The following is a 230,686-nucleotide window of genomic DNA, read 5'->3' on the forward strand; positions in this document are numbered from 1 at the left end:
AATGACGCGAGCTTTGCCAGCGTCGCGGCAACGCGCAATCAGCGCGCCGTGGCCGCCGCGGCCGAGCAACTGGGCGCCGGCAACCCGGTGTATGAAAGCGTGCTGGGTAGCGACTCTGCAGGGGTGGCCCGCCAGGCCTTCCAGCAGCTGTCTGGCGAGATCTACCCGGCGGTTGGTGCGCTGTTGATCAATGACAGCCGGCATGTGCGCGATGCCGTCGGTGAGCGCCTGCGCCATGTGCCCGCCACGGGCGAAAGCAACCTCTGGGTCAAGGCCCTCGGTGCCTGGGGCAAGGCCGACAGCCGCAGCGAATATGCCGGTTCCACCCGTTCCGTCGGCGGCATGCTGGCCGGTGTCGATGGCCAGTGGGACGACCAGACCCGCGTCGGCGTGCTGGCGGGCTACAGCAACAGCTCGCTGAACATGGGCGATGGCACGCACTCGTCGGCGGATGTCGACAGCTACCACCTGGGCACTTATGCCGGGCGTGAATTGGGCCACTGGCGCATCAGCGCGGGCGGCGCCTACAGCTGGCATCGCGGCGATGTGCAGCGCGACCTGCAATACGGCCAAGTCAGCGCCAAGCAAAAAGCCAAGCTGGATGCCCGCAGCGTGCAGGTGTTCACCGAGGCCGCCTACCGCCTGAACCTGCAAGCCGTGGCCCTGGAGCCTTTCGCCAACCTGGCCTATGTGCACCTGGACAGCGAACGCTTCCACGAAACAGGCGATGGCGCGGCGTTGCAGCGTGGCAGCGATCGCCGTGACGCCACCCTCGGCACCCTGGGCCTGCGCGCCCTGAAAAACCTGCCTCTCAATGAGCACCAGCAACTGGAGCTTTCCGGTTCCCTGGGCTGGCAGCACAGCCTGTCGCCAGTGGAGTCCGAGGAACACCTGGCCTTTGTCGCGGGCGGCCCGTCGTTTGCCGTGCGCAGCACCCCGTTGCAGCGCGATGCGGCGTTGCTGGGCTTGAAGGCCAGCCTGGCGCTGAGCCAGGCCACACGGGTCAACCTCGATTACAACGGGCAACTGGGTTCAAAGGAAAAGAACCAAGGCGTGGGCCTGAGCCTCGACTGGCAGTTCTGAGTCGGCGCCAACAAAAAGAACAACAAACGCAACAAAACTAAGGAAGGTCACCGTGAACGTAAAACAACGAGGGTTTCACTCCGCCATCCCAACAGGCCCGGGCTACCCGCTCAAGGCCCTGAGCCGCGTGCCATACGGCGCGTTGCTGTGTTGCCTGGCCAGCCTGGGAACCGCCCAGGCCGCACCCTACGTGGAAACCGGCAAGTTGGGGGATGTTGCCAGTTGGCGCAGCACTGAATTCAAGGCCGACTGGGGCCTGGGGGCGATCAACGCCGATGTGGCCTATGCCGCCGGCTACAGCGGCAAGGGGGTGAAGCTGGGGATCTTCGACCAGCCGGTGTACGCCCTGCACCCGGAGTTCTCCAGCCCCGGCAAGGTGCAGACCCTGGTCACCGAAGGGATCCGCCAATACACCGACCCGTATATCCCGGTGAAGGCCGGCGATGCGTTTCGCTATGACGGTACACCGTCCAAGGGCTCCAACGGCAAGATCGGCGATCACGGCACCCATGTCGGCGGCACTGCCGCAGGCGATCGCAACGGCGGGCCGATGCATGGCGTGGCCTATGACGCCCAGATCCTCAGCGCCGAGAACGGCGACCCGGGCCCGGAAGACGGGATCATCCTCGGCAACGACGGCGCGGTGTACCAGGCCGGCTGGGACAGCCTGGTAGCCAATGGTGCGCGCATCATCAACAACAGCTGGGGCATCGGCATTGGCGACCAGTATGCCAAGGGCGGCAAGGATCCGGCGTTCCCGCATTTTGGCCTCAGTCAAGCGCAAGCCCAGTTCGACCAGATCAAACCGTTGTTGGGCACGGCCGCAGGCGGTGCCTATTCGGGTGCGATCAATGCAGCGCGCAGCGGGGTGCTGACGATCTTTGCCGCTGGCAACGACTACAACCTGAACAACCCCGATGCGATTTCCGGCCTGGCGTACTTTGTGCCCGAGATCGCGCCCAATTGGCTGTCGGTGGCGGCGTTGCAGCGCAACCCGGACGCCAATAGCCCCAACCCCTATGTGATCAGTACCTTTTCCTCGCGCTGCGGTTATGCCGCGAGCCTCTGCGTGTCGGCACCGGGCACCGCGATTTACAGTGCGGTGATGGTCGGCACCACCGTCGAAGACATGACCCTGGGCTGGAACAACAAGAACGGCACGTCCATGGCCGCGCCCCATGTGGCAGGCGCCGCTGCTGTGTTGATGGAGCGTTTCGCGTATATGAACGGCGAGCAGATCTCCACACTGCTCAAGACCACCGCCACCGACCTGGGCGCTGCGGGTATCGACTCGCTGTACGGCTGGGGCATGATCAACCTGGGCAAGGCCGTCAACGGGCCTGGGATGTTTATCACCGCCGAGGATATCCCGGCCGAGTTTCGCATCGACGGTGGCTATGGCAGCGGCCAGTTTGTCGCGGACTTGCCGGGGGTTGGGGCGGTGGTCGACGCGGGCAAACCCACCCAGCGCCTGTGCACCGATGTGCACTGCGGGCGGGATGTGTGGAGCAACGATATCGCCGGTCACGGCGGCCTGACCAAGCAGGGCATCGGGACGCTGGTGCTCACCGGCAATAACACCTACAGCGGGCCAACCCTGGTCAATCAAGGCCTGTTGGCGGTCAATGGTTCATTGACCTCGGCGGTCACGGTAAGTAATCGCGGGGTATTGGGCGGTTCCGGCAGCATCGGTGCGCTGACCGCGCAAAGCGGCGGTACGGTGGCGCCAGGCAACTCCATCGGCACCTTGAATGTGGCCGGGGATGTCAACTTCGACGCCGGTTCCACCTATGCGGTAGAGCTGTCCAACACCAGCAGCGACCGCATCGTCGCCGGTGGCAAGGCGACCCTCAACGGCGGCACCGTGACCCTGGCCCTGGAAAACAGCCCGACCTTGCTCAGCCAGCCTGAAGCGCAAAGCCTGATCGGCCGCCAGTACAACATCCTGCAGGCGGCCGGGGGCATTACAGGCAGTTTCGCCTCGGTCCTGCCCAATTACCTGTTTGTCGGTGGCAACCTGAACTATGGCGCCAACGGCGTGCAGCTGGATGTGGCGCGCACGGCCAACAGCTTCGCCAGCGTCGCCGCGACCGATAACCAGCGCGCCGTGGCGGCCGCCGCCGAGCAATTGGGCGCGGGTAACGGGGTGTATGAGAGCCTGCTGCTGGCACCGAGTGCGGCCTCGGCGCAAGGGGCGTTCCAACAGTTGTCGGGGGAAATCTACCCGGCCCTGGAAACCGCGTTGGTCAATGACAACCGCTACCTGCGTGAAGCGGTGGGCGAGCGCCTGCAACAGGGTGAAATGGGCACCTCGCCACAAACCATCGACACGCGCGGCAACGTCTGGGTCAAGGCCCTTGGCGCCTGGGGTAAAACCGACAGCGCCAGCGATACGGCGGGCTACACCACCTCCATCGGCGGCCTGCTGGCGGGTGTGGACGGTGCACTGGACGAAGACACGCGCCTGGGCCTGGTCGCCGGCTACAGCGATACCTCGCTGAACATGGGCGATGGCACCCATTCGCGGGCCTCGGTGGACAGCTACCACTTTGGCGCCTATGCCGGCCACGAAATCGGCGCCTGGCGTTTGAGCGGCGGCGCGACCTACAGCTGGCATCGCGCCGATGTGAAGCGCGATCTGCAATACGGCGAAGTCGCCGGCAAGCAGAAAGCCAAGGTCGATGCCCGCAGCACCCAGCTCTTCAGCGAAGCGGCTTACCGCCTGAACCTGCAAGCGCTGGCGCTGGAGCCGTTCGCCAACCTGGCCTATGTGCACCTGGACAGCGATGGGTTCAGCGAGAAAGGCGACGCCGCAGCGCTCAAGGGCGGCGATGACACCCGCGACCTGGTGCTCAGCACCCTCGGCGTGCGCGCCTTGAAGACCTTCAACCTCACCGACCATCAAGCCCTGGACGTTTCCGGCACCCTGGGCTGGCAGCACAACCTCAGCGCCACCGATTCCGAGCGCCACCTGGCGTTTGCCTCGGGCGGCACCGCGTTTGCCGTGGAAAGCTCGCCGATGGTGCGCGATGCCGCCCTGGTGGGCGCACGGGCCAGCCTGGCGCTGACCAAGGACGCGCGGGTGAACTTTGACTACAACGGCCTGCTGGCCAGCAAGGAGAAAATCCACGGCGTGGGCTTGAACCTCGACTGGGCCTTTTAAACGCTGAAGCTCCAAATGTGTGGGAGCGGGCCTGTCGGGTCGCTCCCACAGCAACAGCATTCCAACTGTTTTGGCTTTCTCGACAATTCCAACAAAAGAGAGGCAATACCATGGGTGTCTATGACTACAAAAACCTCACCACCGAGGACTCCAAGGCACTGTTCGCCGATGCCATGGCGATCACGTTGTATTCCTACCACAACCTGGATAACGGCTTTGCCGTGGGTTATCAGCAAAACGGCTTCGGCCTGGGCTTGCCGGCCACCCTGGTACAGGCATTGATTGGCAGCACCGACGCCCAAGGCGTGATTCCCGGCATCCCGTGGAACCCCGACTCGGAAAAGGCCGCCCTCGACGCCGTGCAAAAGGCCGGCTGGACCCCCATCAGCGCCAGCACCCTCGACTACGGTGGCAAGGTCGATGCGCGGGGTACATTTTTTGGTGAGAAGGCTGGCTATACCAGTGCCCAGGTGGAAGTCCTGGGTAAATATGACGACGCCGGCAAACTGCAGGAAATCGGCATCGCCTTCCGTGGCACTTCAGGGCCCAGGGAGAACCTGATCCTCGACTCCATTGGCGATGTGGTCAACGACCTGCTGGCTGCTTTCGGCCCTGCGGACTATGCAAAAAACTACGCGGGCCAAGCGTTTGGCACCCTGCTGGGCAAAGTCGCCGCGTATGCCAGCGCACAGGGGCTGAGCGGCCAGGATGTGCTGGTCAGCGGCCATAGCCTCGGTGGCCTGGCAGTCAACAGCATGGCGGACTTGAGCAACACCACCTGGGCGGGCTTCTACCAGGACGCCAACTACGTGGCCTATGCCTCGCCGACCCAGAGCAGCGGCGACAAGGTGTTGAACATCGGCTATGAAAACGACCCGGTTTATCGAGCCCTCGATGGTTCCTCGTTCAACCTGTCGTCCCTTGGGGTACACGACCAACCCCATGCCTCCAGCGCCGATAATATCGTCAGCTTCAACGACCACTACGCCTCGACGCTGTGGAACATCCTGCCGTTTTCCATCCTCAACCTGCCGACGTGGATCTCCCATTTACCCACGGGCTATGGCGATGGCATGGGCCGCATCCTTGAATCGTCGTTCTATGACCTGACCAGCCGTGATTCGACGATCATCGTCGCCAACCTGTCCGACCCGGCTCGCGCCACTACCTGGGTCCAGGACCTCAACCGCAACGCCGAAGCCCACAAGGGCAGCACGTTTATTATCGGCAGCGACGGCAATGACCTGATCCAGGGCGGGCGGGGCAATGACTACCTGGAAGGCCGGGCCGGCAACGATACCTTCCGTGATGGCGGTGGCTACAACATCCTGCTGGGCGGCAAGGGGTTCAATACCCTGGACTTGCAGCAGTCGCTGAAAAACGTTGAGGTGGCCAACGATGGCGCAGGCACCCTGTACATCCGCGACGGCCAAGGCGGCATCAGCATGACCCGCGATATGGGCGCGATAGTGAGCAAGGAAAGCTATCTGTTGCTGTTTAGCAAGGACGTGACCCACAGCGTGACCGACCAGGGCCTGCTGGCGGGCCGCGACCTGACGGCCTACGCCGCGTCGCTCAAGGGCGATGCCGGCGCCAATGCGCTCAAGGCCGGCGATGGCGGGCAGTGGTTGTTTGGCCTGGACGGTAATGACCACCTGATCGGCGGCAAAGGCAACGATGTCCTGGTGGGCGGGGCCGGCAATGATCTGCTGGAAGCGGGCGGCGGGCGCAATACCTTCCTGTTCGACGGCGACTTTGGCCAGGACCGGATCCTGGGCTTCCAGTCGACGGACAAGCTGGTGTTCATGGGGGTAGCGGGGGTGAACGGGCAGTACAACTACCTCGACCATGCCAAGGCGGTGGGCAGCGATACGCTGCTGACGTTCGGCGATAATTCGGTGACGTTGGTGGGGGTAGGGCTTGGCAGCCTGTCGGCGGAGGCGCTGGTTATCGCCTGAAATAATCTGCAGGAGCCGCCAGGCCGGCTCCTGCAGGTCATCGGTCAATCTTCCTTGCGTACGGTCGCGACATCCGCCGCCTTGACCCGCACGCGCTTGCCGGCGATATCGGTGAATTCGTAGAAACCATCCGGCGTCTTGGCATTCGGCGTGTCAGTGGTCAGGTACTGAGTACCGTTCTGCAAGGTCACGACGGTCGGCGTCGAGCAGCCGGCCAATGCCAGAAACGTCAATACAGCCAGCGGCAGGCCCCAGTTCTTCATGTTCATAACCCTTACTCTCATTCTGCGAAAACCCCGTGCTCAACGGCTGGGGGCATCAAATGTTACGCGGATCCACCCCCATCTGATCATTTTTATGCAAAAAGTTGCGTGCGCCACTGATCTATTAGCGATTGCAACGTGGGCCTGGCAACGGCAATCTGTATGCATAACCAGTAGTTATCCAAGTGCCTGTCATGTCCAATCCCCTCGAAGACCCGTTTTACTACCTGCATAACTTCCAGCAAGTGCTCGACTGGCTGGGGCAGCGCTATGCCGATGTGCTCGATGCGCAAGAGCAGCGTTTTATGACGCAGTTCGCCCAGGTGCCGCAGCCGGCCCAGGCGCTGCTGGTGCGCATGGTCATGCGCAAGGGCGTACATTTTCGGGCCAGCAAGCTCAACTACGTCGAGATCGGCGCGGCCGAGGCTGCCGTGCGGCCACTGCTGGAACAGGGTTGGGTCAGCGAGCAGGGCCTGTTGTCGCTGGACGAGGTGTGGGGGCAGTTGCAAAAAGGCGAGGTGCTGCAGGCGTTCAAGCCCTGGATCGAGCAGCCCAGGGGCAAGAAATCCGATTGGCTGCCCGGTTTATCGAGCCAATTTACCGAGCCGCAGACATTTGCCCAGTGGTGCCCGCACCTGGAGGACCGGCTGTACAGCCTCACGGTAATGGACCTGTGTGATCGCCTGCGCCTGATGTTCTTCGGCAATCTGCACCAGGACTGGTCGGAGTTTGTGTTGGCGGACCTGGGGATCTACACCTACGAGAAGGTCGAGTTTTGCACCGAGTCCCGTGGCCTGCGCCATCGTGACGATGTGCATGGCCTGCTGTTCCTGCACCAATGCCAGCAGGCCTTCGAGGCCGGTGAACCGCTGGAGGAGGTGCTGGCGCAGATTGCCACGTTGAACACCGATAACCCCTGGCTGGAAAAGCGCCGGGCCAAGCTGCTGTTCCAGGTCGGCCTGCACTGTGAACGGCTTGCCGAACTGGACCTGGCCGAGGTGATCTACCGCGATTGCGCCTACCCCGGCGCTCGCGCACGGCTGATTCGGGTGCTGGAACGCCAGGAGGATTTCGCCCAGGCACTGGGCCTGGCCCTGGAGGCCCAGGCCGCCCCGCAAAGCGCGGCTGAGCAGCAGCACCTGTTACGGGTTTTGCCCCGGTTGCGGCGCAAGCTGGGCGAGCCGGTGCAGCCCAAGGCCAAGCCCCCGCTGATCCAGCGCCTGGACCTGGAGCTGCCATTCCCGCAGCCCGTGACCGCTGTGGAGCTGTGCGTGCAGGCGCACCTGGGGGATGACGATGGGCCGGTGCACTACGTCGAGAACACCCTGATCAACTCGCTGTTCGGGCTGTTGTGCTGGCCGGCGATCTTCGCGCCGTTGCCCGGTTCGTTCTTCCACCCGTTCCAGCGCGGGCCGGTGGATTTGCACAGCGAGGACTTCCCGCAGCGCCGTGCCGAGTTGTTTGCCGCCTGCCTGGAGCAATTGCACGACCAGCGCTACAAAACCACGATCCGCCAGCGCTACGCCGAAAAATGGGGGATCCAGTCGCCCTTTGTGTTCTGGAATGGGTTGAGCGAAGCACTGCTGGACCAGGCCCTCGATTGCCTGCCCGCCGCGCACCTGCGGCACTGGTTCGACCGGCTGTTGCTGGATATCCGCGCCAATCGTGCCGGGATGCCGGACCTGATCCAGTTCTGGCCGGCGCAAAAAACCTACCGCATGATCGAAGTCAAAGGCCCCGGTGATCGCCTGCAGGACAACCAACTGCGCTGGCTGGCGTTCTGTGCAGAGCACCAGATGCCGGTCACCGTCTGTTATGTGCGCTGGGCGGAGCAGGGCGCTTGAGCTACACCGTCGCCGTACGGGCCTTGTGCGAGTTCACGGCCAAGGTCGGTGATCTCGACCTGCGGTTTACGCCGTCGCCCAGTGCCCAGGAAGGCATGCTCGGCCATCGTACCGTGGTCTCCCGCCGCAGCACGAACTACCAGAGCGAAGTAGCCCTGGAAGGGCACTACCAACAACTGACCGTGCGCGGCCGTGCCGATGGTTATGACCCGGATCGCACGGTGCTGGAAGAGGTCAAGACCTACCGTGGCGACCTGGATGCCCAACCGGCCAACCACCGGCAACTGCACTGGGCCCAGGCCAAGGTCTACGGCTGGCTGATGTGCAGCCAGCTGGGCCTGTCGCAAATAGACCTGGCGCTGGTGTATTTCGATATTGTCAGCGAGCGCGAAACCGTGATCAGCCAGGTGTGCCCCGCAGATGAGCTGGAGCGGTTCTTCAAGCGGCAATGTGCGTTGTTTCTCGGCTGGGCCGAGCAGCAGGCGCAACAGCGCCAGGCCCGCGATGCCGCCGCCACGGCCCTGGCCTTTCCCCACGCGGGCTTTCGCCTGGGCCAGCGCAGCCTCGCCGAATCGGTGTACAAGGCCGTCAGTACCGGGCGCTGCCTGATGGCGCAGGCGCCCACGGGGATCGGTAAAACCATTGGCACGGTGTTCCCGATGCTCAAGGCCCTGGCGCCGCAGCAGTTGGACAAGCTGTACTTTCTGACGGCCAAGACCCCTGGCCGCCAACTGGCGCTGGATGCGGTGCAGGTGCTGCACGCCAGCGCCGACCTGCCATTGCGCGTGCTGGAGCTGGTGGCGCGGGACAAGGCCTGCGAGCACCTGGACAAAGCCTGTCACGGTGATTCGTGCCCATTGGCCAAAGGCTTTTATGATCGCCTGCCGGCTGCGCGCGAAGCGGCGGCCAAGGTCCGCCTGCTGGACCAGCGCAACTTGCGCGAAGTGGCGCTGGCCCATGGGGTGTGCCCCTATTACCTGAGCCAGGAAATGGCGCGCTGGTGCGACATGGTGGTCGCCGACTACAACTATTACTTCGACTTTGGCGCGCTGCTGTTTGGCCTGGCCCAACTCAACCAGTGGCGGGTCGCGGTGCTGGTGGACGAAGCCCATAACCTGGTGGAGCGGGGCCGGGCAATGTACAGCGCTGACCTTGATCAATTTGCCCTGAAGACCTTGCGCGACACCGCCCCCGAACCGTTGCAAAAACCGTTGCAGCGGCTCAACCGCGAGTGGAATGCGCTGCACAAGGAGCAGGTCACGGCATACCAGGCCTATGCCAGCAAACCGGACAAGCTGTTGCAGGCCCTGGCCCTGTGCACCCGCGCCATGGGCGAGTATTTCAACGACCACCCGCAGGCACTTACGGGCGAGCTGCAAGGCTTTTACTTCGAGGCCTTGCAGTTTGCCAAGGTGGCGGAGCTGTTCAACGAACAGTTTATTTTTGATATCAGCCAGCGCGACCCGCTGGCCAAGCGCCGCTTCTCCCGCTTGAGCCTGCGCAATGTGGTGCCGGCCGAATTTATCCGCCCCCGCTTGACGGCGGCCCGCAGCAGCGTGCTGTTTTCCGCGACCCTGAGCCCCCGGCATTACTATGCCGACCTGCTGGGCCTGCCGGCGGACACCGCGTGGGTCGACGTGGAATCGCCCTTTGCGGCCGCGCAGTTGCAGGTGCGCATCATCAACCGCATCTCCACGCGCTTTGTGCATCGCCAGGCGTCCCTGGCGCCTATCGTCGCGTTGATCGCCGAGCAGTTTGAGCGTGCGCCGGGCAACTACCTGGCGTTTTTCAGCAGCTTCGATTACCAGCAACAAGTGGCCCAACTGCTGGCCGAACGGCATCCGTCGATTGCCACCTGGCATCAATCACGGGGCATGACCGAGGCCGAGCGCCAGGCCTTCCTTGAGCAGTTCACCCAGCACAGCCAGGGCGTGGGGTTTGCGGTGCTGGGCGGGGCGTTCGGCGAGGGTATCGATTTGCCCGGCGCGCGCCTGATCGGGGCCTTTATCGCCACCCTGGGCCTGGCGCAGCTCAATCCGGTCAACGAGCAGATGAAGCTGCGCATGGGCGCGATCTTCGGTGCGGGGTATGACTACACCTACCTGTATCCCGGGATCCAGAAAGTGGTGCAGGCGGCCGGCCGGGTGATTCGCACCCAGCAGGACCAGGGGGTGGTGATGCTGATCGATGACCGCTTTGCCGAACCCAACGTGCGGCCGTTGCTGCCGCGCTGGTGGTCGGTGACCTGAGGTATTTGCCCCTTGCCCGGTTGTTGGCATTTCTGTGGGAGCGGGTTGCCCGCGATAGCCATAGGTATCTACACAACTATCTTCTCGGTCTGTGTACATATCCATTGCTGCAATGGCGGCCGGTCAGCCAACGTATTTATTGACTGATACACCGCCATCGCGGGCAAGCCCGCTCCCACAGGGGTACGCGCACGCTTCAAGGATCAGGTCGGCTGTTAGGCCGCCTCGCTTTGCTTGTGATTTTGATCTTAGGCGCCCCGTTAAACCACGCTGGCCGTCATCCGATATTGATTTGGGGGGTAAACCGGCAGGACGCCGGTTTAGCCGCGCTGGGCCATGGATGGCCCATCGCGGCGGCCCCCCAAATCAATGTCGGATGACGGGCACACCGAGCCTAGGCGAGGTGCCGAGTGGTGGGGCAAGAGCGTTTTGCTTACTTTTGCGCTTTTCAAAAGTGAGCCGCCGTCAGGGCGGAACCCTAAGTGGCCGTTACCGCAGCAATGGATATGTACTCATCCCCAAAAGAAAGTTGTGTAGATACCTATGCCCGCTCCCACAGAGGGGATGGGGGCTTACACCACCTCCAGGTACGAGCTGTGGATCGCCCGTGCCAGTTCGCGCACGGTGTCGATAAACTCGGTCAGCCGGCTGTGCAGGCCTTCTTCGAGGATCTCGTCGATACCGGTGTAGCGCAGCCGCGCTTCAAACTCCGCCGCCAGGCGCTGGGCCGTGCGGCCGTAGCTGCCCGGCAGGTCGGCGAGAATATGGCTCAACTCCTCGACACACGCATGCAACGAACGCGGCACATCGCTGCGCAACAGCAGCAGCTCCGACACCGAACGTGCATTCAGCGCATTGGGGTACAGCTCGGTGTAGGCCTCGAATGACGACAAGGCCCGCAGCAGGGCGCTCCACTGGTAGTAGCCACGGGCGGACAGGTCGCTGACTTCTTCGGACTCTTCACCAAACATTTCATAACGCGCATCCAGCAGGCGCAAGGTGTTGTCGGCACGCTCGACAAAGGTGCCCAGGCGGATAAAACGATAGGCATCGTTGCGCATGATGGTGCCGGACGTGGCGCCACGGAACAGGTGGGAGCGCTGCTTGACCCAGTCACAGAAGTGGCTGATGCCATGGCGCGCCAGGCCGCCGGCGGCGATGCTGCGCATTTCCAGCCAGGTGGCGTTGAGGTTTTCCCACATGTCGGCGGTGATCCGCCCACGCACGGCATGGGCATTGCCTCGGGCGGCGCGCAGGCAGTTGTAGATACTGGCGGGGTTTTCTTCGTCGAGGGCAAAAAAATGCAGCATGCGCTCGGCGTCCAGTTGTTGATGGCGCTCCAGATAGCTGTCCAGGGTGCCACTGCTGAGCAGCGACATCGCCAGTTCGTCCAGGCCATCGCTGCGCCCGGCGTGTGGCATCAGCGACAGCGAATAGCTGACCTCCAGCATGCGCGCCAGGTTTTCCGCGCGCTCCAGGTAGCGCGACATCCAATACAGATCTGCGGCGGTTCTACTCAGCATACTCAGCCCTCCACCACCCAGGTGTCCTTGGTTCCGCCGCCTTGCGACGAGTTGACGATCAATGAGCCTTCACGCAGCGCCACCCGGGTCAGGCCACCCGGCACCAGGCGCGTCTCCTTGCCCGACAGCACGAACGGGCGCAGGTCGATATGCCGTGGGGCAATGCCGTTTTCGACAAAGGTCGGGCAGGTGGACAGGCTCAGGGTCGGCTGGGCGATATAGGCATGGGGCCGGGCCTTGATGCGTTGGCGGAAGTCCTCGATCTGCGCCGCCGAAGCGGCCGGGCCCACCAGCATGCCGTAGCCGCCAGAGCCCTGGGTTTCCTTGACCACCAGATCGGGCAAGTGCGCCAGTACGTGGGACAGTTCGTCCGGCTTGCGGCACTGGAATGTCGGCACGTTTTGCAACACCGGTTCTTCATCCAGGTAGAAACGGATCATCTGCGGCACATAGGGGTAGATGGATTTGTCGTCGGCCACGCCGGTGCCGATGGCATTGGCCAGTACCACGTTGCCGGCGCAGTAGGCGGCCACCAGGCCCGGTACGCCGAGCATGGATTCGGGGTTGAAGGCCTGGGGGTCGAGAAAGGCGTCGTCGATGCGCCGGTAGATCACATCCACGGCTTTCGGGCCATCGGTGGTGCGCATGAACACCTTGAGGTCGTGCACGAACAGGTCGGCCCCTTCGACCAGTTCCACCCCCATTTCCCGGGCCAGGAACGCGTGCTCGAAAAACGCGCTGTTAAAACGCCCCGGGGTCAGCACCACCACATTGGGGTTGTCCAGGCGGCTGGCGCTTTTCAGGGTCTTGAGCAGCAGGTTGGGGTAGTGATCCACCGGCGCGATGCGCTGCTTGGCAAACACCTCCGGGAACAGGCGCATCATCATCTTGCGGTCTTCGAGCATGTAGCTCACGCCGCTGGGTGTGCGTAGGTTGTCTTCGAGGACGTAGTAGGTGCCATCGCCATCGCGCACCAGGTCGACGCCGGAAATGTGGGAGTAGATGTGGCGGTGCAGGTCCAGGCCGACCATGGCCTTCTGATAGCCTTCATTGCCGAGGACTTGATCGGCGGGAATGATCCCGGCCTTGATAATGCGCTGGTCGTGGTAGATATCGGCGAGGAACATGTTCAGCGCATTGACCCGCTGGATACAGCCGCGTTCGATCAGGCTCCACTCACTGGCGGGGATGCTGCGCGGGATGATATCGAAAGGGATCAGGCGCTCGGTGTCTTGCTCGTCACCGTACAGGGTGAAGGTGATCCCGGCGCGATGGAACAGCAGGTCGGCCTCACGGCGGCGCTGGGCCAGCAGCTCCGGCGGGGTGTTGGCCAGCCAGCGGGAAAATTCCTGGTAGTGCGCACGGCATACACCCTGTGCGTCATGCATTTCATCAAAGAAAGATCGAGCCATTCCAATTACCTTGTCAATGCCTGGGCAAACGCGACAGGCACTGCCGCTTTAGAAAACGCATTGTTATAAGCCCGTGGCTTTTGGCGCCAACGGACCGGGTCCTTACTTTCTTTTGGAGTCGGCTCTGAGTCGGGGGGTAACAGTTGCTCCTGTGTTCACCTGGGCAGGCAGGCGGTTACAGGAGTAAAGCAATGGCTGTGCCGGAACCGCGTTTATAGGGGTTACACGGTATGTCAGCCTGTTACTGGGCCGGCCTGCACAAGTGCGGTGCGCGAACGGTGCAGTATTGGCGCCATAACGGTGCGGGTGATTGGCCTGAACTTCGCGCACCACCGGCTCTTCTAACGGGATTACGCACCGTAAGGATCACCGATTGTGCCCAGGATCATCTCCCCGCAAAGCCCGGAGTCGGCGCTGACCGACCACAGCGAACACAATGCCAAGATCTTCGGCTCACCCAAGGACCGGCTGGATTTCTACCGCCGGGAAATCCAGTACGAAACCACCATCCTCGCCAACCGCACCGATGCCTACCTGACGGCGCAGTCGTTTTTGGTGATCGCCTTTGTGTCGTGTATGGGCAACCTCAACCCCGAGTGGGGCAAGCTGTTTACCCTGGTGGTGCCACTGCTGCTGGCGATGCTGGGCGTGTTCAGTTCGCTCAATGCCTGGCCGGGCATCCGGGCGGCCTACGACATCATTGATCACTGGCACTTCAAGCAGAGCGAATTGTTGCGCAGTGAGCCGGTGATGGGCCTGGCCTACGATGAATCGCCGCTGTTCTGCGAGACCGAGTCGTCGCACAAGGGCTATCGCAAGTCATTGCTGTTCTCGGTGCGCACACCGTGGTTGTTCACGGTGTTCTGGATGCTGCTGGCGGTGTTTGCATTTTATATCCAGGTGGACAACCCCGGGGCGTGAGCCTTGATCAGCAGAGACTTCGGGCAACGAAGCCCCCCGGATCTAAGCGCCATCCAATGGCGGTAACCGACGCTTGAGCGGGGTTTTCTTGACGATGGCGGTGTTGGTCTCGGCATAGGCGTTGAGACGGTCAAGCAAGGTGTCCAGCTGGTCCATGGTGCGTACGTGCAGCCGTGCGATAAAGCAGTCGTCGCCGGTGACCTTGTCGCACTCGGTAAACTCCGGGATCGCCTGGATCTGCCGCTCCACTTCCTGCAATTGGCCGGGCAGGGGGCGGATGCGCACGATGGCTTGCAGCAAATAGCCAAAGTGTTTCGGGTCGATGTCCACGGTATAGCCCTTGAGCACCCCGCGCTCCTCCAGGCGCCTCAAGCGTTCGCCAACGCTGGGCGAGGACAGACCAGTAATACCCGCCAGGGTCTTGAGCGAGCAGCGCGAGTCGTCCATCAGGGCGGCGATCAGTTGTTGGTCGATAATGTCAATCATCCTTGGCTCCTTAGGGAAACCTGCTGTTTTGCCTAAAAAGAATAGGCAGTAACCACCTTCGGCCTTTTTCAGGCGCTGGAGGCGGATTGATGCAGATTGCCATAATTTAGCCTCATTCGAGGAGCTTAATCATGGACACATCCATACGTCGCGGGTCGTGGGAAATGGTCGGCGCCATGCTGATCTCCGGCACCATTGGCTGGTTTGTACTGGTGTCTGGCGTGCCGGTCATCGAAGTGGTGTTCTGGCGTTGCGTCATCGGCGCCTTGACCCTGTTGCTAGTGTGCTGGTGGCTAGGGTATTTGCGTAGCACTTGGTTGAACGGCTCGACACTTGGCTGGGCCATGTTGAGTGGCGTGGCGATCGTCGGTAACTGGCTGTTGCTGTTTGCCTCCTATGCCAAGGCGTCGATTGCGATCAGCACCGCCGTCTATAACGTTCAACCCTTTATGCTGGTGCTGCTCGCGGCGCTGTTTCTGGGCGAGAAAATCACCGTGCAGAAGCTGGCCTGGTTGAGCGTGGCCTTCGTCGGCATGCTCGCGATTGTCACCGCCCATGGCGAGCAGCAGGCCGGCGGGGCTCAGTACCTATGGGGTGTGGCGCAGGCATCAGGCGCAGCCTTGTTGTATGCCGTCGCTGCGTTGATTATCAAGCGCCTGAAGGCCGTGCCGCCCCATCTGCTGGCGCTGATCCAAGTAAGTACCGGTGCGGTGCTGCTGGTGCCGTTGGTGTCATGGCACAGCCTGTCGGCGCCCGTCGATGCCTGGGCGGTGCTGTTGACACTGGGCGTGGTGCATACGGGATTGATGTATGTGCTGCTCTATGGCGCGATTCAAAAGCTGCCGACGGCCTTGACCGGGGCGCTGTCCTTTATCTACCCGATTGCGGCGATCCTGGTTGACTGGATGGCCTACGGGCATCGCTTGGGCTGGGTACAGTGGCTGGGGGTTGCGGCGATTCTGCTGGCCGCGGCGGGGTTGCAGCGGGGTTGGTGGTGGCGGTCTAATAGCATTTTGCCTTAATGATAGAGCAAGCTGTTCAACTGCACCTGCACCGGTGCGCTATGAGCACCTTTTTAAACTTGAAATATGGAGCGTTATTTTGAACGTTACAGGATGTTGAATTATGTATCATCTTTTTGATTCTGAAAGGGTTTTATCTGAGGTAAAAAATACCGAGTTCTCTCGGCATAATGATTTTGCCAAGCTGCTGCTTTTATATATTGAAGATTTTTTTAATCTGGAGCCTGACTCGCTCGCACTGGATGTACGAGGAAAAGTAAAAGCCAGTATTGAAGTGTTGCGTCTATTGAGCAAAAAAGAGCTTCATCTGTTTTACATTGTCTTTCCTCCGGGTGAGGAGGGCGAAAAAATATTCTCTATCCTTGAGTGTGTAGGGCGTTTACGCTTTACCCAATGCTCATTTCTGGTTGGGCGCATTGAGTTAAAAAAACCCAAGGTATCCTTTTTTGATTGCGAATTTATTAGCAATTATGATGTATTGGATATGAATTTGAGAAAGGATAAGGCCTATGACGATTGTCTTTATCAAAGATGTGTTTTTCGTGGGAATGTCAGCTGTGGTAGTGATGAAAGGAAGGAAAGGCTGATCATCCGGCATTCGCTTTTTTCAGATTGTAAGTTCTTCGGGAGGGTGAGGTTTGAGAACGCTGAGCTGCAAGGCTACTTTGTTGATGGTGACCCTAGATACCCATCAAGTCTTTCCAGGCTAAAGGTCGAAAACTGCATTTTTCAGAATGGTTTTTATATAAATAGTCAAAAAATGGCGTACGCGTACTTGACGTCATGTGTATTTCAAGGAAAGTTTGAATTTAAACAGAATTCTGTAGATCGACTAATATTTGATAACTGCAATTTTAAGAAAATCTCTGATTTTTATGCTTCGTCCATTCGTAGGTTTACATTAAGGAAAAGTATATTTGATACGTTTGTCGGTTTTGAAGAGTGTCATTTCGGTGTGTTGCCTGGTCCTCGGCGGCGCAGCATAACGCCTGAAATAGGCATTGGATTGGCGTGTTTCATTTATGTGACTTTTTTGGAGTTTGCGAGCTTTAGAGGTGCAAGGTTTAACGAAGGACTGGACCTTGAAAAAATAAATACAATTGAGCAGCCGAATTTTCATCGCGTTTTTGTTAGCTTTGCGGAGACTCCAAGAGAGACTTTCAGGATGATAAAACATGCCTTGGACAGTCATGGGGCACACATTGAAGCAAATAAATTCTTTGCATTGGAAATGAAGCGTCGTAAGCATGAATTTTTACGCAGTCGGTTTACGGCAGATAGATTGATTTATGCCATAAATCATCGGGCCTCCGATTTTGGGCAAAGCTATTTGTTGCCGGTAATGTGGATTTTTGTTTTTGCATTATCGTTCTATGCCCTGTGTAAAGGCCAGCAAAGCAATATGCTTTATAAGATATACCCGCCAGCTAACGAATTTATTGCTGCATTTACAGAGGTTTTGAATGAAATCGCTTCTAGCGTGATTCCGTTCAAACAGTTTTTGCGAACAGGAATGGAGTTTATTAGCCTGATATTTTATGTGGTTTTCGCGGTTTTGATTTGGCAGGTGATTGTTGCATTAAAACGCATGATCAGGCGTTGATATGGCTATAGCGATATTGATGATTACTCACCGAAGAGCGCGGCAAGTATCTCCGCGCTCTATCGTCAAGGCCTTAGTGCGGCGCGCGGGGAATGGTCTTGAGCAAGTCCGCCGGGCTGATATGCCCCACAACCTGCTGCTGCACACCGCTGCCCGGCAACGGCAGGTCGAGGATATGCCCCTTGATCTTGCCCACCACATGCATTTCGCACGGCTTGCAGTCGAATTTCAGGGTCAGTACTTCATCGCCGTGAATCAGTTGCATCGGCGCGACCTTGGTGCGCACGCCGGTCACGCCCTTGGCCTGCTTGGGGCACAGGTTGAAGGAGAAACGCAGGCAGTGCTTGGTGATCATCACCGGCACTTCACCGGTTTCTTCGTGGGCCTCGTAGGCCGCGTCGATCAACTTCACACCATGGCGATGGTAGAAGTCGCGGGCCTTCTGGTTGTAGACGTTGGCCAGGAACGACAGGTGCGATTCCGGGTACACCGGCGGCGGCGAAGTTTCGGCTTTGCGGCCACCCCGGGGGTGGGCCTCGACACGGGCCACCGTCAGCGCCTCGATCACATCACGGCGCAAGGCCTTGAGTTGCGAGTTGGGGATAAAGTACGCCTGCGGCGCATCCAGCTCGATCGCCGTGGCGTGATACTGGGTAGTGCCCAGTTGGCCAAGCAGGTCTCGCAGGGTGTCCAGTGCCTGTTCCGGCTTTTTGGCCACGCCGAACGGGCCGGGCAGGGTGGTGCTGGCGCTCACGCCTTCTTCACTGGTGGCGGTCAGTTGCAGCTGGTCTTCGCGCAGGCTGGCCTGCCAGGACACGCCAACCCGGCGCTCGGCCGAGGTCTTGAGCAATGCTTGCTGCCAGTTATGGTCCAGGTTGCGGTTGAGCGGGTGATTGGGCCGTAGCGGGTGCAGGCCCGCCGGCATTTCGTTGGGCTCGACCCGGTAGCGATAGCGCTTTTCGCCGTCCTCTTCAAACTCACCCTTGGGCTCGGCGATATTGGCGCGAAACCCCACGACTTCACGCTTGATCAGCACGTTGAGGCCGTCACCGTTGGACAGCGGCTCGTGGGTGATCACTTGCAAGTCGCGCTTGCCGGCTTTTTCCACCACGCCTACCGGCAGGCCGGTAAAGGTCGGGGTGTCGAAGGCGCCGATATCGATCTTGCGGTCACTGACGAAGTAGTCGGTGCTGCCGCGGTGGAAGGTCTTTTCTGGGTCCGGCAGGAAGAAATGCGCGGTACGCCCGCTGGAGGCGCGGGCCAGGTCCGGGCGGTCTTCGAGGATCTCGTCCAGGCGCTGGCGGTAATAGGCAGTGATGTTCTTCACATAGCCCATGTCCTTGTAGCGGCCCTCGATCTTGAACGAGCGCACGCCCGCGTCCACCAAGGCGCGCAGGTTGGCGCTCTGGTTGTTGTCTTTCATCGACAACAGGTGTTTTTCAAAGGCCACCACGCGGCCCTGGTCATCCTTGAGGGTGTAGGGCAGGCGGCAGGCCTGGGAGCAATCGCCACGGTTGGCACTGCGGCCATTTTGCGCGTGGGAAATATTGCACTGCCCGGAAAACGCCACGCACAACGCGCCGTGGATGAAGAACTCGATGGCGGCATCGGTCTCATCGGCAATCGCGCGGATTTCCTGAAGGTTCAGCTCGCGGGCCAGCACCAGTTGGGAGAAGCCGGCCTGGTCGAGGAACTTGGCCCGGTTCAGGGTGCGGATGTCGGTCTGGGTGCTGGCATGCAGCTCGATGGGCGGGATATCCAGCTCCATCACCCCCAGGTCCTGGACGATCAGCGCATCTACGCCGGCATCGTACAACTGGTGAATCAGCTTGCGCGCCGGTTCCAGTTCATCGTCATGCAGGATGGTGTTGAGGGTGGTGAACACGCGGGCGTGGTAACGACGGGCGAATTCCACCAGTTGGGCGATCTCGCTCACGTCGTTGCAGGCGTTGTGGCGCGCACCGAAGCTCGGGCCACCGATGTACACGGCGTCGGCGCCGTGCAGGATAGCCGCGCGTGCGATGGCGACATCGCGGGCAGGGCTGAGCAATTCCAGATGATGTTTGGGCAAGGACATAGTTTTTTTAGTCAGGCTTGTCACGGTTGAGGTGCGCATTGTAGCTGCGATTTGTCTGATAGTGCGCCGGACTTATCCCTGGGCCGCCATCGCCGTGACTTCAACCCGCATGCCTTCGACCGCCAGCGCCGCCACGCCAACCGCCGCGCGGACCGGCCAGGGTTTGGCGAAGAAACGCTTGTACACCTCGTTGAACGCGGCGCGGTCGGCCATGTCGGTGAGGTAGATCGTCAGGTGCATGACCCGGTCCATGGTGCTGCCGGCACGCTCAAGGGCCACCTTCAGGGCTTGCAGGGTGCATTCGCTTTGCGCGGTGATATCGCCCAGTTCCAGGCTGCCATCAGCGCGCACCGGGATCTGTGTGGAGACCAGGATGCCGTTGAAACCGATAACGTCAGAGGAGATGGAATCGGGGTCGAGGTCGGGGGTGTAGTCGAGGTGGGACATGGCGGTTCTCTTATGCAAAAAGTGGATCAGGCCGGCAGTTTAACCGGGCGTAACCTGTGTTGGAGCGTCAAAGAGGAATGTGGGTGGTCGACAAGACCTGGCGCAGCCCCATGAACGATCGGATCTGGCGCACCCCAGGCAGGTAAAGCAGTTGCTCCGCGTGGAGCCGGTTGAAACTGTTACTGTCCTTGGTGCGCAACAACATGAAGTAGTCGAACTCCCCGGTCACCACATGGCACTCCATGCAGCCGGACACTTTTTGTGCGGCCGCCTCGAATGCCGCGAAAGATTGCGGTGTAGAGCGATCCAGCACCACGCCGATCAAGACCACCATCCCCGCATCCAGCGCTACAGTGTCCAGCAGTGCGACGATGCCCTTGATCAGGCCGGCTTGCTTGAGCCGTTCGACGCGCCTGAGGCAAGCCGGCGCACTCAATTTCACCTTCTCTGCCAGCGCCACGTTGGAGATGGAGGCATCTCGCTGCAGAGCCTTGAGAATAGCGCGGTCGGTTCGATCCAGTGGCTGTGGCGTTGAAGCTTTTATTGCGTCCATGGTGATTAATTCGCAATTAAAGTAGGTTTGATTTTTATAATAAGAAATTATGTTTCTTTAAATAATAAAAGATTGCAACACATGTTTTTAGAAATCTTCTTACTATTGAACTCATCGAAGCCTGCCTGAAAGAACCTGGAATACAACCTTTGCCGTTCGGCCTGGCGCTTGGATATCCAATAATCAAGGAGCAGAGTCATGAACTTGAATCGTTTTGAACGTTATCCGTTGACCTTCGGTCCTTCGCCCATCACGCCTTTGAAGCGCCTCAGTCAACACCTGGGGGGCAAGGTCGAGCTGTATGCCAAGCGTGAAGACTGCAACAGTGGCCTGGCCTTCGGCGGAAACAAAACGCGCAAGCTCGAATATTTGATTCCCGAAGCGATCGAGCAGGGCTGCGATACCCTGGTTTCCATCGGCGGCATCCAGTCGAACCAGACCCGCCAAGTGGCCGCCGTTGCCGCTCACCTGGGCATGAAGTGTGTGTTGGTGCAGGAAAACTGGGTGAACTACAGCGATGCCGTGTATGACCGGGTCGGCAATATCGAGATGTCCCGCATCATGGGGGCGGACGTCCGACTGGACGCCGCCGGGTTCGACATCGGTATTCGGCCCAGTTGGGAGAAGGCCATGAACGATGTGCTGGAGCGGGGTGGCAAGCCATTCCCGATACCGGCGGGTTGTTCCGAACACCCCTACGGCGGCCTTGGGTTCGTCGGCTTTGCCGAGGAAGTGCGCGAGCAGGAAAAACAACTGGGGTTCACGTTCGACTACATCGTGGTCTGCTCCGTGACCGGCAGTACCCAGGCCGGCATGATCGTCGGTTTCGCCGCAGACGGCCGCTCGAAGAACGTTATCGGTATTGATGCCTCGGCCAAGCCAGAGAAAACCAAGGCACAGATCCTGCGTATCGCCCGGCACACCGCCGAGCTGGTGGAACTGGGGCGTGAGATCACCGAAGACGACGTCGTGCTCGATACACGCTTCGCCTACCCGGAGTACGGGTTGCCCAACGAAGGCACGCTGGAAGCCATTCGTCTGTGCGGGAGCCTGGAAGGCGTGCTGACTGATCCGGTGTACGAAGGGAAGTCTATGCACGGGATGATTGAAATGGTCCGCCAGGGTGAGTTCCCCGAAGGCTCGAAGGTGCTTTATGCGCACTTGGGCGGGGCGCCTGCGCTGAATGCCTACAGCTTCCTGTTTCGCAACGGCTGATGACCAAGCTGCTCCTACCAAACCGCCGGGAGTATCGCCATGCATGGGATCACGCAATTTGCAGTCTGGATCAAGGCGCCTTCGGCGGATGTCGCAGTGGTGATCGTGACCAGCGCCACATTGCCCCAATACATGATCGACAGGCTGCACGTGGCTATCGATGAGTGGGACCAGGTAGCTTATTTGGCCGTCAAGCAAGCCGCGGCGTTGAGGGCCGACTGGTTGCGGGACGGGTCCAGCCCGCAGCCCTCTGCTGGGGGCTACGTGTGCCATGCCAGCCAACTGTTGCGCTCGGTCTCCCACGGAAGCTTTTTACTGGATGTCGAAATGGGCACGGACCCCGGTATGACTTGGCTGGGATCCGTCTGCGGTCACCCGTTGCGCGTTGTCGAACTTGGAGCAATCGCTTCCTCAACTGTGCAGATGGATCGACAAGTGGAGGCGGTGTTATCGGCGACCCGGTGTCTGGCGAAAAGCGTGCTGCAGGCACGTGGGGTCATTTGACTGATGTCCTCGCAGCGGTAGTTTAACGGGGAAGGGGCGAAAGTTCGGGGGCTGACAAACCATCAGCCCTCGATAAAGACTTTCAACGGCGGTTCGTGCATCAGAAAGTTCTGGTGCGAGATGTTCCAGGCATAGGCTCCCGCGAGGGTGAACACCAACAAGTCGCCAATCGCCAGTTGTGCCACCGGCTGCTGCCTGGCAAGAACGTCTTTTGGCGTGCACAGTTGCCCCACCAGGGTGATGGTTTGATTGCTGATCTGGGCCGGCCGAGGCCCCCGCAGTACCGTGAATGGATGGTCATGGCCTTGAGCCGCAGGTGTGCGAAAGTGGTGAGTGCCGCCGCGGCCGATGGCAAAAAGTTCGCCGTGGCTGCTTTTGATGTCTAGCACCTGCATCACGTAGTAGCCACAGGCGGCGCTGACGAAGCGGCCAATCTCGAAACGTACGCGGGTCGCCCCCATGTCGTACTGATTGATCAGCGTCTGCAAGCCCTGACAGAAGCGTGGCCAGTCGAAGGACTGCGTTGCGTCCTGATAATTGATGCCCATTCCTCCGCCGACATTCAAGAGCGGCAGTTGCAGGTTGTGATCTGCGCACAGTTGGCGGAAGGTCAAGAAGTAGCTGCGGATCAATTCAAGATGGGCGTCGACATCCAACTGGTGCGACAGCAGATGAAAGTGCAGGCCCTTGAGTGCCAGAGACGGTTCTTCGCGCAACAACTGCAGGGCGCTTGCCAGACCGTCCTCATCCAGGCCGAACGGTGTGGGTTTGCCGCCCATGACCAAGCGGCTTTGCGGGGCCTGGGCCAGCTTCAGGTTCAGCCGCAGCATGACCGGAGCCTGCGTACCGCGTTCGCGGGCGATGCGTGCCAGGCTGCGCAGTTCGGTCACGCTCTCGACATGAAAGGCTGAGGTCCGGTATTGCAGGGCGATATCCAGTTCGTGATCGAGTTTGCCAGGGCCGCCAAAGATCAGCGGCTGGTCGGGGCACTGTTCATGCAGCCACGTCAGTTCGCCACCGGAGGCCGCCTCGAAGCCGTCCACCCACGGCGCGAGGGTTTTCAGCACCTGGGCTTCCGGGTTGGCCTTGGCTGCGTAGAACAATTCGCAGTTTTCCGGCAATACCTGGCGCATCGCCTTTATGTGACGTTCAAGGGCCGGCAGGTCGTAGACATAGGCGCATAAAGGCGCGTCGTGCTCAGCCCTGAGCTGCTGGATGCGTTGGGTAACGGCAACAGGAAGGCTCATGCGCGTTTCCTCTTTTCAAGCATCGCCAGCGGGCTGGGTAACCAGGTGTAACCCGCTTCGCGGTCGGCACGCATCATCAGGCGGGTCATGAAGTTTTCCTTGCTGGGGAAAGGTGCGCCGGCGCATAGCTCACGCAGTTCTGTCGGGTGGTCCAGGCGTGCGGATTGTACGTGCAGCAGGTCGCCGACCTGCGCCCACAGCTGCTGCTCCAGCGAGCCGCTGCCATTGGCCAGATGGAAGATCGCTTCGCCGAGATTGTTCACCAGTGCGCAGTAGCCCACTCGTTGCCAGGCCTTTTGCGCGCTGTAGTACACAGAACTGCGGGTACGCTCATCCAGTGCGCTCAGTCGTTCGGTGGGCCAGATTTCAGGCACCAGCTTGGTGCCTTCCAGATCGCGAATCCAGACCTGGCTGGGTAGCCCGTTTTCAGCGAAACCGATGACGGTGTTCTGCAAGTGCGGCTCCAGCGCCACGCCCTGACGGAACAGGCAATACAGCACGCCGCCGAGCATCAGGCCGGCATAGGCTTGCAGCCAGTCCAGCGTGGCTTGCTCAATGCTCAAGCCGGTGTTGTCGGCATAGCGCTGCAGCTGTGGGCGGCAAATACTGCGACCTTGCCGATCCCAGGTAAACAGCGCCATGGCCACTTGCGGTTGATATCGCTGGCGGTCAGCGTGGGGAAGGTTTTCCCGGTAAACGATACCGAAGCACTCGGTGACTTCTCGGGCCTGCTCCAGCGTACCCAGAGCACTGAGGTCCAGGCTGGTGGCGCTGGGCTCGGGCATCAGCCTGAAGCCGGGTTGTTGCGTCGCCAGCGCGTCCATGACCGGGCGGAGCAGGCGGGTGAGGGCGACGGCGCTGTCCAGTTCATACCAGGCGTTCTTGCGCACGCAGTTGGTCAGGCGCACGTGCATCGAGAACTTCATGAAATAGGCCATTTGCGGATGGTAGAGCGTGCGTACCGATGACGTCGGGTACATGGCCTGCCCCAGGGGGCCGAGGTATTCGATCAAACCCTGTTGTTGCGCACGCTGTACCAGCGGGTCGGCCAGCACGCGGGCGACTTCCCAGGGGTGGCACGGATAGGCATCGTCGCGCCCCGACAGTTGCTGCAGCGTGCTGCGCGGGTCCTCGCCCTGATGACGAATCAGCCTCGGGGCGACCTTGAACCAGTGCAATTGAAAGCGGGCTCCGACTTCCGGCGAGCAGGCCAGCAAATCATCATGGGAAATGCCCTCGCGACTTTTTGGCGTCGGATGCAGAGCGTGGCCCCACAGCTGGTGTTGTTCGGAGGCCAGCAGGCTGTCGGTGGCTTCGGTTGGGCGTGAGTGGCGCAAAAAGGTGCGGGTGATCTGCAAGCTGTTAGCGATCTGTTGCAGCAGCTCGCCAACGCGCTCGGCGCCACTCAGTGGGGTGCAGAGCAGGCGGGCCAGTTCGGCGGCACTCAGCGGTCGCCAGCTCTGGTGGTTGCCTTTGAAATAAGGGCCGCTGAGGTAATGGCAACGGCCCAGTAGGCTGCAGCGGTCGATGCGTACGATCAGCCGGCCGCTGGGCAGGCGAATACTGATGCAGCGAGCGTTGGCCTGGCGCAGGCTCATCGGCAGATCCTGTGCCTGATAGTTCAGGTTCGCTTCGTTGCGCGGCAAGGCGTATTCGCGCAAATAGCAATTGAGCAGGCATTCGATGGCATGTCGTTCGGCTTCACCATCGAGTACATGGTCATGCAGGGAGACAGTGTTCAGTGAGGTGGTATTCAGAGCAAGCGTCATGCTGGAATCTCCCGGGAGGCGATCAAGAGCGGACGGGCAAGTACCATGGCGGTTATGGCCGCCAGGCATGCAACGAGAAAGGGGGAGGCGATGCCGCAGGCCTGACTGACCAGCGCCGCAGTGATCCCGGCCGCGGTGCCGGCCCATTTGCCGCTGGAGTCGAACCAGCCAAACAGGCGACCGGCGCTGCCTTTTTGGCTGCGCTGGCTCAGGCAGCGGTGCAGCCCGACAAAACTGAGCAGCATGCCGGCGCCGTTGAGCAGACGCAGGGCGAACAACGGCTCTGCCTGCACGCTCCAGAATTGCAGGGCGTTACTGATGGCCAGCAACGCCAGCCCCGGCAACAGCAGGTTGCCCCGATGTTTCTGAACCCAGGGCAGGGCCAGCAGGTAAACCAGGTGCGGCAGGCTGTAGAGCATGCCGATCAAGGCATCGTTGCCAATGTTCAGTTGCTCGCCGAAGGGCACGAAGTAAGGGAAGGTAACGACCATCGCGAAACTGAACAGAAATTGCACGGCCAGTAATCGCGGCATGTCTTGCGGTAGCTCGCCCAAAGGGTCTGCTTTTTTGTTAGCCAAGGCGTGTCTGGGGGCGTCCTTGGGCAGCGGCAGGATGAGTACGAAAGCCAGCAGGGGTAACCAGGCCAGGTAGCGATACAGGCCTAATCCCAGACCCTGCGCGGTCAACAGCCCCAACAGGATCGGGCCACTGATCATCGCCAGGCGTGCTGAATACTGTGTCCAGTTCAGGGCGCGAGACAAATCGCCACCCTTGAACTGGGTCGACAGGTAGGCGTTGGACGCCGCCATTGCACCGCCAAAGGTGCCCTGGATGATCAACGCCAGGACAAATACCGTCAAATTAGGGCTGAAGCCGGCCAGCAGAAAACCCGCAAACAGTCCGGCATGCGCACGCAGCAACGACAGGCGACAACCGTTGCGATCGGCCCAGCGCCCCCACATCGGCGCCGCCAGCGCGGTGCAGAGGGTCGGCAGCACGAACAGCACACCGATGGCCCAGCCGGGTGTACCAGGTGCAAGGTCGGTGAGGATGCGCGGCAGGTACAACGGAATCCCCAGTGCCGTAAAGGCCGACAGGTAATGCCCCAGCAAGACGCTGGTGATCAGGCGCCGTTGCATGCCGGCCCCTCCAGCAGGAAGTTGGCTGCGCTGTAGCCATAGAACTTATTGATGTCGCTGGCCCCGGAATGCGCCTTGCTGAACAGGCTGCCGGCGCTGAGCAAGTATTTGACCGGCAATTTCGGGCGCTCGAGCAGCCAGAGGTGTGCATCGTGACAATCGATGCCTTGCGCTTGGAGTTGTTGCAGGCATCCCATGAGACGCTGACGCAGCGTGCCGTACAGGCTGGACCGGGAGGCCAGGCCCGCAGCGGCTATCGCTTCCAGGATCGCAATGATGTTCAACTGCAAGGTAATGGTGCAGAACATCTCGGCCAGGGGCTGGCTGCTGTCGACGCGAATACGCTCGTCCTGCAAGGCTGCCGGTAGGTCAGCAAGATCCGGGCACGCCGTCGAAAAACGCTGCGGCCACAGGCGAGCGGCGTCGTTGTCCTTCATCAGCAGGCGTAATGGCTGACCTTGCTCGAACATCAAGACGGCGTTCTGCTGGTTGGCTTCTAGTGCGATGCCGTACTGCAGCCACAGTCGCAAATGGACCTGTAGCAACAGATCGAGATATTCCTCCAGCCAGTGTTGCAGCGAACCGCCATGGAAGCGCTCGACCAGTTGTTCGAGAAACAGGCGCCCGTCGGCAAGCGGGCTGGCCAGTGCGGCGACAGGGACCAGGGTGGTGTTCTCCAGCCCCGTCGGGTAACGGCGCACGATATAGGCCAGATGGCGACTTTCGGCGGCATGGCCACCGTGTTTTTCATCGACATGCAGATAACGTGAGGCCAGGGCGGGATCGCGCTGGGCTAAGGTCATCAGGGTGGTCTGGAACCAGTGGCCGTCGTAGAGGGTGCTGGGTTTTATCAGGCGCAGATTACGCGCGCCGAGCGTGCTGACCAGCAACGGCAATTTGATGTGCCACTGAGGTTGATGGACGCAGACCACTGTGCGCACGGACAGCGTAGGCTCGACCTGCATGGCAGTACGTGGCGCCTTGAATGTGCCTTCAGGCAGGCCGAATTGCTCCAGTTCGCCCCAGGTCAACGGGTGTACTGGCAGTAATAAATGGCTGTTTTTCAAGCTCGATGGCAAGCCGACCGCCGCGAAATCCGGCCAGTGCGGCGGCTGTGAGCCGGTCAGGGTCAGCGCATGGCTGGGAATCGCCAGCCAGTTGAGTTCAAAGCGCGGCGCAAACTCTGGCGCGTAGCCTTTGAGTGCGGCGGCATCAAAGCCGCTTTTGGCCCGTGCCGTTGGATAAAACGGGTGATCCAGGTAACTGGCCAATTGATCGATCTTCAGCAGCCTCTGCGACCAGTCCTGCAAATCAATCGCGGCGCTCAGCATCGGCGCATGCTGGTGAAACGCCTGGTTGCACAGGGCTCGGTGTTCAGCCGCGCAATCGGCTTCTTGCCGATACGCCGCGAACAGGTTCAGGCTATCGTCATCCAGGCCGTGGCTCAGGTGGCCCAGCCAGAGCCGGTAGCCGTGTTGCACCTCGATGTGACGCTGCGGCGACACCTTGATCCAGGCCTCGCCCGTACCGATCCAGTCCTGTAGCGGATACGCCTTGGCCACCGGCAACCAGAGTTCGTCGCCGCCCAGATGGGCGATTCGCAACCAGTGGGTATCGGGTTGCTGCGGCACGTGTTGTCTCAGGTCTGGCGCAAGCGGACAAATCTGCCCTTGGCTGACAATCCCGCGGATATCTTCGCGCAGGCAGCAATCGATGATGCGTCGAGTCATGAACGCCTGGTCCTGCAGGCTCATACCACCACCCACTTCAGGTCGTGCAGGGTTGCATTCAACTGCGCTTCGAGACCCACGTCATTGGGTGCGATCAGTCTCAGTACGCCAATGTAGTCCTTGTTGGAGTGGCTGAGGGTGATGGTGTCGCCGGTAGTGTGCAGTGCACGATAATCGCACCAATGGCCCTCACCCTCGATGTTGAAGCTGGCGCTGGCCTGACCCAGGCGCCCCGAACGGTCGGCTACCAGGTAGTGAACGGTTGCTGCGGCCTGGGCCGGCTGTGGGTCGGCCAGCTCGCCTCCCAGGTGCAGCGCGACAATGCGCTCGAACCAGCCCTGTGGCAGCAGCCGATCCAGCAGGAACTCGCGACCATCGCCGATGCTGCGGTAGTTGATTTCAACCAGCACCGGGCCTTGGGCGGTCAGAATGAATTCGCTGTGGCACACACCAAAACCGACCCCGAACGCGGCGACCTGAGCCAGCGCGGCGGTACGTTGGGCGCGGCTCAGTGGCCCATCCCAACGAGCGGCAAGTTCTACGAAATGCGGCGGTGGCGAGAGGGTGACGTCAAAGCCGCCAATCACGTGCAGGCTGTGCCTGTCACCCAGGGTTTCGAGGGTGAACAGGGGGCCTTCCATGTACGCTTCCAGCAACAGTGCCCGGCCCGGTTGTTGTTGCCAGAACTGCTCGCAGTAAAGGCTCAGTTCGGCGGCGTTGTGACACAACCGGACATCCAGGCTGGCAACCCCTTCACGAGGCTTGGCAACTACTGGCCAAGGCGCATCGCTCGGCAGTTTGGCGTGCGGTGTGAGCACCTGAAACCAAGGGCCAGGCAAGCCCAGACGTTGCATGCGCTCGCGCATGACCGCTTTGTTCTTGGCCGCATAGCATAAGCGCCAGTCCTTGCCAGGGCACTCGAATGCCTCGGCCACTATCGCTGTGGCGGTCTGCAGGTGATCGCTGTTGGAAAACACGGCAACCGGTTGCAAGCCCTGACTGTTGAGCGTCTCGATGACCGCCAGCGGGTTGAACACATCACATTCGATAACGTGCACTTGTGCTGCGATCGGTGACGTGGCGAGCAGGCATCGGTGTTCCTGAGCATGGTCAGTAATGATCACGATCGGCAACCCGCGTTTGTGCGCGGCCGGCAGGAAACCCTCGAGAATGGCAGGGTGGGCGACATGGGCAAGAATGACAAATGGCCGTTGCATAACAGTTTTCCTGGGATCGACGTTTAGAAGCGATAGTTGACGCCTAAAGTAAGCGAGCGTTCTGGCGCGGGCTGACGCCCCCATGGACTGGTATCGATGCCGCGGAAATAGTATTCGCGGTTGAACAGGTTGCTGACGCCGGCAGACGCGGTCAGGACGCTCTTGTTGCCCAGTTTGAACTCACGGGCAATGGCGGTGTTCCAGACCCAGTAGGCTGGCAGTTTGCCTACACTGGCAGTGGCATCTTCATTGCGCGAGTTGGCTGCATCGGTGTAAGCGCTGCTGACGTACAGGCCGTCAAGGTTGTAAGTCCAGTGCTCGGCAAAACGGTAACGGCCGTCAACCGTGAACTGATTGCGCGAGGAGTACGGGACTTCGTTGTCACTGTAGGTGCCATTGCGTTGCTTGGCATCGAGGTAGGCATAGCTGGCATGCAGGTCCAGATCGGGCAGGGCTTCTGGCGTCCAGAAAATCTCGGTTTCAAATCCCTGGTGACGTGTACTTCCAAGGTTGTTGAAGCGGTCGGTCGTGGCGTTGTAGGCGATCTGGTCATCGAAATCGATGCGATACAGATTGAAGTCGACGCGCATGCCGTCCCACGGCGTATAGCGCACTCCGGTCTCGTAGTTCCACGCCAACTCGGCGGCGACATCGCCTTCCTTGACGATCTGTGTGACTTGCGGTGGGCGCAGGGACTTCTGGGCATTGGCATAGACGTACCAGGCGTCGGTCGCCTGATAACCGACCGTCAAGCCCGGCAGCCACTCTTCGGATTTGTTCTCGCGCGAGAACCCGGTGATGCCATCGCCGTAATCCATACGAGCATTTTCATAGCGCACACCGGGGGTGATGGTCAGACGACGATCGAGCAGGCTGATGGCGTTACTGAGGTAGAACGCACGGGCATCGTCATTGAACTTCCAGTCCCGGAACGGCGTCGTCACGCTGCTGGCAACGTTCTGGCGATTGACTTTGTAATCGATGTCTTCGCTGACATAACGGGCGCCCAGCAACCAGGTTTGGCCAACGGTGTCGCCATCGATGGTGGCACTGATGCGTGGCTCCGTGCCCCAGACCTTAAAGTTGCGGGGGCCGTCTTGTTTGGTAACCGCCGTACCGTTTGGGGTGAACGGCAGGCCGACCACGAAGTTGCGGTAGCTGTCGTGGGCGAAGTTGGTCCAGCTGAACTCTACCGTATCGAATGGCCCCATGGCGCCCAGACGCTGGGTGTAAGTACCCCAGACGCGATTGGTGTCGCCCTCGAAGCGGTCCAGCGGACGCGTCGATTGCCGGGGGTCATGCTTGTAATCCTTCACGCTGAGGGCGCCGGCCAGGTCCATATCGGCTTTGTAGCGCTGGATACCGAAGCTCAGGTCGCGATCGTCATCAATGTTCCATTGGCCGCGCAGACGGTAGTTCTGCACATCGGTGTCAGAGTGCTCGCGACCGTATTCGCCACTCAGGGTGTTGATGTCCAGTTGCAGGCCGAAGTTGTCGGTCAGGTAGCCGCCGGTGCCCATGTAGCTATCCCACAACTGGCGCCCGCCGGCGTTGAGGGTCAATTTCTCTTGCAACGTGGTTTCCCACTCGCGGGGAATCGGCTTACTGATGAAGTTGATCACACCGCCAACGTTGTTTGGACCATATTGCACGGCGGCGCCCCCGCGCACGATATCAATGCGGTCGACGGTGGCCATGGTCATTGGGAACAGTGACAAACCGGTCTGGCCGTAGGGTGCCAGTGCCAGTGGAATGCCATCCGACAAGGCTTGAATCCGGCCGCTACGGCTCTCGTACAGCCCGCGTACCGAGATCTGTGGCAAGGCGCCGGTGCCGGTTTCATCAAAGATCTTGACGCCCGGTACCCGTTGCAGCGCATCGTCCAGACCGCGGGCACTGGCCTTTTCCAGGGCGCTGGAGTCGATAACGCTACGGCTGCCGGCATAAGTGCGCACTTCCTGATCGCTGGCCGTGCCGAGAACGTCTCCCTGAATCGTCATCGGCGCCAGGATCACGCTGCCCGTGGGGGCGGCGGGCAAGTCGGCCGGTTGATCCGCAGCCATGGCGCTGTGACAAATGCCCAACGTGATAAGGCTGAGGGAAAAGTGCAGTGAGGTTGTTGTTTTCATTGGACTATTTTTCTCATTTTACTGCTGGAGAGAATGTAGGCGGGCTTTCAATGCGTTATGCAACAAGCCCCTGTCTTCACCGGCCAGAAAGCTGCGGACCCCACGAGCGCGCCACAGCGCGTTTTGTTCGGGGGTGCGGGGATTGGCGCAAAACGGTATTCCAGCGCCAAGACAGGCATCGGCCATGCCTTGCAGCGCTTGCCAGACTTGGGGGTGGAGCGGGGCGGGCCCTAGGTCGAGATCGAGCGACAGATCCAGTGCTCCTTCCATGATCATGCCGACCCCTGGCAGTTGCAGAATCTCGCTGAGCGCCTCGACCCCGGCGCGGCTTTCGATCATGGGAATAATTGGGGCCTGGCGATTAGCCAGATCAATGTATTCAGGTAAAGGCAGGCGGCCGAATCCGGTGATACGCCCACCGGTTATTCCGCGTTTTCCCAAGGGGGGGAAGAAGGCCGCTTCGATGGCGCGCTGAACTTGCGCAGCACTTTCGATACGTGAAAGAACAATGGCTTCAATGCCAGCATCCAGTGCCCGGCCAATCAGTTTTTCGTCCACTTGCGGCAGGCGCAACCAAGGCGAAATGCCAGCAGCCTCACATGCGCGGATGCAATGCATGATGTCTTCTTCGGAGCGCAGCAAGTGTTCAAGGTCGAGAATGACGAAGTCATAGCCCGCAAACGCGAGCATCTCGCAGAGCATGGGCGAGGGCAGAGAGTTGAGTACTCCGTAGACGCTTTTTCCTTCGTTTAATCGGGAAAATACCTGGGAGGTTCGTATCACTGGCACAGGTCCTGTCGGCTCGGATGAGGTTGCTAATAATAATTATTCCCAAACGTAAGTAAACAATTTTTATGTGACCGTTAGGTGATATTTATAACGAACCCTATAGAACCGCTCCTGCTGAATGGGGCTGGGTTGGCTGCACCCTATGCAATTTGGGGGTTGAAGGGCTAAAGCGAGACGGCCTTATAGGCAATCTGATCGTTGACGCGTACGCGTCACCGTCAGGGAGGAGGGAGCTAGAACAAGGAGGGCCCAGGCGAAACCTCAGTGTTGGTGATGTCGTGTGGGTTCCGACCAGTGTAGTGGTTGGAACCTGTCAGTGATCATGGCTAATATGCGTCGCTACGCGGATAAGGACATTAGAAGACATGTTTCATCAAACTCACCTGCAGCGTTACATGCCCGGAGAGCGAGCACTAAAAGTTCTAAGGGACGAGGGGTTGTATCTCCGGAGGACAGACGAATATCCCGACGACCCCACCGAAGGTGATCGTGAGCACTTTGGGCACAACGAAAAGCGTATTCTGGAAATTTTGAATATGAAGGTGCCTGAGGCGTTGCGGCTGTCTCAGCAAGAGGCTGCGAACCTCACTCACGGTCAGATGGTCAGTGAGAAAAAAGACCAGTTTATCCAGAGTTGGTATTGGGATAAGCATATGTCTCGATTCATGTGGGATAGTTATGGGGGCTACGCAAAATCAGCCGATTGCGTCCTGTTTGTGGCTGATAGACTCAAGCTTGGAGATTATTTGGATCACGTACTGCCCATCGGATATAGATTTGAACCCGTTAGGTATGTTGTGAATAAACAAGGTCAGAGAGAAGCCTTTTTTACAAAAGATCCTAAGTTCGGTGTTGAGAGAGAGTATCGCGTAGCTCTTGATGTCCGGCAGTTGATATTTTTTAATCAGAAAATTCTTCCAGACTTCAAGTGGATTAAACGGCATGAAGGGCTCGATGTTTCTAAGGATGGCAAAAACTATCGTAATGGTGGCGTGGCCTCCGAGAAGCTATTCCGATATGTCGACGAGTCTGGTTTTATTCTCAGCGCACCATTCACCCAATTGCTAGCAGCCGTTCTTATACCAGAAGATGCTAGCAGCGAATTCGTGACTCGACTCGATGAGCTACTTCTCCTTAAAGGGTGCCAACTCAAGGCTCAGCGAGTCAAGGTTCCCGAGTCGGAAGTGGCGTGTGACAGCTAATCGGATGCGTCTGCTGAGCCCGCAGTTGTGTTGCAGCTTCTGCGCTGGTGTCTCACGAGTTGAGTACGAATTGGCGGTGGGCGTCAGAGGCAGGTTTGTAGAATCAGTGGTTTAGGCGGCTCAGGAGCATCTCTGACATAATCCTTTATTTAACATAATATACATTATGCGAAGTATCATATACGGAGCTGGCGGGCTCTGGTGGTCAGATTTAAAGCCTGGCACTGACTGGTTGACGAGTCATTTCCTCCAGCACCTGATCCAAGTGCGGCGCGAGCTTCAACACATCCAGGTCAACGGCTTGAACCGAGTTGGCTTCATATGGATACCGGGTGCCAACGAAAAGCTTCGAGCTAGCCGTGATCCATTTTTCCAGTTGAAAGCCTGGAGCCAATCTCTCCGACGTTTCACGCAGTTGGTTAGCCAGCTCAATAGGAATAGCGTTGTACAGATCCATCAGGCCATGCCTGTTTCCTGGCAAGCCGGCGACCAAACGCAAATGTCCTTCAGGATCATATTCAGACCTTGGAAATCGAGGGTCAGCCTCAACAAGGAATGACTTTAGAAGCAGCTCAGACACGAGCGCCGAATTCATCACGGCTGGCCAGTAGAGATGGAAATCACCGTTTGAGGCACCTTGTTCGAGGATCTGTGCGGCCCTCAAAAAAGCACGCGCTTCCTCGATAACCCAGGTACTCGGCAAACGCTCATAATCCATAATTCATTGCCCTTTATAGTGAATATAAGGATGACCTACCCTCCTCCCTTAATAACTATTAAATATAACTAAACTAAATAGTCATTTAGATGAGTTAACTCTAAACCTTAAATACTTCCCACCCTGCTTTTAATTTCATCGATCATCCAGATGGCTATCAAAGCAGGCCGTTTCGTAACGCGTACTCGTATAACTCCTTGTCATTGGCAACCCCCAGCTTTTGCTGAGCTGATATTTTTTGATGGCTGATGGTTTTCACACTTCGATTGAGCATATTGGCGATTTCAGAAACCGTGTGCCCGTTCACGAATAGCCGCATGACCTCCGACTCTTTACTCGACAGTACCTTTTGCCCCCCGTCCCCACGCGAATTCAAGTTGTTGACCTTGACTTCATTTAGCAGGGCCTGGACCGCAGCACCTATGTACTTTCTGCCTTGGACAACAGCCCGAATCGCATCAACAAGGTTATCGTGTCCGCTACTCTTGAGCAGTACACCCTCTGCCCCGGCAGTAACGATATTGTCCAGTATTGATGGATTGGTCATCATGGTAAGAATGATCAACTTGACATCTGGATAGCGCCGCTTGACAAACGAAACTAACGTCAACCCGTCTCCATGTTTACCGCCAGGCATGTAAAAATCACTGATCAAAACATCGGGCTTTACTTTGTCCATCAACTCGACCAATGCAGTCGAGTCTTGCGCCTCCCCTGAGACTTCAATGCCGGGTTCATTTTCAAGGGCCATACGAACCCCGAACAAAACAATTGGATGATCGTCTGCCAGAACCACTTTAAGGGTCATGATGACGCCTCCAATATAGGATCCAAGTACTCCTTCAAACGACCCAGGCACGGGTCAACCCGGGACAGGTGACCAGAAGCGGCGATCTCTTCAAGGTGCGAACAAAACTCTGCCGCGTCCATAGCGCCGATCGTCACCAGGGCGCCCTTGATGCGATGGGCATACTGAGTGACTGCCGTGGCATTACCCTCTGACAGTGAGTTCATCATAGCCGCCCAATCGTGCCTGGTTGTTGAAACAAACAAATCGCGCATGGCCGGTTTGATCTCGTCCAGTTTTGCCATCACATTGGCCTTTGAGCCCCCTGCAATTGAAACGCCAACGGCTTGCAATGCCTCTCGTAGTGCCGCGAGTGAAACCGGTTTGACCAGATAATCATCCATGCCCGCCTGTAAGCAGCGCTCTCCTTCCTCGGTCTGGGCATTGGCGGTCACCCCGACAATAGGCACGTTGACCCCTTCTGCCCGTAGCCGCCGGGTCAACTGGTAGCCATCCAGTTCTGGCATGTTCACGTCAGTCACCACGATGTCGAAGTGCTCACCACGGTGCCAGCGTTGCAAGGCTTCACGACCATCCGAGACCATCGTGACCTGGTAGCCCAGTTGCTGCAGTTGTTCGGTCAGTACCAATTGGTTGATGGGATGATCTTCAACCGCCAACACGTGCAACGTCTTGAGCACCGCAGGCACTAAGACCGGTGATGCCCGGACCCCGCCGGGCTCCTTTCTGGCCGCCCGTTGCAAGGCTTGCAGAATTCCGTGCTGGCACATACTGCTCACATGCCAACCGTCTTCATGCCATTCCGGTGTTGGCGCACCTTGCGGTTCAAGCCAGACAATGCCTGCAAACCGGTTGTCCAAAGCTGTTTCTGGTCGGTGCGGCCAGGTCACCAACAACAGGTCGTGGTGTGCTGAGTCCGGTAGGGTTTCGGTAAGGAGCTGCGCCTGGCCGTCGGCATGCTTGACTAGCGCAAGCAATGTTTCAAGTTGCTCGTTGGCGCCCGCAGACACGTGGACGATAGGCAGCCCTGCCAGGCTGGTCGGTTGCAGCTTTTCGGCAATCGCAAGCTCAAGCAATAAGGTAAAGCTGCTGCCCAGGCCCAGCTCGCTGACCAGTTCTATTTTTCCGCCCATCAACTCCATCAGCTTGCGGCAAATCGACAACCCCAGCCCCGTCCCCCCAAAACGCCGGGCCGTGGAATTATCAGCCTGGATAAACGGTTCAAACAGCTTGGCCTGCAAGGTATTACGGATGCCAATACCCGAATCCGAGACCTGGATCCGCACATCGAGTTGGCCAGCCGTATTTTCAGTGCCTTCGATCCGTATGACGATCTTGCCGCTGTCAGTGAACTTCACCGCGTTACTCAACAGATTACTCAGCACTTGCTGCAGACGGTTACGATCCCCTGTGAGCAGCGGTAGATCCGGTTGTAGACAGCAATATAACGCCACCCCTTTTTTTTGCGCCAAAGAGACGAAGCTCCTCGCCACACCCTCAGCCAACTCAACAAGATTGAACGGTGCAAACTCCAGAGTCAGCTGATTCGCTTCAATCCTGGAGAAGTCCAGAATGTCATCGATGATATTCAGCAGGTTACTGGAGGAATGTTCAATGGTGCTGAGGTAGCCTCGCTGCTGTGGTAGCAGCGTAGTGTTTGCCAGTAGCTCCAGCGTGCCCAAGACGCCGTACAAAGGGGTGCGAATTTCATGACTCATCATCGCCAGGAAGGTTGATTTAGCCAAGCTTGCCTCATCGGCGGCGTCTTTGGCCGAGGCCAGCATCAACTCCGCATTCCTGCGCTTATTGTCATCGCCAAACGAACAAAACAGTGCCGGCTCGTGGTGATACTTAACCTCGACCAGGTGAGCCAGAATACGCACTGAGCACCCGGTGCCCGGCCTTTTGGCATCAATTTCAAGGAGATCGGTTGCAGTTACCTCCTTGTCAAACAGCATCAAAAAATAGTCGCGCAACCCCCAGCGCCGCCCTTCGTACTCGACATCAACGGTTATCAGCTCGCCAGACAGCTCGTTCTGAATCAGTACTTCACCATCGCTCTTGCGCAGCAGGCACAACCCCACCAGCGATCGATCCATCACTACCTGGACCAGGTCACGCACTTCAAGCATGTTCATTGAGTCTGGCTGTTCCAAAACAGGTATTCGACGCCGAGCTCTTCTTGCTGCCCACACGGCACTCGCCAGCCCCAACGCCAGCGCGCATGACGAGAAAATAATGGCTAGCCAATTCACTGCGCCCTCCTCAATGAGTGTGACCTGATCAAACATTGCTCAAACTCTTGGCGTAGACCACCTTTCTCTGGTGTCGTCGGTGAGTCACCTGCTAGCGCAACCCTCCAATTCGCAGGAGTTCCTGCTTGAGCCCCGCCAGGGAAACAGGCTTGGCCAGATAGCCGTCCATACCTGCCTGCAAGCAGCGTTCTGTTTCGTCGGTCTGGGCATTGGCCGTCACGCCGACGATCGGCACTTTTATTCCCTCTGCCCGTAATCGCCGGGTCAACTGGTAACCATCCAGTTCTGGCATGTTCACGTCAGTTAAGACCACATCGAAGGATTCACCACGTTGCCAGCGCTGCAAAGCTTCACGACCATCCGAGGTCATCGTTACCTGGCAGCCCAATTGCTGCAGTTGTTCGGTCAGAACCCGCTGGTTGATGGGGTGATCTTCAACCGCCAGCACGTGCAACGTCTTGGGCACCGCAGGCACTAAGACCGGTGATGCCCGGACCCCGCCGAGTTCATTTCCGCCCGCCCGTTGCAGGGCTTGCACAATTCCCTGCTGGCACAGACTGCTCACATGCCAACCGTCTTCACGCCATTCAGGTATCGACGCACCTTGCGGGTCAAGCCAGACGACACCTGCAAATCTGTTTGCGAAGGTCATTTCAGGCCGGTGCGGCCAGGTCACGAGCAACACGTCGTTGTGTGCTGACGCGGGCAAGACTCCCGTCAGGGGGTACGCCCGGCCGCCGGCATGCTCGATGAGCGCGAGCAATGTTTCACGTTGTTCGTTGGCACCCGCCAATACCTGGACGGTAGACAGTCCCGCCAGGCTGATCGGCTGCAGCGTCCCGGCAATCGGTAGATCAAGCAACAAGCTAAAGCTGCTCCCCAGGCCCAACTCGCTGACCAGATTGACTTCTCCCCCCATCAACTCCACGAGTTTTCGACAAATTGATAACCCCAGCCCCGTCCCCCCAAAACGCCGGGCCGTCGAATGGTCGGCCTGGATAAACGGTTCAAACAGCTTGGCCTGCGACGCTTTTGCGATGCCAATGCCCGAGTCCGAAACCTGTATCCGCACATCGAACCTGCCTGCCGCATTTTTAACGCCACCGATACGAATGACGATCTTGCCGCTGTCGGTGAACTTCACCGCGTTACTCAACAGATTACTCAGCACTTGCTGCAGACGGTTGCGGTCCCCAACAAGTAGCGGTAAATCCGGTTGCAAGCAGCAGTACAGTTCCACGCCTTTTTTTTGTGCCAGCGATACGAAACTTCTGGCCACATGCTGTGCAAGTTCAATCAGGTTGAATTGCCCCAACTCCAAGGCGAGCTGATTTGCCTCAATCTTGGAGAAGTCCAGAATGTCATCGATGATGTGCCGCAGGTTACTGGAGGAGTGTTCGATGGTGCCCAGATAACCCCGCTGCTGCGGTAGCAACGTCGTGTTTCCCAGCAACTCCAGTGTGCCCAACACGCCATACAACGGAGTACGAATTTCATGACTCATCATCGCCAGAAACGTAGATTTGGCCGCATTGGCCTCGTCGGCGGCTTCTTTGGCGGCAGCCATCATCAATTCCGCACGTCTGCGTTCGCTGTCATCGACAAATGAACAGAAAAGAACAGGCTGATCGTTGTATTGCAACTCTGCCAACGAAACATGAATGTAGCGTTGGGTACTTTCATGAGGGGTAAATGTTGTCACACCCGTGCGATAGGACGTTTCACCGCCTTTCAGCGGGACACTCATAAAGAACTCACGCAGGCTTGCACGGCACCCGCCCATTTCGACATACGATGCGAGCATTGCCTTGGCTTTTTCACTCTGAAGCAATAACTTTCCACTTTCCCGGCTGAATACGCAGATCCCGACGGGGGCCAGTTCCAACATCGTACGGTTGAACGCCTCTCGCTCCATAAGTTGCACAGCCTGCTCTTGTGCTGGAAGAAATACTGCGCGGCGCATGTAGCGCATGACAATATAAGCCGACCCCAGCGAAGCAATAAAAACCAAACAGCCGAAAACCACCGAATAACGCACCTGCCACAACACGTCACTATAACTTGCATAATAAACAACCCAGCGCCGCCCGCCGCCCAATTCTTTTTTCAATGATACGTTGAATACAGGGGCGCCATAGCTTTCAAAACCGTCCCCCTTATTGTTCATCGCATTCAAAAACTCAATAGTACGATGGTCGTTCAAGTCCAGCTCTGGAACGCTACTTATTATTCGCCCGTTCTTATCAAGAATCATGTACTTGATACCCAACTGCGGCGCCGCGTTCATTTCGCTCATTATTGATTTTTGAACGCGCGCATGAGGCACCTCTATTCCGAGCCAGGCATGCGGCATCAGTCGCGATGAAATCGGTTCAAAGATATATGACTTTTTCTCGTTGCCGGTCCCCAATTGAAATACGTGCAGCCCATTCTCCAATTGTTTGGATCCGTCAACATCCTGAAGTTGCTCAGAAATCTGTTTTAGCTTATTGCTGTTACTTGTATCAGATTTGAATACATAGCGTGCAACGCCCGCGGCCATGTCAACGCAAATGATATTGACATTCGACTCGCGAAGTTCCTTACGCATTTGCGCAGACAGATTTAATATTCCATTATGGCTATCTGGCGCCGGTATGGGCTGCAAATAAAAGCGCTCTTTTCCCTGGTTTGAAGAGGGAGCAGCCAAGCCGCTTACAAAGTTGACGCTTTTGATCATCCCAGCAAGCAGAAGCTCATTTTTTTCAAAGAAGTCTCGGCTTTGAGTGTAACCGTTATTAAAATTCTTACGGTACTCCGAGGCTTCGGATATCACCGAGACATAAAAATACATGACGACAGCGCCCAGTACCCCGAGTATAAATGCAATCGCCAGGCAACCAATCAGCTTATAAGCAAATTTCGGATGTAAAACCCAATTATCTGGAAGGCGTTCAGTATGCTTCATCATGACGAAATACTATTCGCCGAACCAAACCTCTAGAATGAGAGGATTCTTAAACTCAAGCAAAAAACAGGAGGCCGCAGGCTTCGCCCCTCCCCCATTCAACCAAGCAACCGCTGCTCCAGCGCCGACGCCGTCATGGGTTTGCTAAACAGATAACCTTGCACAGTACGGCAGCCCAGTTTTTTAAGCAGCGCCAAGTCCTGAGGGTCTTCAACGCCCTCTGCAACCACTTTTATATTTAACCGTTCAGCCAGGGAAAGGCTGCTTTCAAGGGCGGCCTGAGTGACAGGGTTCTTATGTGCACCGTGAACAAATACACGATCTATCTTGATTTCGTCGAAGGGTACCGACATCAAATTCAACAGCGACGAGTACCCTGTCCCATAATCATCAATGGACAACTTGAAGCCCTTTAATTTGAGGCGTGCCGCCCCTGCAAGGTAGTCACTGTAGTCGTCGGTCTCGGTCGTCTCGGTCAACTCCAGCATCAGTGTCGCCGGGTCGCCTCCACACTGTTCGACAATCGCCAGTAAACGCTCGGGAAGCGACTCCTCCGCGAGCAATGAAACAGGAATGTTAAACGACAAGGTGAGCGGCCAGCCCATCTTGCGCCAAGCACTCTGGGCCCTCAGGGCTTTTTCCAACAGCATCGAGTTAAGGTGGTTGATCCAGCCCGACGAGATGATGGTGTTCAAGAATACCGAGGGCAACAGAATGCCTCTTGAAGGATGATTCCAGCGCGCCAGCACCTCGACCCCAACGATCCTGGAGGTCTCAAGATCATGTTGCGGCTGATACCACGCGGTAAACTGTTTGCCGATCAACCCTTCCAGCACGTCCACAGAGTCAGTGGGCATCGGTGATGAGACTGCGCCGGGCGACGCCACGGCCAACAGGCTACGTGTGCTATCGAAACCACGCATGGCAGCGCTGAGCTCGCCCGTATCAAGCGGTTTGCTCAATGCACTCAACTGCCTGAAACCCAATGAGCTGGCCAGGCGCTCTACCAACTGAATAAGCGCGACGGGTTGTGACGAAAGCACGACAAGATCTGGCTTTTCGTTCAGCTCCGCCAGGCGCTTGATAAATACAATCCCGTCCATGTCGGGCATGGCCAGATCGCAGATAATCAAGTCGTAGCGCTTGACCCTCAGCATCTCCAGGGCCTGAATGCCATTTGAAGCACACTCCACCTCAACGCCGATGTCTGTACGCAATTGTTGCGCCACGTATTCGCGCTGAAAAACATGATCTTCGACCAAAAGTACAGAGGTTGACTCTGCTCTGTGTCTGTTCGATGCATCGTACTGACTCATACATTGCCCTCGGTGGGTTACCCGTTACAGGTTAAGTATTCCTGCATGCGCCCTGCTTGTGTCCTGCATGCACGATCGACATGCCCTTAGCCTAAGCGCTGGTCTGACGGGTAAAAATGAGACAGTTCGCAATATGCCTTTTACTGATAGTCAATGGTGAACTCGATCAGTGAGTTGGCCGTGCCCGCAGTGACATTGGCCTGTGTCTGGTAATAGGCCGCGTCCAGTCCGATCTGATAATTACCCGCCATCCCGGTGTAACCGGAAAAGCGATAGTTCATCTCAAACCCGACCACGGTCCCTGCTTGCGTCGTCGTGATTTGCAAGCCGATCCCACTGGCCGCCCCTGCCCCCGGTGTCAACTGTGCGACACCGTTTGCGATGTCCCCGACGCTGCCACTGACCGGGTGCAAAGTGAACCTGATCGTGCCAATACCCGCCGGGCAATCGTTCAATGGGAGAGTGAAGCTACGTTTTCCGACAGTCGTGCCGACGCCTTTAAACTCTGATGCCGAATGGACCCCCATATTCACGGATACGTTGGTCGTGGGTGTACAACCAAGAACTGGAAATGTGGATTTGAGCTGGGTCAAGGTGATGTTGTTCGTACCGAATACAGCCCCGTTGTATTGAATCGTAGTAGTACCAATGGTCACAGCACTTTGCGCAACGAGGGTGCTTCCTGCGGCAATGGGGCCGATCTTGACGTAGCGTGCACTGATTGCAATGCCGATATCCGTTTGTTGGTACGCCAGTGAGAAGTTCCAGGCCGGTGCTGAATTGTTATACGTGTTGGTCAACGGCACATCAGTGGCTGGCTCATAGACCGTACCGGTGTAATTTCCCGAGCTATCGGCAGTCCCGTAGATCGGATGCCATTGAAATACGATGCCAAGCCCGCTGACCCCGGTCTTGAACACGCTGTAAGTGACCCCGTCAAGGGTCAGCGAGGACGGTGAAGCCAGTTGCCCGGTGCCCCTGAGCTGTGGTCGTAACACATCGCCCGTAGAGGCATAGCACCACCAGTTTCGGAATGTTTTGTTGTACCCCGACCAGTCACCGATCCAGCCGTTGACTGGCGTATCCGCCGACGAGGTGATGGCATTGCCACCGATCGTGACGGGAACAGTCGGGTCCAGCGCATAGCCGCCTCCACACTGATAAGCCTGTGCGATACCGCAACAGAGGATCAACGACACCGCGAGGATCCAGCGTTGAAGATGGGCGCGAATAGCCAGTGCCGGGCTTGGCAAGCTGACAGCGGTCTGGTTCATATTGATGGTTTGCACAAGCATGACTCTCCCGTTACTCATTCGATTGGCTAGCCAGCGTCGCAGTGCCGCTGTCTGCGGCAATGGGTTGGCAAACCGCGCTGATGGCGACAGTGCTCGGCTCGTCGCCCTTGACCCGTGCTGGCAATTGGTAATCCACTCGACAGGCGTGCGGACTCGCGTCACTCCACTTGACGTTCAACACGCCGCTGTCGGTTTTCAGGCCTCGTGCAATGAGGCGGCCGCCTTGCGCAACCGTCCCGATAGTGCTGCCATCTGCCGCGAACACTTGCGCCCCGAACGGTAGCGACTGGCCTTGCGCGGTGGTCAAGCGCAGGAACACCGCACGACCGCTATTGACGGTTTCAAATTTCAGCTTGACCACCGCCCCTGCGGTCGGCGCCACTTGCTCCATGGTTGACTTCATCTCTACGTTAACGGGCAAGCCTTTCGGATCGATCTCCACCTGGTTTCGCGCATAAGGCGTCAGGCCCGATACCACCGCATGTCCCCATGGATCGACGCGTAAACCGCTGGCGTTGGTGATGCGCGCACCAACGGCATCATCGGCTTCCACGATGGCGCTGGTCTCACCCAGGCTTGGCGTAAACACCACTCCGCCGTCATAAGCCACCACACCTCCCGACAGGCTGGCCCCCATCTGGCTGTAGCCGCTGCTATGGCTGACACTGCCGCTGACACGAGCCATTGAAGAGATGTAGCTGGCATTGCCTCCCATATTGGTACTGCCGGAGGCGCCCTGGTTGTCGCTACGGCTGGCGTTCATCCCGTAACTGAAATTGTTGTCCTTGCCCAAGGTGCCACTGACCCCCTCCTGGAGGCTGCTATGACCGCTAGAGCTCTTCTGTACGGTCGTTGTCGAGTAGAGTGGGTGCCCACCGGAGCCAAGGGTAAAACCGATCGTCAACATCAGCGTGTTGTCCCATCGATCCTGGGTGATATCCAACTGCCGGGAGGCCGAAACGCTATAACTCACTTGTTTGTAGTTGTTGTTGTAGCCGAACTGATATTGCACATCGCGACCGCTACGATCCCAGTAGTCCTGGCTGGAACCCGAAGCATAAAAGTTGCCATAGCCCTCAGGCAGACTCTGGTTGACAGTGACTTGCATTTGGCCGCGACGGCGCATCAGCGAGTCCCAGGTCTGGGGCGTACCCTTGCGTTGCGCATCGTTGAGCATCACGGCGTCCTGAAAATCGAGGTAACCGCTGCTTGAATAGCGGTAGGCGGCGACAGCAATATTGGTATTGGTCGGTGCCAGGAGCTTGCTGTAGCTCAAACGCACGCTTTGGCCTGTCTGCCCAGGTTGGTTGTACAGTTGGGCAACGGCATGTGTGATGTCCACGCCGAACGCACCGAGACGGGTGTTGAGCGCCATGCCGCCCAGCGTCGCCGAATAGCCCTCTGCGGCCCTGACACCGCCATAGCCCGTGAGCATGTTGGTAAACCCGTGTTGAAGCGTGCCTTGCACCAGCCAAGGCGACTCGTCAACGCCCGGATTGTCATACTTGCCACTGCTCAAGCTGTAGCGTGTGACGCCCTCGCGAACCGAGTTTACCGGGGCGGCATACGGTACTTTGGATAGATGGACGCTACCGTCGGCTTCAGTCACCACGACCTCAAGATCCCCCCCGTAACCGGTGGGATATAGGTCGTTGATTTCAAAAGCGCCGGGGGCCACGTTGGTTTCGTAGATGAGATTGCCGTTCTGGCGGATCTGTACCACTGCGTTGCTGCGGGCAATACCGTGAATGATCGGTGCGTACCCACGCTGAGAGTCGGGACGCATACGATCATCGGTCGCCAGTTGCACCCCCCGCAATCCCACACTCTCGAACATGGACCCATCGGTATAGGCCTGACCGATCACCAACTGGCTGTCGAGCGGTGCCACCGAGCGCTGCAGATTGGTCTGGATACTTTGATACTTGCCCCCCAGATAAGGGCTCTGGCTATAGTTGCCATCATGACGAAGACGCCAGGCCCCCATGTTCACGCCGCTATTCAATCCCACATAGCTTTGTGTCGATGACGTGCCCGCCGAATCACTGCGATACAGGTTCGCGTTGTAACCAAGGCGCGCTGCCGTCACACCCTCATCCCAGAACTGCGGGTCGACATAACCGCGAGCACTGCGACTCATGGCGATCTGGGGCACGCTGATATCGAGCCTTTGCTCACCGAAGTCAAACACTGCCGTGGCATCTGGAATCAACATCGGTAACCAGGCGCATGTGCTCCCTTGGGCCAGAAGCGCGCTGGCTTGTGGGCTGAGCTTGCCAAGATCGACATGGATACGCTCAAGCAAATCACGGTCGAAGCACGGTTGTGCATCGCCCTTGTCCTCGCCCACTGCCCGCAGGGTAATGTCGGTCTTCGCCAGCCAACTCTTGTTGACGTACAAATCGACCCGATACTGTCCCGGCGGAGCCACATTGCCCTTGCTAAAACGGCGGGTATCGATCGCCTGTTTCCCGGCGCGCAGAAAGTCATTGCTGAACTGGACTTCTTTCGCTGTATTTGCCGGTTCGGCGGCCACCAGGACACTGACACAAAGCAGTATCAAAAGACTGATCGAGCCTTGGCGAAGGGACAAACGAGGACTCACGCGGATTTGCATCGCAGTACTACCGAAATGACAGGAACAGCAAAGCCGTCGCAGCGCTACACGCAGCTATCGTTCAGCAATTCCTGGAGTTCTTGGGAAGGGTCAGTCAGCAGTCAGTGACGGTAAGAGGCCCTTGTCACTTGGCCTGGCTGGGAGTACTGATCAAGCTGGCATCCCCCTCGGTGATACCGCCGTAATCATTGATCGCGCGGTAGTGGACCTTGGCGTCGATACCCGAGCTAACCTGCCCTTTCAACGGGAAGCTGCGCGTTTCGCCGGGGGCGAGCATGCCACCCTCCTCAAACGTGGCCGTCTTGCCTCCACTGCCGACCTCAAGACTGGCGAACGAGGCGTGAAATACGCTGGGGTTATGCGCTTCCAGGGCGCTGCCTCCGGCATCCCGAATCAAGCGCCAGGTGATGCTGCCCGGAGTGTGTGCGGCATCACCCTTGAGGTCGGCAGGCCGGAAAAACAGTTTGATCCGAGAACGGATAGCAAGCTGAAGGTGGTTTTTATCCTCTTTATCTGCAGCCGGCCTGGGTGGAACCTCCAGAACGTTAAGCCAGAAGACCGACTCTTTATTCTTGGGCAGTGCCTCACCGGTGTAGAAAATGCGTAACGTCTGGCTCTTTTGCGGATCAAGGCGTGCCAGTGGAGGCGTCACGGTAAAGGGAACATCGATTTCAGACGGTTCTGCATTCGCCTCGCCGTTGTCCACCCACGCCTGAATCAGTGCTGGCTCCTGGCCTTTGTTGCTGATTTTCAACGTGGTTTCGTGCTCTGGTGCGTTATAGATAACCCGGGTTCCAGCAATCACCACCGATGCATTCGCAGAAGAACCGGCCACCAGCCCCAGCGCTAGCAGGCTGGCACCCAGAACGACGTAAAATTTGCTTTTGATGTTCATGACCTGTCACTGATGTCGCCTGAGAAAGCTGGATGAGCGCGGCGACAACAATCGCGATCATCCGTGTCGATACAACGCGGTCTGGTTGGGGCCTTAGCCTTAGTTGTAGACAATCTCGTACATCACACTGGAGTTCACCGAGCCTGCACCTGTGGCATCGCTTGCGAAGTAACGAGCGGTGTAGGTCAGCGTGGCAGCACCCGTTGCATTGGTGGTTTTCAGCGTGTCGCCCTGGGCCGCGGCAGTTGCATTATTGAGTGCAATTGGCGCGCTCGCGCTGTTGAGCAATTGGACTTGTACGTTGGTAGCCAGGCCAGTATTTTTCAGGCGTCCGGTGGCACCATCAATGCCGCTGCTGGCAGAGCTGAAAAAAGCGCGCACGGGAACCGAAGGCGAGCAACCGCTCAGTACAATGCTGAAAGGCGTATCGCCGGCGGTCTGGCCCGCTGCGGCCAAACTGGTTGTCTGGACTGATGGCAGGGACACGCTGAGGTCATTGCTGCCACCGCCGATGAGGCAGGTATCCGCAACGAGTGCACCCGTGAAGGTAATGGTACCTGTGGTTGGCGTCGCCGATGCGAACTGGGAGGCCATGGCGCTGACGGCAAAAATCGACGCGATAAGGCTGTTTGAGGTGTTCATGATGTGCTCCGCTTGAAAGGAATCGTGTCCTCGTGGACAACGATGCCAATTTAGTCGGAGTAATCTGATGTAAGTATCAGAGGATTCTCAAAATGAGCCCCAAGCACCGCTATCACGGCTGATCTTAAAGCCAGGCACACGTCAAAGATCAAACCGATCAATCGCCCGCCGCCGCTCGTTGTCATCGCGCACGTCGTAGCTGGCGGTGGTCTGGATATTGGTGTGGTGCGCCAGTTTCTGTGCAATCGACAGGTCATGCTCCTCGATCACCCGGGTGATAAACGACCGCCGGAAGTCATGGGGCATGATCTTTACCCCCACCTGTTCGCCGCGCTGGCGGGCGATGTAGTAAATCGCATGTTTGGTGATGCGTTCGCGGGTGATGTGGCTGCCCCGGCGGATGCGGTTGAACAGGAAGCTATCGTCTTGCTCCCCTTCCTTCAAATGTTCACGGCGATATTCCAGCCATGCCTGCAACTTGGCAAACGCCCAGGCCGGGGCGTACTTGACCAGCTCTTTGTTGCCCTTGCCGATCACCCGCAGGCTGCGCTCTGCAAAGTCCACCTGGGCCAGGTCGAGGTTGACCGACTCTGATTTGCGCATCCCCGAGCCATACAGGATCCCGATCACCGCCGCATCCCGCAAACCCTGTGGCCTGGGGTCGGCGGCGCAGGCATCCATCAGTTCGCGGATCAAGGTGCGGCGCAGGTTACGCCCATGGCTCAAGCGGGTGCCGGCGGTGGCCTTGACCGAGCGCATTTTCAGCAGGTGCTCCTGGCTGATCAAGCTGATGCGCCAGGCTTCGTTCATCACCCCGCGCACGGCGTTGACGTACAGCGATGAGGTATTGGGCGCGTACCCGTCTTCGCGCAATACGGCGACCAGGGCCATCACGTGTTCGGGTTGCAGCAGGTGCCAGTCGATATCTTCGAGGTTGAGCTCTTCAAAACCCAGGCGGTCGGCGGCATCTTGCAGCACGTAGCGCATGGTCAATTGGCTGGAGGGCGCCAGGCGCGCGAGATACAGGGTCAGGGGGTTGCGGGAAATCTCGGTCAAAATAGATCAGCCTTGAGATTAAATATCGAGACTAAGCCTATGTTTAATCTCGGTATTTAGTGGTTTGGCGAGCGCCGAGTCTAACGCAGGTCGGCGCACCCTACCAAACTAGGGCTCATCCTCGGCGGGCGCCGGGCTTTGTTGCTGGCTCCAGTCGGCATCCTGTTTTTGCATCAGCGCAAACCACTGCTGGCGCATAAACACCAGCAGCTTGGCGGGTGCCTTGGCGAAGTCATGCTCGTCGTTGTAGCAGCCGGGCAATGGCAGGTCGGTGCCCTGCTCCTGGTACTGGCTGAGCAACGCCTGCTGCCCGGCAACGCTGCAATCGGTGGGCAGCGGCATACCCCGCAGGGCGCCGGCTTCCTCGTCCCACCAACTGGCGCCATGGCGGTCGATACCGCGCAGCCCGTATTTGTGCGCCTTGCCGATATGCATGATCAGTTTGAATTCACGGGGGCTGACATCACTGGTGCAGGTGCGCGAATAGCCCACGGTCACCTGGCTCAGACCGTCACCCAGCAGATCAGTGACGCGGGTCGCGGCGTTATCGAAATGCAGGCCAGCGTCGAATTCGCAGCGCTGCACATCGTCATGCAGCATCCACAGGCGCTTGGGGCGGTCGCCCTCCAGCAGGTACTGGGCGGCATAGATCGAGGCCGATTGCGTGCCGTCGTCATCGCGCTCGCCCGCTTCCTGCTCGGCGAGTACCAGCAGGTTGTGGCCTTGCCGGTCATCCCAGCTATAGGCGGCCACCTGCCGGCCCCGGACTTCGACCCCGGCGGGAACCTGAGTCACCGGCGTCAGGCTCTCCCCCGCACGCGCCCCGACGGCATGGGCCGTTCCCAGCGTCATCCACAACATCATCAAGACAGGCCGTAACTGCACGCTATTCATCCGACTATCCAGGCAAGAGATCGCTTACTTTACCGGGACTTGCAGGGGGATGCAGAGAAGATTCTTCAGGCGCCACGGATTAAAAAACCGGTTAATTCATGGTGAGTACGCACTAAAACACTTACAGATAAGGATTACAGTGCAAACCGTTATCGTTTGTCTGCGCTCGTTATTGTCCAGCTGAACACTAGCTGTCTGCCCACCAAATAAACGAGTTTTTCATCTGCGTTTCATATTCGCTGGACAAATTTGCGCTTAATCTTGAGCGTAATACTTGAGGGAATACCCTGCTTTGCTGACTAACCCCTTGATAATGCTTTATCTTTGGCCGTTGTGGGCTTTACTCAGGATGGTGCTGCTAGCGGCTATTTTTTATTCAGCCGTCTGCACTTTCATCCATTGTTTGTTGTCATCTCTACGCTCAAAGTTGCTCTAACCCGAGGTCATGAATCTTTGAAACCCTACCCTATTCATTGCGTGTCGATCGTTATCCCGGTGTACAACGAAGAACAGAGCCTGCCCGAACTGTTGCGCCGTACCCGGGCTGCGTGCGCGCAGTTGGCCTATGAGTATGAAATCATCCTGGTGGACGACGGCAGCCGCGACACCTCCGCCCAACTGCTGGAAGACGCGGCTGGAGAGCCCGGCAGCCATGTGGTGGCAGTGATCCTCAACCGCAACTACGGCCAGCATGCGGCAATCATGGCCGGTTTCGAGCAATGCCGGGGCGAGGTGGTGATTACCCTCGATGCCGACCTGCAAAACCCACCGGAAGAGATTCCGCGCCTGGTCGAGCAAGCGGCCCTGGGCTACGACGTAGTCGCCACCGTGCGCAACAATCGCCAGGATTCGGCCTTTCGCCGCTGGCCTTCGCGCCTGATCAACCTGGCGGTGCAGCGCTCCACCGGCGTGGCCATGACCGACTATGGCTGCATGCTGCGCGCCTACCGACGCACCATCGTCGATGCCATGCTGGCCTGCCGTGAACGCAGCACCTTTATTCCGATCCTGGCCAACGGCTTTGCGCGCCATACCACCGAGATCCTGGTGCACCACGCCGAGCGCGAACATGGCGAGTCCAAATACAGCGCCATGCGCCTGATCAGCCTGATGTTCGACCTGCTGACCTGCATGACCACCACGCCCTTGCGCCTGTTGTCCATTGTCGGCTTCAGCCTGGCGGCCCTGGGCATGCTGTTTGCGTTTTCCCTGATCATCATGCGCCTGGCCTTCGGTGCCGATTGGGCCGGCGATGGCCTGTTCGTGCTGTTCGCCGTGCTGTTTGTGTTTACCGGTGGCCAGTTCATCGGCATGGGCCTGTTGGGCGAATACCTGGGCCGCATGTACAGCGATGTGCGCGCCCGCCCACGCTTCTTTATTGAAAAGGTGCTGCGCAACGCGCCCACCACGCCGGCCCCGACGGTCATCGTCGATGGCCTGCCCTCCTCCCAGTCTTCCCCTTCCTCTTCCAGTCAGGTTCAGTCATGAGTTCAAAAGCTGTTGTCTTCGCTTACCACGATATTGGCTGTGCAGGCATCGAAGCCCTGCTCAATTCGGGTTACGAAATTGCTGCCGTGTTCACCCATGCCGATGATCCCAAGGAAAACACCTTCTACGGTTCCGTCGCCCAGTTGTGCGCACGCCGTGGCATCCCGGTGCATGCCCCGGAAGACGCCAACCACCCGCTGTGGGTCGAGCGTGTGGCCAAGCTGAACCCGGACTTCATCTTTTCGTTCTACTACCGCAACCTGCTGGGCGAGGCGCTGCTGGCCACCGCGCGCCAGGGCGGGTTCAACCTGCACGGTTCGCTGCTGCCCAAATACCGTGGCCGCGCCCCGGCCAACTGGGTGCTGGTCAACGGCGAAACCGAAACCGGCGTGACCTTGCACCGCATGGTCAAGCGTGCCGACGCCGGTGCGATTCTCGCCCAGCAAACAGTCATGATCGAACGCAGCGACACCGGCCTGACACTCCACGCCAAACTGCGCGAGGCCGCCACCCAGTTGCTGCGTGACGCGCTGCCGCAACTGGCCCAGGGCAAATTGCGCGAAACCGCCCAGGACGAAAGCCAGGCCAGCTGCTTTGGCCGCCGCACCCCGGCGGACGGCAAGCTTGTGTGGAGCAAACCCGCAGAAACGCTGTTCAACCTGGTACGTGCCGTGACCCAGCCGTACCCCGGCGCGTTCTGTGCGGTGGGCGAGCACAAGTTGATCGTGTGGCAAGCCGAAGTGCTTAAGGGCAATGAAGGCCAGGCGCCGGGGCGCGTGATCAGCGTCAACCCGCTGCGCATTGCCTGCGGTGAAGACTCCCTGGTCATCCACTTCGGCCAGCGCAATGACCATGGCCTGTACCTGACCGGCCCGGCCCTGGCTGATGAACTGGGCCTGGTGGACGGCTCGATCCTGCGCGGCGCCGAGTCGGGCGCTAAACCACGGCGCACCCGGGTGCTGATCCTGGGGGTCAACGGCTTTATCGGCAACCACCTGTCCGAGCGCCTGCTGCGTGACGATCGCTACGAGGTCTATGGTCTGGATATCGGCTCCGACGCCATCGAGCGCCTGCGCAGCCACCCCAACTTCCATTATGTGGAAGGCGATATCAGCATTCACTCCGAGTGGATCGAGTACCACATCAAGAAGTGCGACGTGGTCCTGCCGCTGGTGGCCATTGCCACGCCCATCGAATACACCCGCAACCCGTTGCGCGTGTTCGAGCTGGATTTTGAAGAAAATCTCAAGCTGGTGCGCTATTGCGTCAAGTACAACAAGCGCGTGATCTTCCCCTCGACTTCTGAAGTCTATGGCATGTGCCAGGACCAGAACTTCGACGAAGACACCTCCAACCTGGTGGTCGGCCCGATCAACAAGCAGCGCTGGATCTACTCGGTCTCCAAGCAACTGCTGGACCGGGTGATCTGGGCCTACGGTGCCAAGGGCCTGAATTTCACCCTGTTCCGCCCGTTCAACTGGATGGGCCCGCGCCTCGACCGCCTGGACTCGGCGCGTATCGGCAGCTCCCGCGCCATTACCCAGTTGATCCTCAACCTGGTGGAAGGCACGCCAATCCGCCTGTTTGACGGCGGCGAGCAGAAACGCTGCTTCACCGACATTGCCGACGGCATCGAAGCCCTGGCGCGGATCATCGACAACGATAACGACGCGTGCAACGGCCAGATCATCAACATCGGCAACCCGGACAACGAAGCCAGCATCCGCCAGTTGGGCGAAGAGCTGCTGCGCCAGTTCGAGGCCCATCCGCTGCGTGGCAACTTCCCACCGTTCGCCGGCTTTCGCGAAGTGGAAAGCAAAGCCTTCTACGGCGCCGGTTATCAGGATGTGGCGCACCGCAAACCGAGCATTGCCAACGCCAAGCGCCTGCTGAACTGGGCACCGAGCGTGGCCATGAGCGAGACCATCGGCAACACCCTGGACTTCTTCCTGCGTGAAGCGATGCTGGAAGTCGCCCAGACCCGCGAAGCGGGCAAATAATGAAGGCAGGTTTGCGCATCGACGTCGACACCTACCGCGGCACCCGTGATGGGGTGCCACGGTTGCTGGAGTTGCTGGATGAGGCCGGCATCAAGGCGACGTTCTTCTTCAGTGTCGGCCCGGACAATATGGGCCGGCATTTGTGGCGCCTGATCCGCCCGCAGTTCCTGTGGAAGATGCTGCGCTCCAACGCGGCCGGGCTGTATGGCTGGGACATCCTGCTGGCCGGCACCGCCTGGCCGGGCAAACCGATTGGTCGCGACCTGGGGCACCTGATGCGCCAGGCCAGGGCGGCCGGGCACGAAGTGGGCCTGCATGCCTGGGATCACCATGGCTGGCAGGCCAATGCCGGGCGCTGGAGCGAGGCGCAGTTGGTGGAGCAGGTACGCCGTGGGCTCGACACCCTGGGCGATATCCTCGGCGCCCCGGTGCAATGTTCCGCCGCCGCCGGCTGGCGGGCCGATGAGCGTGTGGTGCAGGCCAAGCAAGGCTTTGGCTTGCGCTACAACAGCGATTGTCGCGGCAGCGGCCTGTTCCGCCCGCTCCTCGCCGATGGCCGCGCCGGCACGCCGCAGATCCCGGTGGACCTGCCGACCTTCGACGAAGTGGTCGGGCCACAGGTCGCGGCCAAGGACTTCAACGGCTTCATTCTTGATCGGTTCACCGAATCGACACTCAACGTCTATACGATCCACGCAGAAGTAGAAGGGATTCTGATGGCCAATGAATTTCGCCAGTTGCTCGCCCAGGCCGGGCAGCGCGGCATCCAATTCCAGCCCTTGGGCGACTTGTTGCCGGCCGACCTGGCGAGCCTGCCTCTGGCGCATCTGACACGCGGCGTACTCGACGGCCGCGAAGGCTGGCTGGGAGTGCAAAAGGCATGATCCGACGTTGGGCCCTGCCCCTGCTCCTGTTGGTCTTCGGCCTGTGTTACCTGCTGCCGATGGTCACCCATGGCCTGTGGATCCCGGACGAAACCCGCTACGCGCAGATCAGCCAGGAAATGCTGCTGACCGGCAAATGGGCGTCGCCACACTTTATGGGCATCCGTTATTTTGAAAAACCGGCGGCCGGCTACTGGATGATCGCCCTGGGCCAGGCCCTGTTCGGGCAGAACCTGTTTGGCGTGCGCGTGGCCTCTGCGCTGGCCACGGGCTTGAGCATCCTTTTGGTGTACTTCATGGCCCGGCGCCTGTGGAACGACCCGCGCAAGAGCCTGGTCAGCGCCGTGCTGTACATGAGTTTTGTCAGCGTGGCGATGTCCGGTGGCTACGCCAACCTCGATCCGCAGTTCAGCTTTTGGATGAACCTGACGGGGGTGGCCTTGTGGCTGTGTATCGACAGCCACAGCCGGCACGCCCGCCTGGGCGCCTGGGCCTTGCTGGGGTTTGCCTGCGCCATGGGGTTCATGACCAAGGGCTTTCTGGCGTGGCTGCTGCCGGTGTTGATCGCCCTGCCCTACATGGTCTGGCAAAAGCGCTTTGGCGAACTGCTGAGCCATGGCCTGGTGGCGGTGGCCGTGGCGATTGTGGTCAGCCTGCCCTGGGCGCTGATGGTGCATGCCCAGGAACCGGACTACTGGAACTTCTTCTTCTGGCACGAACACATCCAGCGGTTTGCCGGTGAGGATGCCCAGCATGAAGAGGCCTGGTGGTACTACCTGCCCTTGCTGGCCGCCTTCAGCTTGCCGTGGCTGGCCCTGCTGCCCTCCACCCTGAAGCAGGCGTGGCAGGAAAAACGCACGCACAAGACCGGCTTCCTGGTGTTGTGGCTGTTGATGCCCCTGGCGTTTTTCAGCTTGAGCAAGGGCAAGCTGCCGGCTTATATCCTGCCGTGCCTGCTGCCTTTGGCATTGCTGATGGGCCATACCCTGGCCGACAAGCTGGCCCAGGCCCGTGGCCGGGTGTTGCAGGTCAACGGCTGGCTCAACCTGATCCTCGGGGTAGTGGGCCTGCTGGCCATCGTGTATTTCCAATTGAAGAAGCCGATTTATACCCCGCAACAGGAGCTGTCGAGCCTGGTGCTGGTGTTTATCGTGTTGCTGGGCTGGATTATCGCCAACCTGTTGCAGGCCGCCCGCCCGCTGCGCCTGTGGGCGGCGCCCGCCGTGGGCAGTTGGTTGCTGGTGGCCCTGGTGCCGGCAGCGTTGCCGCAGTCGGTGGTTTACAACAAGACCCCGGACCGCTTCATTGCCGACCACGCCCAAGCACTGGCCGGCACCCAGCGTTTGCTGAGTAACGACCTGGGCGCGGCCTCGGCCCTGGCGTGGCGGCTCAAGCGCCCGGACGTGACGCTGTACGACACCCAGGGCGAAGTCAAATACGGCCTGGCCTACCCCGACAGCGCTGCGCGCCGGGTCGACACCACACAAGTCCAACAATGGATGACCGAGGCCCGTAAACAGGGCTCGGTGGGCGTGGTGATGCGGGTCAAGGGCGAGAGCGAAGTGCGCGAAGTCGAGTTATTGCCCAAGGACGGCCAGCGCTATGAGCAAGGCAACATGGTGATCCTGGTGTTCCCACAGGTGGCGCCTTGATCACCCTGCTGCTGCTCCTGGCCGCGTGCCTGCTGACCTGCCTGGGCCAGATCGCGCAAAAGTATGCCGTGGAAGGCTGGCGTGGGCAGCCGGCGGGCTGGGCCTTGAAACTGCGCTCGCCGTGGCTGTGGCTGGCGCTGCTGTGCCTGGGCCTGGGCCTGCTGGTGTGGCTGTTGGTGCTGCAACGCCTGGAGGTGGGGATTGCCTACCCGATGCTCAGCTTGAATTTTGTATTGATCACCCTGGTGGCGCGCTTTGTGTTCCATGAGCCGGTGGATCGCCGCCACTGGATCGGCGTGGCCCTGGTGATGGGCGGCGTGCTGCTGCTGGGAGGCCAGGTATGAGCCGGTTACGCGGTTTCACCCTGGCGTTATCCAGCGTGGCGCTGGTCAGTGCGGCCCAGTTGGGCATGCGCTGGAGCATGACGCGCCTGCCCTTGCCGGCCGAGTGGCTCAACGCTCCGCTGGTTGATCCCCTGGCGCTGAGCGTGGTGGCCCTGGCTATCGTGGCCTACGCCCTGTCGATGCTCTGCTGGCTCGGTGCATTGCAGCACCTGCCCTTGGGCCGCGCCTATTCGTTGCTGAGTATCAGCTACGTCCTGGTGTACCTGCTGGCGGCCAGCCTGCCGGGCTTCAACGAACCTTTTTCCCTGTCGCGGACCTTGGGGGTGGCCCTGGTCATCCTTGGCGTCCTGACCATCAACTCCCGTCGTATCGGCCCTATAAGCCCCAGGAATACCCCATGAAAATCAGCGTATTTGGTAGTGGTTACGTTGGCCTGGTACAGGCCACCGTATTGGCCGAAGTCGGTCACGATGTGATCTGCATGGACGTTGACGAAAACAAGGTGCGCCTGTTGCAACAGGGCCATGTGAGTATTTTCGAGCCGGGGCTGGCCAGCCTGGTGCGGGAAAACCTGGAGAACGGCCGGCTGACCTTCACCAGCCAGGAAAAGCTCGCGGTCGAGCATGGCGAAGTGCTGTTTATCGCGGTCGGTACACCGTCGGACGAAGACGGCTCGGCGGACTTGAAATACGTGTTGTCGGTGGGCGATGCGGTGGCCCGCCACCGTGTCGAGCCGGTGATCCTGGTGGAAAAATCCACGGTCCCGGTGGGCACCGGCGACACCCTGCGCGCCCATATCGACAAGGCCCTGGCCGGGCGCGGCCTGGTGTTCGATATTGTCTCTAACCCGGAATTTCTCAAGGAAGGCTCTGCCGTGGCCGACTGCCGGCGCCCCGACCGGATCATCATCGGCTGCGAGCGCGAGGAAGTACGCGAGGTGATGCGCGACCTGTACGCGCCCTTCAACCGCAACCACGACCGCATCATCTTCATGGACGTGCGCAGCGCCGAGCTGACCAAGTACGCCGCCAACTGCATGCTGGCCACCAAGATCAGCTTTATCAACCAGATCGCCGAACTGGCCGAGCACCTGGGGGCCGATATCGAGTCGGTGCGCCTGGGCATCGGTGCCGATTCGCGGATTGGCTACCACTTTATCTACCCGGGCTGCGGCTACGGCGGCTCGTGCTTCCCCAAGGATATGCGCGCCTTGATCCACAGCGCCCAGCAGGCCAATTGCTCCAGTGACCTGCTCGAAGCGGTGGAAGCCATCAACCAGCGCCAGAAAAGCAAACTGTTCGAGCGGATCCGGGCGTTCTACAAAGGCGAACTGCGCGGCAAGACCTTCGCCTTGTGGGGCCTGGCGTTCAAGCCCAACACCGACGACATGCGCGATGCGCCCAGCCGCGTGCTGATGGAGTCGCTGTGGGCCGCCGGGGCCAACGTGCGGGCCTTCGACCCCGAGGCCATGCAGGAAACCCAGAAACTGTACGGCGATGATCCGCGCCTGATGCTGATGGGCACCCCGGAATCGACCCTGGGCGGCGCCGATGCCTTGATCATCTGCACCGAGTGGCAGCAATTCAAGGCCCCGGACTTCGACCTGCTGCACGCGCGCCTCAAGGCGCCGGTGATCTTTGACGGGCGCAACCTGTATGACGCCGAGCGCCTGGCGCGCAAGGGCTTCGATTACTTCCCGATGGGGCGTGGGCAGTCCTGTGACTTACCGATCCCCCAACAACAGTGGGTGCCACGGTTGCTGGAGGCCTGAGGCGTGGACAAGAGGCTCGACCCTGCCCTGCGTCGCCAGTCCTGGGGCCTCGGCCTGCTGGCGCTGTTGCTGTTTATCGCCGGCAACTGGGACCAGGCGATCATTGGTTTCGACTCGCGTTTTGTGCTGTTTGCCCAGGAGATGCTGCGCCACGGCCCGGGGTTTTTCCCCACCACCTATGGCCAGCCGTATGCCGATTACCTGTCGACCTCGACCCTGCTGACCTGGCTGCTATCGCTGCCCCTGGGGCGCGTCACCAGCCTCAGTGCCTGGCTGCCGACCGCCGTTGCATCGGCGTTCATTGTCGTGCTGGTCTACCGCCTGACCGCGCCTTACTCCCAGCGCTGGGCGCTGCTGAGCATCGCGTTGTTGTTGCTCAGCAGCACGTTTATCAGCGAAACCCGCGCGGTGTCCCTGGACCAGATGCTGGCGGCGGTGACCCTGGGCGTCTTTTACCTGGGCTATGCCCACGATCATTTCGCCAGCGCGCGGCGCCTGCCCTGGCTATTGCTCCTGTTATTGCTCGGCTTTGCGATTCGTGGACCCATCGGCCTGGTGATCCCCACGGGGGTGCTGTGCAGCTATTACCTGCTCAACCGCCAGTGGCGCCGGTTGTTCAGCGTCGGCCTGCTGGCCCTGGCGTTACTGGGGGCCTGCGTCGGCCTGCTGTTGCTGCTGGCCAAGCTCAGTGGTGGCGAAACCTTTATGCAAGACGTGATCCGTATGCAGTTCCTCGGGCGCCTGGACGGCCGCGAAGGGTCCAGCAGCGGGTGGTATTACTTCACCAGCTCCCTGGGCAATTATGCCCTGGCGTACCCGTTGGCCCTGCTGACCCTGCTTGCGCTGCTGCTCAGTGGCCGGCGCACTGAGCAGAGCGGCTGGCCGTTGTTGCTCGGTTGCATGGCCGCAGGGTTGATGGTGATGGTGGGCCTGTCGATCCCCGAAGCGAAGAAAGCGCGCTATGTGTTGCCGATGTTGCCCATGATGGCGATCATCGCCGCGTACCCGTTCCAGCGGGCCGATGGGCGCCTGTTCCAAGGGCTGCGGGGCTTGATGCTGGGGGTGTGGGCGCTGACACCGGGCCTGTTGATCGGGGCGCTGCTGGTCGCTCGCCAGCGTTTTGGGGCGCAGTTGGAGCACTTCCAGGGTGTGCTGGGTTTGCTGATCGGCTTGCAGGTCCTCAGCGCCGGGCTCCTCCTCAAGTGGCGCTGGCGCCCTGTAGGCCCGGCGTTTTGCGCGGTGCTGGCGGTGTGGGGCGTCTATATCCTGGTGGTCGAACCCCTGGAGCGCCGCCTGTACGATACCCGCACCTTTAGTCGCGAGGCCCATGCGCTGATCCAGCAGCACCCGGCGCCGCTGGTGTTGCATGGCCTGGGTAAAGATGCCAAGGCCATCAAGTTCATGGTCAACGTGACGTGTGACCGGGTGCCGCTGTTCACCCAGGCGCCGGCCGACCTGGCAGCGCTGCCGGCGCCGGCGTGGCTGGTGATGGACAAGGCCGACTTCGAGCGCCTCGACGCGCCGCGCTGGCGCGGATTGACGCCGGTCCTTACGGGGTCCTTCGATAAAAACACCTATGTGCTACTGCGCTTGGACAAAGTGGCGCCCTGAGTGGGCACTATCAAGAAAGCTCCTACGTTTGTATCCGTAAATGCCGGTAGCGACTCCCCTACCGGCCCCATGACCCCGACGGTAAACTCATTTTACATCTGCGCTACATAGTTACCGCCATGCGTTCACAAGACGCCTCAGAGGACCGCTGCCGTGCCTGACGAGCTATCGCCTGTTGCCGCTGCCATCGAGCCTGTACATGTCGGCTATATCCCGGTCACCCTCGACCGGCTGATGGAGCTGCGCGACGCCCTCGTGGCGCTCAAGGGGCCGCTGGCCAACAACCCGCACCTGCGGGAAAGCGTACACAAGCTACTGATCAACGCAGAGAACCACGACCGGGTGCTGGGCAAGATCAGCCCGGGGCGGGAGCCGTATTGATGCAAAATTACTGCACTTAACCTGCATTAATATGCATTGGCGGCCGTTTTGTTTGATCGGCACACTGCGCCGGTTCCTCCCCCTGATGTGGGAACTTTTGAAGGGCTTTACGGGAAACCGCAAAGCCCTTCTTTTTGCCTGAGGCCCGCTCGCCACTGGGTGGGCCCTTGTCTGGCCCCCTCTTCTTACCCCCCTCCTTATATTTAGATTGGATTGCCCCGCAATGCTCGCTCGCTGGTTACCCGCTACTATCAATACCCGTCCCGCCGAATGGAGCCGTGCCGCCATCGGCATGGCCCTGGGCACCCTGTTGACCGTATGGCTCTGCGCCCAGGTATTTGGCCTGGAAGTGGCCATGCACCTGCTGGGCCCGCTGGGGGCTTCCGCCGTGCTGTTGTTTGCGGTGTCATCGGGGGCCCTCGCCCAGCCATGGTCGATCGTCGGCAGCTACCTGTGTGCCAGTGTGGTGGCCTTGCTGGTGGTCCGTGTCCTGGGACGTACCCTGGGCAGCGCCTGCCTTGCGGCGGGCCTGGCGGTGATCCTGATGTGTTGGCTGCGTTGCCTGCATCCGCCCTCGGGCGGCCTGGCCATGACCCTGGTCCTCGCGGACCCGGCAACCATCGCCCTGGGCTGGCAGGAAGTCGGGCCGGTAATGCTCGGCGCTGGCACTTTGCTGCTCTCGGCCCTGGCCTACAACAACCTGACCCGCACCCGTTACCCCAAGGGCCCCAGCGAGGCGCCGCTGATGGTGCCGTTGCGGCCCCAGGAGGTGGACGCAAAAATCACCGCCGTGGACCTGGAGCAGGCGTTGGCGCAAATGGAGCAGTTTTTCGATGTCACCCCCAGCGAACTGGAAGAGCTGATCCATATCGCCGAAGACCATGCCCGCCGCCGCAGTATTGGCCAGGTGCTGGCCAGTCGGGTCTAGGCGTACACGCCCTGGTTTTTTATCCATGACCTGCTGCATAAATGCAAAGATGACCTGCAGGATTCCAGGTTGTACTGGGCAAATTTGCACTGGTACGATCGAGCGAGGGTTCGCCCCCGAATCATTTTGATAAAGAACAATAAAAGCAGGGAGTTACAGATGACCGCTCAGGCTCAGTCCCAGGCGACATGCAGCACCGAGTCCTCCCAGGACAGCGTCCTGGCCGAAGTACGCAACCACATCGGCCACCTGACCCTCAACCGCCCCGCCGGCCTCAACGCCATCACCCTGGATATGGTCCGCAGCCTCTCGGCGCACCTGCGCGCCTGGGCCGATGAGCCGCAGGTGCACGCCGTGGTCTTGCGCGGCGCCGGTGAAAAGGCCTTCTGCGCCGGTGGCGATATCCGCTCGCTGTACGACAGCTTCAAGCGCGGCGACACCCTGCACGAAGACTTCTTCGTCGAGGAATACGCCCTCGACCTGGCCATTCATCATTACCGCAAGCCGGTCCTCGCCCTGATGGACGGCTTTGTCCTGGGCGGCGGCATGGGCCTGGTCCAGGGTGCCGACCTGCGGGTAGTCACCGAGCGCAGCCGCCTGGCCATGCCGGAAGTGGCCATCGGTTATTTCCCGGACGTGGGTGGCAGCTACTTCCTGCCGCGCATTCCCGGCGAACTGGGGATTTACCTGGGGGTGACCGGGGTGCAGATCCGCGCTGCCGACGCCTTGTATTGCGGCCTGGCCGACTGGTATCTCGACAGCGCCAGGCTGGCCGAACTGGACCAGAAGCTCGACCACCTGCAATGGCACGACTCGCCGCTCAAAGACCTGCAAGGCCTGCTGGCCAAGCTTGCGCTGCAACAATTGCCGGATGCGCCGCTGGCGGCCCTGCGCCCGGCCATCGACCACTTCTTTGCCCAGCCGGATGTGCCGAGCATTGTCGAGCAACTGCAGCAAGTGACCGTGGCCGACAGCCATGAATGGGCCGTGAGTACCGCCCAACTCATGCACACCCGTTCGCCGCTGGCCATGGCCGTCACCCTGCAAATGCTGCGACGCGGACGCCACCTGGCACTGGAAGACTGTTTTGCCCTGGAGCTGCACCTGGACCGCCAGTGGTTCGCCCGCGGCGACTTGATCGAAGGCGTGCGCGCGCTATTGATCGACAAGGACAAAGCCCCGCACTGGAACCCGCCCACGTTATCGGCATTGGACCAAAAACACGTCGACAGCTTCTTCCAAGACTTCGTGAAGAACGGGAACTAAATCATGCAAGATATTGAATTTACAGAAGAACAAATCATGATTCGCGACATGGCGCGCGACTTTGCCCGTGGCGAAATCGCCCCCCATGCCCAGGCCTGGGAAAAAGCCGGCTGGATCGATGACGGCCTGGTGGCGAAGATGGGCGAACTGGGCCTATTGGGCATGGTGGTGCCGGAAGAATGGGGCGGCACTTATGTGGACTACGCGGCCTACGCCCTGGCCGTCGAGGAAATCTCGGCGGGCGACGGTGCGGTCGGCGCGCTGATGAGTATCCATAATTCAGTGGGTTGCGGCCCGATCCTCAACTACGGCACACCCGCGCAGAAAGAGACCTGGCTGGCCGAGTTGGCCAGTGGCCAGGCCATCGGCTGCTTCTGCCTGACCGAACCCCAGGCCGGCTCCGAAGCCCACAACCTGCGCACCCGCGCCGAACTGCGCGATGGCCAGTGGGTCATCAACGGCGCCAAGCAGTTTGTCAGCAATGGCAAGCGGGCCAAGTTGGCGATCGTGTTTGCGGTGACCGACCCGGAGCTGGGCAAGAAAGGCATTTCGGCGTTCCTGGTGCCCACCGACACCCCAGGCTTTACCGTGGACCGTACCGAACACAAGATGGGCATCCGCGCCTCGGACACCTGCGCCGTGACCCTCAGCCAGTGCAGCGTGCCTGTGGCCAACCTGCTGGGCGAACGCGGCAAGGGCCTGGCCATTGCCCTGTCCAACCTTGAAGGTGGGCGTATCGGCATCGCCGCCCAGGCCCTGGGCATCGCCCGCGCTGCCTTTGAAGCGGCCCTGGCCTACGCCCGGGATCGGGTGCAGTTCGACAAGGCCATTATCGAGCACCAGAGCGTGGCCAACCTGCTGGCCGACATGCAGACCCGCCTCAATGCCGCCCGGCTGCTGATCCTGCATGCCGCGCGTTTGCGCAGTGCCGGCAAGCCGTGCCTGTCCGAGGCCTCCCAGGCCAAGCTGTTCGCGTCGGAAATGGCCGAAAAGGTCTGCTCTTCGGCGATGCAGATCCATGGCGGCTATGGCTACCTCGAAGACTACCCGGTGGAGCGTTACTACCGGGATGCGCGGATCACCCAGATTTATGAGGGCACCAGCGAGATCCAGCGCATGGTGATTGCCCGGGAGCTGAAGCACTATCAGCTCTGATCGGAAAGGATTGCTCCCTTTGTAAGGGAGCCATTGGCAAATAAGAGACTTTTATAAGTTTTGTATGTCGAACTCCACATTCGCCGTCAACTTCTTGTTTTCCCGTTCGGCCTCAATCAGCATCGTTCCGTGAGCATGCTTTCTGTCTGAAGAAAACGTAACGTCAATGTGGCCGCTTTTTGTCGGCCAGGGTTCTAATGAATCCAACGAATAATAGTCCAAGGAGCGGAGATTTTTGTCACGGTACTCATACTTGCCAGTGGGAGTGCCAGCATCCAAAGCCGCTTGGATAGCCGTAAGCCTGGGTGCTACCCCTTGGTCACCGTATATGTAAATTGGATCCATGAGGTTGCCATACCAAACAAATTCCGCAACGAAATCCGGTTCAGGAGTACTTCCTATTGTTATTTTTGCCGTCATTTTTCCTTTTAAACAGACACTGTCGTTTGGGTTGTTTCTACGCGTATCGATATACATATTCTCACCATCCAAGTGACTGATTAGCAGGGTGTGCGCCCATTAGATAACGAGTGGTGAATATTAAAAACTGTCAAATCTGACAGTCTAAAAAGTTGTTTTTTATTTCTTTTCATCGCAGTTGATGGCCCCTCTGCCAGTGGTGCCCGACGATCACACCGTGCAATGCCCGTAACGCCGACTATTCTGACTAGCGCCCAGTGCCCGTTCCCGCCACACAGGAGGTGTGCCATGAGTGCCGTCGATCACCGGATCCACGCCGAGCGGATCAGCCAGGAGCGCTACATCCAAGCCCCCATCGAAGCCGTCTACGACTACGTGACCCAGCCGGATCGCTGGCACGAGTGGCACCCCACCTCATTGAGCGCAGACACCGGCACCCGTGGTTCACTGCCCGCCGGTCAGCGCTTTACCGAGATAATCGACCTGATGGGCGTGCGCGTGCCCATGAGCTACCGGGTGCAGATCGCCGTGCCGCCCCGGGAGTTCAAGACCGTTTTTACCTCACTTGCCGTCGATGGCAGCATTCACTACTTTCTCCAGGCTCGCGGCAGCGGCACCTTGTTCACCCGGGTGCTGAGCTATGAGACCGAACTGCAACTGCAGGCCTTGCAAGTGCGCATGGTCGAGCTGTCGAATCAGGCCATGGATCAACTCAAGCAGCGTCTGGAAGGAACCTGAGCTGACAAAATTGTCATCTTTGTCTCAGTTTGCCGACAGCCACGGACGCTAAGCTGCGTGCTTGTCGCGTGCCCGTATAATTTAGAAACACAACCACCTCACCTGATGCGCAAAAGCGCGGACAATGCGCCCTCTTTGCGCACTCCGTAACTTATGGGACCTGTCTATGAAAACCACCCTGCGCCTGACTCTACTGTCCGCCCTGTTCATCACCACCCTGGCCCAGGCGGCCGAGTTGATCCCGATTGATGTGCACCGCGACGCCAATTGCGGCTGCTGCAAGCAATGGATCAGCCATCTGGAAAGCAATGGGTTCAAGGTCAATGACCATGTCGAAGCCGATATGAGCGCGGTCAAGCAGCGCCTGGGCGTGGTTCCGCGCCTGGCTTCGTGCCATACCGCCGTGATCGACGGTAAGTTTGTCGAAGGCCATGTGCCTGCCGACCAGGTATTGGCCCTGCGCAAGCGCAACGACCTGCTGGGCATCGCGGCCCCGGGCATGCCCATGGGCTCGCCGGGGATGGAAACCGAGGGCATGAGCGACGCGTATCAAGTCATTGGCCTGACCCGCGAAGGCAAAGACGTGGTGGTAGCCCAATACCCGGCCCGCTGAGCAATGCTTGCGGGCTATGCCGGGCTGTTTTTCAGCGCGTTTGGCGCCGCCACCCTGTTACCCCTGCAATCGGAAGCGGTGCTGGTGGCGCTGCTGCTCAATGGCAGCTACTCACTGTGGTTGCTGCTCGGCATCGCGACCCTGGGCAATGTGCTGGGTTCTTTGGTCAACTGGTTGCTGGGGCGTTCGGTCGAGCTGTTCAAGGACCGCCGCTGGTTCCCCGTCAGCGCCACGCAGCTGGAAAAATCCCGCCGCCATTATCGACGCTGGGGCCATTGGTCACTGCTGCTCAGTTGGCTGCCGATCATCGGCGACCCCCTGACCCTGGTGGCCGGGGTGATGAAGGAACCGCTGTGGCGTTTTGTGCTGATCGTCAGCCTGGCCAAGGCGGCCCGTTATGCCATGGTGGCAATGGTCACGCTGCACTGGATGTAACACCGCCAGTCGCGAGGGCTTCAAGTTAGCGCGGTACCGGCAACGGGGTGTCTGTGCTGAGGCTATCTGCCCAGGCCTGGACCGCTTGGTGGTCAATGACGCGCCCAGCGTCAACATCATCCAAGGCTTCGCGTGTCAGGCGGCTACGCTCTTCTTCCTGGTCGATCCAAACGGACAGAGCCTGTAGCTTGCTGTAACAGGTTAATCCCCGCTTAATCCACCCGCCACAGCATCCGGGAGCATCGCCCCAGGAGCCTTCCCATGCCGCTGACACGCTCGTTTCTCTTTACCGGCCTGCTGGCCACTTGCGCCCTGCCTGCCTTGGCAGCCATACAAAACCCAAGCTATGGCCCGCAGTTGCAAGGCTTCCCATACCCGTATCCGCTCGAACACTTCGACTTCCAGTCCCAGGGCCAGGCCGTGCAAATGGGTTATATGGATGTGCCCGCCAAAAGCCCCGCCAATGGCCGCAGCGTGGTGTTGATGCATGGCAAGAACTTCTGCGGTGCGACCTGGGAGGCCTCGATCAAGGCCCTGAGCGAGGCCGGCTACCGGGTGATCGCCCCGGATCAGATCGGCTTCTGCACCTCCAGCAAGCCTGAGCACTATCAGTACAGCTTCCAGCAGTTGGCAATCAACACTCATCAGCTCCTGCAAAAGCTCGGCATTCCCAAGGCCACCCTTGTCGGCCACTCCACCGGTGGCATGCTGGCTACCCGCTACGCCCTGCTCTACCCCAAACAGACCGAGCAACTGGCACTGGTCAACCCGATCGGCCTGGAAGACTGGAAGGCCCTGGGCGTGCCCTATCGTAGCGTCGACCAATGGTATGCGCGCGAGTTGCAACTGAGCGCCGATGGCGTGCGCGAGTACGAGCGCAAGACCTACTACGATGGCCGCTGGAAGCCTGAATACGAACGCTGGGTGGACATGCTCGTCGGCCTGAACCAGGGGCCTGGCCATAAGCGGGTGGCGTGGAACTCGGCGTTGATTTACGACATGATCTTCACCCAGCCGGTGTACTACGAATTCAAGGACCTGCAGGTGCCAACCCTGCTGTTGATTGGGACATCGGACATTACCGCCATTGGCAGCGATAACGCACCGCCCGAGGTCAAGGCCAGGCTCGGTCACTACGACAAACTGGGCAAGCAGGTGGCCAAGCTGATCCCCCGCTCGACCTTGGTGGAGTTCCCGGGCCTGGGCCATGCACCACAGATGGAAGAGCCTGTGCGCTTTCATCAGGCGCTGTTGCAAGGGTTGCAGGCGCTCTGAGCTTCTTAAGGGTATCCAGGCATGGCGGGCGGGCGGTGCTTGCATGAAAAATTTTGATATTTGACTTCATGAATATAATTTAACTTCATGATTTATATATAAATTATATCTTGATAAATCACTTTAAGTAGCCTGCTGCACTGCTATCGAGCAGCCCGCCCCCGACGCCCCATCAAGAGGCAACCCCCGCCGACACGGGTGTTGCAAATTAAATTGTCCTACAACACTTGCAGGCCCTGGGCTCTGTCCTAGACTGAAGAACGATGGGTCATCGATCAGAATAAAAGCCCCCGCAAAAAATCGAAACTTTCCAACTCTGCCGCAGGTCAGGTTTAAGGTAGGGCGCACGCCACCGGCACCAGCCGGACGTCCGCCCATCCAATCTATCTATCAGTTCGGTGCAATTGGCATAAGCCTTGCCAGTCTGTGCAGTGCTAGTGCGCGTGACCGCAGGACGCGGTTGACTTTCGCCGAGGGCGCCAGGCTCTCGGCTGACCAACACATGGGAGATAACGATGATCAGTGCCGCTTCGGGAATTCAGGGACAGCGTTTCAGTCAGCCGGTCGATGGGCCAACCACTCTGGTTGACCTTCCCGGCACAGTGCGGCCGGTCTCGTCTCAAAACCCCAATCGCAAGAAAGTCCTGTTTGTGACCTCGGAACTGGCTGACCTGGTGAAAACCGGTGGCCTGGGCGATGTGTCCGCCGCCCTGCCCCGGGCCATGGCCCATCTGCATGATGTGCGGGTGTTGATTCCGGGCTACCGCCAAGTGCTCGACAGCGACAACCCGATCCATATCATCGGCGAGCTGGGGGGCCATGCTGCGCTGCCGCCGTGCAAGATCGGGCGCATGGACCTCAAGGACGGCCTGGTCATCTATGTGCTGATCTGCCCCGAGCTGTACGAGCGTGAAGGCACGCCCTACGGCGCCAACAACGGTCGCGACTGGCCCGACAACCATATCCGCTTCGCCCGCCTGGGCCTGGCCGCTGCCGATATTGCCGCCAACCTCGCGCAAATCCACTGGTGCCCGGACCTGGTGCACGCCCATGACTGGCCGGCGGGCCTGGCCCCGGCCTATATGCACTGGCGTGGGTCACGCACGCCCACCCTGTTTACCATCCATAACCTGGCCTACCAGGGCGTGGTCAGCCTGGCTTCGTGCCCGGAACTGGGGATTCCCGACCATGCCTTGCAACAGGAAGGCATGGAGTTCTACGGCAAGATGTCGTTCCTCAAGGCGGGCATGGCCTATTCCAGCCATATCACCACGGTCAGCGCCACCTACGCCCGGGAGATCACCACCCCCGAGTTCGGCTGCGGCCTGGACGGTTTCCTCGCCAGCAAGACCCAGCAAGGCCTGCTCAGTGGCATCCCCAATGGCATCGATGAGAGCTGGGAGTCGTCCACCGACCCGCACCTGGATCACCCCTTCAATATCGGCGATTGGCAAGGCAAGGCGGTCAACGCCAGCCATGTGCGCCAGCTATTCGGCCTGGATGAATCCACCGGCCCCTTGTTTGCCGTGGTGTCGCGCCTGGTGTACCAGAAAGGCCTGGACCTGACCGAAGCCGTGGCCGGTTTTATCGTCGAGCATGGCGGGCAGATTGCGATCATCGGGCGTGGCGAGCCGGAAGAAGAACAGGCCATGCGCGCCCTGGCCCTGCGTTTCCCCGGCCGTATCGGCGTGCGCATCGGCTTTAACGAAACCGACGCCCGCCGCATGTTCGCCGGCAGCGACTTTTTGCTGATGCCCTCGCGCTACGAGCCGTGCGGCTTGAGCCAGATGTACGCCCAGCGCTTCGGCTCGCTGCCGGTGGCGCGCAATACCGGCGGCCTGGCCGACACCATCGAAGACGGCGTGACCGGGTTCCTGTTCGATGAGTCCAGCGTGCCAAGCTATGAAGCGGCCCTCAAGCGCGCCTTCAAGGTATTCGCCTTCCCCGGCCTGCTCAACGCCATGCGCTGCCGGGCCATGGCCGCCCCCTTCAACTGGGGCCAGGCCGTTGCACCCTATGCCGAACTTTACGAGCAACTGGTAGCGAAAGGGCTGGGAAAATCGGGGAAAGTCTAAAGAGGTTGGGATAGATGCCGTCACGGACTCTGGAAACATGGCCCCACGGCGCGATCCTGCAGGATGCGCAACACACCCGCTTCGCCCTGTGGGCGCCGGATGCCTTTTACGTCAGCGTCGAGCTGCAAGGTGGCCAGTCGGTGCCCATGCTGCCCCAGGCCGAGGGGTGGTTTGTTGTCACCTTGCCCTGCCCGGCCGGCACCCGCTACCACTTCAACATCGAGGGTGAGCGCGATGTGCCGGACCCGGCCTCACGCCTCCAGTACGCGGGTGTGCATGGCGACAGCGTGGTGGTCGACCCGCTGGCCTACTCCTGGCGCCACGGCACCTGGCAAGGGCGGCCCTGGCATGAAGCGGTGATCTATGAGCTGCATGTGGGGCTCCTTGGTGGTTATGCCGCAGTGGAGCAGCACCTGCCACGCCTGGCCGAACTGGGTGTCACCGCCATTGAGCTGATGCCACTGGCGCAATGCCCCGGTGAGCGCAATTGGGGCTACGACGGGGTCCTGCCCTACGCGCCGCAAGCGTCCCTGGGCACGCCGGACCAGTTGAAGCACCTGATCGACAGCGCCCATGAGCATGGCCTGGCGGTGATCCTCGATGTGGTCTACAACCACTTCGGCCCCGAGGGTAACGACCTGGGCCAGTATGCCAAAGGTTTTTTCCGCGAAGGCACCCACACCCCCTGGGGCGCCGGGATCGACTTTCGTCGCCGCGAAGTGCGCGATTTCTTTATCGAAAACGCCCTGATGTGGTTGCTCGAATACCGTTTCGACGGCCTGCGCCTGGATGCGGTGCATGCCATCAACGACCCGCCATTCCTCCAGGAACTGGCCCGACGGGTGCGCGAACAGGTGGACCCGTGCCGCCATGTGTGGCTGGTGCTGGAAAATGAATTCAACCAGGCCAGCCTGTTGCAGCAGGGCTTCGATGGGCAATGGAACGACGACGGGCATAACGCCCTGCACGTGCTGTTGACCGGCGAGACCGACGCCTACTACGCCGACTTTGCCGATGACCCCACCGCCAAACTGGCCCGCTGCCTGGGCGAAGGTTTTATCTACCAGGGCCAGACCACACGCCACGGCACCCGGCGCGGCGAGCCCAGCGGGCATTTGCCGCCCAGCGCCTTCGTATTGTTTTTGCAGAACCACGACCAGGTCGGCAACCGCGCCCTGGGCGAGCGCCTGCACCAACTGTGCTCGCCCCAGGCGTTGCAGGCGGCCACGACCTTGCTGTTGCTGTCGCCGATGATCCCGTTGCTGTTTATGGGCGAGGAAGTCAACGCCGCACAGCCTTTCCTGTTTTTTACCGACTACCACGGTGCGTTGGCCGAGGCCGTGCGCGAAGGCCGGCGCAATGAGTTTGCCGACTTCGCGGCCTTCAGCGACCCCCAGCGCCGCGCGCAGATCCCCGACCCCAACGCGCTGCCGACCTTTGAGCGCTCCATTCCACGGTTTACCCAGGCGCCTGCGGCGTTGTATCGGCAATTGCTGGGCCTGCGCCGGCAACATATCGTGCCCCATCTGCCCGGCAGCATGGCCCTCGGCGCGCAGGTCCTGGGCCCGGGCGCGCTGTCGGCACGCTGGCGCCTGGGCAATGGCCGCGTGTTGCAGATCGACCTCAACCTGAGCCCGGCCACCCTGCACCACCCGGCCGGCCCTATCGCGCTGTTCAGCACCAGCGGCGCCCCTGGGGTGCTCACGCCCTTCTCTGCCCACGCCAGCCTGACGCCGGGCGCCCCCTCATCCTCTGTTGGAGAACACCCTTGAGCGACGCGCAATTGCAACGCCTCGCCAGCCGTGCAGGCCTGGCGGTGGATTGGATCGACGCCAATGGCCGAGCGCAGCAGGTCAGCGCCGACGCGCTGCGCGCCGTGCTCAATGGCCTTGGCCACCCCGCCGACACCGACGAAGCCATCGCCGCCAGCCTGCAAGCCCTGGAACGCGCGCAGCAAGACCGCCATCTTGCACCACTGTTGACCGTAGACGTGGGCAGCAGCCTCGACCTGGCCGCTCACTTTGCCCCCGGCACGCCGTGCCAGGTTTATCTGGAGGACGGCAGCACCCTGGACCTTGAGTTGGATGCCCAGGCCAGGCTGCCCGGCATCCTGCCCGTGGGCTACCAGCGGGTGCAGGTCGCCGGGCAATCCTTCACCCTGGCCGTTGCCCCCCAGCGTTGCTTCAGCGTCGCCGAGGCGGTGGGCTGCCAGCCCGCCCGCGCCTGGGGCCTGAGCGTGCAGCTGTATGCCTTGCGCCGCAGTGGCGATGGTGGCTTTGGCGATACCCAGGCCCTGGAGCAACTGGCCCGCGCAGCCGCTGAGCGCGGTGTCGATGCCCTGGCCATCAGCCCCCTGCACGCCATGTTCAGTGCCGATACCCAGCGCTATAGCCCGTATTCGCCTTCCAGTCGCTTGTTCCTCAACAGCCTGTATGCCTCGCCGGCGTGCATCCTCGGTGAACGGGCGTGGCGCAGCGCCATTGAGGCCACGGGGCTGGCCGATGAGTTGCAAGAGCTGGAACAACAAAGCCTGATCGACTGGCCCGCCGCCGCCAAGACCAAGCAGCGCCTGCTGCGTGCCCTGTACGACGACTTCCGCCAGGGCGAGCACCCGCAACAGGCCGACTTCCTGAGCTTTCGCCAGGCCGGCGGTGAGGCCCTGGAAAACCACTGCCGTTTCGAGGCCGTGCAGGCCGAGCGCGCCGCCAAGGGCGAAAGCCTCGACTGGCGCCAATGGCCCGAAGACTGGCGCGACCCGGGCAGCGCCACGCTCACGCACTTTGCGGCCGAGCAAGGCGAAGCGATTGGCTTCTACGCCTTCACCCAATGGCTGATCGCCCGCTGCCTGGAGCGCGTCCAACAAGCCGCTCGCGGCAGTGGCATGGGTATCGGCCTGATTGCCGACCTGGCGGTGGGGGCCGATGGCGCCGGCAGCCAGGCCTGGAGCCGCCAGGATGAACTGCTGGCCGACCTCACCGTGGGCGCGCCACCGGATATCCTCAACCGCGCCGGCCAGGGCTGGGGCATCTCTGCGTTTTCCCCCGAAGGCCTGAAACGCAACGGGTTCCGTGCGTTTATCGAAATGCTGCGGGCCAACTTCGCCCATGCCGGCGGTTTGCGGATCGACCATGTGATGGGCCTGCAACGGCTGTGGGTCATCCCCAGGGGCGCCTCGCCCAGACAAGGCGCGTACCTGTATTACCCGGTGGACGACCTGCTGCGCCTGCTGGCCCTGGAGTCCAGCCGCCACCGGGCGATTGTGCTGGGCGAGGATTTGGGTACGGTGCCCGAGGGCCTGCGGGAAAAACTCAGCGCCCGCGCCATGCTCGGCATGCGCGTGCTGTTATTCGAGCAGGACCATGGCGGGCGCTTCACGCCGATCCTCGACTGGCCGGACAACGCCCTGGCCACCACCAGCACCCATGACCTGCCGACACTCAATGGCTGGTGGCACCACCGCGATATCGAGTGGAATGTACAGCTGGGGCTGATCGATACGCCCACGGTGGAGCAATGGAGCGAACACCGCCAGCGTGAACGCACGGCACTGCGCCAGGCCTTGAGCCAGGATCCGCAAAACTTTGGCGCTGCGCTGCGCAACGAAACCGACGCCCTGCTCGATGCCAGCGTGCGCTACCTCGGCCATACCCGGGCGCCCCTGGTCTTGCTGCCCCTGGAAGATGCCCTGGGCACCCTGGAGCAAGCCAACCTGCCCGGCACCCTCGACACCCATCCCAACTGGCGCCGCCGCCTGCCGGGGGATGCCACGCACCTGCTCGACGATGACAACGCCGCACGCCGCCTGGAGCTGCTGGCGGTGGCGCGCCAGCAGGCCCTGGAGCGTGACCGATGAACGCCCCTGTGCTACGGGCCACCCAACGCCTGCAATTCCACCAGGGCTTTACCCTTGACGACGCGGTGCCGCTGGTGCCGTACTTTGCCCGCCTGGGCATCAGCCACTTGTACGCCTCGCCCCTGCTCAAGGCCCGCGCCGGCTCGATGCATGGCTACGACGTGGTGGACCCGACCACGCTCAACCCGCAGCTGGGCGGCGAGCCGGCGCTACGCCGCCTGGTGGCGGCCCTGCGCGCGCACGACATGGGGCTGATTCTGGACATCGTGTCCAACCATATGGCGGTTGGCGGCAGCGACAACCCCTGGTGGCTGGACCTCCTGGAATGGGGGCGCCTGAGCCCCTACAGCGAATTCTTCGATATCCAGTGGCACTCGCCGGACCCGCTGCTCAAGGGCCAACTGTTGCTGCCCTTTCTCGGCAACGACTACGGCGAAGCCTTGCAAAGCGGCACGCTGCCCCTGCGCTTCGATCCGGGCCAGGGCCGTTTTTTTGTCGAGCACTACGAGCACCATTTTCCGATCTGCCCCCGTGACTATGGCGCTATCCTGCGCAGCCACCCTCCCCTCAAAGACCTCGCCGACCGCTTCAGCGCCCTGGCCTATCAGGCCGATGCCTGGCCCCTGGCCGCCAGCCTGAAACAGGAGCTGGCCGCACAGGCCCGCAGCCCCTTGAACCTGGCCGCCATCGAACACGCCCTGGGCCTGTTTGATGGGCGCCAGGCCGAAGGTTTCGCGCGCCTGCATCAGTTGCTGGAACAGCAAGCCTATCGCCTGGCCAGTTGGCGCACGGCGGCGGATGACATCAATTGGCGGCGCTTTTTCGATGTCAACGAGCTGGGCGGCCTGCGGGTCGAACGGGCCATGGTGTTCGAGGCCACCCACCGCAAGATTTTCCAGCTGATCAGCGAGGGCCTGGTGGATGGCTTGCGTATCGACCATATCGACGGCCTGGCCGATCCCCGTGGCTACTGCCGCAAGTTGCGCCGGCGCGTGGACGGGTTGTCGCCAACCCGGCACTTGCCGATCTTTGTCGAGAAGATCCTCGGCAGCGGCGAAACCCTGCGCGAAGACTGGCGGGTCGACGGCACCACCGGCTATGAGTTCATGAACCAGGTGTCGCTGATGCAGCACGATCCCCAGGGGGTCGAGGCATTGGCCCGGCTGTGGAGCGCCACCAGCGAGCGGCCCTCGGCATTTATCGAGGAAGCGTACCTGGCTCGGCAACAGATCCTCAACGGCTCCCTGGCCGGGGATTTTGAAAGCGTGGCCCAGGCCCTGCTGCAAGTGGCCCGTGCCGATGTGATGAGCCGTGACCTGACCCTGGGTGCGATCCGTCGCGCCTTGCAGGCGCTGGTTGTGCACTTCCCGGTGTACCGCACCTATATCAGCGCCTGTGGCCGCAGTGCGGCTGACGAGGTGGTGTTCCAACAGGCCCTGGCCGGTGCCCGTGAAACCTTGAGCGAGGCTGACTGGCCGGTGCTCGACTACCTGCAACAATGGCTCGGCGGCCAACCCTGGCGCGAGCGCGCCTGGGGGCAACCGCGCAAGCGCCTCAAGCATGCCTGCGTGCGCTTCCAGCAACTGACCTCGCCGACAGCCGCCAAGGCCGTGGAAGACACTGCGCTCTATCGCTCGGCGGTGCTGCTCGCGCGCAATGATGTAGGGTTCAATACCGAACAGTTCAGCGCGCCCCTGGCCGACTTCCATGCCACCAACCAGCAGCGCCTGCAGACCTTCCCCGACAATCTGCTGGCCACGGCCAGCCACGACCACAAGCGCGGCGAAGACAGCCGCGCGCGCCTGGCGGTGCTCAGCGAGTGCGCGCCGTGGTATGCCGAGCAGGTGCAGCACTGGCGCACTCTGGCCATGCCCTTGCGCGATGACCCAGCCATTCCGTCGGCCGCTGATGAGCTGATTCTCTATCAGGTGCTGCTGGGCAGTTGGCCCCTGGACCTGGATCTGCAGGACACCGGTGACTATCAGCGGCGCCTCTGGCAGTGGCAACAAAAAGCCCTGCGCGAAGCCAAGCTGCACAGCAGCTGGAGTGCGCCCAACGATAGCTACGAGCAGGGTGTCGACGCCTTCCTCAGCCGTTTGCTGCTCGAGCCCAGCGGCTTGCCCTTGCGCACGGCGATCCACGCGGCCGCCGAGGCCATCGCCCCCGCTGGCGCCTTGAACGGGCTGGCGCAATCCTTGCTGCGCAACACCGTGCCAGGCGTGCCGGACCTGTATCAGGGCGACGAGTTCTGGGACTTGAGCCTGGTGGACCCCGACAACCGGCGGGCCGTGGATTTCAATGCCCGGCAACGGGCACTGGCGACAGCCCCGCACGCTTTGCTTGAGCGCTGGCGTGACGGGCACTTGAAGCAGGCGCTGATCGCCCAGGTGTTGAACCTGCGCAAAGCCCACCCGCTGCTGTTTGCCAGGGGGCGCTATGTGCCGCTGCCCGTGCTGGGCAGGCATGCCCAACGGATTGTCACCTTCAGCCGCGAGTATCAGGGCCAGTGGCTGTTGGTGGTGGTGCCACGCTGGACCCACACCCTGCTTGAAAACAGCGCGTGCCCCCAGGTGGATGCGCAAGTGTGGGGCGATACCCGGATCACATTACCGTTCGACGTCACGTTGCAAAACTGGAAGGGACTTTTGCAAACCGGTGCAGTCACACCCAACAAGGAGCTACTGATCAGCGCTGCCCTGAGGGATATACCGGTGAATGTCTTTATCCATTCTGACGATCAAGAAAGCTGAAACTCTCTGTGAGGAGCATTGCGATGAGCACCGAAGACAAACGCATTCGTGAATTCGCGTATCAGATCTGGGAGTCTGAAGGTAAGCCCGAAGGCCAGGAAGCCCGCCATTGGGAAATGGCCCGCAAGTTGGCCGAAGCCGAGGCCCAGACCCCCAGCAAACCCAAGGCCAGCACAAAGCCCAAGGCCAAACCGCCTGCGGAAAAACCCGCCGTGGCCAAGAAACCCCGGGCCCCGCGCAAGCCCGCCGGCTGACCCACCTCAGGCGCCGGTACACAACGCAATGATTGACCTGACCTGATGTCAGCACGGGCCCCGTTTGGCCTGAAAAAACCTTGCAGGAGCACCACCATGAGCAAGACACCCGATACCGAGCCGTCGCGGATTCGTGAAGGTTTACCCTTCCCCCTCGGCGCGACCTGGGACGGTCTGGGGGTCAATTTCGCGCTGTTCTCGGCCAACGCCACCAAGGTCGAGCTGTGCCTGTTCGACGACACCGGCGAAGTCGAGCTGGAGCGTATCGAACTGCCGGAATACACCGACGAGACCTTCCACGGCTACTTGCCCGACGCCCACCCGGGGCTGATCTATGGCTACCGCGTGTACGGGGCCTATGACCCGGCCAATGGCCATCGCTTCAACCACCATAAATTGCTGATCGACCCCTATGCCAAGCAACTGGTGGGCGAGCTCAAGTGGTCCGAAGCGCTGTTTGGCTACACCATCGGCCACCCGGATGCCGACCTGAGCTTTGATGAACGCGACAGCGCGCCCTTCGTGCCCAAATGCAAAGTCATCGACCCGGCCCATACCTGGGGCAACGACCAGCCGGTGCGCACGCCGTGGGACCGCACCATCCTCTATGAAACCCATCTGCGCGGCATCAGCATGCGTCATCCTTCGGTCCCGGAGGCGGTGCGTGGCACCTGCGCCGGGTTGATGGTCGACGATGTGCTCAAGCACATCCGCCAACTGGGCGTGTCGTCGGTGGAGTTGCTGCCGGTCCACGCCTTCGTCAATGACCAGCACCTGCTGCAAAAAGGCATGACCAACTACTGGGGCTACAACAGCATCGCCTTCTTTGCCCCCGACCCGCGCTACCTGGCCAGCGGCAAGATCGCCGAGTTCAAGGAAATGGTCGCGCACCTGCACGAAGCCAGGCTGGAGGTGATCCTCGATGTGGTCTACAACCACACCGCCGAAGGCAACGAGCAGGGCCCGACCCTGTCGATGCGCGGTATCGACAATGCCTCCTACTACCGCTTGATGCCCGATGACAAACGCTTCTATATCAACGATTCCGGCACCGGCAATACCCTGGACCTGAGCCACCCCTGCGTGCTGCAAATGGTCACCGACTCCCTGCGTTACTGGGCCACGGAGATGCATGTGGATGGTTTCCGCTTTGACCTGGCGACTATCCTGGGGCGTTATCACGACGGTTTTGACGAGCGCCACAGCTTCCTCGTCGCCTGCCGCCAGGACCCGGTGCTGCGCCAGGTAAAAATGATCGCCGAGCCCTGGGATGTGGGCCCCGGCGGCTATCAGGTGGGCAACTTCCCGCCAGGCTGGGTGGAATGGAATGATCGTTTCCGCGACACCGTGCGCGCGTTCTGGAAAGGCGATGACGGCCAACTGGCGGACTTTGCCGGGCGCATGACCGCCTCCGGCGAGATGTTCAACCAGCGCGGGCGCCGGCCCTACAGCTCGGTGAACTTCATCACTGCCCATGACGGCTTCACCCTGCACGACCTGGTGTCCTACAACGACAAGCACAACGAAGCCAACGACGAAAACAACCAGGACGGCAGCAATAACAACCTGTCGTGGAACCACGGCGTCGAAGGCCCGACCGACGACCCCGCGATCAACGCGCTGCGCCTGCGCCAGATGCGCAACTTCTTCGCCACCCTGCTGCTGGCCCAGGGCACGCCGATGCTGGTGGCCGGTGACGAATTCGCGCGCACCCAGCACGGCAACAACAACGCCTACTGCCAGGACAGTGAAATCGGCTGGGTCAACTGGGACCTGGATGAAGACGGCAAGTCGCTGCTCACGTTCGTCAAGCGCCTGATCAAGCTGCGCCTGGCTTACCCCATCCTGCGGCGCGGGCGCTTCCTGGTGGGCGACTATAACGAAGACATTGGGGTCAAGGACGTGACGTGGCTGGCCCCCGACGGCAACGAAATGACCATTGAACAGTGGCAAGACAGCCAGGGCCGTTGCCTGGGGATGCTGATGGATGGCCGCGCCCAGGAAACCGGGATTCGCCGGCCAGGCGCCGATGCCACGCTGCTGCTGGTGGTCAACGCGCACCACGACCTGGTGAATTTCCGCTTGCCCCAGGTGCCGGATGGCGGCTTCTGGACCTGCATGGTCGACACCCACCAGCCGGCCGTAAGCGGCCAGGAGCGCTTCGATTTTGACCACGAATACGCCGTGACCGGGCGTTCGCTGCTGCTGTTTGAACTGCAGCATGAGCCAGCGGCGTGAAAAGGGCTCTACGTGTTTCTACCAAGGGCCTGATGCACTCATCCTGAAAAAAATACGATTTTGCCCGGCGAAGGCGCGACGAATCCCCGGCTATGAACAATACTCATACACGGCAATCCAGGATTCGGAGCGCCAGCGTGCCGTAATGGCCTTGCGCCATAGCGACAAAAAGGAGAGTCGACCCGTCAACGGGGTACGACCTGCATCATCAGGACAAGGACGTGACATTGATCAAACCCGCCCCTCTGCACGACAGTCGCCGCCTGCCGGCGCAAATCTGGAACAGTGCGCCGCAGCTGGCGCAAATCCCCACCATCAGCCCTTCCCTATTGGTGCCTCCTGGCTCACGCGTTGTTGTCGTTGCCCCCCACCCCGGTGATGAAGTGCTGGCCTGCGGCGGTTTGCTGCAACTGCTCAGCACCCTCGATTACCCCTTGAAGCTGATCTCGATCACCGACGGCAGTGCCAGCCATCCGGGTTCCAACCAGTGGTCGGCGCAGCGCCTGAGCGTGTTTCGCCCCCAGGAAAGTGTCGAGGCCCTGCGCCGCCTTGGCTTGCCCCTGCACAGCCTGAAGTGGATTCGCGGCGGCTTTTGCGACAACGCCCTGGCCGCCCGTGAACCCGCCTTGAGCCAATTTATTGCACGCTACCTGCAACCCGGTGATGTGGTGTTTACTACCTGGCGCAATGATGGCAATGACGACCATGATGCCGTCGGCCGGGCTACCGCCATCGCCTGTGCGCAGACCGGCGCGCGCCTGCTGGAGTTGCCGATCTGGGCCTGGCACTGGCCCGCCCGCGACGCCGGCCGCATGCCCTGGCAGTGCGCGCGCAAGGTGCGCCTCGACACCTGGAGCGTGGCGCGCAAACGCCACGCAGCCCACGCTTATGCCAGCCAGTTGCTTGGCGACCCGCTGATCGGCCTGGCGCCGATGCTACCGCCGGTGCTGCTGGAGCGCATGCGCGAACCCTATGAGATTGTGTTCCTGTAACTAGTCTATACCTGTTAATTCTGACAGTAGCGGGCCTTCCCGCCGGTTGCTAACGTGAAACAAGCGCTGCACAGGTTCAGGTGCAGTCGAGAAAGCCATGCCAACTCCTTGCACTGGCGATGTTTTACGATCAGGAAACCTGCTGTCCCTTCTCGTTATCGTGCTTCACGTTGCCATGGCCCTGAGCGTGCCTGCCCTTGCAGGCGGCAAGACGTCATCTCCCATCGAACGAGGGTGGATCATGAGCACACGGCGATATTCCCTGCTGTACCTGGGCATCTGGATGGCCAGCGCGACACTGATGTTCCCCCTCGCGCCACCGGCCGACGCAGCGTGTACGCCGGCAGTCACCGCCGGCGACGACACCACCACCTGCGACAGTGGCACCACGCCAGGCTTTACCGACCTCAATGGCCATAACACCCTCAACCTGCCCGTCGGTGGCAATGGCGCCATCACCAGCGCAGTGACCTTTGGCGATGGCAACGATCGGGTGGAGGCCCATTCGGGCAGCATGGGTGCCCTGAACATGGGCAACGGGGCGAATACTTTGCGCGTGGAACTGAATGCCGTGGTGGGCCCGGTAACCCAGGGCGATGGGGCCGATAGCGTACAAATCAGCGGCGGCACCGTCGGCGCAATCAGCCAGGGCGCTGGCATCGACACCTACACGCAAAGCGGCGGCCGCGTGGCCAGCGTGGCCCAGGGCGATGGCCGGGATACGTTCATGATGAGTGGTGGCGAGATTGTTGGCGCCTTTGAAGATGGCGATGTGGCCACCCAGTCCGGGGGCACCATCGGCCGTGTCGATATGAAGCTCGACAATAACTTCTACACCCTGCTGAACGGGCTGATCAACGGCAACCTGGTAACCGGCTTCGGTCTGGACACCATCACCGTTTCCGGGGGCTACATTGGCGGCAACGTCAGTGTCAGCGGGGGCAACGACTTGCTGACCCTCAGTGGCGGCGTGATCAATGGCCAGATCCTCATGAGTTTCGGCAACGACCAGTTCAACTGGATTGGCGCCGGCACGATCAATTCCACGGTCAATATGGGCGCGGACAATGATACGGCGCTGCTGCAGAACCTGACGCAAGCCATCCTTGCCCCTACGCCCTTGATCGATGGCGGCCTGGGCAGCGATACCCTGACCTTTGACAGCACCCAATCGGCCACCGCAGAACGCTACGTCAACTGGGAAACGGTCAATCTCAACAACGGCTCGCGCTTTACCCTGGCCGGCGCTTTCAAGCTTGGCGATAGCGCCAGCGCCACAGGCGCCTTGAATATCGACGCCAGCAGTGTACTGCTGGTCAGCCAGGGAGCCATCACGCCATTCACCGCTGGCCAGTTGGCCACCCTTAACAACAGCGGCCTGATCGATATGACCAGCGCCAGTACCAGCGCCACCGACAGCCTGACGGTCAATGGCAACTACACCGGCAACAATGGCCAGATTGCGCTGCAAAGCGTGCTGGGCAGCGACGGCTCGGCCAGTGACAAGCTGGTGGTGAACCAGGGCACGCTACAGGGCACCACCCGCCTTGACGTCAGCAACCTGGGCGGGCCTGGGGCCCAGACCCTGAGCAATGGCATCCAGCTGGTCGAGGCCCTCAACGGTGCGACGGGCAGCGACCGGGCTTTCAGCCTGGCGGGCGGCTCGGTGTCCGCCGGGGCGTTTGAGTACTTCCTGTTCAAGGGCGGCGTCACCGCAGGCTCCGAACAGCAGTGGTACCTGCGCTCTGCCGTTGTCGCGCCACCGCTGCCCGACCCGGAGGACCCGGTGGTGCCGCCGCCGGTTCCCGCCGTGGGCACACCGGTGGACTTGCCAACGTCCGTGCCCGGTGCCGAGCCGATCCCGCTCTATCGCCCCGAAGTGCCGGTGTATTCGACACTGTTTCCGGCAGCCCAGCAGACGGTACGGGCCATGCTCGGGACCTACCACGAGCGCATGGGCGACCAAAGCCGCCAGACCGGCACCGGCTCATTCCCGGCGGGCTGGGGCCGGGTCTATGGCAACAGCCGCCGCCAGGCCTATGCCGGCACGGTCAGCCCACGGTTGGACAGCTCGGTCAGCGGTTTCCAGGTGGGCAGCGATCTGCATGCCTGGACCACCGCCAATGACCAGGTGCAGCGCCTGGGGTTCTTCGTCGGCCATAGCCGCCTGCGGGGCAATGTGGATGGCTTCAACCGGGGCTGGCAGCACCTGGATGCCGGCAAGACGACCTTGCGCGGTGACAGCCTGGGCCTGTACTGGACCTTGATTGATCCGAATGGCTGGTACGTCGATGTGGTGCTGATGGGCACCCGCCTCAAAGGCAGCAGCGAGTCTGATCGGGGGCTCAAGCTCAAGACCAAGGGCCACGATGTACTGGGTTCGGTGGAAGTGGGCATGCCGCTGCACATCACGCAAAACTGGGAGTTGGAGCCGCAACTGCAACTGATCGCCAATAAAACCCGGTTCGATCGCGAGCATGATGGGGTCTCCGAGGTGGCGTTTTCAGCCGACACGGCCCTCACCACCCGGCTCGGGGTCAGGCTGCGGGGCAGCTATCTGCTGGCTTCAATGCCGATCCAGCCCTATGTCCGCGCCAATGTCTGGCACGCGTCCTCCGGGACCAACCGGGTGCGCTTCAATGACGTCACGGATATCGATACCGAGCAGAAATCCACCACCCTGGGCCTGAGTGCCGGTGCCACGTTGCAGGTTTCCAGGCAGTTCAGCCTGTATGGCGAGTTGGGTTATGAAGGCAACCTGGACAGCAATGCCCTGGATGGGCACCAGGGCACTGTTGGCGTCAGGATGGCGTTCTAGCACGATGGACTATTGGAACACTTGGGCTTCGCCATCGACGGTTGCACTGATCCAGCGTGGCTCCATGGGATCGCTCCATACCGAACGGGGTGGCGTCCCGCCATCGCTGATCAGGATGCGCCTGCCCGACTGGCTCCACTCCTGCATCCGCGCCTTGAACGCAGCCGGGTAATCGGCTGCCCGGCAGGTGATACCGGCCCAGGGGTCGACGACCCAGGCGTCGTCCCACTCCGGCCCCACAAAGCCTTTGCTGCGCGGTTGCCCCGGCGGCCCGCCGACAATCGCGAAGGTATGGCCCTTGACCTGGGCGATCCGCGCACTGCCGCCACTGGCATTGATCGTATCAACGGCGACCTTGGCCATCTGGTCACAATTGCCGGCACCGGTCTTCAGGACCATTTCGGAATAGTTCGGCGCGCCCGTGCGTGTATAAAGCCAACCCACCATTTCCGTCGCCGTCTCGCTGCGCGCGGCCTCACCGGCCAGCCCAGGGACCTGTTGGTTGGCTGAGCGGATGCCTGTGGCCTGGAACTGCTCGTCAACCGCTTTTCTCGCCCCTTGTGCATACACACGGTTCTGTTGTTCGGCCGACAGTTGGGCAAAGTCAGCCGGCTTCTTGACCGGCGCCAGGCGAATCGGTTTGGCCGCGATCACCACATGCCCGGGGTTGTTGCCCGCCGCGTACACCCCCATCAGGACTTCGCGCTGTTTCTCGGGGGAAAGCCCCTGCAAGACACTGGCAAGATGGGTGATTTCCGCGGGCGACATGGGTTCGTCAGCCACGATTTTCTTGATCAGGCTCTCAAGGCTGGGCAGCACCACCAACGGATTGTCCGGAAGCCCCTGCGCCACGAAACCGTAGACATCCTTGTATTGGTCATACTGCTTGATGAATTGAACATCCAGCGCATCATTGCGGGTCATCCGGTGAAAATCGAGTTGCCCGTTGCCTGTCAGCTCGGCGTAATAGTGAACACCGGTATCCGCTTCGACCACTACGTACTGGTGGCCGCCATGGTTGATCTTGATCCCCCGGATGACACGCTGATCGTTACTCATATCGCTGATCGCATCCATCTTGACCACCACCGTATCCTGGTTGATCGCCCGGGGCACACCGAAATCGTCATAGCCAAAATCCGGCTCGTTGACCAGCGTGCCGCTTGTGCGAGGCTTGTAGGTCACGGGTTCTACACTCGCCATCGGCAGCAGTTCCTGGTTTCCCGCTTCATTGACGCGGTAACGACGGTGCTCGTGGATCACCGTGCGCGGCCCTTTTCCAGGCCCGGCCCCCGGAATCAGTCGCCGATGTTCAAGGGCCTGGGCGTCCTGGAAGACCGACGTTCCTCCTGGCTCGATCTGTTTGGTGTAGCACAGGTCGTTGAGGTCGCGTTTCAAGCGCCGGCCGCCGCCGCCACACGTCAGCACAAACCCTTCAAATAGCCCGCTATCGTCGGGGCCGCCGAGTTTGATCAGGCTCTCGGGTTTTTTCGGGTCATAGCGATAGACATCGTCACCAATTATCACGTCGCTGTGGTTGTGCCTCTGCAGAACCCGGGCCTGGTCACTGGAGATCCCTTCGGGCACCCGCAACGTCTTCCCTTGCCCAATGGGCCTGGGCGTCAGGGGAATTTGTGGGGTAACGTCGTAACGGCCTCGGCCAGGCAGTTTAAGGGCCGCAGACTGTTTGAACTTGCCGAGGCTGGCCTGGAGATTTTTCAGGCCCTCGCCCTGATATTTCAGCACACGACGCCCACTGCTACTCAACACGGGCATCAACGGGTCGAGAGGGTTGAGGTTGCGCGCAACGGAACCTGCGAACTTTTTCACCAACGGTGCAAATTTTGGCAGCAGGGCCCGCACGCCAATCTTGCCTGCCGTGGACACGAGGCGCACTGAGCCTGCGGCAAACTTGCCCGCCGGGCCGGCGAACGTCAGCAGCCCATCGGTGATCAGGTCTTTGATGCCTTGCTTGGTATCACCCTTGATCAGGTTCTCGATGCCACTCCAGAACGGAATAACCATCTGGCCGACGCCTTTGACCCGCTCCCAAAATGCGTCATCGTTTTTATGTGCCGCGCTTTCCCGGGCAGGGTCGGACTCGGCCCATTTTTTCAGCGTGTCCTCATCGACATAAAACAGATCCGTGGTAATGGCCTTGGTGATCGCCACTGAACGTTCGGACGCCAGGGTGTGCGGCACCGCATCTTGAGACGGATTGCTCGCCGCTGGAAAGTGCGCGAGCTGTTGCGGTACCACGATGGAAAAGCTCTTGGGTTTGGGGCCCTTGCCGGCCCTGTAGTCTGCCCACTGTTGCTTGAATTCGACCTTGCTGTCGGGGCGGGTATGACGCACTACCAACTCTTCAGAAGGCGCACCATCAGCGGTATGGTCAATTGAAATAAAATCTTTTTCATAGCTTTTATCGGTGGGATTGTAGGACTCCAGGATCGGCTTCAAGTCGTCGCGCCGGCGGGCGATGCCCTTGACCGGGTTCATTTCGTAATAGTTTGTCTCATTCTCGTATACCGCCTTGAGAATAAACGCCGGACGTGTGATTGCTGCCTTTTTCTCCTCGTCTGTCTCAGACGTGCCGGGTTTTGTCCGCAGGGCATACAGCGTTACGTCACCCCGTTCAATCGCCTCGCGGTCCTTTAGCGGCAACTGGCTCAATTGGCTGTGGATAAGCGTTCCGTAGGCGAGCTTGGTATCGGCCAGGTATTTGTCAAACGCCCCCTGGAACTGTCCTTCATCATAAACAGGGTATTGATAGAGAATGTCCGAGGGGGTGATTTTCTCGCCGCTGGCATGCCTGTACAGCGCAAACACAGGGCTGATCAGACTCAGTAATTCGGTACGGGAAGTGCCCTTCTCCATACGCTCAAAATAGTCCTTGCGCATCGGCACATCGGCCATCATCTGCTCGGTTGCCGCGACCACACCGTCACTGTGCTCATCAAATGCAGTGGCCGCCTTATTGATATCCTCCGGTGAATAACTTTCCTTTTGCGCGAGCACACCTTGTGCCACCGCCCACTCCAAGGTCGCCTGGGTCCGGGTCGACGTTATAAGTGCCCAGTCGTTGTCCGTGATCGCTTGCTCGCTGAGCTTGCCAGGCAGATCGACCAGTTGCTGAAAACCCATGCCCCGCGACGAGCCCGGTTCGATCGTTTCAGCCAGATTGACGCCGTGCTGGAAGTTCACCCATACCGCCGAACCCCGGTAAGGCAGATCCGCCGGCATATCACGCACGGCAAAGTCGGCCGGGAACTGGGGTTGTAGAATATAGGCCGCCAGAGACGCCTGATCGCTGGAAAACTGCTTTGAAGAATCGACCAAGTGTTGCCTGAACGCGGACTTTATCGACGGGTAGCTTTGGCCCCAATGGGCACTTGAGGCCAGATTAAAGCCGGCAATCTCCCCGGGTTTACGCGCCTGCAGCGGGTCCAGGCTCAAGGTCAGGGCCTTGAGCAACAGCTTGACCTTGACGCCGGGCGTAATCACGCCATCCAGGGGGAAATCGGCCCCACCCAGGGTTCCTAACAACTGCTGAACCCGTTCATTGGCCTTGGGCGATTTGAGTATCAGCTCCAGCACGGCGGCCGGCGTGCCCTGGGCTTTTTTCAGGGCCTGTGGCGAGAGTTCTTCGGTCAACTGGCTGAGCAAAGGTTTTTTGTACTTGGCCTCTTGCTCGGCGACCCAGGCCTGGATCGCTGGATCATTGCTCTTGCGCAACAAGCCATCCACATCACTGGAAGCATCATCCAGGCCCAGGGCAATTTCGCTGCGGGCGTCTTCCACGGCGTTAATCGCCGCTTGCACCTGCTCCGATGTCTTGGGGTTGGAGGGCACTATCGCGTAAAACGCGAGCATGTTATCCAGCCGATTGGTACCCGGTTGGGTGGAGCCATTGGCGGGTATCAGCGGCGAGTCTTTGTTGAGAAACAAACTTTTATTGACCACGGCATTGGGGGTGTTCAGCGTGTGCAGCACCCGCAGTATTTCATCCAGATCACCGAGTTTTCCCCGCACTTGCGCCTGGTGTGAGGTGGCCGCTGGCGCAGGCGGTTGCACCAACGTCAGGCTGGCATTGCCTTCGGAAGCGGGTGGCGTGTCGGAGCGTTGCAAGGTGGGAGCAGCAGGCAAAAATCGTGTATTCAGGTGGACAGGTGTCATGATTATTCGTCTCTGGCAGTGATACACCGGCCCAGCGACAAAACGATTAGGACTGGGGAACTACGCCTGATCGCTGGTCATTCTTATGTGGCGCACACGTAAGAAAATGTTCCAGACGGATTGGTAACCGCGTTCGTCAGGCCATTGTGGTTAAACCACGATGGCCTAGCCGCCCCCCTTCACGCCTGGCTCAGTATCAGCACCGCCAATGGCGGCAAGTTCAACGCCAGCGACACCGGCTGCCCATGGTGAGGCTCATCCTGGGTGAACACTTCGCCGCCATTGCCGTAATTGGAGCCGCAATAGGTGTCGGCATCACTATTGATCAGCTCTTTCCAACTGCCGGCAAAGGGCACGCCCACCTGGTAGGCCTCACGGGGCACCGGAGTGAAGTTGGCCACCACCAGCACCGCCTTGCCGTCCTTGCTCCAGCGCAGCCAGGCATAGACGCTGTTGATCGCATCGTCGCCAATCAACCACTGGAAGCCCTGGGGCGCGGCGTCTTGTTCATGCAGCGCCGGCTCTTGGCGGTACAGGCGGTTAAGGTCGCCCACCAGTTTCTGCACGCCGCGGTGTTCCGGGTATTGCAGCAGGTACCAGTCCAGTTGCTGGTCGTGGTTCCACTCGCGCCACTGGCCGAATTCACAGCCCATGAACAATAGCTTTTTGCCGGGGTGCATCCACATAAAGCTCAGGTAGGCCCGCAGGTTGGCGAATTTCTGCCAGCGGTCGCCGGGCATCTTGTCGATCAGCGAGTGTTTGCCATGCACCACTTCATCGTGGGAAATCGGCAGCACAAAGCGTTCCGACCAGGCGTACACCAGGCCGAAACTCAGCTCATTGTGATGATGGGCGCGGTACACCGGGTCCTGTTGGATGTAATGCAGCGAATCGTGCATCCAGCCCATGTTCCATTTGTAGTTGAAGCCCAGGCCACCCTGCTGGGTCGGCTGGCTGACGCCCGGCCAAGCAGTGGACTCTTCGGCGATCACCAGGGCCCCGGGGGCTTCCAGGGCGACCACGTCATTCAAATGCCGCAGGAAGTCGATGGCTTCGAGGTTCTCGCGCCCACCGTGGCGGTTGGGCACCCACTCGCCGGCCTTGCGTGAATAGTCGCGATACAGCATCGACGCCACCGCATCCACCCGCAGCCCATCGATATGGAAATGCTTGAGCCAGTGCAGCGCCGAGGCCAGCATAAAGCCGTGGACTTCGGTGCGCCCCAGGTTGTAGATCAGCGTGTCCCAATCCTGGTGGAAGCCTTCCAGCGGGTTGCCGTATTCGTACAGCGCGGTGCCGTCAAACTGGGCCAGGCCGTGGGCATCGGTGGGGAAATGCGCCGGCACCCAGTCGAGAATGATGCCGATACCCGCCAGATGGCAGGCATTGACGAAGGCGCCGAACTCATCGGGCGAGCCAAAACGCGCACTGGGCGCGAATTGCGACAGCGGCTGGTAGCCCCAGGAGCCACCGAAGGGGTGCTCCATGATCGGCATCAGCTCGATATGGGTAAAGCCCAGTTGTTGCACATAGGGAATCAGCCGCTCCCCCAGTTCGCGCCAGCTATATTGGCGCGCCACTTCGCCCAACTCATCGAGCTCGCATTGCCAGGAGCCGACGTGCAGTTCATAGATCGACAACGGCGCACTGGCCGCCTGGCGTGCGCCACGGGCCTGCATCCAGGCCTCATCGGCCCAGTCCACCTGTAACGGCGCGGCGACTTTCGACGCGGTGTCAGGTGGCAGTTGCGTGGCCAGGGCCATGGGGTCGGCCTTAAGCGGCAGGATGCCGGCAGCGCCGAGGATTTCGTATTTGTAGGCGGCGCCGGCTTGCAGGCGCGGGATAAAGATCTCCCAGACCCCGGCGGGATGCCGCAGGCGCATCGGGTGGCGGCGCCCGTCCCAGATATTGAAGTCGCCTACCACCGACACCCGCCGCGCATTCGGCGCCCACACCGCAAAGCGCACGCCCTGGATGCCATCGACGCTCATCACCTGGGCCCCCAGGCAACCGCTCAAGTTGCGGTGATTGCCTTCGGCAAACAGGTACAGGTCCATCTCGCCGAGCAACGGGCCGAAACTGTAGGGGTCTTCGGTGATCTGCTCGCCACCGGCCCACTGGATCTGCAACAGGTAGCCCTGGCGCGTGGCGAAATGCCCGATAAACAAGCCCGGCACCGGGGTGGTATCCAGGCTGCCAAGCACTTCGCCGCTGTCCCGGGCCAGCACCTGTACACTCAAGGCCTCCGGCAGGAATGCGCGGATAACCTGGCCGCCCTGCTCATCGTCGTGGGGGCCGAGGATCGCAAAAGGATCTGGATGTTCGGCGCGCACCAGGGCTTCAATGTCCTTGGGCACAGGCATGACAGCGAACTTCGATTGCAGCGGTTCTTTATGTGTAAAGCTCATGGTTTCTCCCACCTTGAGGTTCGCGCGCTTGGGCTGACCGTCATTAATAACCTTCCAACAACCCGTGCAATCCGCGTAATGGCACCGCCAACCAGGTCGGACGATTCTCTGCCTCGTAGGCCACTTCGTACGCCGCCTTCTCCAGGCTGAACAACGCCAGTGCCGCCTGCGCGCCCTTGGCATCCTGCCAGTCATGCGCCAGTGTAGACGTAGCCTGTTGATACGCCTGGATAAACGCCTGGCGCGCTTGATGCAGGTAACGCTCCGCCACGCGCTGGCATGCCGCATCGGCGGCGGCCGAGTGCTCCAGGCCTTGGCCTTGCACATTCAGGGCCATGGCGGCGGCATAGTCGAACGAACGCAACACGCCGCTGACGTCTTTGTATGGGCTGTGTTTGCCCCGGCGCTCGTGCAGCGGCCGTGCGGGCTCGCCTTCAAAGTCGATCAGGTAGGCATCGCCCTTGACCACCAGCACTTGGCCCAGGTGCAAATCACCATGCACGCGGATGCGCAAACCGCCTACCGTGGCTTTCGCCAGGGCCTGTACATGGCTGGCAATCGCCTTTTCCTGGGTCAGTAGTTGAGTGACCAGGGCCTGGTCGGCCGGGTTCAATTCAGGTTGGTGCTGTTTGAGCAACTGCAGGGCACGCGCGATCTGCGCCCCCACCTGTTTGGCCCAACCCTGGCTGTCCTTGACCGAGGTGACTTGCGGCTGGAAGTCCGGGTTGGCCGTTGGCGCAGCCAGGACCTGGTGCATTTCCCCCAGCCGCTGCCCGAGCAGCCCGGCGAAATCCGCCAGTTCACCCAGGGCGTTGTAGTGCTGCTCCTGCTCGGACATGGCCTCGGCCAGCTCATCGCGGATGGCCCGTTCCAGGTTGTTCTGGGTCCAGCCCCAGGCGTCGCCCTGGTTACTGAGATAGCCCTGGGCAATCATCAACAGAGTGTCCTGGCCCTCGGCATCGCGACGGATCACCGACCCCAGCAGCGGCGAGATATGCCCATAGCCGGCGGCAGTCAGGTAGGCGCCCATTTCCAGTTCCGGGTGAACCCCGGCGCTGACCTTGCGGATCAACTTGAGCACCAGGCTTTCGCCGACCACCACCGAACTGTTGGACTGTTCAGCCGCCAGGTAACGTACTGGCAATTCATCCCCCAGCGGCAGGTCGGCCAGTTGTGGGGTGGCTTGGAAACGGATCTCACCGTCGCTGCTGCTGAGCACGGTCTGGGCGCGCAGGCCCTCGAGCACCGCACGGATATAGCTGTCGAGGCTGAAGGCATCGGTGATCAAGCCCACCTGGCGTACCCGGCGCACCCGCGCCAGGGCCAGTTGTTGCGCCAAGGCGCCGCTGAACTGGTCTTCGCCCAACAAGCCGAATGGCAGTTGGTAACGGCTGGTCTGCCCGCCGCTGGTCACTTCAATCTCACTGAGCAGCACCGGATGCTGGGCATCACCAAAACGTACGCCATAGGCGATATGCACGCGCTCGATGGCTGAGTCCTTGTTGGCAAACCAGCGCCGCTTGGGCAGCCAGCTAGGCAACGAGGTCTGCTCCAGGGTGGTGCGGCACGGCGCTTCGAGCAATTCTTCGAGGCGTTTTTTCAACACCAGGGTGGTGAAGTCCGGCAGGCTCTGGGCCGGTTCCACATGCCAGCTGGGCATCTGGTTTTCGGCGGCGAGCACGAACCAGTAGAAGCCATAAGGGGCCAGGGTCAGCAGGAAATTGAGCTGGCCAATGGGGGGGAATGCGTTGCCGCCGAGCATTTCCACCGGGACCATGCCGGCAAACGCTGACAGGTCCAATTCCGCCGCCTGGGCCGTGCGCGAGACGTTGGCCACGCACAGGATGATTTCAGGCTTGCCGTCGACGCCGGTGTATTCGCGGGTGTAGGCCAGGATCCGGCGATTGCTGGGCGAGAGCATTTTCAGGCTGCCGCGCCCGAAGGCCTTGGACTGCTTGCGGATCGCCAGCATGCGTCGGGTCCAGTTCAGCAGCGAATGCGGGTCCTGGGCCTGGGTTTCGACGTTGACCGACTGGTAGCCGTAAAGCGGGTCCATGATCGGCGGCAGCACCAGGCTGGCCGGATCGGCGCGGGAAAACCCGCCGTTGCGGTCGATGGACCATTGCATCGGCGTACGCACGCCGTCGCGGTCGCCCAGGTAGATGTTGTCGCCCATGCCGATTTCATCGCCGTAATACAGGGTCGGCGTGCCGGGCATCGACAGCAGCAGGCTGTTGAGCAGCTCGATGCGTCGACGGTCACGCTCCATCAAGGGCGCCAGGCGCCGGCGGATGCCCAGGTTGATGCGCGCGCGGCGGTCGGCGGCATAGTAGTTCCACAGGTAATCGCGCTCTTTGTCGGTGACCATTTCCAGGGTCAGCTCGTCGTGGTTGCGCAGGAAAATCGCCCATTGGCAGTTGGCCGGAATCTCCGGGGTCTGGCGCAGGATATCGGTGATCGGGAAGCGATCCTCCTGGGCCAGGGCCATGTACATGCGCGGCATCAGCGGGAAGTGGAAGGCCATATGGCATTCATCGCCGTCGTCGCCCTTCTGCTCGCCGAAGTACAACTGGGTGTCTTCTGGCCACTGGTTGGCTTCGGCCAGCAGCATGCGGTCGGGGTAGTTGGCGTCGATCTCGGCACGGATCTGCTTGAGCACATCGTGGGTTTCGGGGAGGTTTTCGTTGTGGGTGCCGTCGCGCTCGATCAGGTACGGGATCGCGTCCAGGCGCAAGCCATCGATGCCCATGTCCAGCCAGTAGCGCATCACCGACAACACGGCTTTCATGACTTGCGGGTTGTCGAAGTTGAGGTCCGGCTGGTGGGAATAGAAGCGGTGCCAGAAGTACTGGCCGGCGACCGGGTCCCAGGTCCAGTTGGACTTTTCGGTGTCGAGGAAAATGATGCGGGTGCCGTCGTATTTCTGGTCGTCGTCGGACCACACGTAGAAGTCCCGGGCGCTAGAGCCGGGCTTGGCCTTGCGCGCCCGCTGGAACCACGGGTGCTGGTCGGAGGTGTGGTTGATCACCAGCTCCGTGATCACCCGCAGGCCGCGCTTGTGCGCCTCGGCGATAAAGCGCTTGGCGTCGGCCAGGGTCCCGTAGTCGCTGTGCACGCCACGGTATTCGGCGATGTCATAGCCGTCGTCGCGGCGTGGCGAGGGGTAGAACGGCAACAGCCAGATGGTGTTCACGCCCAGGTCGGCGATGTAGTCGAGTTTGGCGATCAGCCCGGGGAAATCACCGATGCCGTCGTTGTTGGCGTCGAAATAGGATTTGACGTGAACCTGGTAAATCACCGCGTCCTTGTACCAGAGCGGGTCCTTGATAAAGGTGGCAGCCTTGGGTTTCTTCGCCATTGGAAACTCCTGGATAATTCAAAAAAACTTACAGACTGGACTTGGTCAATGTGGGAGTGGGCAAGCCCGCTCCCACATTTGATCTGCATCCGACTCAAGAGCGGGTGACGCGCCAGATGCCAAACGGCAGGTGGGGCTCGATGCGCATCCATTGGGTCTTGCCGTACCAGGTCCAGCGATGGCCATTCATCAGGTCTTCGCCCTGGACCTGGGCGTCGTCCGGCAGGCCCATGTCCCACAGCGGCAGCTCGAAATGCGCCTCCTGGGGGTTGAACGGGTCGAGGCTGACGGCGATCAGGATGAAGTTGCTGCCATCCTCGCTGCGCTTGCCGAAGTACAGGATGTTGTCGTTGAAGGCGTTGTAGAGCGTCAGCCCCAGGTGTGTCTGCAGCGCCGGGTTTTGCCGGCGGATGCGGTTGAGCTGGGCGATCTCGGCAATGATGTTGCCGGGGGCGCTGAAGTCCCGAGGGCGGATCTCGTACTTTTCCGAGTCCAGGTACTCTTCCTTGCCCGGCACCGGCGCGCTTTCACACAGTTCAAAGCCCGAATACATGCCCCACAGGCCCGAGCCCATGGTGGCCAGCGCCGCGCGGATCAAGAACCCAGGGCGGCCGGACTCATGCAGGAAGCCTGGGTTGATATCCGGGGTATTGACGAAAAAGTTCGGCCGGTAGCATTCACGCCAGGGCGACTGGTTCAGTTGGGTGAAGTACTCGCTGAGTTCGGCCTTGGTGTTGCGCCAGGTGAAATAGGTGTAGCTCTGGGAGTAGCCGACCTTGCCCAGGCGCGCCATCATCGCCGGGGTGGTAAAGGCTTCGGCGAGGAAGATCACCTCGGGGTGCCGGGCCCGTACGTCGCTGATCAGCCACTGCCAAAATGGCAGCGGCTTGGTGTGGGGGTTGTCGACGCGGAAGGTCTTCACGCCCTCCTCGACCCAGCCCAGCACGATATCGCGCAACTCCAGCCACAGGCTGGGGATCGCATCGGCGGCATAGAAATCGACGTTGACGATATCCTGGTATTTTTTCGGCGGGTTCTCCGCGTATTTGATCGTGCCGTCCGGGCGCCAGTTGAACCAGCCGGGGTGCTGCTTGAGCCATGGGTGGTCCTGGGAACACTGGATGGCAAAGTCCAGGGCGATCTCCAGGCCATGCTCGGCGGCAGCCGCCACCAGGCGGCGGAAATCCTCGCGGGTGCCCAGTTGCGAATGGATCGCATCGTGGCCGCCCTCCTCGCTGCCGATGGCATAGGGGCTGCCGGGATCGTCGGGGCCGGCGCTCAGTGCGTTGTTCCTGCCCTTGCGATGGCTGCGGCCGATGGGGTGGATCGGCGGGAAGTACAGCACGTCAAAACCCATGTCGTGGATCATCGCCAGGCGCCCATGCACGTCATTGAAGGTGCCATGGCGCGCCGGATCGTCGGTGATCGAGCGTGGGAACAGCTCGTACCAACTGGCAAACAGCGCCTGGGGGCGCTCCACATCCAGTGGATACACCGGGCTGATACTCAGGTAGGGACGCAGATCGGCCTGGGCCATCAGCTGTGCACTGTCAGCGTGCAGAAACAACGCAACCTGCTCGGTTTCCAGCAGCGCGGACAGTTGTTGATGCAACTGCTGCAATTGCGCCTGCAATTCGCCTTCGCTGCGTTCGGCCGCTTGCAGCACCTGCAGGCGGCCTTCCTGCAGCTCCAGGCTGACCGGCACGCCGGCCGTGTGTTTCTTGCCCAGTTCGTAGCAAAAGCTGGCGAAATGATCGATCCAGGCCTCGATGCAATATTGGTGCGGGCCCTGTTGGGTGACGTCGAAAGTGCCTTCCCAGGTGTTGTTGCCCTTGTCTGCCATGACTTCGCGCTGCCAGTTGTCTTCACTCAGCGACCGCCAGCGAATCAACACGGCCAACTGGTCATGCCCGTCAGCGAATACCTTGCTGGTAACGTGGATGGCTTGCCCTTGCACGGCCTTGACCGCGAATGCGCCGGCATCAATCACCGGCATCGTGTCTTCAATGGCGATCCTGGGCAGCAACAGTGCCTGGGACAGCGGTAATGCGGATATTTCAGCCGTCATCGAGCATCTCCCCTTACGCCCCATGGACGCTCTTGTGCTTGATTGCTGCAGGCGGGCTCTTGCTGAGCCGGCCACATAAGGTCCGAGCCCGGTGGCCGGCGCAAAGTTCAGATGGATGTGCCGCCACTGGGCGGGAATCAATCGGCCATGGCGGTTGTCCACCGATTGAGCAAAGCACAAACGAGGCCACCGCGATGAATATCCCGATTCCTGCCCAAACCCCAGACCCGAATATTGATCACCCCACCTTGCCACAGACCGAGCCAGAGCCGATCCCTGAGCAGGAGCCTCTGGAAAGCGTGCCACCGGCAAAGGAAGAACCACCGACGACTCTGCCGCCGGTTATCGTATAGGAGCCCGAAGCTAAGGCTTGTCCAGTCGCTTCACTGCTGAATACCACTGGCGCCAGTACGGTGCTCAGTACCGCGGTGTGTCCACTCCTCTGGCACAGAATCCTCCAACACATTAAGGAGAACATTCCCACCAACAGCGTAGACAAGGATTAACGTTTGCTTTGCCTCGGTGCTCTAGGCTGATTTCACACATACCTGCAACTTCATATCCGTAGTAGGTGCTACGTCTAGAGGACTGACCATGTCGATCATCAGTAACCAACCCAGAGCCCCTCATCCAATCCACACAACTGAGCCCCCATCCGACGCCCAGAGCGCAGGGCGGGACCGAGGGCCAGACGGCACTTCACCCACGCGCACCGCGATAAGTGAATTTATACGCGAGAAAAGTCTCAGAGAACTGCACGCCTTTATAACACCCGAGAATGTCATTGAGTTACTGCGTAACCCCAGCTCTAAAAAGAACGCTGAAGTCTTGAAGAAGATTAATGATCTATTGACTGCGCAGAGTATCAACTCATTGCTACGGGGCCCCTATGCCAAAGAAAATGGCAAAATCCTCACAGAATTAGCCTCTCTATTTACAGACAAAATCAATAACGATCTTCTCACTATTGGGGAGGAAGTGCTCAAGAGGATGAAGGATGAAAACGAAGAAAGAAGATACAACATGTATTACCAACTGATCTCTGTCGGCACTGACGGTGACAATGGCGTCCTGAATCTCATAACCGAATGGCAGCATACGATGGACAGTCTGCAGCGAGGTTTCCAGCAAAGTGATAAGACAGCAGGCATCTTTTTAGAAGTCGGCTCTCGCTTGAGCAAGAGCAGAATCAGTAAGAACGCCGACGGTTGAAGGCCAGCACCGGTGATTCGGTGATTTGATTGACCTGGATCAGCATGCCCCCAGCGCTGTTGATCCAGGCACGAGCCCCACGGCTTGCGGGGTGCTGCACATTGTCGCAGGCGCGCCTTAAAAACCCATCTGATCCGCTTTTTATCGTTTTACCTGAGTCTGTTATGCAAACAGATCGCGGCCCATAGTTTGTCGGCCTGATGGAGGCTGATGAGCGAAAGACCATGAGCGATAGAATCCCCGTCCGATTAGTAGAAAACTTCGAGCCTGCACATCCAAAGAAGATGAAGGCCAAGTCCAGCGACAACCAGATCCATACCCGTAGTTTCACCGGCCTGTTCCGTACCTTGCGCATAAGCGGTGCGGGCTTTTTGTTCCTGGCGTTTTTTGGCACCGTGTGGCTGAACTGGGATTCACGCCAGGCGGTACTGTGGGACTTGGCTGAAAGCAAGTTCCATATCTTTGGCGCGACCTTCTGGCCCCAGGACTTCATCCTGTTGTCGGCGCTGTTGATCATCTGTGCTTTCGGCCTGTTTGCGATCACCGTGTTTGCCGGCCGTGTGTGGTGTGGCTACACCTGCCCGCAAAGTTCGTTTACCTGGCTGTTTATGTGGTGCGAAAAGATCACCGAAGGCGAGCGTAACCAAAGGATCAAGCTACAGGCCGCGCCCTGGGGCGTGAACAAGCTGGCGCGCCGGGCCGCCAAGCACACCCTGTGGCTGGCCATCAGCGTGCTGACCGGCCTGACCTTTGTCGGCTACTTCACGCCGATCCGCCCCCTGGCCGAAGAGCTGCTGACCTGGCAGATGGGCGGTGTCAGCCTGTTCTGGGTGCTGTTCTTTACCGGCGCCACCTACATCAATGCCGGCTGGCTGCGCGAAGCGGTGTGCATGCATATGTGCCCGTATGCGCGGTTCCAGAGCGTGATGTTCGACAAGGACACCCTGACCATTTCCTACGACGCCGCCCGTGGCGAAAGCCGTGGCCCGCGCAAACGTGATGTAAACCCGGCCGAGGTCGGCCTGGGCGACTGTATCGACTGCCACTTGTGCGTGCAGGTCTGCCCCACCGGCATCGACATCCGCGACGGCCTGCAAATGGAATGTATCGGCTGTGCGGCGTGCATCGATGCCTGTGATTCAATCATGGACAAGATGGGCTATGCACGAGGTTTGGTGGGCTACACCTCCGAGCATCAGTTGCAAGGTGGCAAGACCCACCTGCTGCGGCCACGGTTGATCGGCTACAGTGCGGTGTTGCTGGTGATGATCGCTGCGTTGGTAATGGCGTTGGTGCAGCGGCCAATGGTGTCGCTGGACGTGACCAAGGACCGTGGTATGTTCCGCGAAAACAGCCAGGGGCTGATCGAGAACATCTACAGCCTGAAGATCATCAACAAGACCCAACTGCGCCAGGATTACCACGTAGAGCTGGTGGATGGCGAAGGCTTCCAACTGCAAGGCAAGACCCAGATCAGCCTGGCCCCCGGGGAAATCACCGATGTGCCGGTGTCTGTAGCCTTGACCCGTGACAAACCGAGCAGCAGCTCGCAAACCATCCGTTTCAAGGTGACGGATAGGGATGAGCCAAGTGTTTATAGTGTCGCCGAGAGCCGTTTTGTGGCGCCGCTGAACCGCTGAGACATGTGGGAGTGGGCTTGCCCGCTCCCACATTTTTACCTGTGTAGACCCTAGGATCACGATGAAACGCTACGAGAAATTTGCCGACGACATCGCTGAACTGATCCGCTCCGGCGTCCTCGGACCGGGCCAGCGGGTGCCGTCAGTGCGCTATGCCAGCCAGACCTATGGCGTCAGCCCGTCCACGGTGTTCCAGGCCTATTACCTGCTGGAGCGCCGTGGCTTGATCCGGGCGCGGCCGCGCTCCGGGTATTTCGTCAATACCCATGCCCCCAGCCCGTTCTCGGAACCGGCGGTCAGCGCCCATGTGCACGAGTCCACCGAGGTGGACGTCAGTGAACTGGTGTTTTCCGTGCTCGATTCGATCAAGGACCCGCAGACCGTGCCCTTTGGCTCGGCCTTTCCCAGCCCGACGCTGTTCCCCCTGCAACGCCTGGCCCGCTCCCTGGCCAGCGCCAGCCGCGAAATGGACCCGCGCATGGTGGTCACCGATATGTCGCCGGGCAACCCGCAACTGCGCCGGCAAATCGCCCTGCGCTACATGGTCGGCGGCTTGATGTTGCCCATGGAAGAACTGCTGATCACCAACGGCGCCCTCGAAGCACTGAACCTGTGCCTGCAAGCGGTGACCGAGCCCGGCGACCTGGTGGCCATCGAAGCCCCTGCGTTTTATGCCTGCCTGCAGGTGCTGGAGCGCTTGAAACTCAAGGCCGTGGAAATCCCGGTGCACCCGCGTGACGGCCTTGACCTCAAGGTGCTGGCCCAGACCCTGGAGCGTTACCCGATCAAGGCCTGCTGGTGCATGAGCAGTTTCCAGAACCCCATGGGCGCCACCATGCCCGAGGTCAAGAAACAGGAGTTGGTCGAGTTGTTGCGCGGGCATCAGGTGCCGCTGATCGAAGACGATGTGTACGCCGAACTGTACTACGGCCAGCAGGCGCCCAAGCCGGCCAAGGCTTTTGACACCGAAGGCCTGGTGATGCACTGCGGCTCCTTTGCCAAGAGCCTGGCCCCTGGCTATCGCGTCGGTTGGGTGGCGGCCGGCCGCTATGCGCAAAAAATCGAGCGCCTGAAGCTGATGACCTCGCTCTGCGCCTCGATGCCGGCCCAGGCAGCGATTGCCGACTATTTGCAACACGGTGGCTACGATCGGCACCTGCGCAAACTGCGCTATGCCCTGGAAGAGCAGCAAAGCGCGATGCTCGCCGCCATTGCCCGCTATTTCCCGGCGCAGACCCGGGTCAGCCAGCCCGCCGGCGGCTACTTCTTGTGGCTGGAGCTGCCGGAGCAGACCGATTCGCTGAAACTGTTCCAGATGGCCCTGGCCCAGGGTATCAGCATCGCGCCGGGGCCGATTTTCTCGCCGACCCAGCGCTTTCGTAACTGCATCCGTCTGAACTACGGCAGCCCCTGGGATGAGGCGGCGGAAAAGGCCATGGAAACGCTGGGGCGGATTGTGCGTTCGTTTTGAGGGTAGGCTTGAAATAAACCGGCCAAATAATCCCGTTGGAAGGTGCCATTTAGCGGTTTAGGATCAGCGCGTTCTCATTAAAACAGAGCGAGACGCCATGAATAATCTCCTGCCGCCATTTTTTTATTTTCCATTGCCCATCCCGCCCAACTACATGCGTGTCGCAGAACAGCACGAAGTGCGCCAACTGGCTGGGCCAATGGGACGTCCTGTCGGGGATCACCGTTCGGCGCAAAAAATTATCGAACAGAGCACGGTCTTGAAGCACTTCCTCGACGGGCATCACCGCTGGCAGTTGGAGCATGATCTCAAGCAGCATGTGGGTGACTGGACGCAAGCCAATCCAGACCCGGAATCACGCGCCAATGCGGCCTATGACCTGGAAAGAGTGTTGCGTTTTATCGATAACCTGGACGAGCGCAAGCTCGACGGTAGCGATGAGCGCAACGGTAACATAGACGGTTTTGCCGAGAGGGGGGTCATCATCCAGCACAACTCGGAGGCGGGCTGCCTGGACCAGTTCGCCCGCGAAGGCTACGCGGCGTTGCGCGCTTTTTGAGGTTCGAGCGGTGGCAAGGAGTTTGGCCCGTGTTATCGCCCGCCCCCCAGGTCAACAAACGTCCCCGTGGCATAGGACGCCTTGTCCGACAGCAGCCAGACAATCGCCTCCGCCACTTCATCCGGCCGCCCGCCACGGGCCATGGGAATCCCCGATTCGAGCTTGCTGACCCGCTCAGGATCGCCGCTCAAGGCATGGAAATCAGTGAAGATGTACCCGGGGCGCACGGCATTTACCCGAATCCCCTCGCCCGCCACTTCCTTGGCCAGGCCGATGGTGAAGGTGTCCAGTGCGCCCTTGGACGACGCATAGTCCACGTACTCGCCCGGCGAGCCCAGGCGTGCGGCCACCGAGGAGACGTTGACGATGCTGCCGCCCTGCCCGCCATGCCGGGGCGACATGCGCAACAAGGCGTGCTTGGCACACAGGATCGGGCCCAGCACATTGGTCTTGAGGGTTTTCAGGATACGGAATTCGGACATCTCATCGACGCGGGACTTGTGCCCGACAGTGCCGGCATTGTTGACCAGCGCAGTGACGCGGCCCAATTCGGCGTCGACCCGGTGGAACAGGCCAATCACTTCGTCTTCGATGCTGACGTCGGCGCGCACCGCAATGGCCTGGGCGCCCAGGGCGCGTACCTGTTCCAGTACCCGTAGCGCGGCGTCTTCATCGGACTGGAAATTGATGCAGATGCGATAGCCCTGCCGGGCCGCCAGCAAGGCCGTGGCGGCTCCGATCCCACGGCTGGCACCGGTGATGACGACAACTTTGTCCATCTGTACTGACTCCCCATTCAACTTCAGCTGTTGGGCCCAAGAATACCTGTGCCTGCCAGGTTTTGCATGGACCGGGGTCAATGCCGGTCAGGGGGCGGCCGGCGGCGGCGCCTGTTGTTCCTTGGCGACGATGGCGCTCATAAAAGTGTCTGGCGGCAACGGATGGCCCAGCAGGTAGCCTTGCAGCGAGTCGCACCCCAGGCGGGTGAGGAAGTTCTGCTGCATGTCGGTCTCCACCCCTTCGGCCACGATGCGCAGGCCAAGGGCCTGGCCCAGGGCAACAATCGCCGAGACGATAGCCGCATCGTCGCTGTCATGTTCGAGGTCACGGACAAACCCGCGGTCAATCTTCAGCTCATTGGCGGGCAGGCGCTTGAGGTACATCAGGCTGGAGTAACCGGTGCCAAAGTCGTCGATAGACAGGTCCACGCCCATTTCCGAGAGTTTTTGCAGCACCGTCATGCTGGCATCGGCATCGCTCATGGCCGTGGTTTCGGTGATTTCCAGGGTCAGGCTATTGGCCGGTAGCTGGTGGCGTTGCAGGGCCTTGGCAACGCTGGTGACCAGCCCGGCATGGCAGAACTGCAGGGCCGACAGGTTGACCGCAATGCGCCAGTCACGGTAGCCCAGGGCAAACCACAGCTGCATTTGCCGGCAGGCTTCGTTGAGCACCCAGTCGCCGATGGCGATGATCAGGCCGGTCTTTTCCGCAAGCTCGATAAACTTGTCCGGCAACAACAGGCCGTGTTGTGGATGCTCCCAGCGCAACAGGGCTTCGGCGCCGATGGCGCGGCCGCTGAGGGCATCGAACTTGGGCTGGTAATACAGGCGGAACTGCTGTTGCTCCACCGCAATGCGCAAATCCTGGAGCAGTTGCAATTGTTTGCGTGCGTTGGTGTTCATCGACACATCGAAAAAGCTGTAGCCGTTTTTGCCCATGCTCTTGGCGTGATACATCGCCGCATCGGCATTCATCAGCAGTTCCTGGGGCGTGGCACCATTGCCGGGGAACATCGCAATGCCGACGCTGGCGGAGATGTTCAAGTCATGCTCGGCCACCCGGAACGACTTGTTGATCAGCCCCACCTGGCGTTCGGCCAGGCGCAGTGCATCGTCGGGCTGGCTCAGTTGCACCAGCAGCACAAACTCATCGCCGCCGATCCGCGCCAGGGTATCCTGGCTGCGCAGGTCTTCGCGCAGGCGCAGGCCGACCTCGCGCAACAACTGGTCGCCCAGATGATGGCCAAAGGCATCGTTGACCGGTTTGAAGCCGTCCAGGTCGATAAACATCAAGGCAAAACAGCCACCCTGCTCCGCCACCAGCTGTGTTGCCTGCTGGATACGATCGGCTAGCAGCGTGCGGTTGGGCAGGCCGGTCAGGGTGTCGTGCAGGGCCAGGTGGGTCAGCTCCTGGTTGGCCTGGGTCAGGGAGTCGGCCAGCACGGCGGTGCGCGCTTCCAGCCGGGCGTCGAGCAACGAGGTCAACAGGGCGATGGCCAAGACCGCCAGGGTGGTCACCAAGACCAGGTTATCCAGGCCGCTGCCGCTCAGGCCATCCACCGAGGCCCCGCAAAAGCTGCCATCGGCAAAGCGCGCCGCCGCCATGCCGGTGTAATGCATGCCGACGATGGCCACGCCCATCACCACCGCCGCGCCGCCCCGTGCCAGGCGCACATAGGGGGTATTGCGCCGCAGCTTAAAGGCAATCCACAACGCGGCGGCCGAGGCGCCCACGGCAATCAGCAGCGAGGCGCCAAATAACGTGGGGTCGTAGTCGATGCCCGGCATCATGCGCATGGCGGCCATACCGGTGTAGTGCATGGCACTGATGCCCGCGCCCATGATCAAGGCCCCAAAGCCCAGTTGCCAGGCCGGCAGGCGCGATTGGTTGACCAGCCACAGGGCGAACCCGCTGGACAACACGGCGATCAGCAGCGACAGCGCTGTTATGCCGATGTCATAGCCCAGGGTGATGGGCAGGCGAAACGCCAACATTCCGATAAAGTGCATCGACCAGACGCCAATCCCCATGGCCAGGGCGCCACCGGCCATCCACAATTGCGCCGCCCGGCCCTTGGCGGTGGCGATACGCCCGGTCATGTCCAGGGCGGTATAGGAAGCCAGGATCGCCACAAACAGGGAGATCAGCACCAGTGCGGGGGAATAACTGCCGGTCAGCATGGGTCTTCTCGAGGCTGATAATGCGAACGGCGTCCATGCCGTGGAAAAGCTGGAGATTGTAGCGAGAATAATTCTTGGGCAGTTGGAATATTGCCATAACGCCATTACTGGCAATGTATCGCGTAACGGGGCCCAACAGTACATATCCGTGGTTGCGGTAACGGCGGTGTGGCCGATCTCCCTGTGGGCGCTGGCTCCCGCAGGGGTCAGGGTTTTTCTTGCGGCTCCAGCTGGCCATCCCAACCGCCACCCAACGCCGCGATCAGTTGCACACTGGCCACCAGCCGGGTTTGCAGCAAGGTCAAGACCGTGCGTTCGTTGCTCAAGGCCGTGGCCTGCACGTTAACCACATCCAGATAGGCAATCAGGCCCGCCTTGTACTGGTTCTGGGTCAGGCGCAGGGATTCGCGCGCGGACTCCAGGGCCTCGTTGCTCACGCCCGCCTCGTCCTCCAGGACCTTGAGCTGAACCATATAGTTTTCTACTTCGCGGAAACCGTCGAGCACGGTCTGGCGGTATTTGGCCACGGTTTCGTCGTAGGACGCTTCGGCACGGTCGACTTCCGCCGAGCGTTGCCCACCGTCGAACAAGGTCATCGCCAGTTTGGGGCCCACCGACCAGAAACGGTTGGGCAGGCTGATCCAGTCGGCATAGGTACTGCTGGAATAACCGCCGGCCAGGCTCAGGGTCAGGTCCGGGTAGTAGGCGGTTTTCGCCACGCCGATATTGGCGTTGGCAGCGATCACCGCACGCTCGGCCGAGGCGATGTCCGGGCGGCGCTCCAGCAGTTGCGATGGCAGGTTGGCAGGAATCTGCGGCAAGGCGGGAATGTCCTGGCTCACCGCCAGGTTGAACGTGGCCGGGGGCTCGCCGATCAGCACCGCGATGGCGTTTTCCAGCTGCGCACGCTGCCAGATCAGGTCGATCAGGCTGGCCTGGGTGCTCTTGAGCTGGGTCTGGGCCTGGGCCACGGCGTCCTTGCCGGACACGCCGGCGCGGTACTGGTTCTGGGTCATTTGCAGCGAGCGCTGGTAGGTCTCGACGGTGGCTTGCAGCAAGCGCGTCTGTTCGTCCATGACCCGCAGCTGCAAGTAGTTCTGCACCAACTCCGACTGCTGGCTCAGGCGCATGGCGGCCAGGTCGGCGGCGCTGGCTTGCTCACTGGCATTGCTGGCCTCCAGGCCACGGCGCAACTTGCCCCAGATATCGGCCTCCCAGCTCACCCCCAGCTGGGTGTTGAGGGTGTTGCGGATACCGCTGCTGGAGCTGCTCAAGCTCGCATTACTGCTGCCGGTGCCCTGGCTGGCGCGGGTTTTCCCGGCGCTCAGGTCAACGGTCGGGAAGAACGCGCCACGGGCGCTGCGTGCGGTGGCCTGGGCCTGGCGGTAGCGGGCTTCGGCCTGGGCCACGGTCTGGTTGGCCGTGTTGAGTGTGTCCACCAGGCTGTTGAGTTGCCGGTCGCCATACAACTCCCACCAGGCGCCACGGGCCAGGGCATCGCTGGGGGCGGCCTGGCGCCAGCCCTGGGCTTGTTTGTACTGCGCAGGCTCTGCGACTGGCGGGCGCTGGTAATCGGGGCCTACGGCGCAGGCGCTGAGGAGCGCGCCGCACACAATCACCGCCAATGCAGGGGCCCGGAAAACAGTTGATTCGGTCATAACGGAGTGTCCAGGGCAGCGTCGGTACGCACCCCGCGCCAGTCGTTGAAACGATGGCGCAGGCGGTCGAGATAGAGGTAAACCACCGGGGTGGTGTAAAGGGTCAGGATCTGGCTGAAGACCAGGCCGCCGATAATGGTCAGGCCCAGGGGCTGGCGCATTTCCGCGCCTTCGGCGCTGCTCAGCAGCAAAGGCAAGGCACCGAGGATCGCCGCCAGGGTGGTCATCAGGATCGGCCGCAGGCGCAGCAGGCAGGCACTGCGAATCGATTCCAGGGGCTGCATGCCTTCCTTGCGTTCCAGTTGCAGGGCCAGGTCGATCATCAGGATCGCGTTTTTCTTCACCACGCCGATCAGCAGGAACAGGCCCAGCAGCGAGATCAGGCTGAACTCGCCGCCCAGCACGTAGATCGACAGCAGTGCGCCGACCCCGGCCGAGGGCAAGGTCGAGAGGATGGTCAGCGGGTGAATGTAGCTTTCATAGAGAATCCCCAGCACCAGGTACACCGCCACCAACGCGCCGAGGATCATGAACGGCTGGCTTTTCTGGGTGGCGGCGAAGGCGTCGGCGGTGCCGGCCATCTTGGCGATCACATCTTCGGGCAAGCCGACCTTGGCAATCGCCCGCTCGATAGCGGCCGTGCCCTGCTCCACCGTGACCCCGGGCGCCATGTCGAAGGCAATGTCTTCAGAGGCAAACTGCCCTTCGTGGCTGACGCGGTCGTCGGCCAGGCTGTTTTCGTAGTGGGCGATGGTCGACAGCGGAATCCGCGCGCCGTCAGCGGTAATCACCTGCACCTGATTGAGGGTAATCGGGTCCTGGGCGTATTTGGGGTTGACCTCCATCACCACCCGGTACTGGTTGAGGCTGTCATAAATGGTGGAAATCTGCCGCTGGCTGTAGGCGTTGTTCAGCACCGAGGTGACCATGTTCATGTCTACGCCCAGGCGCTTGGCCTGGTCGCGATCGACAATCAGCGTCACCTGCTGCGCGCCCCGGCCTTCGCGGGCGTCGATGGCGGTCAGCTCCGGCAAGGCGCGCAAGGCGGCGACCACTTTCGGGTACCACAGGCGCAAGGCGGCCAGGTCGCCACTTTGCAGGATGTAGGAATACTGCGAGGACGTCTGGTCGCGGCTACCGCCAAATTGCAGGTCCTGGTCGGCCATCAGCATCAAGCGGCCACCGGGCACCGGGGGCACGTTTTTGCGCAGGCGCTCGATCACCGCCTGGGCCGACAGCTTGCGTTCCTTGATCGGCTTGAGGCGTACCAACATCACCGCGTTGTTGGTGCCGTTGCTGCCACCGATAAAGCCGGCCACGCTTTCCACAGCCGGGTCTTGCAGCACGGCCTTGCGGAAGATCTCCATCTTCGGCTGCATGACACTGAATGACAGGCCGTCATCGCCGCGCACAAAACCGATCAGTTGCCCGGTGTCCTGCTGCGGCATAAAGGTTTTGGGCACCACCACATACAGCGCAATATTCACGCCGATGGTCAGCAGCAGGCTGAGCAGGGTCAGGCGCTTGTGTCGCAGCACCCAGTCGAGGCTGCGGGCATAACCTGCGACCATCTGGTCGTTGACCTTCTGGCTCCAGCGCTGCAAGCCAGTCTGCTGCCCTTTGACATGGGGCTTGAGCCAGCGCGCGCAGAGCATCGGGGTCAGGGTCAGGGAAACCACCAGCGACACGATGATCGCCGCCGCCAGGGTGATGGAGAACTCACGGAACAGGCTGGTGACAATCCCGCCCATAAACAGGATCGACAGGAACACCGCCACCAGCGACACGTTCATCGACAGCAGGGTAAAACCGACCTCCTTGGCCCCCAGGTACGCCGCCTTCATCGGCGCGATACCGTCGTCGATATGCCGGGAGATGTTCTCCAGCACCACAATGGCGTCGTCCACCACCAGGCCGGTGGCGAGGATCAGGGCCATCAGCGACAGGTTGTTCAGGGAAAACCCATACAGGTACATGATGGCAAAGGTGCCCACCAGCGACACCGGCACCGCGAGGGTCGGGATTAGCGAGGCGCGGAAGTTACCGAGGAACAGGTACACCACCAGGATCACCAGGGCCACGGCAATCAGCAGGGTCATTTCCGCTTCATGCAGGGTGGCGGTGATCACCGGCGAACGGTCCATGGCCAGGTTGAGCTTGACGCTGGACGGCAGCACCGCCTGCAACGCCGGCAACTGGGCCTTGATCTGCTTGACGGTCTCGATGATGTTGGCGCCGGACTGGCGGTTGATCACCAGCAACACCGCCGCATCATTGTTGAAGAAACCACTGTTGTAGCGGTCTTCGACGCCATCGCTGATCTTCGCCACGTCACTCAGGCGCAAGGCGGCGCCGTCCTGGTAGCGGATCAGCAGCGGCTCATAGTCCTTGGCTTTTTCCAGCTGGTCGTTGGCCTGGATCTGCCAGTTGCGCTCGCCATCTTCCACCGAGCCCTTGGGCCGGCGCACGTTGGCATTGGCAATGGTGTCGCGCACTTCATCCAGGGACACGCCGTACTGGTCCAGGGCCTTGGGTTCCAGCTCGATGCGCACCGCTGGCAGGGAGCTGCCGCCGATCTGCACTTCGCCCACCCCCTGCACCTGGGACAGGCTTTGCGAGAGGATGGTCGAGGCCAGGTCGTACAGCTGCCCCTTGGGCAATACGTCCGAGGTCAGCGACAACACCATGATCGGCGCCTGGGACGGGTTGATCTTGCGGTAGGTGGGCATGCTGCGCATGCCGCTGGGCAGCAGGTTGCGCGAGGCATTGATCGCCGCTTGCACTTCCCGCGCCGCGCCGTTGATATCGCGGTCGGAGTCAAAGGCCAGGATCACCCGGGTCGAGCCCTGGCTGGACGAGCTGCTCAGGGTGGTGACCCCGGCAATCGCGCCAAAGGAACGCTCCAGGGGCGTGGCCACGGTAGACGCCATCACTTCCGGGCTCGCACCAGGCAGGCTGGCAGACACCACGATCACCGGGAAGTCGATCTGCGGCAACGGCGACACCGGCAACAGGTTGAAACTGACACCGCCCAGCAACATGATCGCCAGGCTCAGCAGCATGGTGGCTACCGGCCGGCGAATAAAAGGTCCGGACAGGTTCATGGCTCAACCGGCTCCAGCGCTTCGGGGCTCTTGCGCCAGCGACGGCCAAGGCGGTCGAAGTACAGGTAGATCACCGGCGTGGTAAACAGCGTAAGGATCTGGCTCAACAGCAAGCCACCCACCATCACCAGGCCCAGGGGCTGGCGCAACTCGGCGCCGGAGCCCGTGGCCAGCATCAACGGCACGGCCCCGAACAGCGCCGCCAGGGTGGTCATCAGGATCGGCCGGAAGCGCAGCAGCGCCGCCTGGTAGATCGCGGTCTGCGGGTCCAGGCCCTGGTTGCGTTCGGCGTCGAGGGCGAAGTCGATCATCATGATCGCGTTCTTCTTCACGATGCCGATCAGCAGGATGATACCGATGATCGCGATCATCCCCAGGTCATTGCCCGTGAACAGCAACGCCAGCAACGCCCCCACCGCGGCCGACGGCAAGGTCGAGAGGATGGTGATCGGGTGGATATAGCTCTCGTACAGCACGCCGAGCACGATGTACATGGTCACCACCGCCGCCAGGATCAGCAGCAAGGTGCTCGACAGCGACGCCTCGAACGCCTGGGCGGCGCCCTGGAACTGGGTCTGCACGCCGATCGGCATGCCGATCTCCTTCTGCACCTGGTTGATCAGCTCCACACCCTTGCCCAGGGCCACACCGGGCGCCAGGTTGAACGACATCATCACCGCCGGGAACTGGCCGATATGGGTAATCGCCAACTGCGCCTGGCGCTGTTCGAGGCGGGCCAGGCTCGACAGGCGCACCTGGCCGCCGTCGGTGGTCTTTACGTGGATCTGGTTCAGCGCGTCCGGCCCCAGGCTTTCGCCGGACTGGGCCTGCAGCACCACGCGGTACTGGCTGGCCTGGGTGTAGATCGTGGAAATCTGCCGCTGGCCGAAGGCGTCGTACAGGGCGTCGGTGATATTGGCCACCGACACGCCCAGGCGCGAGGCGGCATCGCGGTCGATCACCATGTACACCTGCAGGCCTTTGTCCTGCAGGTCGCTGGCCACGTCGGTGAGTTCCGGGTGCTGGCTCAGGGCCTGTACCAGTTTGCCGCTCCACAGGGCCAGCAGGTCGGCATCCGGGGAGGACATGCTGAACTGGTACTGGGTGCGGCTGACGCGATCTTCGATGGTCAGGTCCTGCACCGGCTGCATGAACAGGCGGATGCCTACCAGTTTGTCCAGCGTCGGTTGCAGGCGTGCGATCACCTCGACGGCGCTCAAGTCCCGCTCTTTATGGGGCTTGAGGTTGATCAGCAGGCGGCCACTGTTGAGGGTGGCGTTATCGCCATCGACCCCAATGTAGGAAGACAGGCTTTCCACCGCAGGATCTTCGAGGATGATCTTCGCCAGTTCCTGCTGGCGCTGGCTCATGGCCGCGAAGGAAATCGACTGCGGCGCCTCGGAAATACCCTGGATCACCCCGGTGTCCTGCACCGGGAAGAAACCCTTGGGCACTACCAGGTACAGCACCACTGTCAGGCCCAGGGTGGCGATGGCCACCAGCAGGGTCAGCGGCTGGTGCTTGAGCACCCACTGCAGCTTGCGGCCGTAGGCGGCGACCAGCCAGTCGATCCAGGCGCCGCTGGCCTTGTAGAAGCGGCCCTGTTCTTCTTCCTTGGGTTCGCGCTTGAGCAGGCGCGCGCACATCATTGGCGTCAGGGTCAGGGACACCACCAGGGAAATCAGGATTGCCACCGCCAGGGTGATGGCAAATTCGCGGAACAGCCGCCCGACCACATCGGCCATAAACAGCAGCGGGATCAATACCGCGATCAGCGACAGGGTCAGGGACACCAGGGTAAAGCCAATCTGCTTGGCGCCCTTGAGCGCGGCCGCCAGCGGCGTCTCGCCTTCCTCGATATAGCGGGAAATGTTCTCCAGCATCACGATGGCATCGTCCACCACAAACCCGGTGGCGATGGTCAGGGCCATCAGGGTCAGGTTGTTGATGGAGAACCCGGCCAGGTACATCACGCCAAAGGTGCCGATCAGGGACAACGGCACGGCAATCGAGGGGATGAGGGTGGCGCTGAAACGGCGCAGGAACAGGAACGTGACCATCACCACCAGGGCAATGGCGATCAGCAATTCATGCTGCACATCGGTGACCGAGGCGCGGATGGTCTGGGTGCGGTCGGTGAGTACCGTCACATCGAGGCCGGCCGGCAGGTTATCGGTGATGCTCGGCAGCAGCGCCTTGATGCGGTCCACCACCTCGATCACGTTGGCCCCCGGCTGGCGCTGGATATTGAGCAGCACGGCCTGGTTTTCATTGGCCCAGGCGGCAAGGCGTTCGTTTTCGGCACCATCGACAATCTGTGCGACATCTTTGAGGCGCAGCGGCGCGCCGTTGCTGTAGGCCAGGATCAGTTCGGCGTACTGCTCGGGCGAGACCAACTGGTCGTTGGCATCGAGCATCGACACCCGGGTCGGGCCGTCGAAGTTACCCTTGGGCTGGTTAACGTTGGAGGCGGCGATCAGGCTGCGCACGTCCGCCAGGTTCAAGCCATTGGCGGCCAGGGCCTCGGGGTTGACCTTGATCCGCACCGCCTGGCGCTGGCCGCCGGCGATGCTGACCATGCCCACGCCGCTGATCTGCGCGATCTTTTGCGCCATGCGCGTATCGACCAGGTCATTGAGCTTGGGCAGCAGCATGGTCTTGGAGGTGATGGCCAGGGTCAGCACCGGGGTGTCGGCCGGGTTGACCTTGTTGTACACCGGTGGCGCCGGCAGGTCCGAGGGCAGCAGGTTGCTGGCCGCGTTGATCGCCGCCTGCACCTGTTGCTCGGCCACGTCCATATTGACGTCCAGGCTGAAGCGCAGGGTCAGCACCGAGGCGCCACCGGAACTGGTGGACGCCATCTGCGTGAGGCCGGGCATTTGCCCGAACTGGCGCTCCAGGGGGGCGGTGACCGCGCTGGTCATGACGTCCGGGCTGGCGCCGGGGTACAGGGTCATGACGCGGATGGTCGGGTAATCCACCTGGGGCAAGGCCGACACCGGCATCAGGCGATAGGCAATCAGGCCGGCCAGGACAATGGCCAGCATGCTCAGGGTGGTGGCGACGGGCCTGAGGATAAACAGGCGTGACAGGTTCATGCGCCGGCCTTTGGCGCCTTGCCGGCATCCGCCGCCGGGCTGCTGTCGCCTGGTGCCGCGGGCTTGCCCTGCAAGTGTTCGGTCGGGGTGGTGGGGACCTGGTTGCCGTCGTTGACCACTTCCACATCGGTGCCGTCCTTCAGACGGTCGGTGCCTTCCAGTACCACGCGATCGCCTGCCGCCAGGCCTTCCTTGACCACGGTGTTCTGGCCATCGGTATCACCGATGACCAGGGTGCGGATCTTGACCTTCTTGTCACCGTCCAGGGCGTAGACAAAGGTGCCATTGGTGCCGAACTGGATCGCCGCCGAAGGCACCAGCACCACGTTTTTCAGGGTGTCGGCCAACAGGCGCACGTTGACGAACTGGTTGGGGAACAGCACCTGGTCCTGGTTATCGAAGCGTGCCTTGAATTTCAGGGTGCCGGTGGTGACGTCGATCTGGTTGTCCAGGCTCTGCAACACCCCGGTGGCTTGCAATTGCACATCGCCACGATCCCAGGCCTGTACCGGCAACTTGTTGCCGCTGCGGTAGCGGGCCAATACGGTTTGCAGGCTGTTCTCCGGCAAGGTAAAGGCCACGCTGATCGGCTGGGTCTGGGTGATGATCGCCAGGGCGGTGGTGTCATTGGCCGCCACCAGGTTGCCGACATCCAACTGGCGCAGGCCGACACGCCCGGAAATCGGCGCGCGGATGCGGGTGAATTCGAGGTTGAGCTTGGCGTCATCCACCGCGCCCTGGTTGGTCTTGACCGTGCCCTGGTATTGCAGGACCAGCGCGGCGGCGGTGTCCAGGGTCTGCTTGGCGATACTGTCTTGTTCATACAGGCCGCGATAGCGCTCCAGGTCAACCTGGGCGTTCTTCAGTTGGGCCTGGTTTTGCAGGAGCGTGCCCTGGGCCTGGAGCAAGGCGTTCTGGTAGCTGCGCGGGTCGATTTGCGCCAACAGGTCGCCAGCCTTGACCATCTGCCCTTCTTCAAAGGCGATCTTGACCAGCTCTCCCCCGACCCGGCTGCGCACGTTGATGGTGTTCAAGGCCGTCACGGTCCCCAGCGCCTTGTAGTACAGCGGGAAGTCCCCCGTGACCGCCGGCGCGACACGCACCGGCACTGCCGCACCGGAGCCACCGAAGCCGGGACGCATCATCCCGGTCTTGCTGGTCCTGGCGGCTGGCGCGTCCTTTTGGGCGGTGCCGGTCGGCCAGAATTTCCAGCACAGGAAGGCAACAACCAACAGCACGAGCAAGCCAAACAGCCAGCGGCGGGAACTACGGGGGGACGATTGCATGGATTGATCAACCATTGGAGGCGAGGGCTTCTACTGTGGGAGGCTGAAAGATAAGCACTGGGGCGCGTTTAGAAAAGCGCCTTTACCGGCTATTTACCTTCGGGCTTACAAACATTTACTTTTCGCGGTGAAACATCAGCTATTTGACCTAAACCGCTGAAGCACAAATAAAAACGGCCTGGACTAGGCCAGGCCGCAAGCATGCATCATACGTGTTACTGCAAAGCGACAGTAATGCGCAGCCGCAATTACTTCAGTACAGCCAGGGCCGCGTCGTAGTTTGGCTCTTCGGCGATTTCGCCCACCAACTCGCTGTGCAGCACCTTGTCGTTTTCGTCCAGGACCACCACGGCGCGAGCGGTCAGGCCCTTGAGGACGCCATCGGCAATGGAGACACCGTAGTCAACGGCAAAGTCGGCGCTGCGGAAGTCCGACAGGTTCTTCACGTTTTCCAGGCCTTCGGCGCCGCAGAAGCGGGCCTGGGCGAATGGCAGGTCGGTGGAGATGCACAGTACAACGGTGTTATCCAGCGCGTTGGCCTGGGCATTGAACTTGCGCACCGATGTGGCGCAGGTCGGGGTGTCAACGCTTGGGAAGATGTTCAGTACTTTGCGCTTGCCGGTGAAAGTCGCCAGGGTGACGTCCGACAGATCGCCTGCCGTCAGGGAAAAGTCGAGGGCCTGGGTGCCAACTTGCGGCAACTGGCCTTCAACCTGGACCGGGTTGCCTTTGAGGGTGACTTGAGCCATGAACGGAATCCTTATGCTGAGTTGGATGAAACGAATTCGAGAGGCCGAAGTTAACCACAAAGTGCGATTGACACCTATGCCCTAACACAAAATGTCATGACTGCGCCCGCGCCGGGCCGCTGTGGTTTAATTGCGCCGCTGTCGCCCTGCCCTTGAAGGAATCCATCGTTGAACACTCCGCCTGCCACCCACGTCCTGGTCATCGGTTATGTCTGGCCGGAGCCCCGCTCCTCGGCTGCCGGCGGGCATATGATGCAGATCCTGGAAAGTTTTCTGGCCCAAGGCTGGAAGATCACCTTCAGCAGCCCGGCCGCTATCGGCGAGCACAAGGCCGACCTCGCGGCACTGGGCATCGGCGAATGCGCCATCGAGCTCAATAGCAGCAGTTTCGACGACTTTATCCGCGAACTGGCCCCGGACATTGTGCTGTTCGACCGTTTCATGATGGAGGAACAATTCGGCTGGCGCGTGGAAAAGCATTGCCCCCAGGCCCTGCGCGTGCTGGAAACCTCGGACTTGCAGAGCCTGCGCGATGCCCGCCAGCAGCGCCTCAAGGATTACCTCAAGCATCAGCCGGATGCTGACGACTTCAGCCCGTTATTCGCCCCCGCCCTGGACGAAGCGTTCCAGATGATGGCCGACACCGACCTGGCCAAGCGCGAGATCGCGGCGATCTACCGCTGTGATATCAGCCTGATGATTTCCGATGTGGAGATCCAGTTGCTCACCGAACACTTCAAGGTGCCCGCCGCCCTGCTCCACTGGTGCCCCTTGATGGTCGATGCGCCCAGCGAGACCTTTACCCCTTATGAGGATCGCGCGCATTTCTTGAGCATCGGCAACTTCCGCCATGCCCCCAACTGGGACGCCGTGTTGTGGATGAAAAACAGCCTCTGGCCGTTGATTCGCCAGCAACTGCCTGGCGCCCAACTGCATATCTATGGTGCCTACACGCCGCCCAAGGCCACGGCCTTGCACAACCCGGCCCAGGGCTTTCATGTGATGAACTGGGCCGAGGACGCCCTGCAAGTGATGTCGGCCGCGCGTATCTGCCTGGCGCCGCTGCGCTTTGGCGCCGGGATCAAGGGCAAGCTGGCCGATGGCATGCTCTGTGGTACACCGAGCATCACCACGCCCATCGGCGCCGAAGGCATGGGCGACGGGCAGCCCTGGCCCGGGGCGGTCGCCCACAGCACCACGGCCCTGGCCGCTGTCGCCGTGGCCCTGTACGAAGACCGGCACGCCTGGACCCAGGCCCAGGAACAGGGGCGTGCGCTACTGGCCCGTCGCTATGCCTCACAGATCCACGGCCCGGCGCTGGTGGAGCGCCTGCAACATTGCCGCGCGACACTGGCGCAACATCGACGCAACAACTTTACCGGCAGCATGCTGCGCCACCATCTGCACAAAAGTACCCAGTACATGGCGCAGTGGATCGAAGCAAAAAACCGCGCGCTGTAGGCAGCGGCGCTGGCGAGGTGGCGTGCAACGGGGCATTATCGGTTGCGCACCTCCACTAAAAGCGACGGCAGCATGACCCGGGCAGCGCGAATCACCGACCCTTCCTACGAGCTGATGGACGACCACAACGGCCTGTCCATCATCTATCGCCAGCATGGCTTCCCCTGCCCGCTGGTGCGCTGGCACTTTCACAAGGAATACGAGCTGCACTTGATTATCGCCAGCGCCGGCAAGGTGTTTATCGGCGACTATATCGGCAATTTCCACCCGGAAAGCCTGTTCCTCACCGGCCCCAACCTGCCCCACAACTGGATCAGCCAGGTGGCGGAAGACGAAGTGGTGCCCAAGCGCGACATGCTGGTGAATTTCACCGATGAATTGCTGGAGGGCGCCAGCCAGATCTTCACTGAGCTCAAGAGCCTGGCACCGCTGCTGGAACGGGCGCAGTACGGCATCGAATTCCGCTGCAAAAAGACCATCGCCCAGGCCATGACCCTGATGCAACACATCGAGGACGCCCGAGGCATGGCGCGACTGGGGCACTTCTTTATCTTGCTGGAGGCCCTCAGCGCGTGTGAGGACTACCAGTTGCTGTCAGGAGGGACCACGGCGCAGTTGGCCGATGAGCACAGCATCGACCGGACCAACCGTGCCGTGGACTACATCTTTGCCCATTACGCCCGGGAGCTGCCGCTGGAAGAGGTCGCGCAGTACCTGGGGATGAAACCCACCTACTTCTCCCGGGTGTTCAAGCAGGCCACCGGACGCACCTTCATCGAGTTCGTCAACCGCCTGCGCATCAGCAAATCCTGCGAGTTGCTGGCCGATGGCGACAAGGCCGTGACCGAGGTGTGCTTTGAGTCGGGGTTCAACAATATCTCCAACTTCAACCGGCGCTTCCAACAGCTCAAAGGCATGACGCCCTCGCACTACCGGCGCCTGGCGGTCCAGCGCCTGACGGAGCAGAACCTGGCCTGAGCCGCCGTGGATGGGTAACCATTCGTCGCCACTGTCAATCTTGACAGTTATATGCGCCCCCGCCTTGGGTGTGTGATGTCCTTGTTCAGTTGCCCGCCCAAGGAGCATCCACGATGAAGAAGCCTGCGCCATCCACCCCGCCCTCGTTACCTTGCCTGCCTCATCACCCGGCCCCCGGACAACCGAGTGATGCAGACGAACTGCTCCCCCCCTTCGTCAGCGACGAGGTGATCCCGCTGCCGGGAGCCGCACGTGGGCTGGGTATTCGCCATACGATGCCCTGGATGACGGTAAATTTTCCACGCTGGACCAGTCTCAGTCCAGGCGATACCTATAAGTTCTATATGGGCAATGATCGCTTTGCCATTGCTTCGGATGAGATCAGGGCAGAGGATCTGGACAAGGCTGTTTTGCGGTTGGTCATCCTGCCCGAGCATATTCCGGAGGGGTTTACCTACCCTACGTTTTGCGAGGTTATCCGCAGAGGCAGTGGCACCCCCAGTACTTCCCCCCGTGAAACCTGGTATGTCAAACGCACTCGCCCGGGTGGGGTCAGTAAAGACCCGGCATTGCCCTATCACACCGAACTGGTGATACACCTGCCGCCGGACCTGGTGGGCAACGTGCTGGACCCCGAACGCGCCAAGGAGGGAGTAGAGTTGACGATCGACCGCTACCCTAATATCACGGAAGGCGACACCGCCGAGGTGTATTGGAACGGCCATCTGACGATCCTTCGGATTGATGACGAGCATGTCGCCGGCATCAAACCCATTACGGTATTGATCCCTGAGTCGACCATCATTGATGGTGGCAGCGGCGACGTCATTATTCGCTTCCGGCTGTATGACAAGGTGTTCAACTTTTCCGGAGAGGTCCAACAGTGGTCGGATCACGTCACGGTGGACAGCGATCTGGACCCCCTCCTGCTCCCTATTCCACACTTTGTGGTGGATGGGGAGTCCGTCATGAAGCTGAACCTCGACACCCATGGCGATGCCTTCTTCGAGGTCGAAGTGGTTATTCCCAGAAGGCTGCCAAGTGGAACATTGACCCCTGCTGGTGCCTTGATCATCATGACCTTGAAAGGCGCCGATGCCGAGGGCTTGCCCTTTGAAACCACATTGCCAGCGTTTCCGGCACGTATTGGGCTGTCGGCCACGGCCCCAGTGGACCGCAAACACCTGGTGGCGGTGCTCAACGGCCATATGCAGTTTGAATACACGCTGACCACAGCCAACCACGTGCCCCTGGGCAAATCCCGGCGCCGGAATATCACGGTCTTCGGCACCAAAAGCACGATGCCGGCGATGATCATCGAGCAGAACGAAGGTGGCAACATTGACCCTGCGCATCCCTTTATCAAAGTCTTCTTTCCGCGCTACACCCCTTATGATCGCCACTACAATGTGACGTTGCGGATGGAGGCGGTACGGCCAGGGGGCGGCCTGGTGTTTTATGAAGAGAGCGCATTGGCAGGCCAGGAGCCACCGCCGGAGCGTTACCGTATTGTCGACCAGGAAGACTTCGCGCGTTTTGTCGGGATTGGCACCGTCCAGGTGTTTTACCTGGTAGATGATGGCAAGGTGCGGATCATGAGCCCCGGCATCCAGACCATCCGCAAGTCCGATGTGCTGGAAGTGACCTTTGGCCAGCGCGATGCCGAACTGCCAGAGCCGCAGCTGCAATATGTGGACGAGTTCAATAATCTGGACCCGGCGCGCATAAAGGGCGGCCAGCTCCAGGTGACCCTGCCGTATACGCGGACGGTGCCAGGCGATGTTCTCAGGTGGACCTTGCTGGGGGCTAACAGCAACGGATCCGCCAGTGACGAGATCCGCCTCAACACTGGAACGGCAGGCAGGCCCGTACAGTTCTACCTGGAGGAGGCGCTGATTGTTGCCAGCAAGAATGGCGAAATTCGCCTCAGTTATTCGCTGGTGCCTGCAAGTGGTGGTGGCACACGCTATTCGCAAGTATTGATCGTCACTGTGGGGGAGGCCCTGGACCTGTTGCGGCCAGAGGTATTGCAAGCCCAGCGTTACCCCGACCAACTGGTCCCCGAAGCCGCGCTGTCCGGGGCGACCATCGCCGTCTCCTATCTACAGATGCTGCCCAGTCATCGCATCCAGGCCTGCTGGACCGGTATTCCCGGGATAGGTACCCATTGCGAAACGAAGGATGGCAATACGTCCAAAACCTTGCACTTCGAGGTGCCCGCAGAGGTCATTGGCGCCAGCCTCAATGGATATGGACGCTATATCGAGGTGCAGTACTTCGTGCTCTTGGGGGTCCATCAAACACCTTCGCCCGTGCTGAGCCTGAACCTGCTGCCTCCCGTCCTCCTGCTGCCCTACATCGAAGGCCATACCGGCAGCGTGCTGAACATCAACGCATTGCTCGGTAGCGAGCGCGCCATGGTCGATCGCTGGAGCTTTATCAACCGCAATCAACGGATGTGGTTTGAATTGCGTGGCACCTATGCCAATGGCACAGATTTCTACGCAACCTTCTACAACGGCGACCCGGTGACCTTTAACGGCGAGCAGAACGGTATCCGCCCAACGGCGCCAGTGAGCGAGATGCGTCAACTCAAGGATGGCTCGCAATTGCTGATGCGCTTCGGGGTGACCTTTGACCAAACGGCCATTGAGTCCAATGCCCTGTGGTTCCCGGAACGCCGGTACACCATTCAGGCCATCCCGGCCCAGTTCCCGGTGCCGACGTTGCGACAGGCCACGGGCTCTGGCTCTTCAGTGACCTTAGCCCCGCTGGATGCGCGATTCGGTGCAACGGTAGACGTGTCCTACAGCCCGATGTATGTCACCGACTTCATTACCCTGGAGGTGATGGGGGCCCCGGGAGCGGGTTCGGGGCAACAGGGGCCAATCAACGGAGAAGCCGACGGCACGGTCACCTTCAACTTGTCGGAAGCGCTTATTGCCGCAAACATAGGCAATAAAGACACCCTCTTCACCGTGAAATATACCGTCCTGCGCAATGGCACCTTCCAGCCGTCAGCAGTGTTGACCGTAACGCTCAAGGCAATCCCCCAGGCAGAGCTGAAAAGAACCCTGCTGCGTATTGATGAAGCGATCGGCGGTGTACTCGATGTGGGTGAATTGGTCGGTAATGCAACGGCAACGGTGGGAACCTGGCCGTTCATTGCCAGGAACCAGCCCGTGTGGCTACGTTTGTTCGGTAACAAACCCAACGGTGCGGCCCATAACCTGACCCTGCTCAACGGTGCCGACGGTGATCGGGTGACCGATGCCTGGTTGAACCTTGGGTATCAGCAGAAAGCGATACTGAATACGTACCTGATTGATCTGGGCAATGCGACCCAACTGACCATGCAACTCAAGGCGGCGTTAACGAGCAGTACCGATGAATCGAAGGCCATTGAGTTCCCGCCGGTGGTGTACAGCATACGCAGCCGGATGATTAACGACGAGACCACGTTCGACGAATACTACTTCAATCACTGGCTCAGCCAATGGCCCAATGTGGGCATCCGCCGCGAGACAAATGCCAACTATTACCTGCAATCCGTTCCCTATACGGGCAGTGGTGTCAGGATCTACAAGGTCTATTTCCCTTATGCAGCGGGATACTATCGAATTAGATTTAGATACAAGATCAGCAAGTTTGCCAATATTGGTGGGCCGACCAGTATCTTGGTGCATACCAGAAACTGGCAAAACAATGTTGTCATCCCCAGCATCAATACATGGCTCAATGCCGATGTGCAGACGGGCTTTGTGCCGGGTCAATCCTTTGAACTTTCAATCTCTGTAGTCAACCCGGCAGACGGTGGCATCTACGATTTTGATGACATCAAAGTACAACAGCGTCCTTATCCATCGGGGACCGATCTGGAGGAGTAATTTCTGCGGTGTTAAAAGACCGAGGCCCCAGCGAAAATGCTGGGGCCTCGGTGTAACTGCAGGGTATCACTGGCACTTTCCAATGCCCTCATCAAACTCCTGCCCACTAGGGCAGTGGTAGTCATATCTAGTGTACTTTTGAGTTCGAGGATTCCAGACGCACCTGTAATACCCGCCCACGATAACCGTACTTTTAAAATAACCTTCTCTCGTGCAACGGGGTTCTTCAGCATTGGGTGATTGTGTTGTGCAGGCACTGATAAACAGTGCCACGCCCAGGCCTAGAACCGCTTTGTACAACGGGTTAATCGTGGGTCTTACCTTGGAAAGATCCATAGCCATCTCCTGATTGGATTGTGCTCCATCATTAACCGGCTATTTTTTTATATCGTCTACTGTCAAAAGTAACAGGTGGCATCAATGCCAATCCCTTGTGCATAGACTTCCCTGAGGCAGCTTCCAGCAGGGCTCAGTGCAAAAAAGTATCAGTCCAAGTGCTCCCAAGGATTTGTCATCACGGCTGCGCAAGGCTGTAATCAACGCACACTCTTCCTGCCACCTTGGGAAGACACAACAACAATAACTGTCCTTCTGCAGCCCCCGGGCACAGAAACGGAGTGCGCGATGAATTCCACTGCAAAAGCCCTGCTTGCCTGTACCTGCATGACCCTCAGCGCCGCCAGCCTGGGTGCGCAAACCCTGACCATTGCCACCGTCAACAACAGCGACATGATCCGCATGCAAAAGCTCTCGAAAACCTTCGAGGCCGAGCACCCGGACATCACGTTGAACTGGGTGGTGCTCGAAGAAAATGTGCTGCGCCAACGCCTGACCACTGACATTGCAACCCAGGGCGGGCAGTTCGATGTGCTGACCATCGGCATGTACGAAGCCGCACTCTGGGGTGCCAAGGGCTGGCTGGAACCGATGAAGGACCTGCCGGCGTCCTACGACCTGGACGATGTGTTCCCTTCGGTGCGCGACGGCCTTTCGGTCAAGGGCTCGCTGTACGCCCTGCCGTTCTACGCCGAAAGCTCCATCACCTACTACCGCACCGACCTGTTCAAGGCTGCTGGACTGACCATGCCTGAACATCCAACCTGGGTGCAGATTGGCGAGTTTGCGCAAAAGCTCACCGACAAGAACAAGGAGCAATACGGCCTGTGCCTGCGCGGCAAGGCCGGTTGGGGCGAGAACATGGCGCTGATCACCACCCTGGCCAATGGCTATGGCGCGCGCTGGTTCAATGAGCAGTGGCAACCCGAATTCAACGGCCCCGAGTGGAAGGACGCGCTGAACTTCTACGTCGACAATATGAAGAAGTCCGGCCCACCCGGCGCGTCCAGCAACGGCTTCAACGAGAACCTGGCGCTGTTCAACAGCGGCAAGTGCGCGATCTGGGTGGATGCCAGCGTCGCCGGTTCGTTCGTTACCGACAAGACCCAGAGCAAGGTCGCCGATCACGTCGGCTTTACCTTTGCCCCGCAACAGGTCACCGACAAGGGCAGCTCGTGGCTGTACTCCTGGTCCCTGGCGATCCCGACCAGTTCCAAAGCCAAGGACGCAGCCAAGGTCTTCAGTGCCTGGGCAACCTCCAAGGAATACGGCGCGCTGGTGGCCAAGACCGATGGCATTGCCAATGTCCCGCCAGGCACCCGCGCCTCGACTTACAGCGAGGAGTACATGCAGGCTGCGCCATTTGCCAAGGTGACGCTGGAGTCGCTGAAAGTCGCGGACCCGACCAAACCGACCCTCAAGCCGGTGCCCTATATCGGCATCCAGTTGGTGACCATCCCTGAGTTCCAGGCCATTGGCACCCAAGTGGGCAAGTTCTTCTCCGGCGCCTTGACCGACCAGCAGACGGTGGACCAGGCCCTGGCTGCCGCGCAAACCACCACCGAGCGGGAAATGAAGCGGGCCGGCTACCCCAAATAGCCCAGGCTCACCACAGTCGATGTGGGAGCTGGCTTGCCTGCGATGGCGGCCTGTCAGTGGATAAATCAGTTAACTGATCGACCGCTATCGCAGGCAAGCCAGCGCCTACATTGACCGCATTCCAAGGCAGATGCTATTTGCCTCCAATGGGTTTTGATTGTCATGAATACGTCTAAAAGCCGCCTGCGCAACCCCGGCTGGTTCCTCGTCAGCCCCTCGGTGGCCCTGTTGCTGCTGTGGATGATCGTGCCCCTGGGCATGACCCTGTATTTTTCGCTGATCCGCTACAACCTGCTCTACCCCGGCGAAAACCAGTTCGTGGGCCTGGAGAACTTCACCTACTTCATCACCGATTCAGGCTTTTTGCCCGGTGCCAGCAACACCCTGTTGCTGGTGGGCAGCGTGCTGCTGATCAGCGTGGTGCTGGGGGTGTTGATCAGTGCCTTGCTGGAGGCCAGCGAGTTTTTCGGCCGCGGGCTGGTGCGGGTGTTGCTGATCTCGCCGTTCTTTATCATGCCCACGGTCGGTGCGCTGATCTGGAAGAACCTGATTTTCCACCCGGTGTCCGGCGTACTGGCGGCGGTGTGGAAGCTGTTTGGCGCGCAGCCGGTGGACTGGCTGGCGCACTACCCGCTGCTGTCGATCATCATCATTGTGTCCTGGCAATGGCTGCCCTTCGCGATCCTGATCCTGATGACCGCCATGCAGTCCCTGGACCAGGAACAGAAAGAAGCCGCGCGCCTGGACGGTGCCGGGCCGATTGCAATTTTCTGGCACCTGACCCTGCCGCACCTGGCCCGGCCCATTGCCGTGGTGGTGATGATCGAGACGATTTTCCTGCTCTCGGTATTCGCCGAGATCTTCACCACCACCAACGGCGGCCCCGGCTACGCCTCGACCAACCTCGCCTACCTGATCTACAACCAGGCGCTGGTGCAGTTCGACGTGGGCATGGCCTCGGCTGGCGGCTTGATTGCCGTGGTCATTGCCAATATTGCGGCGATCATCCTGGTGCGGATGCTCGGCAAAAACCTGACTGACAAACCTTGAGGGCCGCGCCATGACGCTTCAACAATCCCGCCGCCTGCAAAGCCTGCTGCTCGGCACCCTGGCCTGGGCCATCGCCATCGTGATTTTCTTCCCGATCTTCTGGATGGTGCTCACCAGTTTCAAGACCGAAATCGACGCGTTTGCCACGCCGCCGCAGTTCATCTTCACGCCCACCCTGGAGAACTACCTGCACATCAATGAGCGCAGCAATTACGCCAGTTTTGCCTGGAACTCGGTGGTGATTTCCTTCAGCGCCACCGCCCTGTGCCTGCTGATTGCGGTGCCGGCGGCCTACTCCATGGCGTTCTACGAAACCCAGCGCACCAAGGGCACGTTGCTGTGGATGCTGTCGACCAAGATGCTGCCCCCGGTGGGCGTGCTGATGCCCATTTACCTGCTGGCCAAGAGCATGGGCCTGCTGGATACGCGCATCGCACTGATCATCATCTACACCCTGATCAACCTGCCGATTGTGGTGTGGATGGTGTACACCTACTTCAAGGACATCCCCAAGGACATCCTCGAAGCCGCGCGCCTGGACGGCGCCAGCCTGTGGCAGGAAATGCTGCGGGTGCTGCTGCCCATCGCCAAGGGCGGCCTGGCCTCCACGGTGTTGCTGTCGCTGATTCTGTGCTGGAACGAGGCGTTCTGGTCACTGAACCTGACCTCGTCGAATGCCGCGCCGTTGACCGCGTTGATCGCCTCCTACTCCAGCCCCGAAGGTTTGTTCTGGGCCAAATTGTCCGCCGTCTCGACCCTGGCCTGCGCACCGATCCTGATCTTTGGCTGGATCAGCCAGAAGCAACTGGTGCGCGGCCTGTCCTTTGGCGCAGTGAAATAACGACCCCTTATAAAAAGGAGGCCCATCATGGCCAACCTGAAAATCAAGAATCTGCAAAAAGGCTTCGAGGGTTTCTCCATCATCAAGGGCATCGACCTGGAGGTGCACGACAAGGAGTTCGTGGTATTCGTCGGCCCCTCCGGCTGTGGCAAGTCGACCCTGCTGCGCCTGATTGCCGGCCTTGAGGAAGTCAGCGAAGGCACCATCGAGCTCGATGGCCGCGATATCACCGAAGTGACCCCGGCCAAGCGCGACCTGGCCATGGTGTTCCAGACCTACGCCCTGTACCCGCATATGAGCGTGCGCAAGAACATGTCGTTTGCCCTGGACCTGGCCGGCGTGGACAAAAAGATTGTCGACAGCAAAGTCAGCGAGGCGGCGCGCATCCTGGAGCTGGGCCCGTTGCTGGAGCGCAAGCCCAAGCAGTTGTCTGGCGGCCAGCGCCAGCGCGTGGCGATTGGCCGGGCGATTGTGCGCAACCCGAAAATCTTCCTGTTCGACGAGCCGCTGTCCAACCTCGACGCCGCCCTGCGCGTGCAAATGCGCCTGGAGCTGGCGCGCCTGCATAAAGAACTGCAGGCCACCATGATTTACGTGACCCATGACCAGGTCGAAGCCATGACCCTGGCCGACAAGGTGGTGGTGCTTAACAGCGGGCGCATCGAACAGGTCGGCTCGCCCCTGGAGCTGTACCACCAGCCGGCCAACCTGTTTGTCGCGGGCTTTTTGGGCACACCGAAAATGGGCTTTCTCAAGGGCCAGGTCACCCGGCTCGACGGCCAGGGCTGCGACGTGCAACTGGACGCCGGCACCCTGGTCAGCCTGCCCTTGAGCAGCGCCAGCTTAAGCGTGGGCAGCGCGGTGACCCTGGGCATCCGCCCCGAGCACCTGGAGCTGGCCGCGCCGGGCGATACCCCCCTGACCGTCACCGCCGACGTGGGCGAACGCCTGGGCAGCGACACCTTCTGCCATGTGCTCACCACCAGCGGCGAGCCGCTGACCATGCGGATCCGCGGCGACATGGCCAGCCAGTATGGCGAGACCCTGCAACTGCACCTGGACCCGGCGCACTGCCATCTATTTGACAGCGACGGTGTGGCGGTGGCTCGTCCACTGCGCGCTGCCGCCTGATTTCGAGAACTCTTGATGAAACTCAATAAGCAGAACCTCACGCTGCTGGCGCCCGAAGTGCGCCTGCCGGCCTACACCATTGCCGATACGCGCCAGGGCATCGCCCATATCGGCGTCGGCGGTTTCCACCGTGCGCACCAGGCGTATTACACCGATGCCTTGATGAACACTGGCGTCGGCCTGGACTGGAGCATCTGCGGCATTGGCCTGCGGGCCGAAGACCGCAAAGCGCGGGATGACCTGGCCGGCCAGGACTATCTGTTCACCTTGTATGAGCTGGGCGACACCGATGACACCGAAGTGCGGGTGATCGGCGCCATCAGCGACATGCTGCTGGCACAAGACGGCGCCCAGGCCCTGATCGACAAGCTGGCCAGCCCTGCCATCCGCATCGTCTCGCTGACCATCACCGAAGGCGGCTACTGCATCGACGACAGCAACGGCGAATTCATGGCCCACCTGCCGCAGATCCAGCATGACCTGGCCCACCCTGCGGCCCCCAGGACCGTGTTCGGCTTTATCTGCGCCGCCCTGGCCCAGCGCCGTGCGGCGGGTGTTGCGGCCTTTACTGTGATGTCCTGCGATAACCTGCCACACAATGGCGCCGTGACCCGCAAGGCGCTGCTGGCATTCGCGGCGTTGCGCGATGCCGACCTGCATGACTGGATCAAGGACAACGTGAGCTTCCCCAATGCGATGGTCGACCGCATCACACCGATGACCAGCAGCACCCACCGCCTGCAACTGCATGATGAACACGGCATTGATGATGCCTGGCCAGTGGTGTGCGAACCCTTTGTGCAATGGGTGCTGGAAGACAAATTCGTCAACGGTCGCCCGGCCTGGGAACAGGTGGGCGTGCAGTTCACCGATGACGTCACCCCCTATGAAGCCATGAAGATCGGCCTGCTCAACGGCAGCCACCTGGCCCTGACCTACCTGGGGTTTCTCAAGGGTTATCGGTTTGTCCACGAGACCATGAACGATCCGCTGTTTGTCGCGTATATGCGTGCCTATATGGACCTGGACGTGACCCCCCACCTGGCGCCGGTGCCGGGCATTGACCTGACGCAGTACAAGCAGACCCTGGTGGAGCGCTTCTCCAACCAGGCGATTGCCGATCAGTTGGAGCGCGTGTGTTCCGATGGTTCGTCGAAGTTTCCCAAGTTCACCGTACCGACCATCAACCGCTTGATTGCCGAGGGCCGTGACACCGAGCGCGCGGCCCTGGTGGTGGCGGCCTGGGCCTTGTACTTGCAGGGTGTGGATGAAAATGGCGTGCGCTACCGCATCCCCGACCCCCGCGCCGACTTCTGTCGGGCACTGGTGGCGGATGACGGGTTGATCAGCCAACGGTTGTTGACGGTGGAAGAGATTTTTGGCCCGGCGATTCCCAACTCACCGGAGTTTGTGGCCGCGTTCGAGCGGTGTTTTGCCAGTTTGCGCGATAACGGTGTAACAGAAACCCTGAAACAACTTACCTCCTGAAGAAACTCGATCAACCTGTGGGAGCTGGCTTGCCTGCGATGGCGGTGTATCAGTCACATCATGGTTGCCTGGACGGTCGCCATCGCAGGCAAGCCAGCTCCCACATTGATCGGGTTTTCACCCTACTGTCTGCTGAGTAACCACCATGACCCGGCAATCTTTGTTTCTTGGCATCGACTGCGGCACCCAAGGCACCAAAGCCATCGTCCTCGACGCCGCCAACGGCCAGGTGCTGGGCCTGGGCGCCGCCGCGCACAGCCTGATCAGCGGCGCCAATGGCCGGCGCGAGCAGGACACCACGCAATGGCTGGACGCCTTGACCGAAGCCACCCACCGCGCCTTGCAACAAGCCGGCGTGGACGGCCAGGATATCCTCGGCATTGGGGTTTCCGGCCAGCAACATGGCCTGGTCCTGCTCGATGCCCAGGGCCAGGTGTTGCGCCCGGCCAAACTGTGGTGCGACACCGAAACCAGCGCGGAAAATGCCCGGCTGCTGCAGCACCTGGGCGGTGAACGCGGCGCCCTGGAGCGCCTGGGCGTGGCCATTGCGCCGGGCTACACCGTGTCCAAGCTGCTGTGGACCCTGGAGCAACACCCGGATGTGTTTGCGCGCATCGCCCATGTCCTGTTGCCCCACGACTATCTCAATTACTGGCTCACCGGCCGCGCCTGCGCCGAATATGGCGACGCCTCGGGCAGCGGCTATTTCAATGTGCGCACCCGCCAATGGGACTTGCCATTGCTGCGGCATATCGACCCCAGCGGGCGCCTGGAAGCGGCGTTGCCAGCGCTGATCGAAGCCGATCAGGCGCTGGGCACTGTGCTGCCGGGGATCGCCGAACGCCTGGGGATCAACCCCGGGGCCATTGTGTCCAGTGGCGGTGGCGACAATATGATGGGAGCCATCGGCACCGGCAATATTGTGCCGGGGGTGATCACCATGAGCCTGGGCTCATCAGGCACCGTGTATGGGTTTGCCGACCAGCCGACGGTCAGCGCCCAGGCCGCAGTGGCAACATTCTGTTCCTCCAGCGGCGGTTGGCTGCCGTTGATCTGCACCATGAACCTGACCAATGCCACCGGGGTGATCCGCGAATTGTTCGAGCTGGACCTGGTGGCGTTCAACGCCCTGGTGGCCCAGGCACCGATTGGCGCCGAGGGCGTCAGCATGCTGCCGTTCCTCAACGGCGAGCGCGTGCCCGCCCTGCCCCACGCCACCGGCAGCCTGCACGGCCTGACCATGACCAACCTGACCCGTGGCAACCTGTGCCGCGCGGTGGTCGAAGGCACCACCTTTGGCTTGCGCCAGGGCCTGGACCTGCTGCGCCAGACCGGCCTGCAAAGCCACAGTATCCGCCTGATCGGCGGCGGCTCGAAAAGCCCGGTGTGGCGGCAGATGGTCGCCGATATCATGGACACCGAAGTGGTGTGTACCGAACAAAGTGAAGCGGCGGCCCTGGGCGCGGCGATCCAGGCTGCGTGGTGCCAGTCCGGCGAAAGCCTGCAAGCACTGTGCGCCCGCTGCGTCAGCGTCGACCCGGCCAGCCGTACCCAGCCCGTCGCCGCCAGTGTTGCGGCCTATCAACAGGCCTATGCACGCTATCAACAGCATGTGGCAACCCTTTAAGAGCGAATAATATGTATCTGGTGTGTGGCGAAGCGCTGTTTGATTTTTTCAGCCAGGAGGATGCCAGCGGGCAGGCCTCGAAAGTCAATTTCAAGGCGATTGCCGGCGGCTCGCCGTTCAACGTGGCCGTGGGGTTGCGCCGCCTGGGGATTGAGGTGGGGCTGTTGGCCGGGTTGTCCAGCGACTACCTGGGCCAACGCCTGCGCCAGGTGCTCAGGGATGAAGGGGTGCGCGACGACTACCTGGTGGAGTTTGCCGCACCGACTACCCTGGCGATGGTCGCCCTGGGGGCCAATGGCTCGCCGCACTACAGTTTCCGGGGGGAAGGCTGTGCGGACCGGCAGTTGCAGCTCGGGCATCTGCCGGTCCTCGATGCGCAGGTGCGCGGCCTGCATTTCGGCTCGTTTTCCCTGGTGGTGCAGCCGGTGGCCGACAGCCTGTTGGCCTTGCTGCGCCGGGAAAGCGGCCAGCGCCTGATCAGCCTCGATCCGAATGTGCGCCTGAACCCCGAGCCGGATATCGAGGTCTGGCGCCAGCGCGTGGCCGAGCTGGTGCAGCATGCCGACCTGATCAAGGTCAGCGATGAAGACCTGCACCTGCTCTACCCTGGCCAGGCGCCGGAAAGCGTGCTGCACGGCTGGTTGCAGTACCGCTGCCAGCTGATTTTCCTGACCCGTGGCGGTCAAGGGGCGACGGTGTTCAGCCGCCAGCATGGCAGTTGGTCGGCCCCGGCGGTGCCAGTGGTGATGGCCGATACGGTCGGCGCCGGCGATACCTTCCAGGCGGCCTTGATTGCCTGGCTGACCGAGCAACAGCTGGATTCGGTAGACGGCGTGCAGGGCCTGGCCCGGGAGCAGATCGACGCGATGCTCAGGTTTGCCATTCGCGCCGCCGCGCTGACCTGTAGCAAGACCGGGCCCGACCTGCCTTATCGCCAGCAATTGCACGGCTAACCATACTCAGGGCTTTTCCCGTATCGCCCGGGCCACCAGCGCGCCGACCACGCCGCCGGCCAGGGGCGCGAGCCAGAACAGCCAGAGCTGCATCAGGTAATCAGTACCGGCAAACAGCGCCGGCCCGGTACTGCGGGCCGGGTTGACCGAGGTATTGGTGACCGGGATCGACACCAGGTGGATCAGGGTTAGGGTCAGGCCGACGGCTATCGGCGCAAAGCCTGATGCGTTACCCGGCGCCGTTACCCGCATGACAATAAACACCAGGAAGAACGTGCCCACCGTTTCCACGACCACGGCGGCCAGCAGGCTGTATTGCCCCGGGCTCAATGCACCATAGCCATTGGCGGCGAACTCGCCGATCTCAAACCCTGGCCGGCCACTGGCGACCAGTGCGAGGATCGCCGCCGCAACCGTCGCGCCGGCGACCTGGGCGATGATATAGGGCAGCACCTCCAGCCCTGCAAACCGCCCTCCGACCCACAACCCCACCGTCACCGCCGGGTTGAAATGCGCGCCACTGATACTGCCCACCGCATAGGACATGGTCAGCACACTCAGGCCAAACGCCAGGGCCACCCCCGCAAAACCAATCCCCAACCCTGGAAACGCGGCCGACAGGATCGCACTGCCGCAACCGCCGAAGGTCAACCAGAAGGTACCGAGAAACTCTGCTGCGATTTTTTGTTGCACTGAAACCCTCACTTCCTTCAAGGGGCAAGCGCTGACGTTAGCAACAGCAGGGCCAAATCCGTATCAGAGTTTTCTGGTTAATGCGCAGCATCAACGGCTGGCATTCGGGCTTGTGGCGGTTATATAAGTCCTGGACAGAGAGTGCCAATGTGGCTACGCCTATTTTGAAGTCGGTACAACTGTCAATTTTGACAGTTGTACGAAGGCCCAGCGCAGCCTTTAATGTTTTCAGCATAGAGGCAGCTGTTTGGCGCAAACAAAGGACAAGTAATACTGCAGAAATAGAGTTGAGCTAGGAGCGGGACTCTCGAACCGCTCACGCTTATCAAGCCTGCCGTCAATTACTTATCAGTGATTTCCAGGAAGGAATAACATGAACTCTTTTATAAAAAACAACGCAATAATCGCCACGCTACTGATGGGGCTCGGCGGTGCACATACTACAATGGCCGCTTATGTCGCGATCACCCCACCTGGCGGAAAACAGTGCAGTGTTTCAGGCATCAATAATGGCGGTGTTGTGGTTGGAAACTGCAGTACCGGCAGTATAACAATCCCCAATTCCCCCTGGGTCGCCCTTACCCCGGCAACGCCTGTCTTGTTACCGCGCCTGGCGCCTTCACAACCTTGCTCAGTGGGGGCCATCAGCAATGCCGGGTGGATTGTCGGTAAATGCGGTGCCCCGGATGGGGCCGACTACGCCGTTGTGTGGGACGCCAACGATCTGCCGTCCGGTATTCTTAAACTGTTCCCGCGCCCAGGGCTGATTGGCCTGTTTCCCGATGTCAGCACCGTTCCCTCTGCAATCAATCAGCGCGGCGGTGTGCTGGGCTCCAGTATCAACCGGTCCGGGGTTTCCACGGTTGTCCTGTGGGGCGCGGGGCAAAGCAATGCTCGAGATGTATCGAGCCCCGGTGACAATTGCAGAGGGGTCGATCTCACTTATACATTGGTCAACTCCCGCCCCGTAGTCGCCACCAGCTGCCCTGATGCCAACGGCACCATGATCGGTAAAATTGCCCAGCACAATGGCCTGTTATATGTCTCCACCCCATTACCCAAACCTGCCGGGGCACTGACCTGTATCGCCACGAGCATCAATGATGCGTTGCAGGTGGTGGGGGGGTGCAAGTACTCAACCGCACCGTTCTCCCGTGCGGCATTCTGGGCAACGCCAACCTCGACGCCAACACTCGTACCAACCTTGAGTGGCAATAGCGTGAGTATTGCCAGCCAGTTGAATAACGCTGCACAAGCCGTGGTGGATTACACCGATACCGATGGGAACGGCAGCACCGCCGTATGGAATATTACGGCAGGCACCGTCAACCTGGTTCCGGCCTTTACAGTGGGGGTTGGCAGTTCAGGTGTAGCACTGGCGGATAACGGAAATTTATTAGTCCAGGGCGCCAACTCTGGCACGTTTACAGAAAGTGCCACTTGGGATATTTCAAACGGGTTGCAGAGTTTTGGATTCTATAGCGGCGGCAAGAACGCGATGATTGGGGTGATTTCCCAGGACGGTACTAAGATCGCCGGAACTGTAGAAGACAGCGCACAAACCTATACGGCAGTTATGACTCAATAAATAATACTCCAACTTAACTAAATGCTCACTACAAAACTTACGGAGTCATTATGTTAGTACCAATATTAAATTTGAATTTTTTTACAACCAAAAAAAGCGTATTTCTCAAAACCATAACATTGATGGTTATCTTAGGACTTGAAATGAGCAGCAATACGGTCATGGCAAAAGTTTTTGATGGACACCCCTATGGCGGCCTGACAAAAAACGAGCAAGTTAATTTGTATTACAGCGCCGCTAACGGCTATGTCGGCCCCGATATAGAAAGGAATTGGGATTTAATCAACGCGAGAGACAAGGCAGACGAAGAGCGCCTTAATAAGATGCTCAAGATGTTTAATAAGAACTTTCTCATGCATCACTATAACAATAAATTTACTTATAGTTATTGATAAGTACTTCAGATGCTACACCAGCCTGGAATCATGCAAACAAACACTTCCGGGCCTGGCGTTTACCCAGGCCCGGCAATCCGCAATACCCCAGTTGCCCCGATCAGTAAAGCCTCGCCCCCGCCCGACGTGGCGCCGGAGCATGGGCATGCTTGAGGTCTTCACGCAACTCGGTGATCAGGTTGCAGATGGCTCGACTGCTGTCGAGCTTATCGGCCTGGATACCGGTGACGGTGATGCCCGTCCCCTCAGCATCGTCGTAGACTTTGATCGTCAGCGTCGCATCCTGGGCCTTGATGCATTCACAACGTCGAGGCAGGAAACCTCCTTCAATAATGCTGCGCAATTCCAGTTCCGAAAGCATGGCTAAACCTCTCCTTTGTTGAGACCGCCAATGAATTATTATCGCTATCGATAGTCTGACCGTCGCGTCGACGGTTGACTTCACGCCTTGCCAACCCTGGCAGGTACGTTCAACTGCTGAGCCTACTCCTTGTGTCCAACGGCGTAGGATCCTTTCCTCATAAGCAACCGCCACTCTTATATAAGTTGCTCCCGGTTTGCACTGCCGAGCGTTGGCGTGCATCGTTGGCAACCACTGTTCAACTGACCTCAAGATAAGGACGTCCCATGACGGCTTCTCCCTTCACTCTCCTTTCGGTACTGGCAATGAGCGTGCTGGCCGCACAGGCCAACGCTGCCAAACTTGAAGATATCGCGCCCTACCCCAAGGCCGATGCCGGGCACGTGCGCCAGGTTATCCACTTGCCTGCACAGCCCCGGGAACAGGACCTCCAGGTCGAGATCCTGGCCGGCAAAACCCTGTCCGTGGACTGTAACCAGCAACGCCTGGGTGGGGTGTTGGAAGAAAAGAATCTCGAAGGTTGGGGCTACCCGTTTTACCGGATGGAGAACGTTATTGGCCCCATGAGCACCCTGATGGCCTGCCCCGACGGCAAGACCCGCAAGGCGTTTGTACCGGTGGTCGGTGACGGTTTTTTGCTGCGCTACAACAGTAAATTGCCCATCGTGATATATGTTCCAAAAGATGTCGAAGTGCGTTACCGCATCTGGTCGGCCTCGCCCACCGTCGAGAAGGCCAGCGTGCAGTAGCGCCATAGATCAAATGGGGGAGCTGTGCTGTTGTGCCGCCACCCGCTCGGCCACGTGGCGCAAACTATCGAAGTTGATATTGGCCCCGGAGTTGATCGCCACCAGCGTCTGCCCCAGGGCCCCGCTGCGTTTCACATAGCGGCGGATACCAGCCACCGCCAGGGCGCCGGAGGGCTCAGTGATGGCGCGGGTGTCGTCGTAGATCAGCTTGATCGCGCTGCACAGTTCATCGTTGCTGACGGTGATGACTTCATCGACATGGTGACGACAGATTTCAAAGCCATAGGCGCCGATCTGCGCCACGGCGGTGCCATCGGCGAAGTTGTCCACACTGGGCAAGATCACCCGCTCGCCTGCACCCAGGGCCGCCAGCAGGCAACTGGAACCTTCAGGCTCCACGCCAATCACCCGTACTGTTGGCCGCAGGTATTTGATATAGGCGGCGATCCCGGCGATCAGCCCGCCGCCACCGACCGGGACAAAGATCGCGTCCAGCGCGCCTTGTTGCTGGCGCAGGATTTCCATGGCGACGGTGCCCTGCCCGGCGATCACATCGGGATCATCGAAAGGCGAGACAAAGGTGGCCCCCGACTGCTCGGCCAACTGCAACGCATGGGCCAGGGCAAATGGGAAACTTGCGCCCTGCAACACCGCCTCGGCGCCTCGCGAGCGCACGCCCAGCACTTTCAATTCGGGCGTGGTGCTGGGCATCACGATCGTCGCCCTGATCCCCAACTCACGTGCCGCCAGGGCCACGCCCTGGGCATGGTTGCCCGCCGAAGCTGTAATCACCCCGCAGGCCTTTTGCGCTGCGGTCAGTTGCACCAGCTTGTTGTAGGCGCCACGGATCTTGAAGGAGAACGTCGGCTGCAAATCTTCGCGCTTGAGCAGGACCTGATTGCCGAGCAGCGCCGACAGCGCCGGGGCCGCCTGCAAGGGCGTGCGTATCGCCAGGTCGTAGACCGGCGCGGCGAGGATTTTTTTTACGTATTGCTCAAGCAGCAAGGGGCTACTCATGGGGGGACTCCTGGCGTTTGACAAAGCCCAAGAGACGGAAAAACAAAACCCGCCTCTAGGGCGGGTTTGGGTACAGCCGAACGCTATCCCGCCAAATAAGGAATGGCGGTAATAATAATGCTTGGCTGGGAACGATAGGTTTGCAAGGTCATGCCGCAAAACTAACCGGCGCTCTGTGGCAAGTCAACTCTGGGGGTTTACGAGCGATATACGAAACGTATACGATTTGTATATCCACCCTACACAGTGAAGCTCATGGGCATCGTCAAGATCACCGATCAACTGCATGAACAAATCCGTCTGGCCAGCGCTGCCATGGACCGTTCGATCAACGCCCAGGCGGAGTTCTGGATCAAGATCGGCCTGTTGGCCGAACTCAATCCGCACCTGGCCTACAACGACCTGATCAACAAGCTGTTGCTCGACAAGCCCGACCTGATCCGAGGGCGCAGCCGATGATCAAGACCCCTGCACAGATCGCCGTGATGCGCGAAGCCGGCCGCCTGCTGGGCCAGGTCTTCAGCATGCTCGACAACCGGGTGCACGCTGGCCTGACCACCCTGGAGCTGGATGCGGCAATCGAGGCGTTTATCCGCCAGGACCTGCAAGCGCGCCCCGCCAGCCTTGGGCAGTATGACTACCCCTTCAGCAGCAACACCTCCCTCAACGAAGTGGTGTGCCACGGCATGCCAAGTGCCCGGGACGTGTTGAAGGACGGCGACATCCTCAATATCGACATCACTCTGGAAAAAGGCGGGTTTATTGCCGACGCCAGCAAGATGTACATGATCGGCGCCGTCGCGCCCAAGGCACGGCGCCTGGTAGAGCAGACCTTCGAGGCGATGTGGGCCGGTATCCGCCAGGTCAAGCCCGGCGCACGCCTGGGGGATATCGGCCATGCGATCCAAAGCCACGCCCAGGCCAATGGCTACAGCGTGGTGCGCGAGTATTGCGGCCACGGGATTGGCCGGCAAATGCACGAAGAACCGCAAATCCTGCACTTCGGTCGCCCGGGCACCGGCTTGATCCTGCGCGAAGGCATGGTGTTCACCATCGAGCCAATGCTCAACCAGGGCAGCGCCAAGGTGCGCAGCCTCAAGGACGGCTGGACCGTGGTGACCCGCGACAACAGCCTGTCAGCCCAGTGGGAACATACGGTGGCCGTGACCGCTGAGGGGTTTGAAGTGCTGACGCTACAGGCGGGAGCCTAGGTTACCCCGCTTTCCCGCCGCCCCTGGCCACCCGCCTGAGCCCCAACACCATCCCTGCGGCGCCCAACGCCATCGCCAGCAGAAACAGCGGGTACGCCACCCACCACGGTGTACCCGCCGTCATCATGCTGAACTCGGACATGCCGCCAATGCTGGCGATCAGGTTCAGCGGCAGGAACACCACGTTGATCAGCGTCAGCTTGCGCAACAGGTTGTTCATGCTGTTGTTCATCAGGTTGCCCCGGGCGTCGATCAGCCCCGAGAACACGTTGGAATAGATCTCCGCCTGCTTGTAGCACTGGTGGTTCTCGATGATCAGGTCATCGATCAAGCCCAGGGTCTGCGGGCTGAAATGCTCCTTCTCGGCGTGGTTGCGCAAGCGCGTCAAGACCGCGCCGTTGCTGTGCAGCGCGTTGATGTAATAGATCAGGCTCTCGCTGAGGCTGAACATTTGCATCAGGTGGCGGTTGCTCATGGAGGCGTTGAACTGCTGCTGCAATTCCCGGGCGACCAGCTTGATCACCTTGAGGTGGCCCAGGTAGTGGTGGAGGTTGTTCAGCAGCAGGTCCAGCAACACGTCCAGCGGCGTATGCAACGGCCGCCGCGCGCCCAGGCCGGACAGTTGGCTGTCGTCGGTGGCAATCACCAGCAGGCGGTCCGGGGAAAACAGCAAGCCACAGGACGACACTTCAAACACCAGGTTGCTGCCCCCGGAATAGTTTTGCGGGCGCTTCCAGATCAAAAACAGGTTGTCTGGATGGAACTCGATACGCGACACCTCGTCCGGGTCCAGGGCCGATGCCAGCGCATGTTCATCGACCTTGTAGCGCTCGCGCAGTAATTCACGCTCATGGCTGTCGGGGTTGTTGAACAGCAGGATCTCGGCATTTTCGCGCTCGCTGCGGCGCAGCGCGCCTTCGCGCAGTTCAAAGCCGATCACCAGCCCTGGCCCTGGCGCTTGAGCTCCAGGCGGCGCACGAACTCTTCCAGCACCAGGGAATACAGGTCGTCCTGCAAGTAGGCATCTTCGATCCCGGCATCCATGTTCGGGTTGTCGTTGACCTCGATCACCACCACCTTGTCGCCGGACTGCTTCAAGTCCACACCGTACAAGCCATCGCCGATCAGGTTGGCGGTCTTGACCGCCAGCTCCACCACGGCCTTGGGCGCCTCGTGCACCGCCAGGGTCCGGCACTCGCCGTTGATATCCTGGCCGATAGCCTTGTGGTTGTAGATCTGCCAATGGCCCTTGGACATGAAATATTGGCAGGCAAAGATCGGCTTGCGGTTGAGTACGCCAATGCGCCAGTCGTACTCGGTATAGAAAAACTCCTGGGCCAGCAGCAACACCGAGTGCTCGAACAGCTCGGCCGTGGCGGTCAGCAGCGCCTCCTGGCTTTCTACCTTGATCACCCCCCGGGAGAAACAGCCGTCGGGGATTTTCAGCACCAGGGGGAAGCCCAATCGCTCCCCCACCCGCTCGAAATCTTGCGGTCGTTCCTTGTACAGAATCTCGGTGGCGGGCATGCCCAACTGATGACTGTTGAGCAGGTCCGTGAGGTAGACCTTATTGGTACAGCGCAGGATCGACGCCGGGTCGTCCATCACCACCAGCCCTTCACTCTCGGCTTTCTTGGCGAAACGATAGGTGTGGTTGTCGACACTGGTGGTTTCGCGGATCAACAGCGCGTCGTATTCGGCCAGCCGTGCGTAGTCCTTGCGCTCGATCAGCTCGACATCGATGCCCAAGCCCTTGCCCACCCGCACGAAATTATCCAGGGCCTTGGCATTGGACGGCGGCAACTGCTCCTGGGGATCATGCAGGATGGCCAGGTCATAACGGGCCAGGCGCTTGGAGCGCGGTTGGCGCCAGATCCGGCGGCTGAAGTTGTCCAGGGCATGGGCGAATTGATCTTCCTGATCATCACGCAACTTATGTAAGACCCCGGACTTGATGCCTTCGATATGCCAGCCGTTATGCTTGCGGAACTCAACTAACAGGATGGGGGATGGGAAGGCTTCAAATAACTGCCGGGCTAAATCTTGCAGTGGTTCAATATTGGTCCGGCCAAAATAAAGTGTCAGGGTAAACCCTTCGGTATTGCTGTAAAGATGATGACTCAATGCTTTATCGAGGGTTTTATCCAGGTCATCCAGGGCCAGGCCGTACAGGGATTTTTTCGTCAATTCGCTGATGGTACGCACCGACGGAATCACCTTGTGCCCCCGCGCTTCGGCCAGCAGCGAGCAGTAGTAGCCATGCCCCAGGTACTTGTAGCTGCGGCACAGGTTGATCACCTGCACCCGTTTGCCTGCCTCGTTCTCCCGGGAGTGTTCGAGGTATTCCTGGGCGGTGACTATATCTTCGCTGGGGAAGTACGAGGCCCAGTCTTCCTTGCGCTCAACAATAATCACGACTTGGCTTGGACTCTTGGGCTGTGTGGAAAAATATCCGCTGGAAGTGATTGTCGCCGCGACGCTTTGCTCGGATACTTCTCGCCAATGACTTTGTACCGCTGACATATTGATTGATCCGCTAGAGAACTTGACCTTTTCTATTAAGCACGATCTTTCACGGAAGTCTCGTTTAGTTACGCAACTTTTACGGCGGTTATATGACTCTTTGTTTTCGCATTGCAACCCTTGATGACGTGCCGGCGCTGGTGGCACTGGAACAGCACTGTTTCACCACCGAGCGTCTGTCCACCCGCAGTTTCCAGTGGATGATCAGCCGTGCCCATGGGCAGTTGCTGGTGGCCGAAGACACCGGCCACTTGCTCGGTTATGCCCTGGTATTGTTCCATCGCGGCACCTCGCTGGCGCGCCTGTACTCCATCGCCATTGCCGCGCCTGCCCGGGGCATGGGCCTGGGCAAGCAACTGCTGGCGCGCATCGAGGCCTGTGCCGTGGAACACGACTGTGCCTACCTGCGCCTTGAAGTGCGCACCGACAACCCTGGCGCCATCGCCCTGTATGAGCGCAGTGGCTACCGGCGCTTTGCCCTGATCAACGACTATTACGCCGACCATACCGACGCCCTGCGCCTGGAGAAACGCATCCTCCAGCACGCTGACGCCCGGGCCTTGAGCGTGCCCTACTACCCGCAGACCACCGATTTCACCTGCGGCGCCGCGTGCCTGCTGATGGCCATGGGCGCCCTGGTGCCGGGGCGTGAGGCCCTGCGCCGCGAAGAACTGCAGATCTGGCGCGAAGCAACCACTGTGTTCATGACCGCCGGCCACGGCGGCTGCAGCCCCCAGGGTTTGGCCCTGGCCGCCTGGCGTCGGGGCTTTCGCGTGCGCATGCAGGTCAACGTGCGCGGGCCGCTGTTTCTCGATGGGGTGCGTAACCTGCATAAAAAAGAGGTCATGCGCCTGGTGCATGAGGGGTTCGAGCAAGAGTTGGCCAACAGCGAGGTGCAGCAGGTGTTCGGCGGTGCGTTGGACCTGGCGCAGGTCCTGGGCGAAGGCGGTCAGCCGCTGGTGCTGATCAGCAGCTACCGGCTGACGCGCTCCAAGTCACCGCACTGGGTGATCGTGACCGACTGCGATCAGGAGTTTGTCTACCTGCATGACCCCGATGTGGACCATAGCCAGCATCGCCAGCCCATGGACTGCCAGCATTTGCCGGTCAGCCACGGGGAATTCGCGCGGATGTGCCGCTTTGGCAATAACCAACTGCGTGCGGCGGTGGTGCTATACGGGTAACGCCGTCGCCCTGGCGCTGCCGGTCGCCGCGGCCTTGGCCTCCAGTTCGCGCACCAGGGGCAGCACGCGCTGGCCAAAATACGCCACCTCTTCCTGAAAGTGCAGGAAGCCCGCCAGCACCAGGTCCACCCCCACCGCCTTGAGCGCGACGATGCGCTCGGCAATTTGCCGGGGCGTGCCGATCAGGTTGGTCTTGAAGCCGTCGTTGTACTGCACAAGGTCAGCGAAGCTGGACTTGGCCCAATTGCCCTCGCCTTCCGGCGAGGCCTGGCCCGCCTGCCTGGCGGCATCGCCAAAGGCATTGACTGCTTGCGGGTCGGCCTTGTCGATGATCTCGGCCAACACCGCCAGGGCCTCTTCCTCGGTGTCGCGGGCGATCACAAACGCGTTGACCCCGACTTTGACCGAGTGGTGATTGGCGGCGGCCTTGGCGCGGATATCATCGACCTGGGCCTTGATCCCTTCTGGCGTGTTGCCATTGGTGAAATACCAATCCGACACCCGCGCCGCCATATCCCGCGCGGCCCGGGAGCTGCCCCCCTGGAAAATCTCCGGGTGCGGTTGCCCCAGGGGCTTGGGCTTGAGGGTGTAATTGTTGAAGCGATAGAAATCGCCCTTGAAGGTGAAGTCATCCTGGGTCCAGATGCCCTTCAAGGCACGGATGAACTCCTCGGAACGCCGGTAGCGCTCGTCGTGCTCCAACCAATGTTCGCCGATGGCCTGGAACTCGCCCTTGAACCAACCACTGACGATATTCACCGCGACCCGGCCATGGGTCAGTTGATCGATGGTCGCCAGTTGCTTGGCCGCCAACGCCGGCTGCCAGGGGCCCGGCAGGATCGCGGCGATCACCTTGAGCGTGCGGGTAGCGGCCAGCAATGCATGGCTGAAGGCCACGGATTCATGCTGGTATTCGGCGCCGTAGCCGGCGGTGAAGCGGATTTGCGTCAAGGCGTACTCAAACCCCGCCGCCTCGGCCAGTTGGGCCAGTTTGCGGTTGTAGTCGATGCCCCAGTCGGTGCGTTGCTCGACGTTGCTGACCACCAGGCCACCACTGACATTGGGCACCCAATAGGCAAATTTCACGGCTTGCTGAGTCATGGCTCGGTACCTCGCACACAGGGGATGTGCAGGGTGTGGAGCAGTAAGCATGCCAGCGCGGGCAAAGCCCCGTGGCTGGGGCGTTCGGCCGCTCCGGGCCCGGGCGGGGCAATGTTGCCCTGGCGGGTGGTTTGTTGGATCACTGTTGCTGGCACAACACCTGGCTCCTCTCGATGAGAGTGTGTTGCAACAGTCGCCCTGGCAAGCGGTTATCGGTAAGCTATCGGACTTTCGCGCAGCCCCTTTCTGCGCCTCGCCGAAAATAAGTCGCCTCCATGCCTTTTGAACTCAGCGTTGACCTCACCACCTTGGCCATCCTCGCCGTGGTGGCCTTTATTGCCGGTTTTATCGATGCCATTGCCGGCGGCGGTGGCTTGCTCACCACCCCGGCCTTGCTCACCGCCGGTATGCCGCCCCATCTGGTGCTGGGCACCAATAAATTGAGTTCGACCTTCGGCTCGGCCACCGCCAGCTTTACCTTCTACCGGCGCAAGCTGTTCCATCCGCGCCAGTGGATGCACGCCATCGTCGGCACCCTGGTCGGTGCGCTGCTGGGAGCCATCGTTGCCCATTACCTGCCCGCCGAGTGGCTGAACAAGATGCTGCCGGTGATCGTCTTCGCCTGCGGGATCTACCTGTTGTTTGGCGGCACGCCCAAGGCGCCGCTGGATGCCGATGCGCCAATCAAGAAGAAATGGCAATCGACCCAGGGCTTCGGCCTGGGGTTCTACGATGGCGTGGCCGGTCCCGGCACCGGCGCGTTCTGGACCGTCAGCACCCTGTTGATGTACCCCGTGGACCTGGTCAAGGCCAGCGGCGTGGCACGCAGCATGAACTTCGTCAGCAACGCGGCGGCGCTGTCGGTGTTTATCTTCAACGGTTCGGTGGACTGGATTGTCGGCCTGAGCATGGGCCTGTCGGTGATGGTGGGCGCATTCTTTGGCGCCCGCAGTGCCATCAGCGGCGGCGCCAAGTTCATTCGCCCGGTGTTTATCACCGTGGTCCTCGGCCTGACCGTGCGCCTAGCCTGGCAGCACTGGTTCAGCGTGGCCTAGACGGCGCGCCACATACAGGTCGATAAGGTAGCGGGCAATCGAGCGCGAGGCCGGCAGCGGCGGCAACTGGTGGATGTTGAACCACTGCGCATCTTCAATCTCATCGGCCTGGGGCACGATCTCGCCCCCGGCATACTCGGCGTGAAAGCCCAGCATCATGGAATGGGGGAACGGCCAGCACTGGCTGCCCACGTACTGGATGTTCTGCACCTTGACCTGCACTTCCTCGCGCACTTCGCGGATCAGGCAGTCTTCGGCAGACTCCCCAGGCTCGGCAAACCCGGCCAGGGTGCTGTAGACCCCGCTGACAAAACGCGGCGAACGCGCCAGCAGAATCTCATCACCACGGGTGATCAGCACAATCATGCTCGGCGAGATGCGCGGGTAACTGCGCAGGTCGCAGGCCTTGCAGAACATCGCGCGCTCGCGCGGCACCTGCACCATCGCCTGGCCGCAACTGCCACAAAAACGGTGCTCGCGGGCCCAGGTGCCGATTTGCGCGGCATAGCCCAGGACGTTGTACAGGCGGTGATCGTCTTGCAGCATAAAGGCGCGCAGGCCTTGCCAGCGGCAACCCGGCACCTCGCCAGGGCTGTTGAGTTCCAGCAGGTACACCGGCTCGCCGTCCAGATGACCAATGCCATGTTCGGCCATCACCGACAGGTCCTGGCGCTTGAGCCAGGCCCTGGGAAACAGCGGCCCGTTATCGTCGCGTAAAAAACCTTCGCGACTCCGGGCCACAGCCCAGCCGCCCGGGGCCTCGTTGTCCAGTAGCGTTGTAGTGATCCAGCCTGGGGTCATGTTCAGTCAATCCACGAATTCGGGTTTCTGCTTGCTCATATGGGCCGCAATGGCCACGCGCAGGTCGTTGGATTGCAACATAGCCGCGTTCCAGGTGGCAACGTATTCCAGGCCGTCGTTGATGCTGTGGTCACGCATGTAGCTGATCATGGCCTTGGTGCCGGTTACGGCAATCGGCGATTTGGCGGCAATTTGCGCAGCCAGCTCCAGCACCCCGGCCAGCAGGCTTTCATGGTCAGCAAAGATCCGGTTGACCAGGCCGATGCTGCGCGCTTCTTCGGCGCCGAAGGTACGGCCGGTGTAGGCCAGTTCGCGCAGCATGCCGTCGCCGATGATGCGCGGCAGGCGTTGCAGGGTGCCGACGTCGGCGGCCATGCCGATGTCGATTTCCTTGATCGAGAATTGCGCGTCGTCAGCGGCGTAGCGCATGTCGCAGGCGCTGATCAGGTCGATGGCGCCGCCGATGCAGTAGCCCTGGATCGCCGCCAGCACCGGCTTGCGGCAGTTATCCACGGCGTTGAACGAGGCTTGCAACTGTAGGATTTTGCGCCGCAGCAAGCGCGCATTGCGCCCCACGTCCTTGCCGAACTCATTGGCCACCGAGGCCAGCATCATCAGGTCGATGCCCGAGGAAAAATGCTTGCCGGCACCACTCAATACCACGGCGCGCACGGCGTCGGTATCGTCGATCCATTGGAAGATCTCGACGATTTCGCTCCAGAACGCCGCGTTCATGGCGTTGATTTTTTCCGGGCGATTGATCTGCACATGGGCGACGTTGCCGTGGAGCTCGACGACAAAGGCTTGGTATTCGGACATGGCAGTGATCCTTGACTGGCGGCTGATAAGGCCCGAACTATAGCAAGGGTGCGTCAGGGGCGGTAAGGCTGCGCATGTGCCAAAAGCAGGACTGCATAAAAACCCCCATCAATGTGGGAGCTCTAGACAGACAGTTAGGTGGGCAGCCACAGGCGCAGGCGTGCGCCACCCAAGGGCGAGGCCTGGGCGGTGAGTGTGCCGCCTTGTGCTTCGACGGCCCGGCGGCTGATCGCCAGGCCCAGGCCGAAGCCGCCGGTGGCGCGGTCGCGGCTGCGGTCCAGGCGGTAGAACGGCTCGAAGATCCGCGCGCGCTGTTCCTCGGGGATGCCAATGCCGTCGTCATCCACCCAGATCTCGCAGCCCTTGGCGCAAACCTTGACGCCGATCTGGATACGTCGTTCGCAATAGCGCATGGCATTGCGCAGCAGGTTTTGCAGGGCGCGGGCGGTCAGGCGTGGGTCGAGGGTAAAACGCTCCACGGCGCAGTCCAGCACCACATCAATCACGATCTCGGGGTTCTCCAGCTCATCGTCGATGCTGCCCAGAATGCTGTCGATAAACTCATCGAGCACCACCTCCACCTGCTCGGGCAGTTGCGCCGGGTTTTGCAGGCGGCTGTAGGACAGCAACTCCAGCACCAGTTCATCCAGTTCGCGGATGTGCGCCACCAGGCCTTGCAGGCGTTCGCGGCTGGCCGCCGGCTGGTCTTCGGACAACGCCAGGGCCAGGCCGAAGTCCAGGCGGGTCAGCGGGGTACGCAGTTCATGGGACACGGCGTTGAGCAGGTCACGCTGCTGGTTGAGCAGGTGCTCGATGTCATTGGCCATGGTGTCGAACACCGCCGCCAGGCTGCCGATGTTGGAGCTGGGGGGGATGTGCGTGCGCTCTTCCAGATGGCCACGGCCCAGTTGCGCGGCGGTGGCCTTGAGGCGTTCAAGGTCGCGCCAGTGTGGGCGCAGCCACAGCAACAGGCCCCCCAGCAACGCCGCGCCAATCAGCACGTTCATGGTCCAGTACAGCAGGTTCATGTCCAGCGGGTCGGGCGGGATGGTCAGCTTGACCGCCAGTTGCCCGTTGAGCGGCGAGCTGATTTCCTCCATCCAACCCCACTCCCCCAGGCGGATCACCGGCTTACCCTGCTCCAGCAACTGTTCCTCGGCCGGTGTGTAGCGGGCATCCTGGCGATGCAGCAATTGCACTTTCAGCGGCGCAAAATCCCGGGCCAACTGGGCGGTGACCTCCGACCAGCGCTCCACCGGCCGGCTGTGGTACTGGCGCACGATCAGGCTCTGCAAGCCCCGGGACTGTTCGATGGTGTAGTTCATGTAGCGATGATGGAAGACCTCGATGATGCCCATGGGGATCAGGTAGATCGCCGCGCTGTACGTCACGATGGTCAACAGGTAGAGACGGATCAGGACCCTGAACATGCTGTCAGCATTCCCACTCGGAACGGCTGAACAGGTAGCCCTTGCCCCATACCGTCTTGATCTTGCGCGCCTCGCCGGCATGGTCGTCGAACTTGCGCCGCAGCTTGGAAATGGCCACGTCCACCGAGCGGTCGGTGCCGTTGAACTCGATGCCCCTTAAGCGTTGCAGGATCTGGTCGCGGCTAAGCACTTCGCCAGCATGCCGTGCCAGCACCACCAACAGGTTGTATTCGCCACTGGACAGCTCCACCGCCTGGTCGCGCCAGGTTACGGAACGTTCCGACAGGTCGATGCACAGGTTGCCCATCAGGATCTGGTCATTGGCCGCCTGTGGCTCGCTGAGGCTGCTGCGGCGCAACAAGGTGCGCACCCGGGCCAGCAACACCCGTGGCTCGCAGGGCTTGGTCACGTAGTCATCGGCGCCCATTTCCAGGCCCAGTACCTGGTCGTGGCTGTCATCGCGGGCGGTGAGCATCAGGATTGGCAGGCCGGCCGAGTCGGCGCGCAGCAGGCGGCACACTTGCAGGCCATCCAGGCCCGGTAGCATCAGGTCGAGGATCACCAGGTCCGGCGGGTTGAGCCTGGCCCGCTCGCGCACATGGTCGCCACGGCAGAGCACGTTGACGTGATAGCCATTGCGTTCAAGGTAACTGGCAATCAGCTCGGAGAGCGCGGCGTCGTCTTCGACCAGGAGGATGTTGGGCATGGTGCTTCCAATTAATACAGTTTCACATTAGATCGTCATTGATCAGAGGAGCTTGTTAGGATCCACAGCCGTGAAGGATATACGCACGGGTGATCGAGCGCGCTCGCACCTTACATTTCTTCACACACCACCTACACAGCTTCACAGCACCAAGCCGGGGGCGCCCGTAGGATGCGCCAGTCAATATTGGGATAAGAGCATGTCAAAGAATCTGTTTGCGCCGTTTTGCCTGTTGGCACTGACGTTGGCCCTGAGCGCGTGTGACAACTCCGCAGGCGACGCCCCGCAAATGCCCCTGGCCAAGGTACGCATCGAAACCCTCGAAGCCAAGCCCCTGTCCATCAGCAGCGAGCTGAGCGGGCGCATTGCCGCGCCGCGCATTGCCGAGGTGCGCGCACGGGTCGCCGGCGTGGTCTTGCAGCGGGTGTTCAAGGAAGGTCACGACGTCAAACAGGGCGAGGTGCTGTTCCGTATTGATCCGGCGCCGTTCAAGGCCGACCTCGACAGCGCCCAGGCCAGCCTGCGCAAGGCCCAGGCCAATGCCTTCCAGGCGCGCCTGCAAGAGCAGCGCTACAGCCAGTTGGTCGAAGGCAATGCCATCAGCGCCCAGGACTACGACAACGCCCGCGCCGCCGCCCGGCAAACCGCCGCCGATGTCGCGGCCAACCAGGCGGCGGTGCAGCGCGCCAAGCTCAACCTCGGTTATGCCACCGTCACTGCACCGATCTCCGGGCGTATCGGCCGCGCGCTGGTGACCGAAGGCGCCCTGGTGGGCCAGAACGAAGCCACGCCCATGGCGCTGATCCAGCAACTGGACCCGATCCACGCCGACCTGACCCAATCGACCCGCGAACTCAATGACCTGCGCCGCGCCTTCCGCGCCGGGCACTTGAAGCAGGTGGGCCAGGACCAGGCCAAGGCCACGTTGATCCAGGATGACGGCAGCCTCTACCCGTTGCCGGGCAAGTTGCTGTTCGCGGAGATCTCCGTGGACCCCGGCACCGGGCAGATCATCCTGCGCAGCGAATTCCCCAACCCGGACCTCGACCTGCTGCCTGGCAGCTTTATCCGCGTGCGCCTGGAACAGGCCGTCGACCAGCAAGGCCTGAGTGTGCCGCAGCGCGCAATCACCCGCGACAGCGCCGGTATCCCCATGGTGTTGCGGGTGGACGCCGAGCAGAACGTCAGCCAGCAGCCGGTGGAGTTGGGCGCGGCGATCAATGATCGCTGGGTGGTCAACCGCGGCCTGAAGGCCGGAGACCGCATCATCGTCGAAGGCCTGCAACATGCGCGCCCGGGTGAAAAAGTCGAAGTCGATGCCAGCCCCGAGCCTGTCGCCCAGGCAGCTGGCCAGTAATCAAAGGGATCAGAGACAATGCCGCAGTTCTTTATTGACCGCCCGATCTTCGCCTGGGTGGTCGCCTTGTTTATCCTGCTGGCCGGCGCCCTCGCCATCCCGCAGTTGCCCGTGGCGCAGTACCCCAACGTCGCACCGCCGAAAGTGGAAATCTATGCGGTGTACCCAGGCGCGTCGGCGCAGACCCTGGACGAAAGCGTGGTCAGCCTGATCGAGCAGGAGCTCAACGGCGCTGATCACCTGCTGTATTTTGAATCCCAGAGCAGCCTCGGTTCGGCCACCATTACCGCGACCTTCCAGCCGGGCACCAACCCGGAAATGGCCCAGGTCGACGTGCAGAACCGCCTCAAGGCGGTGGAGCCGCGCCTGCCGCAAGCCGTGACCCAGCAAGGCCTGCAGGTGGAGAAAGTGTCCGCCGGTTTCCTGTTGCTGGTGACCCTGACCTCCAATGACGGCAAGCTCGATGACGTAGCGCTCAGCGATTACCTGGCGCGCAACGTGATGAACGAGCTCAAGCGTCTGGACGGCGTGGGCAAGGCGCAGTTGTATGGCGCCGAGCGGGCGATGCGCATCTGGATCAACCCACAGAAGCTGATCGGCTTCAACCTGACCCCGGCCGATGTCAACGCCGCGATTGCGGCACAGAACGCCCAGGTCTCGGCCGGCAGCATTGGTGATTTGCCTGGCACCCACACCCAGGAAATCACCGCGTCGATCCTGGTCAAGGGCCAGCTCTCGACCCCGGCCGAGTTTGCCGACATCGTGCTCAAGGCCAACCCGGACGGCTCCACCGTGCGCATTGGCGATGTGGCGCGCGTCGAGATCGGCAGCCAGGAGTACCAGTTCTCCACGCGCTTGAACGGCAAGCCGTCCACTGCCATCGGCGTCCAGTTGACGCCCGGCGCCAATGCCTTGAACACCGCAACCCTGGTGCGGGCGAAGATGGACGAGCTGTCGCGCTACTTCCCGGCCAATGTCGAGTACAAGATCCCTTACGACACCTCGCCGTTCGTCAAGGTCTCGATCACCAAGGTGATCTACACCCTGGGCGAGGCGATGCTGCTGGTGTTTGCGGTGATGTTCCTGTTCCTGCAGAACATCCGCTACACCCTGATCCCGACGCTGGTGGTGCCGATTGCGCTGATGGGCACCTTTGCCACCATGCTGTTGCTGGGCTTCTCGATCAACGTGCTGACCATGTTTGGCATGGTGCTGGCCATCGGCATCCTGGTGGACGATGCGATTGTGGTGGTGGAGAACGTCGAGCGGATCATGGTCACCGAAGGCCTGTCGCCCAAGGAGGCCACGCGTAAGGCCATGGGCCAGATTACCGGGGCAATCATCGGGATTACCCTGGTGCTGGTGGCGGTGTTCCTGCCAATGGCCTTTATGCCAGGCTCGGTGGGGGTGATCTACCAGCAGTTCTCCCTGTCGATGGCGACCTCGATCCTGTTCTCGGCGTTTCTCGCCCTGAGCTTGACCCCGGCCCTGTGCGCCACCCTGCTCAAGCCGATTGCCAAGGGCGAGCACCATGCCAAGGGCGGGTTCTTTGGTGGGTTCAACCGCCGCTTTGAACAACTGACTGACCGCTATGAAGGCTGGGTCGCCTATGCCCTCAAGCGCAGCGGCCGTTACCTGCTGATCTACCTGGTCTTGCTGGTGGGCCTGGGGTTCCTGTTCAGCCGCCTGCCCGCCTCGTTCCTGCCGGTGGAAGACCAGGGCTACACCATCACCGATATCCAGTTGCCACCGGGCGCGAGCAAGAACCGCACGGTGCGGGTGGCCGAGCAGATCGAGGCGCACAACGCCAGCGAGCCGGGCGTTGGTGATACGACGATGATCATGGGTTTCAGCTTCTCCGGCTCCGGGCAGAACGCGGCGCTGGCGTTTACCACGCTCAAGGATTGGTCAGAACGCAGCAGCGACGATTCGGCGGCCTCGATTGCCGATCGCGCCAACATGGCCTTTACCGAGCTCAAGGATGCGATGGCCTATGCCGTGCTACCGCCGCCAGTGGATGGCCTGGGCACCTCCAGCGGCTTTGAGTTCCGCTTGCAGGACCGCGGTGGCGTGGGGCATGCCGCGTTGATGGCGGCGCGCACCGAGCTGCTGGCGGCGGCGGAAAAAAGCCCGATCCTGGCCAATGTGCGCGAAAGCGCCCTGGCCGAGGCGCCACAAGTGCAGCTTGAGGTGGACCGCAAGCGCGCCAATGCCTTGGGCGTGTCGTTTGCCGATGTGGGCAACCTTCTGTCCTCGGCCATTGGCTCGGCCTATATCAACGACTTCCCCAACCAGGGGCGCATGCAGCGCGTGGTGGTACAGGCCGAAGGCGACCAGCGCAGCCAGGTTGAAGACTTGATGAAGATCCATGTGCGCAACAACGTCGGCAAGATGGTGCCGTTGTCGGCGTTTGTCGAAGCGCGTTGGGTCCAGGGCCCGGCGCAGTTGACCCGTTACAACGGCTACCCGGCCATTGCCATTTCCGGTGAATCGACGCCAGGGCACAGCACCGGCGAGGCCATGGAAGAAATCCAGCGCCTGGTCAGCCAACTGCCGGCGGGCCTGGGTCAGGAATGGACCGGCCTGTCCTTGCAGGAGCGTTTGTCTGGCTCCCAGGCGCCGCTGTTGTTGATGCTGTCGCTGTTGGTGGTGTTCCTGTGCCTGGCGGCCTTGTATGAAAGCTGGTCGATCCCCACTTCGGTGTTGCTGGTGGTGCCATTGGGCGTACTGGGCGCGGTCATGGCGGTGTCGCTGCGCGGCATGCCCAACGATGTGTTTTTCAAGGTCGGCCTGATCACGATCATCGGGCTGTCGGCGAAAAACGCGATCCTGATCATCGAGTTTGCCAAGGACCTGTATGACCAGGGCGAAGACCTGCTCGACGCGACGCTGAAGGCCGCACGCCTGCGCCTGCGACCGATCATCATGACCTCGCTGGCGTTTATCCTCGGTGTGGTGCCCTTGGCGATCGCCACCGGTGCCAGCTCGGCGAGCCAGCAGGCGATTGGGACCGGGGTGATCGGCGGGATGATCACCGCGACCCTGGCAGTGGTGTTTGTACCGGTGTTCTTCGTGGTCGTCATGAAGCTGGTGCGCAAACGCAAAGGTTGATCAGCCCCCTGTAGGCGCCGGCAAGCCGGCGCCTACAGAAATAGGCTATGGTGCTCACTTATCCTGTGTTTGTGAGCCCCCATGCCCTTTCTCGCCCGCACCCACCCTCGCCTGTCCGCCGCTGCCGTCCTTGGCCTGGCGATAGGCATCCTCGCCCCCTTCGACGCCCTCCTCACCCAAGTCCTGATCGGCTGGAACGCCGGGGTCTGGACCTACCTGGTGCTAATGCTGCGCCTGACCATCCGGGCCAAGGCCGAGGACGTCAAGCGCATCGCCGAGGTCGAGGATGAAAACGCCGGCCTGGTGTTGTTCATGGTGTGCATTGCCGCGATTGCCAGCCTGGTGGCTATTGCCGTTGGCCTAGCCGGCAACAAGGACCTGGGCACTGCCGAGCGCTTGCTGCATTACGGTTTTACCGGGGTGACCGTGATGGGTTCGTGGCTGCTGATCGGGGTGATTTTCAGCGTGCATTATGCCCGCCTCTATTACACCTGGGAGGGCAAGGAGCCGGCATTGCGCTTTGCCGAAGGGTTGCTGACCCCCAACTACTGGGACTTCCTGTACTTCTCCTTCACCATCGGCGTCGCCGTGCAGACCTCGGATGTCGGTGTGGCTACCCGGGCCATGCGCAAGGTGGTGTTGGGGCAGTCGTTGATCGGGTTTCTGTTCAATACGGCGATACTGGGGTTCTCGATCAATATTGCAGCGGGGTTGTTCGGTTAGCCTAAGTGCCAAAAAGTCTTAAAACCAGTCAGCTTAGACTGTCATTCCTGACAGTAGAAAAACCTTTGAAAAGGCGTCTAATGATATCGAGCCAGGTTTGGGGGCCGGTTCCAGGACATTCATAAGTCACTCCCTTCGTCCCCTGTTAGTTTTGACAGTTTACAGCCCAGGCCTACTGCTATTTCATGACTCGAACAGAGCCGTCGAAACCTCTGTGACTCGCACAATCATCAGCGATGGAGAAGCGATCATGACCGTACCCGCGCAACAGTTGTCCCCTGAGCAAAAAAAGTTGCTGTACCCCAAGCCCCTTACTGCAACAGGCACATTCAACGCAACTATCGATGCAATACCGGTCCACTTTCAGACCTTGACCCTGGTGCATGACCGTGAAGCGGCCATCTACCGCCTTGTAGCACGACATGCTGATCACGCAGTCACGGTGAAAAAAATCACGATTGAACTGCCCGATATCATTCGCGAGGCGCAGGTCATAGACCTGAGTAAGTGGCAGTCCAATAAGGTCAATGTCTGGTATGCCGTCAAGTCCCCTACGATTCATTACGTCGTGCGATGCTCCACGGGTACTTTGATCATTACTGGCTTGGAGGGCGGCATCATCAAAATCAGCGGCACGCTGGATGGCACCACCGATGAAGATGTCAACGGGAACACCCACACACTAGAAGTCAATTTCGACGTAACCAGTTGATCGCTTATGCAAGAGCAAAAAAAACGCCCGTATCTTTCGATACGGGCGTTCATAAGCGTCAAGTCTTTACCAACTGTAGCGCACACCTACGTTGGCGCCCCATGGCTGCTCGACCTTGCCGCCGCTGCTGTGCTCAAGGTCGGCGTGCAGTTGCAGGTTTTGCGACAATTTAACCGCAACGCCCGCACCAAACTCAGCGCGTGAACCCGACAGGTCGTTGTTGAACACATTGTTGTTGACCTTGACCTTATTGTTATTGGCAAACTCATGCACCATCGCCGCCCGCAGGTAGGGCTGGACCACGCTGCCACTGTCGAGCTGGATGTCACGCCCCACCGTCGCACCGGCCTTGGCCATGATCGAACGGGTGCGCTCGCCATCGGCGTGCAGGCCATTGTCCAGGTTGTAGTTGGCGCCCTGGATCACCACGGTGGACAGTTGCGCATATGGCTCGACAAAAAAACCGTCGTCCAGCTTGATATTGCGGCCGAACTCCGCCGACAGACCGCCACCCGTGTTGGCGTACTTGCCCTTGGATTTGGTGCCGTCACTCAAGCCGACCTTGGACTCGTTATGGAAACGGTTGAGCTTGGCCACGGCGTCGAAATACAGACCGCTCTCTTCATCCAGCCAGGTTGCATAAGCACCCACGTAGTAGCTCTTCACCGTGCCTGACGTACCGCGCTTGAGGTTCAGGTCCGACGTACTATGGCCGGCCATCACACCCACCAGCCACTGGCTGTCGGCCAACGGTGTATCAGCCCCCAGGGTAAAGCCCTGCTGGCTCTGGTTGTAGCCAACCCCGGTGCTCTCGGCCACCTTGTACTTGTTGCCATAACCACGCATCCACACACCTGCCTGGCCAGGCTCGAAACGCAACTCGCCCATGCGCGTACGCAGAGAGGTCGCCTCGCCGTACCAAACAGTGGGGGCGGTATTGAACAGTGCCATGACCGAGCGAGTCGCCGGGCTGATCACGCGATTGTTCGGGTCGAGAAACCAGTCGGTGCCCTCCTTTTTCAGACCATAGGAATAGGCACCCACGTCGACAACATCGCCCACCAGTGAGAACTGCGCGTCGCCCCCGCCGGTATGCACGATACGAATCTCTTCGGGGCTAACCGGCTCCACACCGCTGGCTTCGAGCAACAGGCTGTGATTACCGTTGGCCTCGCCGCTGATATTCAGGAAGTCCGTCATGCCGTTGGCAAAATCGGTGCCCATGACGAAGGTGCCGTTGCCGTCGAGGCTGTCCAGGTCCAACTGATAGAACGCATCGGTATGACCGAATATCACCGTACCGTCCACCAGGTTCAAGGCACCCACCTGGCTGTCGGCGGTCAACTCCCAGTACGACCCGTTGCCTACGTTCAAGCTGGTGACATTCTGCAGTTGGCCTTTGAGCCCGGAGCTGTTTTCCAGGTTCAAACGCGCCGTGCTGCCATCTTCGACAATGACGTCGCCTTTCAACTGGCTGCTATCGACATTCATGTTCGCCTGGGCACCGCCGTTGACTTCCAGCAGCACGCCATTGCCACCGGTCAGGGTTGAGCCATTGCGCACGTCGATTTCAACTTCCATCTCCTCGCCAGGGTAACCTTCGACGACAATGGCCGAGCCGCTGCGCCCTTCGACGCTGGAGTTATTCAGCACCAGTTTGCCGGCACTGCTGTTGCCAACGTCGTTGGTAAACAACACGCCACTCTTTGCGCCAATGATGCTGCTCTGGCTGGCCGTCGCCGTTGCACCGTCGAGCCACACGCCATAACTATCGGTGCCGGTGCCTTCAACCACGGTGTTCTGGTTGAAGTGCAACTCAGCATTGCCGCTGGCTATTGCCCCGCTCTTTTCCCCCCGAATGATGCTATTGAACACCTGGGCGATGCCGCCCTTGCCGGAATTGAAACTCTGGAACGCCTGCAGACCGAAAGTTGTGTTGCTGGTGATGGCACTGTTGCGAATGATGGCCGTGCTGTCATCCAGGCGCACCGCCCCCCATATCGAGTGGTTGGATTCAACAGTGGCACCGTCAACGTTGACGGTGGAGCCCTGCGTCGCACGGATATCTTCGATCCGGCTGCCGGCATTGACATTCAACGTCGAGTCGTTGGCCAGGATATGTCCGGCATGAGCGCCATTGACGGTCAGCTCGGACTTACGATCCAGCTGCCAATCATTTTTCATCTCATGGGGGCCAATGGTCTTTGACTCACCGATCAGTTGACCGGCTTGAACGTTTGTGTGCACTGCTGCAAGCAAAAGCACGCTAATGGCTGGAACATGCATCATCTTGCTCAAGGGCTTGAGCTCGAATCGGGTAGGTAATGACATCGGGGTTCACTCTCTGGGGTAGCGCCTCTAAAAACGGCTTGGCTCGTTCCCGCGGAATGAAGCCTCACCTCTGTAAGGCGCAGAGGTTACGTAGTGAACATACTGATGACTGTAGGACTAATCCGATCAAAGAATGGGCATAGGCACCGCAGTGGCATGGAAAACGGCACAACTGGCAAACTGATCCGTTCACAAAGCAGTCATCCATTGCTACCCGATGCACAAAAGGGAAGCCATGCTTCCCTTTTGTACTTTCAGCGGTTTATGGACTTGAAGCAGTGGTTTCGTAGGTTAAGCAGGGATGCCATCACAGAAAGAGTCAGGGTTTGAGAATATTGTGTAGACGTCGGCCGGCCGGCCGCGACCGATTCCTCCACCCGCCACGTTCGTGGTGTAGGTGACCTCGCAAGGCCCAAACGGTACTTGAGCCAGGAATGGACGGTAAATGATGTCGACATTAAAACCGTTGGCGACATCGTCAGTGGTCAAGGGCGGGGTTGTAATATCCAGTACAAAGGGGCCCGGTGGAAGCTCAGGGTATTCGTTAGTGATAGTGACCGTAACCGTCACGGTGTTGCCCACTACCAGCCTTACATCGCCCGGAATGTGAAGTATGGCGGCCAGTACCGGGGGCGAGCCAGGCATCCGTTGTGCCAGCGACAGACAGGTCCAGTCGCCAAACTCGAGACGCTCATATTCTGCCGGCGCCAGTTCCACCGTCACGGCATCGATCACATTGACGGTGGTAACGGGCGACGGGTTTTCATTGATAGTGCCGGGACCAATGACCGAATAGCTGACAGGCTGCATATTGTTCCCGTGGCGGGCAACCACCTCCCAGGGAATGGTGAACGTCGCATCGGCGCCGGGAACCGTAGTGCTTAAAGGGAAAGGCCCGACACGCTCTTTGGAGGCGCCCCAATATAGGTAAAACTGATTGTCTGGGTGAGGCAGTGCCGCGATATTCCAGAGTGGAATCACAATAGTCACAGGTCGGTTCGCATCGCCAATGCGCAGGGTGTTCAATTCGTCTGAAACCTCGCCAAACACTTGTGCCGGGTTCAGCCCAGGGTTCACCTCACCTGGTTCCAGTGTGCCCGGCAATACAGGGCCTTCTACTGACAAGTCGAGCCGGACGGTTTTAGTTGGCGAGAGGAAGAACACACCGTTGCGATCAATCCGGTATCGCACGCTTACTGTCTGAGGGCCTAGTGTCGCGGTATAGGCGGCCTTGATCGCGTCATTCATATTACTGAAAACTACCGGGAAGCCACTGAGCTCAGGGCTTTGCGGACCAAAGGGTTCGCTTTCCCATTGTGTCTCGAACTTGTCCAGCCCTGTAGCGAAATTAAGATACTGTTCGATATGGAGTTTAATTCCCTGCACATAGTCCGCAATGCTGAGCAAATCATCCGTGCTACCGTCACGTGGGGCCGGCGCGAGCGGTAGGAAAGGTTCCAATGGTACGGGGTCCGTCAGTAACGAAACCGTGCGGAACTCATTGAACGATGGGCGACTGACATTCCCTGCCCGGTCCGTGATGGTGTAGAAAATATAATACAGCCCACTCAAGATGATCTGGCTGGCTGGCAGGAAGTAGCTGCTCTGGGCGGGTGGCGGCAGCATCGGCACACCCGCACCAGTGACCAGATACTCTGGTCGTGGGTCCATTACCGGGCTGAAGTAAACGTTAATCATGTCTCCCGCTTCAAATCGCCCAGGCTGCGAACTAAAGGTGTTTGGGGGAATACTGATCTCCAGGCCGCCCTGGTTTATCAGGAATGCATTGTCGATAACCGTCCCCGCCGGCGCATTGACTAACGTCGGAACGGTCGGTTGCTCACGTGACGACGCTACCGCGTAAGGCGCAATGAGATCGACCCGGAACGCGGCAGGGTTGGACTCATCCCGCGCAGCGCCTGGGACACCACCGGCATTGCGGTATTGCACGACTTTGAGTTCATAAAAACCATGCTGGAACTCAAGCTCGGGAGGCGGAGCAGGAATAAATCTATCAATGATTCCAGGCACTGGGGTCTCGTTGATCTGGAATGGGGCCAAAAAGGTCCTCCAGGTAGGCAGCGGATCTGTGGTTGTGCGAATTTGAATACCCAGCCAGTCGCTCGGTATCGAAATTAGCCCGGTTCTACACTCCACGGTTATACCCGCACGGGCAACGACCGCTGGAATAAGACCCGTTGCATTATCCAGTGCTTCTGCAATCGTGGGTGCATCAATAACCAAAGGTTCTGGTGTAATGGTGACGTCAGGGTTGCTGCTCATATCAGTCTCTCCTTTAGTACTTAATGTAGACAGCGCACAAACACTCCTCCCAGCCGTATGACATGCGGCCAAACAAACCGACTTTGGATTTACCCGTCAGAAGTTCAATGAAACGTGCGCGATGTTCCAACACTCATGACGCGAAGCCCTCGGAATCAGGGTTCGGGGCCATTGCCATCAATCCAGCAATAGATCGGGTTTGGCGGCGGTGGCGAGGTATTGACTACCCGATCGAACGCCACATACCTGGCAGCAGACCGGCCAATGATCACGCCCCCCCTGGACACCGTGTAACTGGCCTCTCCTCCGGCGTTTTCTTTCAGGGGCCGGATCAATCGCTCGACATCGGTCATCAAGAAGGCATAGCCCGACGCATCGGTGACCCCATCCCAATAATGTGTGAGGGTTTCCACGATATAGGGGTCTGGATTGACATCCGGGTACAGGCCATATCCCTGGAACCGCAGCGTAATCAGATCGCCAGAAAGTATGTCCACGTGAGGGGCAATGAACACCTCGACACCGAACCAGATCGCAGGCTGGGTGCTGCAGGTCAAGTAGCGGTTAGGATGCGACTCTGATTGCGGGAAACTGGGCCGAGGGTATCTGGACGGCGGAAGGCCGGTTTGCAGCCCGGCTTGCGCCACCAGTGAAAACAGCGGGTTGATGTTGCCAGCACGGTCCTTCAGGCGATAGAAGCAGAAGATCCAGAGCGCCCCGGGAAAACGACGGAATACGTCGCTGGGCACCTCCACGAATATGCGGCCGGTGGCGCTGGTCAACGGCGCGGAAATCAGGGTGGGCGCGCCGGTTGGCAAGGTATTCATGTCTGAAAAATACAGCAGTACCTCATCACCGATCTCACGCCCCAGATATCCCTTGGGGATTTCCATGCGCACCAGGGGGTTGGCGACCAGGTAGGCCTCGGTAATCGGATCAATGGGAAAAATGGCCGGTGCCAGCAACGCGCCACCGCCGGGCGCATCGCGGTCGATCCTGAGCGTCACCACCTCAGAGGTATCGACGCTGGGGCTGTTCGGCGTGCCGTTATGGATGCGAAACGTCAGATCAACAATTGCACTGTTCAGCAGGAATGCCTGGGGTATCTGCATGGGGTAGGGAAAGTCGGCGGCAGTCATCGGGTTAGGCAGCAAAACTGGTGGCGTATCGACGGGGCGGGCGCCGCGCACGCTCCACTCGAACACAATATATTGGTCCCTGCCTGGGCCCGGTAGAAACGCCCAGGGCGTCGGAATCAAAAGCTGTAAGTCAGAGAAGTAATACTGTGCCGGCAACAACCCGTCAGGCAGCGCGTCGACGACGATGGGCGCGTCAATCGCCAGGATACCTCCTGGACCTTGGGGGCCAGCATTGTGGGTGCTCATTTAAACCTCCCGTCCCTTGTACACGCCTATGCATCAACTGATCACGGCGCTTACGGCTCTGTTGGGGCAATTGAACACCGCCTGTGGTGCTGCGGATACTGTCAGAACTAACAGGTACGTTCGCCGCTCGTCGGTTTGAGCAGCCCAATTTCACGCTTGCCCGAACAAAGATTTCTTGACGAGACGAGCTGGCTGGTGTTTTCTGAAACCGGTTTCAATGTCTCATGCACTGCCACCTCACACTAATAAAAAAGGCCCTGCCGTGACTTCATTCTCCGCCGCCCAGCGCAGCCGCGTGACCATGCTTGATGTGGCCCAACGCGCTGGCGTATCCAAGGCCAGCGTGTCGCGCTTTATCGGCGATGACCGCGCCCTGCTGTCCGATGCCATCGCCCTGCGTATCGAGCAAGCCATCGATGAGTTGGGCTACCGCCCCAACCAGATGGCCCGTGGCCTGAAACGCGGGCGCACACGCCTGATCGGCATGCTGGTGGCCGATATCCGCAACCCCTATTCCATTGCGGTGATGCATGGCGTGGAAACCGCTTGCCGCCGCCACGGCTACAGCCTGGTGGTGTGCAACACCGACCGCGATGACGAGCAGGAGCGCCAGCACCTGGCCGCCCTGCGCGCCTATAACATCGAAGGTTTGATCGTGAACACCCTGGGGCATCACCTCGAACAACTGCTGGAACTGCAACGGGAAATGCCCCTGGTGCTGGTGGACCGCAAGGTCGACGCATTGCACAGCGACCTGGTGGGCCTGGATAACCCGCGAGCCGTGGGCATGGCCCTGGACCACCTGGAGCAACAGGGCTACCGGGAGATCCTGCTGGTCAGCGAGGCCGCTGACGGCACCAGTTCGCGGGTTGAACGCATGGAAGGCTTCCATGCCCAAATCCGTCGCCGCAACCGACTGCATGGCGCCGTGCTGGAAATTGGCGCTGATTTGCCCGCCCGTTTGCAGGCATTTATTGCCTCACCCCAGGCCGGCCCCAAAGCCCTGTTCTGTGCCAACGGCGTCGCCGCACTGGCCTGTACCACAGCCCTGCGCGCGTTGGGGTGTCGGTTGTTCGAGGACGTGGGCCTGATTGCCCTGGATGACCTGGAATGGTACCCGCTGGTAGGCAACGGCATCACCGCCCTGGCCCAGCCGACCGAAGCCATAGGCGCCAGCGCCTTTGAGTGTTTGCTCAAGCGCTTGCGCGGCGATACCTCGCCCACCCGCTCCCTGGATTTTGCCCCGCAACTGATCGTCCGAGGTTCAACCCACCCCCTGTAGGCATCGCCGCCTGCAGGGGCGTTTTTTACTTAAAGATGAAACCGGTTTCAGAGATCAATAAAAATGCATAAATACCCCGTTTCCATCAGCCTCTCCAGCTACGGTGCCGACCTGGTCCGCCAGCGTGGTCAGTTGAGTTTCGTCGCACTGCTGGCCGCTGCCGGTGCCCGGCGCATTGAATGGCGTGAAGAACTGCTGACCAGCGAACAACCCGGCGAACTGGCCCAGGCCGCCGCCGCGCAAGATCTGGAGTGTGTGTTTTCGTCGCCCCTGGAGCTGTGGGTCGCCGGGCGTGCCCAAGCCCATTCGGAGCTGGCCGCCACCCTCGACCGGGCCCAGGCGTTCGGTGCACGCTGGTTAAAGGTTTCGCTGGGTTACTTCACCGACACCCACGACCTGCACAGCCTCGGCGCCCTGCTCAACCGCCACCCGGTGCGCTTGCTGGTGGAAAACGACCAGACCCTGCACGGCGGGCGTATCGAGCCGCTGCAGCGCTTTTTCGATACCGCCGAGCGCCTGGGCGTCCCGGTGAAGATGACCTTCGATATCGGCAACTGGCACTGGCAAGACCAGAGCGCCCTCACCGCCGCGCGCTTGCTCGGCCGGCATGTCGATTACCTGCACTGCAAGGCCGTGGCCCGGCGGGCCGACGGCAAGCTGATAGCCCTGCCGCCGGGCGCCGCCGACCTGCATCTGTGGGAACAATTGCTGCGCCTGATGCCCCGGGGGATCAGCCGGGCCGTGGAGTTCCCGCTGCAAGGCGCGGACCTGCTGGCGGTCACCGCCGCCCAGGTCGCCGCCCTCGCCCATCTTGGCCAAGCCCCTGTGGAGAATGCCCATGTCTGACATAGATATCCTCTCGTTTGGCGAGACCATGGCAATGTTTGTCGCCGAGCAAACCGGCGACCTGGCCCAGGCCGGCCACTTTGAAAAACGCATCGCCGGCGCCGACAGCAACGTGGCGATCGGCTTGTCGCGCCTGGGCTTCAACGTGGCCTGGTTGAGCCGGGTCGGGGACGATTCACTGGGGCGTTTTGTGGTCGCTACCCTGGAACGCGAAGGCCTGGATTGCCGGCATGTGGCGGTGGATCCTGCGCAGCCTACCGGCTTTCAGCTCAAGTCCCGGGAAGACACCGGCAACGATCCGGTCGTCGAGTACTTCCGGCGCGGTTCGGCGGCCAGTCACTTGTCCTGCGCCGCCATCGTCCCCGAGCTGCTGCGGGCCCGGCACCTGCATGCCACCGGGATTCCACCCGCGCTGTCGCAGGCCACCGCCGAGCTGTCGCGCCAGTTGATGAGCGAGATGCGCGCGGCCGGCCGCAGCGTGTCCTTCGACCCCAACCTGCGCCCGTCGCTATGGCCCAGCACGCACAAGATGATCCGCGACATCAACGCCCTGGCCTGCCTGGCGCACTGGGTCTTGCCGGGCTTGAGCGAAGGTCGCCTGCTGACCGGCTTCGAGGACCCGGCGGATATTGCCGCCTTTTACCTCGACCAGGGCGTGGAGGCCGTGGCCATCAAGCTCGGGCCCCACGGCGCCTACTACCGCAGCCATCTGGACCAGGGTTTTGTCGCCGCCGTGCCGGTGGCCAAGGTGGTGGACACCGTCGGCGCTGGCGATGGCTTTGCCGTGGGCCTGATCAGTGCCCTGCTGGAAAACCTCAGCCTGGCCCAGGCGGTACAGCGCGCCAACTGGATCGGCAGCCGCGCCGTACAGAGCCGTGGCGATATGGAAGGCCTGCCGCTACGCGCCGACCTGCCCGCCTGGCAAAAAACCGGCTGACCCCAGGCCTCAACCCGTTACCTGTTGCCACAACTACAACAAGCTCAGGAGCCCCCCATGAATCACTTGAAACTCGCCACCCGCCGTTGGTGGTACATCATGCCGATTGTGTTTATCACCTACAGCCTGGCGTACCTGGACCGCGCCAACTACGGCTTCGCCGCCGCCTCCGGGATGGCCGAAGACCTGATGATCACCCCGGGCATGTCCTCGCTGCTCGGCGCGTTGTTCTTCCTCGGTTACTTCTTCTTCCAGGTGCCGGGGGCGATCTATGCCCAGCGCCGCAGTGTGAAGAAGCTGATTTTTGTCAGCCTGATCCTGTGGGGCGGCCTGGCCACCCTGACCGGCGTGGTCTCCAACGCCTATATGCTGATTGCCATCCGCTTTATGCTCGGGGTGGTCGAAGCGGCGGTGATGCCGGCGATGCTGGTGTACCTGTGCCACTGGTTCACCCGCGCCGAACGCTCGCGGGCCAATACCTTCCTGATCCTCGGCAACCCGGTGACTATGCTGTGGATGTCGGTGGTGTCCGGCTACCTGGTACAGCATTACAGCTGGCGCTGGATGTTTATCATCGAAGGCCTGCCTGCGGTGTTCTGGGCCTTTATCTGGTGGCGCCTGGCCGATGAGCGCCCGGCCGATGCCAAATGGCTGAGCGCCGGCGAGAAACACGACCTGGAAACCGCCCTGGCCGCCGAGCAGGTCGGGCTCAAGGCGGTGAAAAACTATGCCGAAGCCTTCCGCTCGCCCAAGGTGATCATCCTCGCGCTGCAGTTCTTTTGCTGGAGCATCGGCGTCTACGGCTTTGTGCTGTGGCTGCCGTCGATCCTCAAGGCCGGCTTGCAGATGGATATGGTCGAAGCCGGCTGGCTGTCGGCGCTGCCTTACCTGGCGGCGGTGATTGGCATGCTTGTTGTGTCCTGGGGCTCGGACAAGCTGCAAAAACGCAAACGTTTTGTGTGGCCCCCGCTGCTGATCGCCTCCGTGGCGTTTTATGGCTCCTACCTGTTGGGCGCCGAACATTTCTGGTGGTCGTACACCCTGCTGGTGATCGCCGGCGCCTGCATGTATGCGCCCTATGGGCCGTTTTTTGCCATCGTCCCGGAGATCCTCCCGGCCAACGTCGCCGGGGGCGCCATGGCCTTGATCAACAGCATGGGCGCCCTGGGCTCGTTTGGCGGCTCGTACCTGGTGGGTTACCTCAACAGCAGCACCGGCTCGCCGGGGGCGTCCTACCTGTTGATGAGCGGCGCGCTGCTGTTGTCAGTGGTGCTGACGATCCTGCTCAAACCCGAACAGCCCGGGGCGCGAGCCCTGCACTCGCTTGAATTGAAGGTCAGAACCTGATGAAAAAACATGTCGTGCTCTACAAAAAACTCTCCGCGCCGCTGATGGCCCGCCTGCATAAGGCCGCCGAGGTGACGCTGATTGACAGCCTCGACGCCAGCGGCCTGGCGCAACTGCGCGAGGCCTTGCACACGGCCCATGGCCTGCTGGGGGCCAGCCTGCGCCTGGATGCCCAACTGCTGGACCTGGCACCGCGCCTGGAAGCGGTGGCCAGTGTTTCGGTAGGCGTCGATAACTACGACATCGGCTACCTGACCCGGCGCGGTATTTTGCTCAGCAACACCCCGGATGTGCTCACCGAAACCACCGCCGACACCGGGTTTGCCCTGATCCTCGCCACCGCCCGGCGCGTGGTGGAGCTGGCCAACCTGGTGCGCGCCGGTAACTGGAACCAGAACATCGGCCCCTTGCACTTTGGCAGCGATGTACACGGCAAGACCCTGGGCATCATCGGCATGGGGCGCATTGGTGAAGCCCTGGCGCAGCGCGGGCACTTTGGCTTTGGCATGCCGGTGATCTACCACAGCCATTCGCCCAAGCCTTTGGTCGAGCAACGTTTCGGCGCGCACTACCGCAGCTTGCCGGAGTTGCTGCAACAAGCCGATTTTGTGTGCCTGACATTGCCGTTGACTACCGAGACTCAGGGGTTGATTGGCGCCAAGGAGTTCGCCCAGATGGGCCCGGAGACGATTTTCATCAATATCTCCCGGGGCAAGGTGGTGGACGAAGCGGCCCTGATCGATGCCTTGCAACAGCGCACAATCCGCGCGGCGGGGCTGGATGTGTTTGAGCGCGAGCCGTTAAACCATGATTCGCCGTTGCTGCGCTTGAACAATGTGGTGGCGACGCCGCATATCGGCTCGGCTACCCATGAGACCCGGGAAGCGATGGCGCGGTGCGCGGTGGATAATCTGCTGGCGGCGTTGGCGGGGGAGCGGCCGAAAAATCTGGTCAATCCCACTGTGTGGGGAGCCTGACAGGCGGTGCATCAGCCACTAGAAATAGTGACTGATACAGCGCTATCGCGGGCAAGCCCGCTCCCACAGGGGGGGCTTGGTCGGGCACTGAATTTCGGCCACGCCACAATTTAAATGTGGGAGCTGGCTTGCCTGCGATAGCGGTATGCCAGCCACCCAAGCCCTCCCTGCTTAGATCACAAACCGCGCCACCATGGCATTCAAGTCCACCGCCAGGCGCGACAGTTCATGGCTGGCGGCGCTGGTCTGGTTGGCGCCGGCCGCCGATTGGGTCGCCAGGTCGCGGATGTTCACCAGGTTGCGGTCCACCTCGCGGGACACTTGGGCCTGCTCTTCGGACGCGCTGGCAATCACCAGGTTGCGCTCATTGATCAGGCTGATGGACTGGGTGATCTGTTCCAGCGCCACCCCGGCGGCGCGGGCCATTTCCAGGGTGCTGTGGGTGCGCTGGTTACTCTGCTGCATGGACTGCACCGCGTCCCCGGTGCCGTTCTGGATGCCGGCGACCATTTTTTCGATTTCCTGGGTCGATTGCTGGGTGCGATGGGCCAGGGCGCGCACTTCATCGGCCACCACGGCAAACCCGCGCCCGGCTTCACCGGCGCGTGCGGCTTCGATGGCGGCGTTGAGGGCCAACAGGTTGGTTTGTTCGGCAATCGCCCGAATCACATCCAGCACCTTGCCGATATCGCGGCCCTGGGTCGCCAGGCCTTCGATCAATACCGAGGTGTTCTGCACGTCCTGGGTCATGGTCTGGATCGCCTCCACGGTTTGCACCACGCGGTCGCGCCCTTCCCGTGCGGCCTGGTTCGACTGGGTCGAGGCCTCGGAGGTGGACACGGCATTGCGCGCCACTTCTTCCACGGCGGCGGTCATTTCATTGACGGCGGTGGCGGCCTGGTCGATTTCGTTGTTCTGCTGCTGCAAGCCCTTGGAGGCTTCCTCGGTCACCGCGCTCAGTTCTTCGGCAGCGGAAGCCAGCTGTGTAGCCGAGCCGGCGATATGCTGGATCGTCTGGCGCAGGTTGCCCTGCATGGTGGCCAGGGCGCCGATCAGGCGCGCGGGTTCATCCTGGCCATCATCCTCGATAACCTTGCTCAGGTCGCCGCTGGAGATGGTTTGCGCCGCCGCCACCGCCTTGCGCAGCGGCGTGACGATGCTGCGGGTCAGCAACCAGGCGAGCAAGACGGTCATCAGCGCTGCAACCACCGACACCCCGATGATCCCGCTGATCGCATCGCTATAGCTGCGCCCAGCGTCTTCCCCGGCCTGCTTGGCATCGGCGGCGTTGATCGCAATCATCTTATTGAGCTGTTCACCCATCTGATCGGTGCCGTCCTTGATCCGGCTGTTGATCAGGGCCCGCATCTCCTCGACCTTGTTCTGCTGGGACAGCGTCAGCATTTCAGCCTGGGCTTTGAGGTAGTTGTCCAACGTGGCTGCAAACGTCTTGTAGAGCGCGGCCTCTTCGGCCCCCGCCGGCATCGCGGCATACCCGGCCTGGGCTTGGCGCGCCTTGTCGACCAGTACCCCGATGCGCACTTGGGCTTCCTGCAGAGCTGCCGGTTCGCGGTTGACCAGCACCCGGAACGACAGAATGCGCAGGCGCAACACGTTCTCGGTCATATTGGCCAGGTAGCCGACACTCGGCAGTTGGTTGGCGCCCATATCCAGCGCGGCCTGGCGAATCAGCGTCATGCGGTTGACGGCAAACACCCCCAGAACAATCACAAGCAACGCAATAAACGCAAAACCGAGAAACGCCCGAGGTGCGATATTCAAATTACGGAGGGACATAGGAAAGCTCTCAAGAGGGGATGGCTGCGAGCATCCTTGCCGCGACACGGGACACCTGTTTTTTGTGGGGCCTTGCTGCGACGTCAGCATTAACGGGCCTATCCGTGTTATCGGCCGGCTTGAGGTTTTTTTGCAGGGGCCGGAGAAATATATTTTCACACTTTTGACAACGGGTACTTTCTGGCATCCTGCGCGTCCATTTTCTGACCCGAGCACGTATTTTGTCTGACGCTCAAGCCCCCCGCCCCCGTTATAAATCCGACCTGATCTATGGCCTGGAAGACCGCCCGCACTTCACCGCCGCGATCTTTGCCGCCCTACAGCATGTGCTTGCCAGCTTCGTCGGGATCATTACCCCGACCCTGATCGTCGGTGGCGTGCTGGGCCTGGAAAGCGAAGTGCCGTACCTGGTCAGCATGGCGCTGTTTGTCTCCGGCCTGGGCACGTTTGTCCAGGCGCGGCGCTTTGGCCCCGTGGGCTCGGGCTTGCTGTGCCTGCAAGGCACCAGTTTTTCGTTTATCAGCGTGATCCTCAGTGCCGGCTTCATGGTCAAGGCCCGGGGCGGCGGCACCGATGAGATTCTCTCGACGATCTTCGGCATCTGCTTCTTCGCCGCGTTTATCGAGGTGGTGCTCAGCCAGTTCATCGGCAAATTGCGCAAGCTGATCACCCCGGTGGTTACCGGCACCATCATCACCTTGATGGGCTTGTCGCTGATCAAGGTCGCGGTTACCGACATGGCCGGCGGCTATGGCGCCGCCGACCTGGGTGCCGCCAGCAATATGGGGCTGGCGGCCCTGGTGCTGCTGACCATCGTGGTGCTCAACCGCTTCAATAACCCGTTCCTGCGCTTGGGCTCGATTGTCATCGGCCTGACCCTGGGCTTTGTGGTGGCCTGGTGGCTGGGGCGCGTTGACCTGGCGGCATTGCCCCAGGTGCCGCTGGTCAGCGTGCCGGTGCCGTTCAAGTACGGGTTTTCGTTCGACTGGGTGGCGTTTATCCCGGTGGCGGTGATCTTCCTGATTTCGCCCCTGGAGGCGGCCGGCGACCTGACCGCCAACTCGATGATTTCCCAGCAGCCGGTCAAGGGCCCGCTGTATATCAAGCGCATCAAGTCCGGCCTGCTGGCCGATGGCCTGAACTCGGTAATGGCCGCCACCTTCAATAGCCTGCCGATGGTGACCTTCGCCCAGAACAACGGGGTGATCCAGTTGACCGGCGTGGCCAGCCGCTATGTGGCGTATTTCATTGCCGGGCTGCTGGTGTTGCTGGGCCTGTTCCCGATGATTGGCGCGGTGCTGCAACTGATGCCCAAGCCGGTACTGGGGGGCGCGACCCTGATTATGTTCGGCACGGTGGCGGTGGCCGGGATCAAGATCCTCGCCGAGGCCGGGCTGCATCGGCGCAATGTGCTGATCGTGGCGATTTCCCTGGGCATGGGCCTGGGCGTGGCGGCGGTGCCGGAAGTGCTGCGCGAGCTGCCCAAGGCCTTGCATAACATCTTCGAGTCGCCGATTACCGTCGGAGCGTTCTGTGCGATCCTGCTGAACATTTTCCTGCCTGAAGAGTTCATAGAGCTGCAAGAAGATGAATTTGACCCGGAAGCCTCGACCCTCAAGGTGATGCAGGACCCGGAACCGACGAAATAGGAACCCTTATGCGCAGATTGATCGGCCTGACCCTGTCTTTGATATTGCTCAGCCTGAGCGCCTGCGCCCTGTTCCCCAACCGTGACCCGCTGCATATCAATGTGGTGGGCATCGAGCCGCTGCAAAGCCAGGACCTGGAGGTACGCTTTGCGGTCAAGCTGCGGGTGCAGAACCCCAATGACACGGCCATCGACTACAACGGCGTGGCCCTGGACCTGGAGGTCAATGGCCGGCCGCTGGCGGCTGGGGTGAGTGATCAGCAGGGCTCCATCCCGCGCTTTTCCGAGACGGTTCTGACAGTACCGGTCAGCGTTTCGGCGTTTTCGGTGTTGCGTCAGACCCTGGGCCTGAGCCAGACCCAGCGCTTGAACAACCTGCCCTATGTACTGCGCGGCAAACTGGCGGATGGGTTGTTTGGCACGATGCGCTTTGTCGATCGCGGCACCCTGGACCTGCCCAACAGCGTGACCTGGTAGACCACCTGTAGGAGCGAGCTTGCGCCTACTTGGCAGCCATCAGGCGGTTGACTTCGCTGCGTACCATGTTGGCAAATTCCGGTGGCGACATGCCGTCCAGCTCCGAACGCACCCATTCGGCCCATTTACCCTTGCGCTTGGCGCGCTCGCCAAACAGCCGTGCACCCTCGCCCTTGGCCTTGCCCAGGTTGCTTTGCCACAAGTCGTACAGACGGGACTTTTCATCTTCAAGCGCCGCGCGCTCGGCAAGGGGCTTGTTGGCCAGATTGAAGCTCATGTGGAATTACCTGCTGCACAAATAGGTGACATCTTACACTGTAGGTCGAAAGGTCCGAATTCGGATTTTGCATCGTGTAGAGGCCCGGCGAAAAAAACTGCAACTTTTGCACCGCGCGAAGACTCCATTGTTCACTGCCCACTTACCCCGCAAGGAGCTACTCAATGGCCCGTAAAACTGCCGCTCAAGCTGTCGAAGAGCAAATCAAGGACCAGGCGTTCAGCGAACTCCAGGCCCTGATCGAAGAATCGGACAAACTGCTCAAAAGCAGCGCATCGCTGGTGGGAGAAGAAGGTGAAACCCTGCGCGAGCAGGTGGCGATCAAGCTCAAGCAGGCCCTGGAGTCGGTGTCCAACGTGCGTGAGCGCAGCAAGCCGGTGGTAGAGGCCACCGAAACCTATATCGGTGGCCACCCTTGGCAAACCGTCGCGATTTCCGCCGGCTTGGGCCTGGTGGTAGGCCTGCTGCTGGGCCGTCGCAACTGATCGATGCCACGGCCGGCGCGGCTCAGCCCGCGCCGGCCATCAGCCCTGCGCCAATGCGCGCAGCCGCGCCAGTTCATCCCCATCCAACAGAATGCCTTCTTGCGCGGCCTTGGCCCGGGTGCGATGACGCCGGTCGCCGGGCAAGCGGCGCAACCCCACCGCATGCATCTGCCGCACCAATTCCTGGCTGCGTTGGGCAAAGTCTTGCCCGGCGGTTTTGCTGGGGTCGATCACGATCAGCAACTGGCCGGTCCAGGGCGTCTTGGCGCCAGGGTGGTTGGACCAATCGAACTCAAATGAGAAGTTGCCCCCGGTCAGGGCGGCGGCCAGCAACTCCACCATCATCGACAGCGCCGAGCCCTTGTGCCCGCCAAACGGCAACAGCGCACCGCCTTCGAGAATCGCCTTGGGGTCCTGGGTTGGCTGGCCCAAGCTGTCGACCCCAGCGCCCGGCGGCACCCGCTCGCCCTTGCGCGCAGCAATCTGTACATCGCCATGGGCAATGGCGCTGGTGGCCAGGTCAAACACTATCGGCGGCCCATCGGCCCGTGGTGCGGCGAACGCGATGGGATTGGTACCGAACAGGGGCCGATCCGCACCGTGGGGCACTACGCACGTCATGCTATTGACCACGCTCAGGGCCACCAGGCCTTCTTCGGCAAACGGCTCCACATCCGGCCACAGGGCGGCAAAGTGATGAGAGTTACGAATCGCGAGTACCGCGATCCCGGCGCTGCGGGCCTTGGCCACCAGTAACGGGCGGGCGGCCGCCAGGGCGGGTTGGGCAAAGCCATTGGCGGCGTCCACCCGCACGAACCCCGAGGCGACATCCTCAACCACCGGCACCGCCTGGCCATTGACCCAGCCGCTGTCCAGGGTCGAGACATAGCCGGGTATGCGAAACACCCCATGGCTATGCGCCCCATCCTGCTCGGCGCGGGCGCAGTTGTCGGCCAGCACGCAGGCAACCTCGGGCGAGGCGCCATGCCGGATGAAGATGCTCGTGAGCAGTGTCACAAGTTCAGTGAAGCCAAGGGATGTGGCTGACATCTGAAGCTCCAGAATTGTTATTGGGAGGGGCAACAGCCTGCGGAATCCAGCGCATTGATTAACAACGTGTGACCAGTGAGCTGTCAACCACCGGCAGCGGTTGCGCGCTATTTATTTAATGCCTGGGCAATGCCCCCCGCTCCTAGGCTCGCTGCATCTATAGCCTGCACCGAGCCTTTGCGATGGACGACCTGCAACCCCCCTATTTCTTCCCCGAGGCCATGCGCCTGGCCAAACACTTGAGTGCCCGCGAGCGCCATCGCGGTATCACCGACCTTGACCGGAGTTTCTTGCGCAACCTGTTCTTTGCCAACGCGGCCGGGCGCAAGGCGCAGTCGCCGCCGATGATCGCCGAACGCTTGCTGATCAACCGCCCCGAGCAGCAACCGCTTGAGCTGGCGGGGGCATTCGTGATGGGTTCGCAGGGCAGCTACAGTTCGGTTTTTTTCTATGGCCCAGTGACCGGCCTGGAAAAATTCAGTGACTATGAACAGTTGATACACACGCTGGAAAGCCGCCTGCGCGACGCTCAGAAACAGCGCGAACTCCTGCATTTCCTGGCCATTGACCAGCGGGCCGGCTTTACCTTTGCGGCAGGTTCAAGCCTCACGCGGCAACTGATCGAGGGCAATGTCTTCGACGAACAAAAGGCCTGTATCGAGCGTTACCAGCACCTGAATGTCCAGGTCATGCTTGATGAACTGGGCAAGTTGCCGTTGATGGAAACCCTGCTGGATCAACTGCTGGCCAGTACCTTGCGCACATCCCTGGCGAACATCGACCAGCGCAAGACCCATGTGTTTTTCTACGCCCTGGCCACCTCCCCCACGGACCAGGACCGGTGGGTGAATGCGCTGTTGTTGCGCGATGCCTTGTTGCTGTATTACCGGCAACAGTCCTGGCCGGTTGGCCTGCGCCGAGTTTTTCTGAACCCACAGGTGGCCGCCACCCAGACGCAAGCGCAAACCCACTGGGAGGACGGCATCAAACAAGCCGCCCAGCAGTTGCCTCTGTTCCTGCGCAACTCACTTGAGACCTACTGGAACAGCCATCTGGCAGCCGGCGGCTCAAGGCGTGAGTACTTTGCCCAGGCCATGAGTGATAAATCCCGGGTCGATTTGTTGTTCAAACGCCAGGAAGAGGTGATTTCGGCTGAACAGTGGCAACAGTTGGACGCCCTCTACCTGCCCGCCGAGCGTCGCGCCACACTCGCTATCGAAAAAGTCCGCCTGTGGGAGCACTACCCCCATTACGTCGAACTGGCCAGTACGCTGGTCATCACCAACAGCGCGGCCTTTCTCTATACCCAGTCCAAGGGTTTGCAGGTACTCAAGGACTACAGCGACCTGCAGGCAACACTCAGGGCCATGGTGGGGGCACGCGGGCATGAAGATGACTTCTTCGGTTTCCTGGCCCTGGAGGAACGCGCGCGGTTTGTCGGTTTTCAACAGCCGCAGTTCAGTCCGGCCCCCTTCAGTGGCCCGGTGTTCAAGCGCTTGCTTGAAGACATCATCGCCAAGCAGCAGCAGAACCTCGAATACTGCCTGGATGTTTACCGACGCCATCAAGGGACGATGGATGCCTATGCCCTGCTCGATCACGGCCTGGATATCCGTGCCCTGCTTGACCATCGGTTGCTGGCATTGGACGCCAAGGGACGCTGGAGCACGCACCCGGCCGCCCCGTCGGTGCCCGCAGAAAAGGCGCGCCTGACCCTCCGCCAACTGCACAGCGTGGAGAATGCGCTGGCTAGCCTGCTGGCGCTGATCCCCAGCCTTGAGACGGTAATTGCCGACCAACTGCGTGCAACGTTCAGCACCTCTACCGTGCTGCCGCTGAACCCGCAAGACCTTTACATCAACCGCTATGCAGGCCATGCCGACGATCAGGAGCGACGCACGCCACGGGCCAGCCAGAGCGTGCTGGAGCATTGCATCGCCCGCCTGATCGGCCAGGCACAGGCCATCCCGGTCACACCGGAGTACGCGGTGTACGGGCCACGGATCCGCGGCCAGGCGAGTAAACGGCTGGAGCTGAGCATTGACCGACTCAATGCCATGGTGGAGCACTGGCTGCTTGGCCTGAACCTCCAGACGATCGCACAGATCCCCCGCGCCGGCCTGGAAGCTGCGCTGCCCAAGTTGATACACAGCATGTCTGTAGGGATTCTGGAGGAAGCGCGCCTCAGGGGGCTGGATAAAACCCTCGACGAGCGTGATATCCAGATCCTGCAGACAGTGTTGAGCCCGGATAACGCCACGCCTGAGCGGCGCCGTACATTGAAAGGCTTTACGCCGGATGCATTCACCCTGTCGGTGCGGGTGAATGGCCAAACCACCCTGCATCGCCTGGCCAACTGTTTTGTGCTCACCGAGCGCGGAGGTCTCGACCCGCATCATTCTGGACACGCCGTGTTATGGACGCCGGCCGCTGGCGTGGAAGTCTTCGCCTCGGTCAGTGCCCTGAACAATACCCTGGCGCATCGGCTACGCAGCCCAACCCGACGCTTGAGCCTGCTGGAAAACCTGGCCGCCCCTGCGCGCCTGCCCCATCAATGCTATGAGCCGGGGCCGTTGCAGTTGATAAAAGAACCCGCCCTGCAGGAGTGCCAGCAGTCGTGGATCAATCAGTACATCGCCCAGCGCCAACACACCCTGGGGCTCAAGGCCAAAGCGCAGTCATTGCTCCAGGTACTGGGGCAGGTGCGCAAAAAGCTCCCGGTCAATAACCTCCAGCGTGCGGCGGCTATTGCCCGGCTGGCAGAACTGCGGCACTCCCTACCGGACGGGCTGGGAGCGGCGCCTCCCCGGGAGCAGCAACGCCAGGCGGAAATCCTCGAGCAATACCGCATCAATACCCTGCATGGCCGGGATTATCTGGATGAACTTCAGCCACTGCGTCAGCACGTGGCGGACCGCCTCAACGCTATGCTCGTCGATTATTCAGTCTTTGCTGCGGATGTGGCGATTGTGCCCAGGCTGACCCTGGCCAGTCAGCGCCAGGGCCTGCTGGACTTCGCCATGAACCCCGCCAGCCTGCAAGCCGCCGGGTTTGATGTGGTCTGCACGGCCCCCAGCCTGACCGAGAACGTGGTGCGCCAGATGCTGTTGCAGTTGAAAACCCACGATGATTATCAGGCCTATCTGGCTGAGCACTTGTCTGCCACCCACCCCGGTTTCGAGCGACGCCTGAAGGACTTCAGCCAGCAAGTGCCCTGGCAGCTGTTACAGCACGCCCACGCCCTCAAGCTACAGGAGCGCCTGTCAGAACGGGGCTTTGACCTGATCCAGCAGGCGGTCGATATGCCAGACGCCATTGCCCGCGCAGCGGTCATGGGCACGACGGCCAGGGTCAGGCCCCTGGAGTTGATTGCCACGGCCGGCGCTACGCCAGCAACTGCCCTGGGCTTGTACCTCATTGGCGCCGGGCGCCAGGGGGTGCAGGTGTTGTATGCGCCTTATCATCCGACCTTGATCTTTACCGAGTTCGAGAGCGAAGCGCAGTTCCTGGAGGCCCTGAACCGGCCCGGTGCCCTGCAAGACTGTGTGCTCAAGCGCCTGCCCGCGCCCCAGGACGCTACGGATCGGAACTTGCTGGCCAGCACCCTGGGATTCAATCCGATCCAGGGCAACCTGTTCAGCCAACTGTTCGACGACAACCGGCAGTTGCTTCTGAAGTTGCTGGGCACCCAATCGATCAGCGGGGCTGAAGAGGAATGGGAAACCATCAAGCAGGTATTCAGTGGTTCGGTTGGCCGGGTGATCGGCTTTTTGCCTGGCAAGCTGGCGTTGCCCTGGGCGATCTGGCAGAGCATTTCCCTGTTCACCGAGTCCGCCGAGGCCTTGCAAGACCATCATTGGCGCCGGGCCTTGCAGGCGTTTATCGACGGCGTTGCGCAAATGGCCGCAGTTGGCCAGGCCTTGCAGCAAGCAAAGTCGCTCATCCTGGAGCCGATAGAAGAAACACCCCCTGCACCGTTGCCCTCTATGAACTGGCCGTTGGACATCACCACCCCTGAACGCACCGTGCTGTCGCCCAGCGAAGTGCACGATGTGGCGCTGGTCAACCTCAAGCACAACGCCCTGAAGGGGATATACCAGCATAACGCTGCGTCCTACATTCCCATGGCTGGCAAGGTGTATCAGGTCAACCCCCTTGGCGCGTTCTGGCGCATTGCGACGGAGCAGCAAAACGGCCCGTTTGTGTGGCGCAATACCCTGGGGCAATGGGTGGTCGATACGCGCAACCACATCGCGCGCTTTGGCCAGGCTTATGGCCGCCTGCAGGACCGCTCAGAAGTTCGCACTGTGGCACGCCAGATGATGAACATCGAGGCGGTTGGCATGCAGGCGATTCGTGCGCTGTATCCACAACGGGCGCGAATGATCGTGGAAGCGATCGACCTGGCGACGTTTTATGTGCAGAACTGCAAGTTGAACCTGGGATTGCTGGAGCCGGGAATAGCCCCTGTGACGCGGATCCATCGCTTCATCAATGAGTTTTTTGGCATTGACATCGAGCCGGATCATGGCCCGCAAGAAATAGATCCCATTCTGGTGCAAAAGCTACACCGCATTGTCGACCTGATCCTCGCCGGCCTGCTGGATCCGACGCTGTCTACAATCGATTCAAAGCGCTTCGTCGTGGGCTCCCATCGATCGGACCCACAACAGAATTGGGGGTTTGTCATCGACAATGATCCGCAGCGACGGTTTTACCTGACCGAACACTTCTTTACGCCGCCGTTGAGCGACTATGACAATCGCCTGCCGGATTATTTCGACCGGGCGGCTCATGCGCGAGCGACGATGTTGATCCATGAGATGAGCCATGTGGTGGCGATGACAACCGATGCCGCCTACCTGAACTCGGTGATGCCGTTTTCCGATCTGATCGAGACACTGACACAGGCCGGGCGCACCCTGTCGGATTCCCAGAAAAGCTACCAGGACCAGAGCTACTCGCGCAAAACCCCCATCACCCAACTGTTCAAGTTCCCCGATATCAGTGGCACCTTCTGGCGTGACCTTGGAGCGACCCCTGAAACCGGGCACATCAAAAATCAGATACTGCGCACCACCGGGGGCGTGGATTTGAGCAACGCGCGGGGGATTTTCATGAGCAACCTGGCCAGGCGAGTCGACACGATGCTGGACAATGCCGACTCGGTGGCGTTCCTGATCAGTCACCTGGGCCGCCAGTTGGACCCAGTGCCCTCCAGTCGAAGGGAGTCGATAAACTGATCGCCGGGGTCAGTCCTTCTGGTCGCGCAGCACATTGCCCGAGGCGCCGTCGATGCGTACTTCATAGACCACACCGTCAGCCTTGCGGCCTTTGACTTCCCAGTAGCCATTGTCGTCCGCTTCGGCCTGGTAGACCTCAATGTAACCGGCCTTGGTCTTGGCGGTTTCGATGGCTTTTTCGATGGTGATCCAGCCGGCTCCTGGCTTGTCGGCCAGGGCGGCTCCGGCGCCGAGCAAGGTGGCAGTGGCAAGCAGGGTGGTGAGGGTTTTCTTCAGCATGTTCTTACTCCGTTAGCGAGAATGACTTACAGATCCAGATTTTTAGGGTGTTTGCAGGCTGAATTAGTTCCACATTGATGCTCATACGCCATGATGGCGGTTCTCGGCACCCTGCCGGGAAGGTTAGAATGTAGGAAATCAGGAAGCACCAATGACCGAACAGCCCCTTTCAGAAGCCGACTATGACGCAATCACCGATGCCGCTGCGCACTGGTGTATGCGCCTGCACGCTTTTGATTGCACGGCGGCCGAGCGCCAGGCGTTTGAACAGTGGCACGATGCGCATCCCCTGCATGCCTTTGAATATGCGGCCATGCTGGAAGTCTGGGAGGTGGCCGACCATTTGCCGCGCAGCAGCGAAACGGCCCCGCCGCTAGCGCAAGTCACACCGACCCGCCGCTGGCGCACCTATGCCGTGGCCGCCGCCATCTCGTTGCTGGCTCTGCCTCTGGCCGCCTTCACTGGCTGGGAAGCGGGTTGGCTGCCCAGTTCCTATGAGCATTACGACGCCACCAGTGGCCTGCGCCAAGTGACACTGGCCGATGGCAGCGAAGTGGAGCTGAACCTGGGCACCGAGCTGGTCTACAGCAACTATAAGCATGAACGCCGGGCCACCCTGAAAAAAGGTGAGGCGTTCTTCAACGTCAGCCATGACCGTGAACACCCGTTCGTGCTCCACGTCGGCGCAGGGCAGATCCGGGTGACCGGCACCCAGTTCAACGTCTGGAAGTACGACGATCAGGTGCGGGTCATGTTGCTGGAAGGCTCGGTGAAGATCAGCAGCGATGCCAGCCACAGCGGCCTGAGCCTGACACCCGGCATGCAGGCCAGTTACAACCGGGGTGATGCGCAACCGCAGTTGCAGGCGTTCTCCCCCCATGACCCGGCACTGGCCTGGCGTCGGGGCAAGTTGATCCTCGACAACCTGGCGCTGGTGGATGCCTTGCCGCTGATCAACCGCTACCTGAGCAAACCAGTGATGCTGGCCGATACCGGTACCGGCAACATCCGTATTGGCGGGATCTACGATATCCATGAAGTCACCCACCTGGTGTCCTCCCTGCCCAAGGTCCTGCCGGTCTACCTGACCCAGAACCAGGATGGCAACACCGTGCTCAACGCGATACCGCGTAAAACGCCCAAGACCTGAGCGACGCAAAGACAGCGCCTTGGGCAGTACCGGGCGCGACCTCTGTGCGCGTCGCAATGTCCACTTTTGAAACACCCCTCCCTGCGCAACGCCCCTGTGGCGGCGGATTCATCGGTTCGTCATCAAGAGTGTTGCATGGCTGAAACAGGCCAGGCGCTGGTCATTGGGTAGCGCCCTGTTTCATGCCTGATACACCGGGGCCTACGTCCGCCCTGCCAACAATCCCAACTCCTTGAAAAAGAACACAATATAAAAAGCGGCACAGCTTCTGCTCTATGCCTTGCAGCGCTGTTTAGGGTCAGCGCTACAAAACAAGGAATGATGCCGTGGCAACTCTCAATCAAGGCTCGCTGAGCCTGCTGCTGATCAGCTGTGTACTCAGCGCCAGTGTGAGCGTGCCGGCCCTGGCCGAAAACGGCGTGATCGTCACCGGGCGCAACGTCCAAGGCCATATGGCCGGGCGTTCCTCCTTCGGCCCGGACCCTTATCCCTCTACGGCCAATGCCAATCCTGGCACGCAGATTCTGCGCGCCACGGCTAACGGCGAACTCAACGATAACGACTTCGCCGGGGTCAGCAGCGGGTCAAGCATCACACGCTCCATCCTGCCCAATGGCACCCTCCCCGGCTTGGGCACCCCCCATGGCAGTAGCGCCTCCGGTTTGGGTGCCGGCGCGGCGGCGGGCCATAGCGGCGGCAGCAGCCTGGGCGGACAGATCAGCGGGACGATCCAGCGTGGCATGGCCCCGCTGAACAACCTCGGTAGCCTGATGGGAGGCCAGAAATGAAGCACGCATGGCTGATCCTCGCCCTCCTCGGCTGCACCAGCGCGCTGGCCGACAGTAACAATCATGCGCTGATCGACAGTTCCGGCCAGCAGTACAGCGGCGTCGCCTCTGTCAATCAGGCCGCCGGCAACCAGCAACAACAGATCAATAGCCGCGCAATCGCGGTGGGTGGCCAAGCCACTGACGCACTGGTGCAGCGGCTCGCCGGCAAGGTCGACCCGGCCCTGAATGCCAGTGCAGCGATCCAGGGCTCATCGTTCAGCAACGGCAACGGTGTACTGGGTGTCAACCAGTCGGCCGGGGCCAACAACCAGGCAATCAATGCCGTGCGGATCAGTATCAACCCTGGCCCGCAAAGCATCGATGACAGCGTCCTGTCGCAACAGAACATGACGCTGCTACCAGACTCCCGATCCGCCTCTACCACTGGCAGCCGCCAGGTCGTGACCAGCGACCAGGCCTTCACCGGCAGCCGTGGAGTGGTCCAGGTGAATCAGAGTGCAGGGGTGGGGAACCGTGTGGCTAACACCCTGGGTATCACGATCAAGTAAGCGCTTGATCGGTGTTTGCAAGACCGTACCAACACTTAACCAACCAATTAGAAGCAAGGAGATACACCATGAAACCTACAATGGCTCTCAAACCACTGGTTTTTGCTCTGGCTGCGCTCATGGCTGTTGCTGCACAAGCCGATAGTGATAAGTGGAAACCAACTCCTAAACCCACAGGCACCGTCGCTGCGGTCGTGGACAGTACTCAACTGAGCAAAGACAACAAGTTCGACGACACCAAAACCAAGAACGATGCCTCCGTCAACAAATCGCTGAACGGCAGCGACGGTAACCTGGGTGGCAACGTCGCGGCAGGCAGCGGTAACCAACAAGCCAATAGCGCTAGCATCGCCAGCAGTGCTGCTAAAGACGCTCTTGAGGTCTTTGCAGTGGCCATCGCAGATCAAACCTCCAAGAGCAACAAATTTACCAACAAAGGCACGCAAAACGACGCGTCGGCCAACGACTCGGTCAACGACAGCTCCGGTAACGTGGGTGTCAGTGTCACCGCAGGTCAAGGCAACCAACAGGCCAACAGCACGGCTATCGTGACCGCTGACGGCAAAAACATTGTCGCTGTGGCCGCCACCAGCCAGGAATCGCTGAACAACACCTTCCTCAACACCGCATCGGCCGGCAAAGGCTACGGCAACTGGGGCAAGACCTATGTTACCAACGATGCTTCTTTGAACAACTCGGGCAACAAAGCTTCCGGCAACCTCGGCATCAACGTGTCTGCGGGCTCTGGCAACCAGCAATCCAACTCCCTGTCCCTGGGCAGCGGTTGCACCCAGTGCGCAGCGGGCAGCGGCGTACGCTTCTGATCTGACGCAGAGGGCCTTGGCAACAAGGCCCTTTTTTATTCCCGTGTCCAACAGGTCATTCGATCATGCGCCTCGCGACCTTGTGCCTGCTGTTAATGCTCACCGGCCCGTCCTGGGCAGGGCAAATGGCGATTTCCGCCATGCCTGGCGGTGCGCTGGTCTTCAAGAAGGTCGAGAGCATCCGCGAGCGGCGGTTCGCCAACCTGGTGGAACAAAAAACCGATTTCAGCTGCGGGGCCGCAGCACTGGCCACCATCCTGCGCCAGGGCTATTGGCTGGATGTCGATGAAGAACACGTCATCAAGGGCATGCTGGTCAACGCCGACCAGGACCTGGTACGCACCCAGGGCTTTTCCATGCTGGATATGAAGCGCTACCTCGAAAGCATCGGCATGCGGGCCCGGGGCTACAAGATCGGGCCGGACACCCTGACCACGGTGAAGATCCCGGTGGTGGTGCTCTTGGATATCCGTGGCTACAAGCACTTTGTGGTGATGCAACGTGCCGAGAAAGACTGGATCTATATCGGCGACCCGGTACTGGGCAACAAGCGTTACTCGCGGGACGATTTCCTCGCCGGATGGAATGGCATCGTGTTCGCCGTGCTCGGTGAAGGCTACGACAAGGCCAACGCCCTGCTCGACCCGCCGATACCGTTGACCGCCAAGAGCAAAATGAACGAGTTCCGGCCCGTGGGCGATGCCGAGCTGATGGACTTCGGTTTCATCCAGAGCGACTTCTTCTAGAAGCGCCATCAGGAGCAGGAAGCTCCAGGAGCAGATGATGAACACTTACCGTTGGCTGACGGTCCTGTGCCTGGCAGCCTCAATGCCCGCTTATGCAGCCTCGGCGTTCAAGCCGATTGAAATGAATGACGCGGAACTGGCCCAACTGCGCGGCCGTTTCGTGATGCCGGGGCGGATTGTCAGCTTCGGCATCGTGATGAGCACCACCTGGACCAACGCCGCCGGTGATACCAGCACCGTCAAGGCCAACATGCAGATCGACGCCTCCACCATCACGCCGCAGTTCTACGTGCAGACCACCGGGGAAACCGGCAAGGGCGGCGACCGTCCCACGGGCACCGGCACGGTCATCGGCGGCTCCGGGCTGGGTACCGGCAGCGGCGTGACACAAACTGTCCGCGCCGCTGGCGATGGCAATACCGCCTATAACAACGTCGGGATCAATGTCAGTGAAAACGGCCTGGCGCCCGCCAATCTGGTGCAGTCGGGCCAGGTACTGGTCGCCGGTGGTTCTATCTCCGGCAATAGCGCCGCCGGCAAGGTCAGTGTCTCGGCCAATAACGGCGGCCTGCAGATGGCGATCCAGGCCAACCATAATCAGGGCAGCGCCGTACAGCAAATCGGCGGCGGTAATGTTCTGCAAGGCACGATTTTGCAAGGCAACAGTAACTTCGTAAACAACATGACCCAACTCAATGTTGTGCTGGGTAATAACGGTCTAAACAACGTGGCTTTGAACTGTAATCTGGATCAACTCAAGGGCCTACGCACGCTCGGTTATTGAACTACGCTGACCCTCGACACTTACGCATTAGAAAAGGACGGCTTATTTCATGCATCGAACGTTATCGCTACGCGCCGCTGTTTGTTTAAGTACGATCTTGCCAGCGAGTTTGTTGTACGCAGCGCCAGACGCCGATATCGAAACCCTCAAACAGGAACTTCTGGAACTCAAGCAACGCTATGAAGTACAGCAAAAAGCCCTGGCGGTCCTGGAACAACGGGTACGCCAGGTAGAAGACCAGCCCGCGACACCTGCGCCCAAGCGCCTGGCCAAGTCGCCAGCCGACTTCAAGCAAAGTGGCAGTACCGTGGCCGCCGGCGGCAGCTCCTATGGGCAGGCGCTCAAGGATGATTCGGCCCCGGCACAAAGTGTCAGCAACCTCTATAACGAGGCCAGCGGCTTCTTCGGCAATGGCAAGTTCAGCGTTGAGACGGGCATTACTTACGCCCGCTACGATGCCCGGCAATTGACCCTCAATGGCTTCCTGGCGCTGGACTCGATCTTCCTGGGCAATATCAACCTGGACCGCATCAAGGCCGATAACTGGACCCTGGACCTGACGGGCCGCTATAACGTCGATAACCGTTGGCAGTTCGATGTCAACGTGCCGGTGGTGTACCGCGAATCGACCTATCAGTCCGGTGGCGCAAATGGCGGCTCGGGCACGGCAACTTCCGAGGAATCGGTCAGCCGCGATCCCACCATCGGCGATGTCAACTTCGGGATTGCCTACAAGTTCCTCGACGAGTCGGCAACGATGCCCGATGCCGTGGTGTCGGTACGGGTCAAGGCGCCAACCGGCAAGGAACCGTTCGGGATCAAACTGGTGCGCTCGCCCTCCAATACCAATCTCTATGTGCCGGAGAACTTGCCGACCGGCAACGGCGTCTGGTCGATTACCCCGGGGATCTCCCTGGTCAAGACTTTCGATCCGGCGGTGCTGTTCGGCTCACTCTCCTACACCCACAACTTCGAGGACTCGTTTGACGACATCAGCTCGACGGTCAACGAAAAAGTCGGCGGCAAGGTCCGCCTGGGCGACAGCTTCCAGTTCGGGGTTGGCGTGGCGTTTGCCTTGAACGAGCGTATGAGTATGTCGTTCTCGGTGTCTGACTTGATCCAGCGCAAGAGCAAGCTCAAGCCCGACAATGGCGATTGGCAGTCGATTGTGTCCAGTGACGCCAATGCCGGCTATTTCAACGTCGGCATGACCATCGCCGCCAGCGAAAACCTGACGATTGTGCCCAACCTGGCCATCGGCATGACGGATGACGCGCCGGACTTTACCTTCAGCCTGAAATTCCCGTACTACTTCTAAACGCAAGAGAAGGAAAAGCCCCGCCGCGATAAGGGTCGCGACGGGGCTTTTTTACCCGCCCTAGCGGATCTGGTGTTTGTGCAGCAACCGGTAGAAGGTGGGCCGGGACACCCCCAGCACCCGGGCGGCGACACTCAGGTTGTCGCTATGCCGGTTCAGCACATCGCACAGCGCCTGGCGTTCGGCGCGGTGCTTGTAGTCTTCCAGTGTCGCCATGGGCAGCACGATGGCCTGCCGGCTTTGCAAGCCCAGGTCGGCCGCTTCGATCTGTCGCCCTTCGGCCAGTACCAGGCCGCGCCGTACCCGGTTGGCCAGCTCGCGCACATTACCCGGCCAGGCATGCTTGCCCATGGCGATCAGGGCATCCTCGCTGAAGCTGCGCGGGCGGCGGCCGGTCTCATGGCTGTAGAACCTGGAAAAATGATTGGCCAACATGCCCACATCGCCATGGCGCTCACGCAGCGGCGCGGTCATCACTTGCAGGACATTGAGCCGGTAGTACAAGTCTTCGCGGAAGGCGCCCTTCTCGATGGCGGCTTCCAGGTCGACGTGGGTCGCGGCCAATACCCGCACATCCACAGGGATCGGCTGGCTACCACCGACGCGCTCGATGTGTTTTTCCTGGAGAAAGCGCAACAGGTTGGCTTGCAACTCCAGCGGCAGGTCGCCGATTTCATCGAGGAACAAGGTGCCGCCATTGGCCGCCTCGATGCGCCCGATCTTGCGTTGATGGGCGCCGGTAAAGGCGCCCTTTTCATGGCCAAACAGTTCGGACTGGATCAAGTGTTCTGGAATAGCCCCGCAGTTGATCGCCACAAAAGGCTTGGCGTGGCGCTGGGACTGGCGGTGCAGGGTCTTGGCCACCAACTCCTTGCCAGTGCCGCTGTCGCCACGGATCAAAATCGGCGACTCGGTAGGTGCCAGTTTCGCCAGCAGTTTGCGCAGCTCGCGGATCGGCCGGCTGTCACCCAACAGCTCATGTTCCGGCGCATTCACCTGGGCCGCGCCTTTGCCTCGCAGCCTCGCCATGCCAAAGGCACGCCCCAGGGTGACCTGGACCCGCGACACGTCGAACGGCAAGGTATGGAAGTCAAAAAACCATTCACACACAAAGTCGCCGACATTCTGCAGGCGCAACATCTCGGGGCTGAGCACAGCAATCCACTCCGTGCCGCTGCGACTGATCAGCTCCTTGACCGCTTCGGGGCGCTGCAGGTGAAAAGGCTGCAGGCGCAACAAGCCGACGTCACAGGTCCGCTCGCCCAGGGCCTCCAGGGCACAGCTGTCGGTATCCCAGCCAGCCGCCCGCAAACCAGGCAATAACTGGTGGCAATCATCACAAGGGTCGACCACAAGCAAGCGACGCAGGGTTGGTGTAACAACCATGACTGTTCCTTGGCGTCAAAATCATTAAAGTTATTAAGAAACAACAGTTTGGACGAGCTGCTCATAACCCTAGCAAGATCTTGACACTCCCCTTGTATCGTTTCGCGATAAAACCATCACCGATACAGCATTTGGCGATCAGCCCCCCTCAATACATGCGACTTCAATCTTTCATTGACCTTTCAAAATCACGCCTTACATGACGTTAATCACGAAAAGTTGAATTTTCTTGCTCTAACATGTGACCCGTACCCTGTCATCGTGCATCAGTACAGGTACTAGCCGAACGGTAAGCCCAACCGACGGCACATCTTTTGATTGGGCACTTAGAGAGAAGACCCCATGAACGCCCCGCTCCGTATCAACGAAGCTCTTTTGATCGCAGACCGTGCTTTCCAACCCTTTCACTGCGTGGCCTGGGCCCCACAAGACGGGACTGGCGAACTGAGCCTGACCGTGATTGACCGCACCGAAAAGCGCATCGGGCGCAAACAGATTCCTTGCAGCACTTATTCCGACCCAAAACAATTGGAAACCCTGCTGCTGCAAGCCCGCGCCGAACTCAATGGCGAAGGTTATCAACTTCAATCCTGGGCAATGCCCAAGTAAGTTAATGCAGCCACTGCGACATACCGTCGCTTCTTAATATTGGCTGCAACTTGTTAAGACGACTAAACCCGTGGCGCGTGAGTTCGATCCTCGCCACGGGTTTTGCATGCCTGACACTTTGGTTTCGCTCTTCTTTATATAGCCGCCAGGCCATGTTCACTTGATCTTCCGGTGGGCATCGGGCACTTTGCGCGCTTCTCGCCCCCAGGAGCACCCCATGTCCGGTTCAATGGCCCAGGCCTTCGCCCATAACTTCCTTGGGCACTCGCCCCGTTGGTACAAGGCCAGCATCCTCGCGTTCCTGATCCTCAACCCCCTGGTGCTCTGGGCTTTCGGCCCGGTCGCGGCCGGCTGGTTGCTGGTGGCGCAATTTATTTTCACCCTGGCCATGGCGCTGCACTGCTACCCACTGATGCCCGGCGGCCTGTTGATGGTCGAGGCGCTGTTGCTGCGCATGACCACGCCCCAGGCACTGTACGACGAGCTGCTGCATAACTTCCCGGTGATCCTGTTGCTGATGTTTATGGTGGCCGGCATCTACTTTATGAAGGACTTGCTGCTATTTCTGTTTTCACGCCTGCTGCTGGGCGTACGCTCCAAGGCGCTGCTGGGGTTGATGTTCTGCTTCTTGTCGGCTTTCCTGTCGGCCTTTCTCGATGCCTTGACCGTGACTGCGGTGATTATCAGCGCCGCCGTGGGCTTCTATTCGGTGTATCACCGGGTGGCTTCAGGCAATGATCCACGCCAGGACAGCGCGTACAGCGACGACCATCACCTGCCCACCTTGCACCACGCCGACCTGGAGCAGTTCCGTGCCTTCCTGCGCAGCCTGTTGATGCACGGCGCCGTTGGCACTGCCCTGGGGGGCGTGTGTACCCTGGTGGGCGAACCGCAGAATTTGTTGATCGGCCACGAAATGGGCTGGAATTTCAGCCAGTTTTTCCAACAGATTGCCCCGGTCTCGCTGCCAGTGCTGGCGGCGGGCCTGGTTACCTGCGTGCTGCTGGAAAAGCTGCGCTGGTTTGGCTACGGCACCCTGCTGCCGGACAACGTGCGCCAGGTACTGGCCAACTACGCCCGTGAGGACAACGCCGAGCGTACCCCGCGCCAGCGGGCGGCGCTGCTTGTCCAAGGCCTGGCCGCACTGATCCTGATCGCCGGCCTGGCCTTTCATATCGCCGAGGTGGGCTTGATCGGCCTGCTGGTGATCGTGCTGATCACCGCCTTCACCGGGATTACCGAAGAGCACCGCATCGGCAACGCCTTCAAGGACGCTCTGCCCTTTACCGCCTTGCTGGTGGTGTTTTTTGCGGTGGTCGCGGTGATTCATGACCAACAGCTGTTTACCCCGTTGATCCAATGGGTGCTGGCCCTGCCCGCCGAACAGCAACCGGGCATGCTGTTTATTGCCAACGGCCTGCTGTCAGCCATCAGCGATAACGTGTTCGTGGCAACGATCTATATCACCGAGGTCAAGCAGGCGTTTGTATCCGGCCATATGAGCCGCGAGCATTTCGAGACCCTGGCCATTGCGATCAACACCGGGACCAACCTGCCCAGCGTGGCGACGCCCAATGGCCAGGCGGCGTTCCTGTTTTTGCTGACATCGGCGATTGCGCCGCTGATCCGCCTGTCCTACGGGCGCATGGTGTGGATGGCGCTGCCGTACACCGTGGTGATGGGCGTACTGGGCTGGTACGCGGTCAGTTACTGGCTGTGAAGGATAAACCGCTCAATCGCTTGGGCTGCGCCGTCCTCGACATTGCTGGCGGTAACCACATCGGCCTGACGCTTGACCACCTCTTCGGCCTGGCCCATGGCAATCGATAACCCGGCCACCTGGAACATCGCCGGGTCATTGCCGCCATCGCCGATAGCCGCCGTCTGCTCCAGCGCCACCCCAAGGTGAGCGGCCAGGGTTTTCAGGGCATCGCCCTTGTTGGCCTGCATTGCCGTGATATCGAGATAGACCGGCTGCGACCGCGACACCTGGGCCAGGCCCGTGACCTTGGGCTGCAACTGTGCCTCCAGCTCAACCAGCAACGCCGCATTGGTGCTGGCCGCGACGATCTTGTCGATCCGCCCCAGGACCGGCTCGAAACTCTCCACCACCACCGGTGCATATCCCAAGCCGTGCTGCTCCCGGGGCACCATGGGACCCGTGGGGTCTTGCAGCAGCCAGTCGCCATCGGCAAACACCCAGATTTCCACCTCTGGCTGATCGCTTAACAGCGCCAAGGCGATCAACGCCGCCTCTGCGGGCAAATGGTGCGCAACCAGGATGCTGCCATCGGGGTTGACCAAGGTGCCGCCATTGAACCCTGCCGTGGGCACATCGACGCCCAGGGCTTCGATCTGCTGCAGCATGGCCCTGGGCGGCCGCCCGGTGGCCAGGCTGAAAAACACCCCGGCCTCGCGCAATGCCCGCACCGCATCAATAGTGCGCTGGCTCAAACTGTGATCGGGCAACAGCAAGGTGCCGTCCATATCACTCAATACAAAACGGATGGGTTGGATCGCGTCTTCACTCATCCGAGGCGATGCCAGGCGCGGCCATCGCGGGCCAGTAGCTCATCGGCCGCCGCCGGGCCGTCTTCGCCGGCCTTGTAGGCCTGGATCCCGTCGTCTGCCTGCCAGGCATCGAGAAACGGCTGCACCGCACGCCAGCCGTTTTCGATGTTGTCCGCGCGCTGGAACAGCGTCTGGTCACCGGTCAGGCAGTCGTAGATCAGGGTTTCGTAGCCGGTGGAAGGCTGCATCTCGAAGAAGTCCTTGTAGGCAAACCCCAGCTGGATGTTGGCCATGTCCAGGGTCGGCCCGGGCTTTTTCGCCAGCAGGTCGAACCACATGCCCTCATTGGGCTGGATCTGGATCTTCAGGTACGTCGGCTTGACTTCATCGACCTCGGTGTCGCGGAACTGCGCATAGGGCGCCGGCTTGAAGCAGATGACGATTTCGGTGTCGCGCACGCTCATGCGCTTGCCGGTGCGCAGGTAGAACGGCACGCCGACCCAGCGCCAGTTATCGATCATCACCTTCAGTGCCACAAAGGTCTCGGTGCTGCTGTCCGGGGCCACATTGGCTTCTTCCCGGTAGCCCGGCAGCGCCTTGCCGCCGATCTCGCCGGCGGTGTACTGGCCACGCACCGAGTTGGCCCGCGCATCTTCCGGCGACCAGGGGCGCACGGCCCCGATCACCTTGGCCTTCTCGCCACGCACCGCGTCGGCGCCAAAGGCCGCCGGCGGCTCCATGGCAATCATCGCCAGCAACTGGAACAGGTGGTTGGGCACCATATCGCGCAGGGTGCCGGTGTTTTCAAAGAAACTGCCCCGGGTTTCCACACCGACCGTTTCCGCAGCGGTGATCTGCACGTGGTCGATGTAGTGGTTGTTCCAGAACGCCTCGAACAACACGTTGGAGAAACGGCTGATCAGAATGTTCTGCACCGTTTCCTTGCCCAGGTAATGGTCGATCCGGTAGATCTGCTTCTCGCTCATGACCTTGAGCAGGCAGGCGTTCAGGGCCTCGGCCGTGGCCAGGTCGGAGCCAAATGGCTTTTCGATCACCACGCGGCGGAAAGCCTCGGGGCTTTCCTCCAGCAGGTTGGCCCGCCCCAGGCGCTGCACCACTTCACTGAAGAAGCGCGGCGCGGTAGCCAGGTAGAACACTGCGTTGCCCGTGCCGCTGTCGGCGATTTTGCGGGCGATGTCGGCATAAGTGCCGTCATCCAGAAAGTCGCCCTGCACGTAGCTGATGCCCTTGGCCAACTGGGCCCACAAGTGTGGGTCCAGTGCATGTTCGGCATTGCCCTTGACCTTGCTCGCCGCTTCGCTGCGGATGAAGTCTTCGAGTTTCTTGGCGAAGTCGGCATCGCTGATAGCGTTGTGATCCACCCCGACAATCCGCAGGCCCTCGCCCAGCAGGCCATCGCGACTGAGGTTGTACAGCGCCGGCATCAGCAGGCGCTTGACCAGGTCGCCATGGGCGCCAAACAGGAACAAGGTAGTGGGTGGAGCGGGTTCGGCCTTGGGTTTCTTGCCGTTGACCGTCATTTTTTGGAAGTCTCCACATGGCCGCCGAAGCCAAAGCGCATGGCCGACAGCAGTTTGTCACCGTAAGTGCTTTGCTGGCGCGAGCGGAAGCGGGCGAACAACGAGTTGGACAGCACCGGCACCGGCACCGATTGCTCCATGGCCGCTTCGATGGTCCAGCGCCCTTCGCCGCTGTCAGCCACGGAGCCTGAGTAACCGTCGAGCTTGGGGTCGGTCGCCAGAGCATCGGCGGTGAGGTCCAGCAGCCAGGAAGAGACGACGCTGCCGCGACGCCAAACTTCGGCGATATCCGCCACGTTCAGGTCGAAGCGCTGTTCTGGCGGCAGGTTTTCCGAATTCTTGGTCTTGAGGATGTCAAAGCCTTCGGCAAAGGCCTGCATCATGCCGTATTCGATGCCGTTGTGGATCATCTTCACAAAATGCCCGGAACCAGCCGGGCCCGCGTGGATGTAGCCACGCTCGGCACGGTCGTCGGTGGCGGTGCGGTCCTTGGTGCGCGGGATATCGCCCAGGCCCGGGGCCAGGGTGGCGAAGATCGGGTCCAGGTGCCTGACGGTCTCGGCGTCGCCGCCAATCATCATGCAGTAACCGCGTTCCAGGCCCCACACGCCACCGGAGGTGCCGACATCGATGTAGTGCAGGCCTTTTTCCGCCAGGGCCTTGCCGCGACGCACGTCATCCTTATAGAAGGTGTTGCCGCCGTCGATGATCACATCGCCGGGTTCCATCAGTTCGCTCAGGTCGTTGATCGTGGTTTCGGTGGGCTCGCCCGCCGGCAACATGACCCAGACGGCCCGTGGTTTTTGCAGGCCGGCGACCAGGGCGGCCAGATCGGTAACACCGGTCGCGCCCTCGTCGCTCAAGCCTTTGACGAATGCTTCATTGCGGTCGTAGACCACGGTGGTATGCCCATTGAGCATCAAGCGGCGCGCAATATTCCCGCCCATGCGGCCTAGTCCGATAATCCCCAGTTGCATGTATTGATGCTCCCAACTACAAAATAAAAAATGTGTGACACAGTTTATAGCGCAATGACCCATTAGTCCGGCGCCAATCGCACAAGTTTCATCACAAAAATGGCCATCGTTTCACCATTACTGGCTGAAAAGTCACAGCGACCTTGAAAAATAAAAAAGTTCCCTTGCACAGAAAAAGAAATCAGAATTGCCCCTGACTCCTGCCGAGGGCCTCGATTCAAGCGCTCTGGTACCGCGATACACCGGCTATTTGCGAGGTAAGCAATGCGCACTGCACAGATGACACGCCCGCCACAGACCCTTTACGTCACCGTCCGCCGCGACGAGCTGCGCCAGTTGAAAGACGAGCGTGAGCAGTTGCAGCAGGAAGTCATCCGCCTGCGCGCGCAATTGCAGGCCCAGCTCACGAATCAAGCCATCACCTGCTAAGCCCCTGGTCCAACTCACAAACTTTTCACCAGCCCTTCCCGATAATCCCCCGCCAGAACGCCGCCTCACGCATGGGCGTTGGTGACCGGGACAATTATTGGGTTGGAGCGCTGCATGGCGATGTTCAAACGCAGCACGAAGTCTGCAAAAGGGTTTGATTGGGCCGGCCTTGGCTGGATGTTCCTGTTTTTCTGGTATTTCTCCGGCATTACTCAACTGCTGATCCAACTGACCGGCACCTCCGGCTTCAGTGGGTTCCGCCAGGCGTTCTTCATGAGCGCGCTGTGGTTGGCGCCGATGCTCCTGTTCCCGCGCCGCGCCCGGCTGCTCGCCGCGTTGATCGGTGTGGTGCTGTGGGCCTGTTCCATGGCCAGCCTGGGCTATTTCTTTATCTACCAGCAGGAGTTTTCCCAGAGCGTCATCTTCATCATGTTCGAGTCGAACATCTCTGAAGCCGGCGAATACGCCACCCAATACTTTGCCTGGTGGATCGTGCTGGCCTTCATTGCCCACACCGCCCTGGCCATTTTCCTCTGGACCCGCGTGCGCCCGGTCTATCTGCCCAAGGCCCGGGCGATGGTCGCGGCGACGGTCATTGTGCTGGCGATTGTCGGCTACCCGCTGGTCAAGCAGATCGCCACCAACGACACCCTGGAGCGGGCCATCGATGGGTTTGAAACCCGTGTCGAACCTGCCGTGCCGTGGCAGATGATCGTCGCCTATCGCCGCTACACCCAACAGTTGAACAATATGCAGGGCATGCTCGACAACGTCAGCAAGATCCCGCCCCTGAGCAACTTCAAGGACAGCATGGCCGGCCAGCCGTCGACCCTGGTGCTGGTGATCGGCGAGTCTACCAACCGCCAGCGCATGAGCCTCTACGGCTACCCGCGCAAGACCACCCCGGAGCTGGACAAGCTGCGTGACCAACTGGACGTGTTCGACAACGTCATCACCCCGCGCCCCTACACCATCGAGGCGCTGCAACAGGTGCTGACCTTTGCCGACGAAGAGCACCCGGACCTGTATCTCAAGACCCCGTCCATCGTCAGCATGATGAAACAGGCCGGCTACAAGACCTTCTGGATCACCAACCAGCAGACCATGACCAAGCGCAACACCATGCTCACCACGTTCTCCGAACAGGCCGACGAGCAGGTGTACCTCAACAACAACCGCAACCAGAACGCCCGCCAGTACGATGGCGACGTGCTGGAGCCGTTCACCAAGGCCCTCGCCGACAAGGCCGAGCGCAAGCTGATCGTGGTGCACCTGCTGGGTACCCACATGAGCTATCAGTACCGTTATCCACCAAGCTTCGACACCTTTACCGACCGCCAGGGTGTCCCGGACGGCGTGAACGACGACCAGTTGCCCACCTACAACAGCTATGACAATGCGGTGCTGTACAACGACTTCGTGGTGTCGAGCCTGATCAAGGACTACGCCAAGACCGACCCCAACGGTTTCCTGCTGTACCTCTCCGACCACGGCGAGGATGTGTTCGACTCGGCCGGCCACGGCACCCTGGGTCGTAACGAGGGCAAGCCGACGGCGCCGATGTACACCATCCCCTTCATGACCTGGGCCTCGCCGAAGTGGCGCGCCACCCACGACTGGAATATGCAGGGCGATGTGCAACGGCCTTACAGCAGCTCGCAGTTGATTCACACCTGGGCTGACCTCGCCGGCTTGAGCTTCGACGAGCTGGACCGCAGCCGCAGCCTGGTCAGCGACAGCTTCAAGCCACGGCCGCTGCTGATTGGCGATCCCTACCAGCGTCCACAAAAGGCCCTGATCGACTTCAGCCTGATCAAGCCCAAGGCCAGCACTGTGCCGGCCAACGTCGTCGTGCAGTAGTGTTTGAAGGCTCGGATTTCAGGCGTGCAACGCGCTGGAATCCGAGCTCAATAGCCGCTTCAACCCTGCAAGCACCCCGTTAACGCCCATTTAATAAGCTTCCTACAGACTCTTCCCTTAAATCTGATCAGAGATGGTGCAGATACCGATCACTTTTAATGGGAATCTATGCAATGAAACTTTCAACCTTGATGCTTGCCGGCCTGATGAGCCTGACTTCCGTGGCCGCCTTCGCCGAAGGTGGCTCGGATCGCGTGAAGGAGTATTTCAACGACTTCAGTTTCAGCCAGAAGCAAATCCACGACGATGCCGAACACACGGCGTCGGTCGATACCAAGGATGCCAAATCCGGTTCTGTCGAACAGGCGCAGGACACTGAACAACCCAAGAGCTGATGCCCTACTGATCGTTCCCACGCTCCGCGTGGGAATGGCTCCTGGGACGCTCCGCGTCCCGCTCTCAAGGGCAAACGCAGAGCGTCCAGGGCAGCATTCCCACACGGAGCGTGGGAACGATCAGGCAGACGTAATTAGAGGGCTTTGCTCCAGAACAACATGCGGCCATGGGCCGGGTCGAAGATCGAGTCATCAAACCCGAACTTGCGATACGACGCCTGTGCCACTGGATTACCTTCCAGCACTTCCAGGGTGATCTTGCAGCAACCCCGCTGGCGGGCGATTTCCTCGACCTTCTGCAGCATTTTCTGGCTCAGGCCCAGACCGCGGAACGGCTCCTTGACCACCACATCATGCACATTGACCAGCGGCCGGCAGGCGAAGGTCGAAAACCCCTCGAAACAGTTCACCAGCCCGGCCGGCTCCCCGCCGACAAAGGCCAGCACACTGAAGGCATGGGCGCGCTTGGCCAGCTCTGCCGGCAATTGTTGCAGCAGGTCGGCGGACAAGCCGTGGCCGCCGCCCATGGGGTCTTGTGCATAGTGATTGAGCAACAGGCCAATGGCCTCGGCATGTACAGGGTTGCTGTAGCTGGCTTGCAGCACCAATATTTCTGCGGCTTCCATTTCCTTCCTCGATAACGGCCCGGCAGGGATGAGCTCCCCGCAAAAGCTCGATTGTAAGCGCGGTGTAGGCGTTAGATGAAGGAGATTAGCTACAAGTTGGCGCGGGAAAAGGTCAACAGGCCGCCGGTTGCGCCCATGACCCGCCAGTCATCGTTGGTCAAAACGTTGCAACTGCATCTCCTGCAGACGACTGAAGGTGCGGCGGAACGCAAACGCCAGGTAACCCTCGGTGTAGAGCGCGGCCAGAGGCACCTTGGCTTCGATGGATAATGGCACCTTACGGTCGTAACACTCATCGACCAGGGCGATAAAGCGCCGCACACTGTCATCGTGCACGGACAACGCCGGCAACTCACGGTCGCCCGCCTCCACGCGCCGAGCACCATCCTCGGTGCCGCGGGCAATCCGTCCGGGACGTGTCGAAGCACTCAAGCCGGGCACTTCGCCGAGTAAAATGGCGCGATAGCGATCACATAGCTGCATGAAATCCATGGCCGCCAGCGGTTGCTCGCACAGGTCGGCGTAGCGGCACCACAGGATGGTTTCGCTGGACTGCACTGTGACAATCGCCCGCGAGCCGACGATCACCGGTTCACTGCTGCGGGCCTGGCCCTGGCTCAACTCCTCAAAGACTCTGGCCAGCGCCTCGGGCTGGTCCACCCAATAGCGCTGCACGGCGGTGCCCGGGTGCAAACGGTGATCCTCCTGGCCGTCGACCGCCACCACCTGCATATGCGCCTGGATCGCCGCGATGGCCGGCATAAAGCGCTCGCGGTTGAAACCATCGGCGTACAACTGCCCTGGCGGCTGGTTGGACGTGCAGACCATCACCACCCCTTCGTCGAACATCACCTGGAACAGGCGCCCGAGGATGATCGCATCGCCAATATCATTGACGAACAGTTCGTCGAAACACAGCACCCGCACCTCCCTGGCCAATTCACGGGCCAGGGCTCGCAACGGGTCGGGAGTGCCGGTCAGCTGGAACGAGCGCTGGTGGACCCAGCCCATGAAGTGATGAAAGTGCTGGCGTCGCGCAGGTACCCGCAGGCTCTGGTAGAACTGGTCCATCAGCCAGGTCTTGCCACGGCCCACCGGCCCCCAGAGATAAACCCCGGTGACCGGCGCGCTGGCAGCTCGATGCAACGCCTCATGGCACACCTGCAAAGCGTTTACCGCCTGGCGTTGCGCAGCGTCGGCCACAAAACCATTGGCCAGGGCCTGTTGGTAGGCGACCAGTGGTGAGTCCGTCGTCATGCGAGGCTTTTGCTGACCACCTCGAACACATCGCTGGACAGCTCGCCCGAACCGCGGATGCGTTCCAGTTCAGCCTTCATCAATGCCTGGCGGGCGCTGTCGTATTTGCGCCAGCGGGTCAGTGGCGCCAACTGCCGCGAGGCAATCTGCGGGTTGAAGGCATTCAGCTCGATGACCAGGTCCGCCAGGAAGCGATAACCCGAGCCATCGGCGGCGTGGAAGTTGATCAGGTTCTGCCCGGCGAAGGCCCCCACCAACGCACGCACCTTGTTCGGGTTCTTGATAGTGAACGCCGGGTGCTGCATCAGCGCCTTGACCCGCGCCAGCCCGCCCGGCAACACGCTGGCGGCCTGGACGCTGAACCATTGGTCCATGACCAGCGGGTTGTCCTTGAAGTTCTCGGCAAACACTTGCAGGGCCTTGGCCTTCTCGGCGTCGAACGGCGAGTTGACCAGCACCGCCAGTGCCGTCAGGCGTTCGGTCATGTTGTCGCACGCGTCGAACTGTTCCAGGGTGGCGGCCAGCACTTCTGGCTTGCCGCTGAGCATCAAGTACGACAGCGCGATGTTCTGCAGGGCGCGACGGGCGAAGTGCTCGGCCGTGGCCACGTAAGGTGTGCGGCGCGACAGGTCGCGGTTGGCCTGGTAGCGCAGCCACAGGGCCTCGAACAACAGGTCGGCCAACTGCTTGCGCGCAAACTCGCGGGCGGCGTGGATCGCATCGACATCCGCCACTTCGCTGATTTCGGTGAGGTAGGCTTCGCCCGGCAACGACAACATTTCCGCGACCATGGCCTGGTCCAGGCTGTCGTCGCTCAACACGCTGCGCAATGCATTGACCAGCCGTTGATCCAGCACCAGGGCCTGGCCCTGCTGGTGTTGGCCGGTCAGGTCCTGCAACACCTGCACCGCCAGTTGCTGGCCCGCCTCCCAGCGATTGAAACCATCGCTGTCGTGCTGCATCAGGAACATCAACTGGTCACGGCTGTAGGGGAAGCTCAGCTTCACCGGCGCCGAGAAACCCCGCAGCAGCGATGGCAATGGCTGTTCGGCAATATCAACGAAGGTGAACGTCTGCTCGGCTTCCGTCACCGACAACACCCGCGAGGTGCCCTGCGCCGCCGCTTCACCGGCCAGGCGCAACGGCAGGTCGGCACCATTGGCATCCAGCAGGCCCAGGGCCACGGGAATCACGAACGGCAGCTTTTCTACGTTGTCCGGGGTTTGCGGGCAGCTCTGACGGAAAGTCAGGCTGTAGGTCTTGGCCGCGGCATCGTAGGACTCGGTGACGGCCAACCGTGGCGTACCGGCCTGGCTGTACCAGCGCTTGAACTGGGTCAGGTCGGCGCCGTTGGCATCTTCCATGGCCTTGATAAAGTCGTCACAGGTCACGGCCTGGCCGTCGTGGCGCTCAAAGTACAGGTCGCTGCCTTTGCGGAAACCTTCGGCGCCGAGCAAGGTGTGGATCATGCCGACTACTTCCGAACCCTTTTCGTACACGGTCAGGGTGTAGAAGTTGGAAATCTCGATAAAGCTGTCCGGGCGCACCGCGTGGGCCATGGGCCCGGCATCTTCGGCGAATTGGTGGGTGCGCAGGTAGGCCACATCCTGGATCCGCTTGACGGTGGCCGAGTTCATGTCGGCGGAGAAGTGCGAGTCACGGAATACCGTAAAGCCTTCCTTGAGCGACAGCTGGAACCAGTCGCGGCAGGTCACGCGGTTGCCCGACCAGTTGTGGAAGTACTCGTGGGCGACGATGGCCTCGACCCGCTGGTGCGCAGCGTCGGTCGCGGTCTCGGCGCGAGCCAGCACGGCGCTGGAGTTGAAGATATTCAGGCCCTTGTTTTCCATGGCGCCCATATTGAAGTCGTTGACCGCGACGATCATGAAGATATCCAGGTCGTATTCGCGACCGTAGACCTCTTCATCCCAACGCATGGACTTCTTCAGGCTGTTCATGGCGTGCTGGCACTTGTCGATGTTTTCCGGCTCGACATAGATGCGCAGCGCCACGGTGCGCTGGCTCATGGTGGTGAAGGTGTCTTCGACGCACCACAGGTCACCGGCCACCAGGGCAAACAGGTAGGCCGGCTTCTTGAACGGGTCTTCCCAGGTCGCCCAGTGCCGGCCGTCTTCGCCGGGGCCGCTGGCAATCGGGTTGCCGTTGGACAGCAGTACCGGATAACTGTGCTGCTCGGCGATCACCGTGGTGGTGAACGTGCTCATCACGTCCGGGCGGTCCAGGTAGTAGGTGATCTTGCGAAAGCCCTCGGCCTCGCATTGGGTGCAGAACATGCCGCCGGACTTGTACAGACCTTCCAGGGCGGTGTTGGTTTGCGGGTGGATGCGCACGCTGGTATCGACCGTAAAGGTGTCACTGGTCGGGTGCAGGGTCAGGTGGCTGTCAGTCAACTGGTAGTCGGCGACGCTCAGCTCCCGGTCGCCCAGGGTCACGCTCAACAGCTCCAGTTGCTGGCCGTCCAGTACCAATGGCGGCAAGCCGGCGCCGCGCTCGGGATTGCGGCGCATCACCAGCTGCGCGTGGACCAGGCTATGGTCCTCGAACAACTCGAAGGTCAGGTGGGTCTCGTCGATCAGGTACTCGGGCGCCTGATAGTCCTTCAGGTAAATCATCTTCGGTTGTTCGGTGCGCATGCGTGAAATCCTTCTACTGATGCACGGCGAGCTGGTAAGCCGTGTATTTACGAATATTGATAACGCCGGTATCGAAGATCAGGTATTGACCCTTGACCCCCAGCAGCGTGCCTTCGGCAATCGGGTTCTTGTCCAGGTTGAAACTGACGATCTTGGCCGGATAATGCTCCACCGGGTAGCGGATTTCGAGGGGCTCGATATCGGTTACCGGTTGGATGGCCTGCAAGCCAAAGCGTTCCTGCAATTGCAACAGGCCGTCGGCGCAGGAGATGAACAACTCGTCGCGCACCTGCGCAAGGTCCACCGCCACGGCATCGCCCTTGAGCAAGGCGCGCCAGTTGGTCTTGTCGGCGACCTGGCTGCGCAGTACATCTTCGACAAAGCCCGATTGCTGGCGCGTGGCCACGCGCATGATCGGCAATGCCTGGCTCGCGCCCTGGTCCAGCCAGCGCGTGGGCAACTGGCTGGCGCGGGTGATGCCGACCTTGATCCCCGACGAGTTCGCCAGGTACACCACATGGTCGGTCATGCAGAATTTTTCGCCCCAGGCCGGGTCGCGGCAGGTGCCGGCATCGAAATGGCAGCGCTCGGGGCTCATGATGCACAGGTCACACTGGGCCAGCTTGGTCATGCACGGGTAGCAATAGCCCTGGCTGAAGCTGGTCTTGGTCTTGCGTCCGCAATGGGTGCAGTGGATCGCACCGAGGTATTCCAGGCGTATATGAGTGCCAATCAACGGGTTGACCGGCACCTCGCTGTCGCCCAGGCGAAAAGCGTATTGGACGGTCGGCGAACCCAGTTGCGCCGACATCTTGCTGACTGCACCACGGCCAATCTCAATCAATGGATGGCATCCGACTTGAACAGGATGTTTTCCACCGGGGTCGACTTCGATTGGCATTCCTGCGGGCCCATGTAGCCGGTGCGCTGGTCTTCCGGTAGGTTTTGCAGCTCCCAGGCGATCATCGCCTGCAACGACAGCTCGCGCTGTTCGGCAGTGAGCTTGCGGCCATCGGACCATTTACCGATTTCCACAGCGAGCTTGAGGCTCTGGTAGATATCCGGGGTGATGTTTTCGATCATTTCAGCAAAAGAGGACATAAGACTCTTCCTTCAATAATGGGCAGAGATTCAAGCATGACGTTTATGGCGGCTGTACAACCCGCCGAGCAAACCGGTGATACAACCTGCCACCAGGCCGCCGACATGGGCCGCATTGGCGATTTCGCCGAAGCCGATCATCGAGACCAGGCCCGACAGGCACAGCACCAGCCACACCAGCATCATCACCAAGACGCCACGCGGCAGGCGATATGCCGGGTTGGGCGCGAGCATCTGGTAGATCCAGCAATGGCCCAACAGGCCGTACAGCACGCCGGACAAACCACCGAACAGGCCCGGCCCGCCAAAGGTGTATTGCGCGTAATTGGATGCCAGGCTGAACAGCAGGGTCAGGCCCAGCAGGTTGATACTGCCCTGGCGCGCCTCGATCCGCCGCCCCAGCTCCCAGTACCACATGCCATTCATGGCCAGGTGCAGAATGCCGAAGTGGATCAGCATCGGCGTCACCAGCCGCCACCACTGCCCCGCCGCCAGACTATCGGCCAGGGGCGTGAAGTACAGGTATTCACCGGCCACATGGAAATTGAGGAACGTCAGCCAGCTCATGGCTTGCAGGTTGTCGCCGAGCATCGTAACCGCACCGACGATCAGGCTCAGCAGCAACACACCGGCGGTCAGCGGGCTGTGGCGCAATTGCTGGAGAAAACCTGCCCGCTTGGTGACCTGCGCCTGGGGAATCTCCAGTTGTAGGTCCGGGTCACCGGCCGGGAAACGCTGATACAGGCTGCGCACGTCCTCGCTGATGGCTTCGGGCGCCCACAGCACCTGCTCACCGGCTTCCTCGCTGACACGATGGGGCACTTGCATGCGCTGCAACAGTTTGACGAAGCCCGCCAGGTCCACATTCAGCGGCAGGCGTAAAACGGCCACGCTACTCATGAAATCACCTCGGGGCGCTCGACATCGACCCACACGAACTTGTTCGGGTCGAGGCGGGTTTCCTGGTCCAAGCGATAGGCCACCAGCTTGCCATAGAGCACTGCGCTGTAGTCCAGGCAGGCCAGGTTAGAGCGGATCGGCGCCGGTTTGCCGCTGCGCCAGTAATGGCCGACAAACAGCAAGGGTTCATCGACGCCATAGCGCAGCAGGGCGTTTTTCTCGGTTGAAGACAACGGCGTGCGGGCCACCGGATCGGGCAAGGCATCGGGCTGGAACACAATATCGCCGTAGGTTTTCGGGTCGTCTTCCCAGAACTTGGTGCGGAAGAACGAACGGGTCAGGCCATCGCCACCGGTCAGGGTCAGGCCATCCGGCAGGCGCATATCGGTGCCGCGCAGCAGGCGGTCGAAGGCGTTGCAGGCAAAACTGCCGGGCACGGCGGCGGCCTGCAAAAAATGCTCGTCGATACAGCCGTCGGGAAATTGCCCGCGCAACGGCTCGATCAGCCCCCCATCCCAGCAGGCATGCACCACGCGGAAACGCCCGGCATCGACAAACAACGGCATGTCGTAGAACCAGGCGAGGAAGTCGTGCCAGTCGCCAGGATGGTGCTCGAACTGGGTCAGGGTCTCGTGGAGCAACCGCGCATGGCGTGGCGTATGTTCGCGCACGTACTGCTTGCCACTGCCCGGCGGCGCCAGGGTGCTCCAGCCCAGGGCGTTGAACTCATGGTTGCCCATGATGCACAGCGCCTGGCCGGCCTCGACCATGTCATGGACGATATGCAGCGCCTCGCGGATCCGTGGCCCCCGGTCGATGATATCGCCAAGGAACACCGCTATGCGGGAAGGATGGCGCCAGGTGCCGCCCTGCTTGTGGTAACCCATCTGGTCGAGCAGGTGCTCAAGGGTATGAGCGCAACCGTGCACGTCCCCAATCAGGTCGTAGCTACGCGCGGGATCGAGCATCAGTCGCCTCCACCCCCCAAGCGGCTGCCCCAGCCCAGCTTGGTGCGACACACTTCGTAGTAGTTGTGATCCAGCGGGTGGATCAACCGCAGCTTCTGCGCCTTTTTGCTCACGGTGATGGTGTCACCGGGGGCGCAGGTAAAGTGGTTCTGCCCGTCACAGGAGACTTGCGGGTAGATCTGCATGTCTTTGGAGACCACGATTTTCAGCTCACTGTTGCCATCGACCACAATCGGCCGGCTCGACAACATATGGGGGTACATCGGCACGATCACAATGGCATCGAGCTTGGGATGCATGATCGGCCCGCCAGCCGACAGCGCATAGGCCGTGGAGCCGGTGGGGGTGGCGACGATCAGGCCGTCGGCCTTCTGGCTACAGACGAACTGGCCGTCGATATACAGCTCGAACTCGATCATCCGTGTCGACTTGCCGGGGTGCAGCACCACATCGTTGAGGGCATCGCCCTGGCCGATGGCTTCGCCATGGCGGCGCACTTCGGCTTGCAGCAGGAAGCGGTTTTCCACCAGGTAGTGGCCGTCCAGCACCTTGGCCACTTCGACTTCCAGGTCATCGGGGCGGATATCGGTGAGGAACCCCAGGCTGCCCCGGTTGATCCCCAGCACCGGCACGTTATGCCGCGCCAGGGCCCGGGCCGCACCCAGCAGGCTGCCGTCGCCGCCGACCACAATCACCATGTCGCAGACTTCACCGAGCATTTTGCGCGATGAGGTTTGCAGGCCGTGGCCCGGCAGAATCTCGGCGATGGTGTCTTCGAGGATCACATGCAGGTGGCGCTCAAGCAGAAACTTTTTCAGCCGGCGGACCGTGTCCAGAACCTGGGTACTGCCCAGGCGACCGATGATGCCGATATTGCGAAATTGCTCCATGGGGCTCCTGCAGGGTTTGGGTCTGGCAAAAAAGAACGATTATGGGCGAAAGGCCGCATTAGACAAAATCCTTTGTCGCCGCAGGGCCAGACAACAACGGTTCTCAACACCCGCCACGGTCCCGCAGCGAGTAGGAAACAGCTATGCTCGGACCATGAATCCGTTTCCCGACCTGCACCATTTGCCCCGTCAATTACGTCATCCCGAGGTGCGGGACCTGGCGTGGGTGATCCTCGCCCCGCCGATGCTGGAACACACCCCTTGGCCGCAACGCCACCCCCTGGCCGGCAGCGACTGGGTGCAGCAACCCGAAGCCCTGGAGCACTGGCTCAGGCAGCTGGACCAGGACAGCCATGCCCTGCTGCATTGGCTGAGCCTGGCGCGCACCCGGCGCCTGGGCCTGTATTACGAACGTCTGTGGCAGTTTGCCGTGCAGCATGCCCCGGGGGTGGAGTTGCTGGCGGCCAACCTGCCGATCCGCCAGGCCGGGCACACCCTGGGTGAGCTGGATATGCTGCTGCGCGACCGGGATGGCGTGCATCACCTGGAACTGGCGATCAAGCTCTACCTGGGCCCGCAAGAGGGCGACGGCCGTGATACCGCGCAATGGCTGGGCCCGGGTTGTCACGACCGCCTGGACCGTAAGCTGGCCCATCTGGCGGACCATCAACTGCCCATCTCGGCGAGCGCGCAAAGCCGGCAGATGCTGGCGGCCCTGGATATTAGGGATTTCACCGCCCATCTGTGGCTCGGCGGCTACCTGCTGTACCCCTGGCCCGGCGAGGCCGAACCGCCCCTCGGCGCCCATCCACAGCATTTGCGTGGGAGCTGGTTGCATCAGCGCGATTGGCTGGATTTTATCAATGCCAGCCCTCCGGGCCGCTGGCAACCCCTGCCCCGCCATGCCTGGCTCGCGCCGGCGCATTACTCGGCAGGGGAAATCTGGAGTGAGGAGCAGATGCAGCGCTGGCTGGCCGACCTTGATCCGATGGCGCCGGCGCAGTTGTTGGTGCGCATGATGCACAACGGTGGGGATTGGCAGGAAGCGGAGCGGCTGTTTCTGGTGGCGGATCTTTGGCCGAATGTACCGGGGGCTAGCTGATAGTTTTGCGGTGGGTTTGAGGGCCTTATCGCAGGCAAGCCAGCTCCCACATTCAAGCGCATTCCAAAGGACCTACTCGGTCAACTGTGGGAGCTGGCTTGCCTGCGATAGCGGTAGCAAGCAGCGCTACAGGCTATCAATATGCCGATAATCCACCTGCAACCCGGCGGCCAGCTCCCGCGCCCGCCCCAGCCGGATCGGCCCACGTTCGATATCCACCAACAGCCCCAGGCAATCCAGCACCGGCAAGTGACCGATATCTTTGAGCCGGCCATCGGTAATCACCAGCAACCGCTGCTGCTCAGCCGGATACCGCTTGCGCCGCGCCGCCAGCCAATGCCCAGCCTCGGTCAACGCCGCCAGCAGTGGCGTACCACCGCCCGCGCCCAACCCATCCAACCAACGCCCCAGGCCTTTCGCCGCTTTCAAGCCTTGGACCTGCCAACTCGGCACCTGCCCGCTGGCCGTCAGCAGCGCCATGCGCGCCCGCTGCCGATAGGCGTCGTCGAACACCTGCGCGAGCAAGCCCTTGGCATCGCTCAAGGCCTGATGGCGCCGCGTGGACGCCGACGCATCGACAATCACCAGCCACAACTCATGGGCCGAACGGCTGCGCAGGTGGTAGCGCAAGTCTTCACGCGCTTGCGGTCGCCCTCCCAGCAAGGTGCCCGGCCAGTTGACCGAGCCCTGCTGCGCGCTGCGCGCCTTGCCCTGGCAGCCCCTGTCCAGTCGCCCTGCTTTGGGACGGGCATCCGCCCCCGTATCAGGTTGGGGGCGGATGCCTAGGGCTTTTTTGGCCAGCTAGGCACTTCTCGGCGAGCACCCGTGGGCAATGCGGGTGCGGGCATGTCGCCCCATTGGCCCTGGCCGGACGCGCTATCTGAAGGCTGGGGCGCCTGGCCCTGATCGGGCCTGCTGGCAGGCGGTGCTTGCTCCTGGCGACGATGGCGCAGGGCAAATTCGGCAACGGCCTCTATATCTTCTTCAGCGATGGCCGCAACCCCACGCCACGCCGCATGGGCCCGCGCGCCGCGCAACCACACCAGATCGGCACGCAGGCCGTCGACACCGGCGGCAAAGCAGCGCTCGGTAATCTGCGCCAGGGCCTGGTCATCCAGGGCGATGCTTTCCAGGCGTGCACGGGCCTCGGTGCAACGCGCACGCAGCGCCGCTTGCTGGTCAGCCCACTGCGCGCAGAACGCCCCAGGGTTGCTATCGAAATCCAGGCGCCGACGGATGATCTGCCCGCGCTCGGTCGGCAAAGTCTGCCCGCTCAATGCCACGTTGAAACCAAACCGATCCAGCAACTGCGGGCGCAACTCGCCCTCTTCCGGGTTCATCGTGCCGATCAGCACAAAACGCGCCGAGTGCCGGTGGGAGATGCCATCGCGCTCGATCAGGTTGGTGCCACTGGCGGCGACGTCGAGCAACAAGTCCACCAGGTGATCGGGCAGCAGGTTGACTTCATCCACGTACAACACGCCGCCGTCAGCCTTGGCCAGCACCCCCGGGGAGAACTGCGCACGGCCTTCGGCCAGGGCGGCGTCCAGGTCCAGGGTGCCCACCAGGCGTTCTTCGGTGGCGCCCAGGGGCAAGGTGACGAACTGCCCGCTGGCCAACAGGTCCGCCAGGCCACGGGCCAGGGTGGACTTGGCCATGCCGCGCGGGCCTTCGATCAGCACGCCACCGATCTTCGGGTCGATGGCGGCCAGGCACAGCGCGAGTTTCAGGTGGTCGGCACCGACCACGGCCGACAGTGGGAAATGGGGGGTATCAGTCATAGTCAACTCTAAAGGGCTCGTTCCCACGCTCCCGCGTGGGAACGCCTCACTGGACGCTCTGCGTCCGCTCGTGTGACGCCGAGCGTCACGGGCTGCGTTACCACGCAGAGCGTGGGAACGATCAGCATCAACTGTCTTCTTCTATGTCCAGCAACAGGTTCTCCAAGGCCTCGCGGTACGCCCCCGGCGCCTGCCACATGCCACGCTGCTGGGCTTCCAGCATGCGCTCGGTCATGTCGCGCAGGGCGTCGGGGTTGTGCTGTTGCACAAACGCCCGGGTGTCGGGGTCGAGCAGGTAGGCATCGGCCAGCAGTGCATATTGGTGATCGTCGATCAGCGCAGTAGTAGCGTCAAAGGCAAACAGATTGTCCACGGTTGCCGCCATCTCGAACGCGCCTTTGTAGCCGTGGCGCTTGACCCCCTCGATCCACTTGGGGTTGGCCGCCCGGGAACGGATCACCCGGTTCAGCTCTTCCTTCAGTGTGCGGATCTTCGGCAAGTCCGGCTGGCTATGATCGCCATGATAGCTGGCGGCCTTGCTACCACTGAGGGTTTCCACGGCGGCGAGCATGCCACCCTGGAATTGGTAGTAGTCATTGGAGTCGAGCAGGTCGTGCTCACGGTTGTCCTGGTTCTGCAGCACCGCCTGCACCTGGCTCAGGCGCTGGGCGAACTGTTCACGGGCCGCAGTGCCTTCGTCAGAGCCACCATAGGCGTAGCCGCCCCAATTGAGGTAGACCTCGGCCAGGTCTGCGCGGCTTTGCCACAGGCGACCGTCGATTGCGCCCTGCACCCCCGCGCCATAGGCCCCGGGCTTGGCCCCGAAAATACGCCAGCCGGCCTGCCTGGCCGCCGCCTCTTCATCCAGCCCAGCCTTGCGCAATGCCTCGCGCTCGCTACGCACCTTGGCCGCCAGCGGGTTCAGGTCGTCCGGCTCATCCAGCGCCGCGACCGCTTGCACGGCGGCATCGAACAGGCGGATCAGGTTGGCAAAAGCATCGCGGAAGAACCCCGACACCCGCAGCGTGACGTCAACCCGTGGGCGGTCCAGCAGGCTGATGGGCAGGATTTCAAAGTCATCGACCCGCTGGCTGCCCGTGGCCCACACCGGGCGCACGCCCATCAGCGCCATGGCCTGGGCGATATCGTCACCGCCGGTGCGCATGGTCGCGGTGCCCCACACCGAAAGCCCGAGCTGGCGCAGATGGTCACCATGGTCCTGCAAGTGCCGCTCAAGCATCAGGTTGGCGGACTGGAAGCCGATCCGCCAGGCGGTGGTGGTGGGCAGGTTGCGCACATCGACGCTGAAGAAATTACGCCCGGTCGGCAGCACATCAAGGCGCCCACGGCTCGGCGCACCGCTGGGGCCGGCCGGTACGAAACGACCGTCCAGAGCATCCAGCAAGCCGCGCATTTCCGCCGGGCCGCAGGCATCCAGGCGTGGCGCGACGACGATGCGCAGGCTTTCGATCACTGATTTCACCTCCTCCCAGCCGGGCTCTTCAAGCTGTTCGAGCGGCCCTTCCAGCGCCTGCTCGATCAACCGTGCTGCATACAGCTCCAGGCGCTCGCGGGTATCGCCGGCGGTGCGCCACAACTGCCCGTCGAGTTGTTGCAAGACCTCGGGACGGCGCCCGGTCCAGGGTTCGGCCAGGGCGCAGTCCAGCGGGTCAAAGCCCAGCTCGAAGGCCTTGGCCAACACGCGCAGCAGGCTTGATTGCGGGCCGCGCCCGTCGCCACGCGGGATGCGCAGCAGGGCCAACAAGGTGTCGATACGCAGGCGGCCTTCGGGCGATTCGCCAAAGATATGCAGGCCGTCACGGATCTGCGATTCCTTCAAATCGCACAGGTAGGTGTCCAGGCGCGGCAGCCACACGGCAGCGTCGGCCTCGCTATCCAGTTCCAGCTCTTGGTCGATACGGGTTTCGCGCACCAGCTTGAGGATGTCCTTTTGCAGCTCCAGTGCGCGGCGCGGGTCGAGCAACTGCGCCTCGTAATACTCATCGGCCAACACCTCAAGGTTACGCAGCGGGCCATAGGTCTCGGCGCGGGTCAGCGGCGGCATCAAGTGGTCGATGATCACCGCCTGGGTGCGGCGCTTGGCCTGGGCCCCCTCGCCCGGGTCGTTGACGATAAACGGGTAGATATTGGGCAGCGGTCCCAGCAGCGCATCCGGCCAGCAATTTTCGGACAGCCCGACGCCTTTGCCCGGCAGCCATTCCAGGTTGCCGTGCTTGCCCACATGAATCACGCCATGGGCGCCGTAGGTATGGCGCAGCCAGAAATAGAACGCCAGGTAGGCATGGGGCGGCACCAGGTCCGGGTCGTGGTACACCGCGCTGGCATCCACCTGGTAACCCCGTGCCGGCTGAATGCCGACAAAGGTCAGGCCCAGACGCAGGCCGGCGATCATCATGCGCCCGTCGCGGCACATCGGATCGTTATGGGGCGTGCCCCAGCGTTCCAGCACCGCCTGGCGGTTGGCTTCGGGCAGGCGATTGAACATCGCCTGATAATCGTCCAGGCCCAGGCTTTGGTGACAAGGGCGCAGGTCGAGGCTGTCGAGGTCGTTGCTCACACCGCCGAGCAGTTCGTGGATCAAGGCGGTGCCGCTGTCTGGCAGTGTTGGCGGCAGCGGATAACCTTCGGCTTGCAGGGCGCGCAGGATATTCAAGGCGGCGGCCGGGGTATCCAGGCCCACGCCGTTACCGATGCGCCCATCGCGGGTCGGGTAGTTGGCGAGGATCAGGGCGATGCGCTTGTCAGCATTGGGCACCCGTGCCAGCTCGACCCAGCGCCGCGCCAGTTCGGCCACGAAGTCCATGCGTTCGGGGGCTGCGCGGTAGCACACCACATCCGACTGGCTGCGCTCGCTGCGCCAGGCCAGGTCCTTGAAGCTGATCGGGCGGCTGATGATGCGCCCGTCCAGTTCCGGCAAGGCGATATGCATCGCCAGGTCGCGCGGGCCCAGGCCCTGCTCGCTGGCTTCCCAGCCGGGCTGGTTGTCCTGGGCACAGATGGCCTGGATCACCGGGATATTGCGGCGAAACGGCCGCAGATGGGGCGCTTCGGGGCTGGATTGGGCAAAGCCGGTGGTGTTCAGAATCACCGCCGCCTGCACCTCATCCAGCAGGTCCTCGACCACCGTCAGGCAGCCGGGCTCCTTCAAACTGGCCACCGCCATTGGCAGCGGATTAAGGCCCGCCGCCTGCAAGCGCTGGCAGAACACGTCGATAAAAGCGGTATTGGCCGCCTGCAAGTGCGAGCGGTAGAACAGCACCGCCGCCACCGGCCACCCGACGTTCCAGTCTGCCTGCCAGTCATTGAGGCGCGCATTGGCCTTGTGCGGGTGATAAATCGCGGTGCGCGGCAGGGTTTGCGGCTCGGCCCACGGGTAATCGCGGCCCAGGTAGCTACTGGCCAGGCAGCGATAGAAATCCAGCGCATTCCCCAGCCCGCCCTGGCGCAGAAAGTGCCACAGGCGGTCGCGCTCTGCGGCGCTGACGCTGCTCAAGCTGCTGAGTTCGGGATCGGGGCGATCGTCCCCCGGCACCAGGATCAACTGCACGCCCTGCCCGGCCAGCTCCACCAGGCGCTGGATACCATAACGCCAATAAGCGATGCCGCCGTGCAGGGAAATCAGGATGACCTTGGCGTGGCACAGCACCTCGTCCACATACAGGTCCACCGAGGCATGGTTCTGCACCTGCATCGGGTTGGCCAGGCGCAGGCTCGGGTAGTCGTCGGGCAGTTGCTGCGCCGCTTCGGCCAGCAACGCCAGGCTCGAATCGCCGCTGCACAGGATCACCAGCTCGGCGGGGGTTTGCCCAAGGTCGGCGATATTGTCATCGGAGACAAAACCTCCGGGCTGGGTCCTGAGCAGATGCACGGGTTAAACGCTGAGCGCAGCGCGCAATTGCGCTTCGAGGCCTGCTGCGTCCAGGTCCTGGCCGATCAGCACCAGGCGCGTGATGCGTGCTTCGTCAGCGCTCCAGGCACGGTCGAAGTGTTTGTCAAAACGCGTGCCCACGCCCTGGATCAGCAGGCGCATCGGCTTGTTGGGGATCGCCGCGAAGCCTTTGACCCGCAGGATGCCGTGCTGCACCACCAACTGGGTCAAGGCGTCGAGCAGCAGCGCTTCGTCAGCCTGTGGCAGGTCGATGGAGATGGAATCAAACGCATCGTGATCGTGATCGTCCTCACCTTCGTGGTGGTGATCGTGATGGCTGTGGCGCCCGTCGATATGCTCCTCGGAACCGGCGCCCAGGCCAATCAACACATCCAGGGGCAGGCGGCCGCTGCTGGCTTCGACGATTTTCACTGCGGGCGGCAGTTCTTCGGCGACTTCCAGGCGCACCCGGGCCAGGTCTTCGGCGCTGATCAGGTCGGTTTTATTGAGGATCACTAGGTCGGCGCTGGCCAGTTGATCGGCAAACAGCTCGTGCAGCGGCGATTCGTGGTCCAGGTTCGGGTCCAGCTTGCGCTGGGCGTCGACCTGGTCCGGGAACGCGGCGAAGGTGCCAGCGGCCACGGCCGGGCTGTCGACCACGGTGATCACCGCGTCAACCGTGCAGGCGCTACGGATTTCCGGCCACTGGAAGGCCTGGACCAGCGGCTTGGGCAGGGCCAGGCCAGAGGTTTCGATGAGGATATGGTCAAGGTCGCCACGGCGCGCCACCAGTTCACGCATCACCGGGAAGAACTCTTCCTGCACGGTGCAGCACAGGCAGCCGTTGGCCAGCTCATACACGCGGCCGCTGGCTTCTTCTTCGGAGCAACCGATGGAGCACTGCTTGAGGATCTCGCCGTCGATACCCAGCTCACCGAACTCGTTGACGATCACCGCAATGCGGCGGCCCTGGGCGTTGTCCAGCATATGGCGCAGCAAGGTGGTTTTGCCCGAGCCGAGGAAGCCGGTGACGATAGTAACGGGGAGTTTGGCCAGTGTTTTCATCGGATGCCCTGTGGGGCGGGCATACGGGACGACTGGCCCTGCGACGGCGCGCAGGTGCAGGATTCGTCACCGGATCACCCCGCCCGGTTGAAATGGAAAATCGGTGACGAGGCAGGTCTCCTGGCTTGGGGCTTGCCGGCCTTGCGGCTGGCGCTGGCTGCGCCTTCCCACCGTATTGGCAGTGGCGTGGCAGTCAGATAAACCCTTTACAGTTGCGGGGGCAGCCGCGGCTTGGACCGCGTTCCCTTCTTAGCTTCGACCGGGGCCGAAGAACCTCGAAGGTGCAAGGCTACGCAGTGCATGAGGATGGGTCAATTGAAAAGCAGTCGCGGCTTGGATTGACGGCCATCCCGCGCCCATGCTCTCCTACACATCTTGTTTCGGGTGCCCTTTACAGGGTGAAACGGGAAACCGGTAAATCATGCATACATGACCAGTCCGGTGCTGCCCCCGCAACGGTAAGCGAGCGAAGCGTCACAGCCACTGTGCTTTTGGCATGGGAAGGCGATGCTTTCAGGCCCTAGAAGAGCCCCTCGCAAGCCCGGAGACCGGCCCGAAAAAATCAGATAACAAACCCGCGGTGGGCGGGCGCTGTTCAGAACCCTGCGGGCCCGGCTCGCGGGGTTTTCATGCGCCCGTGTCACCCTGCCACTCGAAAGGGACGTGCCATGTCGATCATCAGCAGCACCTCACACACCGCCAGCACTAGCGCCACCTTGAGCCAACGCCTGACCGTCGCCATCGGCGCGTCGATCCTCGGTGCGTGCCTGGTGTATTTCGCCGGGTTCTCCCATATCGAGGCGGTGCACAACGCCGCTCACGATACGCGCCACAGCGCCGCCTTCCCGTGCCATTGAGGCCTGCTGCCATGATCAAGCGTATTGCGCAAACCGCAGGGTTCACCGGCCTGCTGGCCGCCCTGTTGCTGACCCTGCTGCAAAGTTTCTGGGTAGCCCCGCTGATTCTGCAGGCGGAAACCTTTGAAAACGCCCCGGTGGTGACCGAGGTGCATGAGCATGCTCCAGGCACTGCGGCCCACAGCCACGACGCCGAAGCCTGGGCGCCGGAAGACGGCTGGCAGCGCCTGCTGTCCACCACCGGCGCTAACCTGGTGGTCGCCGTAGGTTTTGCCCTGATGCTCGCCGGCCTCTACACCCTGCGCGCGCCGACCCGTACTGCCCAGGGCCTGCTCTGGGGCCTGGCCGGCTACGCCACGTTTGTGCTGGCGCCGACCCTGGGGTTGCCGCCTGAGCTGCCCGGCACGGCGGCGGCGGACCTGGCGCAACGGCAGATCTGGTGGATCGGCACGGCAGCCTCCACTGCTGCCGGCATTGCGCTGATTGTGTTTGGCCGCAACTGGTTGCTGAAGATCCTTGGCGTCGCGATCCTGGCCGTACCCCATGTGATTGGCGCGCCACAGCCCGAAGTGCACTCGATGCTCGCCCCGCAAGCTCTGGAAGCGCAGTTCAAGATCGCTTCGCAACTGACCAACGTTGCGTTCTGGCTGGCGTTGGGCCTGATCAGCGCTTGGTTGTTTCGCCGCAATCGCGACGTTCAATACGCAGCATGATCCTGACGGTCGGCCTGGGTTGTCAGCGTGGCTGTCAGGTTGAGGCTCTGCTGGAACTGTTCGGCAGCGCCCTGGCCGAGGCCGGTATCGACCCCGGCCAGGTAAGCGCCTTGGCCAGTATTGCCCACAAGCGCGATGAACCGGGCATGATCGCCCTGGCCAAGGCCCTGAATCTGCCATTGCAGTGCTTTGATGCACAACAACTGCTCGATTACGAAGGGCGCTTGAGCCACAGATCGAATGTGGCCTTCGCCCATACAGGGTGCTACGGCATTGCCGAAAGTGCCGCTTTGGCCTTGGCAGAACAGCTAGCCAATGCCCCTGCCCGACTGCTGATCACCCGCAAAAAAGGCGCCAGGGCCACGTTTGCGTTGGCCAGCGCTGGCTAAAGTCCGATAATTACCCTTCTCGATCATGAGCCGTGCTCATGCTCGTCCGCTTTTGCACAGGATTTTTCCATGACCGTCTTCTTCATCGGCGCCGGCCCCGGCGACCCGGAACTGATCACCGTCAAGGGCCAGCGGCTGATCCGTCATTGCCCGGTGATCCTCTACGCAGGCTCCCTGGTGCCGGCTGCCGTACTCGAAGGGCATCGGGCCGAACAGGTGGTCAACAGCGCCGAACTGAACCTGGAGCAGATCATTGGCTTGATCAAGGTCGCCCATGCAAAAGGCCAGGACGTGGCGCGGGTACATTCCGGCGATCCGAGCCTGTATGGGGCGATTGGCGAGCAAATCCGCCATTTGCGCGCGCTGGGGATCCCCTTCCAGATCATTCCCGGGGTCACGGCGGTGGCCGCTTGTGCCGCGTTGCTGGAAACTGAATTGACCCTGCCGGATATCGCCCAAAGCGTGATCCTGACCCGTTATGCGGACAAAACCACGATGCCCGCCGGTGAGGCATTCGCCAGCCTGGCCAGCCATGGCACCACCATGGCCGTGCACCTGGGGGTCAATCACCTGGAGAAAATCGTCGCCGAACTGCTGCCGCATTATGGTGCCGATTGCCCGATTGCCGTGGTGCACCGGGCGACGTGGCCGGATCAGGATTGGGCCCTGGGGACTTTGGCGGATATTGCCGGGAAAGTGGCAGCCAAGGGGTTCAGGCGTACGGCGCTGATTCTGGTGGGCCGGGTGCTGGCCAGTGACAGCTTCAGCGAGTCTTCGCTGTATCGGGCGGGGCATGCCCACCTCTACCGCCCCTGACCCTACGCAGGACAACCTGTGGGAGCTGGCTTGCCTGCGATAGCGGTGAAACAGTCGATAGCTAAGTCGCCTGGCACACCGCTATCGCAGGCAAGCCAGCTCCCACAGTTAATTTTTTTTGTTAGATAGTTCGTGTAACTCATTAATTTAAATCAATAAAAAACGGCGCTCACGGGGCGCCGTTTTTTGTTTGCAGCGAACACCTTAGTAGTAGGCGTTTTCTTTCTGCGTATGGTCAGTCACGTCACGTACGCCCTTGAGCTCGGGAATCCGCTCCAGCAACGTGCGCTCGATCCCTTCGCGCAGGGTCACGTCAGCCTGGCCGCAGCCCTGGCAGCCGCCACCGAACTTGAGCACGGCGATGCCATCGTCCACCACGTCGATCAGGCTGACCTGGCCGCCATGGCTGGCCAGGCCCGGGTTGATCTCGGTCTGCAGGTAGTAGTTGATGCGCTCGTTGACCGGGCTGTCGGCATTGACGTTCGGCACCTTGGCGTTGGGCGCCTTGATGGTCAGTTGGCCGCCCATGCGATCGGTGGCGTAGTCGACCACGGCGTCGTCAAGGAAGGCTTCGCTGAAGGCATCGATGTACGCGGTGAAGCTCTTGAGCCCCAGGGCGGTGTCTTCAGGCTTCTCTTCCCCCGGCTTGCAGTAGGCAATGCACGTCTCGGCGTACTGGGTGCCAGGCTGGGTAATGAAGACGCGGATGCCGATGCCCGGGGTGTTCTGCTTGGACAGCAGATCAGCCAGGTAATCGTGGGCGGCGTCGGTAATGGTTATGGCAGTCATGGGAACTCCTCACAGGCTTGTCGGCAGTTTACGCCAATCGCCTCGGCGGTACAAAGTCCTAGTATTTTTGTCAGGCAAATCCACTGCTACAGGTTCTCGTAGCGGTTCATATCCAGCACACCCTCTTCCACCGGCGTGGTTTCGCGCAGGTACTGCGACAAATCGTGGAAATACACCCAGAACTGCGGGTGACTGCGGCGAATGCCCCAGCGCTCGACAATCCGCTCAAAACGCTTGGCCTCCCTGGCCAGCTCCATGTCCTCGACGAACTCAGGCACGTCCTCGGCCGGCACATTGAAGATAAAGTTGGGGTAGCTGCTGAGCACGCCCGGGTAGATGGTCAGGGTATCCAGGCCCGGTTGATAGCGATAAGCCTCGCCCAGCATAAACGCCACGTTACTGTGGGCGCGGTTGCGCAGCAGGCTGTAGACCTCGCGCTGGCCGCTGCGGGTCTGGATACGCAGCATAGTGGCTTCCGGCAATTGTTCGATGACCTTGAGCCCGGCCGCCGGCCTGGAGGTCAGGCGGCTAAGGGTCTGTTCGGCGTCGCGCAGTTGCGGGTCGAGACCGGGACGCGAGCAATAGGCGCTGATGCACCGGTTGATCGGGTCCGGGCTGGCATTCAAGCCGCCATAACGGGCCAGCAGTTGGTTAGCAAAATCGCGTTTGGGGTCCTTATCATCCAGTTTCAGGCCAGTGGGCTTGTCATTGTCAATGGCCTCATAGTCCAGCCACAGCTTGACCTTGCCGCTGTTCTGGTACCAGTCATCGAGGTATCCATCGCGCGAATCCGCCGGCATCAGGCGCAGGAAGTTCTGTTCGGCACCATTGCGGATCAGGTCGAAATACAGGCGGGTCTGGGCCTGGTGCGAGACATTGCCAAACACGTCAAAGTTGACCGCCAGTTGGTAGTAGGTGCGCTCCAGCAACGGGTAATCGAACAGCCACAGGGTTTGCGGCACCTCGCCAATCAGGCCCTTGCTCACCGAGGCGCTGTCAAAATGGCGGAAGATGCTCAGCAAGGCATTGTCATTGCCGGCCCACAGGCTCGACCAGCCCGGCGGCGGCAGGTCAGCGTAGCTGTCGCGGCGCAGAGCCTCGTATTCATTGCGTTTGTCGCGGTATTTGAGCCACAGGCCGAGCACACTGCCCACATCATCGTTCTGCCCCGGCATCGCCAGCAGCGGCGTAGCCTGGCCGCGATAGCGCGCATCGGTGATGTACAGGTCGTGCTCCGGGTCCTGGAACAGGGTCCAGAAGTTGTCGCGGATCACATCCGTAGCAATCTGCCCCCGGCACACCGGCCCGCGGATAAAGGTGCGCACGAAGTATTCGGCGTTATCCAGCATGAACTGGTAGCGCGCCTTGGCCGGGATCGCCTCGAAGGTTTCAAACGGGTTGGCCCGGTGGCCAGGGCCGTAGCCCGGCAGCGCCATGGCCTGCCAGTCACCGCTGTAGAACAGCGCCTTGATCCGTGCCATCTTCGCCGCGCTGAACGGGTACGTGATATGGGTCTTGTGCACGATCACCCCTTGGACCGGCCACAGGCGGTAGTACACCTGGGTGCCCGGGTCATCATTGGGGCGCCGGGTGTTGATCAGGTCGATGGGCTGGCCGCTGGGCGTACGCGAGCGTACCCACTGGAAATAATGCCCCGGCTCACCCCCCTCGAAATAGATATGGGCCAGGAACAGATGCTCGAACAACCAGCGCGCCACCAGGCTTTCCCGGGCGCCGGGCTGGTTCAGCAGGTTTTCCCATTGCTGTACCTGCAAGGCTTCCTGGGCGCTGGGCGCCAGGCCTTGCTGGTCAATCGGCGCGCCGGAGGCCAGCCAGCGTTGCAGGGTCTGGTACTGCTGGTCGGTCAGGCCGGTGACGGCCAGGGGCATGCCTTCCTTGGGGTGCGCGCCGGCGTAGGCGTCGAATTCCCCCGGCAGCGGGCACATGTTCTCGCGGTTCAGGCCCAGCACGATCTCCTCGGGCAGCTTGGCATTGGGCGCCAAGGGGGTTGTGTGGCCCAGTTCCAGCATGCGCGCCATCAGCCCGGCCTGGGTGCCCTGGGCATCCAGGACCGAGGCAAACCCCTGGCGCTGCCAGGCGGCCTGGCCAAAGGCGTCATAAAACAGCCGGGTCGGCTGCGCCGCCTGGCTGCGCTCGCCGTCATACACCGCCACCTTGCTCGCGCCGCGTGCCGCCCCCTCGCCACTGCCCAGGTTGAGCTGGCAGGCCGAGTCATAGCAGGCATGGCAGGCCACGCATTTCTCGGTGAAGATGGGTTGGATGTCGCGGGTATAGGAAAGCGCCGGGGCGGGTCCGTTGGCCTGTGCAATACAGGCGACCAGGGCCAGGGCGGCGCTGGTAATGAGGCGAAGTGACATGGATCCGGTCCCGATTCAATGCGTGCGCTGAAAAATTGCGCCGATTCTACCGGTGTCAACGCCCCTTCAACATGAGCGATATTCATGCAAAACCCGAACATGCTCCAAAAGCGCACAGGTTTGCTATGATCCAGGCCCTCCGTAATGCCTGATTAGAGTAGTCCCATGTCCGATCGTAGCACTCGCCTGCAAGCCCTCCATCAAGCCCTCAAGGAACGCATCCTGATCCTCGATGGCGGCATGGGCACGATGATCCAGAGCTACAAGCTGGAGGAAGAAGACTACCGTGGCAAACGCTTCGCCGACTGGCCCAGCGACGTCAAGGGCAACAACGACCTGTTGATCCTGAGCCGCCCGGACGTGATCGGCGGGATCGAGAAAGCGTACCTGGATGCCGGTGCCGATATCCTCGAAACCAACACCTTCAACGCCACCCAGGTGTCCCAGGCCGACTACGGCATGGAGGCGCTGGCCTTTGAGCTGAACCTGGAAGGCGCACGCCTGGCCCGCCGGGTCGCCGATGCCAAGACCCTGGAGACCCCGGACAAGCCGCGTTTTGTCGCCGGCGTGCTGGGCCCCACCAGCCGCACCTGCTCGCTGTCGCCCGACGTGAACAACCCCGGCTACCGCAACGTCACCTTCGATGAACTGGTGGAGAACTACACCGAGGCCACCCAAGGCCTGATCGAAGGCGGTGCGGACATGATCCTCATCGAAACCATCTTCGATACCCTCAACGCCAAGGCCGCGATCTTTGCCGTGCAAGGGGTGTACGAAGCACTGGGGGTCGAGTTGCCGATCATGATTTCCGGCACCATCACCGACGCCTCCGGCCGCACGCTGTCGGGCCAGACCACCGAAGCGTTCTGGAACTCCATCAGCCACGCCAAGCCGATTTCCGTGGGCTTGAACTGCGCCCTGGGCGCCCGTGAACTGCGGCCGTACCTCGAAGAGCTGTCGAACAAGGCCGACACCTACGTGTCCGCACACCCCAACGCCGGCCTGCCCAACGAGTTCGGCGAGTACGACGAGTTGCCGACGCAAACCGCCAAGGTCATCGAAGAATTTGCCCAGAGCGGCTTCCTCAATATCGTCGGCGGCTGCTGCGGCACCACGCCGGGGCATATCGAGGCCATCGCCAAGGCCGTGGCCGGCTACGCGCCGCGCCCGATCCCGGACATCCCCAAGGCCTGCCGCCTGTCGGGCCTGGAGCCGTTCACCATCGATCGCCAGTCGTTGTTCGTCAACGTCGGCGAACGCACCAACATCACCGGCTCCGCCAAGTTCGCCCGGCTGATCCGCGAGGACAACTACACCGAAGCCCTGGAAGTGGCCCTGCAGCAGGTGGAAGCCGGCGCCCAGGTGATCGATATCAACATGGACGAGGGCATGCTCGACTCGAAGAAGGCCATGGTGACCTTCCTCAATCTGATTGCCGGCGAGCCGGATATCTCCCGTGTGCCGATCATGATCGACTCCTCCAAGTGGGAAGTGATCGAAGCCGGCCTCAAGTGCATCCAGGGCAAGGGCATCGTCAACTCCATCAGCATGAAGGAAGGGGTCGAGCAGTTCATCCATCACGCCAAGCTGTGCAAGCGCTACGGCGCCGCCGTGGTGGTGATGGCGTTCGACGAAGCCGGCCAGGCCGACACCGAGGCGCGCAAGAAAGAGATCTGCAAGCGCTCCTACGACATCCTGGTCAATGAGGTGGGCTTCCCGCCGCAAGACATCATCTTCGACCCGAATATCTTCGCCGTGGCCACCGGTATCGAAGAGCACAACAACTACGCCGTGGACTTTATCAACGCCTGCGCCTATATCCGCGATGAGCTGCCGTACGCGCTGACCTCCGGTGGCGTGTCCAACGTGTCGTTCTCGTTCCGGGGCAACAACCCGGTGCGCGAGGCGATCCACTCGGTGTTCCTGCTGTATGCGATCCGCAACGGCCTGACCATGGGGATCGTCAACGCCGGCCAACTGGAGATCTACGACCAGATCCCGGCCGAGCTGCGCGATGCCGTGGAAGACGTGGTGCTCAACCGCACCCCGGAAGGCACCGACGCCCTCCTCGCCATCGCCGACAAGTACAAGGGCGATGGCAGCGTCAAGGAAGCCGAGACCGAGGAATGGCGCGGCTGGCCGGTAAACAAGCGCCTGGAACACGCGCTGGTCAAGGGCATCACCACCCATATCGTCGAAGACACCGAAGAGTCCCGGCAGTCATTCGCCCGCCCGATCGAGGTGATCGAGGGCCCGCTGATGTCTGGCATGAACATCGTTGGCGACCTGTTTGGCGCCGGCAAAATGTTCCTGCCGCAAGTGGTGAAATCGGCGCGGGTGATGAAGCAGGCCGTGGCCCACCTGATTCCCTTTATCGAACTGGAAAAAGGCGATAAACCGGAAGCCAAGGGCAAGATCCTTATGGCCACGGTCAAGGGTGACGTGCACGACATCGGCAAGAACATTGTCGGCGTGGTGCTGGGTTGCAACGGCTACGACATCGTCGACCTGGGGGTGATGGTGCCGGCGGAGAAGATCCTGCAGGTGGCCAAGGAGCAGAAGTGCGACATCATCGGTCTGTCCGGGCTGATTACGCCGTCCCTGGATGAGATGGTGCACGTGGCCCGCGAAATGCAGCGCCAGGACTTCCACCTGCCGCTGATGATCGGTGGCGCCACCACCTCCAAGGCGCACACGGCGGTGAAAATCGAGCCCAAGTACAGCAACGACGCAGTGATCTACGTCACCGACGCCTCGCGCGCGGTGGGCGTGGCCACGCAGTTGCTGTCCAAGGAGCTGAAGGCCGGCTTTGTCGAGAAGACCCGCCTGGAATACATCGACGTGCGTGAGCGCACCTCCAACCGCAGCGCCCGCACCGAGCGCCTGAGCTACGCGGCGGCCATCGCCAAGAAGCCACAGTTCGACTGGAGCACTTACACCCCGGTCAAGCCGACGTTTACCGGGGCCAGGGTGCTGGACAATATCGACCTCAAGGTGCTGGCCGAATACATCGACTGGACGCCGTTCTTTATCTCTTGGGACCTGGCCGGCAAGTTCCCGCGCATCCTCAGCGATGAGGTGGTGGGTGAAGCGGCCACCGCGCTGTACGCCGATGCCCAGGAAATGCTCAACAAGCTGATCGACGAACAACTCATCAGCGCCCGTGCGGTGTTTGGCTTCTGGCCGACCAACCAGGTGCAGGACGATGACCTGGAAGTCTACGGCGACGACGGCCAGCCGATTGCCAGGCTGCATCACCTGCGCCAGCAGATTATCAAGACCGATGGCAAGCCGAACTTCTCCCTGGCCGACTTCGTGGCGCCCAAGGACAGCGGCGTGACCGACTACATCGGTGGTTTTATCACCACCGCCGGCATCGGCGCCGAAGAAGTGGCCAAGGCTTACCAGGATGCCGGCGACGACTACAATTCGATCATGGTCAAGGCCCTGGCCGACCGCCTGGCCGAGGCTTGCGCGGAATGGCTGCACCAGCAAGTGCGTAAAGAACACTGGGGCTATGCCCGGGACGAACAGCTGGACAACGAGGCGCTGATCAAGGAGCAGTACAGCGGTATCCGCCCTGCCCCCGGCTACCCGGCGTGCCCGGATCACACCGAGAAGGCCCAGTTGTTCCAACTGCTGGACCCCGAGGCCCGCGAAATGCACGCCGGGCGCAGCGGTGTATTCCTCACCGAGCACTACGCGATGTTCCCGGCGGCGGCGGTCAGCGGCTGGTATTTCGCCCACCCGCAGGCGCAGTACTTTGCCGTGGGCAAGATCGACAAGGACCAGGTGACGAGCTACACCGCACGCAAGGACCAGGACCTGGCCGTGACCGAGCGCTGGCTGGCGCCGAACCTGGGTTACGACAACTGAGGGTTGCCTGCGGGGGGCCTGGTTTCTACAGGCCCCTTAACTCTCCAGCCCTGCCAGTTCCTGGCGCGTCAGGCGGATCGCCAGCGCCATGCGCTGCTCCTTGCTCCAGGTCCCCAGCACGGCATAGTCGCGCAGGTACTCTGAACCGTTGTCGGGATAGCGTTCATCCAGGCCATCGGTCTTGTGCTCCAGTTCGCGGGCCAGGGCCGCGAAGTCCGTGGCGTATTTTATCTTCAGGTAATTGAGCCAATACTCAAGGCCCACCAGTTTTTCCTCGAAGCCCGGCGTGCTTTCACTTTGCACAATCGTGGTGTACGCACGGTCGAGGTCAGCCTGGGTCACCTCCGACAATTGGCTGTACAGCATGCCAGAGGGCTGTCTGGGCAGTTCCAGGCGCTGTGCCAGGCCAATGCGCAAGGCCAGGCGAATTTCCGCCGGATCGATGTCTGGACGGTGCTTGATGGTCGCCTGGGCAATGCCTTCTACCGCTTCGAGGCGGATCATGCCGCGGGCGAACTTCAATAAGCCGGCGCCGCCCTCTCCCCGCTCGGCCATTCTGAGCGCATCAAACTCCAGGACACGCATTTCAAACTCGTTGAACATCAGGATCCGCCCATCACCACAGGTGACCTCAGGCATCAGCGCCGTCGCCCTGGCAAACAGGTCCCGCCGCATGGCCGGGTTGCCGTCGATTGCCTCCAGCACCGTCCACACGCGCCGGGTCAGTTCGGCGGGCGCCTCAAGGAAGTCCTCGGTATTGCGCAGTTGCGACAGGGTAAAGAAGAAATCGCCGCTCCCCTCCAGGGCATGCAGCCGGTCCCAAATCCGGTGTTTTGACGAATAGGGTGGCACCTCGTAAAACCAACGGGCCTTCTGTTCCTGGGGCGTTTCGACATCGGGATGATTCAGCGAATAGTCAGGGGAATCAAAAACCCCCCTCTCATCGTCCTCTCGATACCCGCGAAGCAGGGTCTCCAACTGCTCGTCGGAAAACCCCAGGCCATTGCCGGTCTGGGCCAGGTAGACCTGCAAGCGCTCACAGCTTTGTTGCTCAAGCCGGTTGCCCGCCAGGTTGGTGCCCGCCATCAATTGGCGATGTTGGGGCTCGAAGGCTGCTGCAGGCAGGGTCTCGATCCAGTTGTCATGTAGATCCAGGGTGTGCAAGCGGGGCAGTTCAAAGACTGCCGTAGGCCATTCATCAAGCAGGTTACCGTGCAGAGACAGCGTCTCAAGCCGGACCAGGCCACTGAGGTCCAGCTCGCTGAGGACGTTCTCACCGAGGTCCAGCCATTCCAGTTCCGGCATGTGCCCCAGGTATTCCTGCAACTGGGCGGCGTTGCGCAGTTCATTGACGCCAAGGTCCAGCCGGCGCAAGCCATGAAACTCACCGATGGCCTGCGGTACAGCGCCTAGCCCGTTATGGCTGAGTGTCAACGTGTCCACATGGGTGAAGGCCCGCAGGAACTCGTTGGAGCCCTGGGCCGTCAGCTTGACGCCACTCAGGTTCAACGCCGTGACGTGCGCAAAATACCGGGGCAGCCTCGGCAGATCCCCCAACGCCAGCCCCGAAAGATCCAACAGGCCGGTGCCGTCCAATCCAGCCGGGGTGGGCCTGGCGCGCAGGGTATGGCGCCAGCTTTCCAACAAACGGTCCGCCGCACGGCGCCGGTCCAGTGCACTGATCCAGCCGCCGTCCAGGTAGCCGTGCACATCGATCCAGTCATTGAGCGGGCGCACCCACTGCGCGTATTGCCCTTCCCATTCAGCGAGCCGGGCCTGGACCTGCCGCGTGTCGAGGCCACTGGCGTGCAACTCGGCAATCCGTGCCGCCGCCTGCAAGTCGTCCAGGGCCGGGGCCAGGCGTTGCAGGCGGGCCGTCGGGGTGTCGGTGGCGACTGTCGTGGGCAGCGCCACCAGCAAATCAGGGCGGCGCAACACATCCTCGGCAAAATACTCGGGCTCCCCGCCCGTCAGGCCTTGGGCAAGCAGTTCACGGGGTATGCCCAAGGGGCTTTCCAGGGCAACCGCCGGGTGTTCACGGGCATAGCGCCGGGCAAAAATCCGCGCCTCGGCACGCGCCGTCACGCTCAGGCGACAACCGCGCAGGTGGGTGATGGACAGCAAGCGGTCATGCCCACTCAGCGCCGCTTCGGGGATCGCGGTCACGGCGCTGTGGCTCAGATCCAGGCGCTGCAAGGCCGCCAACTCAAGCACCCCTTGCGGCCATTCACTGATCGCACTGTGGCTCAGGTCCAGGATACGCAGGCCATGGAGCCCGCTGACGTCCAGGCGCCCGATCGGGTTGTACTGCAAGCGCAGGGATAAAAGGCCGGTCATGCGGCTCAACTGCGCCTGTATCACGGGGGTGATGTTCAGCCAATTGTGCGACAGGTCCAGGTGACGAAGGGACGGATGCCCATCCAGGACCGCCGGAAGCGCGGTCAGGTTATTACGGGCCAGGCTCAGCGTATCGACCTCGGGGAACTGGCCAAGCCAAGCATTGATGCCGTCAAGCGACACGCCAATATCATCCAGATTCAAGCGGCGCACATGGCTAAAGCCGCTGGCCGGCAACCGGGGCAAGTCAACCAGGTGGGCGCCTGACAGATCCAACCCTCCTGTAAGAAGCGCCCCGCCTTCCGCTACAAAGCGCCGCGCAAGGCCCTGGCGCCAGCAATCCAGGAGTTTTTCCGAGGCGACCTGGCGCTCCACCTCAACCCGGCCAATGCTTGAATCGCGATCCGACCATTGCTCCAGTTCATCGACCAAGCGGCGGTACTCTTGCTGCACGGCGTTGACACTCTCCAGGCGCTGGCGGGAGCTCAGCCCTCGGGTTTTGAAGCTGGCCAGGACGTTATCGACAAAGGCCCGGTCGCCGGTTTGCAAGCGGCCCAAGGCGCCTTCGCAGTAGGCCTGTACCAGCCGTAGCTCATCGACCAGATGGGCCGGGTGGTCATGCAGGTATGCATAGACCGGCATGAAATCCTCCGGCTCATACGCTGACCAGTTCATCTGCAGGCCGCGCCACAAGCGCTGGTGCCCCACAAACATCTCGGCGGGCACGGCATGCAACTGGGTCTGGGCCAGGTCGATAAACTCAAGATGTTCAAGTGCCAGGATCCCCTGCGGCCAGGTAGCGAGTGTCCCGGACACCGTTAACCGACGCAACGCTGTCAGCCCGCTGACATCGAGGGTTTCCAGGCTGCCCGCCAGGGACAACTGCTCAAGTGCGGCCAGGCGGTTCAGAGGCCGCAGCACCTCAGGCGAATAGATCAGCCCGGGGCCGGTGAGCGAAAGCTGGGTGATGCCCGGGGCATTGGCCAACCGTGCAGTGGCCTCGCCCAACTGCCCAGGGTGCACATAGAGTTCCAGGTGCTGCACATTGGCAAACGGCTGAAGCAGCTCCGTGGCATCCTGGCCCAGCCATCGGGCGCCTGACACATTCAAGGAGCGCACATGGGAAAAGTCGGCCTCCAACTTGGGAAGCGCCTGCTCGCCACGCAAAACCAGGGTCGCATGGGGTGCCCGGTCCCGGTCAAAACCCTGGCGCCAACAGTCGATAAGATCATCGACCACATGCAAGCGTTGCTCATCGGCGCCGGCCCATTGCTCAAGCGTGCTCCGTAATGTCAGCCGTTCACGTTGGCGGTTGGCAAATAGCCGCCAGATCTGCTGGGTGCTTTCACCGTCGCGCCGGCGGGCGGATACGAGCGCTTGTGCCTGGGCATCGCTGATATTCGGATACACGCTGCGCACATGGGCGACCAGGGGACCGTCCGTTGCAAACGGTCCGCCTCGCCCCGACAACGCATACCCCAGGCGCCCGTCCGGCAGGCGAAACGCCGGCCTGGAGCGAGGTTCACGCAGCTTCAAGAGGTCACGGGCGATCATGTCGCGGTGGCGCCTGGCATAGGCCGCCACCGCTTGCTGCAAGCCCACCCCTTGTGCGCTCAGCGCTCGATGCGCCGGCTCGGGCAAGGCGTCGCCAATTGCCTGGAACAGGGTGCGCCCCTGGCCCGACATGCGCTTGAGTGCGTTGCCGGCCTCATCCTGGGCCTGGAAACTATCGCCGCGCTTGACCAGGTATCGGCGTATGGCCGCGCCCTCATCCCCCAGGCTATCGACCAAGGGGCCTTGAAGGCTGTCTATACGGATCTCCAGGCGCAGGCCCTGAGGCCATCCGGGCAGGTGTTCCAGACAGTGCAAGGCGAGGCGGTCGCTGTCGGCATTGGCCAGCCGGTCGCGGTGCAGGCCACTGATCGCCCGGCTCAGGCGCCCTTGCTGCACGCTGATCCGGGCCTGGTGGTCCAGACGCCCGCTGACGCGCCCGTGGTCGCGCAAATGCCTGAGCTCATGGGGGCTGGCGGTCTGCAACAGTTCGTCGTGGGCGCGCCTGGACAGCGAGGGAAACCGCCGTTGCAGCGGCCCCCTGTCGAGGGCCAGCTTGCCATTGGCCTGTAACCGGGCGGCGAACAGTGCCGCTTGTCTTTGGCGCGCATAGTCGGCCAGACGCTCGTTGAACACCTGCTCCCTGGGCGTCTCGCCCCAACTGGATGGGCTTCCCAGCAAACGGGAGATTTCTTGCTCAGTCAGGCCACCCAGCACCGCTTGGGCGAATTTGCCTTGCTGCAAGTCGGCGCGGCTGATTTTCAGGGGTGGGCGGCTAACGTGCGCAGGCACCGGGCTGCCATAGCGAATAGAGTGCCCAGCCGGTTCCCAGTGGCCAGCGGCCCACTCGTCGGTCAGCGGGGTCCCCGGCTGGTCACCACGCCCAAGGGGGCCCAGCAGGCGCCGGGCCTCGTCCTCGACCAGCCCCGCCGGGCTGCGCACAGGCCCCACAAAGACAAGCGTCTCAAACACTTCCACGCCCCGCCCGGGCGGCCAACCCGGCATTTCCACCGTGAGGGGCAAGGCGTACTCGTGGCGGCGCTCCAGGCCGGCGCCACGGCGCAGCCGCCCCAGTAGGTCATCGACGTCCTGGTCGGCCCTGAACTGCTCCAGCGTATCGGCCAGCACCGCAGGCACCGGCAAGCCATCCACATGGACTTTGCGCAACCGATCGTCATCAATGCCACTCACCTCGCCGATCATACGCAAGGTCTCATCCGAGAACCCTTCGGTGATGGGCCCCAAGCGACGCAATAGGGTCAGGCGATCCCACGCCAAGGGGCGTTCATGCCGATGACGCCAGGCACCGGCCCGGTTGTGCTCAAGGATCGGTTGATAGGCCCCGGGGTCGCGGGGGTGCTTGATTCGCCATTGATTGAGGTGCGGGTCGAAGCGCTTTTCATAGAACGCGCCATCGAGGTCAATATGCAGTTGGCCATCGACCTCGTATTGCCCCAGAGCATTGGGCTGGCTTCCAGGCGCAAGGGAGATTGGCTTTTTGTACGCCTCAAGGTCAGGCCTCCACAAGCGCACCTGGCCATTTGGCAGCTTCACCGCCGACAAGCCTTCGATCACCGGCTCCGGCCTGAGTTGGCGCAAGGCCTTCCCGCCGCCCGCCGTCAGGCCGAGCAAGGCAAGGTTTTGCGCCAGGTCGATCAAGTGCGCCCGGGCAGCCTTGCGATCGCCCGCGCTCCACTCCCGGGTCGCTTCAATCACCGCCGTCAACAATTGCTCGGCCATCACCGCCATCATGAGTTCCCCCAGTACCGGCACGAACCCCGCCACGGCACTGAGGGCGAACATTTCGAGGTTGAGCAACAGGGCCAGTTTCTGCTGGCGCACCCGGGCATCGACAGCCGCCGTGGGCACGGCATGGCCGGCCGCATCGGCGATGCACTTGTGCTGATGTCGCTCATACAGGTAGCTCCACAGATCGACCTGAGTGCTACCAAACACCTGGCCTTGGAACGCCAGCGCCAAGGGCGCCAGATACGGGTCCGGGTTCGGCACCTGGGGGGCAAGGGGCAAGGGCGGGAAGTTCTTCAGCCTGAAGGGGGTCAGTTGGCTGATCAGTTCATACATCTGCCCTATGCCGGGGAAATTCGAGCCGACTCTCTCGCGCAAGGTGGCATCGGCCGCATCCTGGGTGAACTGGCTGAAGTAATGAGGACGATCGGCATACTCGACAAACTGGCTGAAAAACACCTGGTACGCCGTTGGCCGACTCACCCGGGCCGAGGCCGGGCCCGGCGTGGTGAAACGTTGCTTGAGGGTCGCCAGCAGCTGGGCATGGTCGCTATAGCGTTTGAGGGGATGATGCGGGTCCTGGGGGATGTACAGGATGGGGGAATCCAGATGTTCGTCATCGAACGCCAAAAACAGTACGCAGCCGGTCATGCGCAGCTTCATCAGGCCGAGGTCGCAGAGCCATACCGGTTGCCCGCCGATCTGCGGCGCGCGTTCGCCGTCGATCACCGACAACACCATGGTGTAGTCAGCCTGGGTAATATCCTGGCGCAACAGGGCCAGCTCGGCGGCGGCCCGCAGCGCGGCCTTCTGGCTGGCAATAAATTGCGCGCGCAGGGTGGCCTGGTGGGTGGCAAAAAACCCCGTGATGTAGGCCTGGTACTGCCCGCCCAGGTCCAGGCTGCGGCACAACCCCAGGAATTGATGGACCTTGAGCCCGCCCAGGCGCACGGGCAGTATGGAGTCGGTGCTGCCTGCCACCTGCCAGCGGAAGCCGGACGACGGGTGAAAAGCCCCTTCCGCGCATTCGGACGCCTCGAAGTTATGCAGCGCGGCCTGCAACAGCTCCAGCTGCAAAAAATCGTAGGTTCGGACCCCGATCTTCAGATCACTCACTTGCAGGGCCTTTCGCAGGTTCAACCAGGTGGCAACGTTAGGCGCAAGGGTGACGCCATACTGATCCTTGAGCGCCTGGAGCAACAGCGGCCGGGCAAAGGCCTCGATGCCCTGCAAGGCAGACAGGCTCTTGTCGAGGGCGGTCTGGGCAATGAAACTCGCGGTAAAACAGTCGTGCAGCGCCTGGCGTTGCTCAGGGGTCGCTTGCCAATAGGCCGGGGGCAACGGGGTATCGGCGTGTTTGAGCGCCATGCGGCGGGACGCAGTGCTCTGGACCAGCCATTGCGGCATGGCGCTGATCAATAGCGGTCGATGGATACTGGGCGTTGCCGGCAACGCGGGCAAGTCGGTCATGATGCGGCTCCAGGAAAAGGAACCCAGCACATCACAAGGTCCAGGGCCGACAACGGTAACTACGTCTATTCTGTTGGGAGTTGTAACCTCCCCCAGACCTCCCAGGAGGACTCATGGACACACCGGACAACAAACCGCCAACCTTCTGGCAGATGCTGCATAGCGTGATGGCTGCCGCTTTTGGCGTGCAGAGCGGCAAGAACCGCGCGCGGGACTTTACCCACGGCAAGCCCAGCCATTTTGTGGTGCTGGGGATCCTGTTTACCGCCGTGTTTGCCCTGACGCTGTTTGCCATCGTCAAGCTGGTGCTGCATGTGGCTGGGGTCTAGGCCCGTTTATTTCAGCAGCATCTGCAGGCTGAAGGGATACGGGTAGGCCGCCGGTTTATCCAGGGCCGACAGCGCATGAAAATCCACGCTGTCACCCTCATGGTTGCGCAGGTCCAACAAACGCTGGGCCTGTGGCTCGTCAATCAATTGAAATAACCGCACCTGGCGCTCGCGCCCGCCATGGCGCTGGATATCCACGCCTGCTGCGTCGTCGTGCAGCAGCACCATGGCCCAACCACCCACCGTAAAATGCCCGGCCACCAGCGCACTGATCCGTCCCTGCAGGCGCGCTTGCAGGACGTCGGGCGAGCTGTTGACAGCGCTGAACAACACCTCCTTGCCGGGTGTGCGTGCGCTGCCATCCAGGGCCTGCATGGCCCCCAGGGCCATTTCATCATTGGCCGACCAGACCAGCGCGGTCTTCGGGTAGCGCTTGAACATCTGGGTGGCCTGCTCAAAGGCGCGCTGGCGGCTCCATTCGCCGTAGACCAGCTGGCGCAGATGGACTTCGGGGTGCTCGCGCAAGGCCCGTTGCAGGCCCTGCTCGCGCGCCTGGGCGGTCGGGGTGTGCTTGGCCCCGGAAAACGCCAGCAGGTCCAGGCTCTCGCCCGCCGGGACCGGCCCCCGTTGGCGCAACAACTCCTTGAGCATCAGGTAGCCGCCCTCCTCGTCGTTGGCCGTGATACTGCCCAGCCAATTGGGGTATTTGCCCGCGTCCAGCAACTGCGTCTGGTCAGGGGTCAGGGCGTTATTGACGATCAGCAGCTTGACCTGGCTGCCCTGGGCCATCCGTAAAATCTGCGGGGCGATATATTGCTCATTGACCAGCACCAGGTAATCCGGGGGCTGCGGGCCTTGCAGCGCTTCGCGGGCCTGTTGCAGGGTGTTTTGCCGGTCGCGCTCGGAATAGCGCACACGCAAATCCAGGCCGAGGTCCTTGGCCGCGGCCTGCATGAATTGCGCATAACTGACCCAGAAGGTTTCCGTGGACAGACCGGGGTTGAGAAACACCACCGACGTGGCATGGGCCATCGTCCCGAACATCATCCCCACCCACCACAAGCACCCGCAGAGAACCTTCAACATTGCTGCCCGAACCCTGAAAATTGACAGATCATGATAGTGGCAATAAGCCTTTTGATCTTGGCTATTTGTCAGCAGCGCGAACAGCTTCGTCGCGGTCAGTTCCCCCTATTGGTGGCTGACCCAGAACACGGCGGTACACACCACCAGGATAATCAGAAACAGAATCGCCCAGGCGTCCACGGTACTGTCGGGTTTACGGGCTTTGGTTGGATTGCTCATCGCATCGCCTCTTGTCGGTTTTATGGCTGATTGCATTAAGACTCGACCACAGTAAAGTCGATGATTGCCCGCATGACAAATGTGGGTATCGCGATAACCGTTCTCATTAGGCTATTTGGTTATTTGCATATGCTAAAACATCACTTTTGCGCATAAACGCAAGCTGGTATCGTGCGCCGGCTCCGTTGCGAGTGCGCGGCCGTGCGCGCAGATTTGCCGAGAACAGGACCTATATGTACGTATACGACGAATACGATCAGCGCATCATCGAGGACCGCGTCAAGCAGTTCCGTGATCAGACCCGACGCTATCTGGCAGGCGAACTGAGCGAAGAAGAGTTCCGCCCTCTGCGCCTGCAAAATGGCCTTTATGTTCAGCGCTTTGCGCCGATGCTGCGGGTGGCCGTGCCTTACGGCCAACTGACTTCGCGCCAGACGCGCATGATGGCCAAGATTGCCCGCGACTTCGACAAGGGCTATGCCCATATCAGTACCCGCCAGAACGTACAGTTCAACTGGCCGGCCCTGGAAGACGTGCCGGACATCCTGGCTGAATTGGCCACCGTGCAGATGCACGCCATTCAGACCAGCGGTAACTGCCTGCGCAACGTGACCACCGACCAGTTTGCCGGCGTGGCCGCCGATGAAGTGATCGACCCGCGCCCCTGGTGCGAGATTGTTCGCCAGTGGACGACGTTCCACCCGGAATTTGCCTACCTGCCGCGTAAATTCAAGATCGCCATCAATGGCTCGGCGTCCGACCGTGCCGCGATCGAAGTCCACGACATCGGCCTGGAGCCGGTGTACAACGCCGCCGGCGACCTGGGTTTCCGGGTCCTGGTGGGCGGCGGTCTGGGGCGTACCCCGGTGGTGGGCGCGTTCATCAATGAATTCCTGCCCTGGCAAGACCTGTTGAGCTATCTCGACGCTATCCTGCGTGTGTACAACCGCTATGGCCGTCGCGACAACAAGTACAAGGCGCGCATCAAGATCCTGGTCAAGGCCCTCACCCCCGAGGTGTTTGCCCAGAAAGTCGACGCCGAGATGGAGCACCTGCGCGGCGGCCAGACCACCCTGACCGAAGCCGAAGTGCATCGTGTGGCCAAGCACTTTGTCGACCCGCACTACAAGGCCCTGGGCAACCAGGAAGCCGAACTGGCGGCACTCGACCAGCAACATCCGGGCTTTGCCCGCTGGCGCACCCGCAACACCCTGGCGCACAAGCAGCCGGGCTATGTGGCGGTGACCCTGTCGCTCAAGCCCACCGGCGTGGCGCCAGGCGATATCACCGACAAGCAACTGGACGCCGTTGCCGACCTGGCCGAGCGCTACAGCTTCGGCCAGCTGCGCACGTCCCACGAGCAGAACATCATCCTCGCGGACGTTGAGCAGAGCCAACTGTTCACCCTCTGGGGCGAACTGCGCGAAGGCGGTTTTGCCACGCCGAACATCGGCCTGCTGACCGATATCATCTGCTGCCCGGGTGGCGACTTCTGCTCCCTGGCCAACGCCAAGTCCATTCCCATTGCCGAATCGATCCAGCGCCGTTTCGACGACCTGGACTACCTGTTCGACATTGGCGAGCTGGACCTGAACATCTCCGGTTGCATGAACGCCTGTGGTCACCACCACGTCGGCCACATCGGCATCCTCGGGGTGGACAAGAAAGGCGAAGAATTCTACCAAGTGTCCCTGGGCGGCAGCGCCAGCCGCGATGCGAGCCTGGGCAAGATCCTCGGCCCATCCTTCGCCCAGGAAGCCATGCCTGATGTGATCGGCAAGCTGATCGACGTCTACGTCGAACAGCGCACCGAAGATGAGCGCTTCATCGACACCTACCAGCGCATTGGCATTGACCTGTTCAAGGAGCGCGTCTATGCAGCGAATCATTAAGAACAACCAAGTCGTCGACGAAACCTGGCACCTGCTGCCCAAGGATGCGAGCTTCGATGGCATCTCCAACTGCGACGACCTGATCGTGCCGCTGGCCCTGTGGCGCGAGCATGGCCACGCCCTCAAGGCCCGCGATGGCGGCCTGGGCGTGTGGCTGGACGCCGATGAAGAAGCCGAGGAAATCGGGGATGATGTGGCCCACTTCCAGGTCATCGCCCTGAACTTCCCGGCCTTCACCGACGGGCGCAACTACTCCAACGCACGCCTGCTGCGTGACCGCTATGGCTACAAGGGCGAGCTGCGGGCGATTGGCGATGTGCTGCGCGACCAGTTGTTCTACCTGCACCGCTGCGGCTTCGATGCCTACGCCTTGCGCGCGGACAAAGACCCGTACGAAGCGCTGGAGAGTCTCAAGGACTTTTCGGTGACGTACCAGGCGGCGACGGATGAGCCGTTGCCGCTGTTTCGCCGGCGCTGAAGCCAGCCGATAAAAAGCCCTGACATGTCAGGGCTTTTTTTGGGGTGGTACGCCGCGCCGGTCAGGCGCCTGCGGGTGCCCCTCCTTCGCGGCATCAGCCGTCAGCCATCACTCAGAAGCCATAACGCAGACCCAGCATCAAGGACTGCGCGCCATAGGTCATGCTCACATCGCCTGGGGGTAGGCCTTGAATGTCACCAAAATGCGCAGTGCGAGTCTTGAGGTAGCGGTATTCCAGGAGCATGGCCCATTGCTGTGACAGCTCATAACCGAACCCTGCGCCCAACTGGTAGGCCATTACGGTGTCACGATGGGTGCCACCAAATGAGACACCTCCGGCTTTCAGGCCGCTGACGCTCAGGTCAATGTAGCCCACCCCACCGCCAATATAAGGGCTGAACCGACTGAAGGACGCCGGGAGGTTAAAACCTTCATACCAAAGGTTGGCCATCAGACTGCTAGCGCGCTCTTCACCTTTGGCGTCGATGCTCCCGCCGCCATCGTAGACCCGGTTATTGAAGCGGACCAGGGCGTTTTTGCGATAACTCAACTCCAGTTCGGGCCTGAGCCCGACGGGAAATCGCCAGCCAACCGCCAGCCCGCTCGCGAGGCCGGAGTGCAAAGATTCGTCCAGCTCCACCTCGACAAAATTGACATTATTCTGGTTGAGGTCATGGGGAGCAACCCAGTTCAGCCCCCCCATTATCGTGACATACGGACCGAACGTTTCGGCGCACGCTGGAACGGTGAGTCCCAGGCCAATGACGCCCATCAGCAGGCGCTGAGTGTTTTTTCTTAAGTTCATACTCGCTCCAAATAGGTTGCCGATAGCTCATGCTCGGGATGAGTCAGGGCATTTGTCCGCTGCTCAGCCAACGCCCGCAGGTTGTCCAGTGCGGTGGCCATTACGGCAGTAAGCATTTTGCGTAACGGCCCCCGGTACAAAAAACTCAAGGGCCCGCAGATCTTCGCGCTGTGGATGACCTCGGTTTCCTGCGGGGAGAGCCGGTGCATCCGGTGGTCAAACTCAAGGTTGATCCACAGCAGCTTTGCCGTGTTCCGATAGCTCTCATGCAGCGTTACCGCCTCAATGGTCAGTGGCATGCGCAGGCCATTTTTGAGGATGCATTGACCTCGGGTTCCAGGCTGGAAAAGACCAGCAAGCTCACAATGGCTGACGTCGGTATCCCACAATGGCGCCTCGGAAAAATTGCTCCAGATCTTCCATATTTCACACGGGGGGGATTTGACGCGGATTTTCACAGTGACATCGTTCACGGTTTCACCTGGGTTAAGCGGAGGCGCTGTCATGCGCCAGAGTGAGCGCGACTCAGCAATTGCGCGGTAATTTCGGATTGACCGATCTTTGCTCCCTGGTTGAACAGGTCGATACAGATACGGTAGGTTTTGAAGGACTGCTCAGGTGCATCAACGTTGATGCGTGGCGCCAGTAACAGCGGGCTGTTCGTCGGGATCGGTCGATCCAGGGTGAAACTCAAGGCCAGCAGGTTCATCGGGGTGCCCACAGGGATGCGCCGGTGGCTGTGGGCGATCTGCATGAAGCACTGGCGGGCGACTTCCAGGAAATACACCATCGAATAGTGCTTGGGGCCGCCCTGCTGGAAAAAGTGCTCGTCAGCCGGCTTGAGGGTTTCTACGCTCAGGCCCTGGGCGATATCGCTCATGTCACTGACCAGCACGTTTTCTTGCCTGGCCTTGTGCAGCAAGGCCTTGTCGCGGCAGGCGGTCGCAGTGAACCGAGCGGCGGGCAACGCCTCGTGCACCGAGTGGTAGGCCATGCCCAGGGTGCAGGTGCACATGAGCTTGCCATCTTGGCGGACCGTGGCGCGGAATACCGGCAGGTCTTTGTCTTGCTCCAGCTGCAGATCAATCGCCCCTTCTTTTTGGACATAGCGCTGGAACTTGATATCCAGGGTGTTGACATAAGCAACCCGGCCACTGCGTGGAGGCATGGCGAGCTCGGCCAATTGCAGCACGCCCTCGATCAATAAAATGCCGGGGACGTGATCAAGTGGGTGATCAAAAAAGTAGGGGTGCGCTTCATTCACCACCAATTGAGCGTGCAGTGCCTGCGTACTGCGGCGGACATGACTAATCACGATGTTTTCCGGGCTGCGCTGCCAGTGCTCGGCAGGCCTGGCATGAGCGTCATGGTGCAGGGCAAACAGCTCTTCGATGGCCCGGCCCCTGACGCGTAGCGCCGCGAGCAGTGTCTCTGTCAGCCGGTCGCTGAGTTCCAGCATACCGCTGTCATCGCTTGGCAAATCAGCCACAGGGCTGACAGGACAGCCAGGCCCGCTGAAGGGCTGCAATGGCTGAGGCGTCGGGTGAGCGAAGCGCAATTCAAAGGGACGCTTGATGGCTGGGGCGCATTCAGGGGCTGTCGCGCCCCACTCCCGCAGTTTTTCAGTGAATAACCACATCACGGGCTCGCCGGCCTTGCGCACCTCGATCACCGAGTGAACCGCCGCCTTCATCATCACGGCCAACAGGGTTTCGACACCCGTGGCTTCAGCCAGGCAACCGGTTATCGCTTGCCATGAGCCGTCGGTACACGCTGCCGTTGGCTGCAACTCGCACACCTCAATATGCTGAACATCGCTTCGCACCTGGCCCAGCTGTGCGCACGCCTCTTCCAGCGAGGATGCGGCATGCCCCAGGACCGCTGCGCGGATCACCAACAACGGTGTGTCACTGGCGTCCGGTCGATAGGGCCGCAAGGCAAACACCCCCACCCCTTCCCCCTGGGACGTCGATGACTGCCGGATGCGTTCGAGCTCGGCGGGCGCACTGACAAAGCGCCCCGCGCCGAGCAAGAGCGTCGTGATACCTTCCTTGAACCATTGTTGCGCGGCCAGCAGGGCGTGCCAGAACAGCCCCGGTGTGCCGGCCAGCGTCTGATGAAACCCCTTGAAGTCAAAAATTTTCGCCGGATAGCCAGACAACATACTGGGCAAACCGGTTGCCACGTCCAGCGTATCCTGCCCAGGAGGGATGCCTTGTACCGGGCCCAAGGCATTGTGAACACGGCTGTAGACGTTGCTGAAGTGCTCTCCGCCCAGGTTGCAGCACATCACCATCGCGGCGCCGGATGAACCGGCCACCCCGGGCAGGCGGCGCAGTAAATGATTGACGCGATCGGTGATCAACAGTTTGAACGGATCGACACTGGCCAGTAGTTTGGGCCCCATGCCGAAGCCATCGATCTCAATCACATGATCCTGCGCCAGGAATCGCCCGGGCAACGGCTGAGCCGAAGCGGCCGCGCCCTCAACGAAGCGGCCATGGGGAAAACCAACCAGGGGAGCTGCCGGCTGATCAAGTTGTTGCTTAAGTGAATGTAGCGAGAAGTGGCTGCCAATCGCCGCTTCCGCCTCGACAATACCCAGGTCCAGCCTCAACACGCCGGGGCTGACTCGGGGGGCAATGGGCCGGTTGTCGGGCAGGTATTGATCCACCACCAGGTGCGCGTTGGCACCGCCAAAACCAAAGCTGGAGATGCCGATCCGAATCGCCGACTGACGGTCGGCCAAAGGCTGCCCCTGCCCGGTCGCCAGTTGCAGGCAGGATTCATCGAGCTTTGCGCTGGGTGAGTAGTCGGGCTGGGGGGGAATGGTTTTTTGTCGCAGTATCATCAACGTCTTGGCCAGCGAGGCACCGCCTGCCGCCGCCAGAGGGTGCCCGATCACCGATTTGATCGAGCCTATGGGTATTTTCTTACCGTCAGTGCAATAGGCACGCAAGAAGCTGCTCAACGAGTCGAGTTCGGTCGCATCCCCTAGCGGTGTACCCGTGCCATGGGTCTCGATGTAGTCCACCGTGCCGGGGTCCAGGCCGATATAGGCCCGTTGGTACGCCGCATATTGGGCTTGTTTGCCAGGGGAAAACACCGAGCCCTCGGCGCCATCGGCCGACAGCCCCAAGGCCCGCAGGATGCCCAGGGGGCGGCGCTGCGCCAGCAGGGCCTGGGAGACTGGCTCGACCAGGAAAGCCACCGCGCACTCCCCCGGCACAATACCGTCCGCGTCGCGCCCGAACGCCTGCATCCGGGCCCTGGGCGAAAAGGCGGTCAACTGGGAAAACCCAAGGAACAGTGGCAGTGGCAGTACCGTGTTCAATGCCATGACGATTGCGCTGTCCGCCTGCCCGCTGTTGACCAGGGCCTGGGCCATGTTGAGCGCGTAGGGGAACGAACTGCAGGCGGTGTCGACTGACAATGCCGGCCCTCCCAACCCCAGCGCAGTCGCCAGTTCCGCCACTTGTTCAGCTGGCCCATAGTGTGGCCCATGGGCCTCTGCCGACATTGCCGGCAGGAAAAAACTCTCGTCGCTCCAGGACGTCGCCACCACCAACGCGGTGCGCTCCCTGATCGGCGCCGAACCTTGGGTTGCCAGCTGGGCCAGGAGTGACTGGAGCACTTTCTGGCCGATGGCGACCTGCCGTCCTTCATACCGTGAAGGGGTCGTTGCGCTATCGGCCAGGCAATAAGCACTGTCCAGGTAGGTGCGATTCTTTTCCCCGACCGTGGCCGAATAGACCGAGGCTTTATCTTGCTCCCAACGTGGCAGCATCGAATTCAGAGGGGCCACCTGCCCTTGCGCCAACAAGTGCCAAAGCGCATCCACTGATGGCGCGCCAGGAAACTCACCGGCCATGGCGCTGAAACAAAAATCCCCCTCGGGTGTCACCGTGCTCTGCATGTCCTTTCCTCCTGATTGCCAAAATACCGAGAGATCCAGATCCCCTTTCTTGCAGCGGATCGTGTCTCAGCTCAGTCTTTCCAAAAGCGACAAGGTGTCCCGCGGCGTACGACATGACATCAACGCTTCACCGGCAAACTGGCTGGCAGGGCACTGCTGTGCCAGTGCCTGGCAAAACGCTTCGCGGGCAAAACCATTGAGGCCCAGTTCGGTAAAGGGCGTATCGATATCGAACGATTTGGGCTGGCCCGGGATCAGCGGTATCAAGGTGTCGAACAGCCGTTGGCGCAAGGCTGGCTCGGCGCTCTTGGCCTCAGGCGCTTGCGCTTCGGTGGCCGGGGCCGACTCGGGCGCGGCCAGGGCCGCGTTGATCAGGGCAATCGTGTGTTGCGGGCACTGGGCGTTGAGCAGTTCAGTGCCGCTGGCTCTGAGTTGCGGCCACAGGTCGACGAGCGACTCCAGGAAGTCCATCTGCACCAGGGAGTCCAGGCCCAGGCTTTCATAGGGCAGCGCCTGGTCGATCTGGTCTACGGTAAAACCGGTGATCGTCGCCAGTTGCTCCAGCACCAAGGCCTCGACATCCATGGCCGGCACCTGCGCACGGCTTGCCTCGTCAATGGTTACCGTTGCGAGCGGGACCGCGTCCACAGGCGAAGTCTCAAGCTGCACAAGCGCAGGGTTGAGCGGCGCCTCAACCCGACGGGCAAACACGCCCTCAAGGACTTGTTTATGGGCATTGAAATACTCCACCGTGACGGTTTCGGCCTGGGCCAGCAAACGCATCAATATTGATTCTTTCGCAGAATCCGAGTCGCACAGCGAATCAATGATTCGTTCTGAAAGAGAGAAATAACTCTGGGCCATTTTTCCATTGGCCACGATAAATTCCTGAATAACATTGCCAAGTTCAAAGCGCATGGAACTCTCCTAAGCAAAATTGCTTTACGTTATTTCAAACAGAGTATTAGTTCATGGCCAACGCTGGCCTTGTGCAAACCAATAAGCCGCCCGGAACTAAGTGTGAATAACTTTAAAGTTGTAATACCGCTGAATCAGTCGCGCAGGCTGCTGTTCTTTTGGCGCCCTTGAGCAGCCCGGACCTCAAGTGCAGATACGTCATGAGCGTGGTTGCATCCGGCCCCTGAAAAGCGATATAGCCATCAGGCCGAATCAGCATCAATGTGCCCGCTCGCGCGTGATAACGCTTGTGCAGTCGCCAATCCGGGTCCAATAACGTCGAATGCTCAAGCGGCGCCTCGGCACTGCTGAGAGCATCGATAACACAATAGGCCTTGATGCCCGGATAATCCTGCTGCACGGTATCAGCCAGTGCGTAATAGTCCGGCAATAAAGAGGAAAACTGATCGGCCGCACTAAAAATCAGTAACGTGAACGTGCCGTGGAACAGGTCGATCAAGTGTCTGGGTGGCGTACCCGGCGCTTGCCATAATTCAACATCGGGAGCCAGTTGGCCGGCACGAGGCACCGCGGTCTTGAACCGCAACTTTCTGTCTTTTTTATGCCAATGCGTGCGCTGCTTTTTTGTCAGGGACTCTTGAATATAATCACTTTTAGCGTAGCTGTAATGATGACCGGAAACCATTGAGGGCAACTTGCGCTGAACCGTACGCCAACGACTCAACAGCGGCAGGACATTATCCCGCAGCCAAACAAGCGCCCGGTGCTCAAGGGTAATCAGTGTGGTCAGTCGATGTGCCATGCTCTCGGCTTGCAAGGCTACCGGGTAGCGCTCTTCGTTATAGCTTTGCAGCAATGAGGGGGCTGCCAGGCCCTGATCGACATAGGCGATTTTCCACGCCAGGTTATACACCTCACTCATCCCCAGGTTCATCCATTGGCCCCCGATAGGGCTGCCGATATGGGCCGAATCGCCTGCCAGGAACACCGCACCGTGATGCAGTGACTGCACGCGACGATGCTGGAATGCGGCAAGGGTGGTCGATGTAATGTTGGACAGCGTCATCTTTTGCCCACGCCCTTCACACAGCTGCTGAAAGCTTTCCAGGCTCAAGGAAGGACGTTCACCTTCCGCCGGCAGTGCATAGGGCATCTCGATAAACAGTCGATAACGCGATTGAGCGTTGATCGGCGCGACGGCCACATAACCTTCCCGCGCACTCAGGAAAAAAGCCCCCTCGTCCGGTTTTCCGGACCACTCGATGTCAGCATCGGCCAGCATGAAGAACCGCTCGTAGGACGCCCCGTCGAAGGAGAGCCCAAGGCACTGTCTCACGGTGCTTCGAGCACCGTCGCAGGCGACTGCCCAGCGAACGGTCAAGCGTTCGTCGCTGCCATCGCCATGACGAAGGCCCATCTGCACGCAACCCTGCTGGTTCTGCAGGTCGACCAGTTCGGTATTCCACTCGACACTCCCCCCTGATGCCTCAAGCCGCTCAAGCAGGATTTTTTCCAGCATCGGCTGTGGCAAGCTCAGCAACAAAGGGTAGGCGGCATCTAGGTAGGAGAAGTTGTAGTTCAGCACCCGCCTGGCATTCGACTGCAGCGAAAACTGGTTGACCGTAAAACCGTTGCTGATAGCTTGCTCAGAGAGCCCCAGATCCCGAAGAATCTCCAGGGTTCTCGAATGCACGGCCATCGCTTTGGTCTCGGTCGAAGGGCCGGTATTTTTTTCAATAATGCGAAAAGAAACGCCCCATTTCTGCAGCAGGTTTGCCAGTAGCAGGCCAACAGGCCCGGCGCCGACGATCA

At 60.9% G+C, this 230,686-nt stretch carries 169 protein-coding genes, 1 pseudogene and 2 riboswitches (2 of these 172 cut by a window edge); of the genes and pseudogenes, 90 read left to right on the forward strand and 80 right to left on the reverse strand.

All coding sequences use genetic code 11. The features are described 5' to 3' along the window. The 3 genes from eprS to BLL38_RS01220 form a co-directional block, all read left to right on the forward strand. A protein-coding gene (gene eprS / locus BLL38_RS01210) for an autotransporter serine peptidase EprS (RefSeq protein WP_076960936.1) crosses the window boundary here: on the forward strand, positions 1-1,083 show its final stretch. The gene continues 1,842 nt to the left of window position 1, outside the view; 1,083 of the gene's 2,925 nt are visible here — the last part of the coding sequence; the start codon falls outside the window, past its left edge; its stop codon occupies positions 1,081-1,083. Between the two features lie 85 nt (positions 1,084-1,168). Continuing rightward, entirely contained in the window at positions 1,169-4,246 is a 3,078-nt protein-coding gene (locus BLL38_RS01215; RefSeq protein WP_076961140.1) for an autotransporter outer membrane beta-barrel domain-containing protein, read from the forward strand. Between the two features lie 110 nt (positions 4,247-4,356). Beyond that, entirely contained in the window at positions 4,357-6,204 is a 1,848-nt protein-coding gene (locus tag BLL38_RS01220; RefSeq protein WP_076960937.1) for a polyurethane esterase, read from the forward strand. A gap of 44 nt (positions 6,205-6,248) precedes the next feature. Here the strand turns inward: BLL38_RS01220 and BLL38_RS01225 are convergent, their stop codons facing one another. Next, entirely contained in the window at positions 6,249-6,473 is a 225-nt protein-coding gene (locus tag BLL38_RS01225; RefSeq protein ID WP_076960938.1) for a YgdI/YgdR family lipoprotein, read from the reverse strand. A gap of 188 nt (positions 6,474-6,661) precedes the next feature. Here BLL38_RS01225 and BLL38_RS01230 point away from each other — a divergent pair, with 188 nt between their 5' ends. Beyond that, complete coding sequence (locus BLL38_RS01230) at positions 6,662-8,311, forward strand: VRR-NUC domain-containing protein (protein ID WP_076960939.1); 1,650 nt, start codon at positions 6,662-6,664, stop codon at positions 8,309-8,311. Next, positions 8,308-10,560: an ATP-dependent DNA helicase gene (locus BLL38_RS01235; protein ID WP_076960940.1), complete on the forward strand. Its 2,253-nt coding sequence runs from the start codon at positions 8,308-8,310 to the stop codon at positions 10,558-10,560. Before BLL38_RS01230 ends, BLL38_RS01235 begins: the two co-directional genes overlap by 4 nt. Before the next feature lie 572 nt (positions 10,561-11,132). Here the strand turns inward: BLL38_RS01235 and BLL38_RS01240 are convergent. Beyond that, positions 11,133-12,083, reverse strand: coding sequence for an alpha-E domain-containing protein (locus tag BLL38_RS01240; protein WP_076960941.1), 951 nt, complete (start codon positions 12,081-12,083; stop codon positions 11,133-11,135). A 2-nt stretch (positions 12,084-12,085) separates the two neighbouring features. Beyond that, on the reverse strand, positions 12,086-13,495 hold the full coding sequence (locus BLL38_RS01245) for a circularly permuted type 2 ATP-grasp protein (RefSeq protein ID WP_076960942.1): 1,410 nt from the start codon (positions 13,493-13,495) through the stop codon (positions 12,086-12,088). A gap of 375 nt (positions 13,496-13,870) precedes the next feature. Here BLL38_RS01245 and BLL38_RS01250 point away from each other — a divergent pair, with 375 nt between their 5' ends. Continuing rightward, positions 13,871-14,416, forward strand: coding sequence for a hypothetical protein (locus tag BLL38_RS01250; RefSeq protein WP_076960943.1), 546 nt, complete (start codon positions 13,871-13,873; stop codon positions 14,414-14,416). A 42-nt stretch (positions 14,417-14,458) separates the two neighbouring features. Here BLL38_RS01250 and BLL38_RS01255 read toward each other — a convergent pair whose 3' ends face one another. Beyond that, a complete protein-coding gene (locus BLL38_RS01255; RefSeq protein WP_076960944.1) occupies positions 14,459-14,902 on the reverse strand; it encodes an Lrp/AsnC family transcriptional regulator in 444 nt (147 codons plus the stop codon). 131 nt (positions 14,903-15,033) lie between these two features. On the opposite strand from BLL38_RS01255, the gene BLL38_RS01260 reads away from it, so the two are divergent. Both BLL38_RS01260 and BLL38_RS01265 read left to right on the forward strand, forming a co-directional pair. Continuing rightward, on the forward strand, positions 15,034-15,924 hold the full coding sequence (locus BLL38_RS01260) for a DMT family transporter (RefSeq protein WP_076960945.1): 891 nt from the start codon (positions 15,034-15,036) through the stop codon (positions 15,922-15,924). Positions 15,925-16,027: 103 nt separating this feature from the next. Further along, the gene (locus tag BLL38_RS01265) at positions 16,028-17,527 is read left to right on the forward strand and encodes a hypothetical protein (protein ID WP_076960946.1); all 1,500 of its coding nucleotides are present in this window, start codon (positions 16,028-16,030) and stop codon (positions 17,525-17,527) included. Positions 17,528-17,600: 73 nt separating this feature from the next. Here BLL38_RS01265 and BLL38_RS01270 read toward each other — a convergent pair whose 3' ends face one another. The 3 genes from BLL38_RS01270 to BLL38_RS01280 all read right to left on the reverse strand — a co-directional run bounded on the left by BLL38_RS01270 (position 17,601) and on the right by BLL38_RS01280 (position 20,604). Further along, complete coding sequence (locus BLL38_RS01270) at positions 17,601-19,604, reverse strand: peptidase U32 family protein (RefSeq protein ID WP_076960947.1); 2,004 nt, start codon at positions 19,602-19,604, stop codon at positions 17,601-17,603. 72 nt (positions 19,605-19,676) lie between these two features. Next, on the reverse strand, positions 19,677-20,051 hold the full coding sequence (locus BLL38_RS01275; protein ID WP_076960948.1) for a RidA family protein: 375 nt from the start codon (positions 20,049-20,051) through the stop codon (positions 19,677-19,679). A gap of 67 nt (positions 20,052-20,118) precedes the next feature. Beyond that, on the reverse strand, positions 20,119-20,604 hold the full coding sequence (locus tag BLL38_RS01280; protein WP_076960949.1) for an Lrp/AsnC family transcriptional regulator: 486 nt from the start codon (positions 20,602-20,604) through the stop codon (positions 20,119-20,121). A 198-nt stretch (positions 20,605-20,802) separates the two neighbouring features. Here BLL38_RS01280 and BLL38_RS01285 point away from each other — a divergent pair, with 198 nt between their 5' ends. Next, a complete protein-coding gene (locus BLL38_RS01285; RefSeq protein ID WP_076960950.1) occupies positions 20,803-21,819 on the forward strand; it encodes a 1-aminocyclopropane-1-carboxylate deaminase in 1,017 nt (338 codons plus the stop codon). A 39-nt stretch (positions 21,820-21,858) separates the two neighbouring features. Continuing rightward, positions 21,859-22,323 (forward strand): transketolase, encoded by a 465-nt coding sequence (locus BLL38_RS01290; protein ID WP_076960951.1) that lies wholly within the window; start codon positions 21,859-21,861, stop codon positions 22,321-22,323. 62 nt (positions 22,324-22,385) lie between these two features. Here the strand turns inward: BLL38_RS01290 and BLL38_RS01295 are convergent, their stop codons facing one another. From BLL38_RS01295 to BLL38_RS01325, 7 genes are read right to left on the reverse strand one after another with little or no spacing between them, the layout of a single operon-like run. Then, the gene (locus tag BLL38_RS01295; RefSeq protein ID WP_076960952.1) at positions 22,386-23,570 is read right to left on the reverse strand and encodes a type III PLP-dependent enzyme; all 1,185 of its coding nucleotides are present in this window, start codon (positions 23,568-23,570) and stop codon (positions 22,386-22,388) included. Further along, positions 23,567-25,339: an IucA/IucC family protein gene (locus BLL38_RS01300; protein ID WP_083743020.1), complete on the reverse strand. Its 1,773-nt coding sequence runs from the start codon at positions 25,337-25,339 to the stop codon at positions 23,567-23,569. Before BLL38_RS01300 ends, BLL38_RS01295 begins: the two co-directional genes overlap by 4 nt. Next, on the reverse strand, positions 25,336-26,478 hold the full coding sequence (locus tag BLL38_RS01305; protein WP_076960953.1) for an MFS transporter: 1,143 nt from the start codon (positions 26,476-26,478) through the stop codon (positions 25,336-25,338). The genes BLL38_RS01300 and BLL38_RS01305 overlap by 4 nt, the downstream gene beginning before the upstream one ends. Continuing rightward, entirely contained in the window at positions 26,463-28,232 is a 1,770-nt protein-coding gene (locus BLL38_RS01310) for an IucA/IucC family protein (protein WP_076960954.1), read from the reverse strand. Before BLL38_RS01310 ends, BLL38_RS01305 begins: the two co-directional genes overlap by 16 nt. Then, on the reverse strand, positions 28,229-29,425 hold the full coding sequence (locus BLL38_RS01315) for an ATP-grasp domain-containing protein (RefSeq protein WP_076960955.1): 1,197 nt from the start codon (positions 29,423-29,425) through the stop codon (positions 28,229-28,231). The genes BLL38_RS01310 and BLL38_RS01315 overlap by 4 nt, the downstream gene beginning before the upstream one ends. Before the next feature lie 23 nt (positions 29,426-29,448). After that, positions 29,449-31,554: a TonB-dependent receptor family protein gene (locus BLL38_RS01320; protein ID WP_076960956.1), complete on the reverse strand. Its 2,106-nt coding sequence runs from the start codon at positions 31,552-31,554 to the stop codon at positions 29,449-29,451. 18 nt (positions 31,555-31,572) lie between these two features. After that, positions 31,573-32,256 carry an HpcH/HpaI aldolase family protein gene (locus BLL38_RS01325; RefSeq protein WP_090412700.1) on the reverse strand — a complete coding sequence of 228 codons (684 nt, stop codon included), beginning with the start codon at positions 32,254-32,256 and terminating at the stop codon, positions 31,573-31,575. Positions 32,257-32,708: 452 nt separating this feature from the next. Between BLL38_RS01325 and BLL38_RS01330 the strand changes: the two genes are divergently transcribed. After that, on the forward strand, positions 32,709-33,545 hold the full coding sequence (locus tag BLL38_RS01330) for a hypothetical protein (RefSeq protein WP_076960958.1): 837 nt from the start codon (positions 32,709-32,711) through the stop codon (positions 33,543-33,545). A 211-nt stretch (positions 33,546-33,756) separates the two neighbouring features. Here BLL38_RS01330 and BLL38_RS01335 read toward each other — a convergent pair whose 3' ends face one another. The 11 genes from BLL38_RS01335 to BLL38_RS01385 form a co-directional block, all read right to left on the reverse strand. Next, a complete protein-coding gene (locus BLL38_RS01335; protein ID WP_076960959.1) occupies positions 33,757-34,263 on the reverse strand; it encodes a hypothetical protein in 507 nt (168 codons plus the stop codon). 157 nt (positions 34,264-34,420) lie between these two features. Next, a complete protein-coding gene (locus BLL38_RS01340; RefSeq protein WP_076960960.1) occupies positions 34,421-35,071 on the reverse strand; it encodes a response regulator in 651 nt (216 codons plus the stop codon). Next, on the reverse strand, positions 35,068-37,362 hold the full coding sequence (locus BLL38_RS01345) for a hybrid sensor histidine kinase/response regulator (RefSeq protein WP_076960961.1): 2,295 nt from the start codon (positions 37,360-37,362) through the stop codon (positions 35,068-35,070). The genes BLL38_RS01340 and BLL38_RS01345 overlap by 4 nt, the downstream gene beginning before the upstream one ends. Positions 37,363-37,417: 55 nt before the next feature. Continuing rightward, a complete protein-coding gene (locus tag BLL38_RS01350) occupies positions 37,418-40,276 on the reverse strand; it encodes a response regulator (RefSeq protein ID WP_076960962.1) in 2,859 nt (952 codons plus the stop codon). A 95-nt stretch (positions 40,277-40,371) separates the two neighbouring features. Continuing rightward, a complete protein-coding gene (locus tag BLL38_RS01355) occupies positions 40,372-41,589 on the reverse strand; it encodes an EAL domain-containing response regulator (RefSeq protein WP_076960963.1) in 1,218 nt (405 codons plus the stop codon). A 140-nt stretch (positions 41,590-41,729) separates the two neighbouring features. Beyond that, the gene (locus BLL38_RS01360) at positions 41,730-42,884 is read right to left on the reverse strand and encodes a fimbrial protein (RefSeq protein WP_076960964.1); all 1,155 of its coding nucleotides are present in this window, start codon (positions 42,882-42,884) and stop codon (positions 41,730-41,732) included. A gap of 10 nt (positions 42,885-42,894) precedes the next feature. Then, on the reverse strand, positions 42,895-45,477 hold the full coding sequence (locus tag BLL38_RS01365) for a fimbria/pilus outer membrane usher protein (RefSeq protein WP_207303149.1): 2,583 nt from the start codon (positions 45,475-45,477) through the stop codon (positions 42,895-42,897). 148 nt (positions 45,478-45,625) lie between these two features. Then, positions 45,626-46,396 (reverse strand): fimbria/pilus periplasmic chaperone, encoded by a 771-nt coding sequence (locus BLL38_RS01370; RefSeq protein WP_090412694.1) that lies wholly within the window; start codon positions 46,394-46,396, stop codon positions 45,626-45,628. Positions 46,397-46,495: 99 nt separating this feature from the next. Beyond that, complete coding sequence (locus BLL38_RS01375; protein WP_076960966.1) at positions 46,496-47,038, reverse strand: fimbrial protein; 543 nt, start codon at positions 47,036-47,038, stop codon at positions 46,496-46,498. A 141-nt stretch (positions 47,039-47,179) separates the two neighbouring features. Next, positions 47,180-48,094: a site-specific integrase gene (locus BLL38_RS01380; RefSeq protein ID WP_076960967.1), complete on the reverse strand. Its 915-nt coding sequence runs from the start codon at positions 48,092-48,094 to the stop codon at positions 47,180-47,182. A 108-nt stretch (positions 48,095-48,202) separates the two neighbouring features. Further along, positions 48,203-48,988: a M949_RS01915 family surface polysaccharide biosynthesis protein gene (locus tag BLL38_RS01385; protein WP_076960968.1), complete on the reverse strand. Its 786-nt coding sequence runs from the start codon at positions 48,986-48,988 to the stop codon at positions 48,203-48,205. Positions 48,989-49,441: 453 nt separating this feature from the next. Between BLL38_RS01385 and arnC the strand changes: the two genes are divergently transcribed. The 12 genes from arnC to BLL38_RS01445 all read left to right on the forward strand — a co-directional run bounded on the left by arnC (position 49,442) and on the right by BLL38_RS01445 (position 62,468). Next, positions 49,442-50,476 carry an undecaprenyl-phosphate 4-deoxy-4-formamido-L-arabinose transferase gene (gene arnC, locus BLL38_RS01390; RefSeq protein ID WP_076960969.1) on the forward strand — a complete coding sequence of 345 codons (1,035 nt, stop codon included), beginning with the start codon at positions 49,442-49,444 and terminating at the stop codon, positions 50,474-50,476. Then, positions 50,473-52,476: a bifunctional UDP-4-amino-4-deoxy-L-arabinose formyltransferase/UDP-glucuronic acid oxidase ArnA gene (gene arnA / locus BLL38_RS01395; RefSeq protein ID WP_076960970.1), complete on the forward strand. Its 2,004-nt coding sequence runs from the start codon at positions 50,473-50,475 to the stop codon at positions 52,474-52,476. The genes arnC and arnA overlap by 4 nt, the downstream gene beginning before the upstream one ends. Further along, the gene (gene arnD, locus BLL38_RS01400; RefSeq protein ID WP_076960971.1) at positions 52,476-53,360 is read left to right on the forward strand and encodes a 4-deoxy-4-formamido-L-arabinose-phosphoundecaprenol deformylase; all 885 of its coding nucleotides are present in this window, start codon (positions 52,476-52,478) and stop codon (positions 53,358-53,360) included. Before arnA ends, arnD begins: the two co-directional genes overlap by 1 nt. Continuing rightward, a complete protein-coding gene (gene arnT / locus BLL38_RS01405; protein ID WP_076960972.1) occupies positions 53,357-55,012 on the forward strand; it encodes a lipid IV(A) 4-amino-4-deoxy-L-arabinosyltransferase in 1,656 nt (551 codons plus the stop codon). The genes arnD and arnT overlap by 4 nt, the downstream gene beginning before the upstream one ends. After that, positions 55,009-55,356: a 4-amino-4-deoxy-L-arabinose-phosphoundecaprenol flippase subunit ArnE gene (gene arnE, locus BLL38_RS01410; RefSeq protein ID WP_076960973.1), complete on the forward strand. Its 348-nt coding sequence runs from the start codon at positions 55,009-55,011 to the stop codon at positions 55,354-55,356. Before arnT ends, arnE begins: the two co-directional genes overlap by 4 nt. Then, on the forward strand, positions 55,353-55,757 hold the full coding sequence (gene arnF / locus BLL38_RS01415) for a 4-amino-4-deoxy-L-arabinose-phosphoundecaprenol flippase subunit ArnF (RefSeq protein ID WP_076960974.1): 405 nt from the start codon (positions 55,353-55,355) through the stop codon (positions 55,755-55,757). The genes arnE and arnF overlap by 4 nt, the downstream gene beginning before the upstream one ends. Beyond that, entirely contained in the window at positions 55,754-57,127 is a 1,374-nt protein-coding gene (locus BLL38_RS01420) for a UDP-glucose dehydrogenase family protein (RefSeq protein ID WP_076960975.1), read from the forward strand. Before arnF ends, BLL38_RS01420 begins: the two co-directional genes overlap by 4 nt. 3 nt (positions 57,128-57,130) lie before the next feature. Further along, positions 57,131-58,738, forward strand: a complete 1,608-nt coding sequence (locus tag BLL38_RS01425; RefSeq protein ID WP_076960976.1) for a glycosyltransferase family 39 protein — start codon at positions 57,131-57,133, stop codon at positions 58,736-58,738. A gap of 153 nt (positions 58,739-58,891) precedes the next feature. Further along, complete coding sequence (locus tag BLL38_RS31320) at positions 58,892-59,119, forward strand: type VI secretion system contractile sheath small subunit (protein ID WP_236309876.1); 228 nt, start codon at positions 58,892-58,894, stop codon at positions 59,117-59,119. A gap of 223 nt (positions 59,120-59,342) precedes the next feature. Then, positions 59,343-60,047 (forward strand): HPP family protein, encoded by a 705-nt coding sequence (locus BLL38_RS01435; RefSeq protein ID WP_076960977.1) that lies wholly within the window; start codon positions 59,343-59,345, stop codon positions 60,045-60,047. 159 nt (positions 60,048-60,206) lie between these two features. Beyond that, positions 60,207-61,313 carry an enoyl-CoA hydratase/isomerase family protein gene (locus BLL38_RS01440; protein ID WP_076960978.1) on the forward strand — a complete coding sequence of 369 codons (1,107 nt, stop codon included), beginning with the start codon at positions 60,207-60,209 and terminating at the stop codon, positions 61,311-61,313. Positions 61,314-61,316: 3 nt separating this feature from the next. After that, on the forward strand, positions 61,317-62,468 hold the full coding sequence (locus BLL38_RS01445) for an acyl-CoA dehydrogenase family protein (protein ID WP_076960979.1): 1,152 nt from the start codon (positions 61,317-61,319) through the stop codon (positions 62,466-62,468). A 51-nt stretch (positions 62,469-62,519) separates the two neighbouring features. Here the strand turns inward: BLL38_RS01445 and BLL38_RS01450 are convergent, their stop codons facing one another. Beyond that, positions 62,520-62,945, reverse strand: a complete 426-nt coding sequence (locus BLL38_RS01450) for a hypothetical protein (protein WP_130898185.1) — start codon at positions 62,943-62,945, stop codon at positions 62,520-62,522. Positions 62,946-63,176: 231 nt separating this feature from the next. Between BLL38_RS01450 and BLL38_RS01455 the strand changes: the two genes are divergently transcribed. The 3 genes from BLL38_RS01455 (at position 63,177) to BLL38_RS01465 (ending at position 64,674) form a co-directional block, all read left to right on the forward strand. Further along, positions 63,177-63,626, forward strand: coding sequence for an SRPBCC family protein (locus BLL38_RS01455; protein ID WP_076960981.1), 450 nt, complete (start codon positions 63,177-63,179; stop codon positions 63,624-63,626). A 166-nt stretch (positions 63,627-63,792) separates the two neighbouring features. Continuing rightward, positions 63,793-64,239 (forward strand): DUF411 domain-containing protein, encoded by a 447-nt coding sequence (locus tag BLL38_RS01460; RefSeq protein WP_076960982.1) that lies wholly within the window; start codon positions 63,793-63,795, stop codon positions 64,237-64,239. A gap of 3 nt (positions 64,240-64,242) precedes the next feature. Beyond that, positions 64,243-64,674 carry a YqaA family protein gene (locus BLL38_RS01465; RefSeq protein ID WP_076960983.1) on the forward strand — a complete coding sequence of 144 codons (432 nt, stop codon included), beginning with the start codon at positions 64,243-64,245 and terminating at the stop codon, positions 64,672-64,674. 25 nt (positions 64,675-64,699) lie between these two features. Here BLL38_RS01465 and BLL38_RS31720 read toward each other — a convergent pair. After that, positions 64,700-64,858 (reverse strand): annotated as a pseudogene (locus BLL38_RS31720) (CopG family ribbon-helix-helix protein); the annotation flags it as partial. 77 nt (positions 64,859-64,935) lie between these two features. Between BLL38_RS31720 and BLL38_RS01475 the strand changes: the two are divergent. The 9 genes from BLL38_RS01475 to BLL38_RS01515 all read left to right on the forward strand — a co-directional run bounded on the left by BLL38_RS01475 (position 64,936) and on the right by BLL38_RS01515 (position 80,929). After that, on the forward strand, positions 64,936-65,949 hold the full coding sequence (locus BLL38_RS01475) for an alpha/beta fold hydrolase (protein ID WP_076960984.1): 1,014 nt from the start codon (positions 64,936-64,938) through the stop codon (positions 65,947-65,949). A 515-nt stretch (positions 65,950-66,464) separates the two neighbouring features. Continuing rightward, positions 66,465-68,024: a glycogen synthase GlgA gene (gene glgA, locus BLL38_RS01480; RefSeq protein WP_076960985.1), complete on the forward strand. Its 1,560-nt coding sequence runs from the start codon at positions 66,465-66,467 to the stop codon at positions 68,022-68,024. A 14-nt stretch (positions 68,025-68,038) separates the two neighbouring features. After that, the gene (gene treZ / locus BLL38_RS01485) at positions 68,039-69,796 is read left to right on the forward strand and encodes a malto-oligosyltrehalose trehalohydrolase (RefSeq protein ID WP_076960986.1); all 1,758 of its coding nucleotides are present in this window, start codon (positions 68,039-68,041) and stop codon (positions 69,794-69,796) included. Further along, positions 69,793-71,877, forward strand: coding sequence for a 4-alpha-glucanotransferase (gene malQ / locus BLL38_RS01490; protein WP_076960987.1), 2,085 nt, complete (start codon positions 69,793-69,795; stop codon positions 71,875-71,877). Before treZ ends, malQ begins: the two co-directional genes overlap by 4 nt. Then, on the forward strand, positions 71,874-74,627 hold the full coding sequence (locus BLL38_RS01495) for a malto-oligosyltrehalose synthase (protein WP_076960988.1): 2,754 nt from the start codon (positions 71,874-71,876) through the stop codon (positions 74,625-74,627). The genes malQ and BLL38_RS01495 overlap by 4 nt, the downstream gene beginning before the upstream one ends. A 23-nt stretch (positions 74,628-74,650) precedes the next feature. Further along, complete coding sequence (locus BLL38_RS01500; protein ID WP_076960989.1) at positions 74,651-74,881, forward strand: DUF2934 domain-containing protein; 231 nt, start codon at positions 74,651-74,653, stop codon at positions 74,879-74,881. Positions 74,882-74,977: 96 nt separating this feature from the next. After that, entirely contained in the window at positions 74,978-77,119 is a 2,142-nt protein-coding gene (gene glgX / locus BLL38_RS01505) for a glycogen debranching protein GlgX (protein ID WP_076960990.1), read from the forward strand. 230 nt (positions 77,120-77,349) lie between these two features. Then, positions 77,350-78,111, forward strand: coding sequence for a PIG-L deacetylase family protein (locus BLL38_RS01510; RefSeq protein ID WP_076961145.1), 762 nt, complete (start codon positions 77,350-77,352; stop codon positions 78,109-78,111). A 241-nt stretch (positions 78,112-78,352) separates the two neighbouring features. Then, positions 78,353-80,929, forward strand: coding sequence for an autotransporter family protein (locus BLL38_RS01515; protein ID WP_076960991.1), 2,577 nt, complete (start codon positions 78,353-78,355; stop codon positions 80,927-80,929). A gap of 9 nt (positions 80,930-80,938) precedes the next feature. Here BLL38_RS01515 and BLL38_RS01520 read toward each other — a convergent pair whose 3' ends face one another. The 4 genes from BLL38_RS01520 to BLL38_RS01535 all read right to left on the reverse strand — a co-directional run bounded on the left by BLL38_RS01520 (position 80,939) and on the right by BLL38_RS01535 (position 92,939). Then, entirely contained in the window at positions 80,939-85,105 is a 4,167-nt protein-coding gene (locus tag BLL38_RS01520; protein WP_130898184.1) for a hypothetical protein, read from the reverse strand. Between the two features lie 179 nt (positions 85,106-85,284). Beyond that, a complete protein-coding gene (gene glgB / locus BLL38_RS01525; RefSeq protein ID WP_076960993.1) occupies positions 85,285-87,513 on the reverse strand; it encodes a 1,4-alpha-glucan branching protein GlgB in 2,229 nt (742 codons plus the stop codon). A 43-nt stretch (positions 87,514-87,556) separates the two neighbouring features. Then, positions 87,557-90,871 (reverse strand): maltose alpha-D-glucosyltransferase, encoded by a 3,315-nt coding sequence (gene treS, locus BLL38_RS01530; protein ID WP_076960994.1) that lies wholly within the window; start codon positions 90,869-90,871, stop codon positions 87,557-87,559. A 94-nt stretch (positions 90,872-90,965) separates the two neighbouring features. Further along, positions 90,966-92,939, reverse strand: a complete 1,974-nt coding sequence (locus tag BLL38_RS01535; protein ID WP_076960995.1) for an alpha-1,4-glucan--maltose-1-phosphate maltosyltransferase — start codon at positions 92,937-92,939, stop codon at positions 90,966-90,968. 594 nt (positions 92,940-93,533) lie between these two features. Between BLL38_RS01535 and BLL38_RS01540 the strand changes: the two genes are divergently transcribed. The 4 genes from BLL38_RS01540 (at position 93,534) to BLL38_RS01555 (ending at position 97,821) form a co-directional block, all read left to right on the forward strand. Further along, entirely contained in the window at positions 93,534-94,151 is a 618-nt protein-coding gene (locus BLL38_RS01540; protein ID WP_076960996.1) for a hypothetical protein, read from the forward strand. Positions 94,152-94,375: 224 nt separating this feature from the next. Then, positions 94,376-95,791: a cytochrome c oxidase accessory protein CcoG gene (ccoG, locus tag BLL38_RS01545; RefSeq protein WP_076960997.1), complete on the forward strand. Its 1,416-nt coding sequence runs from the start codon at positions 94,376-94,378 to the stop codon at positions 95,789-95,791. Positions 95,792-95,852: 61 nt separating this feature from the next. Continuing rightward, positions 95,853-97,262 (forward strand): GntR family transcriptional regulator MpaR, encoded by a 1,410-nt coding sequence (gene mapR / locus BLL38_RS01550; protein ID WP_076960998.1) that lies wholly within the window; start codon positions 95,853-95,855, stop codon positions 97,260-97,262. Positions 97,263-97,359: 97 nt separating this feature from the next. Then, positions 97,360-97,821 carry a hypothetical protein gene (locus BLL38_RS01555; RefSeq protein ID WP_242627580.1) on the forward strand — a complete coding sequence of 154 codons (462 nt, stop codon included), beginning with the start codon at positions 97,360-97,362 and terminating at the stop codon, positions 97,819-97,821. 32 nt (positions 97,822-97,853) lie between these two features. Here BLL38_RS01555 and BLL38_RS01560 read toward each other — a convergent pair whose 3' ends face one another. From BLL38_RS01560 to tpx, 7 genes are all read right to left on the reverse strand, one after another. After that, positions 97,854-98,600 carry an SDR family oxidoreductase gene (locus BLL38_RS01560; RefSeq protein WP_076960999.1) on the reverse strand — a complete coding sequence of 249 codons (747 nt, stop codon included), beginning with the start codon at positions 98,598-98,600 and terminating at the stop codon, positions 97,854-97,856. Between the two features lie 87 nt (positions 98,601-98,687). Then, positions 98,688-100,781, reverse strand: a complete 2,094-nt coding sequence (locus BLL38_RS01565; RefSeq protein WP_076961000.1) for a putative bifunctional diguanylate cyclase/phosphodiesterase — start codon at positions 100,779-100,781, stop codon at positions 98,688-98,690. Between the two features lie 206 nt (positions 100,782-100,987). Continuing rightward, the gene (locus tag BLL38_RS01570; RefSeq protein WP_076961001.1) at positions 100,988-102,439 is read right to left on the reverse strand and encodes an efflux transporter outer membrane subunit; all 1,452 of its coding nucleotides are present in this window, start codon (positions 102,437-102,439) and stop codon (positions 100,988-100,990) included. Further along, the gene (locus BLL38_RS01575; RefSeq protein ID WP_076961002.1) at positions 102,436-105,543 is read right to left on the reverse strand and encodes an efflux RND transporter permease subunit; all 3,108 of its coding nucleotides are present in this window, start codon (positions 105,541-105,543) and stop codon (positions 102,436-102,438) included. Before BLL38_RS01575 ends, BLL38_RS01570 begins: the two co-directional genes overlap by 4 nt. Further along, positions 105,540-108,641 (reverse strand): MdtB/MuxB family multidrug efflux RND transporter permease subunit, encoded by a 3,102-nt coding sequence (locus BLL38_RS01580; RefSeq protein WP_076961003.1) that lies wholly within the window; start codon positions 108,639-108,641, stop codon positions 105,540-105,542. Before BLL38_RS01580 ends, BLL38_RS01575 begins: the two co-directional genes overlap by 4 nt. Then, complete coding sequence (locus BLL38_RS01585; RefSeq protein WP_076961004.1) at positions 108,638-109,942, reverse strand: MdtA/MuxA family multidrug efflux RND transporter periplasmic adaptor subunit; 1,305 nt, start codon at positions 109,940-109,942, stop codon at positions 108,638-108,640. Before BLL38_RS01585 ends, BLL38_RS01580 begins: the two co-directional genes overlap by 4 nt. A 233-nt stretch (positions 109,943-110,175) precedes the next feature. Continuing rightward, positions 110,176-110,676: a thiol peroxidase gene (gene tpx, locus BLL38_RS01590; protein ID WP_076961005.1), complete on the reverse strand. Its 501-nt coding sequence runs from the start codon at positions 110,674-110,676 to the stop codon at positions 110,176-110,178. A gap of 168 nt (positions 110,677-110,844) precedes the next feature. Between tpx and BLL38_RS01595 the strand changes: the two genes are divergently transcribed. From BLL38_RS01595 to BLL38_RS01645, 10 genes are all read left to right on the forward strand, one after another. After that, positions 110,845-112,137: a glycosyltransferase gene (locus BLL38_RS01595; RefSeq protein ID WP_076961006.1), complete on the forward strand. Its 1,293-nt coding sequence runs from the start codon at positions 110,845-110,847 to the stop codon at positions 112,135-112,137. Positions 112,138-112,209: 72 nt separating this feature from the next. After that, positions 112,210-113,115 (forward strand): AraC family transcriptional regulator, encoded by a 906-nt coding sequence (locus BLL38_RS01600; protein WP_076961007.1) that lies wholly within the window; start codon positions 112,210-112,212, stop codon positions 113,113-113,115. A gap of 113 nt (positions 113,116-113,228) precedes the next feature. Beyond that, the gene (locus tag BLL38_RS01610; protein ID WP_130898183.1) at positions 113,229-117,002 is read left to right on the forward strand and encodes a hypothetical protein; all 3,774 of its coding nucleotides are present in this window, start codon (positions 113,229-113,231) and stop codon (positions 117,000-117,002) included. Positions 117,003-117,626: 624 nt separating this feature from the next. After that, the gene (locus BLL38_RS01615) at positions 117,627-118,937 is read left to right on the forward strand and encodes an ABC transporter substrate-binding protein (RefSeq protein WP_076961010.1); all 1,311 of its coding nucleotides are present in this window, start codon (positions 117,627-117,629) and stop codon (positions 118,935-118,937) included. Positions 118,938-119,099: 162 nt separating this feature from the next. Beyond that, a complete protein-coding gene (locus tag BLL38_RS01620) occupies positions 119,100-119,987 on the forward strand; it encodes a carbohydrate ABC transporter permease (protein ID WP_076961011.1) in 888 nt (295 codons plus the stop codon). 10 nt (positions 119,988-119,997) lie between these two features. Further along, the gene (locus tag BLL38_RS01625) at positions 119,998-120,828 is read left to right on the forward strand and encodes a carbohydrate ABC transporter permease (RefSeq protein ID WP_076961012.1); all 831 of its coding nucleotides are present in this window, start codon (positions 119,998-120,000) and stop codon (positions 120,826-120,828) included. Between the two features lie 27 nt (positions 120,829-120,855). After that, the gene (locus BLL38_RS01630) at positions 120,856-121,959 is read left to right on the forward strand and encodes an ABC transporter ATP-binding protein (RefSeq protein ID WP_076961013.1); all 1,104 of its coding nucleotides are present in this window, start codon (positions 120,856-120,858) and stop codon (positions 121,957-121,959) included. A gap of 15 nt (positions 121,960-121,974) precedes the next feature. Continuing rightward, positions 121,975-123,447, forward strand: a complete 1,473-nt coding sequence (locus BLL38_RS01635) for a mannitol dehydrogenase family protein (RefSeq protein WP_076961014.1) — start codon at positions 121,975-121,977, stop codon at positions 123,445-123,447. Between the two features lie 145 nt (positions 123,448-123,592). After that, positions 123,593-125,074 carry a xylulokinase gene (gene xylB / locus BLL38_RS01640; protein ID WP_076961015.1) on the forward strand — a complete coding sequence of 494 codons (1,482 nt, stop codon included), beginning with the start codon at positions 123,593-123,595 and terminating at the stop codon, positions 125,072-125,074. 11 nt (positions 125,075-125,085) lie between these two features. Continuing rightward, entirely contained in the window at positions 125,086-126,027 is a 942-nt protein-coding gene (locus BLL38_RS01645) for a carbohydrate kinase family protein (RefSeq protein WP_076961016.1), read from the forward strand. Positions 126,028-126,033: 6 nt separating this feature from the next. On the opposite strand, the gene aqpZ is transcribed toward BLL38_RS01645, so the two are convergent. Beyond that, the gene (gene aqpZ, locus BLL38_RS01650; RefSeq protein ID WP_076961017.1) at positions 126,034-126,720 is read right to left on the reverse strand and encodes an aquaporin Z; all 687 of its coding nucleotides are present in this window, start codon (positions 126,718-126,720) and stop codon (positions 126,034-126,036) included. 373 nt (positions 126,721-127,093) lie between these two features. On the opposite strand from aqpZ, the gene BLL38_RS01655 reads away from it, so the two are divergent. Together BLL38_RS01655 and BLL38_RS01660 are read left to right on the forward strand one after the other, a co-directional pair. Next, a complete protein-coding gene (locus tag BLL38_RS01655; RefSeq protein WP_076961018.1) occupies positions 127,094-128,308 on the forward strand; it encodes a hypothetical protein in 1,215 nt (404 codons plus the stop codon). Between the two features lie 143 nt (positions 128,309-128,451). After that, the gene (locus BLL38_RS01660; protein WP_130898181.1) at positions 128,452-128,700 is read left to right on the forward strand and encodes a hypothetical protein; all 249 of its coding nucleotides are present in this window, start codon (positions 128,452-128,454) and stop codon (positions 128,698-128,700) included. 103 nt (positions 128,701-128,803) lie between these two features. Here BLL38_RS01660 and BLL38_RS01665 read toward each other — a convergent pair whose 3' ends face one another. Beyond that, the gene (locus BLL38_RS01665) at positions 128,804-129,064 is read right to left on the reverse strand and encodes a DUF1652 domain-containing protein (RefSeq protein ID WP_076961020.1); all 261 of its coding nucleotides are present in this window, start codon (positions 129,062-129,064) and stop codon (positions 128,804-128,806) included. Between the two features lie 266 nt (positions 129,065-129,330). Here BLL38_RS01665 and eco point away from each other — a divergent pair, with 266 nt between their 5' ends. Then, positions 129,331-129,813 (forward strand): serine protease inhibitor ecotin, encoded by a 483-nt coding sequence (gene eco / locus BLL38_RS01670; protein ID WP_076961021.1) that lies wholly within the window; start codon positions 129,331-129,333, stop codon positions 129,811-129,813. Between the two features lie 9 nt (positions 129,814-129,822). On the opposite strand, the gene ilvA is transcribed toward eco, so the two are convergent. Continuing rightward, positions 129,823-130,830, reverse strand: a complete 1,008-nt coding sequence (gene ilvA / locus BLL38_RS01675) for a threonine ammonia-lyase, biosynthetic (protein ID WP_076961022.1) — start codon at positions 130,828-130,830, stop codon at positions 129,823-129,825. 255 nt (positions 130,831-131,085) lie between these two features. On the opposite strand from ilvA, the gene BLL38_RS01680 reads away from it, so the two are divergent. Together BLL38_RS01680 and map are read left to right on the forward strand one after the other, a co-directional pair. After that, positions 131,086-131,289, forward strand: a complete 204-nt coding sequence (locus tag BLL38_RS01680; RefSeq protein WP_076961023.1) for a ParD-like family protein — start codon at positions 131,086-131,088, stop codon at positions 131,287-131,289. After that, positions 131,286-132,041 carry a type I methionyl aminopeptidase gene (gene map / locus BLL38_RS01685; protein ID WP_076961024.1) on the forward strand — a complete coding sequence of 252 codons (756 nt, stop codon included), beginning with the start codon at positions 131,286-131,288 and terminating at the stop codon, positions 132,039-132,041. The genes BLL38_RS01680 and map overlap by 4 nt, the downstream gene beginning before the upstream one ends. Before the next feature lies 1 nt (position 132,042). Here map and BLL38_RS01690 read toward each other — a convergent pair whose 3' ends face one another. Both BLL38_RS01690 and BLL38_RS01695 read right to left on the reverse strand, forming a co-directional pair. After that, positions 132,043-132,984, reverse strand: coding sequence for a magnesium transporter CorA family protein (locus tag BLL38_RS01690; protein WP_076961147.1), 942 nt, complete (start codon positions 132,982-132,984; stop codon positions 132,043-132,045). Further along, positions 132,978-134,564 carry a RimK family protein gene (locus BLL38_RS01695; protein ID WP_076961025.1) on the reverse strand — a complete coding sequence of 529 codons (1,587 nt, stop codon included), beginning with the start codon at positions 134,562-134,564 and terminating at the stop codon, positions 132,978-132,980. Before BLL38_RS01695 ends, BLL38_RS01690 begins: the two co-directional genes overlap by 7 nt. A gap of 92 nt (positions 134,565-134,656) precedes the next feature. On the opposite strand from BLL38_RS01695, the gene BLL38_RS01700 reads away from it, so the two are divergent. After that, a complete protein-coding gene (locus tag BLL38_RS01700; RefSeq protein WP_076961026.1) occupies positions 134,657-135,748 on the forward strand; it encodes a GNAT family N-acetyltransferase/peptidase C39 family protein in 1,092 nt (363 codons plus the stop codon). Here the strand turns inward: BLL38_RS01700 and sfnG are convergent. Next, entirely contained in the window at positions 135,737-136,849 is a 1,113-nt protein-coding gene (sfnG, locus tag BLL38_RS01705; protein WP_076961027.1) for a dimethylsulfone monooxygenase SfnG, read from the reverse strand. The genes BLL38_RS01700 and sfnG overlap by 12 nt on opposite strands. A gap of 275 nt (positions 136,850-137,124) precedes the next feature. Between sfnG and BLL38_RS01710 the strand changes: the two genes are divergently transcribed. Then, positions 137,125-137,904, forward strand: a complete 780-nt coding sequence (locus tag BLL38_RS01710) for a TSUP family transporter (RefSeq protein WP_076961028.1) — start codon at positions 137,125-137,127, stop codon at positions 137,902-137,904. Here BLL38_RS01710 and nudC read toward each other — a convergent pair. The 4 genes from nudC to BLL38_RS01730 form a co-directional block, all read right to left on the reverse strand. Beyond that, a complete protein-coding gene (nudC, locus tag BLL38_RS01715) occupies positions 137,872-138,705 on the reverse strand; it encodes an NAD(+) diphosphatase (RefSeq protein ID WP_076961029.1) in 834 nt (277 codons plus the stop codon). The genes BLL38_RS01710 and nudC overlap by 33 nt on opposite strands. A 6-nt stretch (positions 138,706-138,711) precedes the next feature. Next, positions 138,712-139,524 carry a crotonase/enoyl-CoA hydratase family protein gene (locus BLL38_RS01720; protein ID WP_076961030.1) on the reverse strand — a complete coding sequence of 271 codons (813 nt, stop codon included), beginning with the start codon at positions 139,522-139,524 and terminating at the stop codon, positions 138,712-138,714. 134 nt (positions 139,525-139,658) lie between these two features. After that, positions 139,659-140,954, reverse strand: coding sequence for an ATP-binding protein (locus tag BLL38_RS01725; protein ID WP_076961031.1), 1,296 nt, complete (start codon positions 140,952-140,954; stop codon positions 139,659-139,661). 4 nt (positions 140,955-140,958) lie between these two features. After that, positions 140,959-141,660: a response regulator gene (locus BLL38_RS01730; RefSeq protein WP_076961032.1), complete on the reverse strand. Its 702-nt coding sequence runs from the start codon at positions 141,658-141,660 to the stop codon at positions 140,959-140,961. Between the two features lie 199 nt (positions 141,661-141,859). Between BLL38_RS01730 and BLL38_RS01735 the strand changes: the two genes are divergently transcribed. The 4 genes from BLL38_RS01735 to BLL38_RS01750 all read left to right on the forward strand — a co-directional run bounded on the left by BLL38_RS01735 (position 141,860) and on the right by BLL38_RS01750 (position 147,563). After that, positions 141,860-143,017, forward strand: coding sequence for an efflux RND transporter periplasmic adaptor subunit (locus BLL38_RS01735; protein WP_076961033.1), 1,158 nt, complete (start codon positions 141,860-141,862; stop codon positions 143,015-143,017). Positions 143,018-143,035: 18 nt separating this feature from the next. Beyond that, complete coding sequence (locus BLL38_RS01740; protein ID WP_076961034.1) at positions 143,036-146,128, forward strand: efflux RND transporter permease subunit; 3,093 nt, start codon at positions 143,036-143,038, stop codon at positions 146,126-146,128. 81 nt (positions 146,129-146,209) lie between these two features. Beyond that, positions 146,210-146,851 carry a DUF1345 domain-containing protein gene (locus BLL38_RS01745; protein WP_076961035.1) on the forward strand — a complete coding sequence of 214 codons (642 nt, stop codon included), beginning with the start codon at positions 146,210-146,212 and terminating at the stop codon, positions 146,849-146,851. A gap of 250 nt (positions 146,852-147,101) precedes the next feature. Beyond that, positions 147,102-147,563, forward strand: coding sequence for a hypothetical protein (locus BLL38_RS01750; protein ID WP_076961036.1), 462 nt, complete (start codon positions 147,102-147,104; stop codon positions 147,561-147,563). Positions 147,564-147,629: 66 nt separating this feature from the next. On the opposite strand, the gene BLL38_RS01755 is transcribed toward BLL38_RS01750, so the two are convergent. The 3 genes from BLL38_RS01755 to BLL38_RS01765 form a co-directional block, all read right to left on the reverse strand. Continuing rightward, a complete protein-coding gene (locus BLL38_RS01755) occupies positions 147,630-149,894 on the reverse strand; it encodes an autotransporter outer membrane beta-barrel domain-containing protein (RefSeq protein WP_076961037.1) in 2,265 nt (754 codons plus the stop codon). A gap of 291 nt (positions 149,895-150,185) precedes the next feature. Further along, positions 150,186-152,177, reverse strand: coding sequence for a hypothetical protein (locus BLL38_RS01760; protein WP_076961038.1), 1,992 nt, complete (start codon positions 152,175-152,177; stop codon positions 150,186-150,188). A 155-nt stretch (positions 152,178-152,332) separates the two neighbouring features. Beyond that, on the reverse strand, positions 152,333-153,562 hold the full coding sequence (locus BLL38_RS01765) for a hypothetical protein (RefSeq protein WP_076961039.1): 1,230 nt from the start codon (positions 153,560-153,562) through the stop codon (positions 152,333-152,335). A gap of 262 nt (positions 153,563-153,824) precedes the next feature. On the opposite strand from BLL38_RS01765, the gene BLL38_RS01770 reads away from it, so the two are divergent. The 5 genes from BLL38_RS01770 to BLL38_RS01790 all read left to right on the forward strand — a co-directional run bounded on the left by BLL38_RS01770 (position 153,825) and on the right by BLL38_RS01790 (position 158,951). Then, the gene (locus BLL38_RS01770) at positions 153,825-154,844 is read left to right on the forward strand and encodes a LacI family DNA-binding transcriptional regulator (protein WP_076961040.1); all 1,020 of its coding nucleotides are present in this window, start codon (positions 153,825-153,827) and stop codon (positions 154,842-154,844) included. A gap of 63 nt (positions 154,845-154,907) precedes the next feature. After that, on the forward strand, positions 154,908-155,690 hold the full coding sequence (locus tag BLL38_RS01775) for a sugar phosphate isomerase/epimerase family protein (protein WP_076961041.1): 783 nt from the start codon (positions 154,908-154,910) through the stop codon (positions 155,688-155,690). Continuing rightward, entirely contained in the window at positions 155,683-156,627 is a 945-nt protein-coding gene (locus tag BLL38_RS01780; protein ID WP_076961042.1) for a sugar kinase, read from the forward strand. Before BLL38_RS01775 ends, BLL38_RS01780 begins: the two co-directional genes overlap by 8 nt. A 57-nt stretch (positions 156,628-156,684) precedes the next feature. Further along, positions 156,685-157,974 (forward strand): MFS transporter, encoded by a 1,290-nt coding sequence (locus BLL38_RS01785; RefSeq protein WP_076961043.1) that lies wholly within the window; start codon positions 156,685-156,687, stop codon positions 157,972-157,974. Next, positions 157,974-158,951, forward strand: a complete 978-nt coding sequence (locus BLL38_RS01790; protein WP_076961044.1) for a 2-hydroxyacid dehydrogenase — start codon at positions 157,974-157,976, stop codon at positions 158,949-158,951. The genes BLL38_RS01785 and BLL38_RS01790 overlap by 1 nt, the downstream gene beginning before the upstream one ends. Positions 158,952-159,122: 171 nt before the next feature. Here the strand turns inward: BLL38_RS01790 and BLL38_RS01795 are convergent, their stop codons facing one another. Then, the gene (locus BLL38_RS01795) at positions 159,123-160,838 is read right to left on the reverse strand and encodes a methyl-accepting chemotaxis protein (RefSeq protein ID WP_413469167.1); all 1,716 of its coding nucleotides are present in this window, start codon (positions 160,836-160,838) and stop codon (positions 159,123-159,125) included. Positions 160,839-160,969: 131 nt separating this feature from the next. Here BLL38_RS01795 and BLL38_RS01800 point away from each other — a divergent pair, with 131 nt between their 5' ends. Then, the gene (locus BLL38_RS01800; RefSeq protein ID WP_076961046.1) at positions 160,970-162,397 is read left to right on the forward strand and encodes a nucleobase:cation symporter-2 family protein; all 1,428 of its coding nucleotides are present in this window, start codon (positions 160,970-160,972) and stop codon (positions 162,395-162,397) included. 8 nt (positions 162,398-162,405) lie between these two features. Further along, positions 162,406-162,873, forward strand: coding sequence for an LEA/WHy family protein (locus tag BLL38_RS01805; RefSeq protein ID WP_076961047.1), 468 nt, complete (start codon positions 162,406-162,408; stop codon positions 162,871-162,873). A 25-nt stretch (positions 162,874-162,898) separates the two neighbouring features. Here the strand turns inward: BLL38_RS01805 and BLL38_RS01810 are convergent, their stop codons facing one another. Continuing rightward, complete coding sequence (locus BLL38_RS01810; protein ID WP_038441493.1) at positions 162,899-163,150, reverse strand: hypothetical protein; 252 nt, start codon at positions 163,148-163,150, stop codon at positions 162,899-162,901. 164 nt (positions 163,151-163,314) lie between these two features. Between BLL38_RS01810 and BLL38_RS01815 the strand changes: the two genes are divergently transcribed. Next, the gene (locus BLL38_RS01815; protein WP_076961048.1) at positions 163,315-163,635 is read left to right on the forward strand and encodes an ElaB/YgaM/YqjD family protein; all 321 of its coding nucleotides are present in this window, start codon (positions 163,315-163,317) and stop codon (positions 163,633-163,635) included. A 39-nt stretch (positions 163,636-163,674) separates the two neighbouring features. Here the strand turns inward: BLL38_RS01815 and BLL38_RS01820 are convergent, their stop codons facing one another. Further along, positions 163,675-164,685: an Ldh family oxidoreductase gene (locus tag BLL38_RS01820; protein ID WP_076961049.1), complete on the reverse strand. Its 1,011-nt coding sequence runs from the start codon at positions 164,683-164,685 to the stop codon at positions 163,675-163,677. 182 nt (positions 164,686-164,867) lie between these two features. On the opposite strand from BLL38_RS01820, the gene BLL38_RS01825 reads away from it, so the two are divergent. Next, positions 164,868-169,928: a dermonecrotic toxin domain-containing protein gene (locus BLL38_RS01825; protein ID WP_076961050.1), complete on the forward strand. Its 5,061-nt coding sequence runs from the start codon at positions 164,868-164,870 to the stop codon at positions 169,926-169,928. A 9-nt stretch (positions 169,929-169,937) separates the two neighbouring features. On the opposite strand, the gene BLL38_RS01830 is transcribed toward BLL38_RS01825, so the two are convergent. Then, positions 169,938-170,207: a PepSY domain-containing protein gene (locus tag BLL38_RS01830; protein WP_076961051.1), complete on the reverse strand. Its 270-nt coding sequence runs from the start codon at positions 170,205-170,207 to the stop codon at positions 169,938-169,940. Positions 170,208-170,358: 151 nt separating this feature from the next. Between BLL38_RS01830 and BLL38_RS01835 the strand changes: the two genes are divergently transcribed. The 7 genes from BLL38_RS01835 to BLL38_RS01865 all read left to right on the forward strand — a co-directional run bounded on the left by BLL38_RS01835 (position 170,359) and on the right by BLL38_RS01865 (position 176,368). Further along, positions 170,359-171,357: a FecR family protein gene (locus tag BLL38_RS01835; RefSeq protein ID WP_076961052.1), complete on the forward strand. Its 999-nt coding sequence runs from the start codon at positions 170,359-170,361 to the stop codon at positions 171,355-171,357. A gap of 326 nt (positions 171,358-171,683) precedes the next feature. Further along, on the forward strand, positions 171,684-172,145 hold the full coding sequence (locus tag BLL38_RS01840) for a hypothetical protein (protein ID WP_076961053.1): 462 nt from the start codon (positions 171,684-171,686) through the stop codon (positions 172,143-172,145). After that, complete coding sequence (locus tag BLL38_RS01845) at positions 172,142-172,696, forward strand: adhesin (RefSeq protein ID WP_076961054.1); 555 nt, start codon at positions 172,142-172,144, stop codon at positions 172,694-172,696. Before BLL38_RS01840 ends, BLL38_RS01845 begins: the two co-directional genes overlap by 4 nt. Before the next feature lie 68 nt (positions 172,697-172,764). Next, positions 172,765-173,520, forward strand: coding sequence for a hypothetical protein (locus tag BLL38_RS01850; RefSeq protein ID WP_076961055.1), 756 nt, complete (start codon positions 172,765-172,767; stop codon positions 173,518-173,520). A gap of 65 nt (positions 173,521-173,585) precedes the next feature. After that, positions 173,586-174,266 carry a C39 family peptidase gene (locus BLL38_RS01855; protein WP_076961056.1) on the forward strand — a complete coding sequence of 227 codons (681 nt, stop codon included), beginning with the start codon at positions 173,586-173,588 and terminating at the stop codon, positions 174,264-174,266. A 37-nt stretch (positions 174,267-174,303) separates the two neighbouring features. Further along, a complete protein-coding gene (locus tag BLL38_RS01860; RefSeq protein WP_076961057.1) occupies positions 174,304-175,050 on the forward strand; it encodes a hypothetical protein in 747 nt (248 codons plus the stop codon). A gap of 49 nt (positions 175,051-175,099) precedes the next feature. Continuing rightward, on the forward strand, positions 175,100-176,368 hold the full coding sequence (locus tag BLL38_RS01865) for a hypothetical protein (protein ID WP_076961058.1): 1,269 nt from the start codon (positions 175,100-175,102) through the stop codon (positions 176,366-176,368). 60 nt (positions 176,369-176,428) lie between these two features. Here the strand turns inward: BLL38_RS01865 and BLL38_RS01870 are convergent, their stop codons facing one another. After that, positions 176,429-177,754, reverse strand: a complete 1,326-nt coding sequence (locus tag BLL38_RS01870; protein ID WP_076961059.1) for a sigma-54 dependent transcriptional regulator — start codon at positions 177,752-177,754, stop codon at positions 176,429-176,431. A gap of 342 nt (positions 177,755-178,096) precedes the next feature. On the opposite strand from BLL38_RS01870, the gene BLL38_RS01875 reads away from it, so the two are divergent. Next, positions 178,097-178,363, forward strand: a complete 267-nt coding sequence (locus BLL38_RS01875) for a hypothetical protein (protein ID WP_029291472.1) — start codon at positions 178,097-178,099, stop codon at positions 178,361-178,363. 217 nt (positions 178,364-178,580) lie between these two features. After that, positions 178,581-180,083 (forward strand): sodium/proton antiporter NhaB, encoded by a 1,503-nt coding sequence (gene nhaB, locus BLL38_RS01880; protein WP_076961060.1) that lies wholly within the window; start codon positions 178,581-178,583, stop codon positions 180,081-180,083. On the opposite strand, the gene BLL38_RS01885 is transcribed toward nhaB, so the two are convergent. Genes BLL38_RS01885 through gnd form a run of 3 tightly spaced genes read right to left on the reverse strand, consistent with a single transcriptional unit; the run spans position 180,071 to position 183,392 of the window. Beyond that, entirely contained in the window at positions 180,071-180,895 is an 825-nt protein-coding gene (locus BLL38_RS01885; RefSeq protein ID WP_076961061.1) for a Cof-type HAD-IIB family hydrolase, read from the reverse strand. The genes nhaB and BLL38_RS01885 overlap by 13 nt on opposite strands. Continuing rightward, entirely contained in the window at positions 180,892-182,415 is a 1,524-nt protein-coding gene (gene zwf, locus BLL38_RS01890) for a glucose-6-phosphate dehydrogenase (protein ID WP_076961062.1), read from the reverse strand. The genes BLL38_RS01885 and zwf overlap by 4 nt, the downstream gene beginning before the upstream one ends. Beyond that, positions 182,412-183,392 (reverse strand): phosphogluconate dehydrogenase (NAD(+)-dependent, decarboxylating), encoded by a 981-nt coding sequence (gene gnd / locus BLL38_RS01895; protein WP_076961063.1) that lies wholly within the window; start codon positions 183,390-183,392, stop codon positions 182,412-182,414. Before gnd ends, zwf begins: the two co-directional genes overlap by 4 nt. Before the next feature lie 279 nt (positions 183,393-183,671). On the opposite strand from gnd, the gene BLL38_RS31070 reads away from it, so the two are divergent. The 3 genes from BLL38_RS31070 (at position 183,672) to BLL38_RS01905 (ending at position 186,076) form a co-directional block, all read left to right on the forward strand. After that, positions 183,672-183,821 carry a DUF6026 family protein gene (locus BLL38_RS31070; RefSeq protein WP_222936214.1) on the forward strand — a complete coding sequence of 50 codons (150 nt, stop codon included), beginning with the start codon at positions 183,672-183,674 and terminating at the stop codon, positions 183,819-183,821. Between the two features lie 114 nt (positions 183,822-183,935). Further along, a complete protein-coding gene (locus BLL38_RS01900) occupies positions 183,936-185,681 on the forward strand; it encodes a phosphoethanolamine transferase CptA (RefSeq protein ID WP_076961064.1) in 1,746 nt (581 codons plus the stop codon). Between the two features lie 173 nt (positions 185,682-185,854). After that, positions 185,855-186,076: a hypothetical protein gene (locus BLL38_RS01905; protein ID WP_076961065.1), complete on the forward strand. Its 222-nt coding sequence runs from the start codon at positions 185,855-185,857 to the stop codon at positions 186,074-186,076. Between the two features lie 134 nt (positions 186,077-186,210). Here the strand turns inward: BLL38_RS01905 and BLL38_RS01910 are convergent, their stop codons facing one another. From BLL38_RS01910 to BLL38_RS01945, 8 genes are all read right to left on the reverse strand, one after another. After that, a complete protein-coding gene (locus BLL38_RS01910; protein WP_076961066.1) occupies positions 186,211-186,702 on the reverse strand; it encodes a GNAT family N-acetyltransferase in 492 nt (163 codons plus the stop codon). A 147-nt stretch (positions 186,703-186,849) separates the two neighbouring features. Next, complete coding sequence (zapE, locus tag BLL38_RS01915) at positions 186,850-187,959, reverse strand: cell division protein ZapE (protein WP_076961067.1); 1,110 nt, start codon at positions 187,957-187,959, stop codon at positions 186,850-186,852. Continuing rightward, positions 187,956-190,613 carry an aminopeptidase N gene (gene pepN / locus BLL38_RS01920; protein WP_076961068.1) on the reverse strand — a complete coding sequence of 886 codons (2,658 nt, stop codon included), beginning with the start codon at positions 190,611-190,613 and terminating at the stop codon, positions 187,956-187,958. The genes zapE and pepN overlap by 4 nt, the downstream gene beginning before the upstream one ends. 13 nt (positions 190,614-190,626) lie before the next feature. Beyond that, the gene (locus BLL38_RS01925; protein WP_076961069.1) at positions 190,627-191,457 is read right to left on the reverse strand and encodes a DUF2797 domain-containing protein; all 831 of its coding nucleotides are present in this window, start codon (positions 191,455-191,457) and stop codon (positions 190,627-190,629) included. Next, positions 191,454-191,714 carry a YeaC family protein gene (locus BLL38_RS01930; RefSeq protein WP_029291449.1) on the reverse strand — a complete coding sequence of 87 codons (261 nt, stop codon included), beginning with the start codon at positions 191,712-191,714 and terminating at the stop codon, positions 191,454-191,456. Before BLL38_RS01930 ends, BLL38_RS01925 begins: the two co-directional genes overlap by 4 nt. 30 nt (positions 191,715-191,744) lie before the next feature. Next, the gene (locus BLL38_RS01935; protein ID WP_076961070.1) at positions 191,745-192,614 is read right to left on the reverse strand and encodes a rhomboid family intramembrane serine protease; all 870 of its coding nucleotides are present in this window, start codon (positions 192,612-192,614) and stop codon (positions 191,745-191,747) included. Beyond that, a complete protein-coding gene (locus tag BLL38_RS01940) occupies positions 192,611-193,585 on the reverse strand; it encodes a metallophosphoesterase (protein WP_162493902.1) in 975 nt (324 codons plus the stop codon). Before BLL38_RS01940 ends, BLL38_RS01935 begins: the two co-directional genes overlap by 4 nt. After that, positions 193,582-194,472 carry an NAD(+) kinase gene (locus BLL38_RS01945; RefSeq protein WP_010210870.1) on the reverse strand — a complete coding sequence of 297 codons (891 nt, stop codon included), beginning with the start codon at positions 194,470-194,472 and terminating at the stop codon, positions 193,582-193,584. The genes BLL38_RS01940 and BLL38_RS01945 overlap by 4 nt, the downstream gene beginning before the upstream one ends. Positions 194,473-194,626: 154 nt before the next feature. Here BLL38_RS01945 and BLL38_RS01950 point away from each other — a divergent pair, with 154 nt between their 5' ends. After that, on the forward strand, positions 194,627-195,574 hold the full coding sequence (locus BLL38_RS01950; RefSeq protein WP_076961072.1) for a DUF1853 family protein: 948 nt from the start codon (positions 194,627-194,629) through the stop codon (positions 195,572-195,574). 126 nt (positions 195,575-195,700) lie between these two features. On the opposite strand, the gene BLL38_RS01955 is transcribed toward BLL38_RS01950, so the two are convergent. The 4 genes from BLL38_RS01955 to cobW all read right to left on the reverse strand — a co-directional run bounded on the left by BLL38_RS01955 (position 195,701) and on the right by cobW (position 202,309). After that, a complete protein-coding gene (locus BLL38_RS01955; RefSeq protein WP_076961073.1) occupies positions 195,701-196,303 on the reverse strand; it encodes a vWA domain-containing protein in 603 nt (200 codons plus the stop codon). 53 nt (positions 196,304-196,356) lie between these two features. Further along, positions 196,357-197,355: a magnesium chelatase ATPase subunit I gene (locus BLL38_RS01960; protein WP_076961074.1), complete on the reverse strand. Its 999-nt coding sequence runs from the start codon at positions 197,353-197,355 to the stop codon at positions 196,357-196,359. A gap of 127 nt (positions 197,356-197,482) precedes the next feature. Continuing rightward, entirely contained in the window at positions 197,483-201,244 is a 3,762-nt protein-coding gene (gene cobN / locus BLL38_RS01965) for a cobaltochelatase subunit CobN (protein ID WP_076961075.1), read from the reverse strand. Between the two features lie 3 nt (positions 201,245-201,247). Beyond that, on the reverse strand, positions 201,248-202,309 hold the full coding sequence (gene cobW / locus BLL38_RS01970) for a cobalamin biosynthesis protein CobW (RefSeq protein WP_076961076.1): 1,062 nt from the start codon (positions 202,307-202,309) through the stop codon (positions 201,248-201,250). Between the two features lie 93 nt (positions 202,310-202,402). Further along, positions 202,403-202,602: riboswitch (cobalamin riboswitch) on the reverse strand. A gap of 72 nt (positions 202,603-202,674) precedes the next feature. After that, positions 202,675-202,880, forward strand: a riboswitch (cobalamin riboswitch). A gap of 97 nt (positions 202,881-202,977) precedes the next feature. On the opposite strand from cobW, the gene BLL38_RS01975 reads away from it, so the two are divergent. The 4 genes from BLL38_RS01975 to cobM all read left to right on the forward strand — a co-directional run bounded on the left by BLL38_RS01975 (position 202,978) and on the right by cobM (position 205,084). Further along, the gene (locus BLL38_RS01975; protein WP_076961077.1) at positions 202,978-203,166 is read left to right on the forward strand and encodes a CbtB domain-containing protein; all 189 of its coding nucleotides are present in this window, start codon (positions 202,978-202,980) and stop codon (positions 203,164-203,166) included. Positions 203,167-203,177: 11 nt separating this feature from the next. After that, the gene (locus tag BLL38_RS01980) at positions 203,178-203,879 is read left to right on the forward strand and encodes a CbtA family protein (RefSeq protein WP_076961078.1); all 702 of its coding nucleotides are present in this window, start codon (positions 203,178-203,180) and stop codon (positions 203,877-203,879) included. Then, positions 203,876-204,268: a cobalamin biosynthesis protein gene (locus BLL38_RS01985; RefSeq protein WP_076961079.1), complete on the forward strand. Its 393-nt coding sequence runs from the start codon at positions 203,876-203,878 to the stop codon at positions 204,266-204,268. The genes BLL38_RS01980 and BLL38_RS01985 overlap by 4 nt, the downstream gene beginning before the upstream one ends. A 69-nt stretch (positions 204,269-204,337) precedes the next feature. Further along, a complete protein-coding gene (gene cobM, locus BLL38_RS01990; RefSeq protein ID WP_076961080.1) occupies positions 204,338-205,084 on the forward strand; it encodes a precorrin-4 C(11)-methyltransferase in 747 nt (248 codons plus the stop codon). A 204-nt stretch (positions 205,085-205,288) separates the two neighbouring features. On the opposite strand, the gene nfuA is transcribed toward cobM, so the two are convergent. Both nfuA and BLL38_RS02000 read right to left on the reverse strand, forming a co-directional pair. Next, positions 205,289-205,873, reverse strand: a complete 585-nt coding sequence (nfuA, locus tag BLL38_RS01995) for a Fe-S biogenesis protein NfuA (RefSeq protein WP_003190728.1) — start codon at positions 205,871-205,873, stop codon at positions 205,289-205,291. 86 nt (positions 205,874-205,959) lie between these two features. Next, complete coding sequence (locus BLL38_RS02000; RefSeq protein ID WP_076961081.1) at positions 205,960-208,251, reverse strand: fatty acid cis/trans isomerase; 2,292 nt, start codon at positions 208,249-208,251, stop codon at positions 205,960-205,962. A gap of 165 nt (positions 208,252-208,416) precedes the next feature. Here BLL38_RS02000 and metH point away from each other — a divergent pair, with 165 nt between their 5' ends. Continuing rightward, positions 208,417-212,127 (forward strand): methionine synthase, encoded by a 3,711-nt coding sequence (gene metH / locus BLL38_RS02005; RefSeq protein ID WP_076961082.1) that lies wholly within the window; start codon positions 208,417-208,419, stop codon positions 212,125-212,127. A 36-nt stretch (positions 212,128-212,163) separates the two neighbouring features. On the opposite strand, the gene BLL38_RS02010 is transcribed toward metH, so the two are convergent. After that, positions 212,164-219,231, reverse strand: a complete 7,068-nt coding sequence (locus BLL38_RS02010; protein WP_076961083.1) for an NEL-type E3 ubiquitin ligase domain-containing protein — start codon at positions 219,229-219,231, stop codon at positions 212,164-212,166. Positions 219,232-219,344: 113 nt separating this feature from the next. On the opposite strand from BLL38_RS02010, the gene BLL38_RS02015 reads away from it, so the two are divergent. Next, complete coding sequence (locus BLL38_RS02015; protein WP_076961084.1) at positions 219,345-219,560, forward strand: DUF2970 domain-containing protein; 216 nt, start codon at positions 219,345-219,347, stop codon at positions 219,558-219,560. Between the two features lie 6 nt (positions 219,561-219,566). On the opposite strand, the gene BLL38_RS02020 is transcribed toward BLL38_RS02015, so the two are convergent. Further along, positions 219,567-220,646, reverse strand: a complete 1,080-nt coding sequence (locus BLL38_RS02020) for an ABC transporter substrate-binding protein (RefSeq protein ID WP_076961085.1) — start codon at positions 220,644-220,646, stop codon at positions 219,567-219,569. 452 nt (positions 220,647-221,098) lie between these two features. On the opposite strand from BLL38_RS02020, the gene BLL38_RS02025 reads away from it, so the two are divergent. Beyond that, positions 221,099-222,757, forward strand: a complete 1,659-nt coding sequence (locus BLL38_RS02025; RefSeq protein WP_076961086.1) for a nitrite/sulfite reductase — start codon at positions 221,099-221,101, stop codon at positions 222,755-222,757. Further along, positions 222,741-223,235, forward strand: coding sequence for a DUF934 domain-containing protein (locus BLL38_RS02030; protein ID WP_076961087.1), 495 nt, complete (start codon positions 222,741-222,743; stop codon positions 223,233-223,235). Before BLL38_RS02025 ends, BLL38_RS02030 begins: the two co-directional genes overlap by 17 nt. Positions 223,236-223,347: 112 nt before the next feature. Here BLL38_RS02030 and BLL38_RS02035 read toward each other — a convergent pair whose 3' ends face one another. The 5 genes from BLL38_RS02035 to BLL38_RS02055 all read right to left on the reverse strand — a co-directional run. Further along, positions 223,348-224,040, reverse strand: a complete 693-nt coding sequence (locus BLL38_RS02035) for an outer membrane protein (RefSeq protein WP_076961088.1) — start codon at positions 224,038-224,040, stop codon at positions 223,348-223,350. Next, positions 224,037-224,513, reverse strand: coding sequence for an SRPBCC family protein (locus BLL38_RS02040; protein WP_076961089.1), 477 nt, complete (start codon positions 224,511-224,513; stop codon positions 224,037-224,039). The genes BLL38_RS02035 and BLL38_RS02040 overlap by 4 nt, the downstream gene beginning before the upstream one ends. Before the next feature lie 29 nt (positions 224,514-224,542). After that, positions 224,543-227,956, reverse strand: a complete 3,414-nt coding sequence (locus tag BLL38_RS02045; RefSeq protein ID WP_076961090.1) for a beta-ketoacyl synthase N-terminal-like domain-containing protein — start codon at positions 227,954-227,956, stop codon at positions 224,543-224,545. Positions 227,957-228,022: 66 nt separating this feature from the next. Further along, the gene (locus BLL38_RS02050) at positions 228,023-228,874 is read right to left on the reverse strand and encodes a hypothetical protein (RefSeq protein ID WP_076961091.1); all 852 of its coding nucleotides are present in this window, start codon (positions 228,872-228,874) and stop codon (positions 228,023-228,025) included. Between the two features lie 112 nt (positions 228,875-228,986). After that, positions 228,987-230,686, reverse strand: partial view of an FAD-dependent monooxygenase gene (locus BLL38_RS02055; protein ID WP_076961092.1) — the 3' portion only. 55 nt of this gene lie beyond the right edge of the window; 1,700 of the gene's 1,755 nt are visible here — the last part of the coding sequence; its start codon lies off the right edge, out of view — the gene reads right to left on this strand; the stop codon is at positions 228,987-228,989.

Origin of the sequence: Pseudomonas gessardii (assembly GCF_001983165.1) — a bacterium.
In the GTDB taxonomy this organism is placed as follows: Bacteria; Pseudomonadota; Gammaproteobacteria; order Pseudomonadales; family Pseudomonadaceae; genus Aquipseudomonas; species Aquipseudomonas gessardii.

What these genes read in the sequence shown, in the direction of transcription:
- BLL38_RS01315 (WP_076960955.1), bottom strand. Translation starts at nt 29,425, where the DNA reads ATGCAACGGCCATTTGTCATTCTTGCCCATGTCGCCCACCCTGCCATT.
- BLL38_RS01420 (WP_076960975.1), top strand. Translation starts at nt 55,754, where the DNA reads ATGAAAATCAGCGTATTTGGTAGTGGTTACGTTGGCCTGGTACAGGCC.
- BLL38_RS01790 (WP_076961044.1), top strand. Translation starts at nt 157,974, where the DNA reads ATGAAAAAACATGTCGTGCTCTACAAAAAACTCTCCGCGCCGCTGATG.
- BLL38_RS02045 (WP_076961090.1), bottom strand. Translation starts at nt 227,956, where the DNA reads ATGCAGAGCACGGTGACACCCGAGGGGGATTTTTGTTTCAGCGCCATG.
- BLL38_RS01695 (WP_076961025.1), bottom strand. Translation starts at nt 134,564, where the DNA reads ATGTCAGCGGTACAAAGTCATTGGCGAGAAGTATCCGAGCAAAGCGTC.
- mapR (WP_076960998.1), top strand. Translation starts at nt 95,853, where the DNA reads ATGAAACGCTACGAGAAATTTGCCGACGACATCGCTGAACTGATCCGC.
- BLL38_RS01580 (WP_076961003.1), bottom strand. Translation starts at nt 108,641, where the DNA reads ATGAACCTGTCACGCCTGTTTATCCTCAGGCCCGTCGCCACCACCCTG.
- map (WP_076961024.1), top strand. Translation starts at nt 131,286, where the DNA reads ATGATCAAGACCCCTGCACAGATCGCCGTGATGCGCGAAGCCGGCCGC.
- BLL38_RS01615 (WP_076961010.1), top strand. Translation starts at nt 117,627, where the DNA reads ATGAATTCCACTGCAAAAGCCCTGCTTGCCTGTACCTGCATGACCCTC.
- BLL38_RS01540 (WP_076960996.1), top strand. Translation starts at nt 93,534, where the DNA reads ATGTCGATCATCAGTAACCAACCCAGAGCCCCTCATCCAATCCACACA.
- BLL38_RS01325 (WP_090412700.1), bottom strand. Translation starts at nt 32,256, where the DNA reads ATGCTCTGCGAGATGCTCGCGTTTGCGGGCTATGACTTCGTCATTCTC.
- BLL38_RS01570 (WP_076961001.1), bottom strand. Translation starts at nt 102,439, where the DNA reads ATGACCGAATCAACTGTTTTCCGGGCCCCTGCATTGGCGGTGATTGTG.
- BLL38_RS01815 (WP_076961048.1), top strand. Translation starts at nt 163,315, where the DNA reads ATGGCCCGTAAAACTGCCGCTCAAGCTGTCGAAGAGCAAATCAAGGAC.
- eco (WP_076961021.1), top strand. Translation starts at nt 129,331, where the DNA reads ATGACGGCTTCTCCCTTCACTCTCCTTTCGGTACTGGCAATGAGCGTG.
- BLL38_RS01900 (WP_076961064.1), top strand. Translation starts at nt 183,936, where the DNA reads ATGGCGATGTTCAAACGCAGCACGAAGTCTGCAAAAGGGTTTGATTGG.
- BLL38_RS01565 (WP_076961000.1), bottom strand. Translation starts at nt 100,781, where the DNA reads ATGCTGACCGGCAGTTATTCCCCCGCACTGGTGCTGATCTCCCTGTTT.
- BLL38_RS01465 (WP_076960983.1), top strand. Translation starts at nt 64,243, where the DNA reads ATGCTTGCGGGCTATGCCGGGCTGTTTTTCAGCGCGTTTGGCGCCGCC.
- BLL38_RS01445 (WP_076960979.1), top strand. Translation starts at nt 61,317, where the DNA reads ATGCAAGATATTGAATTTACAGAAGAACAAATCATGATTCGCGACATG.
- BLL38_RS01780 (WP_076961042.1), top strand. Translation starts at nt 155,683, where the DNA reads ATGTCTGACATAGATATCCTCTCGTTTGGCGAGACCATGGCAATGTTT.
- cobW (WP_076961076.1), bottom strand. Translation starts at nt 202,309, where the DNA reads ATGAAAACACTGGCCAAACTCCCCGTTACTATCGTCACCGGCTTCCTC.
- BLL38_RS02050 (WP_076961091.1), bottom strand. Translation starts at nt 228,874, where the DNA reads ATGCGCTTTGAACTTGGCAATGTTATTCAGGAATTTATCGTGGCCAAT.
- BLL38_RS01435 (WP_076960977.1), top strand. Translation starts at nt 59,343, where the DNA reads ATGCTCGCTCGCTGGTTACCCGCTACTATCAATACCCGTCCCGCCGAA.
- BLL38_RS01515 (WP_076960991.1), top strand. Translation starts at nt 78,353, where the DNA reads ATGAGCACACGGCGATATTCCCTGCTGTACCTGGGCATCTGGATGGCC.
- BLL38_RS01375 (WP_076960966.1), bottom strand. Translation starts at nt 47,038, where the DNA reads ATGAACACCTCAAACAGCCTTATCGCGTCGATTTTTGCCGTCAGCGCC.
- BLL38_RS02010 (WP_076961083.1), bottom strand. Translation starts at nt 219,231, where the DNA reads ATGACCGACTTGCCCGCGTTGCCGGCAACGCCCAGTATCCATCGACCG.
- BLL38_RS01575 (WP_076961002.1), bottom strand. Translation starts at nt 105,543, where the DNA reads ATGAACCTGTCCGGACCTTTTATTCGCCGGCCGGTAGCCACCATGCTG.
- BLL38_RS01270 (WP_076960947.1), bottom strand. Translation starts at nt 19,604, where the DNA reads ATGTCCTTGCCCAAACATCATCTGGAATTGCTCAGCCCTGCCCGCGAT.
- BLL38_RS01220 (WP_076960937.1), top strand. Translation starts at nt 4,357, where the DNA reads ATGGGTGTCTATGACTACAAAAACCTCACCACCGAGGACTCCAAGGCA.
- ccoG (WP_076960997.1), top strand. Translation starts at nt 94,376, where the DNA reads ATGAGCGATAGAATCCCCGTCCGATTAGTAGAAAACTTCGAGCCTGCA.
- BLL38_RS01240 (WP_076960941.1), bottom strand. Translation starts at nt 12,083, where the DNA reads ATGCTGAGTAGAACCGCCGCAGATCTGTATTGGATGTCGCGCTACCTG.
- BLL38_RS01320 (WP_076960956.1), bottom strand. Translation starts at nt 31,554, where the DNA reads ATGAAAACAACAACCTCACTGCACTTTTCCCTCAGCCTTATCACGTTG.
- BLL38_RS01765 (WP_076961039.1), bottom strand. Translation starts at nt 153,562, where the DNA reads ATGAGCACCCACAATGCTGGCCCCCAAGGTCCAGGAGGTATCCTGGCG.
- BLL38_RS01255 (WP_076960944.1), bottom strand. Translation starts at nt 14,902, where the DNA reads ATGATTGACATTATCGACCAACAACTGATCGCCGCCCTGATGGACGAC.
- BLL38_RS01555 (WP_242627580.1), top strand. Translation starts at nt 97,360, where the DNA reads ATGAATAATCTCCTGCCGCCATTTTTTTATTTTCCATTGCCCATCCCG.
- arnD (WP_076960971.1), top strand. Translation starts at nt 52,476, where the DNA reads ATGAAGGCAGGTTTGCGCATCGACGTCGACACCTACCGCGGCACCCGT.
- BLL38_RS01740 (WP_076961034.1), top strand. Translation starts at nt 143,036, where the DNA reads ATGCCGCAGTTCTTTATTGACCGCCCGATCTTCGCCTGGGTGGTCGCC.
- xylB (WP_076961015.1), top strand. Translation starts at nt 123,593, where the DNA reads ATGACCCGGCAATCTTTGTTTCTTGGCATCGACTGCGGCACCCAAGGC.
- nfuA (WP_003190728.1), bottom strand. Translation starts at nt 205,873, where the DNA reads ATGACTGCCATAACCATTACCGACGCCGCCCACGATTACCTGGCTGAT.
- BLL38_RS01665 (WP_076961020.1), bottom strand. Translation starts at nt 129,064, where the DNA reads ATGCTTTCGGAACTGGAATTGCGCAGCATTATTGAAGGAGGTTTCCTG.
- BLL38_RS02035 (WP_076961088.1), bottom strand. Translation starts at nt 224,040, where the DNA reads ATGAACTTAAGAAAAAACACTCAGCGCCTGCTGATGGGCGTCATTGGC.
- BLL38_RS01785 (WP_076961043.1), top strand. Translation starts at nt 156,685, where the DNA reads ATGAATCACTTGAAACTCGCCACCCGCCGTTGGTGGTACATCATGCCG.
- BLL38_RS01980 (WP_076961078.1), top strand. Translation starts at nt 203,178, where the DNA reads ATGATCAAGCGTATTGCGCAAACCGCAGGGTTCACCGGCCTGCTGGCC.
- BLL38_RS01370 (WP_090412694.1), bottom strand. Translation starts at nt 46,396, where the DNA reads ATGAACATCAAAAGCAAATTTTACGTCGTTCTGGGTGCCAGCCTGCTA.
- BLL38_RS01645 (WP_076961016.1), top strand. Translation starts at nt 125,086, where the DNA reads ATGTATCTGGTGTGTGGCGAAGCGCTGTTTGATTTTTTCAGCCAGGAG.
- ilvA (WP_076961022.1), bottom strand. Translation starts at nt 130,830, where the DNA reads ATGAGTAGCCCCTTGCTGCTTGAGCAATACGTAAAAAAAATCCTCGCC.
- BLL38_RS01265 (WP_076960946.1), top strand. Translation starts at nt 16,028, where the DNA reads ATGTATCATCTTTTTGATTCTGAAAGGGTTTTATCTGAGGTAAAAAAT.
- BLL38_RS01600 (WP_076961007.1), top strand. Translation starts at nt 112,210, where the DNA reads ATGACCCGGGCAGCGCGAATCACCGACCCTTCCTACGAGCTGATGGAC.
- BLL38_RS01360 (WP_076960964.1), bottom strand. Translation starts at nt 42,884, where the DNA reads ATGCTTGTGCAAACCATCAATATGAACCAGACCGCTGTCAGCTTGCCA.
- gnd (WP_076961063.1), bottom strand. Translation starts at nt 183,392, where the DNA reads ATGCAACTGGGGATTATCGGACTAGGCCGCATGGGCGGGAATATTGCG.
- BLL38_RS01305 (WP_076960953.1), bottom strand. Translation starts at nt 26,478, where the DNA reads ATGCAACGGCGCCTGATCACCAGCGTCTTGCTGGGGCATTACCTGTCG.
- BLL38_RS01860 (WP_076961057.1), top strand. Translation starts at nt 174,304, where the DNA reads ATGAACACTTACCGTTGGCTGACGGTCCTGTGCCTGGCAGCCTCAATG.
- BLL38_RS01620 (WP_076961011.1), top strand. Translation starts at nt 119,100, where the DNA reads ATGAATACGTCTAAAAGCCGCCTGCGCAACCCCGGCTGGTTCCTCGTC.
- BLL38_RS01730 (WP_076961032.1), bottom strand. Translation starts at nt 141,660, where the DNA reads ATGCCCAACATCCTCCTGGTCGAAGACGACGCCGCGCTCTCCGAGCTG.
- BLL38_RS01745 (WP_076961035.1), top strand. Translation starts at nt 146,210, where the DNA reads ATGCCCTTTCTCGCCCGCACCCACCCTCGCCTGTCCGCCGCTGCCGTC.
- BLL38_RS01950 (WP_076961072.1), top strand. Translation starts at nt 194,627, where the DNA reads ATGAATCCGTTTCCCGACCTGCACCATTTGCCCCGTCAATTACGTCAT.
- tpx (WP_076961005.1), bottom strand. Translation starts at nt 110,676, where the DNA reads ATGGCTCAAGTCACCCTCAAAGGCAACCCGGTCCAGGTTGAAGGCCAG.
- BLL38_RS02000 (WP_076961081.1), bottom strand. Translation starts at nt 208,251, where the DNA reads ATGTCACTTCGCCTCATTACCAGCGCCGCCCTGGCCCTGGTCGCCTGT.
- zwf (WP_076961062.1), bottom strand. Translation starts at nt 182,415, where the DNA reads ATGACGGTCAACGGCAAGAAACCCAAGGCCGAACCCGCTCCACCCACT.
- BLL38_RS01830 (WP_076961051.1), bottom strand. Translation starts at nt 170,207, where the DNA reads ATGCTGAAGAAAACCCTCACCACCCTGCTTGCCACTGCCACCTTGCTC.
- arnA (WP_076960970.1), top strand. Translation starts at nt 50,473, where the DNA reads ATGAGTTCAAAAGCTGTTGTCTTCGCTTACCACGATATTGGCTGTGCA.
- BLL38_RS01585 (WP_076961004.1), bottom strand. Translation starts at nt 109,942, where the DNA reads ATGGTTGATCAATCCATGCAATCGTCCCCCCGTAGTTCCCGCCGCTGG.
- BLL38_RS01280 (WP_076960949.1), bottom strand. Translation starts at nt 20,604, where the DNA reads ATGGACGCAATAAAAGCTTCAACGCCACAGCCACTGGATCGAACCGAC.
- BLL38_RS01850 (WP_076961055.1), top strand. Translation starts at nt 172,765, where the DNA reads ATGAAACCTACAATGGCTCTCAAACCACTGGTTTTTGCTCTGGCTGCG.
- BLL38_RS01245 (WP_076960942.1), bottom strand. Translation starts at nt 13,495, where the DNA reads ATGGCTCGATCTTTCTTTGATGAAATGCATGACGCACAGGGTGTATGC.
- BLL38_RS01935 (WP_076961070.1), bottom strand. Translation starts at nt 192,614, where the DNA reads ATGAGTAGCGTGGCCGTTTTACGCCTGCCGCTGAATGTGGACCTGGCG.
- BLL38_RS01625 (WP_076961012.1), top strand. Translation starts at nt 119,998, where the DNA reads ATGACGCTTCAACAATCCCGCCGCCTGCAAAGCCTGCTGCTCGGCACC.
- arnF (WP_076960974.1), top strand. Translation starts at nt 55,353, where the DNA reads ATGAGCCGGTTACGCGGTTTCACCCTGGCGTTATCCAGCGTGGCGCTG.
- BLL38_RS01520 (WP_130898184.1), bottom strand. Translation starts at nt 85,105, where the DNA reads ATGACACCTGTCCACCTGAATACACGATTTTTGCCTGCTGCTCCCACC.
- BLL38_RS01805 (WP_076961047.1), top strand. Translation starts at nt 162,406, where the DNA reads ATGCGCAGATTGATCGGCCTGACCCTGTCTTTGATATTGCTCAGCCTG.
- pepN (WP_076961068.1), bottom strand. Translation starts at nt 190,613, where the DNA reads ATGCGCACCGAACAACCGAAGATGATTTACCTGAAGGACTATCAGGCG.
- treZ (WP_076960986.1), top strand. Translation starts at nt 68,039, where the DNA reads ATGCCGTCACGGACTCTGGAAACATGGCCCCACGGCGCGATCCTGCAG.
- BLL38_RS01820 (WP_076961049.1), bottom strand. Translation starts at nt 164,685, where the DNA reads ATGTCAGCCACATCCCTTGGCTTCACTGAACTTGTGACACTGCTCACG.
- BLL38_RS01845 (WP_076961054.1), top strand. Translation starts at nt 172,142, where the DNA reads ATGAAGCACGCATGGCTGATCCTCGCCCTCCTCGGCTGCACCAGCGCG.
- BLL38_RS01560 (WP_076960999.1), bottom strand. Translation starts at nt 98,600, where the DNA reads ATGGACAAAGTTGTCGTCATCACCGGTGCCAGCCGTGGGATCGGAGCC.
- BLL38_RS01945 (WP_010210870.1), bottom strand. Translation starts at nt 194,472, where the DNA reads ATGGAGCAATTTCGCAATATCGGCATCATCGGTCGCCTGGGCAGTACC.
- BLL38_RS01725 (WP_076961031.1), bottom strand. Translation starts at nt 140,954, where the DNA reads ATGTTCAGGGTCCTGATCCGTCTCTACCTGTTGACCATCGTGACGTAC.
- cobM (WP_076961080.1), top strand. Translation starts at nt 204,338, where the DNA reads ATGACCGTCTTCTTCATCGGCGCCGGCCCCGGCGACCCGGAACTGATC.
- glgA (WP_076960985.1), top strand. Translation starts at nt 66,465, where the DNA reads ATGATCAGTGCCGCTTCGGGAATTCAGGGACAGCGTTTCAGTCAGCCG.
- BLL38_RS01290 (WP_076960951.1), top strand. Translation starts at nt 21,859, where the DNA reads ATGCATGGGATCACGCAATTTGCAGTCTGGATCAAGGCGCCTTCGGCG.
- arnT (WP_076960972.1), top strand. Translation starts at nt 53,357, where the DNA reads ATGATCCGACGTTGGGCCCTGCCCCTGCTCCTGTTGGTCTTCGGCCTG.
- BLL38_RS01960 (WP_076961074.1), bottom strand. Translation starts at nt 197,355, where the DNA reads ATGACTGATACCCCCCATTTCCCACTGTCGGCCGTGGTCGGTGCCGAC.
- BLL38_RS01345 (WP_076960961.1), bottom strand. Translation starts at nt 37,362, where the DNA reads ATGTTTGATCAGGTCACACTCATTGAGGAGGGCGCAGTGAATTGGCTA.
- BLL38_RS01340 (WP_076960960.1), bottom strand. Translation starts at nt 35,071, where the DNA reads ATGACCCTTAAAGTGGTTCTGGCAGACGATCATCCAATTGTTTTGTTC.
- BLL38_RS01985 (WP_076961079.1), top strand. Translation starts at nt 203,876, where the DNA reads ATGATCCTGACGGTCGGCCTGGGTTGTCAGCGTGGCTGTCAGGTTGAG.
- BLL38_RS02030 (WP_076961087.1), top strand. Translation starts at nt 222,741, where the DNA reads ATGCAGCGAATCATTAAGAACAACCAAGTCGTCGACGAAACCTGGCAC.
- BLL38_RS01355 (WP_076960963.1), bottom strand. Translation starts at nt 41,589, where the DNA reads ATGAGTCAGTACGATGCATCGAACAGACACAGAGCAGAGTCAACCTCT.
- metH (WP_076961082.1), top strand. Translation starts at nt 208,417, where the DNA reads ATGTCCGATCGTAGCACTCGCCTGCAAGCCCTCCATCAAGCCCTCAAG.
- BLL38_RS01735 (WP_076961033.1), top strand. Translation starts at nt 141,860, where the DNA reads ATGTCAAAGAATCTGTTTGCGCCGTTTTGCCTGTTGGCACTGACGTTG.
- BLL38_RS02025 (WP_076961086.1), top strand. Translation starts at nt 221,099, where the DNA reads ATGTACGTATACGACGAATACGATCAGCGCATCATCGAGGACCGCGTC.
- BLL38_RS01455 (WP_076960981.1), top strand. Translation starts at nt 63,177, where the DNA reads ATGAGTGCCGTCGATCACCGGATCCACGCCGAGCGGATCAGCCAGGAG.
- BLL38_RS01750 (WP_076961036.1), top strand. Translation starts at nt 147,102, where the DNA reads ATGACCGTACCCGCGCAACAGTTGTCCCCTGAGCAAAAAAAGTTGCTG.
- BLL38_RS01460 (WP_076960982.1), top strand. Translation starts at nt 63,793, where the DNA reads ATGAAAACCACCCTGCGCCTGACTCTACTGTCCGCCCTGTTCATCACC.
- BLL38_RS01300 (WP_083743020.1), bottom strand. Translation starts at nt 25,339, where the DNA reads ATGACGCTTGCTCTGAATACCACCTCACTGAACACTGTCTCCCTGCAT.
- BLL38_RS01710 (WP_076961028.1), top strand. Translation starts at nt 137,125, where the DNA reads ATGCCTTTTGAACTCAGCGTTGACCTCACCACCTTGGCCATCCTCGCC.
- BLL38_RS01450 (WP_130898185.1), bottom strand. Translation starts at nt 62,945, where the DNA reads ATGTATATCGATACGCGTAGAAACAACCCAAACGACAGTGTCTGTTTA.
- BLL38_RS01385 (WP_076960968.1), bottom strand. Translation starts at nt 48,988, where the DNA reads ATGAATAGCGTGCAGTTACGGCCTGTCTTGATGATGTTGTGGATGACG.
- BLL38_RS01885 (WP_076961061.1), bottom strand. Translation starts at nt 180,895, where the DNA reads ATGAGTGAAGACGCGATCCAACCCATCCGTTTTGTATTGAGTGATATG.
- BLL38_RS01330 (WP_076960958.1), top strand. Translation starts at nt 32,709, where the DNA reads ATGTTTCATCAAACTCACCTGCAGCGTTACATGCCCGGAGAGCGAGCA.
- BLL38_RS01810 (WP_038441493.1), bottom strand. Translation starts at nt 163,150, where the DNA reads ATGAGCTTCAATCTGGCCAACAAGCCCCTTGCCGAGCGCGCGGCGCTT.
- BLL38_RS01535 (WP_076960995.1), bottom strand. Translation starts at nt 92,939, where the DNA reads ATGACGGCTGAAATATCCGCATTACCGCTGTCCCAGGCACTGTTGCTG.
- BLL38_RS01500 (WP_076960989.1), top strand. Translation starts at nt 74,651, where the DNA reads ATGAGCACCGAAGACAAACGCATTCGTGAATTCGCGTATCAGATCTGG.
- BLL38_RS01295 (WP_076960952.1), bottom strand. Translation starts at nt 23,570, where the DNA reads ATGAGCCTTCCTGTTGCCGTTACCCAACGCATCCAGCAGCTCAGGGCT.
- BLL38_RS01760 (WP_076961038.1), bottom strand. Translation starts at nt 152,177, where the DNA reads ATGAGCAGCAACCCTGACGTCACCATTACACCAGAACCTTTGGTTATT.
- BLL38_RS01930 (WP_029291449.1), bottom strand. Translation starts at nt 191,714, where the DNA reads ATGTCCTCTTTTGCTGAAATGATCGAAAACATCACCCCGGATATCTAC.
- BLL38_RS01610 (WP_130898183.1), top strand. Translation starts at nt 113,229, where the DNA reads ATGAAGAAGCCTGCGCCATCCACCCCGCCCTCGTTACCTTGCCTGCCT.
- BLL38_RS01865 (WP_076961058.1), top strand. Translation starts at nt 175,100, where the DNA reads ATGCATCGAACGTTATCGCTACGCGCCGCTGTTTGTTTAAGTACGATC.
- BLL38_RS01655 (WP_076961018.1), top strand. Translation starts at nt 127,094, where the DNA reads ATGAACTCTTTTATAAAAAACAACGCAATAATCGCCACGCTACTGATG.
- BLL38_RS01720 (WP_076961030.1), bottom strand. Translation starts at nt 139,524, where the DNA reads ATGTCCGAATACCAAGCCTTTGTCGTCGAGCTCCACGGCAACGTCGCC.
- BLL38_RS01335 (WP_076960959.1), bottom strand. Translation starts at nt 34,263, where the DNA reads ATGGATTATGAGCGTTTGCCGAGTACCTGGGTTATCGAGGAAGCGCGT.
- BLL38_RS01225 (WP_076960938.1), bottom strand. Translation starts at nt 6,473, where the DNA reads ATGAACATGAAGAACTGGGGCCTGCCGCTGGCTGTATTGACGTTTCTG.
- BLL38_RS01680 (WP_076961023.1), top strand. Translation starts at nt 131,086, where the DNA reads ATGGGCATCGTCAAGATCACCGATCAACTGCATGAACAAATCCGTCTG.
- BLL38_RS01630 (WP_076961013.1), top strand. Translation starts at nt 120,856, where the DNA reads ATGGCCAACCTGAAAATCAAGAATCTGCAAAAAGGCTTCGAGGGTTTC.
- BLL38_RS01660 (WP_130898181.1), top strand. Translation starts at nt 128,452, where the DNA reads ATGAGCAGCAATACGGTCATGGCAAAAGTTTTTGATGGACACCCCTAT.
- BLL38_RS01910 (WP_076961066.1), bottom strand. Translation starts at nt 186,702, where the DNA reads ATGGAAGCCGCAGAAATATTGGTGCTGCAAGCCAGCTACAGCAACCCT.
- BLL38_RS01825 (WP_076961050.1), top strand. Translation starts at nt 164,868, where the DNA reads ATGGACGACCTGCAACCCCCCTATTTCTTCCCCGAGGCCATGCGCCTG.
- BLL38_RS02020 (WP_076961085.1), bottom strand. Translation starts at nt 220,646, where the DNA reads ATGTTGAAGGTTCTCTGCGGGTGCTTGTGGTGGGTGGGGATGATGTTC.
- BLL38_RS01905 (WP_076961065.1), top strand. Translation starts at nt 185,855, where the DNA reads ATGAAACTTTCAACCTTGATGCTTGCCGGCCTGATGAGCCTGACTTCC.
- nudC (WP_076961029.1), bottom strand. Translation starts at nt 138,705, where the DNA reads ATGACCCCAGGCTGGATCACTACAACGCTACTGGACAACGAGGCCCCG.
- BLL38_RS01855 (WP_076961056.1), top strand. Translation starts at nt 173,586, where the DNA reads ATGCGCCTCGCGACCTTGTGCCTGCTGTTAATGCTCACCGGCCCGTCC.
- BLL38_RS01275 (WP_076960948.1), bottom strand. Translation starts at nt 20,051, where the DNA reads ATGTCCCACCTCGACTACACCCCCGACCTCGACCCCGATTCCATCTCC.
- BLL38_RS01835 (WP_076961052.1), top strand. Translation starts at nt 170,359, where the DNA reads ATGACCGAACAGCCCCTTTCAGAAGCCGACTATGACGCAATCACCGAT.
- glgX (WP_076960990.1), top strand. Translation starts at nt 74,978, where the DNA reads ATGAGCAAGACACCCGATACCGAGCCGTCGCGGATTCGTGAAGGTTTA.
- BLL38_RS01700 (WP_076961026.1), top strand. Translation starts at nt 134,657, where the DNA reads ATGACTCTTTGTTTTCGCATTGCAACCCTTGATGACGTGCCGGCGCTG.
- BLL38_RS01875 (WP_029291472.1), top strand. Translation starts at nt 178,097, where the DNA reads ATGAACGCCCCGCTCCGTATCAACGAAGCTCTTTTGATCGCAGACCGT.
- BLL38_RS01440 (WP_076960978.1), top strand. Translation starts at nt 60,207, where the DNA reads ATGACCGCTCAGGCTCAGTCCCAGGCGACATGCAGCACCGAGTCCTCC.
- BLL38_RS01230 (WP_076960939.1), top strand. Translation starts at nt 6,662, where the DNA reads ATGTCCAATCCCCTCGAAGACCCGTTTTACTACCTGCATAACTTCCAG.
- BLL38_RS01475 (WP_076960984.1), top strand. Translation starts at nt 64,936, where the DNA reads ATGCCGCTGACACGCTCGTTTCTCTTTACCGGCCTGCTGGCCACTTGC.
- treS (WP_076960994.1), bottom strand. Translation starts at nt 90,871, where the DNA reads ATGGCGAAGAAACCCAAGGCTGCCACCTTTATCAAGGACCCGCTCTGG.
- BLL38_RS01755 (WP_076961037.1), bottom strand. Translation starts at nt 149,894, where the DNA reads ATGTCATTACCTACCCGATTCGAGCTCAAGCCCTTGAGCAAGATGATG.
- BLL38_RS01285 (WP_076960950.1), top strand. Translation starts at nt 20,803, where the DNA reads ATGAACTTGAATCGTTTTGAACGTTATCCGTTGACCTTCGGTCCTTCG.
- nhaB (WP_076961060.1), top strand. Translation starts at nt 178,581, where the DNA reads ATGTCCGGTTCAATGGCCCAGGCCTTCGCCCATAACTTCCTTGGGCAC.
- BLL38_RS01795 (WP_413469167.1), bottom strand. Translation starts at nt 160,838, where the DNA reads ATGCTGACGTCGCAGCAAGGCCCCACAAAAAACAGGTGTCCCGTGTCG.
- BLL38_RS31070 (WP_222936214.1), top strand. Translation starts at nt 183,672, where the DNA reads ATGACACGCCCGCCACAGACCCTTTACGTCACCGTCCGCCGCGACGAG.
- sfnG (WP_076961027.1), bottom strand. Translation starts at nt 136,849, where the DNA reads ATGACTCAGCAAGCCGTGAAATTTGCCTATTGGGTGCCCAATGTCAGT.
- glgB (WP_076960993.1), bottom strand. Translation starts at nt 87,513, where the DNA reads ATGAGCTTTACACATAAAGAACCGCTGCAATCGAAGTTCGCTGTCATG.
- BLL38_RS01775 (WP_076961041.1), top strand. Translation starts at nt 154,908, where the DNA reads ATGCATAAATACCCCGTTTCCATCAGCCTCTCCAGCTACGGTGCCGAC.
- BLL38_RS01870 (WP_076961059.1), bottom strand. Translation starts at nt 177,754, where the DNA reads ATGGTTGTTACACCAACCCTGCGTCGCTTGCTTGTGGTCGACCCTTGT.
- BLL38_RS01350 (WP_076960962.1), bottom strand. Translation starts at nt 40,276, where the DNA reads ATGATGAAGCATACTGAACGCCTTCCAGATAATTGGGTTTTACATCCG.
- BLL38_RS01635 (WP_076961014.1), top strand. Translation starts at nt 121,975, where the DNA reads ATGAAACTCAATAAGCAGAACCTCACGCTGCTGGCGCCCGAAGTGCGC.
- BLL38_RS01310 (WP_076960954.1), bottom strand. Translation starts at nt 28,232, where the DNA reads ATGAGCCTGCAGGACCAGGCGTTCATGACTCGACGCATCATCGATTGC.
- zapE (WP_076961067.1), bottom strand. Translation starts at nt 187,959, where the DNA reads ATGACGACGGACTCACCACTGGTCGCCTACCAACAGGCCCTGGCCAAT.
- BLL38_RS01975 (WP_076961077.1), top strand. Translation starts at nt 202,978, where the DNA reads ATGTCGATCATCAGCAGCACCTCACACACCGCCAGCACTAGCGCCACC.
- BLL38_RS01495 (WP_076960988.1), top strand. Translation starts at nt 71,874, where the DNA reads ATGAACGCCCCTGTGCTACGGGCCACCCAACGCCTGCAATTCCACCAG.
- BLL38_RS01260 (WP_076960945.1), top strand. Translation starts at nt 15,034, where the DNA reads ATGGACACATCCATACGTCGCGGGTCGTGGGAAATGGTCGGCGCCATG.
- BLL38_RS02015 (WP_076961084.1), top strand. Translation starts at nt 219,345, where the DNA reads ATGGACACACCGGACAACAAACCGCCAACCTTCTGGCAGATGCTGCAT.